The 174,687-nt window shown below is 44.5% G+C and carries 139 protein-coding genes, 4 pseudogenes, 1 riboswitch and 2 other annotated features (1 of these 146 cut by a window edge); of the genes and pseudogenes, 121 read left to right on the forward strand and 22 right to left on the reverse strand.

Annotated features, from left to right (window positions below; all coding sequences use genetic code 11):
* The 7 genes from AC58PV_RS09580 to AC58PV_RS09610 form a co-directional block, all read left to right on the forward strand.
* Nucleotides 1–308 carry the end of an alanyl-tRNA editing protein gene (locus AC58PV_RS09580; protein WP_497432028.1) on the forward strand. It extends 865 nt beyond the left edge of the window, so the window shows 308 of its 1,173 coding nt (coding positions 866–1,173); its start codon lies beyond the left edge, outside the window; it ends in the stop codon at nucleotides 306–308.
* Between the two features lie 23 nt (nucleotides 309–331).
* Nucleotides 332–784 carry a hypothetical protein gene (locus AC58PV_RS09585; RefSeq protein WP_497432029.1) on the forward strand — a complete coding sequence of 151 codons (453 nt, stop codon included), beginning with the start codon at nucleotides 332–334 and terminating at the stop codon, nucleotides 782–784.
* 140 nt (nucleotides 785–924) lie between these two features.
* Nucleotides 925–2,598 (forward strand): alpha/beta fold hydrolase, encoded by a 1,674-nt coding sequence (locus AC58PV_RS09590; protein WP_497432030.1) that lies wholly within the window; start codon nucleotides 925–927, stop codon nucleotides 2,596–2,598.
* A gap of 75 nt (nucleotides 2,599–2,673) precedes the next feature.
* Nucleotides 2,674–3,072 carry an RrF2 family transcriptional regulator gene (locus AC58PV_RS09595; protein ID WP_497432031.1) on the forward strand — a complete coding sequence of 133 codons (399 nt, stop codon included), beginning with the start codon at nucleotides 2,674–2,676 and terminating at the stop codon, nucleotides 3,070–3,072.
* A gap of 80 nt (nucleotides 3,073–3,152) precedes the next feature.
* Nucleotides 3,153–4,079: an NAD(P)/FAD-dependent oxidoreductase gene (locus tag AC58PV_RS09600; protein WP_497432032.1), complete on the forward strand. Its 927-nt coding sequence runs from the start codon at nucleotides 3,153–3,155 to the stop codon at nucleotides 4,077–4,079.
* Between the two features lie 31 nt (nucleotides 4,080–4,110).
* On the forward strand, nucleotides 4,111–4,830 hold the full coding sequence (locus tag AC58PV_RS09605) for a class I SAM-dependent methyltransferase (protein ID WP_497432033.1): 720 nt from the start codon (nucleotides 4,111–4,113) through the stop codon (nucleotides 4,828–4,830).
* A 94-nt stretch (nucleotides 4,831–4,924) separates the two neighbouring features.
* Nucleotides 4,925–5,434, forward strand: coding sequence for a GNAT family N-acetyltransferase (locus tag AC58PV_RS09610; RefSeq protein ID WP_497432034.1), 510 nt, complete (start codon nucleotides 4,925–4,927; stop codon nucleotides 5,432–5,434).
* Nucleotides 5,435–5,791: 357 nt separating this feature from the next.
* Here the strand turns inward: AC58PV_RS09610 and AC58PV_RS09615 are convergent, their stop codons facing one another.
* Entirely contained in the window at nucleotides 5,792–7,645 is a 1,854-nt protein-coding gene (locus AC58PV_RS09615) for an ABC transporter ATP-binding protein (protein WP_497432035.1), read from the reverse strand.
* Complete coding sequence (locus AC58PV_RS09620) at nucleotides 7,629–9,377, reverse strand: ABC transporter ATP-binding protein (protein ID WP_497432036.1); 1,749 nt, start codon at nucleotides 9,375–9,377, stop codon at nucleotides 7,629–7,631. Before AC58PV_RS09620 ends, AC58PV_RS09615 begins: the two co-directional genes overlap by 17 nt.
* 182 nt (nucleotides 9,378–9,559) lie before the next feature.
* On the opposite strand from AC58PV_RS09620, the gene AC58PV_RS09625 reads away from it, so the two are divergent.
* The 11 genes from AC58PV_RS09625 to AC58PV_RS09675 all read left to right on the forward strand — a co-directional run bounded on the left by AC58PV_RS09625 (nucleotide 9,560) and on the right by AC58PV_RS09675 (nucleotide 21,579).
* Nucleotides 9,560–10,150 (forward strand): ankyrin repeat domain-containing protein, encoded by a 591-nt coding sequence (locus tag AC58PV_RS09625; RefSeq protein ID WP_497432037.1) that lies wholly within the window; start codon nucleotides 9,560–9,562, stop codon nucleotides 10,148–10,150.
* Between the two features lie 442 nt (nucleotides 10,151–10,592).
* Nucleotides 10,593–11,921 carry an ABC transporter substrate-binding protein gene (locus tag AC58PV_RS09630; protein WP_497432038.1) on the forward strand — a complete coding sequence of 443 codons (1,329 nt, stop codon included), beginning with the start codon at nucleotides 10,593–10,595 and terminating at the stop codon, nucleotides 11,919–11,921.
* A 72-nt stretch (nucleotides 11,922–11,993) separates the two neighbouring features.
* Complete coding sequence (locus AC58PV_RS09635) at nucleotides 11,994–12,890, forward strand: carbohydrate ABC transporter permease (RefSeq protein ID WP_497432039.1); 897 nt, start codon at nucleotides 11,994–11,996, stop codon at nucleotides 12,888–12,890.
* A 6-nt stretch (nucleotides 12,891–12,896) separates the two neighbouring features.
* Nucleotides 12,897–13,727 carry a carbohydrate ABC transporter permease gene (locus tag AC58PV_RS09640; RefSeq protein WP_497432040.1) on the forward strand — a complete coding sequence of 277 codons (831 nt, stop codon included), beginning with the start codon at nucleotides 12,897–12,899 and terminating at the stop codon, nucleotides 13,725–13,727.
* Nucleotides 13,728–13,773: 46 nt separating this feature from the next.
* Nucleotides 13,774–14,820, forward strand: coding sequence for a glycoside hydrolase family 43 protein (locus tag AC58PV_RS09645; RefSeq protein ID WP_497432041.1), 1,047 nt, complete (start codon nucleotides 13,774–13,776; stop codon nucleotides 14,818–14,820).
* A gap of 388 nt (nucleotides 14,821–15,208) precedes the next feature.
* Nucleotides 15,209–16,540, forward strand: coding sequence for an ABC transporter substrate-binding protein (locus AC58PV_RS09650; protein WP_497432042.1), 1,332 nt, complete (start codon nucleotides 15,209–15,211; stop codon nucleotides 16,538–16,540).
* Nucleotides 16,482–18,326, forward strand: coding sequence for a cache domain-containing sensor histidine kinase (locus tag AC58PV_RS09655; protein ID WP_497432043.1), 1,845 nt, complete (start codon nucleotides 16,482–16,484; stop codon nucleotides 18,324–18,326). The genes AC58PV_RS09650 and AC58PV_RS09655 overlap by 59 nt, the downstream gene beginning before the upstream one ends.
* Nucleotides 18,319–19,944, forward strand: coding sequence for a response regulator (locus AC58PV_RS09660; protein WP_497432044.1), 1,626 nt, complete (start codon nucleotides 18,319–18,321; stop codon nucleotides 19,942–19,944). The genes AC58PV_RS09655 and AC58PV_RS09660 overlap by 8 nt, the downstream gene beginning before the upstream one ends.
* Nucleotides 19,945–20,048: 104 nt before the next feature.
* Nucleotides 20,049–20,312, forward strand: a complete 264-nt coding sequence (locus AC58PV_RS09665; protein ID WP_497432045.1) for a hypothetical protein — start codon at nucleotides 20,049–20,051, stop codon at nucleotides 20,310–20,312.
* A gap of 327 nt (nucleotides 20,313–20,639) precedes the next feature.
* Nucleotides 20,640–20,990, forward strand: a complete 351-nt coding sequence (locus tag AC58PV_RS09670) for a hypothetical protein (protein ID WP_068667460.1) — start codon at nucleotides 20,640–20,642, stop codon at nucleotides 20,988–20,990.
* A 130-nt stretch (nucleotides 20,991–21,120) separates the two neighbouring features.
* On the forward strand, nucleotides 21,121–21,579 hold the full coding sequence (locus AC58PV_RS09675) for an SRPBCC family protein (protein WP_497432046.1): 459 nt from the start codon (nucleotides 21,121–21,123) through the stop codon (nucleotides 21,577–21,579).
* Between the two features lie 242 nt (nucleotides 21,580–21,821).
* On the opposite strand, the gene AC58PV_RS09680 is transcribed toward AC58PV_RS09675, so the two are convergent.
* Nucleotides 21,822–22,811 carry a helix-turn-helix domain-containing protein gene (locus AC58PV_RS09680; RefSeq protein WP_497432047.1) on the reverse strand — a complete coding sequence of 330 codons (990 nt, stop codon included), beginning with the start codon at nucleotides 22,809–22,811 and terminating at the stop codon, nucleotides 21,822–21,824.
* A gap of 148 nt (nucleotides 22,812–22,959) precedes the next feature.
* On the opposite strand from AC58PV_RS09680, the gene kdgD reads away from it, so the two are divergent.
* The 5 genes from kdgD (at nucleotide 22,960) to AC58PV_RS09705 (ending at nucleotide 28,310) form a co-directional block, all read left to right on the forward strand.
* Entirely contained in the window at nucleotides 22,960–23,886 is a 927-nt protein-coding gene (gene kdgD / locus AC58PV_RS09685) for a 5-dehydro-4-deoxyglucarate dehydratase (protein ID WP_497432048.1), read from the forward strand.
* A gap of 14 nt (nucleotides 23,887–23,900) precedes the next feature.
* The gene (locus AC58PV_RS09690) at nucleotides 23,901–24,902 is read left to right on the forward strand and encodes a mannonate dehydratase (protein WP_497432049.1); all 1,002 of its coding nucleotides are present in this window, start codon (nucleotides 23,901–23,903) and stop codon (nucleotides 24,900–24,902) included.
* A gap of 1 nt (nucleotide 24,903) precedes the next feature.
* On the forward strand, nucleotides 24,904–26,355 hold the full coding sequence (gene gucD / locus AC58PV_RS09695; protein ID WP_497432050.1) for an alpha-ketoglutaric semialdehyde dehydrogenase GucD: 1,452 nt from the start codon (nucleotides 24,904–24,906) through the stop codon (nucleotides 26,353–26,355).
* A 247-nt stretch (nucleotides 26,356–26,602) separates the two neighbouring features.
* On the forward strand, nucleotides 26,603–27,418 hold the full coding sequence (locus tag AC58PV_RS09700; protein ID WP_497432163.1) for a metallophosphoesterase: 816 nt from the start codon (nucleotides 26,603–26,605) through the stop codon (nucleotides 27,416–27,418).
* Nucleotides 27,419–27,581: 163 nt separating this feature from the next.
* Nucleotides 27,582–28,310: a (S)-benzoin forming benzil reductase gene (locus AC58PV_RS09705; protein WP_497432051.1), complete on the forward strand. Its 729-nt coding sequence runs from the start codon at nucleotides 27,582–27,584 to the stop codon at nucleotides 28,308–28,310.
* Between the two features lie 156 nt (nucleotides 28,311–28,466).
* Here the strand turns inward: AC58PV_RS09705 and AC58PV_RS09710 are convergent, their stop codons facing one another.
* A complete protein-coding gene (locus AC58PV_RS09710) occupies nucleotides 28,467–29,207 on the reverse strand; it encodes an SDR family NAD(P)-dependent oxidoreductase (RefSeq protein ID WP_497432164.1) in 741 nt (246 codons plus the stop codon).
* A gap of 127 nt (nucleotides 29,208–29,334) precedes the next feature.
* On the opposite strand from AC58PV_RS09710, the gene AC58PV_RS09715 reads away from it, so the two are divergent.
* The gene (locus AC58PV_RS09715; RefSeq protein ID WP_497432052.1) at nucleotides 29,335–30,258 is read left to right on the forward strand and encodes a LysR family transcriptional regulator; all 924 of its coding nucleotides are present in this window, start codon (nucleotides 29,335–29,337) and stop codon (nucleotides 30,256–30,258) included.
* A gap of 57 nt (nucleotides 30,259–30,315) precedes the next feature.
* The gene (locus tag AC58PV_RS09720; RefSeq protein ID WP_497432053.1) at nucleotides 30,316–31,068 is read left to right on the forward strand and encodes an alpha/beta hydrolase; all 753 of its coding nucleotides are present in this window, start codon (nucleotides 30,316–30,318) and stop codon (nucleotides 31,066–31,068) included.
* Between the two features lie 81 nt (nucleotides 31,069–31,149).
* Here the strand turns inward: AC58PV_RS09720 and AC58PV_RS09725 are convergent, their stop codons facing one another.
* Together AC58PV_RS09725 and AC58PV_RS09730 are read right to left on the reverse strand one after the other, a co-directional pair.
* Nucleotides 31,150–32,481, reverse strand: coding sequence for a UDP-glucose dehydrogenase family protein (locus AC58PV_RS09725; protein ID WP_497432054.1), 1,332 nt, complete (start codon nucleotides 32,479–32,481; stop codon nucleotides 31,150–31,152).
* 13 nt (nucleotides 32,482–32,494) lie between these two features.
* A complete protein-coding gene (locus tag AC58PV_RS09730; protein WP_497432055.1) occupies nucleotides 32,495–33,652 on the reverse strand; it encodes a glycosyltransferase family 4 protein in 1,158 nt (385 codons plus the stop codon).
* Nucleotides 33,653–33,896: 244 nt separating this feature from the next.
* Here AC58PV_RS09730 and AC58PV_RS09735 point away from each other — a divergent pair, with 244 nt between their 5' ends.
* From AC58PV_RS09735 to AC58PV_RS09775, 9 genes are all read left to right on the forward strand, one after another.
* Nucleotides 33,897–34,961 carry a Gfo/Idh/MocA family protein gene (locus AC58PV_RS09735; RefSeq protein ID WP_497432056.1) on the forward strand — a complete coding sequence of 355 codons (1,065 nt, stop codon included), beginning with the start codon at nucleotides 33,897–33,899 and terminating at the stop codon, nucleotides 34,959–34,961.
* A gap of 277 nt (nucleotides 34,962–35,238) precedes the next feature.
* Nucleotides 35,239–36,264 (forward strand): SGNH/GDSL hydrolase family protein, encoded by a 1,026-nt coding sequence (locus tag AC58PV_RS09740; protein WP_497432057.1) that lies wholly within the window; start codon nucleotides 35,239–35,241, stop codon nucleotides 36,262–36,264.
* Between the two features lie 87 nt (nucleotides 36,265–36,351).
* Entirely contained in the window at nucleotides 36,352–38,622 is a 2,271-nt protein-coding gene (locus tag AC58PV_RS09745) for a helix-turn-helix domain-containing protein (protein WP_497432058.1), read from the forward strand.
* A 214-nt stretch (nucleotides 38,623–38,836) separates the two neighbouring features.
* The gene (locus AC58PV_RS09750; RefSeq protein ID WP_497432165.1) at nucleotides 38,837–39,772 is read left to right on the forward strand and encodes an ABC transporter permease; all 936 of its coding nucleotides are present in this window, start codon (nucleotides 38,837–38,839) and stop codon (nucleotides 39,770–39,772) included.
* A 16-nt stretch (nucleotides 39,773–39,788) separates the two neighbouring features.
* On the forward strand, nucleotides 39,789–40,664 hold the full coding sequence (locus AC58PV_RS09755; protein ID WP_497432059.1) for a carbohydrate ABC transporter permease: 876 nt from the start codon (nucleotides 39,789–39,791) through the stop codon (nucleotides 40,662–40,664).
* Nucleotides 40,665–40,728: 64 nt separating this feature from the next.
* Complete coding sequence (locus AC58PV_RS09760) at nucleotides 40,729–42,381, forward strand: extracellular solute-binding protein (RefSeq protein WP_497432060.1); 1,653 nt, start codon at nucleotides 40,729–40,731, stop codon at nucleotides 42,379–42,381.
* Between the two features lie 94 nt (nucleotides 42,382–42,475).
* Nucleotides 42,476–44,257 (forward strand): hypothetical protein, encoded by a 1,782-nt coding sequence (locus AC58PV_RS09765; RefSeq protein ID WP_497432061.1) that lies wholly within the window; start codon nucleotides 42,476–42,478, stop codon nucleotides 44,255–44,257.
* Nucleotides 44,258–44,372: 115 nt separating this feature from the next.
* Entirely contained in the window at nucleotides 44,373–50,978 is a 6,606-nt protein-coding gene (locus AC58PV_RS09770) for an Ig-like domain-containing protein (protein WP_497432062.1), read from the forward strand.
* 150 nt (nucleotides 50,979–51,128) lie between these two features.
* Nucleotides 51,129–53,456 carry a right-handed parallel beta-helix repeat-containing protein gene (locus tag AC58PV_RS09775; RefSeq protein ID WP_497432063.1) on the forward strand — a complete coding sequence of 776 codons (2,328 nt, stop codon included), beginning with the start codon at nucleotides 51,129–51,131 and terminating at the stop codon, nucleotides 53,454–53,456.
* Between the two features lie 441 nt (nucleotides 53,457–53,897).
* On the opposite strand, the gene AC58PV_RS09780 is transcribed toward AC58PV_RS09775, so the two are convergent.
* Nucleotides 53,898–54,776 (reverse strand): LysR family transcriptional regulator, encoded by an 879-nt coding sequence (locus AC58PV_RS09780; protein WP_497432064.1) that lies wholly within the window; start codon nucleotides 54,774–54,776, stop codon nucleotides 53,898–53,900.
* Nucleotides 54,777–54,885: 109 nt separating this feature from the next.
* Here AC58PV_RS09780 and AC58PV_RS09785 point away from each other — a divergent pair, with 109 nt between their 5' ends.
* The 13 genes and pseudogenes from AC58PV_RS09785 (at nucleotide 54,886) to AC58PV_RS09845 (ending at nucleotide 71,353) form a co-directional block, all read left to right on the forward strand.
* Nucleotides 54,886–56,166 (forward strand): adenylosuccinate synthase, encoded by a 1,281-nt coding sequence (locus AC58PV_RS09785; protein WP_497432065.1) that lies wholly within the window; start codon nucleotides 54,886–54,888, stop codon nucleotides 56,164–56,166.
* Nucleotides 56,167–56,289: 123 nt separating this feature from the next.
* The gene (locus AC58PV_RS09790) at nucleotides 56,290–56,745 is read left to right on the forward strand and encodes a RidA family protein (protein WP_497432166.1); all 456 of its coding nucleotides are present in this window, start codon (nucleotides 56,290–56,292) and stop codon (nucleotides 56,743–56,745) included.
* Nucleotides 56,746–56,918: 173 nt separating this feature from the next.
* On the forward strand, nucleotides 56,919–58,550 hold the full coding sequence (locus tag AC58PV_RS09795; RefSeq protein ID WP_497432066.1) for a hypothetical protein: 1,632 nt from the start codon (nucleotides 56,919–56,921) through the stop codon (nucleotides 58,548–58,550).
* A 59-nt stretch (nucleotides 58,551–58,609) separates the two neighbouring features.
* Nucleotides 58,610–58,687, forward strand: a riboswitch (ZMP/ZTP riboswitch).
* Nucleotides 58,688–58,743: 56 nt separating this feature from the next.
* Nucleotides 58,744–59,586 (forward strand): bifunctional 5,10-methylenetetrahydrofolate dehydrogenase/5,10-methenyltetrahydrofolate cyclohydrolase, encoded by an 843-nt coding sequence (locus AC58PV_RS09800; protein WP_497432067.1) that lies wholly within the window; start codon nucleotides 58,744–58,746, stop codon nucleotides 59,584–59,586.
* Between the two features lie 24 nt (nucleotides 59,587–59,610).
* The gene (locus tag AC58PV_RS09805; RefSeq protein WP_497432068.1) at nucleotides 59,611–60,141 is read left to right on the forward strand and encodes a DUF6886 family protein; all 531 of its coding nucleotides are present in this window, start codon (nucleotides 59,611–59,613) and stop codon (nucleotides 60,139–60,141) included.
* A gap of 39 nt (nucleotides 60,142–60,180) precedes the next feature.
* Nucleotides 60,181–60,969, forward strand: coding sequence for a PhzF family phenazine biosynthesis protein (locus AC58PV_RS09810; protein ID WP_497432069.1), 789 nt, complete (start codon nucleotides 60,181–60,183; stop codon nucleotides 60,967–60,969).
* A 17-nt stretch (nucleotides 60,970–60,986) separates the two neighbouring features.
* A pseudogene (locus AC58PV_RS09815) lies at nucleotides 60,987–62,192 on the forward strand (macrolide family glycosyltransferase).
* A gap of 361 nt (nucleotides 62,193–62,553) precedes the next feature.
* On the forward strand, nucleotides 62,554–63,603 hold the full coding sequence (locus AC58PV_RS09820; RefSeq protein WP_497432070.1) for a leucine-rich repeat domain-containing protein: 1,050 nt from the start codon (nucleotides 62,554–62,556) through the stop codon (nucleotides 63,601–63,603).
* A gap of 196 nt (nucleotides 63,604–63,799) precedes the next feature.
* Nucleotides 63,800–66,088: an AraC family transcriptional regulator gene (locus AC58PV_RS09825; protein ID WP_497432071.1), complete on the forward strand. Its 2,289-nt coding sequence runs from the start codon at nucleotides 63,800–63,802 to the stop codon at nucleotides 66,086–66,088.
* A gap of 210 nt (nucleotides 66,089–66,298) precedes the next feature.
* A complete protein-coding gene (locus tag AC58PV_RS09830; protein ID WP_497432072.1) occupies nucleotides 66,299–67,282 on the forward strand; it encodes an ABC transporter permease in 984 nt (327 codons plus the stop codon).
* Between the two features lie 13 nt (nucleotides 67,283–67,295).
* The gene (locus tag AC58PV_RS09835; RefSeq protein WP_497432073.1) at nucleotides 67,296–68,186 is read left to right on the forward strand and encodes a carbohydrate ABC transporter permease; all 891 of its coding nucleotides are present in this window, start codon (nucleotides 67,296–67,298) and stop codon (nucleotides 68,184–68,186) included.
* Nucleotides 68,187–68,323: 137 nt separating this feature from the next.
* Entirely contained in the window at nucleotides 68,324–69,943 is a 1,620-nt protein-coding gene (locus tag AC58PV_RS09840; protein WP_497432074.1) for an extracellular solute-binding protein, read from the forward strand.
* Nucleotides 69,944–69,982: 39 nt separating this feature from the next.
* Complete coding sequence (locus AC58PV_RS09845; RefSeq protein WP_497432075.1) at nucleotides 69,983–71,353, forward strand: FAD-dependent oxidoreductase; 1,371 nt, start codon at nucleotides 69,983–69,985, stop codon at nucleotides 71,351–71,353.
* Between the two features lie 209 nt (nucleotides 71,354–71,562).
* Here the strand turns inward: AC58PV_RS09845 and AC58PV_RS09850 are convergent, their stop codons facing one another.
* Entirely contained in the window at nucleotides 71,563–72,414 is an 852-nt protein-coding gene (locus tag AC58PV_RS09850; RefSeq protein WP_497432076.1) for a helix-turn-helix transcriptional regulator, read from the reverse strand.
* Nucleotides 72,415–72,582: 168 nt separating this feature from the next.
* On the opposite strand from AC58PV_RS09850, the gene AC58PV_RS09855 reads away from it, so the two are divergent.
* The 19 genes and pseudogenes from AC58PV_RS09855 to AC58PV_RS09945 all read left to right on the forward strand — a co-directional run bounded on the left by AC58PV_RS09855 (nucleotide 72,583) and on the right by AC58PV_RS09945 (nucleotide 98,550).
* Nucleotides 72,583–73,881 carry an alpha-glucosidase/alpha-galactosidase gene (locus AC58PV_RS09855; protein WP_497432077.1) on the forward strand — a complete coding sequence of 433 codons (1,299 nt, stop codon included), beginning with the start codon at nucleotides 72,583–72,585 and terminating at the stop codon, nucleotides 73,879–73,881.
* A 435-nt stretch (nucleotides 73,882–74,316) separates the two neighbouring features.
* On the forward strand, nucleotides 74,317–75,255 hold the full coding sequence (locus tag AC58PV_RS09860; protein ID WP_497432167.1) for an ABC transporter permease: 939 nt from the start codon (nucleotides 74,317–74,319) through the stop codon (nucleotides 75,253–75,255).
* 61 nt (nucleotides 75,256–75,316) lie between these two features.
* Nucleotides 75,317–76,189: a carbohydrate ABC transporter permease gene (locus AC58PV_RS09865; RefSeq protein ID WP_497432078.1), complete on the forward strand. Its 873-nt coding sequence runs from the start codon at nucleotides 75,317–75,319 to the stop codon at nucleotides 76,187–76,189.
* Between the two features lie 6 nt (nucleotides 76,190–76,195).
* Nucleotides 76,196–78,544, forward strand: coding sequence for a helix-turn-helix domain-containing protein (locus tag AC58PV_RS09870; RefSeq protein WP_497432079.1), 2,349 nt, complete (start codon nucleotides 76,196–76,198; stop codon nucleotides 78,542–78,544).
* 155 nt (nucleotides 78,545–78,699) lie between these two features.
* On the forward strand, nucleotides 78,700–80,244 hold the full coding sequence (locus AC58PV_RS09875; RefSeq protein WP_497432080.1) for an ABC transporter substrate-binding protein: 1,545 nt from the start codon (nucleotides 78,700–78,702) through the stop codon (nucleotides 80,242–80,244).
* Between the two features lie 318 nt (nucleotides 80,245–80,562).
* On the forward strand, nucleotides 80,563–86,202 hold the full coding sequence (locus AC58PV_RS09880) for an Ig-like domain-containing protein (protein ID WP_497432081.1): 5,640 nt from the start codon (nucleotides 80,563–80,565) through the stop codon (nucleotides 86,200–86,202).
* Nucleotides 86,203–86,477: 275 nt separating this feature from the next.
* Complete coding sequence (locus tag AC58PV_RS09885; RefSeq protein ID WP_497432082.1) at nucleotides 86,478–88,907, forward strand: hypothetical protein; 2,430 nt, start codon at nucleotides 86,478–86,480, stop codon at nucleotides 88,905–88,907.
* Nucleotides 88,908–88,958: 51 nt separating this feature from the next.
* Nucleotides 88,959–89,081, forward strand: a complete 123-nt coding sequence (locus AC58PV_RS09890; protein WP_497432083.1) for a hypothetical protein — start codon at nucleotides 88,959–88,961, stop codon at nucleotides 89,079–89,081.
* Between the two features lie 5 nt (nucleotides 89,082–89,086).
* The gene (locus AC58PV_RS09895) at nucleotides 89,087–90,142 is read left to right on the forward strand and encodes an SGNH/GDSL hydrolase family protein (protein WP_497432084.1); all 1,056 of its coding nucleotides are present in this window, start codon (nucleotides 89,087–89,089) and stop codon (nucleotides 90,140–90,142) included.
* A gap of 186 nt (nucleotides 90,143–90,328) precedes the next feature.
* Entirely contained in the window at nucleotides 90,329–90,472 is a 144-nt protein-coding gene (locus AC58PV_RS09900) for a hypothetical protein (RefSeq protein WP_497432085.1), read from the forward strand.
* Nucleotides 90,473–90,864: 392 nt separating this feature from the next.
* A complete protein-coding gene (locus tag AC58PV_RS09905) occupies nucleotides 90,865–92,730 on the forward strand; it encodes a hypothetical protein (protein WP_497432086.1) in 1,866 nt (621 codons plus the stop codon).
* Nucleotides 92,731–92,876: 146 nt separating this feature from the next.
* A pseudogene (locus AC58PV_RS09910) lies at nucleotides 92,877–93,355 on the forward strand (DUF2975 domain-containing protein).
* Between the two features lie 55 nt (nucleotides 93,356–93,410).
* A pseudogene (locus AC58PV_RS09915) lies at nucleotides 93,411–93,654 on the forward strand (DUF4153 domain-containing protein); the annotation flags it as partial.
* Nucleotides 93,655–93,692: 38 nt separating this feature from the next.
* On the forward strand, nucleotides 93,693–94,559 hold the full coding sequence (locus AC58PV_RS09920) for an MBL fold metallo-hydrolase (protein ID WP_497432087.1): 867 nt from the start codon (nucleotides 93,693–93,695) through the stop codon (nucleotides 94,557–94,559).
* A gap of 171 nt (nucleotides 94,560–94,730) precedes the next feature.
* Nucleotides 94,731–95,495 carry a sugar phosphate isomerase/epimerase family protein gene (locus AC58PV_RS09925; protein WP_497432088.1) on the forward strand — a complete coding sequence of 255 codons (765 nt, stop codon included), beginning with the start codon at nucleotides 94,731–94,733 and terminating at the stop codon, nucleotides 95,493–95,495.
* A 102-nt stretch (nucleotides 95,496–95,597) separates the two neighbouring features.
* Nucleotides 95,598–96,548: a methylenetetrahydrofolate reductase gene (locus AC58PV_RS09930; RefSeq protein ID WP_497432089.1), complete on the forward strand. Its 951-nt coding sequence runs from the start codon at nucleotides 95,598–95,600 to the stop codon at nucleotides 96,546–96,548.
* 170 nt (nucleotides 96,549–96,718) lie between these two features.
* The gene (locus AC58PV_RS09935) at nucleotides 96,719–97,282 is read left to right on the forward strand and encodes an MOSC domain-containing protein (protein ID WP_497432090.1); all 564 of its coding nucleotides are present in this window, start codon (nucleotides 96,719–96,721) and stop codon (nucleotides 97,280–97,282) included.
* A gap of 19 nt (nucleotides 97,283–97,301) precedes the next feature.
* Nucleotides 97,302–98,012 carry an aspartate/glutamate racemase family protein gene (locus AC58PV_RS09940; RefSeq protein WP_497432091.1) on the forward strand — a complete coding sequence of 237 codons (711 nt, stop codon included), beginning with the start codon at nucleotides 97,302–97,304 and terminating at the stop codon, nucleotides 98,010–98,012.
* Nucleotides 98,002–98,550, forward strand: a complete 549-nt coding sequence (locus AC58PV_RS09945) for a GNAT family N-acetyltransferase (protein WP_497432092.1) — start codon at nucleotides 98,002–98,004, stop codon at nucleotides 98,548–98,550. Before AC58PV_RS09940 ends, AC58PV_RS09945 begins: the two co-directional genes overlap by 11 nt.
* A gap of 21 nt (nucleotides 98,551–98,571) precedes the next feature.
* On the opposite strand, the gene AC58PV_RS09950 is transcribed toward AC58PV_RS09945, so the two are convergent.
* The gene (locus tag AC58PV_RS09950) at nucleotides 98,572–99,687 is read right to left on the reverse strand and encodes an AbrB family transcriptional regulator (RefSeq protein ID WP_497432093.1); all 1,116 of its coding nucleotides are present in this window, start codon (nucleotides 99,685–99,687) and stop codon (nucleotides 98,572–98,574) included.
* A 105-nt stretch (nucleotides 99,688–99,792) separates the two neighbouring features.
* Between AC58PV_RS09950 and AC58PV_RS09955 the strand changes: the two genes are divergently transcribed.
* A complete protein-coding gene (locus AC58PV_RS09955) occupies nucleotides 99,793–100,461 on the forward strand; it encodes a hypothetical protein (protein WP_497432094.1) in 669 nt (222 codons plus the stop codon).
* A gap of 173 nt (nucleotides 100,462–100,634) precedes the next feature.
* On the opposite strand, the gene AC58PV_RS09960 is transcribed toward AC58PV_RS09955, so the two are convergent.
* Nucleotides 100,635–102,308 carry a glycosyl hydrolase gene (locus AC58PV_RS09960; RefSeq protein ID WP_497432095.1) on the reverse strand — a complete coding sequence of 558 codons (1,674 nt, stop codon included), beginning with the start codon at nucleotides 102,306–102,308 and terminating at the stop codon, nucleotides 100,635–100,637.
* Nucleotides 102,309–102,564: 256 nt separating this feature from the next.
* Nucleotides 102,565–102,785, forward strand: a binding site (T-box leader).
* Between the two features lie 52 nt (nucleotides 102,786–102,837).
* Here AC58PV_RS09960 and argS point away from each other — a divergent pair.
* Complete coding sequence (gene argS, locus AC58PV_RS09965) at nucleotides 102,838–104,550, forward strand: arginine--tRNA ligase (protein WP_497432096.1); 1,713 nt, start codon at nucleotides 102,838–102,840, stop codon at nucleotides 104,548–104,550.
* 136 nt (nucleotides 104,551–104,686) lie between these two features.
* On the forward strand, nucleotides 104,687–105,898 hold the full coding sequence (locus tag AC58PV_RS09970; RefSeq protein ID WP_497432097.1) for a CapA family protein: 1,212 nt from the start codon (nucleotides 104,687–104,689) through the stop codon (nucleotides 105,896–105,898).
* A gap of 53 nt (nucleotides 105,899–105,951) precedes the next feature.
* On the opposite strand, the gene AC58PV_RS09975 is transcribed toward AC58PV_RS09970, so the two are convergent.
* Nucleotides 105,952–106,266 carry a hypothetical protein gene (locus AC58PV_RS09975; RefSeq protein ID WP_497432098.1) on the reverse strand — a complete coding sequence of 105 codons (315 nt, stop codon included), beginning with the start codon at nucleotides 106,264–106,266 and terminating at the stop codon, nucleotides 105,952–105,954.
* A 98-nt stretch (nucleotides 106,267–106,364) separates the two neighbouring features.
* The gene (locus AC58PV_RS09980; protein ID WP_497432099.1) at nucleotides 106,365–106,538 is read right to left on the reverse strand and encodes a hypothetical protein; all 174 of its coding nucleotides are present in this window, start codon (nucleotides 106,536–106,538) and stop codon (nucleotides 106,365–106,367) included.
* A gap of 330 nt (nucleotides 106,539–106,868) precedes the next feature.
* Here AC58PV_RS09980 and AC58PV_RS09985 point away from each other — a divergent pair, with 330 nt between their 5' ends.
* The 5 genes from AC58PV_RS09985 to AC58PV_RS10005 all read left to right on the forward strand — a co-directional run bounded on the left by AC58PV_RS09985 (nucleotide 106,869) and on the right by AC58PV_RS10005 (nucleotide 111,271).
* A complete protein-coding gene (locus tag AC58PV_RS09985; RefSeq protein WP_497432100.1) occupies nucleotides 106,869–107,918 on the forward strand; it encodes a multicopper oxidase domain-containing protein in 1,050 nt (349 codons plus the stop codon).
* Nucleotides 107,919–107,938: 20 nt separating this feature from the next.
* Nucleotides 107,939–109,147 carry a ZIP family metal transporter gene (locus AC58PV_RS09990; RefSeq protein ID WP_497432101.1) on the forward strand — a complete coding sequence of 403 codons (1,209 nt, stop codon included), beginning with the start codon at nucleotides 107,939–107,941 and terminating at the stop codon, nucleotides 109,145–109,147.
* Between the two features lie 33 nt (nucleotides 109,148–109,180).
* Nucleotides 109,181–109,366, forward strand: a complete 186-nt coding sequence (locus AC58PV_RS09995; protein ID WP_056621503.1) for a twin-arginine translocase TatA/TatE family subunit — start codon at nucleotides 109,181–109,183, stop codon at nucleotides 109,364–109,366.
* A 109-nt stretch (nucleotides 109,367–109,475) separates the two neighbouring features.
* Nucleotides 109,476–110,114: a class I SAM-dependent methyltransferase gene (locus tag AC58PV_RS10000; RefSeq protein ID WP_497432102.1), complete on the forward strand. Its 639-nt coding sequence runs from the start codon at nucleotides 109,476–109,478 to the stop codon at nucleotides 110,112–110,114.
* 143 nt (nucleotides 110,115–110,257) lie between these two features.
* Entirely contained in the window at nucleotides 110,258–111,271 is a 1,014-nt protein-coding gene (locus AC58PV_RS10005) for a Gfo/Idh/MocA family protein (protein ID WP_497432103.1), read from the forward strand.
* A gap of 19 nt (nucleotides 111,272–111,290) precedes the next feature.
* On the opposite strand, the gene AC58PV_RS10010 is transcribed toward AC58PV_RS10005, so the two are convergent.
* Nucleotides 111,291–111,509, reverse strand: coding sequence for a hypothetical protein (locus tag AC58PV_RS10010; RefSeq protein WP_497432104.1), 219 nt, complete (start codon nucleotides 111,507–111,509; stop codon nucleotides 111,291–111,293).
* A gap of 236 nt (nucleotides 111,510–111,745) precedes the next feature.
* Between AC58PV_RS10010 and AC58PV_RS10015 the strand changes: the two genes are divergently transcribed.
* The 5 genes from AC58PV_RS10015 to AC58PV_RS10035 all read left to right on the forward strand — a co-directional run bounded on the left by AC58PV_RS10015 (nucleotide 111,746) and on the right by AC58PV_RS10035 (nucleotide 117,107).
* Entirely contained in the window at nucleotides 111,746–113,248 is a 1,503-nt protein-coding gene (locus tag AC58PV_RS10015) for a spore germination protein (RefSeq protein WP_497432105.1), read from the forward strand.
* A gap of 17 nt (nucleotides 113,249–113,265) precedes the next feature.
* Nucleotides 113,266–114,447, forward strand: a complete 1,182-nt coding sequence (locus AC58PV_RS10020) for a Ger(x)C family spore germination protein (protein WP_497432106.1) — start codon at nucleotides 113,266–113,268, stop codon at nucleotides 114,445–114,447.
* A 25-nt stretch (nucleotides 114,448–114,472) separates the two neighbouring features.
* Complete coding sequence (locus AC58PV_RS10025; RefSeq protein ID WP_068667524.1) at nucleotides 114,473–114,682, forward strand: hypothetical protein; 210 nt, start codon at nucleotides 114,473–114,475, stop codon at nucleotides 114,680–114,682.
* 32 nt (nucleotides 114,683–114,714) lie between these two features.
* Entirely contained in the window at nucleotides 114,715–115,854 is a 1,140-nt protein-coding gene (locus AC58PV_RS10030) for a GerAB/ArcD/ProY family transporter (RefSeq protein WP_497432107.1), read from the forward strand.
* A 269-nt stretch (nucleotides 115,855–116,123) separates the two neighbouring features.
* The gene (locus tag AC58PV_RS10035; protein ID WP_497432108.1) at nucleotides 116,124–117,107 is read left to right on the forward strand and encodes a CotS family spore coat protein; all 984 of its coding nucleotides are present in this window, start codon (nucleotides 116,124–116,126) and stop codon (nucleotides 117,105–117,107) included.
* Nucleotides 117,108–117,165: 58 nt separating this feature from the next.
* On the opposite strand, the gene AC58PV_RS10040 is transcribed toward AC58PV_RS10035, so the two are convergent.
* The 3 genes from AC58PV_RS10040 to AC58PV_RS10050 all read right to left on the reverse strand — a co-directional run bounded on the left by AC58PV_RS10040 (nucleotide 117,166) and on the right by AC58PV_RS10050 (nucleotide 119,849).
* On the reverse strand, nucleotides 117,166–118,347 hold the full coding sequence (locus AC58PV_RS10040; protein ID WP_497432109.1) for an NAD(P)/FAD-dependent oxidoreductase: 1,182 nt from the start codon (nucleotides 118,345–118,347) through the stop codon (nucleotides 117,166–117,168).
* 21 nt (nucleotides 118,348–118,368) lie between these two features.
* Nucleotides 118,369–118,800, reverse strand: coding sequence for a DUF1641 domain-containing protein (locus tag AC58PV_RS10045; protein WP_497432110.1), 432 nt, complete (start codon nucleotides 118,798–118,800; stop codon nucleotides 118,369–118,371).
* A 167-nt stretch (nucleotides 118,801–118,967) separates the two neighbouring features.
* Nucleotides 118,968–119,849: a helix-turn-helix transcriptional regulator gene (locus AC58PV_RS10050; RefSeq protein ID WP_497432111.1), complete on the reverse strand. Its 882-nt coding sequence runs from the start codon at nucleotides 119,847–119,849 to the stop codon at nucleotides 118,968–118,970.
* A 107-nt stretch (nucleotides 119,850–119,956) separates the two neighbouring features.
* Between AC58PV_RS10050 and AC58PV_RS10055 the strand changes: the two genes are divergently transcribed.
* The 3 genes and pseudogenes from AC58PV_RS10055 to nasC all read left to right on the forward strand — a co-directional run bounded on the left by AC58PV_RS10055 (nucleotide 119,957) and on the right by nasC (nucleotide 124,943).
* Nucleotides 119,957–122,110, forward strand: coding sequence for an alpha-galactosidase (locus AC58PV_RS10055; RefSeq protein ID WP_497432112.1), 2,154 nt, complete (start codon nucleotides 119,957–119,959; stop codon nucleotides 122,108–122,110).
* A gap of 95 nt (nucleotides 122,111–122,205) precedes the next feature.
* Nucleotides 122,206–122,642 (forward strand): annotated as a pseudogene (locus tag AC58PV_RS10060) (FAD-dependent oxidoreductase); the annotation flags it as partial.
* A 156-nt stretch (nucleotides 122,643–122,798) separates the two neighbouring features.
* Nucleotides 122,799–124,943 (forward strand): assimilatory nitrate reductase catalytic subunit NasC, encoded by a 2,145-nt coding sequence (gene nasC, locus AC58PV_RS10065; protein ID WP_497432113.1) that lies wholly within the window; start codon nucleotides 122,799–122,801, stop codon nucleotides 124,941–124,943.
* A 135-nt stretch (nucleotides 124,944–125,078) separates the two neighbouring features.
* Here nasC and AC58PV_RS10070 read toward each other — a convergent pair whose 3' ends face one another.
* Nucleotides 125,079–126,113 (reverse strand): YheC/YheD family endospore coat-associated protein, encoded by a 1,035-nt coding sequence (locus tag AC58PV_RS10070; protein WP_497432114.1) that lies wholly within the window; start codon nucleotides 126,111–126,113, stop codon nucleotides 125,079–125,081.
* Between the two features lie 208 nt (nucleotides 126,114–126,321).
* Between AC58PV_RS10070 and AC58PV_RS10075 the strand changes: the two genes are divergently transcribed.
* From AC58PV_RS10075 to AC58PV_RS10115, 9 genes are all read left to right on the forward strand, one after another.
* On the forward strand, nucleotides 126,322–127,431 hold the full coding sequence (locus AC58PV_RS10075) for a BclA C-terminal domain-containing protein (protein WP_497432115.1): 1,110 nt from the start codon (nucleotides 126,322–126,324) through the stop codon (nucleotides 127,429–127,431).
* A 201-nt stretch (nucleotides 127,432–127,632) separates the two neighbouring features.
* Nucleotides 127,633–128,406 (forward strand): SDR family NAD(P)-dependent oxidoreductase, encoded by a 774-nt coding sequence (locus AC58PV_RS10080; RefSeq protein WP_497432116.1) that lies wholly within the window; start codon nucleotides 127,633–127,635, stop codon nucleotides 128,404–128,406.
* Nucleotides 128,407–128,438: 32 nt separating this feature from the next.
* Nucleotides 128,439–128,609, forward strand: coding sequence for an SDR family NAD(P)-dependent oxidoreductase (locus AC58PV_RS10085; RefSeq protein WP_497432117.1), 171 nt, complete (start codon nucleotides 128,439–128,441; stop codon nucleotides 128,607–128,609).
* A gap of 47 nt (nucleotides 128,610–128,656) precedes the next feature.
* Nucleotides 128,657–129,202 carry an SDR family NAD(P)-dependent oxidoreductase gene (locus tag AC58PV_RS10090; protein WP_497432118.1) on the forward strand — a complete coding sequence of 182 codons (546 nt, stop codon included), beginning with the start codon at nucleotides 128,657–128,659 and terminating at the stop codon, nucleotides 129,200–129,202.
* Nucleotides 129,203–129,511: 309 nt separating this feature from the next.
* Nucleotides 129,512–130,276: an SDR family NAD(P)-dependent oxidoreductase gene (locus tag AC58PV_RS10095; RefSeq protein ID WP_497432119.1), complete on the forward strand. Its 765-nt coding sequence runs from the start codon at nucleotides 129,512–129,514 to the stop codon at nucleotides 130,274–130,276.
* Nucleotides 130,277–130,372: 96 nt separating this feature from the next.
* Entirely contained in the window at nucleotides 130,373–131,440 is a 1,068-nt protein-coding gene (locus AC58PV_RS10100) for an Atu2307/SP_0267 family LLM class monooxygenase (RefSeq protein ID WP_497432120.1), read from the forward strand.
* 503 nt (nucleotides 131,441–131,943) lie between these two features.
* Nucleotides 131,944–132,714 (forward strand): SDR family oxidoreductase, encoded by a 771-nt coding sequence (locus AC58PV_RS10105; RefSeq protein WP_497432121.1) that lies wholly within the window; start codon nucleotides 131,944–131,946, stop codon nucleotides 132,712–132,714.
* Nucleotides 132,715–132,903: 189 nt separating this feature from the next.
* Nucleotides 132,904–134,412, forward strand: a complete 1,509-nt coding sequence (locus AC58PV_RS10110) for a spore germination protein (protein WP_497432122.1) — start codon at nucleotides 132,904–132,906, stop codon at nucleotides 134,410–134,412.
* On the forward strand, nucleotides 134,409–135,560 hold the full coding sequence (locus tag AC58PV_RS10115) for a Ger(x)C family spore germination protein (protein ID WP_497432123.1): 1,152 nt from the start codon (nucleotides 134,409–134,411) through the stop codon (nucleotides 135,558–135,560). Before AC58PV_RS10110 ends, AC58PV_RS10115 begins: the two co-directional genes overlap by 4 nt.
* Before the next feature lie 244 nt (nucleotides 135,561–135,804).
* On the opposite strand, the gene AC58PV_RS10120 is transcribed toward AC58PV_RS10115, so the two are convergent.
* On the reverse strand, nucleotides 135,805–136,905 hold the full coding sequence (locus tag AC58PV_RS10120; protein ID WP_497432124.1) for a GerAB/ArcD/ProY family transporter: 1,101 nt from the start codon (nucleotides 136,903–136,905) through the stop codon (nucleotides 135,805–135,807).
* A gap of 91 nt (nucleotides 136,906–136,996) precedes the next feature.
* On the reverse strand, nucleotides 136,997–138,190 hold the full coding sequence (locus AC58PV_RS10125) for an MFS transporter (protein ID WP_497432168.1): 1,194 nt from the start codon (nucleotides 138,188–138,190) through the stop codon (nucleotides 136,997–136,999).
* Between the two features lie 178 nt (nucleotides 138,191–138,368).
* Here AC58PV_RS10125 and AC58PV_RS10130 point away from each other — a divergent pair, with 178 nt between their 5' ends.
* From AC58PV_RS10130 to AC58PV_RS10155, 6 genes are all read left to right on the forward strand, one after another.
* Nucleotides 138,369–139,064, forward strand: coding sequence for a response regulator transcription factor (locus AC58PV_RS10130; RefSeq protein WP_497432125.1), 696 nt, complete (start codon nucleotides 138,369–138,371; stop codon nucleotides 139,062–139,064).
* On the forward strand, nucleotides 139,057–140,145 hold the full coding sequence (locus AC58PV_RS10135; protein ID WP_497432126.1) for a sensor histidine kinase: 1,089 nt from the start codon (nucleotides 139,057–139,059) through the stop codon (nucleotides 140,143–140,145). Before AC58PV_RS10130 ends, AC58PV_RS10135 begins: the two co-directional genes overlap by 8 nt.
* Nucleotides 140,146–140,239: 94 nt before the next feature.
* Nucleotides 140,240–141,115, forward strand: a complete 876-nt coding sequence (locus tag AC58PV_RS10140; protein WP_497432127.1) for a M15 family metallopeptidase — start codon at nucleotides 140,240–140,242, stop codon at nucleotides 141,113–141,115.
* Nucleotides 141,116–141,152: 37 nt separating this feature from the next.
* Nucleotides 141,153–141,698 carry a VanZ family protein gene (locus tag AC58PV_RS10145; protein WP_497432128.1) on the forward strand — a complete coding sequence of 182 codons (546 nt, stop codon included), beginning with the start codon at nucleotides 141,153–141,155 and terminating at the stop codon, nucleotides 141,696–141,698.
* Nucleotides 141,699–142,012: 314 nt separating this feature from the next.
* Nucleotides 142,013–142,321: a hypothetical protein gene (locus tag AC58PV_RS10150; RefSeq protein ID WP_497432129.1), complete on the forward strand. Its 309-nt coding sequence runs from the start codon at nucleotides 142,013–142,015 to the stop codon at nucleotides 142,319–142,321.
* Nucleotides 142,322–142,463: 142 nt separating this feature from the next.
* Nucleotides 142,464–143,744, forward strand: coding sequence for an L-cysteine desulfidase family protein (locus AC58PV_RS10155; protein ID WP_497432130.1), 1,281 nt, complete (start codon nucleotides 142,464–142,466; stop codon nucleotides 143,742–143,744).
* A 107-nt stretch (nucleotides 143,745–143,851) separates the two neighbouring features.
* Here AC58PV_RS10155 and AC58PV_RS10160 read toward each other — a convergent pair whose 3' ends face one another.
* A complete protein-coding gene (locus tag AC58PV_RS10160) occupies nucleotides 143,852–144,289 on the reverse strand; it encodes a MarR family winged helix-turn-helix transcriptional regulator (RefSeq protein WP_497432169.1) in 438 nt (145 codons plus the stop codon).
* 214 nt (nucleotides 144,290–144,503) lie between these two features.
* Here AC58PV_RS10160 and uvrA point away from each other — a divergent pair, with 214 nt between their 5' ends.
* The 4 genes from uvrA (at nucleotide 144,504) to asd (ending at nucleotide 151,302) form a co-directional block, all read left to right on the forward strand.
* Nucleotides 144,504–146,987, forward strand: a complete 2,484-nt coding sequence (gene uvrA / locus AC58PV_RS10165; RefSeq protein ID WP_497432131.1) for an excinuclease ABC subunit UvrA — start codon at nucleotides 144,504–144,506, stop codon at nucleotides 146,985–146,987.
* Between the two features lie 21 nt (nucleotides 146,988–147,008).
* Nucleotides 147,009–148,532 (forward strand): MDR family MFS transporter, encoded by a 1,524-nt coding sequence (locus tag AC58PV_RS10170; RefSeq protein WP_497432132.1) that lies wholly within the window; start codon nucleotides 147,009–147,011, stop codon nucleotides 148,530–148,532.
* Nucleotides 148,533–148,650: 118 nt separating this feature from the next.
* Nucleotides 148,651–149,730 carry a hypothetical protein gene (locus AC58PV_RS10175; RefSeq protein ID WP_497432133.1) on the forward strand — a complete coding sequence of 360 codons (1,080 nt, stop codon included), beginning with the start codon at nucleotides 148,651–148,653 and terminating at the stop codon, nucleotides 149,728–149,730.
* 69 nt (nucleotides 149,731–149,799) lie between these two features.
* Nucleotides 149,800–150,060, forward strand: a binding site (T-box leader).
* A gap of 156 nt (nucleotides 150,061–150,216) precedes the next feature.
* The gene (gene asd, locus AC58PV_RS10180) at nucleotides 150,217–151,302 is read left to right on the forward strand and encodes an aspartate-semialdehyde dehydrogenase (RefSeq protein WP_497432134.1); all 1,086 of its coding nucleotides are present in this window, start codon (nucleotides 150,217–150,219) and stop codon (nucleotides 151,300–151,302) included.
* Between the two features lie 422 nt (nucleotides 151,303–151,724).
* Here asd and AC58PV_RS10185 read toward each other — a convergent pair whose 3' ends face one another.
* Nucleotides 151,725–152,153, reverse strand: coding sequence for a DUF1801 domain-containing protein (locus AC58PV_RS10185; RefSeq protein ID WP_497432135.1), 429 nt, complete (start codon nucleotides 152,151–152,153; stop codon nucleotides 151,725–151,727).
* A 157-nt stretch (nucleotides 152,154–152,310) separates the two neighbouring features.
* Between AC58PV_RS10185 and AC58PV_RS10190 the strand changes: the two genes are divergently transcribed.
* The 20 genes from AC58PV_RS10190 (at nucleotide 152,311) to AC58PV_RS10285 (ending at nucleotide 173,192) form a co-directional block, all read left to right on the forward strand.
* Nucleotides 152,311–152,925, forward strand: coding sequence for a DUF3221 domain-containing protein (locus AC58PV_RS10190; RefSeq protein ID WP_497432136.1), 615 nt, complete (start codon nucleotides 152,311–152,313; stop codon nucleotides 152,923–152,925).
* A gap of 371 nt (nucleotides 152,926–153,296) precedes the next feature.
* Nucleotides 153,297–154,196, forward strand: a complete 900-nt coding sequence (locus AC58PV_RS10195) for an aminoglycoside phosphotransferase family protein (RefSeq protein ID WP_497432137.1) — start codon at nucleotides 153,297–153,299, stop codon at nucleotides 154,194–154,196.
* A gap of 50 nt (nucleotides 154,197–154,246) precedes the next feature.
* A complete protein-coding gene (locus AC58PV_RS10200) occupies nucleotides 154,247–154,858 on the forward strand; it encodes a LysE/ArgO family amino acid transporter (RefSeq protein ID WP_497432138.1) in 612 nt (203 codons plus the stop codon).
* 62 nt (nucleotides 154,859–154,920) lie between these two features.
* Nucleotides 154,921–155,073, forward strand: coding sequence for a hypothetical protein (locus AC58PV_RS10205; RefSeq protein ID WP_497432139.1), 153 nt, complete (start codon nucleotides 154,921–154,923; stop codon nucleotides 155,071–155,073).
* A 247-nt stretch (nucleotides 155,074–155,320) separates the two neighbouring features.
* On the forward strand, nucleotides 155,321–157,111 hold the full coding sequence (locus tag AC58PV_RS10210; protein ID WP_497432140.1) for a cache domain-containing sensor histidine kinase: 1,791 nt from the start codon (nucleotides 155,321–155,323) through the stop codon (nucleotides 157,109–157,111).
* Nucleotides 157,089–158,549 (forward strand): response regulator transcription factor, encoded by a 1,461-nt coding sequence (locus tag AC58PV_RS10215; protein ID WP_497432141.1) that lies wholly within the window; start codon nucleotides 157,089–157,091, stop codon nucleotides 158,547–158,549. Before AC58PV_RS10210 ends, AC58PV_RS10215 begins: the two co-directional genes overlap by 23 nt.
* Nucleotides 158,550–158,688: 139 nt before the next feature.
* Complete coding sequence (locus tag AC58PV_RS10220) at nucleotides 158,689–160,020, forward strand: ABC transporter substrate-binding protein (protein ID WP_497432142.1); 1,332 nt, start codon at nucleotides 158,689–158,691, stop codon at nucleotides 160,018–160,020.
* Nucleotides 160,021–160,086: 66 nt separating this feature from the next.
* Nucleotides 160,087–160,968, forward strand: a complete 882-nt coding sequence (locus AC58PV_RS10225) for a carbohydrate ABC transporter permease (protein ID WP_497432143.1) — start codon at nucleotides 160,087–160,089, stop codon at nucleotides 160,966–160,968.
* Nucleotides 160,969–160,997: 29 nt separating this feature from the next.
* Nucleotides 160,998–161,882 (forward strand): carbohydrate ABC transporter permease, encoded by an 885-nt coding sequence (locus AC58PV_RS10230; RefSeq protein ID WP_497432144.1) that lies wholly within the window; start codon nucleotides 160,998–161,000, stop codon nucleotides 161,880–161,882.
* 144 nt (nucleotides 161,883–162,026) lie between these two features.
* Nucleotides 162,027–162,686, forward strand: a complete 660-nt coding sequence (locus tag AC58PV_RS10235) for a hypothetical protein (protein ID WP_497432145.1) — start codon at nucleotides 162,027–162,029, stop codon at nucleotides 162,684–162,686.
* A 6-nt stretch (nucleotides 162,687–162,692) separates the two neighbouring features.
* The gene (locus AC58PV_RS10240) at nucleotides 162,693–163,793 is read left to right on the forward strand and encodes a toxic anion resistance protein (protein WP_497432146.1); all 1,101 of its coding nucleotides are present in this window, start codon (nucleotides 162,693–162,695) and stop codon (nucleotides 163,791–163,793) included.
* A gap of 131 nt (nucleotides 163,794–163,924) precedes the next feature.
* Nucleotides 163,925–164,749 (forward strand): DUF6492 family protein, encoded by an 825-nt coding sequence (locus tag AC58PV_RS10245; protein WP_497432147.1) that lies wholly within the window; start codon nucleotides 163,925–163,927, stop codon nucleotides 164,747–164,749.
* Entirely contained in the window at nucleotides 164,746–165,867 is a 1,122-nt protein-coding gene (locus AC58PV_RS10250) for a glycosyltransferase family 4 protein (protein WP_497432148.1), read from the forward strand. The genes AC58PV_RS10245 and AC58PV_RS10250 overlap by 4 nt, the downstream gene beginning before the upstream one ends.
* 39 nt (nucleotides 165,868–165,906) lie before the next feature.
* Complete coding sequence (locus AC58PV_RS10255; protein ID WP_497432149.1) at nucleotides 165,907–167,250, forward strand: sugar phosphate nucleotidyltransferase; 1,344 nt, start codon at nucleotides 165,907–165,909, stop codon at nucleotides 167,248–167,250.
* A gap of 133 nt (nucleotides 167,251–167,383) precedes the next feature.
* Nucleotides 167,384–167,959, forward strand: coding sequence for a TetR/AcrR family transcriptional regulator (locus tag AC58PV_RS10260; protein ID WP_497432150.1), 576 nt, complete (start codon nucleotides 167,384–167,386; stop codon nucleotides 167,957–167,959).
* Between the two features lie 61 nt (nucleotides 167,960–168,020).
* A complete protein-coding gene (locus AC58PV_RS10265; RefSeq protein ID WP_497432151.1) occupies nucleotides 168,021–169,223 on the forward strand; it encodes an MFS transporter in 1,203 nt (400 codons plus the stop codon).
* 9 nt (nucleotides 169,224–169,232) lie between these two features.
* Nucleotides 169,233–170,264: a CapA family protein gene (locus AC58PV_RS10270; RefSeq protein WP_497432152.1), complete on the forward strand. Its 1,032-nt coding sequence runs from the start codon at nucleotides 169,233–169,235 to the stop codon at nucleotides 170,262–170,264.
* 8 nt (nucleotides 170,265–170,272) lie between these two features.
* Nucleotides 170,273–171,091 carry a YheC/YheD family protein gene (locus AC58PV_RS10275; RefSeq protein ID WP_497432153.1) on the forward strand — a complete coding sequence of 273 codons (819 nt, stop codon included), beginning with the start codon at nucleotides 170,273–170,275 and terminating at the stop codon, nucleotides 171,089–171,091.
* 143 nt (nucleotides 171,092–171,234) lie between these two features.
* On the forward strand, nucleotides 171,235–172,068 hold the full coding sequence (locus AC58PV_RS10280) for an AraC family transcriptional regulator (protein WP_497432154.1): 834 nt from the start codon (nucleotides 171,235–171,237) through the stop codon (nucleotides 172,066–172,068).
* A gap of 116 nt (nucleotides 172,069–172,184) precedes the next feature.
* A complete protein-coding gene (locus AC58PV_RS10285; protein ID WP_497432155.1) occupies nucleotides 172,185–173,192 on the forward strand; it encodes a zinc-dependent alcohol dehydrogenase in 1,008 nt (335 codons plus the stop codon).
* A gap of 72 nt (nucleotides 173,193–173,264) precedes the next feature.
* On the opposite strand, the gene AC58PV_RS10290 is transcribed toward AC58PV_RS10285, so the two are convergent.
* The gene (locus AC58PV_RS10290; protein WP_497432156.1) at nucleotides 173,265–173,717 is read right to left on the reverse strand and encodes a VOC family protein; all 453 of its coding nucleotides are present in this window, start codon (nucleotides 173,715–173,717) and stop codon (nucleotides 173,265–173,267) included.
* Between the last annotated feature and the right edge of the window lie 970 nt (nucleotides 173,718–174,687).

A 174,687-nucleotide genomic window follows, 5' to 3' on the forward strand; every position in this document is an offset into this window, starting at 1 on the left:
CTGTGTGTCAGGAGGTCATCGCCCAAGAGTTCGACGATCGGTCTTTGAAAGATATGCAGAGTTTAGCGACGAATGTTGCGTCAAAGACAGATTTGCCTATCTTGTTTCTGAGTCGTTCGGAGAACAAAGTTGTATTTGCACATAATGGCCAGTACGCACAAGCTTGCGGTGCTTTCTTCAAAGCTCATCTAGGAAATTACAACGGCAAAGGCGGCGGCAGTGATAAATTAGCGCAAGCGGGGTTCGCAAACGGTGAGGATGCTTTGGCCTTTTACAACTTTGCGGTAGCGCAATTGAGAGGGAAATAAGGAAGATCGTTTGGAGGGATGTTATGAAGAAACGGTTAACCATTTTTTTCGTAGCAGCTGTGTTAGTCATTGGGGGTTATTTTATTTCGGGCTTCTTTAGGTCCGAACCACCCAAACCGACGATTATGGCTGGCGATAAGAAAATTGCTTTCGCGCAAGGTTCTTATTGTTGGTCAGGTTTCCTTGGGGGAAAGTGCGCGGATATGGTCGCTCCCCGAGAACTTATTCGTTATGCGGGACTGCAACCCGTTGTGGTCTCACCTGAATCCCAAATCTCAATTAAATTTAGAGTTAAGCCTAAGCAAAATTCATTGAGTGTTCAGTTATGGACAGATGACGATAGGTCCCCTGCAAATGTGCAACTCAAGAATCAAATGTTGACGGTACCCAAGGAGAAAGGCGTGTACATATACGGAGTTTCCGCAAATTGGAGGAAAGGAAGTTCCGTTTATTTTTTTGTGATAGAGGTTCAATGAATAAGGTCTGAAGTTCTTTCTTTCTGAAACTTGAACAATGTTAACGACCGTGTTACTATTAGATTGTTAGACAATCGTCTAAATATAAGGTTATGGACTCATTTTAATATTCTTATTTCTTCTAATGGAGGCACATACTTATGAAAACGAATGCTGCAATCCCCTTAAAAGTGATCTCGGCTATGCTAGCTTTAACCGTCAGTCTCCCGACTGTCTCAAGTGCTGCGGCAACGAAGACGCTGGAGGTCACTCCGGCTTCACAAGTCCAAATCGCTGTGGACCGTTCAGCGCAAATCGTCCCTTTACGTGCAGTTGTCGAAACGCTCGGTGGAGAAGTGCTGTGGGACGAGACCAACTCGTCTGTAACTGTCAAGTATCTCGGGCATGTATTTTTCTTGAAAATAGGCAGCGCTGAAGCCGTAATCGACGGCAAGGCGATGACATTGCCTTCAGCGGCGCAACTCATAGAAGAACGCACCAATGTTGCGCTTCATGCGCTCAATGAAGCACTAGGTACCACAATCGGTTGGGATGACCAAGCCCAAGCCATCATCTTTGACAAAAGGGATCTCACCGGCAAAGCGACAGCTTTTATTGCCTCTGCTTTGGGCTCTTCATCCAACAGTTCAACGAAGTTTTTTAGTGCCAATTTGGGGTCAGTTGCTACCGCGGATACTATCAAACAATTTTTCGGAGTCGCAACAGCTCAACTTGGAAGTTTTAAAGGAGTTAGCAAACTCACGTCTGACAAAACCATTGTGCACGAGAATGTGAGGCTCACCCTGACATTTGAAAAGAGTGAAATACCGTTCGTCCTCAGATTTAATCATGAGGGAGAAATCGATGACTTTTTGATGGATACTTCCGCGGCAACGAAGCTAGAAGGTTACCAACTGCCGAGCTATGCGAATTCGGAATCATATAGCGAGAAAGAAGTGACGATCGGTGAAGGTCGCTGGGCTTTACCTGGCACATTGACGCTGCCGAAAGGAAACGGACCGCATCCTGTGGTTGTGCTTGTACACGGATCGGGGCCGAATGACCGTGACGAGTGGCTTGGTGCGCTGAAGCCGTTCAGTGATCTTGCAGCAGGCTTGGCTTCACAAGGAATTGCCGTTCTGCGTTACGACAAACGGAGCCTTGAATATCCAGCGCAGCTCAGTCTTTTGCCAAATATGACGATGAAAGAAGAAGCGCTTGACGATGCGCTTATCGCTGTCAAACAGATGAGCAATACCGAAGGCATCGATCCGAAACAGATTTATGTACTCGGACACAGCCAAGGAGGTTTCATGATGCCGCGTCTAGTGGAAGCAGATAAAAACAAGCAAATTGCTGGAGCTGTGCTCATGTCAGCGCCTGGAGGGTCCTTCTTCGACTTATTGGAGAAACAGTTTTCTTATCTCGTAGATCTGAAACAGATGCCTTCCCAAACGTTGGACTTTTATAAAGGGCAGTTTGCCATCCTGAAGGATCCTAACTTGTCCGCGGCCAACCCTCCGAAAGAATATTCACTCGGAAATTGGTTTATGGACCTACGGAGCTATGAGCCCGCTGAAATGGCGAAGACTCAGACAGGAAAAATGCTCATCCTACAGGGAGGGCGCGATTATCAAGTCATGCAGGAACAGCTTGATATCTGGAAGAACAATCTGAAAGATCGGAATGATGTTACGTATCGCCTGTACCCAAAACTCAATCACTTCTATACCGAAGGCGAGGGAGCCATGAGCACGCCTCAGGAATACTTCAAGGGGGCTAACATCCCGTCCGAAGTTATCAACGACATCGGCAATTGGGTTAAAAACAAATAAGTTTGCATAAAAACTTGAAATACATTTAGATTAACGCTATTATAGACTCATAAAGTCTTTAATCGAGGTGTGAAAATGAAATACTCACAGGCGACCGATTATGCCCTTCATGCGATGCTCTATCTGGTACACTCCGGACCTGATAAGCCTGTTGGTGTGCAAGTGCTTGCTGAGAAGCTTAGCGTTTCACAGACATATTTATCCAAATTGATGACGAAGCTTGTCAAGGCCGGATTGATCCAATCTTCACCTGGAGCTAACGGTGGATATCGCGTCAAACATAATTACGGGGACATTTCCTTCCTCGATATCATTCGGGCTATTGAAGGAATTGCTTCACTATTCGAATGCAGCTTTAATCATGGGAGTGAATGTCAGATTCAACAAGTTGTGATGGATGCTGAACGACAGTTGGAGCAATATTTGGGAAATAAGAAAATTGCGGATTTAGTTAAGCGGGGGGAGACGGAGTAAGATCCGTCCCTTTTTTTAGACCTATTATAGATATTGAGAGTCTATTAAGTCTCTAATAAGAATGAGGAGAGGATTTAATCATGAACAAGACGTTGAACTATGATTGTGTAATTATCGGTGGAGGACCAGCAGGACTGAATGCAGCATTGGTACTAGGAAGAGCTAGAAAGAATGTGCTGCTTCTTGATGAAGGGCAACCACGTAATCAGGTTACTCGCGAATCGCATGGTTTCCTTACACGGGATGGGATCAAACCAAGCGAGTTTCGGCGGATTGCAATCGAACAGATTCGCGCATATCCATCTGTTGATTTTGCATCGGACACGGCTGTATCCCTAACAGGAAGCGATGGGGATTTTCAAATTACGACGGCTCAGGGATTGCGGTTCCAAGGGAAGAAGGTGCTTTTTGCAGTAGGTAAAAAAGACGCTCCGTTGGATATTAACGGTTTGGCCGAGGTATACGGCAAGAGTGCTTTCGTGTGTCCGTATTGTGATGGTTGGGAGCTGAGGGATCAGTCGCTCGTCGTCATTGTGAATGGAGCGAAGGCGTTTCACTTCGCGAAAGTGATCTCAGGTTGGACGGATAAGTTCACCATATGCACGAATGGACCTCACGGTTTGTCAGATGCTGAGAGAGAAGAACTCCAACAACATAATGTACCGCTCTACGATGCACCCATCCGTACGATAGTTTCAAAGGAAGGCCAAGTTCAACATGTCGAACTAGTGGACGGAACACAGCTTCCTTGTACAGGTATTTTCTTTGGCCCGAAACTAATAATTGGATCCGAGTTGCCGCAAAGTATCGGTTGTGCGATGACAGAGTTGGGGACCGTTGTGGTTGACAATCTTGGTAAGACGAATGTTCCTGGGATCTATAGTGCCGGGGATGCGGCATCAGAGATGCAACAACTGATTATGGCTGCTTCGTTAGGCGCACTAGCGGGTATCGCAATAAATAGTGAATTGCTCATTGAGAATTGGGATAAGGCGAATTTGCAGTAAATAAAAGCAACATGAATGGAGATTACCTTATATGAACGATAACTATACTCATAATTCAGACATGGCTCATCATTATGAAATCAACGCTCGAATTTCGATACCCTCATATGACGCGTTATTTGGGATGGTACAATCTTATTTTCGAGCAGAAATAAGTGGTGAAGGGGCTTCGGTATTGGTTATCGGAGCAGGTGGGGGAAATGAACTTACCGCATGGGGACCCACTAATCCTGCATGGACTTTCACAGGCGTAGATATTTCTGAAGACATGCTGAAGATTGCCAAATATAAAACAAATCAACTGGATTTGTCTAATCGGGTGAATCTCATTCATGGAACGATACATGATGTGCCAGAAGCTGAAGCGGTATTCGATGCCGCAAGCTGCATTTTGGTTCTACATTTCATCGACAATGTCCAAGAAAAGCTGGAGCTGCTCAAGGGAATTCATGCGCGGTTAAAGCCAGGAGCTCCATTTGTACTTGTAACTGCGTACGGAGATCGCGAGAGCTCTGAACTTAAGGATAGATTGCATGTCTGGAGAAGCTTCTGGTTGGATGCGGGGAGATCGCCTTCCACGGTCAACGAGATGGTGAACACAGGGATTATGAAAATATCCTTCATGCCTGAGGAGCAAATCGAAGGATTATTGCAAGAATCCGGCTTTACGCATATTACGAAATTTTTTGTAACAGGACTATTCGGGGGTTGGATGGGTCATGCAGGAAGTCATAGCGAGGACATCGAATGAGATGTGTAAACCCGGGTGCCATTCATCTAACCGATCCGGCGGGAGTACGCTGACATTTTACAGAATAACATGACCTTATTTGGAGGAGAAGCCGTTGAATATTCGTGTTCTGGATGAACAAGATGCAAAGATCTATCAAGAATTAAGATTAAGTGCGCTGCAGAACAATCCAGAAGCATTTGGATCAACGTATGAGCGGGAAGTTCATTTTACGTTGGATATGGTAGCTGAGCGTATTAGACCCAAGAAGGATACGTTTGTACTTGGCGCAGTGGATGAAAGTGGTGTGCTGATCGGATCGGTCTCGTTTGTAAGGGAGTGTAGTCTGAAGACAGCTCATAAAGGCAATGTGTATGCCATGTATGTGGCTCAGGATGGGCGTGGTCAAGGGTTAGGGAAAAAGCTTCTGAGTGAACTTATTCGGAGAGTCACTGAAATCGATGGTGTTGAGCAAATTAATCTAGCTGTCATGTCTACGAATGAAGTTGCGAAGAAACTATACGAATCGCTTGGATTCATCGTTTATGGTGTGGAGCGAAACGCATTGAAATACAATGGTCAGTATTATGATGAGGATTTGATGGTGAGGAGACTGAATGAGTAGGAGTAAGGCGATGATTTCAATCGATGTGGTCCAATCAACAAAGGGGCCGTCCCACTGCCGCATCTCATTTAGATGTAAAAACTACAGCTAATATGCTCGAATTTGAGGTATTTTCGTGATTAGATGGAAAAACTACAGGTAAATTCTATGAAATATGAAAAATCGATACAATTGAAGGAATTTAACTACATGAAATACAGTTAATCATCCGAATTCGGTAAATCCGTTCCAAATAGATGGAGAAATTCCAGTGAAATTACTTACGGGTAGTCGTTTTATTATTTATAGGTCAATAACGAATAAAGAGGCGTTTCAACAAGTCTACATCGACTTTTGAGACAGCCTCTTTTGTCGTTATTATTCGGACGTATGACTAGCTTGCACGAACTGATTAGAAAACATACGAGAATAGGTTCCTTTTTGGCTCATTAATGCGTTGTGATTTCCCTGTTCGGCGATTTTCCCTTGATCAATAACCATGATTGTATCGGCATTTCGGATCGTATTCAAACGGTGAGCAATGATGAAGCTTGTACGGCCCTTCATGATAGAGAGTAGCGCTTCCTGAATATGAAGTTCTGTCCGGGTATCAATGCTGCTCGTTGCCTCATCGAGGATGAGAATAGAAGGATCGGCTAAAATAACTCGAGCGATCGCCAACAACTGTCGTTGGCCTTGACTTAAATTGCCGCCGTTCTCCGAGAGCAGCGTATCGTAGCGCTGTGGTAACCGACTAATAAAGGTGTCGGCATTGGCTAGCTTAGCCGCTGCGATCACATCACTGTCAGTTGCATCTGGGTTGCCGTATTTAATGTTCTCCTTAATCGAACCGGAGAATAAATAGGTGTCCTGTAGCACGATGCCGAAACTTCGGCGAAGAGAACTGCGCGTATACGTCTTAATATCTCGTCCATCAATTAAAATGGTACCACTAGTCGCATCATAGAATCGTGTAACGAGATTTACAATTGTCGTTTTGCCGGCACCTGTTGGTCCGACGAGCGCCAAGCTGCTGCCCGCAGCTGTCTCGAAACTGACATCTTGGATAATCGGTCTATCCTTCTGATAGCCGAAAGTCACATTTTGAAAAGCAACGTGTCCAATCGGTTTAAGCAGATCAACGGCTCCTGGTTCATCCTCGGTTTCCTCCGCTTCATCCAACACTTCAAAAGCACGCTCTGCGCCTGCTACACCAGATTGCAGCACATTATAAGTGTTCGCAATCTCATTCAGTGGCCTCACGAATTGACGTGAATAGCTAAGGAAACTCGCAATGACACCGACGGTGATATGTCCTTTGACGGCCAAAATGCCACCAACGATTGCTACGGAAGAGAAGCCGATGTTGTTGATTACACCAAGGATGGGCATCAGAAACCCGGACCAAATTTGCGCTTTTAGCCCAACCTCATACAATCGACCGTTTACCGTATTGAACTCTTGGATCGCTTTGTGCTCACGATTAAAAGCTTTAACAACGAGAAGGCCAGAAATTGTTTCTTCAATATGGCCGTTTAGTTTACCAAGCTGTGCCTGTTGCTCTTTGAATAGCACGCTGGTACGTTTGGTAATTGTTTTGGCTAGCAAAAAAACGAGCGGAACCGTAATGAGCGTTGCTAACGTTAAGGTGGGACTTAAAATGAGCATCATGATGAAAGATCCAACGATAGCAATCGATCCCGTCATCAACTGAGTTGTTGCTTGAGAGATGGAGTTGCTTACATTATCAATATCATTGGATAGTCGGCTCATCACATCACCATGCGTGCGACCGTCGAAATATGCAAGGGGCAGCTTGTGCAGCTTCGCAAACATTGTTTGCCGCAGTCTCCGTACGACGCGTTGTGCGAGTCCTGCCATGACCCAGCTCTGCATAAAGGTAAGTCCGCCGTCTGCAATATAAGCTGCTAACAGAACAATCAATACCACATCGAGTACGTTATAATCAACTTGGCCGCCAGCCATGGCATCAACGGCGACTCCTATTAGATAAGGGCCAACTAAAGTTAAGGCAGCGTCTGCTAGTATAAACAGAAAGACGATTGTCAACCACTTGCGTTCTGTTCCCATATAGGACCAGAGGCGGCGTAAAGTATTTCTAAAATCTTTGGGTTTCACCTTAGGAGCACGCCCTCCACCACGGGCTATAGGTCCAGTAATCATCGGAACGTCAGGCGGTTGTTGACGAGAACTTTCATTCGGATTTGACATGATGTGGGATCTCCTTTCCGAATTGGGATTGACAAATCTCTATATAGATAGAGCAACTAGTCAATAACTCCTCATGTGTACCGACGCCAACGACTTCACCATCGTCCATAACGACGATTTTGTCTGCATCCATGACCGAAGTAATACGCTGCGCAATGATCAGGCATGTCACACCAGAGGCAAATGCCTTGAGTGATTGTTTGATTTTCGCCTCTGTAGCCGTGTCTAAGGCGCTCGTACAATCGTCGAGAATGAGAATGTCGGGTTTACGAATGAGTGCGCGTGCGATGGATAGCCGCTGTTTCTGTCCCCCGGACAAGTTCACGCCCCTTTGCCCCAGCTTCGTTTCATAGCCTTCGGGGAATGCAGCTACGAAGCCATGTGCTTCCGCCATGATCGCGGCTTGCTCAATCTCTTCACGTGTTGCTTGCTCATGACCCCAACGCAAATTCTCGGCAATCGTTCCACTGAACAGAATCGTGTTCTGGGGAACGATGGCAATGTGATTACGCAGCTTGGAAGGATCCAACTCGCGTATATCTACACCATCCACATGAATTGAGCCAGAGCTCGCATCATAGAAGCGGGGAATGAGACTCACAAGGCTGCTTTTGCCAGACCCCGTGGAACCGATAATGCCAACCGTTTCTCCCGGAAGACAGGTTAAGTTAATATCTTTCAAAATCGGTTTACCAACCCCACCGTCATAAGCAAATGATACATCTGCAAATTCGATTCGGCCTCTGGGGTGTTGAATTCGTAAGCGGGAAGCATCGTTCCAAGTCATTTCATTGATCTCATTGAAAACTTCACCGATCCGTGTAGCTGAAGCTTTGGCTCGAACGAACATATTGAATACCATCGAAATCGTCAGCAGGGCAAACAATATTTGCGTCATATAGTTAACGAAAGCGACGATATGGCCAACTTGCATCCCATGCTGGTTAACCCGCCAAGCGCCTAACCATAGCACAGCAACGATACCGAAATTGACAGTCAGTAGAATCGAGGGATTAAAGATTGCAAGCAGTCGTGTTACCTGGATGGACTTATCCTGATAGTCTATATTAGCCTTGTGAAACTTCTCGGCTTCATGATCAAATCGATTAAATGCTTTGACGACACGTATGCCGGACAAATACTCTCGAATAACCCGGTTGACATTATCGAGCGCTCTCTGCACATTCACATACCTGGCAAAACCGACTTTCAAATTTAATGCCACAAGCACACCGACAATGGGAACTACAATAAGTAACACCACGGCGAGATGCATGTTAAGTCTTACTGCCATAATGAGACTACCTATACATAAGAGAGGTGCTTTAACAAAGATACGCATGAGACCATTCACAAAATTCTGCACCTGAGTTACATCGTTCGTAAGTCGTGTAATGAGTGAGGCACGTTCAAATCGTTCGATATTGGTAAACGAAAGGGATTGTATTTTTTCGAATAAATCGGCTCTAAGCTCTGTGCCGAATTTCTGCGATACACGACTGGCAACAATATTCCGAATCGAAGCCGCGACTGCACCGAATGCTGTAATCAGAAGCATTAACCCGCCCATGCGCAGCACGTAATCAAGTCGTTTCTCAGCAACGCCAATGTCTAGTATGTGGGACATGATCGTTGGTTGCAGCAAATCCGCAAGCGCTTCCAGCATGACGAAAAACACAGCAACTAGAAATAGTTTCCAGTGTCTCCTGACATATTTCTTCATAAAAACCATTGGGTCTCACTCCTCTTCCCGCAGTCCATAATCATTCTTAGTTAATAGCCATTTTATAACGGATGCCATTTCACGTGCAATAAAAGGATGCAAACAATCCATAGATCATTCAGGTGAATGAATGGTATAATGCGGTAAATATTATGTGCATATAAGGTGAAAATGGAAAGGTTGGGACTATCATGAGTCAAGCATTGATTGCTGCCGCTGAGCAGGGAGATACCGAAGGATTATTACAACTACTAGAAACAGGGGTCAACTTGAATGAGCGAGATCATAGAGGCAGGACGGCTATCATGGCGGCAACGCATGCTAATAATCCTGTAATCGTACAGATTTTGATTGAAGCTGGAGCAGATATCAACCTGAAAGACGATAAGCAGGATAATCCTTTTCTTTATGCAGGAGCTGAAGGACGTCTTGAAATATTGAAGCTGCTTATAGATGCTGGGGCCGATACGAAGTTGACGAATCGTTTCGGAGGAAATGCGCTCATACCTGCTGCAGAAAAAGGTCATGTTGAAAATGTAAGCGTGCTGCTATCAACGACAGATGTGGAAGTCAACCACATTAACAACCTGGGTTGGACTGCATTGCTTGAAGTGACCATTTTGAGCAATGGTGGACTCAAACATCAGCAAATTGCCAGGCTGCTTATTGACCATGGCGCGAACGTACATATCGCCGATCGAGATGGTGTTACGCCGCTGCAACATGCTAATAGAAATAACTTTAGAGAAATTGTACAAATATTGAAGGATGCAGGAGCGTAATGATAGAGATCAATAGGAACTACTGGGCTTGATAAAACAGCAGCAGTCTAGGACGTTATTTTCTCGTCCATGGGTGATGCTGTTTTTTTTGTGCAGATTACTTTGCATACACATATCTGAAAATATGTCCAATGGTTCATGAATATCGTCATGGCAACGTTTTCTAGAAAACCTTATAGTTAAATTGTGGTTAAGGCAAGGAATGAAGGAGGGGCGCAGCATTCGAATTGGCAAGTGGAGAAACCTAAAGATACAGGTACGGGGATGGCAAGCAAAGGAAAGAGCGATCTAAGGTCCATTGGCGTGGGAACTCCTTAGAATCGCTCTCGGTAGTGAGAATGAATTTCTGCCCGAAATTCACAACTCACTACAATTTTGACACAAATTCAGCTGGATAAGCAAGTACAAATTATGTGTTTAAAATTGAAGGGAGTTAACGACGATGAGAAAAATGAGAAATTTACAGATGATGGGTGCAGCAGGTTTATCGATGGCTTTGGTTCTGGCAGGATGTTCGTCTTCGAAAACAGCAGAAACGTCTCCAGCAGCGGTTTCCCCTGCGGCAACACAGGCGGCAGCGGCGACGAAAGCACCAGAGCCAGCGAAAAGCGGAGAGAAAGTAACTGTGAACTTCTGGAATCCTTTCTCAGGCAACGATGGTCCTTTTATGAAGAAAATCGTGGATAACTATAATAAATCGCAAGATAAATATACAGTGAAAATGACCATTCAACCGAATGGTGACTACTATAAGTTGCTTGATACGGCAATTGCTACGAAAAAAGGTGTACCGGATGTTGCGATCATGCATCTTGACCAAACACCTACATACATTGCAAAGGATCAGCTGCAACCGCTAGATGCCATTGCCAAAGCTGTTGGCGTTGAGAAAAGCAACTTTCCTCCTGCAACAGTGGAATACTCGACGAAGGACAATAACTGGTACAGCATTCCGCTTGATATCCATCCATTAGTGATGTATTACAACAAAGATTTGTTTAAAGCGGCTGGAATTACGAAAGTGCCTACGAACCGTCAAGAGTTCGTTGATGCAGCAGTGAAGTTAACCGATGCTTCCAAAGGGATTTGGGGAGCGGCAATGCCGACCTTCTGGATCCAGAATTTCTTGTTCCCGACGGTATTGTTTCAGAATGGCGGCGATTTCTTAGACGATAAAGGCAACATTGCCTACAACTCACCAGCGGGTGTAGAAGCGGTTACTTTCATGAGAAGTTTAACAACAATGAAAGTTTCACCTCCAACGGTAGCAGCAGATGGCGATTTCAACTTGTTCCAACAAGGAAAAAGCGCGATGCACTTCAATGGTCCATGGTCGAAGGATGCCTTCGATAAAGCGAAAATTAATTATGGTGTAGCTCCTGTTCCGCAATTAGGTACTGTGAAACAAGCGGTGTTTGGCGGGTCCCATAACTTCGTTATTCCTAAAGGAACAACAGATGCTGCAGTTCTTGCAGGTGTTGGTGATTTCTTGAAATATGTGAATGCCAATTCCATTGATTGGGCTGAGTCCGGTCAAGCAGTAGCTTCCAAAGTCGTACGTGATAGCGCAGCTTTCCAAGCGATGACACAACAACAAACCGAAGTAGCGAAAGAATTCGATTATGTGAAATTTGCACCAAAAGTATTAAATTGGGGCCCGATTTCCGACAGTATTTGGAGCGAGCTTGCGAATGCCCTTCAAGGTAAAAAAGATCCAAAAGCTGCGCTAGATGATGCAGCAGCCAAATCAACTGCAGCCATGAAGAAGTAATCATAGCACATCAACGTGGAGAGGCGGGTACCCTGTACCCGTCTTCCCTTTTAAAGAAGAGGAGGAAATCATTTGCCTACCCCATCACATTGGAAATCAAAGCTGACATCAAGCTTATTCATATTGCCTTATCTCCTTGCATTCTTAGCTTTTACGCTGATTCCCATTATTTATGGGTTCATCATTAGTTTGAAGCAGTACAATTTGTTAGACCCCGTGCATCCGTTCGTGGGGTTCGACAATTACAGCAAAATATTCACGAGTGGAACCCAAGAGAATGATTTATTTTTCATCGGAATGAAAGCTACACTGAAATTCGTCGTTTTTTCGGTTCCTTTTTTAGTCATCGTGGGACTTGGATTTGCCTTGTTGTTGAATGCACTTCCAGATAAATTGAGATCCCTGTTCCGTTCGATCTATTTCATTCCCTATGCGGTTTCTGCAACAGTCATGGCCGTAATTTGGAAGCGGATGTTCGACGTTACAGGCGGATTCTTTAATTTACTCCTTGCCAAAGTAGGCATTCGTGAGTTTGATCCAGTTCCCTGGCTGTTAGATACACCTTTCGTGTGGTTCGCGCTGGTTATCGCTACGCTATGGTGGACGATTGGATTCAATATGATCATTTTCGTCAATGCACTCAATGGTGTGCCTGTGGATCTGTATGAAGCAGCCAAAATCGATGGAGCAAATGGTTGGGATCGACTGAAGAGTATTACACTTCCGTTCATTAGACCTATATTTATTTTTGTACTGATTACCTCAACGATTGCTTCATATAACGTCTTCGCTCAGCCCAATCTGATGAGTAATGCAGGGGATGAAACGAAGGTATTACTGATGGGGATTTTGCAAACGGCCTACACAGCTAGAGAAATCGGATCAGCTTCAGCCATGGCGATTCTGATGGGTCTAACGATCATGATTGTGTCTGTTATTCAATTCAAAATCACCAGCAGGAAGGAGTAGAGGACGTTGAAATCACTGAAAATCTTTTATGTGCTGCTTGCTACCGTACTAGGAATTATTTTCATAATGCCGATCTTATGGATGTTTTCCAATTCCTTCAAGACCGATATAGAAGTCATGTCACCGGTATTTCATTTGTTTCCGCAAGAATTCACGTGGGACAATTTCCATACCATTTTTGTTGGTGGAGCAGTGGAGGTTCCCATTTTCCGTTGGATGTTCAACTCCTTCTTCGTAGGTTTCGCTGCGACATTCCTGGTCATAATCTTGGATTCGATGGCTGCTTATGCGTTGGCGAAGTTAGATATTCCTTTTAAAAGAACACTATTTGCCCTATTCGTTGGATCGATGATGGTGCCAGGCATTATCTCTTTCTTACCTCAATATTTGAATTTCAGTAATTTCAATCTGATTAATACGTATTATGTACTTATTTTGCCATACTCAGGTGGGGCGCTTGGTGTGTTTATGTTAATTCAGTTTTTCCAGTCATTCCCAAATGAAATTATTGAAGCTGCGCGCATGGATGGGGCGAATAAATGGCAAGTATTCACGTCAGTTTTGATGCCATCTTCGGTTTCTATCGTTACGACATTGGCTATTTTCACTTTTATGGGTGTATTCAATGATTATGTATGGCCATTCTTTACGGTGACTGATCTTGAGATGAGAACGTTAACGGCTGGTGTGGCGGTTATGGCTACAGGAAGTTTCACACAATCGTATGGTAAATTAATGGCGCTTGCAACGCTATCAACAATCCCGACACTGATTATTTTCCTCATTGGACAAAGACAGTTTATTCAATCCATTACAGCAACTGGGGTTAAGCAATAGAGGTAGAGAGGCGATGCGAGGTGAATACGTAGTGGTGAAGCTTTTGATGTGGAAATTTCATGTGACTTGTTTAAGTTTGGTACTGTTAGCTGGATGTACGAAGGGAGCGGAAGAGATACAAATGAAGGAAACGAATAACGTTATTTCGTCGACAAAAGAAGCTAAAACATTTACCAATCCGATTATAGATAATGGGGCAGATCCCTGGGTTACGACCAAAGATGGTACCTACTACTATACGCATACAACGGGAAATTCTATCCGCGTGTGGAAGTCCAAGACACTGACGGGGTTAGGGGAGGCTGAGTATAAAGACGTCTGGTTTCCGCCAGTAACGGGTGCGAATACGTCTAATATTTGGGCACCAGAGTTACATTTTATTGCTGGAAAATGGTACATCTACTATGCCGCCGATGACGGCCAGAATGAAAACCATCGTATGTTCGTGCTAGAATCCGTGACGGATGATCCGCAAGGTGCTTATGTCGATAAAGGGATGATGGACACAGCTGGCCGCTGGGCGATTGACGGGACTACGCTGCAGAAGAAGGATGGATCGCTCTATTTCATCTGGTCAGGATGGGAGGGTGCTGTTAATGTTAGCCAGCATCTCTACATTGCACCTATGAGTAATCCATATACGATTAGTGGGAAGCCTGTTGAAATCTCACGTCCAACGTACGATTGGGAGCTGGTTGGTAATCCTACGATCAATGAAGGGCCGCAGGTCTTGCTGCATGAAGATCGTATTCATGTGATTTACTCGGCAAGCGGCAGCTGGACGGACGACTATTGTCTTGGCATCCTAAGCACGGATATGAGCAGTGATGTGCTGAATCCGACTTCTTGGAAGAAGGGTGAGAAGGCGGTGTTCTCGAAGACGGATCAAGTTTTTGGCCCTGGTCATAACTCGTTTACCAAGTCAGTGGACGGCAAAGAGGACTGGATCGTGTACCACGCCGCCAAAACCCAAGGCTCCGGCTGGAATCGCAACGTGCGCATGCAGTCATTCCAGTGGAACAAGGATGGGACGCCGAATTTCGGCACCCCGATTGCGGAAGGCGTGCCGATCGCGGTTCCTGGCGGCGAGTAATCGGGGAGGCAGGGAGTGAGCGGCTGCGGAAGTAAAGAGATAGCGCCCTTTTCGGGCGCTAAAGTCGTTGCACGGCTGCGAATAGCCGCGCCGGCGAAGAGATAGCGCCCTTTTTGGGCGCTAAAGTCGTTGTGCGGCTGCGAATAGCCGCGCCGGCGAAGAGATAGCGCCCTTTTCGGGCGCTAAAGTCGTTGCGCGGCCGCGAATAGCTGAGCCAGCAAAGAGATAGCGCCCTTTTCGGGCGCTAAAGTCGTTGCGCGGCCGCGCAGCTTCTTTTTCATCTACAAATCCAAAAATATGTCCATGTCTTACGGAAATAGGTCATTGGCTTGCCTCTGCTTAAGTTTGTATAATGAAGGCATAGTTCGAAGGCAAGGAGGGGATTCATGTGAGCGATAGACAACGACAAGGTAAGGGAGCAGCCAAAGCTTTATGTATTCTTCTCCTGTTGAGCACGTGTACATTAGGTTGTGATTCGAAATCGGATCCGATGCTCGATGAGCCTATGGCGAGTAAACTGCGAATTACTTTTTGGACACCATTCAGCGGTGGAGATGGACAGTTTATGGCGGAGCTCATTCAGCAATACAATAGTGAGAATAAGGATCACGTGAAAATAGAGCAGATCAATAATAACTCCGGTGATTACTATACGAAGCTGTCTACAGCAATCGTTACCGAAGAGGCCCCGGATATCGCCATCGTGCATTCGGCCAAGTATTCGCAGTACGCGCCTGCTGGATTCCTGACAGATCTAGATGCGTTAGCGATCGAAGCTGGCGTCCATTGGGATGATTTTAACCCGACAATTCTACAAAGTACGGTTGCTGACAATAAACATCTGGGAATCCCGCTCGATACGCACTTGGAAGTCATGTACTATAACAAGGATTGGCTGAGGCTCGCGGGCTTGTTGGATGAGAAAGAAAAACCAATTATTGCGAGCGGCGAAGCGGGGTACTTAGACTTTTTGGAGAAAATCCGAGCTAGCGTGCCATCGAATGTGACGCCATTAGCTGAACCCAATGTGCGAATCGACTCCTTCTGGATTTGGTATTCTTTCTATAATCAAATGAATCAGGATGGCGGTAGATTCTACACCGACGATGGCAAATCGGCTGCCATTGACAATGCGTCTGCGCTGAAATCATTGGAATTCGTCAATTCGTTATATACGAAGAAACTTATTTTACCGAATATTAATGATCAGATTCAAACCTTTGTGAAAGGTTCAGCAGCGACGTTAATTTCTGGAGTATGGGGAACAGGAACGTTCGAGCAAGCGACGGATTTACATTTCGGGGTGACCAAAATTCCACAAATCTACGATCATCCAGCGGCGTGGGGAGATTCGCATACCTTCTCGCTGCCGTATCATGAAAAGCCAGACAAACAAAAGCAACTCGCTGCGCTTAAATTCGCGAATTGGGTAGCTGCACATGGTGCTAGCTGGGCGAAGGCAGGACACATACCTGCTGTGAAGAAAGCAGTTCTTTCCGAGGAATTTCAAAAGCTGAAATACCGTCCGGACTATGCCAGTGCAGCTGATGATGTGAAATATTTCCCGAATCAACCACGGCAAGGTACGATCAACGACGAGATTGTGCGTGAGTTTGAGAAGATGATGGCGGGCCAAATCACGCCACAAGAGGTGCTGCAAAATGCGCAAGCGATCATTAATGCGAATCTTCAAATCCAGCAAAATACGAATGCGAAATAAGCTGCAGCTCATCAAAGATTTGCCAATCGCGATGAAGTTGATCGTGTTAAGTGCTGTTTTTATAGCGGTACCACTCGGCATAGCCAGTTATTTAACGTTTACAAGCTATTCGGCATCCATTCAGAAAAATACAGGGAAATATCAGATGGATGTGGTGAAAGAACTGACCGCCAATATCGATACGTACTTAAATGAACTCAATTTGTTGACATTGTTACCATACCAATCTCCACAAATCATGAAGTATTTGGAAGTTGGTGATCAGTCGAATGCGTCTCTCTCATTTAATGATCGCGTAACCATTGAGGATTTTGCGAAACGCGTATTTGCGAATGGACGTGTGGACATTTCGGGGCTAACACTGTTTCGTACGAAAAGTGGAAATGCGTATTCCGCAATGTCAGAAGAACAAGCCAACTTTATGCCTCGTGATGCTCGGAATGAAGTGTGGTACAGCAAGGTTTCGCAGACGGGCAAAATGGTATATCTCGGAACGTTTAATAAACAAGGCATGGGTTTGCCCAATCAAGTGTATTCTTTTGCCCGAAAAATAAGAAGTGTCGATACAGGTGCTGTGTTAGCTTACCTCGTGCTTGATGTAGATAAGAATATTATTCGTAATAAGATAGAAGCGATATCGAATGATAAGAAGAATATTATGATCGTGGATAATGAAGGTTCGATGATCTATAAGAGCCTAATCAATGGACCCGATGCGGAGCAAATCAAGCATTTCAAAGGCATGGGAACAGTTGTTTATAAACAAGATAACGATGCTGAGCTAGTTTCCTACTATACCTCACCTTTGACGGGGTGGACGATGATCGAGATGGTTCCGCTGGCGGTTCTGTTACAAGATACGATCTATGTGAGGAATTATATTATCGGTATTGGTGCCGCTTGTCTGCTGTTAGCCATCATTATTTTCACTTTATTTGCTCTTCGGATCACGAATCCAATTAGCGAGTTAAGAAATCTCATGAAAAAAGTTGTAGTCGGTGATCTGGCGGTGTCGATTCCGATTCATAGTCGTGATGAAATTGGTCAGCTCAGTCAATCTTTTAATATCATGGTCTCGAAACTCAGTGATCTAGGCTACCGACTGTATGAGTCAGAGATCAGGGAGAAAAATGCCCAAATATCAGCACTTCAGAGCCAAATTAATCCCCATTTTTTGTATAACACGTTAGGATCTATTAGTATGTATGCCGAGATTCAAGGTAATAAAGAAGTTGTGAAAATGACGAATCATCTTAGTAAACTTTTGCGCTACAGTATTAATAGTCAACAGAGTCAAGTTCCTCTCCATATGGAATTAGAGCATGTGACGGGGTATATGGCGATTCAACAAATTCGATTCGAGGATAAAATCCAGTTCCATGTCCGCATTGAGCCAGAATTGCTAAGCTATTCGGTGATTCGCTTTATTTTACAGCCAATTGTTGAGAATGCGATCGTGCATGGTATTGATAAAGGAAATGGCTACGGCACCATCAGTCTGATTGGTAAGAAACAAGATAATCATATGGTGATCCAAATCCAAGATGACGGCGCTGGCATGAGTGCTGTGCATTTACAGAACTTACTTGATCGAAAGTTTCAAATGACAACAACCGAAGAGGGCACAGGCGGTACCGGTTTAATGAATGTGCATCGCAGAATTGCCCTACGATATGGGAATCAGTATGGTGTAACAATCGAGAGCAACTTGCAGCAAGGAACGACGATTTCCTTAACTCTACCACTTATTGAAAGTCAGCACGAAGGGAGGAAATTGGATGCCTAGTATTATGATCGTGGACGATGAAACGATTTTCCGCAAAGGGATTCGTTTGATGATTACAGATATGCAAAGTGATTGGACTGTCGTTGATGAGGCAAAGGATGGTGCAGAAGCATTGGAAAAGCTGGAAGAACTGCAGCCAGATTTAATCATTACGGATATCAAGATGCCCCGAATCGACGGTATACAACTGCAATATATTGTGAAGGAGCGTTATCCGCATATTTCTTGTGTCGTTATGAGCGGATATAACGATTTTCAATATGCGCGCGAATCTTTACGCTTGGGTGCTAAGGATTACTTAATGAAACCTTTTCAGCGCGAAGAGTTATATGCGTTGTTGGCAAAGTTGCGGGAAGAATGGTTAACGGAAAAGAGACCCAATCACTCCCAGGGCATGGATCAACAAGTACAGAATGGGATGCGCCAGCATGTGTTAGCGGGTCTTCTGACGGGAAGTATTCACCACGGAGAGGCAGAATTGCTTGAGAATGTAGGTATTCAGTTTCCACATGCGTATATCTCATGTCTAATTGCCAAATTGGATCGGGATTCAGTAACAGACGAGCGTTATTATCAGTTGAATCCATCCCTGTTTTCGATCTATATTCAGCAATTTATACAAGAAAGTCTCGATGAGAGCTTCAAAGGTTATGTATGTATTCATCATGAAACGGAAGTTGTTGCTTTAATTAATTACGAGCATGTTGCGTCGATCCATGGGGATATGGAAAAGCTGACGAATCGGATTCGGAAGGAAATTCGGGTGCAATCCAATTTCACCCTTACCTTCGGGTTAGGCAGTCCTGCCAAGGACTTGGAATCTATTTCCAAATCATATAAAGAGGCAGGTTTGGCACTGCTCTATCGATTAGTAATTGGCGGTGATCGCTTGCTGTCCAACGAGATTGTTGCTGAGATGAATATGGAGAAACAGGATTGGCATGCGGCCGATTGGCACTCCTTGAATCAATATGTGCAAGAAGGTGACTTGGCAAATGTGCAGCAACAAGCTAGTCTCTACGTGACGAAGCTATGCAAGGAGTGGAAGGATCCAGAGATCATCCACCAACAAATTTGCAAAATGCTGCTGCATTTCTACGAGTTGGCTGTGAACTTGGCCGTTGTGAAGCAATGGCTGCAGAACACGGATGTGAAGCAGGTCTTGGTGGAGATTTACTCCTATTCATCGAGTAAAGAATTGATTGAGCGGTGTCAGAAGCTTCTTGGCGATCTCACCATCTGTATTGGAAACCGTCAGAAAAAGATGGTAACTAGCCCCGTCGAAATTGTCGTTCGATACGTTGAGGAGCATTATGCGGAATCAATCACATTAAATACGATGGCCGAAATCGTCTATCTCAGCCCGTCTTATCTCAGTTCCCTGTTCAAAAGCAAGCAAGGCCAGTCCTTCATAGATTTCCTGACAGAGAAACGGATTGAGAAGGCGAAGTTACTGCTGCTTCATTCCGATGAGAAGATTCAAGTGATCTCGGATTCTACCGGATTTACGAATATTCGACATTTCAATCGCGTGTTCAAAACCATTACGAATCGGACCCCTTCCGAGTTCCGTGAGGGGAAGGCTATAGCGGTAACAGAACCGTTCAAGTTGATGTAAACTTGAGCGGTTTTTTCTGTTTGTTTCCCTAGTATCCAATCCAAATTAGCTATATGGAATAAAATAATAGGAAAACTAGAATATGTGAAGGGGGATAAGGCAGGATGAAAAAAGTAACTGCCAATTTGGAAAATCAGGTGTATTCCAATCGCGTTGCTCGATCAGAATTCGATAACAATTGGAAAACAAGTGTGTCGAGCAGTGGTTATGTTGTGTATACAGCTACAAAGAATAACGCGAAGATCGTCGTTTTATTAACCACGGGGTTAAGAAAACTAATTATCTTCAATAGAGGCGGAAAGGTTCTCGTTGGCTCTGGCGGAGTAAGCCATTATAGTAAGCCACATAAAGCGAAAGATTTGAATTAAGGAGGTAGCGCGTGGTGCAAGTGCGAAGAGCGACGAGATAGTCGAAATAATCGACTATCTCGGGCGCCGCAGAAGCAGTATTCGTGGGTTTAAGCGGACAGCCTGTGAATTTTTATAAAAAGTAGTATAATTGAACTTAAGATATATAGCACATTTTTCTGAACCGAAACAATCCACAACCCGCGTCTTTAGAATTGCAAATTATGAGCAGCATATTCTCGATGGCAAGTGCCTACAAGATTAGCAAGTACACGGTATTACTTTCTGACATTTTCGCATATGATGCGATAAGAAGTGAATAACTATAAGGGCTGGGGAGTGGAAGGCATGTCATTTTTTGATAAAGTCAAGCAAGGGGCGTCTGAAGCCGCGAAAAAAGCACAACAAACCGTCGAGATAACGAAATTCAAAACACAAGTTTCATTGAAAGAGCGGGAAATAGATAAAATTTACAAAATTATTGGTGAATCGGTGTACACGTCTTATCTTTCCGGGGATTACACACAGGTGGAAGCGAACGTGTCGGAGTATTGCCAAGGTATCGCTCAAATCAATCAAGAGATTAGTGAACTTGAGCAGAAGATTGCCGAGGTTCGGAATGAAAAAGAGTGCAAATGTGGCAAAGTCGTTGCGGCAGATACTAAGTTCTGTTCGTCCTGCGGCCATCATTTCGCTTAAGTAGGTAGATAAAGTAGAGTGATAAAGCAGTTTTCACGGAGAATGCTTCTGTGGGAACTGCTTTATTGTTGGTTGGGCATCATCCTGTGCTATGATAGTGGGAAACAGGTAATTCATGGAGGCATGGAAGATGACTGAACTTCTTCAAGATCCGGTGGTCAAAGTTGAAATGTTGATTCGTAAACCAGTACAAGAGGTGTATGAAGCTTTGATCGATCCTGATATTACGTCGGAATTCTGGTTTACACACGGAACTGGCAGATTAGAGGCTGGATCTCACGTGCAATGGCATTGGGCTATGTATGGGGCAACCGCGGAGGTCGATGTCAAAGAAATCGAGCGAAACAAGCGCATTTTGATAGATTGGGGCACCTTGGTCGAGTGGACTTTTACTGAACAAGGAGCTAATGAAACTTTTGTAACTATTTCAGACTCCGGTTTCAGTGGAAGTGCTGATGAAAAAGTCAAACAAGCCCTTGATTCAACGGAAGGGTTTACGATTGTTTTATGCGGATTGAAAGCGTATCTGGAACACGGTATCCGCTTGAATCTTGTTGGGGACAAGGCACCTTACGCACATATTACCTAGCCCAACGCCCCCAGACCAGATGAGACTAGCTGTATAAAGTACAGTTAATTTCTCATGAAATAGCTGATATTACCAATTAGATGGAAAAACTCCAGTTATTTTTCACCTTTTCCACGATAAACGTGCAATTGGTTGAAATTAGCTGGAGTTTTTCCAGTTATTCTCCAAAAGTTAGCGATTAACGCATGATTAGCTGTAGATTTTCCAGTTATTCACCAAAATGACACGCTGGAGGGGGGGTGCTACTCTAACATACGCCCCTCATTCGCCGGCACCAACCGATTCTTTTGATAACGTGTCGCAACCTGCGCTAAATAAGTATGAATCCAAGCATCGACAGCTTCGGCGTTGAGACAGTTTTTGCGGAAATGACTCGGCGGTGTTCCTATTTCTCTGGTAAACACTTGCGTGAAGTAGTGGATGCTTTCAAAACCAGTATCCTCGGCAATTTGTTTTAAGGGGATATCGGTGTACCCTAGGAGATAGGCAGCCCGTTTAATTCTTTCCGTTTTCACAATGGACGGGAAGGTTTGCCCCAATTCATCCGAGATCAGACGGGAAAGCTGTCTTTCGGACAAATGCAGGCTCTGGGCTACGTCACTCAGTGACATTTTATGAGAAAGATGGTCCTGGATATAGGCTTTAACCTTCTTAAGCGTTCCTTGCAGCTCCCTGTCATAAGTAGCGGAAGATGTATCACCAGACCGGCAATGTTGCAGAAACAGAGAGATGCAGCTGATAACCAACGTATAGGCTAGTTGCTCAATAGTTTCTTTATAGCGGTCGCCTGTCTCCGAAGCTTGGATGAGCAGAGCTTGCCAGATAAGCATAGGTGCTGTTCTCTCGGCATTCGGAATAAACAGATGAGGATACGCGCACAGCTGGCTAAAATCCTGCATAAAAGCATCACTAGACTCAGAAGAAACAGGTTCTAATGCAAAAAATAATAACAGCATGCCGTCATCGCTTTGGATAGAATGGCGGCTTTCGGGTTTCGAGCAATAGAGTGTGCCTGGCCGCAAGGGATAGGTGATGCCATCATGAAAGTAATGTCCTTCGCCCTCGACGACGTAGCAAATTTCAAAAAAAGAGTGTGTATGTGGACGATTGCCCTTATGCTGCGGTTTCGCACCCCAATAGTGAACGAAGATGGAGGCGGTCGCACCCTTCAACTGTACCAGGTTTTGGTTGAGATATAGGTTACTCCGCGTATAAATGGATGGATTCAGCACGCATGAGGGCTCCTCTCAAGTAGATTGAAGACCATTATAGCATGGATTTTTTGAAAAAAAGCGGCATGTTTTTACAAAGACGAAAACGCCTACATTTTCTATACTTACATTCATAAGCAAGTAAGAACTTGAAAAGGGGTTGTTCGTTGTGGGAAATCAGGTAAACATTTCGCTCGCAGGCATCATGGGCTTTCCAGTAACACCATTTGATAGTCAAGAGCAAGTCGATGAGAAGGCATTACAAGCCAATATCCAGTTTTTAGTGGAAAATGGGTTGGATTCTGTATTCGTATGCGCAGGTTCAGGTGAATATCAATCCTTGGATATGAAGGAATATGGGCAAGTCGTGTCTGTGGGCGTTGCGACAGTTGCGGGCCGAGTACCTGTATTTGCTGGAGCAGGAGGCAATATTCGAGAAGCAGTGGCACGCATACAACTTGCAGAGAAGTTAGGTGCAGACGGTTTATTGCTCCTTCCGCCTTATTTGATCATACCCGAGCAGGAGGGTTTGTTTAACTACTATCGAACACTTGCACAAAGTACAAGTTTACCTGTTATTATTTATCAGCGTGATAACGCAATTTTCACCCTAAATACATTAGAGAAACTGGCAAACATACCTAATGTTATTGGTTTCAAGGATGGATTAGGCAATTTCGAGCTAAACATTGAATTCGTACAAGCAATCGGTTCCAAGTTACAATGGATGAATGGCATGCCACTTGCAGAATTAACAATGCCTGCCTACTCAGCTCTAGGCTATCTATCTTATTCATCGGCTATTTCCAACTATATTCCGCAGGTATCCAGGGCATTTTATACCAGTTTGGTTGCTGGAGATCAAGCGATGGTCAACTCCATCTACCAAGAAGTGATTCTGCCCATCCATCGGATTCGTCAGTTGCGCAAAGGGTATGCGGTTTCTTTAATTAAAGCAGGCATGAACATTGTTGGTTTGCCGGTTGGTCTGGAAGTTCGAACTCCGCTGGTTCAAGTGGAACGTGAGCATTTCATACGGTTGGAATCCATTATTAAACGAAGTTATGATCTGGTTGCAATCACCAATAACGGGTAGGAGGAAAATATCCCATGATGAAAGTATCCATACAAGTGCCCACATGTGAATTATCCGATAGTGATTTAAGACAAATGTGCCAACTTGGCGTTGACTGCATCGATTTTACGCAGGGTGGTTCATTCCCAGGTGTTCGTGAGCAAGGTTTCCCAGACCTTGATAAACTTTTACAGTTAAAACGCAGAATTCGTTCACACGGGATGGAAATTAATCGGGTTACACTGCCTGATATGTCGACCAGCTTTATGTTGGAGGAGCCTGGTTCTGAGATTCAATTGGAGAATGTTAGCCAAGCGATCAAAACTTTCGGCGAAGCCGGGATTACGCTTGTACGCCAGCGTTTTGCAGGTGATGTCTTTCCTTATATGGCGGAGGAATATACCGCTGTACATCGAGGTGGCGCGTTAGTGCGCGGGGAGTCCCTGAAACGCAATCCGGACAAACAACCTCCCACTGTGGAGCAATTGAATGCTTGGTGGAAGCGTTTTGATGCTGTATTCGGTAAACTGGTGCCTCTTGCTGAAGAGTATGACATGAAGTTAGCCGTGCATCCATCTGACACGCCTTACCATAACACGCCATTCGGTGGCCTTGGTTTGAATCGGGTCATCGACAGTTTCCCTAGCAGAAATGTAGGTCTAGTTTACTGTGTAGGTACGAGGGGAGAAGCAGGTGGTACGCCGCTCGTTCTTGATGAAATTTATCAGTATGGTCGTAAGGATAAAATCTTTCTGGTTCATTTCCGGAATGTACGGGGTAGTCTAGCAACCGCTGGAGCGTTCGAAGAGGCGATGTTGGATGACGGACATATGAATATGGCCAAAATATTGCTCGAACTTCATAAAGTTGGTTATAACGGCTGCATAAATCCAGATCATATCACGTCGCTCGAAATGGATCGTGCACCGCATCGCAGTGCCGAAACCAAAATGAATTGGGTTGGCTGGGCTTATGCCATTGGTTATGTAAAAGCGTTGTTGGCGGCATTAACGGAGTTCAGAGGCGGGAGAGATTAATATGGGGGAAATAAAAACATATCTGAACTATATCAATGGAGTCTGGATGTCTTCATCCAGCGGCGAAGTAGAGGAAAGTATAAATCCCGCGAACCGGCATGAGATTGTGGGGTATGTGCAGAATTCGACCCTTGCAGATGTGAACCAAGCGGTGGCGTCTGCGTTAGCGGCGAAACATGCTTGGCGTAAATTATCCGGTGCAGCGCGTGGCGAGTATTTGTACAAGGTTGCAGATAAATTGGAGCGCCGATTGGATGAAATTGCAACCATGATGACGCTTGAAATGGGAAAAACATTCCCAGAAGCCAAGGGTGAAACCGCAAGAGGCATCGCGATTCTTCGCTATTATGCTGGCGAGGGCATGCGGAAGATAGGTGATGTGATTCCTTCGACGGACAGTGAGGCACTCATGTTTACAACACGCGTTCCCTTAGGCGTTGTTGGTGTAATTACGCCGTGGAATTTTCCCGTGGCTATTCCGATTTGGAAAATCGCTCCCGCTCTAATTTTCGGTAATACAATCGTGTTCAAACCAGCTCAAGAAACCGCAGTTACAGCGGCACTCGTCATGGAGTGCTTCCAAGAAGCTGGAATTCCTGCCGGCGTTGTCAATATGGTGACGGGTCAAGGAGATGTGATTGGGCAAGCGATCGCAGATCATCCGGACATCCACGGAATTACTTTTACAGGATCGGATCGCATTGGAAAAATAGTTGGACAGCGCGCACTCGCCAAAGGCGCGAAGTATCAACTGGAAATGGGTGGTAAAAATCCAGTTATCGTAGTCAACGACGCAGATCTAGATCTCGCGGTTGAAGCAACAGTGAGTGGCGGCTTGCGCTCAACAGGGCAGAAATGCACAGCAACGAGTCGAGTGATCGTACAGAGCGAAGTGTATGATGCTTTTAAAGAGAAGCTGCTTCAGCGCATTAAAGAGATCCGACTTGGCCCTGGTATAGAGGCAGCTACATGGATGGGACCTTGTGCAAGTGAGAAGCAATACAATACGGTTCTATCCTATATTGCCAAAGGGATTGAAGAGGGCGGCACTTTGCTATGTGGCGGCGGGAAAGCTCAAGGCTTAGATGCAGGATTTTTCATTGAACCTACTGTATTTGAACACATATCTAGCTCAATGACTATCGCTCAGGAAGAAATTTTCGGACCTGTTCTCGCCTTAATTAAAGTGGATTCCTTCGAGGAAGCCGTTCGTATTGCGAACGATGTGAAGTTCGGACTTAGCGCGTCGATTTTCACGCGAGACTTCTCGAAAATGCTGGCTTTCATGAACGATATCGATGCAGGCCTTGTTCGCATCAATGCTGAAAGCGCAGGCGTGGAGCTGCAAGCCCCATTCGGCGGCGTGAAAATGTCCAGCTCGGGCTCACGGGAGCAAGGGCAGGCGGCAATTGAGTTCTACACCGATATCAAAACGGTGTTTATCAAATCTTGAAATAGAGAGCCAGTTGCTAACGCAGCTGGCTTTGTATTTGTACATTAACTTAGCAGCGTATCTCGCCGAGGTGGATTAGTCCGATTTCGGACTATTTGCTATAAGAAGAGGCATGCTTATTCGGAAAGAGCTAATTTTATTTCTCCGCTCCATTCCTGCCGGTAATATCTCGCAAAAGTGGCATTTACATTGAAAAAGAGGTATATTGGCAGGAATGTCCTTCAGAAACGGAGGTTGGTGTGGTGTGATGATGATGGTTGGCATCCTAGTTGTCCTAGTCCTAGTAGTGCTAGTAGCACTATTTATCGTATATAGTACCTTGTGGGTGAAGTATTCCTATACTCAACTAGGTGACCCAAGTCATGAGAATATTACTGTTGCACAGATTTCTGATTTGCATGGACAAACCCGTTTCATCAATGGTTCCTTGAGTACACTAGTGAATAAAGTGAACCCTGATTATGTAATGATTACAGGTGATTTGGCGTCTACCAAAGCGCAACTGGACCAAGTATTGAACGAAATTCGCCAGATGAAGTGCCAGAATTTATTATTTGTTCCAGGTAATCATGAACGTTATGGGATCGTGCAGTCCCGTCTGCAACTAAGTTCGGATCAAGACTACGAGGAAATTCTTCGTACGATTGAAGATGCGAATATTACCGTGTTATCTAACCTTGATTTCCCTGTTATGATCGGAGATAAGAAGTGGTTGTTCTATGGATTTGACAACTCCTTGTATGGCAAAGAGCGGCTACATATATCACCTGAGAAGCTCCAATGTTATGACGTCGTCATTATGCTAGCTCATTCTCCAAGTATTATTGAAACTGTATTAAAGCAGAACGTTCCCTATGATTTATTACTCGTCGGGCACACGCACGGGGGACAGATTAGGTTATTTGGTCGAACGATTGGTGCATATAAAAACTATCACGTAGGGCTCAAACGTATCGATAACCGTAAGCATTTCTATATTAATCGAGGTTTAGGAACCTCAAGATTGTTACCGATTCGTGTGGCGTGTTCGCCAGAGATTGCCGTTTTTAAGATTGGTTTGTAGACGTGAAATGAGATATGATGAGGCTGCTGCGTGAATTCGCGGTGGTCTTTTTTTGGTGGAAAAAGGAATTAAATACGGGTTACCGAATTAAGAAGGATAACAAGGTTGTGCTAACGTTCATGGTAATGAATCCTGTGATCACTTATTAAGGAGGATGCAAGGTATGAGTAAACACATCTACATCATTACAGGAACCTCAAGCGGGTTAGGGTCAGCGCTAGCAAAGCTGCTGTTGTCCAAAGAAACGCTGGTATTCGGGTTATCTCGAACGGCGAATAAAGAAATTGAACGGCTAGCGAACGAAGTACACGCAAATTACAAGTTTATAGCGATTGACCTTACTCAAGTACATACGATCGAAGTAACCTTGCGAGAGCTGGTTGCGTCGATTGATGCAACAACAGTTGAATCAATAACCCTAATTAACAACGCGGCAACGGTAACGCCGATTAAGCCGATTGAAGCCTGTTCAGTCACGGAAATCGAGGCATCCATTCAACTGAATCTAGCAGCACCGATTGTACTTGCTTCGAGCTTTTTGCAGGAAACTGCGAAATGGTCAGCCAAACGTTCCATTGTTAACATTTCATCCGGATCAGGTCAGTATCCAGCAAGCAACATGAGTGTCTACTGCTCGACCAAAGCTGCGCTGAACATGTTCACGAAATGTGTGGCTATGGAACAAAAAACGAAAGAAAACCCTGTACATATTATTACAATTGATCCTGGCATGATGAATACGGGGATGCAACAAATAGCGCGAGAAAGCGATTTCGAGTTAGTGACTTATTTTAGAAAACAGTATGAAGATGGTCAGCTAGTGGAGCCAGAGATGGTTGCCCGGAACATTATACGTGAACTTAGTGGCATGGCTTGCCCACTATCAGATTGACTATCATCATATCCTGTTAGTGGAAGATAAGCTTCAAGCTTTCATAAGCTGTGGAGTAGGTTAGGAATCAGATTGAACATTTGGTTTCGGCATATTTGTAGATACGCCAAAAAACGTTTTTGTCATTTGACAATGAACGTTTTTTGTATGTCTGGCTTACAACGTTTGTCCACTATCAACGGTAATGATTTGTCCAGTCATGGCTTCCTGCTCCAAAGCTGCACATATAAACTGAGCGATATCTGCAGGCGTTGCAATTTGCTGGAGCAGCAGGTTAGGAGCTAGTTTCTGCATGCGTTCTTCTCTTCCTGCCCACCAACGAGTGGCTACTGCACCTGGTGCGACACAATTCACCCTAATGTGGGGGGCGAGCGCTCGTGCTAACGATTTGGTTAAACCGTGGACAGCGGACTTGGAAATTGCATAGGGAAGAGATGAACCAGCTCCGGTTAATCCTGCTATACTGCCTACATTCACAATCGCTCCTTGTCCGCTTGCTTTCATCATGGGGGCAACAGCTCTTGCACAGTAGAACATTCCTTTCACATTTACATCGAATAATTCATCCCATATATCTTCCGTTACAGCGTCAAGATCATAGAGTGGAATATGATGTGTAATACTTGCATTATTAACCAATACGTCAACGCTTCCCAAAGAAGAGTCAATGGACTGAACCATCTCGATGACTTCGTTGTTATTGGAAACGTCAGCTTGTATGGCTATCGCACGACCACCTTCGTCTATAATCTTTTGAACGGTTTCCTCGGCTTCCGCCTTCGATCGTGAATAGTTCACTGCGACCGCAGCCCCTCGCTTAGCTAATTCGAAGCTGACCGCTTTTCCTATACCCGTACCGCCTCCTGTAACGAGTGCTACTTTATTAACGAATTGGATGGGAATCTCCTCCTGATTTACTGAATGGCATATCTACGTTCATTGTAATGGTTGATCTGTATTCTGTATAATTGAAGATATTGAACAATGAGTTCAAATATTTTGAACTATTGGATTGGAGCATGCGATGGATATTAAAACGTTAAAAACGTTACATATGATTGTGAAACATGGCAGTTTTCATCAAGCGGCTGAGGAGCTGAACTATGCTCAATCTACGGTGACGATGCAAATTCAAAAGTTGGAAATCGATTTAGGTATTCAACTCTTAGAGCGTGGTAAGAAAATCCGATTAACGGAAGCAGGTCAATTATTTTACGAGGAGAGTTTGGAGATTGTTAATCGGATGGAGAGGTTGCAAACGAACATATCCCAACTGCAATTGGGTGAAGTGGGGAACGTGCGAATCGGGTTGACCGAACCAACGGCGAGTTATCGCTTACCGCAATTGTTAAAAGAGTTCATGACGTTGTACCCGCGAATTCGTGTATCGCTCGAAATTGCGAGCACGCCAGCGCTCATCGCGTCATTACAACATGGCAATATCGACTTTGCGTGCTGTTCGGCACCAGAAATCGGAACCGATCTCTATTTTCATCCATTATTTTCAGAGAGATTTGTAGCGCTAATCCCTGAAGAGCATCCCCTAAGTCAGTATGAGAAACTTGAACCGAGTCTATTCCAAGGGCATCGTCTATTAATAACATCAGCTACATGTCCATATCGTAAGAAGCTTGAAATGATTCTTCAAGAGTTAGGCTATGTAGGCCTAGATACGATGGAGATTGGCAGTATGACCGCATTGAAAACTTACGTGGAAAATGGAATTGGCTTTGCACTCGTGCCCGAGATTGTACTTGATCCGTTACCTCGTGGTACCAAAGCGCTTCCAGTGAGTGGCGCAGCCATAGACATGTTGACGGGGCTCTTGTATAAATCAGCTCCATTAAGTTATGCGAGTGGACAGTTTTACCGTTTTTTGAAAGAGAAACTGAACTCTCGAGATTGCCAAGATGGACAGAAAATCAATCCTATGCTAACATGTTTCTGATGATAATGATTATCAATGAGATGTTGATGAGATGAATCACAATTGGAGATGATGAAGTTGCAAGGAACGTTGGACACGTTAGAATTCGCAAATCGTACGATTTATGTCTATACACCACCATCCTACAGCAAGGATGAATCAAGACGTTTTCCGTCCATCATCGTGCAAGATGGGAATTATCTTTTCGTAGATTCGATGGCTGAACTTGAAGCTGATTTTGCAAGTGGTGTAACGGAAGAAGTTATTTTCATCGGTATTGAACCGCAGGATCGCAATCGGGAATACACACCTTGGAGAGCGGATAATCTGATGAATGACGGTGGTTTCTATGACGGTGAAGCTGATATGTATTTAAAAATGGTTACGGAAGAAATCATTCCCTATGTGAGAACACATTATCGGATCATAGAAGATGCAGCTCAAACAGGTATAACTGGCGCTTCCTTTGGAGGATTGGTTTCACTATATGCTGCTTTTCAGAAGCCCGAATATTTCGGCCGATTCGCTCTTATGTCCGCTTCACTCTGGTATGAAAATATAATGGATTTCATTGAAGGGCATGCGTTCACTCAATCTGAGATGCGGTTCTATATGTATGTAGGAGAGCAAGAAGGGGTGGGGAGAGCGACAATACAGCAATATATGGTACCGAATACGAGAAAAGCGTACGAGTTATTATCGCAGAAAATTCCGGGCGGTAACGAATGTATTCGTCTTGAGACAGATCCTGAGGGCTTGCATTTACATAGTTATTTTAATGCGAAATTCCCTCATGCAATCAGATTTATGTATCCAGGTGACAGGAAGTAAATAAAACCAGCAATCAAGGACTTTACGAATGTCCAAGGTTGCTGGTTTTTTGTGTATTGACGCTCTAATTTGAGGGAGTATCTAATAAAGCTGCGGCGCAGTGGATCTATGTTTCGCAGCTTGTTTCATCGGTCTTCCCACAGGAATATAGATGGCATTATCCACTGCCATTAGTCTCGATACAACCTTATCGGACAAGACGTTACGGCCATCTAGTAGGATTGGCTGGCTCATAAGCCCAACCATGGAAACCCAGTCTAATTCTGCGAATTGCGGCCATTCGGTCATGATGATAATGGCATGTGCACCTGCAGCTGCGTCATAAGCGGTGTCCATCTGGCTCACATGATCTAGTCCGTGTTGTTGGACGACAGGATCATACGTCTGCACCTCAATGCCATACAGGTAACATAATCGCAGCAGTGTGAGGAAGGGTGCATCACGCATATCATTCGTATGGGGTTTGAAAGAAACGCCGAGCACAGCAAGACGCTTACCGCGTGGATTTCCCCAAATTGTTATCAGCTTCTCCAACAATTGTGGAATTCGTTCCTCGTTGATTTGAGCAGTTGCTTCCAATAAGGGAAGTGAGCGGCCAATCGCCTTGCCGGATGACAGCAGCGATTGCAAATCTTTGGAGAAGCAGGAGCCGCCATAGCCAATGCCTGCTTGCAAAAAGTGTGGACCGATGCGGCGATCCGCGCCTACGCCTTGCATAACCTGGCGATTGTCTGTACCGTAGCCTTCGCAGATGTCCGCTATCATATTGGCGAAAGAAATTTTCATGGCCAAGAATGTATTGGACGCATATTTGATCAGCTCTGCGCTGCGACGATCGCATACTTGAATTGGGGCAGGAATCCCACGGTATAGTTGGTGAAGTGTCTCCTTGGCTTGATGTGAATGACAACCAAAAACGATGCGATCCGGGTTCATGAAATCTTTAATCGCACTACCCTGACGTAGAAATTCCGGGTTGAACACGACTTCCGTATGCAGACCAACAGCATGGAGATTCGCCTCTAATTCATCGCAAGTGCCCACGGGTACGGTGCTTTTCATAATGATGAACGGAGGACAGACGTCTGCGGCTTGCTTTAATTGCGCAATCACATTGTCAACTTGACTCAGATCGCTTCGTCCATTCTCGCCTGTTGGGGTGCCAACGGCAATCATGAGCGCATCAGCACCCTTCGCTGCATGAACGATATCGGTGTCAAAGAACAAACGGCCATCGCGAAGGCATGCCTCTAGCATTTCCTGCAGATCAGGCTCCCAAATGGCTAATTTATTCGCACGTAGGTCCTGAATGATAGGTTCCCGATCGACAGCAGTGACGAAATGACCCAGCTTAGCGAAGCATACTGCAGCTACTAATCCAACATATCCCGTTCCAATAATCGTTAATCTCATGTGGTTTCCTCCTTCAAGCCGAATAGAAGCCAGATTTCTTACCGATGCGGCGAAAATCAATGATCATCTCATAATCATGAAGCAATTGATCAAAGATTGCGTCCCACGAGCGACCGAGAGCGAATTCTCTCGCTTTGAAACGTAATTTTGCCATCCGGTCATTGTCTTCTACCAAAGCGATAATTTCTTGAACGAAGGATTGCGGTTGACGCGGAGCGCATAGCATCCCATTTTCTCCGGAACGTACCATTTCTCGAACGCCGCCGCTATTGGCTGCTACGACGGGAAGCCCTGAGGCCATAGCTTCTTGTACGACATTGCCAAACGTTTCTGTGCTCGAAGGAAAGACGAAGAGATCAGCAGAAGCATAGATCTGAGCGAGTTCCTCACCACTTTTATATCCGGCAAAGGTGACATTCGAAGGAGCAGAATCACGCAGTTCTTGAAGCTGTGGACCATCCCCAACAATAAGCCAATGCATTTGTGACTTCACAGAGTCTGGCAACAATTTCATAACTGCAGTTAGGGTATCTATATCTTTCTCAGGCGCAATGCGACCTACATATAAGAGGAGGCAAGGAGCTGTAATGCCATATCGTTCACGAACGCTGATGCTATTCTTCTCTGGTGAATATAAAGTGCAGTCTACGCCTCTCGTCCATAGCTGCAAGCGATCTATGCCTTGCTCTTGCAAGATGTCTAAGGTATCGCGAGAAGGAGCGAAGGTAGCATCACAGGAGTGATGAAACCATTTCATATAACTCCAATAAAGGGGGATCGCAGCTTTCATATGATAATAAGCCAGGTAGCGATCAAAGTGAGTATGATAAGAGGCCACATGCGGAATACGGTGTTTGCGAGCGTAGTGCAGACCACATAATCCAAGGTTAAAAGGGGTTGCCATGTGGAGAAGATCGGGCCCAAAACGATCAAGCTCTGTGCGAATAGCAGCTAGGTTCGGTAAGGCAAGACGACATTCGGGATACAGAAAGAAAGGAATGCTCGTTACAGGGCGAATGGGTTCAGAATAAACCATATCAGCGGTGCTTTTTGGTGAAAATACAAGATGTTCAATGCCCCTTCGATTCAAATAATCCGTTAAACGTCCAAGTGTGAGAGCAACGCCGTTCATTTGAGGAACAAAAGTGTCGGTAAACAACGCGAGACGCATATGAATCCCTCCTGTAGTTCCAAGTTTAGCTACAGCGTAGCAAGGGAGTGTTCGGGGAATGTCAAGGGAATATGAAGGTCATATTATAATTTGGTCCTAGGCATAAGGTGATTTGAAAATCATATACTGGCGCGAGAAAATATTTTACCTGTATACAAGAAAAATGAATATTGCCTCGTGACTAGCTTCCCTTGTATGGTGAGGTCGAAACGACGAATCTAGGAATGAAAAGGAGCCATACAAGATGAAGAACAAGTTAAAATTAGGTATCGCAGGAGCAGGTAATATTTTCAAAGTTGCCCATGCGCCGGTTCTTGCTGAGCACACTGAAATCGAGCTCGTTGCCGTTTGCGATCCGATTGCCGATAGAGCGAAACAGCAAGCTGAGCAATGGGGAATCCCGCATTATTATACGGATTATAAAGAAATGTTGGCTAATCATCCTGAATTGGACGCGGTTGACATTTGTGCGCCAAATAAATTCCACAGTGATATTGCGGTTGCGGCTCTTGAAGCTGGACTTCATGTGTTCTGTGAGAAACCGGATGCTATTTCACCGGAAGAAGCGAGTCGAATGGCGATTGCTGCTGAGAAATCTGGCAAGCTGCTGATGACGATGAGGAATAATCGGTTTCGGCCAGCAATCCAATTCCTTCACAAGTACGTAGGGGCTGGTCATGCCGGAGATATCTATACGGGGCGTTGTGGCTGGGTGAGACGCAGAGGAATTCCAGGTAAAGGCGGATGGTTTACAACCAAGGAATTATCTGGTGGAGGCCCTCTGATTGATCTCGGCGTACATTTTATTGACGTAGCTGTATGGCTTATGGGCAATCCAAAACCTGTTTCCGTAGTGGGAGCCACTTACACCAAATTTGCCGATACCTCCCTAAGTGATTCGGCACATAGTCAGTTCGGTGAGAAATTAGATCAAGGCATCTACGATGTGGAGGACTTGGCTACTGGATTTATTCGTTTCGACAATGGAGCTACACTCCAAATTGAATTCAGTTGGGCTTCGAATATCGAAGAAGAGATGAATTTTGTTGAATTGCGAGGAACCAAAGCAGGGTTCACTTTTAAACGCGGGGAAACGAAGATTTTCACGGAAATTGAAGGCACTTTATGTGACATTTCACCAAAGCTTGCGAAGGACAACCACGGTCACGGTGAGCATTTGCATCACTTTATTGATTGTGTCCAGGGCAGAGATCAACCGATTATTACCCCAGCGGATGGCTTACATATGATACAAATCTTATCAGCTATCTATGAATCAGCGCGTACGGGATCAGAAGTGAAACTATAACTTTGCTAGCGACCTGATTTGTCTTTATATGTTTGCGGTTAAGGGGTAAGCGAAGCTTACCCTTTTCCTATTAGGTGTAAGGTAGATGAATAGATGAATAGATGGAAAATGAGGCAATTTTAACTACATATTTGCAGTTAAATTAAATATCCAACTCAAATTACCGAAAATAACTGCATTTTTTCCATTAAATAGAAATATTCTGGGGCATTCTCGCAATACCGCATTCAACCAGCGTACTCATGCTTTTCAAATTTAGATAAGGAGTGTAAACAAAATGATTAGAGAACACGTATATTTACATAATGTGACAGAAGTAGAGGAGCATCCAACGACGCGAGAACTACAGTTATATCGATTTCCTAAGCATGTCCGCCATGCACTGGGGGACCGAGGACGTATTGTGTCTGAAGAAGTCAGCGGGTGTGAGATTAGGTTCGTAACAGAGGCTCCTACGATTCGTGTCACTCTCTGTATACCGGAAACGGACGGGGATGTGTTTATTTTCAAAGGGGGACTATTCCATTCCCAGCATCGATTGCAGGCAGGCGTGAGGCATACGCTTCAATTGGAATCGCCGAATCGTATCCATACCGTTGATCGCGAGCAATTGCTGCAAGCTGGTTTTGCTCCCGAGGTATGGCGGATCTTCTTCGGAAGGACGACTTGTCTGATTTCCCATTTGCATACATTCGGGTATCCTATCCGACCACCACAACCGCATGAAATGCCACAACTGAAGTGGCTTGCGTACGGTTCGTCGATTACACATGGTATGTATAATCAGCCAATGACTTACATCCAACAAGCAGCGCGAAGATTGGGTATGGATGTGTATAATTGCGGTCTTAGTGGTTCCTGTCTGTGTGAGAAAGAGGTTGCCGATTTCTTAGCTTCTCGTCACGATTGGCAGATTGCCACGATGGAGCTAGGTGTTAACATGCGGGATCGTTACACGGTGGAACAGTTTCATGATGCTACCGCGTATTTGTTGAGTAAGCTGATTACGCATCATCCGAATAAACCAATTTTCGTCATTACGATTTTTCCGAACTTTGCGACCTACAATGATAGCGAAACTACGAAGAAAGATGCCGCATTCAACGATATTCTTCGCGCGCACGTAAGAAAGTTTAATCATCCTCATCTACATCTCATTGAGGGTACTGACATTTTAGATGACTTCTCGGGGTTATCGGTAGATCTCGTGCATCCTGGCGAATATGGACATATGAGAATGGCTTATCAATTGGCAGAGCAAATCAAGCAGATTTTAACGGGAAAATGGAGCAGATGTGATTAACGAGAAAGTTGATGATGTCTTTTTTGCCAGATTTCCTTTAAAATGAGTTGTAAAATCGATGCTATCCAGCAACAGGAGAGATGTGCCGTGCAGAAAAAATGGTTGTATCGCTTAATTATGTCTTACATTCCTATCTTTTTCGCGGTGATCTTTTGCCTGATGCTGTTATTTTTTATGACCATGAGTGATTTGGTTCGTAAACAGACACTTCAAGCGAATGAAGTTTTCGCTGGACAGGTTGTACAAATTCTTGACTCAACCTTGAAGAATATAGACACAGTCGCTAGCAAAAATGTGCTGTTAAATAGCAAAATTACGGCTTATTTTAATAGTAAAGCGCAACAATCGGTATATAACTATTATGAGGTGACCGAAGTTCTTCAGGATTTCATGGCATCTGTGCCGATGATTGAATCGGTATATTTATACAGGGAGTCTGATGGCAAAATCATCATGCAGCACTTCTCATCGGAGCTGACTCAGTTTGGTGACAAAGCGTTCGTCAAAGCATCGATGTCCGTTCAAAGCCCTATGATGTGGAGTAATCTGCGGACACTTTCAATCTTTCAAGACGAGGAGCAGACGAAGCGTGTAATTTCATTGGTCAAAAAAGTTCCTTATTACTCCGGTGAGCAAGGGCTCATCGTAATTAATGTGAGAGCGGACTCACTGCATGATTTGACGCGTGAGATGAAGATTGATGGCGTTTCCTCCTTATGTCTTGCTGATAGCAACGGGAATAGCTTTGAAGGCTCTGGTCGCAAATGTGTTCAACCGGGTCAAGATGAATCGGATGATACGATTGTCAAATCGTCGTATTCAGATTGGACACTACACATTGGGATGAAGCACGAGGGTCTCTTCGCTTATGTTTCTACCTTTTCTTATGTATGGGTATTGCTTGGGTTTATGACCATTATTGCCGGGATTGCCGCTATGACTTATATTAGTCATCGTCATTATCGCCCGCTCGATCAGGTTATGAATCGGATTTCCACTTTCTCCGAGCACAAGAACAGTTTAGTGAAGCGCCAGGAAACGGATGATGAGTTCGCTTTTATCGACAAATCTCTGGAAAGCTTGATTGAACATACGAATAACTATGATAAATTACAAGCGGAAGGGATGTTATTCCGTCGTGCTCAACTGTTTAAGGATGTGCTGGATGGCACGCGTGTATTGCCAACGCATAAACTGGCAGCTGAACTAGATGCTGTTGGGCTCCATGAGGCATTCGATCATATCGTGGTTGCCGTTATTGAGATGGATGATTATCGGACATTTGCAGAGTCGTATACGCAAAAGGATCAGTCCCTTTTCAAATTTACGCTGCGGAGTGCTGTTCAGGAAATTGCCGAAGCAGAGAATGAGCATCTCTGGACAGAGTGGATAGCTCCTCATCAGTTAGGTTTACTGTACCGAACAGAGGGAGAAGATCGTGAAAGACAAACGATTCTCAAGATCAAAACAATGGCCGAACGTGCAAGAGCTTGGATCGAACAATATTTGACTTTCACCGTGACGATTGGGATCGCCAATATACTCAAGCAGACGGAGACACTATCCGTTTCCTTCCTTGAAGCACGCAAAGCGTTGGAGCGCAAGATTTCAGTTGGTCCGAATGGTGTACATATCTATGATTCTCGCTGGGACTTGCTTACGGAGGGAAGAGGGCTGGATACGTTGCAAATGGATCTACGTGAAGCTGCTCAGCTATTCCGCATCGGAAATTCCGAGTGGGAGCTGCTGCTCCAACAATCGTTTGATACGATGGTAGCGGGTTTCTATACCAAAGCAGAATTAACCAGCTTGCTGCGTACTTTCAAAATGCAGCTGCATCGTGAAATGCAAGAACTGCCGCAAGAGTTTCAAGAGAAATGGCGTGGGGGCGGCTATGTGCGAATGAATGCCCTGGCGGACGACTTTGAGTGGATTGGGGAAGCGCAAGCGAAGCTGCTGCCGCCACTAAAGGAGACACATGGTGAACTGCAAGAATTGCGAATGAACCGTGAGCAATATACATTGGCTTCAAACGTACAAGCCTACTTGGCTGCTCATTACGGCAACCCGGATGTATCGTTAGCTCAAGTTAGTGAAACCTTTGATGTGAATACCAAAACATTAAGTCGTATCTTTAAAGAAGAAATCGGTGAGAAGTTTGTCGATCACTTAGCGAGAATTCGAACAGAACAAGCGAAACAACTACTGGAGGAAACGACGGAGCCTGTGCAGGTCATTTCCGAGAAGGTGGGTTATCTGTACCCGATGTCCTTTATCCGCGTATTCAAGAAAATCGTAGGTACGACGCCTGGCGATTATCGCAAAGAATTCGAGGAACGCAAGGGAAATCCAAGCTAATTCTCGTCATCAACTTTCTCATCCATTCGTTAGAAACCCGGCCATTGACCGGGTTTCTTTGCTTTCTCTGCAATCATGTATACGAGAAAAGTGAATATTGCTCGGAGTGCTTGCAAGACGGTATGTTGGTGTCAGCCAAGGCACAACACAACTGACACAAGGAGGTATGACATTGGAAACAAGTCCAATACTCGACACAAGAACTAAAGCCAACATGAAAGCTAATCAAAAACCAACATCGAAAGCTAGAACCTTTTGGATGAGCCGGCGAGTTCGACAAAACATTCCGCTCTGGATCATGTTTCTACCGATCGCAGCCTTTTATCTCATTTTCAAATATACGCCGATGCTTGGACTTGTGATTGCTTTTAAAAACTACAATTTCTATGAGGGGATTTGGGGGAGCCCGTGGGTGGGGTGGCAGAATTTCCAACATCTCTTCACACAAGCTCAATCCGTACAAATTATTCGGAATACGCTCGTTTTAAGCGTACTATCCGTGTTCGTGAGTTTCCCATTTCCAATTATACTTGCCATTCTATTGAATGAAGCACGCAAGATGTGGTTCAAACGCATGGTACAGACGCTCGTCTATTTGCCTCACTTCTTTTCATGGGTCATTGTTGGGGGAATCGTCGTTACCTTGTTTTCGCAAAGTGGCGTGATTAATGCGGGAGTGGCGAAGCTGTTCGGAGAATCCTATGCCTTCCTATTTCATGAATGGTCGTGGGTTTCCATCTTCCTAGGATCGGGGATTTGGAAAGAAGCGGGCTTCAGCGCCATTATTTATCTGGCAGCATTGACCACTATTGATCCCAGCCTCTATGAAGCAGCAAGTATGGATGGCGCGAATAAATGGAAGCAAACTTGGCACATTACCATACCGGGAATTAGTCCTACGATTATCCTCATGCTCATCTTGGCAATGGGGCATGTGATGGAAGTTGGATTCGATCAAGTGTATGTGTTGCAGAATTCAATTGTCTCCAATGTATCAGATGTAATTTCGACTTTCATTTATCAAACGGGTTTGCAGGGCGGTCAATTTAGCTTAACAACAGCACTTGGTTTGTTCGAATCGCTTGTAGGGCTTGTGCTTGTTGTGATGACGAACGCAATCGCGAAACGGTTTAACCGTCAATTATGGTAAAGGGAATGATGTGTGCATGAAAACGACTTCAGGCGAAAAAGTATTTTATGGCATTAATTATGTGATTTTGGCCGCAGCTGGGATGCTTTGTCTTCTTCCCTTAATGCATTTGGCTTCGCTTTCGTTAAGCGGTAAAGATGCGGTTTTGTCAGGCTTCGTTGTGCTTTGGCCAGTAGATTGGTCCACGGAATCGTATTCCTTGCTCTTTAAAGGTACGCCGATTATCCAAGCTTTTACGAATAATGTGATTATTACTGTTGTTGGTGTTGCGCTGAGTATGATCTTCACTGTACTGGCGGCGTATCCGCTATCCCGTAAAGTATTCTACGGTCGTAAGTATCTAACGCTTGCTATCGTGTTTACGATGTTATTCCAAGGCGGATTAATCCCTACGTATTTGGTTATCAAACAAATGGGCCTCATTGATTCCTATGGTGCGTTATGGCTGCCATCTTTGGTGAGTACGTTCAATATGCTCATCATGCGATCCTTTTTTGAAAATATTCCCGAAGAGCTGGAAGAAGCAGCTCGAATGGACGGCTGCGGCGAATGGAAGCTGCTGATGCGAATTATTTTACCCCTATCCATGCCGATGATTGCCACAATTGCCCTCTTCTATGGCGTGCAGTATTGGAACTCCTTCTTTAATGTCATGATCTATGTGAACAGCCCTGAGAAGTTAAATCTGACTGTTCTGATTCAGCAAATGATCAAGAGCCAATCGCTCGTGACAGACATTAATAATCTAGGTCCTGAAGCTGTCGTTAATGTGACACCAGAAGGGATGAAAGCAGCAGGAGTTATCATCATGATCATTCCAATGCTCATCGTATATCCGTTTCTTCAAAAGTATTTCGTTAAAGGGGTGATGATCGGCGCCATCAAGGGGTAATGGCAGTATTGGACAAGACGTATTAGAATGTAAACAGCGATACTAATTCGGGAGGTCACTACCAATGAGACAACAAACATGGACAAAACGTAAAACAACTGCAACAGCAGCGCTTGCGACAGCGCTTGCTCTGGTTGTCGTAGGCTGCAGTACCAAAGATGAGAAAACGGCAACGACAAGTCCAAGTGCGGCAACCCAAGCGACACCGGAGAAACGTGGCACCATTACAGCATCGCTCTACGATCGCGGAAATATCCCGGCAGAAGAAGGGACGATCATTAACAATCGCTGGACGAAATGGGTGAATGAGAAAGGTCCTGCAGATGTGAAATTCGTTCCGATTCCACGGTTCGAATCCTTGCAGAAATACAATGTATTGTTTGCCTCAGGTTCTGCGCCGGATCTTATTTTCGAATTCGATAAATCGTATCTAGGTCAATTATATAACCAGAAGCAATTGATGCCGCTGGATGACATTATTAATAAATACAGTAAAGAATACAAAGCAAGACTTGAGAAATACCCTGCTTTGAAAAAGGCAACAACGATGCCAGATGGCAAAATGTACTTCTTGGGCCGCCCCTACAATTTAGATCCTAACCATTACTTATTCGTCCGTGCGGATTGGCTTAAGAAACTGAATTTACAAGTACCGAAGACAACAGAGGAGCTGTTAGCGGTAGCGAAAGCTTTTACAGAGAACGATCCTGACGGGAACGGCAAGAAAGATACACAAGGTATCGGACTTAGCTTCATTTCGGGAATTATTCTAAATCATATGTTTGGCAATGGTTTCACACTCTTTGGTACGGATCAATATCCGTGGAATCTGAAGGATGACAAGGTTGTTCATGATTGGGATAGCTTGAAAGCAGCGATTGCTTATCAGAAAACGATTTATGAAGCTGGTTATACGGATAAAGATTTTGTGACGGATAAAAATGGAGCGAAATCTGCGCAAGATTGGATGGCAGGTAAAGTGGGGATCATCGGAAGCTCCCTTCCGACGAAGAACTATGAAACCTTGAAGAAAAATGTCCCTGATGCGGAAATCATTCCGATTGCATTGCCGAAGAGTGCGTTTGGCCAATTCAGTCCACTATTGAACAACCCGATTGCTGTCACAGGTGCTGTCAACGCTGCAGCTAAGGATCCAGCAGCCATTATCAAAGAAATTGATTTCATGTCCAGCGATGCTTTCAAAACAACTGTAAATAATGGAAATGAAGGCGAACACTACAAAAAAGGTGCGAACGGTTGCCCAGAGCCAATTGATGCGGAGAAAACAAAGAAAGAAGTTAGCTACATAGCCGATTTAAATATGCTGGCTTCGCTAGCGAAGGATTCCTGTACGGGTCTTGAAAATAAAACGAATCCGACGCCGATTGAGAAAGACATGCTCGAAGTTCTGAAGCAAGGACGCATCGCGTATGTGGATCCGAGCCGACCAATGCCAGGCGTAACGCATCGTGATTTCTTACCGCTGCTTCCGCAAGAATTGGTAGCGATTAATACGAATGCGAATAAAACGATTGTTGATTTGGCTACGAAAGTAATTGTTAGTGGAAATAGCTACACAATGGATCAATTTATTACAGAAGCGAAAGCAGCATGGGAGAAAGCAGGCGGACCGAAAGTTGACGCTTTCTATGATGAATGGTATCAAGCGAATAAGAAAACAGCCTTGTTAATGAAAGATTTGTATGAGATCAAATAAGATTATCTCCTGAGAAGTGGATAAGGAAAGTGTCTCTTAGGAGGCACTTTCCGTGTTTATTAGAGCATAAATGAGCGCATAAGAGGTGATTGTAGTGATAACAATGAAACCGAATATACACAAGCTGATGAATGAAACCTTTCTATTCGAGAACAAGGATGTCATCTTGGAAGATGGTATGGTCAGATACAATAAACCTGGTCATACACGAGAAATTGCACATTTAGGATATTGCCATGAAGGCAGACAAACATCGCATTATTACACATTTGGTATGCTATTAGGTCATCTAGATGAACAAGCTGGATTGCACATCCTGGAGTCCATTGCTAAGCTGCAACGGACAAATCAATCAGATCCGCATTATGGTGGGTTTCGCTGGTATCAAGAAGAGGAGCATGTCAATGATACGAATGCTGCCTTCTTCATCTTAAGACCACTTGTCATCTTGTCTATGTGCTATCCAGATGTAATACCGTCTAGTCACAGAGCGGTTATTCACGAGATGCTGCGCCATGGGGGTGAATGGTTTCGTAAAGAATGTGGGGATCCTATTCTCTATTATCCGAATAAGATCGTGAGTGATGGTGCACTACTGTTAGCGATTTCGTATTTGCTTCATAATCCTGTTTATTTAGAGGCAGGCATCCGTTTCTTCGAACGCTGGGAGGATTATACGACACGTAGAGGTTGGGGTTGGGGAGAAAATATTAGCTTGGTGTATCTGTCTGTCATCTTAAATGCACTTCAAATTGCGATTAAGGTATTGGCGGGACAGGGGCACCCACTCGAAGGACAGCTGCGTACTCGCATTCAGAATATGTATCTTTTTCTACAGTTTCAAGCAGGTGAAGAGTTCGTCCCCACGATTCGCAGCTATAATTTTAGTGGTGAAACCACACGAGATGATATGATTTGGACTCTTGCAGGCCTTGTGGGCATAGATGGTTTACACCCAGAGAAACTAACGATGAATCATCTGCTAAGTTTACTTTTATTTGAATCAGAGGTATCTGATCTCGCAGGAGGAAGTCCCCTTCAACCAACGCCGAGAGTATGGGAAGAACCTATCTTCGATAAAAGTTTCGCTTATTATTGGATTGGCACTAGCTCACGGCTCGGTAGCATTAGCCGGTTCCCCGTCATCGCAGGCAGCTACCAATGGCCGGACTGGGGACTTGGCTGGCAATCCTTCCCAGTAAGTTTCAGTGTAACCGGGGAGCAGGTGTCATTCTTGCGCTGGTACGTTGATCTCGGTGATGAGGTTCGTACACACCCAGGAGAATCATACCGTACGTCGTATTTGGCACCGGCGCTGTTCAAGGAATCGTTCTTTCCCGATATACAAACGCGTTCAGCCCAATCCGAGCATTGTTTGCTTACGGTTCGCAGCATGTCGAATTTGAATCATGAAGCCTCTGAGATCGCAGATGAGTGGGTCATACACCGCTATTCCGGCGCGATTGAGGAATTCACTACTGCTGCAGAAGGCAGACACTGGCTGCTTCTGAGATATGCCAATACGACAATTGCAATTACAGCATTGAATGGAATGACAAGCAACACGTTGCAGAGACAGTTGATCGACGTTGACATTATGCATGAATCGAACCGAGTTAAATTAAGGCAAGTTCTGCACAATGGGCAAGCAGGTCTGGTTCGTCATGCGCGGTTGGAAACGGGATGGGCCGTACTTTCATTGGAGGATCTCTCGAATCAAGAAGAGATTCATCACTATTTGGAAGGAGTACGAATTGAAGATCGTAGCTTTGCAGATGGCGAAGTTCCGCGAACGAGTTATACAGAAATCAGACAGATTCAATTACGTATTGCAGGTGTGGAGAAGGTTCAGTTACACGTAGATCCTCATGAATAGACAGTAGATAACCTCCTTAAGCGATATACGGGAAAGATGAATATTGCTTAAGGGGGTCTTTGCGTCTTATGTTTACTTCCGAGAACGACATTACACTAGAAAAGGTGGAGGAATAATGAGAAGAATCATCTTGAAGTTCAAATTTGTATGCGCTTTCTTGGTGTTTGCCCTACTGACGGGTCTTTGTTTACCAGTAGCGGTACCTAGCGTCATGGCAAGTTCGGACGATGTATTCGTCGAGAATTTTGATACAAGTACGTTGGGTGTTAAGCCCGCCAACTGGACTGGAAATCCGCCAGCCGCAGATGCTTCTGCGCCAGTTCCTTATATCGCTAAGGCAACTGTCGAAAATTTAATTGATTACCCCACGCCATTGCTGAAGTTCGAGAAGAACGGCAAATCAACGGGTAATCTTCAAATCGAGCGCGCTTTCGCAGGTGCGAGCAGTCAGTCGGTATTTACCTATAAAGTGAGAGCGGAACAAACTTCAGGGACCGTGTATTTGCCATCTCCCAAAAGCGGAACAACCGCCATGGCTAAATTCGCGATGAATGGGGGCAACTTCCAATATATGAAGAAAGGAGCATCGACTTGGACGACCATTCAAACTTTTGCAAGTGCCACTTGGTATGAGGTGAAATTGCTTCTTAATTCAGATACGGATACGTTTGATTTATACATAAACAATGAGAAGAAACTCACGAATGAACCTATGGCGGAAACGGGAACCATAACGTCCTTTTATTTGGGCTTGTACAAAGATACAATTGGTACCGCTTACTTCGATGATTTTCATATTTATGCGTATGTACCAGCTACCTCGGTTGCTGTTACGCAAGCGGTTTATGAACTGAATGTGGGTGCAAGCCAACCCCTAACTGTCATTTTCACACCGCCAACAGCAACGAATCAAAGTTTGACATGGTCATCCAGTAATACAGCCATCGCAACGGTTACTGCAAGTGGTGTGGTGACAGGGATAGCACCGGGCACAGCGAGCATTACAGCCAGAGCAGCAGATCAAGTTCCGGATGCAACCTTTGTAGTAAATGTGAACGGAATAACACCAATTGGCGGGGAAGTAGGAGATCTCATATCCATCCCATTTGACGCGGAAACAACAGGTTCCAAGCCTTCGACTTGGAAGATACCAGCGCCTTCTGCGGCGGTTAGTCCCGCTCCTGATCCGTATATATTGGCAGCAACGATAGGTGAACTTGCAGGATATCCAGGCAAGATGCTTAAACTTGAGAAAAATGGGAAATCTACCGCCTCATATAATATCGAGAAAACAATTACAGGTGCAAGCTCAAAAGTAACCTTAACGTACAAATTTCGAGGAGAACAAACGGATGCCGTCATCTATTTGCCTTCCCTTAAGAGTGGGGCTACGGGTAGTTCCGCGCTGAAGTTTGCATTAAATGCAGGACAATTCAGCTATATGAAGCAAGGGGCGTCAGCATGGACGAATATCCAACCGTTTACAAGTGGTGAGTGGTATGAAGTTAAACTTATGTTGGACACGGATGCAAATGTCTTTGATTTCTACATCAATGGCAATCAGAAGTTATCACGTGAGCCTTATGATCTTGGTGGTGTACCCACTGTAATGTATTTGGGGCTGTATAAAGATAGCATAGGAACGGCTTTTTTCGATGATTTTCAAATGTACTCCTATCACGCTGCAATAAGCGCATCCATGAGTCCTAATGAAGTCAATTTGGCGAAGGATGCTAGTTGGCAGTTACCGCTCTTGTTTACACCTGCAAACGCTACTGTTCAGAGTGCCGTATGGACATCCAGCGAACCGACCATTGCTTCAGTGGATAACAAAGGCGTTGTACTGGGGCTGCAACCAGGAACGACACTCATTACAGCACAGCCTTTTGAGAATATTCCGGCAGTCTCCGTAACGGTACACGTCTATGAAGTGCCAATCACAGGGATTTCAATTGCAGCTCTTGCTGAAGCTGTCCCTGTGGGATCCAGGCAGTATCTGCAAGCTACACTGACGCCTGTTGGAACAACAGAAGGGCATATTGTTTGGGGAACGGCGAATGCTGCTGTAGCAACCGTTGACAGATATGGAGAGCTGACTGGGATTGGGGCTGGCACAACGACCGTATATGCAACGAATAAGGAGGGAACGATTCAAGGGCAGACGAATGTGACTGTCGTGAACAGATCCGTCGCACATGAATTGTACGTTTCGCCAACGGGAAATGATTCGAATCCGGGGACATTACTTGCACCTTTTAAGACAATTCAACGGGCTCAAACAGCTGCGAGAGGGTTAAACACCAACATGCAGGGCGATATCAACATCTATTTACGTGAGGGAACGTATACATTAAGCGATACCCTTCGATTTAATGAGACAGATTCGGGCAGTAACGGTTATTTTGTAACCTACCATAGTTACCCTGGTGAGCATCCGATGATTAGCGGAGGACAAACGGTTTCGGGATGGAATCAGTTTGACAATGAACGGCACGTATATCGGGCATTCGTGGGAGCGAATTTTCAAACTAGACAGCTCTATGTGAATGGCGTACGTGCGGTTAGAGCGCGTAGTGAGGGTGGATTAATTAACGCTACCAAGACAACTACTGGGTATACATCCGATGACACCAACCTAGCGAATTATCGTCGGATCGGTGATCTTGAAATGGTGTTCAATGACCTATGGTCCAATTCACGTGTGAAAGTGGAGTCAGTGAATGTGAGTGGCAGTAAAGCGCAGATAACGATGAAAAATCCCGGATGGACAGCATCATCAGTTCGTGGATTATCGTCGGTAACGGTACCTGTTTATTATGAAAATGCGTATGAACTGCTCGATCAAGAAGGAGAATGGTACTTCGATCAATGGGACGGATATCTCTATTATATGCCAAGAGCTTGGGAAGATTTATCTACGGCTCAAGTCACTGCGCCTATTTTGGAACAGTTAGTATCGGTTACCGGGCAATCAGCGGATCTTCCTGTGCGCAATCTTCAATTCGAGGGATTGAAATTTATGTATACGACCTGGATGAGACCGAGTTCGGATTGGGGACACTCCGACGCACAGAATAACTATTTACGTTATTCAGGAACGCCTGATGAACTTCCAGATGCTGCAATTGAAGTTGAACTCGCGAATACGGTGAATTTCATCGGCAATGATTTTGCTAAATTAGGAATTACGGGTTTAATCATGCAAAATGGCGTACAAAATAGCTTGATCGAAGGGAATCGCTTCTACGACATTTCCGGCAGTGCGATATCTGTGGGGCAGCCGATTTCGAATGATCGACAATATTACAATCCTACGGATCATCGTATGGTGATGAAGAATAACGATATTCTTAACAATTTAATTTATGATATTGGCATTGATTTCAAGTCCGCTTCGGCGATTTCAGCTGGATATCCGCTTGATATGGACATCAGTCATAATGAGATTTATAACATTCCGTATAGCGGGACGCATATTGGGTACGGGTGGGATAAGAATTTTGATCCTGTTACCAAGAATATCAAGATTCAAGACAACATGATCTATGACCTTATGGGCAAAGGGGTTCGCGATGGCGGTGCCATCTATAGTCTTGGCACCAATGGCGCCAGTCCTCAAGATAAGAATCTTGTATCCGGCAATTATATTCGTAATCAGATGGATGATAGTGCCGTATTATATGCGGATCAATCTTCTGCATATTGGCGATATGAGAACAATGTTATCGACTTGAAAGAATCGAAGCCATGGCATGGTTCGAAGCGATGGGCGCAAGCATGGACGAATCTCATTCATGATCTTGATTTTGTCAATAACTATACGACAGAAGCCTATTACGTGAATATTGGAATTAACAATACATTCGAAGGAACGACGGTAGTGCCAGACGCTAATTGGCCTGTGGCAGCTAAGACGATAATTGCGCAAGCGGGGATAGAGCCAGCTTATCAGGATCTTCAAGCAGGTATTGTCAGTCGTTGGTCGACGGAGCGGCTTAGTCTTAATATTGGCTCCACAAGCACAGTAAAAGTCATTGCTCAAAACGGTAAAGACCAGCCTCTTAGCCTAGATGGAAGCCAGCTTTATTATAAATCTAAGAATGCTGACATTGCTACGGTAGATGCACAAGGGCATGTGACTGGTATCTCGACAGGGAGTACCAAGGTTATTATTTATATCGTGAATGGCACAGTCATGCGTGAGCTTGAAGCGGATATCTATGTCGGAGATGTGTTAACGGATATTCGATTGACGGATACAACGGGAAATATCGTACATGTGGAACAAGGGACGACTGCCGAGCTTCATGCTTTTGGGAATACGTCATTCGGCAATCGCACGGAGCTTGATCACGTGACTTTTACTTCCTTAACACCTGACATTGCTACAGTGAGCAGTGACGGCACGCTAACCGCACATCAGGCAGGTTCAGCCGTTCTCCTACTGAAAGGTGATTTCCTAGGCCAGCAACGGGAAGGTTATTATCATGTGAAGGTGTGGAACAATTCTACCAAAGATACTTACAAGTTACGTAAGGAATTAGGCGATCTGGATAATTGGTATGTGTCCCCGACTGCATTAAATAATGTGCAGAGTGACGCAGACAGTATTACGATTACGACACCGAATAGTGGCCACGCCGTGTATCAGGGGCGTACATTTATGAACGAGTTCATTGATTTTAATTTGAAAATCAATGCAACAACGAGTTGGTATGCCCTGCTTTTTGGCAAGCAAAGTAGTACTCTTGGGTATAGTCATGGGGATGAAGATAATTACCTCATGGTCGTTTCCGAATCTGGCATTGAGCTTCAGCGGTACAATAAGGCTCAAAGAACGGTGATATACGGTACGATTGCCAATTATACAAGTCTGGCAGGACCAGCCATCCCGAATACGATGCTCCCGTTCAACCAAGAGCGGCATCTTGAGCTTGGAACATTTAATGAAGCCAATGGCGTACGTATTATTTTGAAAGTCGATGGTGTCGAAGTGTTCAATTATTTGGATACAGCTCCGCAAGCGATTCGTCAACCAGGTTATTTCGGACTTGTTTCGAGGAACGGCAGCATGACTTTCTCTAAAACCGATGACTCTTTGCAACCGATCGTTGGTCTTATCATGAATGGAGCAGCAGAGATGGTGGTTGGCGAGACATCGCTTGCCACAGTGAAGGCAATGGATGACACTGGCGTGCTCATCGAGCCAGCCACAGGGGTTACTTACGAAAGCGATCAACCCAATGTTGCAACTGTTAGCGTAGATGGCATGGTTGAAGCGGTAGGGCAAGGTACTGCGCATATAACTGGTAAGTATGCGGTGGTTACGGCGAGATTAGAGATTGTAGTTCGTGCTGAGGAGGAAACCACGGAACCAAAAACAGAGCCAACTACGGAACCAACAAAAGAGTCAAATACAACCCCGAGTGCGTCAAGTCCACCAGCTCCGCGTGAGCAGCTGTGGACGGAGAGTGAGCAAGGCGTTCTGTTGGGAGCCCATGGACGAACTACGACGGTGCAAAACTACCCCGATGGTACTAAGGGACAGCTCATTCACATCTCAGCAGAAGCACTAACCCAAGCGTTGGATAGTCTGAAGGGGGCATCGAAACCTGTTATCATTGTTCCAGCGACAGGAGCTGTCGAGACTGGTGGTACTACAGTTACGCTGCCGAGTAGTTCACTCGTAAAAGCAGCTGAGTCAAATCCCCAGGCAATCCTTCTTATTCAAACAGAGGGAGCTACATATAGCTTGCCATTACAGCTCCTTGATCTTCATGCAATAGGAAAGTCGTTAGGAGTTACACAAGATGGGATCCAAATTTCAGTAACGATTAAAGGAGTCCATGGGGATCAAGCAGCGAAAGCGACACAAACGATGCAACAGCTCTCTGCCAAATCCATTTCAGATATTATTGAATTCCAGGTGATTGCTGAAGGCGGAGGTCAATCCATTGAACTGAATAATTTTAACCAATATGTGGAACGAAGCCTTGAGTTGCATGAATCTATCGATGCGAAAGATGTAACAGCCGTAATGATCGATGCCAGTGGGCAATTGACTTTTGTCCCGATGACGATGAAGCAAGAAGGAGGCAAGTCGGTTGCGGTAATCAAAAGAAAAGGGAACAGCGCCTACTCGGTTATTCAGTACAGTAAAACATTTCCTGATCTCGCCCATCACTGGTCCCGTTCAGACGTGGAATTCCTCGCGTCTAAATTGTTGATCAAGGGAAGAAGCGAGGAAGACTTTGCACCAGATCAACCCATAACTAGAAGTGAGTTTGCTGCCCTATTGGTTCGTTCACTTGGATTGAATGAAAATATGGGAGGAGCTAATTTCAAGGACTTCTCGTCAAGCGAATGGTATGCAGGAGCAGTAGGAGCTGCTGTGAGCGCAGGACTTGTGGATGGCATGTCTGAGAATGAATTTGCCCCAAAAGCTACAATAACACGGGAGCAAATGGCCGTTATGATTACACGCGCTTTGAAAGTGGCTGGTAGCAATCCCACGATAGAAGATGCATCTTCTGTTCTTTCTTACAATGACATCAACCTTGCATCCCAATGGGCGCTTCCAGCCATCAAGCAGTCTGTTGAAATTGGCATATTACAAGGTGTAGATGGGCAAAACTTCGCACCTGCTCAACCTGCAACACGCGCACAGGCTGCCGTTATTTTGAAACGGTTCTTACAGCATGTGAAATTCATAAACGAATAACACACCTACATGTCCGGCGGAGCTTGTTACAGTTTCGCCGGATTTTTATTTTACAAGGGAGGAGAAATTTGTAGAAAAGGATGAAGTAGGTGAGTAAGTAAGTAAGTAAGTTGAAATGAATGCGTTTACATTTGATGGGAGGGTGTTCGTATGAGATCTCAGTTCCTGGTTCGTTTCTTAGCTATCTGTATCTTTTTGTTCGTTTCGTTATTCGCCGGCAAAGTTTCCTCTGTTCAGGCTGCTGTTCAAGCTACCTTTTATGCTTCACCGTCAGGAAGTGGAACAACTTGTTCATTAGCTTCGCCGTGTTCGCTTAGTGGAGTAAGAGATAAAGTACGTACAGTGAACACGAGTATGACCGGCGATATTCAAGTATTTTTACGAGGAGGCACATATACGCTGAGCACGCCACTTACGCTGGATTATAGGGATTCCGGATCGAATTCATACCGAGTAATTTGGGCCAAGTATAATAGTGAAGTTCCAGTCCTTTCGGGTGCTCAATCACTGGCTGGTGGATGGACTCTACATGATGTGGCAGCTAACATTTATAAGAAAACAGGGGTTACTGCAGAATTTCGACAATTGTACATGAATGATGCCCCAGCGACTAAAGCTAGAATACCTAATGTAACGAATTCAGACACTTTCGCATCGTACAACGATACCATAAGCGGAGATATTACGAATAAGCAGTACAAAATCAATCTAACAGAAATTAGCAACTGGGCTGATTTTAATCAAGTCGAAATGGTCGTTCAGCCTCATTGGTACCATAACCGATTACGGCTATCCTCTTTCACTTCAGATGCGAATTATGCCTATGTTCGATTCCTTTCTCCTGACCAGGATCATGCCTTCGATAAATCAGCTTCTAATTATGCGTCGAATGCCTACTATTTTGAAAATGCCTATGAATTTCTGGATGCGCCTGGCGAGTGGTACCTGCAAACGGGTACGGACACTTTATACTACAAACCATTAAGTGGGCAAAATATGTCAACCATCTCAGTGAGCATCCCTGTGTCAGATGTCTTAATGAATGTTGTCGGAACGGCAGCAGCGCCTATTCATCATCTAACCGTGAGTGGACTGAACTTCACCTATACAGGCTGGAAAAGTCCAAGCTCGAACGGAGTCGTCATGACGCAAGGCGCTAATCCATTAAGCGGACCTGTTGTTCCAGGTGCTTTGCAGGTAACATATGCTTATGAATTAAGCATAATCAATAATACTTTTCGTCATATAGGCGGTACTGCACTTAAGCTGGGTAACGGTTTAAAAGATAGTCAAATCGTTGGAAACACAATTGAAGATGTTGCCGCCAATGGCATTGAGTTGAAGTCACCAAAAAACGCAAGTAGATACGATCTCACTGAACGCGTACTAATTGGGAACAACACGATTGCACGTGTCGGACAACAATATACGAACGGTATTGGGATTGTTGGCTATTTTGTGAATGGCGTCGTCATCGAGCATAATGAGATTTCATATACCCCTTATATGGGCATTCAAGTAGGTGGGCAAGGCGGATGTAATTGTTCCACCGGAATGGCAAATAATCGCATTCAATACAACGATATTCACCATGTGATGCAGGCTCATGACGATGGAGGGGCTATCTATTTGCTAGGGCGGCAGCCAGGTACTTATGTTTTAGAAAACTATGTGCATGATATAGCCAAAAGCAGTTACGCCATGAGCTCCCCCGTCGCAGGCTTGTATCTGGATAACTATAGTGAGTTTATTACCGTACAACATAATGTCCTTGCTTCGATTCAGACAACCACAGGTGCATCTTTGACTTATGAACAAACAGGGATTGGTGCGATGAACAATCAATGGGTGAATAATAGTACGCAGGATGTTTCGGTCATTAATCAAGTTGGAACAGCAGTGAATTATGTGGAACCGATGCTGGTAAGTTTGGATGCTAATTTTAATGGAGAGACGTCAGGGAGTGCACCTACGGGATGGTCGATTACGAATGGGGACGGTTCTGTAACAACCGCTGAAATCCCATCATCAACGGACAAAAGTGTGTTGATCACGAAAGCTGTTTCAACCACCTCATCGATGGCAAATAAAACGCTGGCCGCTTCATTGAGCGGAGTTCTAACAGTCAAAGCTAACATTCGTGCCGAACAAACCTCAGCGTGGAAAATGGCGCCATACGTGGTAGATAGTTCAGGTGTTCAAGCCGTTTCAGTTGGATTCGATGGCGGTTATATCAAAACGTACAACGGCTCAACCTTAACTGCCGTTCAGGCATTTACCGCAGGAACTTGGTATGAGATGCAGATCGTAATGGATACGAATTCGGATCTATTTGATCTATATGTGGATGGGATCAGACTCGTTACTGACGCCAACTTCCGCAATCCAGTGACGCATATAAGAACAATCAGTTTTGGTATTGGCACGGGTCATAGTGGCAGTTTCTATTTGGATAATGTTCAGGTATTAGCTCCTTAATAGGAAATTGGTTGTGTTTGTTTGAATTCTCCTTTTCTAATCAAATAAGATTTGAGTGGCTAAGCAGCTATTCTTAACTTACTTGGAAGAGAAGGAGAGTTTTTTTGTGAACAAGAAATTCACTTTTCTTATACTCATATCATTAGGTCTTAGATAGATGAAAAATTCGACTATCTCGCGATTCCAGGCGCCCCTATGGCCCTAGATAGTCAAAAAAAAGACTTAGGGAGGGCGAGAGCACGAGTTTGGCTCACGTAAGTCGAAAAAATCGATTATCTCGATAGAGAAGGCGCTCTCGAGACCCCAGATAGTCGAAAAAATCGACTATCTCAAGGCCAAATGCGCCTTCGAGGCCACAGATAGTCGAAAAAATCGACTATCCCAAGGCCAAATGTGCCCCTGACGCCCCAGATAGTCGAAAAAATCGACTATCTCAAGCGATCAAGGCAACATCTCCAGGAAAGATTTCGATGCCGCCGATAGAGGAACTCCACGAAGTGTAGCAATTCCGATTTGACGCGCGGGGGGTGGAGAAGCTAGTGGAATTTCGATTAGATCGCCACCGGCAAGTTCCTCGGCTACATAGTCACCGATGACAAAAGCGAGGCCGAAGCCTCGTTTGGCGAACTGAATAAGGAGATCGATGCTGCCTAGCTCGAATTCAGGTGTGAGGATTACGCCTTCGGAGGTGGCGAAGTCGTCGATAAAACGCCGCGTGCTTGCCCCTTTTTCCAATAATAAAAGGGGATAATGGTGTAAATCTTGGAGGAATAACGGACTTCCTGCCAGATGAGCATAGGCCTTCCCGCCGACTAGGCAGTCTTGAATTGCGGTACTTTCGCGAAAGTCAATTTGTTTGTCCGAAGCGGGGAGAGAGACGATGCCGAAATCGATTTTACCCTCCTTGAGAAGCGTTATGGTTTCAGGTGTTGTCCGGTTGGTAACACGGATTCGCACGCCTGGGTATTGCTCATGGAAAGCTTCGAGATAGGGCAGGAGATAATACTTGCACAACGTATCACTTGCCCCAATATTAATCTCCCCGCTTTGTAAGCTATGCATGTCAGCGATGGCTTTTTCACCAATTTTCATAAACTGTAATGCCTGCTCGATGTACCGAAATAACACTTCACCTTCCACTGTGAGCGTGACTCCTTTGGCCGTCCGAAAAAAGAGTTGACCAGCGAGCGCGGCTTCCAATTGCTTAATGGTATGACTTACCGCGGGTTGAGTTATATGAAGCACGTCAGCCGCCCTCGATAAACTTCCCGTATGCGCTGTCCAGTAAAAGACGCGGTACCATTCCAGATTAACATCCATTATCATTACCTCACTTTATACCTGATATTATTTATATCAATTATTCTAATGTCATTATGGCAATTATAATAAGCTATGTCAGGCAAAACAAGTGTAGGAGGCGTTAAATTTGGCGGTAACGGCGATTGTTGGTGCGAATTGGGGAGATGAAGGTAAAGGGAAGATGACGGATGTGCTAGCGGCACAATCTTCCTATGTTGTTCGCTATCAAGGAGGAAGTAATGCAGGGCATACCATTATAAATGACTACGGTAAATTTGCACTGCGAATGTTGCCATCCGGTGTGTTTTATGATCATGTTACAAATGTCATAGGGCCCGGAACGGCACTCGATATCGATATCTTGTTAGGTGAATTAGAGGAACTTGCAGCTAGAGGTGTGCCTAAGCCTAAATTATTTATCTCTGAGCGCTCGCAAGTTGTTTTGTCCGTACATCGCCTATTCGACGAACTCGAAGAAGAGCGACTTGGATCGCGTAGTTATGGTTCAACTAAGCGAGGGATTGCGCCGTTTTATGCAGACAAATATGCTAAACTTGGCATTCAGGTGTCTGATTTATTTGATGAATCTCGGTTGAAGGAGCGACTTGCGCATCTACTCACTGCGAAAAATGTCTTACTCGAACATCTGTATGGGCGTGAGCCTATCGAGCTTGATGAACTATTGAGACAGCTGTTGAATCAAGCCGAACGCATAGCTCCCTATGTGTATGACACAACGACACTGCTTCAAAATGCCGATGCCAAGGGAGAGCTTATCGTAGTGGAAGGGCAACTTGGTGCTCTACGGGACCCGGACCATGGGATTTATCCCTATTCAACATCGTCTTCGACGCTTGCTGGTTTTGCCTCTGTTGGGGCAGGGCTGCCCGCTAGATCGATCTCAGAGGTGTTTGCTGTAGTAAAAGCCTACTCGAGTTGCGTAGGGGCGGGACCGTTTGTCACGGAAATAGCAGGGAATGAGGCGGAGGAATTACGTCGTCGCGGCGGGGATGCTGGCGAATACGGCGTGAATACGAAGCGTCCTAGACGCATGGGATGGTTCGATGCGGTTGCAACGAAGTATGGCTGCATGATCCAGGGGGCGACAAGTGTCGTGCTAACCAATTTGGATGTATTAGGTTACCTGGATGAAATTCCAGTCTGTGTTGGCTACGAATTAGCAGATGGCACAGTTGTTGATCGATTCCCAGTCAATGCGCTATTGGATTCGGCTAAGCCTGTGTTGTCACAATTGCCAGGTTGGAAATGTGATATCTCACAGATAACATGCTTGGAGGAACTTCCAGAAGCAGCAAAGACTTACATTCAATTCGTTGAAGCCGCTATTGGCGTGAAGATATCAACGGTTTCTGTCGGACCCAGACGTGAACAAGTCATTTCTTGCTAGCTTCAATAAGTTTTATTTAGCCGCCGTGAGGTGGCTTTTTTCTAAACTGTGATTGGATTAAGAAGTGTAAAGTAAGAGGTCCAACGAAGAATAGATACATGTGGGAGGATCGATCTATCTATGATGAAACACGCGATTGCTCAAAGATTAGAAACACTTGGCATTATACTGCCTATGGCAAGTCAACCAGCAGCCCAATATACGAATTATGTGAAAGCGAATGGATTTTTGTTTGTATCAGGCAAGGGTCCGTCTGGCAGTCCAAAAGGTAAATTGGGGAAGGAATATACAACACAAGAAGGATACCACTTTGCAAGGTTAACGGGGATTGAAATTCTTGCTGTTGTGCAATCTGCATTAGGTTCTCTGGAGTTTGTTAAACAAGTCGTCAAACTACAGGGGTTCGTGAATGCCATTCCAGAATTTGAAGAGCATCATGTGGTGCTCAATGGATGTTCTGATCTGATGTTGGATGTGTTTGGCGAAAAGGGGAAGTCTGCGCGATCGGTTTTCGGAGCTGTATCACTTCGAGATAACTTGCCAATTATTGTGGATTCTATTTTTCAAATAGAGGATTGAGAACTTGTGTTGATTATAATGAAAGAGCGATCCATGATGCAAATGATGGCATCGCTCTAATTTAGGTAGTGAAGCATAGCGGAATAAATGCTATTATTGGCATGTATATTTATTGAACGAGGGATAATTAATGTGTTTACTATTTTCTAAAAAATGGTAGGAGGAATTATCTATTGAACAAAGCAAGATGGAAGCTGCTTACCTATGTACCTTTTCTAGCAATCATCGTCGTTATCGGAGTCATTCAGTCATTCATGTTGGCCAATGAAAATGTCAAGCCCTATCCAGAACCATTCGGCCGCGCAACAGAACTACCTGAGTTAGCAACCTATGGTGAGCCCGTACAAGTGATTGAGGAAGGCGGATTCACATATCTAGCGGGAAAAGCAATTGCATTCAATGCCCTTGATGAAGAGGGGCGCAACCGTGCAGAGACTAGACCCTTACCTGATACGGGTGTTTTCCAAGGCTATAGAATGATAGATAAGGATCATATCCTATGGATTGGGGACGGCAATCAATTATACGCAAGTGAGTGGAAGAATGGGTCATGGAGTCCGAAGACCATACTCATTGCGAATGAAATCGATCATGTGCAAACTGTTGTAGGACCCCATGCTGAGAAAGTTCTGCTGGCTTACAATGAATCAACGTTGTATGTCGGTGAATTCCTTCCGAACGTCAAGATGACTTGGACGAAACTTGATCTCGGGAATGTCAAACAACTACAAGGTGTATGGGATGCGTCGGGCAGCAGCTTGTCTCTTGTTTACGCAATCAGTCAAGATGGCAATGAATCTTTTCACTACGCGAAGCTTGCACAATCAACCTGGATGCCGCAATTGCAATTAAAGCTGAAGGATTTAGATCAGGCAACGAGTAGTTTGGATGAAATAGTCCTAGCTAGAGATGGTTCTACATTAATTACCGCATATACGACAAGCTCACGTAAATCAGGCAAAAGCATCTTACATACGATCACTTTCCCTGAGAATCAGCCAACTATGTTGCAAGATGAGGTGCTTAACCTCCCTATTAAGAAAGGAATCGATTCTGATACGATCTTGCATCCATCGTTTATGAAGATGACTTCTAACGAAGTAACACTTGTGGTTTCATCGGTCTATGAGAAAAATCGGCGTCAAACGAGTCAAGAGGTGTACAAGGTAGATTTTATGGATGGTAAGATGTTACATGCCGCAAGAGTCAGCCAATTCGGTGGTTTTGCCGTCTATCCGACATATGCCTCGTTTAAGGGGAATACATATGTTGTATGGTTGGATGCTGTGAACACAGAGACGTTTCGTGTCAACTACGCCACCGATCAGATATCATATCAAGAGCGAATGAACAGCCTCCGAGCAGAGGATGTGCAACAGGCAGCGGGAAATTTACCGCTGTTTTGGGGAATTGGCGTACTCACTGCCCTTATTAGCTTGAAATGGATTTTGTTGCCTGGACTATATCTCATCGTGATTAGTGTATTCTGGCAATATCATTATGACGAGCATGCGGTGCGGCACTTTGGAATAGCCATGGCGATGTATCTCATTGTCAAAGCACTATTTATTGGTGATTATCGTAAACCGATAGCCCTGCAGGTCATGCCGGATTTCATTCAATCGGTGTGGTTGAGCTTGGTGTTACTTCTTCTGTTTGCTGGAATTTCCTATTTCATAACCCGTCTATGGAGAAAAGGTTTGTCTGAACGAAATGTTGGACTTGAAATGTTCTATTTCGTAGTCCTTGATGTTTTCATGACGAATTTGTGGTATTCATTTTTTATGTCTCCTGCTTCCTTGTAGCGATTTTCATGCAAAAGAATTGAAAAACATGACATTCATTGTTAAAATAGAAGGACGAATAAACGTTGTGTGACTGGCGGAACATGGGGAACCATGAGGGAGCACATCGATAACTGCCGTACGCCTGGGCAAGAGGTAAGGGGAAATCCCCTTACCTCTTTATGTTTGATCCAAACTTGAGAGGGATGATAAGATGACCGCGGAAACCGTAATCTTGGATGGTAATCGAGTGGCAACAGACATGAAAGAGGCGTTGAAAAGTAGAATTGATGTACTTGCCGAGAAGGGGATCGTTCCTTGTTTGGCTACGATTTTGGTCGGTGGTGATCCGTCTTCAGCGACTTATGTCAAAATGAAAGGGAATGCTTGTAAACGATTGGGTATCAAGTCGATCCGAATTGAACTTCCTGAGCATATCTCGACTGAAGATTTGATTGCTGAAATCCAGAAACTGAATGTGGACCCAAGTGTCCATGGAATACTGTTACAGCATCCTGTGCCTCATCATATTGATGAGCGAGCTGCATTTGAAGCGATTGGCATCGAAAAAGATGTAGATGGCGTCACGACACTTGGATTTGCTCAAAACGCCTTCGGCTTTGCCAGATTCCCTTCTTGTACGCCAGCGGCGATTCTAGCCATTATGGACTATTATCAGATTGCAGTGGAAGGCAAACATGCTGTTGTCATTGGTAGAAGCCCGATTCTTGGCAAACCCGTATCCATGATGTTGCTCCATCGGAATGCGACCGTAACCATGTGTCATTCGAAGACTGTGGATTTGGCAGCGATGGTGCGATTAGCGGACATAGTAGTAGCGGCCGTAGGGAAACCGAACTTTGTGCAAGGGGATTGGATTAAACCAGGAGCCGCCGTGTTGGATGCGGGGTATAACGCAGGCAACATAGGGGATGTTGATTATGAGGCATGTAAGGATAGAGCATCCGCGATTACCCCTGTTCCTGCAGGAGTCGGTCCGGTCACGATAGCTACCTTGTTGAAACATACGGTTGATGCGGCAGAGAAGTTTGCTTAACTCAGGTCAAGAAGGGGGAGTACGATGAAATTATTTCACGTGAGTGAAGAAAAAGATATTTCGATTTTCAATCCTAGACTTCCTTCAAGAAAAGATCTGGATCCAACCGTCGGGTTAGTATGGGCGATAAATGAGAAATGTTTTCCCAATTTCTTAACGCCTCGGAATTGTCCGAGAGTTACTTATTATGCGAATGAGGCAACCACGGAAGAAGATCGGAAGCACTATTTGTCTTCCAATACCATGCAACATGTCGTAGCGATTGAGCATAAATGGTTTGAAATTATGAAGAATACAACCTTGTACGTGTATGAATTCGATTCAACGAAATTCTATGAGCGTGATCTTGGAGCGGGTTACTATGTAAGTGAGCAATCCCAAGTTCCGATCCGACAATTTGAAATAAAGGATCTATTCGGTGAGCTTTTTAAAAGGAATATCGAAGTCCGGGTCCTAGCAAATTTGTGGGATTTATCGGATAAAATACAGCAATCGAGTTTTCAGTATTCGATGTGTCGGATGGGCTTTGCCGAGCAGCGGTTAACCGAATTGTAGACCATATTTATAGAATATATAATAGAAATAGAGGGGATTATGTTGAGTTTAACGATCTATGTTGTTGATGCTTTCACGGATCAAATATTCAATGGAAATCCTGCTGCTGTTTGTTTAACTTCAGAACCGCTTGATGAAGCGTTGATGCAGCGAATTGCTTCGGAAATGAATCTGTCAGAAACAGCTTTTATGTTTCCTCAGCAAGACGGATATTCGCTTCGATGGTTCACACCGAGTTCTGAAGTGGATTTGTGTGGACATGCCACATTGGCAAGCGCGCACATGCTGTGGGAAACAGGGAACTTACCTTTGAACCAACAAGCAAGTTTCTATACTAGAAGTGGACTTTTAACGGCAATAAAACGTGATTCTTGGATTCAACTTAATTTTCCGTCAGAACCAGTGATTGCGTGTGAGTATCCGTCAGAATTAATGGATGAACTCCATATTCAACCGTTATTTGTAGGACGAAATAGATTTGATTATTTCATTGAAGTTGAATCGGAAGATATTGTTAAGCGACTAAGTCCTGATTTCTCTTTGTTGCAGACGATTCAGACAAGAGGGATTAATGTGACAAGCCGCTCGCAAGCATATGACTTTGTATCGAGATGCTTTTTCCCAGTGGTAGGTGTGAATGAAGACCCTGTAACGGGCTCATCTCATTGTGGACTTGCACCATATTGGGGTGAAAAATTAAATAAAACGGATATGTTCGCGTATCAGGCATCCGCAAGGGGCGGTTTACTACAAATTAGCTTACAGGATGACAGAGTACTTATGTCTGGCCAAGCAGTAACGGTTATGAAGAGCGAAATGTTCATCTAGCATAAGGAGATGTAGAAATGGCGCGCGTTTTATTGATAAATGTTGGATCTGAAGGACATATTAATCCGACGATTGGCGTTGTGCAGGAGCTGGTTGCCCGTGGCGATGAGGTCGTCTACTTTTGCATAGAAGCGTTTAGGGAGCGCATTGAAAAGACAGGTGCAACTGTACGGACAATTGATGATCAAAAGTTTATTAAAGCATTTATTTCAAGTGGAAGAAATCATGTACTCGAAAGAGTCAATGGTCTTTTACTAACAGCAGATATTGTGATCCCAAGCGTGCTTGAACAGATCAAGGATGAACAATTTGATTATATGATCCATGATGCCATGTTCGGTTGTGGACGTATACTTGCTCAGCTGCTTAAGCTTCCTGCAATTAATTCTTGCACGTCTTTTGCGCAGTCCAAAGAAACCATTGATCAGGAGATAGAATAATTCTTAAGTAACGTTTCTGCTGAAATTGCTAAACCCATTTATGATCAATTTCAAAACCTGACGATGATGGTGAAGGAAAAATATGATGTAGGGATCCATTCTCCTTATGAAATACTATGTAATCCAGCACCGCTTACAATCGTCTATACCACAAGGGAGTTTCAACCGAATGGTGAATCTTTCGACCAGTCCTATCGATTCGTAGGGCCATCGATTTCAACACGATTACGCTCAGAAAGCAGTGAGTATTCAGAGATTCTGGCGGAAAAACCAATTTACATTTCATTGGGAACCGTATTTAACCGATCCATTGATTTCTATAAACTTTGTTTAGCGGCATTCGGAAATACGGAACATACCATTGTCATGTCCATTGGGAACAACGTTCAAATATCTGATTTAGGCGAAATTCCACCTAATTTTACTGTGAAACCCTATGTTCCACAAGCCGAATTGCTGCCCAATACGAAGTTATTTATTACACATGGAGGCATGAATAGTACGCATGAAGGCCTCTATTTCGGGGTTCCACTCCTTGTCATCCCACAAAGTGCTGATCAACCGATGATTGCTAGGCAAATCGAAAGTATCGGAGCAGGTGTGACTTTGCAAATGCAAACTTTGAGTGCTGAGCAACTATTGGAAGCGGTGGATCAGGTGTTAAGTGAACCATCGTTTGTGACTGCTGTTGCAAAAATAAGAGAATCTTTTCGAGAATCAGATGGGTATCGTCAAGCTGTAGATGAGATTTTTAAGTTTAAAGAGCACTATGGGATTAAGTAGAATGAAGACCCTCAGCATGGTGCTGCGGGTCTATTTTTTTTTGAAAAACAGATTCCTAATTATGGTAAAATATGCTGTATGGATTTTAAATTTGTAAATGGAAGGTGCGTACAATTGAGCATGTCTGATGAATTAAGCAAAGAAATACTGGAAGAATTGAAGAAATTAAACGAAAAAATCGATCAATTGCAAACGTCAAAAGGGTTGTCGACACCAATGAAGTTTGTTGCCATATTGTTAGGGTTCGTGGTAATTGGTCCTACGATTACAATTTTAATATCTCGGTTGTTTAATTAACTAATAGTCATAATCCCTGATTGTGTTGTCGTAATTAATACGATTTGAAATGGAGATTTAACGAATGAGAATGCATACAGATCCCAAAGGACATGCCTACGCGCAAGTCATCGATTTAGCGATACGAAACTCGAAATGTTTTGTGCTTAGCGAAAGACTATGGCATCTTGCAGATGGGGAGCAGAAGCAATACACAAGCGTATTAGTAGCATTAGAGCCATACTTGGTGAAAACAATCATTATTCAAGGCGAGAATATCGAAGATGTTATTCAAATTAAAGAACAATATCGAAGTCATGCTTTTTATACCGCGGGAACTTATTATTTGTATAGATGCTGTGGAGAAAGCGGGAATCTGCTGAAGCAGATGGCCAATAAGTTGTCGGATTGGATCTTCCCTAAACTTCCGGAAGACTTATGCTTTTTGAAAGAAGGTGGCGGAGACTACCTGTACTCGATTGTCCATGAAGATGAGTATGGGATGGATGTAACTGAGGAAGAAGCAATGGGATTGATGGATCAAATGACAGGACTTTTTCTAAGAATAGAGGCTCACAAGGACTTTGATCGTCTACTAGACGATGCCATTAAACATAAAACGGATAAGCTGTATATTAGTCGACATCATGTAACGGAGTTGCCCGAGAGAATTCGGGAGCTTACAGAGCTGCGAGAGCTAGTCATTTTTGAACAAGATCTTTACTACTTGCCTGAGGAGCTATGTGAGTTAAGTAAGCTTGAAAGTTTAACCATCCAAACAGCTGATTTGGCCTATATTCCAGCATCCATAGCGAAGTTGAAGAACCTTAGAGTACTTTGCATCCAATGCGGAAGCTCGGATCGACCGACTCCGGGATTTCAGATAAAGTCGAAGGAAGAAATCAGCCTGAACGCCTTACCAGCAGAAATTGGAGAGCTTGAGAAACTGGAACAGTTAACGATACAATATACCTCAATTCATGAATTACCGGTCGAAATGAAGAAGCTGAAGAAGCTGCGAATTTTAAACGTAGCCATATCTATGATGGATCGGAAGCCTGATTTTCTCAATGAAATGGAGCAATTGGCCTATATTAATTTGTCGCGAGATTCGTTATGGGAAACTGAGATATGAGGAGAGAGAGGAGCTTGCCATGAGGCAGCTTCTTTTTTTATACGTGATGAGGTATGAATTGCTGGTTTCAAACGGTGAATGGTCCCGTGTTAGTCCATCTTTAGCTTATAATGGAGTGGAATGAAATAATAAAGTTGAATCTTACAAGACATAGGTGTAAATTGACATTAGGCTGCGGATTGGGAGGAATTAACTTATGTATGTAAGGAAGATCAAAGAATCGTTGCTACTGCGCTATTTCCTATCAAACTTGATTGTATTTTCCATTCCCGTTCTTGCTCTTGGTATTATCATTTATCAAAGCGCTGTCGTCAATTTACGAACAGAAATTGAAGCTTCCAATCTAAGTAAGCTTATGCAAGTTAAAGAATCAGCGGATATCCGTCTACTTGATCTCGGGCGTACGTCTGCAAAAATTGGTTATGATTCCCAATTGACTCCGTTTATGGTTCGCAACGATCAAGAACGTGTTATTGAAGCGATTGACGAATTAGCCCGTTATAAGACGTTAAGTTCACTGCCTGATGAACTATTTCTATATTTTCGTGGAGATGAGGTGATGTATTCGGCTGCTGGATTAACTGACTTGAAAACGGTTACAAAAGTATACTATCATTATGGATCGAAAGAAGAAGACTCGTTCATCCAATTGATAAACACGCTAGGAAAGCCAATGATTTCTCCAGTTGAAAATGTGACGGTGAATTATGAGACAGACCGCATGTTGACCTTTATGTATCCGATTAAAGAGCTTTCCCCTTATGCAACGGTGCTGTTTTTGGTTCGTGAGTCTAAACTAGCAGGTTTGATAGAAAATATGCTTGGCAATTTCGATGGCAGAGTCATGATTATGGATGCACAAAATAAACTGGTAGCAGGGAAAGATCGGAATTCACGAGTTCCAGAAGACCAAATGATTTCTTTCCTCGGTGAACATCGGGCAGACGGTGTCTATAATCTTGACGGGACCGACGGAACCTATTCGGTTTCTACGGTACGTTCAGATGCAACTGGCTGGACATTCGCTGTACTAATGCCACAGGACCAATTTTTCAGTCGAGTTGTGGAACGCAAGACATTTATACAAATGGCCTTGCTCTTTGTCGTCATGACGGGCTTATGTGCGGCATTGCTCGTTTCGTTGACGCAATATCGTCCCGTTCGCAATCTAATGGTTTATTTGCGCGGGCGCAGTCAAGCGGAGCGGACCAAGAACAGTAATGTTTGGGATACAATCCGCCGAACGATCGACGAAACGATGGATCATAATATAGATCTACAGGAGAGGATTAATGCCCATCGTCCATGGATTCGTGAAAGGGTGCTCGTCAAACTGCTCAATGGCGATTGGGTTGATCCTCAGGAATTGCGGAGCTGTCTGGGGTTTGAGACCAACAATGAGTCGGTAACTGCTTGTTATACGATGATGATCGTTTGGGATGAGGCGAGCGAACGAGCAGATGACAATTATGAGGCAGTAAAAAAAGAACAAGTTTTAAGTAAGTTGATGCGGCTAGAGGTATGGGGTGGTACGGGGTTCGGTGTTGAACTTATCCAAAATCGAGCGATTGCATTTATTGTTGCTTTGGATGCGAAGATCCATGTGAATTCGGAAGAAGCGAAGGCCTTCCAATCCAAAGTCGGTTTGCAAATCATCGACATTTTAAACGCTGAAGGTATAGTAACTCCGACACTATCTGTGGGAACGATTTTTAATCAGCTGATTTATGCAAACCGCTCTTTCATAGAAGCTTCGGCAGCAATGGAGTTTCGTCTTAAGCTAGGTAAAGGAACCGTCATCTTCTTTGAAGATATTCATAAATTTCAAGAGAACTCGAGCTGGTATCCGATCGAGGATCAGGTGAAATTCGAACACAGTATCAAGAAAGGGGACGAAATTGTCGCTCAGGAAGCACTCGTGTCCATGTTTCGCAGTATTTCCTCGCAGCAGCAGTCCATTCTACTTCTGAAATGCATGTGTATGGATATTATAAATACACTGTTCAAGAAGACCAACGAACTGAAGCTGCCACAATTCGCTTCGGCCATTACAGCGTTGGTAGATTTTCAATCGCTAGATAGGCTTAAGGAACAGATGAGCGTAATTGTCAAAGAAATCTGCTTGGAAGTTCAGAAGCAGCAGGATAGTGAGCATAGTCAGCTCAAGCATGACGTACTGATTTACCTCGAAATGCACTATTTATCCAATTTACTTACATTGGAACAAGCAGCACAGCATTTTGCAATGACACCTTCCTATTTAAGCCGCTTCATTAAGGAATTAACTGGCACAACATTTACCGATTACATATCCGAATTACGTATGAATGAAATCAAGGATCAACTTGTCCGAACAGACAAGCCAATAAAGGATATTATTGTGTCCGCCGGTTATTTAGACGTTTCGACATTTATGCGTAAATTCAAAAAGAGCGAAGGCATAACGCCCGGCGAATTCCGTAAACTGAACAAAGTGAGTCGGTAATCACCTTTATTTTTATGACCATGAACCTGTCTGAGTCGATGACTCTGGCAGGTTTTTTACATGTAAAAACCTTATATGGCAAGGGTTTTGGAGGTTTTTGCATCGGATACCACTCCTGCACAATCGACCAATTTACAGCAAAGTCCATACTTCGTATAGTGAAGACAGATTGAACGTAAGTCAACTATTCAAGTAAAAAGGAGGTCAGCAATGAATCCCCAATCGCAGCAACTCAATCAGGAACATACAGTAGCCAAGAAGCCCTTTGTGGCGGTTGCGGGTAAGGAGCGCATGACTAGGAAAGCCGGTTTGTTGAGAAAATATTGGCAGCTTTATGTGTTCGTTACCCCTGCAGTTCTCTATTTCCTCCTATTTCATTATTATCCGATGTACGGCGTGCAGATTGCATTCAAAGATTATGTAGCTACGAAAGGGATCTGGGGGAGCGAATGGGTAGGCTTCGAACATTACGTACGTTTCTTTCATAGCAGCTATTTTACAACCATTCTGAAAAATACACTTCTGATCAGCACCTATCAAATGGTGTTGTTTCCACTACCAATCCTGATCGCTTTGTCTATTCATGAGCTTAGAAATGGTGTGTTCAAGAGGTTTGTACAAACGGTTACCTACGCACCGCATTTCATTTCAGTGGTCGTGCTCAGTGGTATGCTCATCGCATTTTTGAATCCGAATACAGGAATTATGAATAAGTTGATTGCCATCTTGGGAGGAGAACCAATCTTCTTCATGAGTAAACCGGAGTGGTTCTCTACGATCTATGTCCTCTCAGGTGAATGGCAAAATATGGGCTGGGGTGCAATTATTTATCTGGCGGCGCTTGCAGGTGTCAATCCGGAGCACCATGAAGCGGCTACCGTTGATGGAGCAACCCGTGTACAGCGTATTTATTATATTAATTTACCAACGATTATGCCGACGATTATTATTTTGTTCATTTTAAGCATGGGGAGTTTCATGTCCGTAGGGTTTGAGAAAGTGTATTTGTTACAAAATCCGGTTAACCTAGACGCGTCGGAAGTCATTCAAACGTATGTATACAAAAGTGGCTTGCTGCAGGGACAGTACAGCTTTGCTACCGCAGTCGGATTATTCAATTCTTTGATAAATCTGATTCTCCTTGTTACGGTTAACCAAATCGCTCGCAAAGTGAATGACAGCAGCTTATGGTAGGGGGAATTGTTCAATGAACGCAACGCAGTCAGACAAAATATTTGATTGGATCAATCGTTCTATCCTGATCCTCGTGTTAATTGCCGTATTATATCCCTTAATTTATATTATTAGCGCTTCAATCAGTAATCCTACCCTTGTAAATACAGGCCAGATGTGGCTATGGCCCCGAGGTATTACATTCGAAGGCTACCAACGCGTATTTGAAAACGGTGATATATGGCGAGGATATCTGAATACGATTTGCTATACCTGCCTTGGCGTTGGCATTAATTTGGCAATAATGATTCCTTGCGCTTATGCGCTTAACCGGAGGGATTTGCCTTACCGTCACGTCATTATGGCGTTCATGTTGATAACCATGTTCTTCAACGGAGGAATTATTCCAACGTATCTGTTGGTGAAAAGTCTAGGGATGGTTAATTCGGTCTGGGCCATGGTGCTTCCGAATGCAGCGAATGTTTGGAGTATCATCGTCGCTCGCACCTATTTTCAAAGTTCCGTCCCACGAGAATTGGAGGAAGCAGCAGAAATAGACGGATGTTCCATATTTCGCACGTTTTTCTCGGTAATCCTGCCGATCTCCATGCCAATCATAGCTGTTATTGCCCTATTTCAAGCAGTTGGCCATTGGAATCAGTATTTTAATGCCATGATTTATTTGTCAAAAGAATCATTGTTTCCGCTGCAGATCGTGCTCAGAGAAATTCTGGTGCTCAACGAAATGAGCGCTACCGTTCTTATGAACGGCGATGACCTGCAGGCACTTGCAGAGCAGGCTCGCGTTGCCGATATTGTCAAATATGCGGTCATGATCGTATCCGCACTACCGTTGCTCATTGTATATCCATTCTTGCAGCGCTTTTTCGTAAAAGGGGTACTGGTGGGTTCGCTTAAGGGGTGATGCTGGCAGCTATGAGAATGTTTTCGATTGGGAGAGGGGGGATTTCTATGTAATAGTCGAATGATAATGAAAGCGTTTTATTATACTGCGGATTAATTATGGTGTCTGAATTTCTTATCCATATATAGGGGGAAAACATGATGAAAAGAAAACTAGCTCTTCTTACTTCGCTACTATTGTTAAGCACAGTCATTGCAGCTTGTTCCAAGGATCAGGATGTAGTAAAGCCAAAGTCAACAGAGGGAGGAAATCAGACCAATCTGAGCGGAAGTGGTTTCCCGATCGTGAAAGATAAAATCAATCTGAAAATGATGGGAGTCAGAGCAGCTATCCAGGGTCCTTGGGACCAAATGGATTTCTTTAAAGAGATGGAATCGAAAACAAATATCCATTTTGAGTTTGATACACCTCCAGCAACAAGCTTTACCGAGAAGAAAAATTTGGCGTTTGCAAGCGCGGATTATCCAGATGTCTTCTTCGCAGCGAATCTGACAACAGCGGAAGAAATCGATTATGGCGGTCAGGGTGTCTTGATTCCTTTGGAAGGTCTTATCGAGAAAAACGCGCCTAATCTCTACAAGTTACTGCAAAGCAAACCAGAAATTCGGAAGTCAATTACGTCGACAGACGGCCACATTTATGCGCTTCCGCAAATCACCGAGCTCGCTCATAATTTAATTCCTAAGCTATGGATCAATGGGGATTGGATGCAAAGCGTTGGTGTGACGAAAGCTCCGACTACGACGGATGAGTTGTACAGCTTACTTAAACTTTTCAAAGAGAAGGATCCTAATAAGAATGGGCAATCGGATGAGATCCCCTTATCCTCCCAAGAAATCGGTGGACTGAGAATTTATTTACTGAGTGCATTTGGCCATTTGGCGACTAGCAGCAAGACGTGGGATGGGATTGAAGTGAAGAACGATAAAGTCGTTTTCATTCCAGTTCAAGAAGGATATAAGCAATATTTACAATATATGAACCGCCTCTATTCAGAAAAGTTTTTGGATAATGAAATATTTACTCAAACTGCCCAACAGTTTGCAGCCAAAGGTAAAGCAGACAAGGTGGGTATCTTCAACCATGCTGCGCCATTCGTCTTCCTCGATATAAAAAAGGATGAAGATAATTTTAAGCATCCAGCACTTCCACTCCTTACAAGTCCTGTTAATAGCACGCCGATGTTAAGCAAGAATAGTGACATTCAGCGAGGCGCTTTTGCCATTACAAAGAAAAATAAATATCCGGAAGCTACACTTCGCTGGGTTGACTATTTGTATACGGATGAAGGGGCTGCGCTAGGCAATTCTGGTATCGAAGGGAAAGGCTGGAAGTGGGTGGACGCAGGGAAAACCAAGTGGGAAAGACTTACAGTAGATGGGAAAAATGTAGAGGAATTCCGTGGGCAAAATGCCCCCGACCCAGGAAACATTATTCCAACATTCAAGAGCAAGGAGTTCCATTACAAAATCAATAACCAGGTTACACAGTGGCTGCATAAGGTGTCAGAAGATTATTTGAAAAATGCCAAGCTTCCATATCCAATTGTGTATTTTACGCCAGAAGAGCAGAAGCGCTTAAATGTGCTTAATACTGACATTAGTACGTATATCAATCAAATGGAAGCGAAGTTCATTATTGATAAAGATGCGCTTAGCGGTTGGGACGATTATGTGAAAACGGTCAATAAAATGAATGTGGATGAAATGGTGAAAATTTATCAGGCTGCCTATGATCGCTGGAAAGCTGCGAAATAAGCACGGCTGCAAATTGACAGAGAGCGAGGCAAACGGATTATGGAGAATCAAGCGAGAACCTATGAGGAAGCAGCAAGAAAACTGCCAATAGGCGGGGAATTCGACGTCATTGTAGCAGGGGGAGGGCCGGCAGGCATAGGTGCAGCCATCGCAGCTGCAAGGAGCGGGGCTAGGACGTTGCTGTTGGAACGCTATGGATTCCTAGGCGGTATGGCTACAGCAGGACTTGTTGTACCACACTTTGATTGTTATTCGAACAAAGGGATCAATCAGGAGTTGATCAAGAGGCTCGAACAGCTGGGAGGTTGGGGGGCGCCATTTTGGAAAATTTCATTTGATCCCGAATTGTTTAAGCATGTGAGCGAAGCACTTGTGCTCGAAAGCGGAGCGGAGATACTGTTTCACAGCTTTGTCGTCGCTCCTATTGTTGAAGAGAATTATGTGAGCGGAGTTATTGTGGAAAGTAAATCAGGCCGTGAAGTGTATTTGGCCAAGACGGTTATCGATACGACAGGTGATGGCGATGTGGCTGCCCGTGCAGGTTGTCGTTATGAAAAGGGACGTCCCGAAGACGGACTTATGCAGCCAATGACGTATATGTTCCGAATGGGAGGTGTGGAGTGGGTACAGCGTGTTCACAGCGATCTGGTCGATCTATGTAACAAAGCAATTGAAGAAACTGGCGATACCTATCGTTTACCATTCGATGTTCCGTGGGCGATCCATTTGCCGAATCCTAATGAAATCGTCATGCAGTTAACACACATCCGAGGTGTGGATGGAACATCTGTACGCGATTTAAGCCGAGCGGAGATTGAAGGACGCAAGCAAGTATTAGAAGTTTGCCGATTCCTGAAATCGCGTGTGAAGGAGTTTGCGGATTCCTATTTAATCGAAACAGCAACGCAGATTGGCGTAAGGGAAACCCGTCGCATCGCAGGCGAATATCGGCTTAGCGACGACGACATTTTTGATGGAGCGCGGTTCGAGGATGCAATTGCCGATGTCACGTTTCCAGTCGATATTCATGATCCGGTAGATAAATCCCAGCCCGTATTTGATGTAGGGCGCCGGAAGGGGAAATCGGGTGCTTACCAAATTCCCTATCGATGTTTAGTTCCCGAAGATCGCGAGCAATTACTAGTGGCGGGAAGATGTATTTCTGGTTCGTATGTCGCTCATGCGTCTTATCGTGTCAAAGGACCTTGTATGGCAATGGGGCAAGCAGCGGGGACAGCTGCTAGCCTTGCCATACAAGAGCAAGTACCCGTGAGAGAAGTCAATATTCAACAATTGCTTCATGCATTAGGCGAGCAAGGGGTCGTTTTCTCTAAAGCTGGTAAAGAGATTAGTCCTTCTTATACGAACAAGGAGGTAGCCACTCAAAGGAATTATAGAGGACCGGGCTAAGATTGCCCGTTATATGGATAATAACAGGTATAAATGAAGATAACCTCCAGGATGTTCAATCCTGGAGGTTTCAAATTGTTGGTCGAGCTGCCGCTAATTTAGCCGTATTCCTGCCAACAACCATATCTTATTGTTCAAGTGCACGGGCCTTTTTGCCATCGCAAATCCGATACCAGATGCCCTACCCGCTGCTCCGCGTTATCATTCCTTCATCGTTTCTCATTTCTATAAGTGGAAGGCGACTTGCCGCACCATTTGTGGAATTGCTTCGAGAAGTGCAAAGCGTCAGTGAATCCAACAGACAAGGCAATTTGCGTAATGGTAAGTGGCCCGTCCAGCAGCTTTTCTGCGCGATCCATTCGAACCTTGAGCAAGTACTGCATGGGAGATAGTCCGGTCATTTTCTTAAACATCTTCGACAGGTGGGTACGATTGTAGCCAAGTGAGCGAGACATGCTTTCGATGGAAATGGGTTGATTGTACTGAAGTGTCAGCCATCGTATAGCTTGAGCAATTTGCCGTTCGATGTCGGACTCTTGCGAAGGTTTTGTTGGCATATTTATTCGATTACAATGGCTAAACTCATGAAGCAGAAGCCTTAACAGACCACCAGCTTCCAGCTCGATTAACAGCCTAGCCTCGGCCTTCTCAAAACAGAGCCTGAGGTTACGATAGATCGGCATTAAAGTTGCTGTGTCGCTGCCACGCACAACGGGTGCTTCGGGTGTTACTCCAAGTGCTGCCAGAAACGGATCATGGACATGTCCTGTAAAGGCAACCCAGGCATAATCCCAAGGATTCTCAGCATCGGCTGCATAGCGGAACAGTTGACCTGGAAAAATGACGAAGGTATCTCCCGCCTCACAGCGATAAGGGACACCACCTGATTCGAATATACCTGCCCCGGTCAGCACGGTATGAATGAGATAATAATCATACATGGCCGGACCCACGCAGTGCCCAGCAACCGGACCGCCTTCTCCGCTGTACAGAACTGTCCAATCCGCATGACCAGGTGCCGGGTTATATGCGATATGAAAGGTACGGTGACTTGGCCTCATAGCAATACTTGTCTCCTTTATCCGTCATTCATGCTCATAAGTCTACCGAACAAAACTACAAATGTCCATACGCTTCACGCTTTGTTCCATAGTAAGAGATGCGATGTGCCGAGTATACTTTGTGTGTGTGATGGGTGATGTATTTTTCTATTCAGAGGAGGAGACGAGATGTCGAAAATTACTTTTTTGGGAGCAGGCAGCTCTGTATTTACGAGAAATGTGTTAGGGGATTGTATGCTGACTCCGTCGCTTCAGGGCTACGAGCTGGCTCTGTTCGATATTGATCATGCTAGGATGAAAGATTCCTATAACATGCTGCAAAACCTTTTGAGAACAACAGGCAGCACATGTGTTCTCAAGGTGTACACATCCCGCAAGGAAGCGCTTCGGGGGGCAAAATATATCGTAAATGCCATCCAGGTAGGAGGTTATGATCCTTGTACGATTACTGATTTTGAAATCCCGAAGAAGTATGGGCTTCGTCAGACGATTGCAGATACGGTGGGCATCGGCGGATTGTTTCGCAATCTGCGCACGATCCCTGTCATGCTGGACTTTGCCGCAGATATTCGCGAGGTATGTCCGGATGCGTGGTTTCTCAATTACACGAACCCGATGGCTGTGCTCACGAATGTCATGAATACATATGGTGGTGTGAGGACTGTAGGACTTTGCCATAGTGTACAGGCTTGCTTGTCCCATCTGTTCGATAATCTGGGCATGGATAAAACGGGTGTCAAGACACGAATTGCCGGGATTAACCATATGGCTTGGCTACTCGAGGCTTCGCGGGACGGCGTAGATTTGTACCCAGAGATTAAACGCCTTGCTATTGAGAAGCAGAAGGAAACACATGAGGATATGGTGCGACTCGAGCTTATGTTAAAGTTTGGCTATTATATAACCGAATCGTCTGAGCATAATGCTGAATATCATCCATATTTCATCAAAAAGAGCTACCCGGAGCTCATCGACCGATTCAATATTCCACTTGACGAATATCCTCGCCGATGTTTAAAGCATATTAACCGCTGGAAGACGTTGCGAGATGAGCTTGTAAACGATGTGAATCTGAGCCATGAACGATCCTATGAATATGCCTCCTTTATATTTGAAGCGATGGAAACGAACATTCCCTTCAAAATCGGCGGCAATGTAATGAATACCGGTCTGATTACGAATCTACCCCGGGAGGCATGTGTAGAGGTGCCGTGTATGGTGGACGGCAATGGCATAAATCCGACATATGTAGGTGATTTGCCGCCTCAATGCGCAGCCTTGAACCGAACGAATATTAATACTCAACTGCTGACGATCGAAGCGGCGATTACGCAGAAGCGGGAGCATATTTATCACGCTGCGTTGTTGGATCCTCACACCTCTGCGGAGCTATCAATGGATGATATCGTTGCACTTTGCGACGAAATGATTGAAGCTCATGGCAGCTGGCTGCCTGCGTATAAGTAAAGATACAAAGCTGAAGAAAACCTCCAGGATGTCCAATCCTTGAGGTTTTTTCATCAATAGTTGTATGGACCTCGATGTCTAAGAGGTGGAAGGCTAGTTGAGAAGCAGCACGAACAAGAAAGAAACCGCTGCTGAAACGGTATGGCGTAGTTGTTGCAGCACGTAATGTTTACTTTTTGGCTAAATGTTTAGATCTTATACCTCTACCTTGTTACTATTTATGAAAGACTATGGTTATTGGCGTAGCATGGTATTTTTGCCTTAGATATGATGAATCTGTAGAGACTACAACATTCATATCAGGAGGAAACCATGCATAATGTAAAATCCAAACTTTCAGCCGAGGAAGCCGCTAATCGATCTGCAGAGATAACTGCCGGCTCATCAACAAATGTATCAACTACCGAATTTCCTGCTCACTCAACCTCAACCGCTATGAGATTGAAAGCGAACTCTCCTTTCTTACGAAAATCAAGTAGCTGGTTCCGCAAAAACGGCCCCTTATTTCTCATGACCATCCCGGGTTTGGTTGTGCTGCTCGTATTCTCTTACTTGCCTATGCTCGGAATCATTATCGCCTTCAAAGACTATAATTTTCGCGACGGATTGCTCGGAAGCAGGTGGATCGGTTTCAAAAATTTCGAATTTCTTTTTGCTTCCGCAGACGCATGGACGATCACTTACAACACTTTATACTTAAATTTCTTGTTCATCGTAATAGGGCTCGTTATATCTGTTGGTCTTGCCTTGATTATGAACGAAGTCAAAACGCGTTGGGTGAACAGTGTCGTACAATCCGCGATCTTTTTCCCATATTTACTGTCGTGGGTTATTGTCAGCTACTTTGTATATGCCTTGCTGACTTCTTCTGGTATGGTGAATCATTTGCTGGTCGGCTTCGGAATTGATCCAGTCCAATGGTATAACAAAGCTCAATATTGGCCTGCCATTCTCGTAATCGTGTATGCGTGGAAGTTCTCAGGTTATTTCAGTGTCATCTACCTTGCAAGCATTCTTGGCATCAACAGCGAATACTTCGAAGCAGCCAAGATCGACGGGGCGAGCAAGCTGCAGCAAATTTGGTACATTACGCTTCCACTGCTTTTCCCGGTCATTATCATCATGGTGTTATTACAGTTGGGGCGCATATTCTACGCGGATTTCGGTTTGTTCTATAATGTGACGCGCGATACGGGCATGCTCTATCCGACAACTGATGTCATCGACACTTACGTTTTCCGTATGTTCCGCACTGTGGGTGATGTCGGCATGGCTTCCGCTGCGGGCTTGTACCAATCAATCGTGGGCTTCGTGCTTGTATTGTTGTCCAATATGATTGTCCGGAGGATGGATAAGGAAAAGGCGTTATTCTAGCTTAATCAGCTCAGTCGAACGACAATACAAACCTAATAACCATACAAGGAGCCCATTAGCGATGCATACATCTGTGCTAAAAACACTGACCAAAACGCTCTTCTATAGCTTTCTACTCGTCCTCACTCTCATCTGTATAATTCCGCTTGTACTTGTTATATCGATCTCATTTACAGCCGAGAAAAGTCTTGTTATGGACGGTTACCAATTATTACCAAAAGTATTTTCGGCCGATGCGTATCGTTATGTATTAAACGGTGCAACTCTGATCTCTAATGCCTATTTAGTCACAGCCATGACTACCGTTATTGGGACCATGATCGGCTTGTTTATTACCTCTTTGTTAGCATATCCGCTGTCGCGGCCTGATTTTGCATTGCGTAATAAAATTTCATTCTATGTATTTTTTACGATGCTTTTTCACGGGGGTCTTATTCCATTCTATATTCTTGTTACACAATACCTGCATCTGAAGGATTCGATCTGGGCACTGATCCTTCCTTATCTGGTGCAGCCGTTCTATGTATTGCTGATGCGCGCCTTTTTCGCGGAGATTCCTGCTTCATTGATTGAATCCGGGAAGATCGAAGGGGCTGGGGAGTTGCGCACCTACTTCCAGATCGTACTTCCGCTCTCTACACCGATTCTTGCCACGATTGGATTATTTTTGGCGCTGCACTATTGGAATGACTGGTATTTGAGTTTATTATTTATAGATAACCACAAATTACTTACTCTCCAATATCTGCTTGTTATGCTCATGTCCAGCACTGATGTCATGATGAATGCCCCTAACGGCGAGATGCAGGACATTCCTACGGAAGCATCCCGGATGGCAATGGCTGTTCTGGCGATTGGACCCATTATTTTCATCTATCTATTCTTCCAAAGATTCTTTGTTCGGGGATTGACAATCGGCGCTGTGAAAGGATAATCTCCTATGTTCAGTTTTTATTCGCGATCCATCTTCGCTAAACTGCTGCTGTATACGACCTTGGCGCTCAGCATCGTCATCATCTTATTGTCTATCATTTTGTATGCCACTTTTGAGAAGCGCTTGCTAGATTCTGTCTCCGTGTCCAGCGTCAATTACTTGAAACAGACAAGCTACAGCGCTAACTACATGAATGACAATGCTCGCAACTTCGCGCTGTCCGTATTTAATGACCCCAATTCAGTCTCCTTGATGTATAACGACCAACCGATTGGCATGTCAGCATTGCTTCTTGAAATGAACCGGATCCAGACGTTCGCGAATATGAATTCCTTTGTACATTCCGTCTATATTTATAATAAAAAGATGAACCACTTCTATTCAAATAATCAATCGCTTGTAGATACTCACTCCCAGTTTTTCGACCGGCAAATCGCGGCCATGATGGACAAGCCGAACCCGGAGCTTAGACTGAAGCCGATTCGCCGTATTATCGATAGCGAGAAGGCGTTCCCAAGAGAAGCTCAATTGTTTACTTATTTGATTTATGAGAATTATTCGGAGTCTGCCGGTGTAGACGGGGCCGTTATTGTAAACATCCGGAGCGAATATTTGCAAAATCTCATCTCTTCTTTTAATTCGAACAATGTTCTTATGAAAGGAGATACATTCATCTTTGACCAAGGTGGCGAGATGATCCTCGATTCCCGAAGCAACCCGGTATTCGGCAACGATACAGTTCTACTGATGCAGGATATCGGGAGGAAGGTCGACACGGCTGGATATTTCACAGCTGAGGTCACGGGACAGAAGTCATTGGTGACCTATGTCCGGTCCGACTTCCTTGCATGGACATTCGTTCATATTGAGCCCTACAGTGGAATTGTTAATAATGCTGAAAAAATACGCGCTGCGACTTTCCTCATCGGAATCGGAGTGCTGCTCGCAGGACTTCTCATCTCCTTCCTGATTTCCAAACAAATCTACTCCCCAATCCGCAATCTGGTCGGCAGGGTCAAGTGGCTGGTGGGAGCTCCTGCTTCCGCCAGCCAGGAGCGGTTGAGCGAGCTGGATTTTCTGAACAATGCGTTCTCCGAAGCGTTCAAAATGACGCGGACTTCGATTCAATCAAACCGCAACGATATGCTGAAAGGCTTGTTGCAAAGTTCCTCGCCGCATGATAATCAGATGGAAAAGTTATTCGTCAAATATCAGGTTCCCTTGAAACTGGACGACGGTTACATGATGATAGCGCTAAAAATTGATCATTATGCCCGGTTCAGCGGCGATTACAGTGGCAAGGATCAGGAGCTATTTCGCTATTCCATTGGCAATGTGGCTGCGGAAATGATGGCAGTGAAGTGTCCTGTCCAAATGGTGGATTTTGAAGACGGTGTCTTCGTAGCCATCGTACAGGCCGAAAGTAGAAGTGATGAAGAACTGCTGAGCTTATACCGTCCGATAATAGCGGAGATTCAAGCCTGGTGTGGACAACATCTTCGTTTGTCGTTAACAGCGGCGATCGGGGGTAAGCAGGACGAGCCAATTCATTTACCCAACAGCTATATGGAAGTTATGAACTTATTGAGCTACAGACTTGTACTTGGCCATGGTTCAATCATCGCGGGGAATTTGTTAGAGGGGCGATACGAAACGTCTTTCACCTCTTCATACCGAATTACTTCAACGGAGGAGCAACAGCTTTACGAAGAGCTGGTGAGCGGTCGGATGGAAGAGGCTATGAAGGTATTCAGAGGCATTATGGATAAGGTGGCCAAGCATTCTTACGATGTCATTATGTCGAACATTTTATATTTGCTTTATTTTACTCATAATACGATGAGCGTCATGGAAAGCAATAGTATCGATAAATATCAGATCCACTTTCACACCTACCTCGAGCAGCTTCCGCGACTGGAGACGCTAGAAGACGTGCATGCGATCTTCGAGGAAATGTTCGTACGCATTACGGATACCGTAGCATTGAGGAAAAATAAGCGCAGCTCCGTGTTGGCAGATTCCATTCAAAATTATGTCATGACCCATTATGCGGATCAAGGCTTATGTCTGGACATGATTGCACAGGAGATGACCATGTCGAAGATTTATCTGGGCAAGCTGTTTCGCGAAGCGTTCGGCCAATCAGTGGCGGATTATATCATCGACGTTCGAGTGAGCAAGGCATTGGAGCTACTGCACGAGGAGAATAAGTCGCTTAGCCAAATACTGGATGAGGTCGGCGTGGAGAACAAGAAGTATTTCTATACGTTATTCAAGAAAAAAATGGGCGTTTCCTTCAGCGATTATCGGTTGAAGCACATGAATATGGTACCAGGGGAGCCAGATGTCGAGTAAGTGAGACAATATTGACTTTTTGGCTCGCAGATTTGTTAGGAAATAGGGAGATTATTCACTTTTTATCCTTTTAGAAACTTGCAACTCTTCTATATGATCAAGTTGTCTACCGGGCTTACCGGGAAGAACAGCAAATAATAGGGAGGCAGAACAGAATGATTAAACGCAACAAATTCTTGCTTGCAATGATGCTTATCTTCACCATGATTGTAAGCGCTTGTGGGAGTGCGGACTCACCGAAGTCTACGTCAGAGTCAACCCCGACCAAAGAAGGTGATAAGAAATCGGTCGAAACGAAAGCCGATCTTCCGCCGGTTGAACTGACTTGGTATTACAGTGCCGCATTGCAGAACATGAAGGATATTCAAGCGGTTGAAGACGAGATGAACAAGATCGTCAAGGAGAAGATCAATGCGACGATCCGCCTGAAAGCGACGGATAGTGGAGCATTCGAACAGAAGATCAACACGATGAACGCCGCAGGCGAGGCGTATGATCTCATATTCACGGCTCCGTGGCTGAACAATTACTTCCAGAATGTAGCGAAGGGATCGCTGCTCCCGCTGGACGACCTGCTGGCTAAGCATGCGCCTAAATTGAAAGCTTCCGTACCTACCAAAGTATGGGAGGCAACGCGGGTGAAAGGCAAAATCTACGGCGCTATCAACTATCAGATCGTGGCGATGCCTTACGGCGTCGGGATTGATAAAAGAGCGATCGATAAGTACAAGATCGATGTGAACGCTTTGAACAAATACGAAGACTTTGAGCCTTATTTGGCAAAGTGGAGCGAACCTTTCGCGCCGCAAATCGCGGTCAAAGGCACCGGAGAAGGCTTCACCAATCAGCCTCCTTATTGGGGGATGGATAGTATTGGGGACGATCCCTCCGTCGGATGGGTCAAGCTGAACGACAGCAGTCTCAAGGTTGTCAACCAGTACGCAACGCCTGAATTCAAGCAATTCTATGAAATGAAAAGCAGATGGCAAAAAGCTGGATACTTCACCAAGGATATGCTGGATAGCGCTCAACAGACGGCGCGCAGAACGAATAATCCGGAAGCATTTACATTGTTTGGAATGGGATCGCCTATTAAGCCGGGCGGTGAAGCGGAGTCCAAGCAAAGGTACGGCGTCGACATCGTATCCAAGGCGTTCAGCAAGCCGTTGATTACGACGAACCGCGCTATAGCTACGATGACCGGTATTAGCGCTACTTCCAAAAACCCCGAAAGAGCGATGATGTTCTTGGAGCTGATTAATACGGACAAAGCGCTGTATAATTTACTCTGCAACGGAATCGAAGGTAAGCATTATAAAGTTGTGGACAAAGACAAGGGTGTCATCGAGCAAATTAAAGACAGCGGTTACAAGCCGAATACGGATTGGATGTTCGGTAATCAGTTCAACGGGTACTACATTAACGCCAGTCAGGTAGGAACTTACGAGGAAACTAAAAAGTTAAATGAAAGCGCCGATGTGTCTCCTCTGTTAGGGTTTTCGTTCAATCCCGACCCAGTCAAGACGGAACTGGCTTCTACAACTTCCGTATGGAAGCAGTATCAAGACGTATTCGCCAATGGGTTCGACGATCCTGCCAAAGTCCTGCCCGAATTCCTGGACAAGATGAACAAAGCGGGTGCGGAGAAAATTATCGCAGAGAAGCAGAAGCAGATCGATGAATGGAAAAAGACGAAGTAAGAAGTAGCAAGCAGTAAGCATTCGCGCCGATTCGACCGGTCAGTCCGCTTTACAAAACGAGCTGTAGTCCGGTCGGGTTGATGCGAGTATTATGAATACGGAGGATTCATTGGAAGCTACTTCGCGTATTGTTACAAATGTAAGCGCTTGCTTTTTTTTAATCACAATCATGTATCTGACAGTCATACTTGAATAAATATCTAATCAGTGTAAGAAAGGGGAAAAATAATGCTAAAAAGCAAATCAAAAGGTAAATTTTTTATTTTAAGTTTTTTATTACTAGTTTTTATGAGCTGTCTGGTTATTGGGGGCACATCGTTGCCAAATACTGCTCGGGCAGCCGTTCAAGCTGAACTGTTTGCTTCACCGAACGGAAGCGGAACCCAGTGCACGTTGAGCGATCCTTGCTCATTAACGAAGGCGCGTGATAAAGTTCAGAGCTTGAACGACAACATGACCGGGGATATTAGTGTGAACTTGCTGGATGGCGAATATGCTCTTCCGACTGCCTTTACATTAACCACTGCGGACTCGGGGTCTAACGGTTATTATGTCATTTACCAAGCCGCTAATGGAGCGAACCCGGTGTTTAGCGGGGGAACCCAAATTGAAAACTGGCACTTATTTGATGAGGAGAAAAATATTTATCAAGCTTCCATGCCGATCGGTACTCCGAATTTGGATTCCAGGCAGTTGTTCGTAAACGGAGAACGCGCTACTCGTGCTATGAGCGATAAGTCGCCCATTACGTGGAAGGCGAATCTGAACATCGGTTACGTTACACCGGAATCCATTGAATCCTGGTACAATACGACCGACATCGAAGTCGTCTTCCTTCGCAACTGGCAAATGTATCGTTGCACAGTCGAGAGCATCGCGGGTACATCTGTAACGATGAAGAGCAGCTGCTGGAAAAACATCAGCTCATTTGCGAACATGAAGCCCACCTGGATTGAAAATGCCTATGAATTGTTGGATGACGAAGGGGAATGGTATTTGGACAAAACAGGCGTCATAGACGGTTCGGGCTCGCGCAAGCTGTACTATAAACCGCGCGCAACTGACAATATGGCTTCAGCTGATATCATTATGCCGACGCAAGAAAAGTTGATTCAAGGTACCGGGACGTTGGATCAGCCCGTTCACCATATTCAGTTTAAGGGCATTACGTTTGAATATACGACATGGATGGGGCCAAGCACGGTAGTCGGATATGTGTCATTTCAAGGCGGCTACCGTTATGAGAATAATAAATCTACGACCGCCAAGAATCCGGCTGCTGTTTCATTTAGAGCGGCCCATTATATTCAGTTCGAGGGAAATGTGTTTCAGCATTTAGGTGCTGCGGCTATTGACTTTGACTATGGGAGCCAGAATATCGAGATCGACGGCAATCGGTTCGAGGATTTAGCCGCAGGTGCAGTTATGTTAGGCGGCATAGACCGAGAGGATCATCATCCGGAAAAGAATCCCGCCAGAGCGATGAAAAATATAAATGTGTCTAACAATTATATTGCAAGAATAGGCGTCGAATATTTCGATGTTATCGGTATTATTGCCACCTACATAGATACCTTAACGATCGAGCATAATGACATATTCGATGTGCCTTATTCAGGAATTTCCGTAGGCTGGGGCTGGGGGGCCATCGATAATGGAGAGGCTGGAGGTTTTACGACACCTACCGTTGCCCGGAATGCCCAAATTGCGTATAACCGCATTGAGAAAGCCGGACGTACACTTCATGATACCGGTGGTATTTATATACTCGGTTCCATACCGGATTCCAGCATCCACCATAATTACATCAACGGAGTTCAGGACCTTAAAGATAGTCGGGATGCTTCGATCTATCTGGATCAAGGCTCACGATGGTTCAACATTCATGACAACGTGACCAAGAAAAGCTACTGGGGACTTAAATTATGGAACTCTTCCATTAGAAACAATCAGTTAACGAATAATTATCTGGAGCCTAATCCGTTGGAAGCGAGTCCCATTTGGAATGCTGCGGCGAACACGGAATCCGGCAATGTCATTGTTACAAATGATAATTGGCCTGCTGAAGCTCAGCAGATTATGAATGAATCGGGTCTTGAAAGCGCTTATTCAAATCTGAAAACAGAAGCGCTGGGAGGTACGATTGCCGCTTTTGAACGCACATATACACGCCAGGGCGATTCCGATAGCTTCTATTTCGGACTTGCCGAGATTACTCAATTTACGATTCCCGGACAGAACTGCCAAGCGCGGATTAACAATAGTACTAACGAGCTGTTTATCTGTATGCCTGAAGGAGCGAATCTGACTCAGCTTACTCCTGAAATTGAGATTAAAGGTGTATCGATTCAGCCGGCATCTGGTACCGCGCAGAATTTCACCATGCCGGTCAGCTATGTCATTACGCATGAGGATGGTACGCAAGTAACGTGGTCGGCACGCGTGATAAAGATAGGCAGCATGACCAATGCGACGCTAGATACGAGCTTTCATCCTATAGACGATGCGTTGTCCGATCTCGGGAATTGGAAGGGGAACTTCACGTCGGTTTCAGGAGGGTTGGTCGCCAACAAAGGAGGACAGACGACGTACGAAGGCGCCAAGTTCGGCAATGAATTGTTGGAATTTAATATGAATTTGACTTTAGGAGGCTGGAACGGAATATCGTTGCGATCGCAGCATCCCGGCCTTTCCATTTTGGATGGAGATACGGCTTATCATATTACGTTCGGTTCAGGTGTATGGGAGTTGCAGAAGTGGGTGGACGGGCACAGGGAAATGTTGATCGGAACGATTACAGGATTCCCGGCCCGTTGGGGAATATTGCCGAACACGCAGTATAAGAGCGGGCAATCCCAACGCATTCAGGTTGGAGCGATTCATGTATCGAACGGCGTCCGATTGGTGATGTATGTAGACGGGGAGAAAGTATTCGATGTCGTCGATACGGTGAATCCAATTGTAGAGGACGGGTATATTAGTTTCTATCCCATGGGGAATTCAATGACGTTAACTTCTGTTTACCCAACGGGTTCTGCCAATGTAGCTTTGAATCGCTCTACAATGTATGCTTATAAACCGGATATGAAGACACCGCTTACCGTTCATGCTGGCGCCCCATTATCTGCCGGGGTGAACGGATCGCGCGTCGGCACGTTTGCTCAAGCGTCAGGTAGTTATCCGTGGGCTTATGTGGTGGATCTGGGGCAAGTGATTCAGGTGGACAAATTTATTGCTACATTCAATAACAATAACTACGCTACCGAATATGATCTCATGGGTTCAATGACCAATAATAACGATTGGTTCACGATAAAAAGTAAAACGAATGGAACAGGAGGCAAACCGCAGCCGTACATTTTGCCAACGCCGCAGCTTATGCGATATGCTGCGATTCGTGCGATCAAACCTGATAGAGCTGAACAAACAGGCGGTCAGATGGGCGTAGCTGAATTTGAAGTGTACGGGGTGCCACGGGTAACCAGCATAGCTATTGTAGATTCCGGAGGAGAAGAAGTTAACGGGATTACATTGGGGATTGGCGAAATACAATCGTTAAGTGCCAATGTATACAGCGATCAGACGATTAAGTGGGCAAGCCAGAACAGCTCGACTGCCTATGTCAATGCAACCGGACAAATCACGGCGATAAGTGCGGGCACGACGACAATTACGGCCATGTCGCTGGACGGCAGCGTCAGCGCTTCCATCACGGTGACCGTTGCCCCGCATGAAAGCGGCAATCTAGCACTGTTCAAATCGTCCAAAGCATGGAAAAATGACGGAAGCAAGGAACTGGGCCTTCAATCCGCATTGAAATTATCTTCAGGTGTTGATAATAATGTGGACACTTATGTGCAAGCAACCGGCGACTATGCCTGGACGTACAGGGTAGATTTAGGGCAGAACGTCTCGCTGGGACGTTTAGCCATTACATTCCCTGAATACATTTACGCAACGGATTACCGCTGGCTGCTCTGGCAGGATGGCGACAATTGGGGCGACGCGGAGGTCATCAATCCTCAAGCCATCGGAGCCGCCAGTGTCACTCAAGCGGTCTATTTCCAGACGGAGAAAATAGCGCGATATGTGGCGATCAAAGCGATTAAACCGAGTACGCCAGGGGAAACGGGCGGTCAGATGGGCGTAGCCGAGCTTCAAGTATTCGGTTATGTGCCGCCGATTAACACGATTACGCTTAATCGCGAGCTGCTGATCCTCGATATGGGACAGCAAGAAACGATCATTGCAGAGGTTGCGCCGGCGGATGCGGAAGATAAAACGCTGCTTTGGAGCTCCAGCGATAATTCCGTAGCAACAGTTGACGCACTCGGAAAGATTACGGCTGTCAGTACGGGCTGGACGGACATTTATGCGAAATCGCCAAACCAGTTAGTCAGCGCTAAGGTGAGGGTGAAGGTGAATCCGCCAGCGGATGGCAATATTGCGCTCAAGCGTCCAACCAGGGCAGAGCGGGCAACTTCTAACGTTTCACTTAACTTCCATGTGGCGGCGCCTGGGTCGAACGGAGTAGACGGCAAACTAACTCAATTCGCGCAAGCTTCAGGCAGTTATGCATGGAAGTACATCGTGGATTTGGGTCAGAATTATCTCGTCGATAAGATGACGGTTATCTTTGGATGGAACGCTTATGCGACCGAATTTGAGTTGTTAGGCTCATCTGACGGGACTACCTGGAATGTGCTGAAGTCTTACACGAATGGTGCAGGAAGTGTAAAATATACTCATACCATGGCGCCGCAATCGATGAAGTATGCCGCAGTTCGGGCTCTGAAGCCCGATGGGCAAACTCAAACAGGCGGTCAAATGGGAGTCCTTGAATTTGAAGTGTTTGGTACGCCGGCCGTAGAGCCTGCGTCCGGCATAACGCTGAATCAGACCGTAGTCAACATGGATACGCAAGTGCATTCGACAGAAACTTTAATAGCAAGTGTTCAGCCTGTTAACGCAACGAATAAATCGGTAACCTGGTCATCGAGTGAAACGGGCATCGTAACTGTTGACGCAAACGGACATCTGACTGCACGTGCACCGGGAGAGGCAACCGTTACAGCTGTAACGGTCGATGGGAATTATAGTGCCAGCGCCTTGGTAATCGTCAAGACTCCTTCAACAGCAATATTGTCCGGTACCTCGCAGGTATTGCAAAATCATTCATTCCAACTGACCTACGGCTTGGGCAATGTGACGGGCAGTGTATATAGCAGTGTTTACGCTCAGGAATTTACTTTAGTTTACGATCCAAGTCAACTGGAATTCGTGTCAGCAATTCCGTTAAAAGCCGGTATCGCCATTGCCCTAACCGATACGAGCGTGAGTGGTCAGGTTCGAATTGTAGCCATATCACAAGGTGCCACCAACGCGATTACTGCGAACAGCGATATTCTCACTTTGAATTGGCTGGCGAAACAGACTGTTGAAACGGTGTCCTCCTCGATTGTGTTACAACAGGTTATTGTGGCTAATGGTTACGGACAGGAGATGCCTTTGGAAGCAAGCACTTACACAGTGCAGATCGTTGTCGTAAACAAGGCTGCATTGCTGGGGCTGATTGAAAGCTCGCAAGCCGCGCATGACGCAGCGGTAGAGGGCGAAGGACTTGGCCAGTATCCTTCTGGCAGCAAGGATGATCTCCTGGCTTTCATAAACATAGCCATCCTAGTTGCAAGTAATGCAGATGCCTTGCAGCCGGAAGTGGATCAGGCGGCTGATCTGCTGCAGATTGCGCTAAACGCATTTCAGAATTCCGTCATAACGGTGCTTGAGGGTGATCTCAATGGAGATGGTCAATTCCGAATCGGCGATGCTGGCATTATGGCTGCCAGTTACGGAAAATCTTCACAGGATGCGGTTTGGGATTCGGTCAAACGGGCGGATTTAAATAAGGACGGCGTGATCGACATCCTTGACTTCGTCATTCTGGTGACGAAATTGTAATCAAATCGCCGGGGGAATATCAATAAGCGAAAAGGAGACCGTCAGGATTCGATCCTGGCGGTTTTTCATTAGCAATCATGTAAACATTTCAGGCATATGTTCAGATTTTGTACACTCGGTTTCACTACTATTTATGAAAGTTGTTCATTATTGGCGTAGCCCTGTCATTAGCGTTTATTTATGATGACCTTAAGGAATGCATCCATCTCCGAAGCGGGAAATTATTCCTGACAATCCGGATTATCAATCACTCAATGAGGAGGAGATCCAACAAGATGTACCAACCATTTCCATCCAAGCAAACCGCATCAACTTATTCATATGAGCGTCTGACACTAGAAGTATCGCTCAAGCCTTTTACCTCGGTAGAGGAGTCCGCTATCCGCGAAGTATGCGCGGTACTGTGCGAAAACTGGAGAGCGCTTGCAAAGAAAGCAGGAATCATTGCCTTTCAGTTGTTTATCGGCGATGGCGATGAAGTGTTCAACTGGAAGGGAGAGCTCGGGGATACGATCAACTGGTGCAATTCAACAGGCTGCAGCAATATGCCTCATGGCTACAATTTCATCCATCCGCAATCCGAAGAATTCATCCGGGAAGATCTCCCGATCTGGACATACCGAGACCTGCTGCTGCTTATTCGCTGTCTGAAGGAGTCCGTGCGCGATCTTCTGCACAAGGAGGCGATCGTTGGCACGATAATCGATGCGGGAGTGGAGTTCGTAGAGAGCGACTTCAAATTCAAGTTTCACCCTGAAATGATGAAGAATGGCAAGGACTTGGGACTTAGCGATATTTTTGGCGCATTCGTCGATGTAACCGCTCAATTGCAGCAGGATTCAGCGGCATATGCAACCTTTCCGGATGGAATTCCAGCTGCAGGCGTCAGCTTCGGAGAGTTTCTAGGAAAGCAGTACCGATCCTTAAGTGAGGCTGTCGGCTTCGATTATGTATGGTTTTCCAACGGGCTAGGCTTCGGATATACGCCTTGGGAGTCTAGAGGGGAAGTGTTTGACGGAGCTTTTTTCCATGTTGACAAATTTAAGTTAACTAATGAAGGAATCATCCAATTCTGGAAAGATTTCCACCTTCATTCCGGCGGAATGCCCATCGGCATCCGTGGATCGAATGCGTCGATCGGCTTCGATCTGGCGGTATTTGGCGTCTCGATAAAAGATGTGTACGGTTCGGCCAATATCATGATGCCTCCTCCAAATCCCCCTTGGGGTTCGATTAACCCTGGCATGGAATTCATGGTTTATATGTCGAGAATGGCGACGAATCCTGATAAGGGATATCCGTTTAGGTTTTACTACAATGATACTTGGTTTCATTCCGACCCTTGGTTCGGTTATTACGGTGCTGAGGGCTTCGATATTCTGATGCCGTTCAAAATAACGAGAATTGGTGCAGACGGGAACGTGCAGCACCCCTCGGCAATCCAATTGTTTTCGATCGATGACGATCGGGGAGGGATGGATGAGGGACAAGTGTATGAAGTCACAGGCAACTTCTATAGGGCGTTCCGGTCGTTGCCGGACGAACCGGGTGTTGTTACTTGGGTGTATCCGTTCGAAGAGATGGACAGGTCGGCCAAGGAGCAGCCAAAGCTGCTCCCGGAGATTTATTTTCACGATGCCTATGTGCGGGATATTCTTAATCAGAGCTTTCCGATGAATACGGTGATCTCCTCGTCCAGTTTCCTAGAGGTAATGGGTAGTGATGGAAGAAGTGATTCGCTCGATGCTACGATTCTGTTCCTTGCTGCGCCGAAGGCCGGAACTGCGTACTCAGAGGCAGTCATCAAGTACATAGAGTCCGGTCGACGCGTAATCCTTTACGGACCTCTGTTCGATTGCGATCAGCGGGTATTGGATATGCTGAACGTTCGTCTGGAGACGCCGATTTCAGGAGAATTGCAATTGAAGGTTGATGGTACCGATCATACTTACGAGGGGGAGTGGCCAGAGTACTTCCATCATCTTGCTGTCACATCCGGAGGCGGTATCCGGGAAGTGATGGCGGGCGGGGGTATTGCGGCAGGGTCGAAAGCCATCTTCACCGTTACGGACGGGTCGCAAGAAAGAGCTTATGCAGTCGTATCTAGTGCAAGCAACCGGGCCTTGGCTTGGATTCGCGGAAGCGCGGGGCTAATCCGCAATACGTTCCATACCGATTTTCCGGAAGCGAAGCTGATTCATTCGGTACTTGCGCACTTTGGTTATAGCATACGGGGAGGTTACGCTTTGCCGGGAAGTCGAACGGTCGTTAGTCTGATATCACGCCGCAACGGAGCCTACTATGTAACCGGCCACAAGCCAGATGATACCACCTATGCCCATTACGAGTTCCCGGAGGGGGCTCCGCTTTTTATCAATTCGCAGGCGTTGGTTGAGGGCACTACGGCGACCTATGCGCTGAGCAAGACGTTCGAATATGAAGTCCGCTGCTTTGTGAAGCAACAAGGGAAAGCTGTCATAACGTGCAAAGAGGCTCAGATTACGAGCTACAAATATCGCAGAGCCATCGAAGTGTACAATCTGAACGAAGCTACGCTTTACTTTTTATCGCCAAGGGATGTTCCAGATTTGACCGAACGAATTGTCTTTCGCGATCTGAACAGTCCGAACCACTGGGGATGGAAGTTTGACGGGACTGGCTATCGCGTTGAAGGTGTAACGGGAGATATTGAAATTCGGTGGTAGTGCAAGAGCATCCACATTGATGGAATCATATACAATACGAGGAGAGAAAACATGACTAGACTGTATCCCAGAGCAAAAGCAAGAGTAAGGGTATCCACTGTAGGACACAAAATGTATTGGCCGCAAATTCGCAAGGTTGCCAAGGTGCTCGGTATTCAGCACGAGTCGGTGTAAGAACTATGATGCTGAGGAGGCAAATCGGCGAATCCATTGTGCTGTCTGGTGACGAGGCTCAAGCCCTGCGATACAGAGCTATTGCGCCCGGAACATTCATGCTGCGTGGCGGAATCGGAAAGAGAGGAGTAAATCTAGATGAAGGCTCCGAAAGAGTACCCGAATTTCGCTTCGTTGAAGGCGTGGATTACGTGGTAGATTATGAGCGAGGTACGATACAAAGAACGGCATGCAGCTTAATTCCCGATTGGAGAGGGCATCCCTTGCATGGGGTGCTCCGCTTCGATCATCGGGAATATACCAGCTTGGGAAATTCGGACTATACGGTATATGTGGATTATGTTTACAGTGAGGGGGGGGAGACCGGGAAAGTAGGGGGTACCTTCCCTCATAAGCCATTTCGAATGAGCCGTCTAGCTCAGAAAATGGCAAACGGCGAGCCTATCCGGTACGTGGTCTTCGGCGACAGCATAAGCAGGGGAGCTGAAGCTAGCAGTATTTCTTGCATGTTTTTTCACATTTTGGTCCGAAGATTGATGTCGCGATATCCAGGGGCAAGCTTTCAAGTTGTGGAGAAGGGTATAGGCGGTCAGACGAGCGAGCACGGCTTGGAGCGTGTACAGCGGGATGTGCTTGAAGAAGCGCCGGACCTGGTGACAATTGGCTTTGGCATGAATGATCAGAATTGGACTGAGCTTGGCGTCAACGCAGTTACGACGGTGGAATATGCGAATAACCTTCGCGTCATGATCGAGCATATCCAAAAGTATACTGCGGCAGACATCGTCTTGCTGACACCTTGCTTGCCGAATCCTTCTTGGATTCATGCAAGCCCCAACGTTTCCGAATACGCCGATAAGCTACTGGAGCTCGGCCAACAATACGGAGTATCCGTAGCCGATCTGCAATCCCTATGGCTGGCAGAGCTTGAAGCGGGTAAGAAACAGGAAAGCTTGCTTCTGAACAATGTGAACCATCCCAATGATTATGGTCATTCCCTATATGCACAAGCATTGGAGGATACAATCGTGCAAGGAATAAGTCTTGCAGCGTCAAGCTGACGAACTTTATTACAGAATTAATTGGAATTGTTGCAGAATAGCTTAGACGTTTTGTTTTAGAATTACCAAGATAGAGTTTTTATGCAATTTAATGTAAAATATACAAAAAGAAGCAGACATCTGATGAATTCTCAGTTGTCTGCTTCTTTTTTATGAAGGGTAGTAGTAATCCATGATGAATAAACATTGGACGACAGTGGGAAGGAAGTTGTTGTTGCGCGGTTTGGTTTAGAGCATGGCGGCGAAGAGCGGACGCAGAGGACGCATCGGGAGCGTATTGACGAGAAAACAGTGGGAGTCGCTGGTTCTACAAGCGTTCAAGTTCAATAGAAAAACAGGAGGAATTGTCCCATTTCAGATTGCCTGTGCAGATGAGATCAGCCGTTTTCAGCTCCCGAATAGTTACACTCTTTTCAATGCTTCAATAATTACTTCAACTTTTTCAAAACACGCAGTTAATTTTAACCATTTTACCCGATCTGAACAAAAGTGGCAGTTTTAACGACATGTTTTACAGTTAAATAGAATATTAGAGGAGATTCCTCCGAAATAGATGGATATTTTCCAGTAAATACTAATTTCATAAGCGAAGCCCCCTAGAAGCCACACCAACACCGTTTAGATTTAATTACAATAAGTCGAAACAATCAATCACCAAATGAGTCAAATAATGGAAGGGTTTAAGCTCGCTTCATGGAATCTGTTTATCGAAGGAGGTAAAAATGGCCTATTTCCGTTTGATTGTTTTGGTATTGTTCGTTGAAGTTACGATAACAATGGCAGTCAGTTTCGGTATTTACTTTGGATTTTCGATCTATCCGTATACGCTGACAACGTTAACTCCATCAGGGGCTGCTGTTCAGTCAGCTGGTTTTAACGCAACGATTCCTTTGTATATGCCTTCACTTGTTGATTTGAAAGTTCCATATTCGCTGCTAAGGGGAGCTACTCCAGCTTGGGGAGTAGCAGCATTCCTAGTCTCTGCAGTCTTAATGGGCATACAAAGTTTTATTCGAGGTATGTACCTAGGCGGTCTGAAAGGATGGGTGTTGAACCAGGAGAAAGTCCCACTATTCGCAAATGGGCGCAAATATTTCGGCGATATGATCGCATGGACGATTTTTCAATTCGTAACTGGCGCGGCGATGATCTTCTTCGCAGCTGCTTTTTTTCCAATTGGCATCATCTTGATCATTGTTTTAATGTGTTATTCACTCACGCCATATTTAATCGTTCTCGAAAATATCAGCTTCAGTACTGCTTTGGCGAAGGCTACGGGCACGTTTAGGCGAAATTTTGGTGCCATGCTGCCACTCGCGTTGCTTGCGATGATTTGCACGCTACTTGTGAGTTTGTTCCGTTCACTAACACCACCGTGGGGATACGCAGTACCGTTGCTTGCATACGCATGTGTGGGAACTTTGTTGATCGGCAAGCTTATGCAAATACTAGCAGAGAAGCTTAGGATTACCCCTGAGCAGCAGCGTACAATTCAGCCCAAAGATGAAATTCGAACTCATGGCATGGTCAACGCTTTGATTGTGCTGCTAATTCCAGCGTTACTCTTCACAGGAATATGTACTGCTTCTGGAAAGCACTTAAAGATGTTCGACTTCGGTATTAAAAAACAGATCGAAGGTATTTCGTATCTGACAAGTTTCTCCGATGTGTACTATGCGTCTAAGACGAGGTATACAGCGTATTTGTGGCAATCAGCCGACTACAGGATTGCAATGAAGATTCCAGATTTAACCGGCGATCGAAAGCCAGAAGAATTGCGAGGCATAGCAGAGATCACGTGGCAGTTGGATGAGAATATTCGTACAGCACAAGGGAACTCAACTCAAATCGACGTGAAGCCAATCATGCACAAGAGCCAGTTGATGTATCGGCTAGTCAAAGAGACCACTATGGATGGCCATGTTTATTATTCTAGTTTGAGAGGCTCATCTTCGATTCTGCCAGGTGACGTGGAGCCGCGTGAGCCATTATCCGTACAAATCATGGTCAGTGGAGATGGCAGTCAAATATTTGTTATACAATACCCAACACGCTTCGATATTTCGCCTGTATTCCGGATTTCGGATGACGGGAAATATGTGATCACAGGAACCAGTCCAGTGAATCCAATGGATTTCCACACCTATTGGTTCACTGCAGATCAACGTACCGATCACATGTTCAACATACTGGCTGCCAAAAATCAATTGAATGACACTGCAATGTTTAACCGAGCTTACTTTGCACTTGCTGCTGCTATGCAGGAGGGAGATGGACGTACGGTCGTAAATCTGCTTGAGACGATGCGGAAGTCCGGCGTAGATGTGAAAGCACCTGAATGGGATATCCAAACGTGGACGGATAACCTACATCGTCGATATCAAGATGCAAGCTTGCCTAATTTCCTAGAGCTGCTGTCAAAAGCAGGCATGCAAGGGGGATATGAAGTCACAGAGACATTTGATAACAAGGAGGAGAAGGTCGGTGCTTACCATCTAGAGGTAGTGTTCCCTGATGGCGTTATACCGATAACGTTCAAGGAATCTAAGGTAGATGGCAAGCTGTTGTCTATCCATGTCATGGAGTAGAAGATAATTGGATACGAGAGTGCCTCTAAAGCCAAGTATGTGGCGGGGACACTCTTTTTCCATTTTAAAAAAAGCAGTAAAACAATAACAAAACGATAAATTATTATTGTAAATTCAAATCAATAATTATGAAAGAGGTGCTTTTGGTGAAACAAGGATCAACATTATTCTCGAAAATCCAGTTATACTTATTGGCCTCCCTGTACTTGCATTGTGCATATTCGTGGTGCCGGAGTTTGGAAGATATGCCGTAGAGTTATATCCAGGTAAGACTTATCTGCAATATCTCTTTTACCTTGATATCTATGCAACGGCGATACCCTTTTACTTTGCCTTCTATCAGGCTTTCAAGCTGTTAAGTTATATCGATAAGAACGTTGCCTTCTCCGAATTATCTGTAAAAGCATTGAAAAATATCAAATACTGTGCAAACACAATCAGTATCTTATATGTGCTAGTCTTGCCGCTCTTTTATCTCATTGCGGAGAGAGACGACGCTCCTGGACTCATCGTTATTGGATTGAGCTTTATATTTGCTTCCAGTGTAATTACTGTTTTCGCCGTTCTTCAAAGGCTTTTGCAAGAAGCGATCGATATCAAATCAGAAAATGACTTCATCGTCTGAGGTGAATGAAATGGCGATAATAATCAATATTGATGTGATGCTGGCCAAAAGGAAACTGCTTTGTGTACTAGCCGCTACCATTTTCTCCATTACAGAAAGTGGCACAGATGCGAAAAAAGAATATTTCAGATTATATAAACTTTGCTTTACTTGTGCTAGCATTTATAATTGATAGCGTGGCCTTATCAGCCATCGCGTTCAGACTTTCCTCTTATGGGATTACGCCTAACCGAATTGCTGTTCTAGGAGTCAATATATTGATTTGGGCTGCTTTTGTTGCATTTACGTTTCTTTTCATTTTCAAATAATATAGTGATACTAATGGAGTGTAACCGACATGGGAAGAGAACGTTTAAGACCTATTTACAATGCTGGAGAATCGCTGTTGAAGGAAATTCAACGTACGCAGGTCCCTGTGGATGGGGTTGCCATTTGGAGTTTGGGTCAAGCTGGGGCGTTGATTAAAGGCGGCAGTTCAGACGAAGTTATTTGTATTGATCCCTATCTAAGTTATTCAATTGAATTGGAAAATCCGGATACGGAATTTAAAAGGGAAATTCCTCCGCCGCTTACGCCTCAGGAGCTCGATGTAAACATCGTATTGCTCACGCATTTCCATAATGATCATATGGATTTAACTACGATCAAGGGTGTTTCTGAGGCACACCCAGAGACCAAATTCGTTGCTCCAGCGTCACATGTGAATTTGCTGCAAGATATCGACGTAGATGGGAGCCGAATCATAGCTGCTAAGCAAGAACAAGTCATCACGGGACATGGTATGACCATTACCCCTGTAGCTTGTGCGCACACAGCGTATGAGACAGATGAGGATGGGAATCAAGTGTATTTGGGCTATTTTATCGAAATTAATGGGGTTAGAATCTTCCATACAGGAGACACGGTTGTCACACCTGAGTTGATCGAGCATGCCAAGAAATTTCAACCTCACGTTACACTTCTGCCGATTAACGGAGGGGATTATGCACGAACTTCCAGAGGGATTGTAGGCAACATGAACTTCCGTGAAGGAGCTGATTTCGGTGTGGAGATTGGAAGTGATCTTCTCATTCCAATCCATTTTGATATGTTTTCCAACAATCGAGATAACCCGGCTTACTTCGTCGATTATTTATTCCATACTTATCCAGCCCAGAAGTTCCATATGATGTCCGCCGGAGAGCGATTTATTTACTTTAAATAATTGCAATGTAATACTTGTAGAAGAGTTGCCTAGCGGCAACTCTTTTGGTAGTTTAAAGAGGATTATATATAAAATATCCCGCTGAAAAGACAATTAGACATCCACCTCGAGGTTGTTTTTTGGTATATTTATAAGGAGTAAGATCATACAAGCCGTTAGGGAGGAATGTACATGTACACATTCGGATGGTGCAGTGGGATTCAAGAAGCGGAGAGACTCAAACATATTGGTTTTGATTATATCGAATGTGCGCTCGTAGCCTTAAATTTAGAAGATGAGGCGGATTTCGCCACCAAACTTCCCATGTATTTGAACAGTCCACTCCCGGTACAGGCATTCAGTATATTTTTCCCAGGTGACTTGAAGGTGGTCGGTCCAGAGGCCGATGAAGAGAGAATTCGACGGTATGTCCACAAAGCTGCAAGCGCTTTACATAAAATTGGCGCTACAACGGCTGTTCTCGGCAGTGGAAAAGCACGTCACATTCCAGATGGTTGGGAACGGAACCGCGGCGAGCAGCAACTTCTTCAGCTACTCTCACGTATCGGGGAAGAGTTCTCCGGAACAGGTGTTACACTAGCCATTGAGCCCCTGAATCAGAAGGAGTCCAACATTGTGAATACGGTTTCAGAAGCTGTGATGTTGGCCAAGCAAGTTAACCTACCGACGATTCGGGTTTTGGCCGATTTCTATCATATGGATGAGGAGCAGGATCCGATATCTACCTTGATTGACAATAAGGATTGGCTTCAGCATATCCATCTAGCGGATACAGGGCGATTATCGCCAGGCACAGGGCAATATCCGTATGAGCACTTCGCGGCCACGCTCAAAGCATCCGGTTATGCGGGGATGATTTCTGGGGAGTGTACCGTTCATGATCCAGAGAATGAACTTGCGGCAAGTTTGGCTTTTATGAGAGAGAAGTTCCTATAGTGTCCCATCAGCTAGAAAAGGATTTAGCAAAAAGGAGTCGAAATATATAATACCGAGTAATTACATATGAATTGATTTATCGGGAATTAGGCAGATAAGGTTGTGACGCAATTGTTAAAGGACAAAATACTTCGAAGAGAGCCGGGTATCATAACCTATGGAATGACGCCTCCGAAGGAAACACATTCGCTTGAGAAAATGGCTGAAATTTCACAAAAACAATGTGAGCGACTTCAGAAACTACAAATAGATGGCTTAATTCTCTACGATGTCCAGGAAGAAAGTGATCGCATTGATCAAGATCGGCCATTTCCTTATCTACAGACAGTTGACCCGACGACGTACAGTAAGACATATTTGAGTAAGTTAAATATCCCCAAAATTATTTATCGTTGTGTAGGGAAATACACAGAGGAACAGTTGGCGGAGTGGATTCAAGGTGATCTTGACGAGGAGAGATTCTCCGTATTTGTGGGGGCGTCATCCAGTAAGCAAGAAGTGCAAATGGGTCTTCCCGAAGCGTATGAATTAAGCAAGAAACTGAATGATAAGTTAACTTTAGGAGCAGTCGTAATCCCAGAAAGACATATGAAAAAAGATGACGAGCATCTTAGAATGATTAACAAAATAGCAAGTGGCAGTCAATTCTTCATTTCTCAAGCGACTTATAATGTAGAAGCTTCGAAAAATTTCTTATCGGATTATTATTATCATTGCAAAGAGCATAATCTCGAAATGGTGCCGATCCTTATGAATATTGCGCCTTGCGGTTCAACGAAAACCCTGGCATTCATGAAATGGCTCGGGATCTCGATACCGAAATGGTTGGAAAATGATTTGAAGTACTCACAGGATGTCCTAGACAAATCTGTCTCGGTTTCTCAACAAATTTTTGAAGAAATTTTCGAGTTCGGTTTGGAAAAAGGGATTCCGATTGGGTGCAGTGTCGAGAGTGTCTCCACACGCAAAGTTGAAATTGAAGCTTCGATTCAATTGGTACATGAGATCAAAGCGATGATGGAGAAGAAAATGAGATCATCGTTTGTTTTTTGAGGGAATGCAAGGAGAAGGAGCAGCTCTGCGTGAGCAGTTGCTTCTTCTTTTTATTTAGAGCGAATCGTTTTGAAATAGATCAGGCATTGTCAACGCGAGTTGGCTTTATGTAGGATTGGAAGTAAAATGGGGTTAAAAGAGTTTTTTAAATCGGAGAGGATGAGCTAAGCTTGGCCATAAACCATGAATCTCAAATTGGAGAAGTTCTGTCAACCAGTCGATATGCTACACATTCCTTTAGTAAACAGACTTTCGATAGCATTAGTCTCTTGGCTGGACTAGGTGTGGAAGGCGATGCACACATGGGAAAGACGGTAAAGCATCGCTCACGTGTTGCGCAAAATCCGGATCAACCGAATCTTCGCCAGGTTCACCTCATTCATTCAGAGTTATTTGACGAATTAGTCCGTTCGGGTTTTCTTGTGGAACCTGGTCAGTTGGGTGAAAATATTACAACCCGTGGTATAGATTTACTCGGACTGCCAACCGGTACCAAGCTAACCATCGGAGTAGATGCTGTCATTGAGATTACAGGACTTCGTAATCCTTGTGTGCAGATCGATAACTTTCAAGCAGGGTTGCTGCAAGCGGTTTTGGACCATGATGCAGATGGAAATCTGATCCGTAAGGCCGGAGTGATGGGTGTTGTGTTAACGGGGGGAGAAGTGCGAGTTGGAGATGAAATCCGCGTTATCTTACCAACAGAGCCCTACCGACCGCTCGAACGCGTATAAAGAATGAAAGGGAATTGGTATGAAAACAATCGGATTAATAGGCGGTATGAGTTGGGAGTCTTCTTTACTGTATTACCAAATCATCAATCAGCGAGTAAAGGAAAAGCTAGGTGGACATCATTCGGCCAAAAGTCTGATGTATTCCGTAGATTTTCATGAGATTAAAACGCTTCAGTTTGAAGGGAAATGGGAAGAAGCTACTGGTATGATGATCGATTCTGCTCAAAGACTGGCTACCGCTGGTGCGGATTGCATTGTCATTTGTACGAATACGATGCACAAGATGGCCAAAGAAGTTGAAGATGCTGTACCCATCCCGTTACTTCATATTGCTGATGCAACTGCGAAGGAGATTGTAAAGGCTGGGATTAAGAAAGTCGCTTTGCTTGGCACAGCCTTTACGATGGAACAAGATTTCTACAAAGGAAGACTTGTGGACAAGTTTGATCTAGAAGTTCTTGTCCCTCCAGCGGACGCAAGGAAAATCATCCATGATATCATTTACGAGGAGCTTTGTCTTGGAACGATAAAAGAGGCATCCAAGCTATCTTATATGGAGATCATCCGAAATTTAGTGAGTGAAGGGGCTGAAGCGGTCATATTGGGCTGTACGGAAATTACACTTTTAATAGCTCAAGAAGACGTGCCGGTTCCCTTATTCGATACAACGAAACTTCATGCTGAATCTGCGGTTGATTATGCATTAGGGGATGGCGAGTATGATTCATGAGATAACGACTCGGTGGGATGAAGCACTGTGGGAGGAAGCGGAGCCTGTATATCAAGAAGCCTTTCCTGAACATGGAAGAAAGAATCGTAAGCTTATTCGAAGCATGTTTGAACGAGGCATTTGTATGCTGCATACATGGCGAAAAGATGACAAAGTCGTGGCAATGGCCCTTACTGCGTTGAATGCGAAAGCACGTATGCTTATTATTGATTATATCGCCGTCCGTCAAGAGCAGCGAGGTCAAGGAGTCGGTTTGGCATGTATGCGTGATATTCGAAATTGGGCGGCGAATGAGGCGAAATGTCAGGGCATTGTCATTGAGGTCGAGGCTGAAATATCCATGGAAAATGCAGATCGGATTCGATTCTGGGAAAGAGCCGGCTTCCATTTGACCGACTACGTCCATACCTACATTTGGGTTCCGGAGACCTATCGGGCCATGTATATGAGCTTAGGTTCGATCGATGCGTATGATGGGAGACAATTGTTCGATATTATTACCGAGTACCATGAGAAAGCTTATCGTGGGAGAGGGTAATAAGAATAGCCCACTCCTTGATTAGGAGGGGCTATTTCTAATCTTCTTTTTGTTTGCGCTGTATGTGAAGAGCATGCGTAATAGTGGTGGAACCGCGAAGAATATGAAAAAAGTGCGAAATAACTGATAGCCAACAACGACAGATAAATTAGCATTAATTTCGTTAGCGATGATCCCCATTTGGTCCATGCCACCTGGTGCTAGACTAAGTAAAGCCGTTGATTTGGAGATAGCATGCAGCTGCATAAAGATATAACTAAGCCCAAACGAGCCTAATAGAAGGACTAGACTACTGCCGATTGATAGCGATATGATTTGAAACTTGTGGTTAAGTTGAGCAGGCTTGAGCATTAAACCCACCTGGATACCAATCATGACTTGGGCTGCATTAATTATACTGGTTGGCAGCGCTGGGCCATGGAGCCCAATGAGTTGAATGATGGCCGTACTGAAGGCAGGGCCGAGTAAAAAGGCAGTTGGAAATTTGACTTTATGCCCTAGGAGTGCGCAACTGATGCTGACAACGGCAAAAATGAATATATTCGGTACTAAGTTACCCCAGCTAGCAGTCGAAGTCGTTACCGATTGAATTAGCGTTTGGGTTGCATGCTGATTCCCCATGATCGGACTAAATACCAACAAGGGAACACAGATAACAATCATCATGAGCCGAATAACTTGCATGACGGTCACAATTGTAAGATTAATGCTTTCTGTCTCTTCAGCCAAGATAACCATTTGGGTAAGACCGCCAGGGATACTTCCGAGTAAAGCCGTTTTGAAGTTAATAGGTGATAGCTTGGATAGGAAGTAAGCAAGACATACACAGAGTAGCATTAGAAGCAGTGTCATGAGCAGCATGGAAGGCAGCTGAATCGCCATTTCATGTAAAGCTGTCGCGGTCATGGAGAGACCAATCGTATATCCGACAATGATAAGTCCTGCATTTCTGATCGAGGTAGGCCACGCATAGCGATGTTTGAAAATATTGGAACCTATTAATACCGCGATCATAGGTCCTAGCAGCCAGGGGATAGGAATATGTAATACTTTGAACAAGTAACCACCTAGCAGGGCAGTAATGAGCGCTACAATCAATTTAATGGGTTGTAGTAAGGAGAGTTTATTGAGCAACATGGAACTAATTCACCACCTTGGCAGAACTGTACTTATGTTAGCACAGTTATACTAAGGGTTCAAATTAGGGATTAAAACCCATACAGAAGGTCGAGGTAAGTCATCATGATTGTAAGAAAGATGTATCGTGCCATATGGCAAACAGGAATGAAGGATATAGGCGTAAAAGCGCTAGAACTAGACAAACATGTCCAATTGTTAGTTGCTCAAGGTGAGTTAATGACTGCTGCAGCCTACGTATGGCGGGACAATGTATTCCTCTACTATGAGTGTGTGGACCGCGAGGTGTTGCCAGATGAAGTAGCTGGGGCTGCGGACTCTTACCTGATGGAATGGCCAGGACAAGAACAGCCTCGTAAATGGATCTTAATGGTCGATGTTTTTCATTTTAACGAGCCAGCAAGCACTGAGCATTGGTTAAGAAAAGAGCCCGTCGTATCCCGAGTCGGAAGGGTTGCGCATTTGAAACCTGAGATGGTGAGCAGCTACATCTATTATCATTACCAACTGCAAGAGGAACGTGCTTTTCATGGAGAAAAGTATGAAATTATTGCGATGCACGAAAACCTGTTATTCGGTTATCAAGAATTCCCAAAAGTAGTGGAGGAACCTATCGTTGCTGGGCGTCTAAGCACGAAAGGGACACCTGAGAATTGGACCGATTCACGAATGGATCTGCATTTTCAGCCATGGGAAGAGGATGGATATTTGTATTTTAAACCGATTGATCAAGTGTTTGCTTATTATGTGGGCGATTTGAAGGAACTTGATTAAGTTGAAGCATTTGAAGATAATTGGCGTTGACCAGGGAAAATCAGTCGCTTATAGTCGAAAAAATCGACTATCTCGTGTGAGTCGGCGCCTTTCGGAGTGAGATAGTCGAAAAAATCGACTATCTCTGAGTCCATCGGTGCCTTTCCCACGCACATTCGCTCTCGCCATCCGCCTCACTTAGTTATAAACACATTATCCATATACAAAATGCCTGTAGTATCGCCAGCGACGCCTACTTTCAACCGGCTGACGTCAGACGCTGCTGAATTTTTGAAGCCCAATTGATTGGCTTTTTTTGCTCCATTTACATAGAGGTCGAATTTTTTGGTAGCGGTATTCATGATGACTTTGATATCATACCAGCTGCCGTTGGTGATAGGTTCGATACTCGAAAGCGTAGTTGCACCATCATACACCTTGATGTAGTTTCCTTGTAGTCCAATATGCAAGGCTGCTCTGCTCGAACTGTCGTAGACAATGAAGTCTTTCCAATTGGCATCCTCTGTCCGCAAGGTGGCTTTGAAGGTCACGATGCCAGTCTGTGGGGTGAATGTTTTCTCGGCAGTGGCGGCATTCGTTGTGCTGGTTTTATTGATTTTCATGCTTCGATCAGGACCGGTTGCAAGTCCCACTGTTGGGACATTCTGCACGGTAACAGTGCCCCCAGTGGTCATTGTCGTCCAATTGGAGGGGGAGACTCCCGCAGCCGAGTAGCCATTCATAGCATCCTTGAAAATGATACTTTCCGAAGAAAGCGTTCTTCCGAGCGCTGGAACTTCATCCCTGGTGATCGTAACGGCATTACTATAAAAAGTTTGGATCGTGTACGTGTCATTGCCAGGTCCATTTGCAGCGGGGTATCCATAGAATTGATTGTCTGCCCAACCGATTGCCCACGTGAGGAACCAGGTGTAGTCAAAATTCGTCTGAATGGCAGATTCCAAAGGAAGCAAACCGACTTCGGACAAACCGTAACGTTTATTGCCTAGAACAGTGGCTAACTCACTATTTCCATTTGTGAATTTGGCATCTCCACGTGCTTGCGTATAGATGTCAGCTCCACCGAGATCTACATAGGAGGAACCTGGGTAATAATTGCTGGTAACGGCATTGTTATCATCACGTCCTGGAGCCCACACCCATAGGAGGTTGTTCAATCCATGATAGTTGGTGTAGCGATCGTACATATTTTGCCATAACTTTTTGTAACTTGGAGCTGACTTACCGCCCCACCAGAAGCCGATATTCATCTCGTGATAGGGCCGCCATAGTACGACAACGCCTTGATCCCGAAGCGATTTCAAATAGCCCGCCATTGTATCAATATGCGCTAACCATTTGTTATATAAGGTCGTTCCAGGGGTTGTAAGCGAGTCGAAATCCGCTTGTGACATGGAACTGATTACACTATTCCATCCGCCAGCATCTGCTGTGGTATCCAAGGGGTTCGTCTCATGCCAAGAAAGGGTGACAAGACCGCCCTTCTTCCAATAATCTGTCGCATGATCGACTATGAAAGATCGCCATTTTGCGAGATCGTCAGCATTTGTTACATTGTAAAGCAGATCATAACCAATCATCGCTGGATATTTACCCGTTACATTGTAGAGGTGATCGGTCTCTAAGTAGCCATAGTTTTGCCCTCGTACGTATTGTCCAGAGATGATTTGGTTGTTTGTTTGGACGGTATCAAAATAATTCAGTACATTTTGTACAGATTGTGTCGCATTAGGATTAACAGGGGTTGCGGCATAGGCAGAAGTTCCACCTAACCAGGGTAAGCAGGAACCGAGTAGAGCAACAATGAGTGCAGCAACTACCAACTTGGACAAACGTATTTTTCTCATTATTCATTTCCTCCTTAATGGATGTTTGAGTACGATGAAACTTCAATTGACCATATGGCTTTTAATCGTCCCTCCTCCTATGCAGATGGTTTTATTGTAAATGCTTTCAGGAGCAGAGTAGTCTGATTTTTTTGGAAACTAGTTATGGATCTTCGGAAGTTAGCGTAGGAGCGAAACTTTTAATTTCAGTCAACAACGATGAAACTAGGCTTGACATTCCTGCGATTCCCTTGTAATATATTGAAAAATTCATATCCAAATATTAATGAATGGGACAGTAATTCCTAACAGACAGTCACAGCGAGCCGGGTCAGTGTAAGCCGGTACGGATGTTAAGAATGAAACGGACCCAGGAAATGGTTTGCCGAAAATGGAGTAGGTAAATCCGGTCTGTCGACCGTTACGAAGCAGAGGGGTTAAACCAGAGGTTTAACACTTAGAGTGGTACCGCGGGAATTTATAGCTCTCGTCTCTTTTATAGAGACGGGGGCTTTTTATATTTTCTAAAAAAGGACAGGAGAGACACGCTATGTTAAATTATAAGCTGTATTTTGCAAAGAAGATTTCATCGTTACTTACAGGTTTCGAGACTCAAGACATTATGGCATGGATGGAATATCCGGCGAAATCGGATCAAGGCGATCTATCTTTACCTTGTTTTCGTTTAAGTAAAACCCTAAGTAAATCACCACAAGCCATAGCTGAAGAGCTAAAAGCTTCGCTAGAAGACGAGAGCATTGAACAGCTGGAAGCTGTTTCTGGTTATTTGAACATTTATCTCAACAAGCCGATGTTTGTGGAGTCACTTATCCGTCACATAACGCTAAGTGGAGAACGCTATGGATCTCAGAATTTGGGTCATGGTAAGACAGTAGTAATCGACTATTCGTCACCTAATATTGCGAAGCCATTTCACGTTGGACATTTAAGATCTACTGTGATCGGGAATGCGATATATCAAATCCATGCCTTTCTCGGATACAACTGTGTGGGGATTAATCATTTAGGCGATTGGGGGACGCAGTTCGGAAAACTGATTGTTGCCTACCAATTGTGGGGAAGCAAGGAAGCTGTGAACGACAGAGGGATCGATGAGCTTCTTGATTTGTATGTTAAATTCCATGATCAGGCTGAGCAAGACCCAACGCTAGAAGATCAAGCTAGATCTTGGTTTACCAAAATGGAGCACGGTGATCAGGAAGCACTAGCGTTGTGGCAGTGGTTTGTGGAGATCAGCCTCGCCGAATTTCAGAAGATTTATAAACTGCTTGGTGTACGATTCGATGCGTATCAAGGGGAAAGTTTCTACAATGATAAGATGGCACCCGTCATTCAGGAGTTGAAGGAGAAGCAGTTAGTGGAAGAAGATGAGGGTGCTTTATTAGTTAGGCTAGATGACTTTGGCATGGCTCCAGCACTAATGCAAAAGAAAGACGGCAGTTCCTTGTATCATACGCGTGACCTTGCGGCAGCTGTATATCGTGCGGAGAAGTACGATTTTGATAAATTGATTTACGTAACCGATTATGCTCAGAATCTCCATTTTCAGCAGTTGTTTAAAATTATTGAATTAATGGGCTACTTGTGGTCTTCTAAGCTTGAGCATGTTGCATTTGGCCGTGTGAGCATTGAAGGAGGGGGCTTGTCGACACGCAAAGGCAATGTGATCCGACTGGAGAACGTACTGGAGCAAACGGTTCAGAAAATAAGCGATGTCATTGAAGCAAGAAATCCGGGTTTAGAGAATAAGGCGAAAGTTGCTGAGCAAGTTGGCATTGGGGCTGTGATATTTAACGATTTGAGTGCAAATCGTATCAAAGATATTGATTTCTCCTGGGAGGATGCGCTTAACTTCGATGGTGAAACGGGGCCTTATGTGCAGTATACCTTTGCAAGAACGAGCAGTGTGTTGAAGAAAGCATGGCTGCTGGAGGGAGATGGAATGCACAGCTTTGAAATAGATGGCACTAGTTTGCAGAATACTGAGGCGATAGCGGTAGTTAAAATACTTTATTTATTTACCGAAAGAGTAGAACAAGCGATGGTGAAACTGGAACCTTCAATCGTATCGCGTTATCTCATAGACCTAGCACAAGCATTTAATCGTTTCTATCACGCATGTTATATCTTAGTGGACGATAAGCAGGTGCGTGAAGCGCGTCTTGCTCTCGTGAAATGTGTTCAAACGACGTTGCAGAATGGGATGAAACTTATTGGGTTACAGGCTCATTATGAAATTTAATGACATTAACTATTAATGCTGTAAATTATTTATTTGACCCAAAATTAAATTGGTAAAAAACCTCATTCATGAGAGATTTTCTTAGGGGAATACTAATGGGCAACACAAGGTTTAACCCCTAAGGAGCTGGTTAATCGTGTTTAAACGGATTGCTGCAATTGTTTCGACATGCTTATTGGCAAGCGGTTGCTTAGGAGGTCCCCCTACGCCTAAAGAAGATACAAGGATCGAAACGAAGCATATTGCTCCTCTCGTCCAAGAGACGTCTCCACCGAGACAGTCCGATCCCCCGTATCATACGACCGCAAAGACGCAAGAAGATGCTGTAACGAAAACCACTCAGGTGAAGCTTGCTGCAATCGGGGATGTTCTCATTCATGATAAAGTTTATATAGACGCAAAGCAGAAGGATGGCACGTATAATTTTGATCGTATCTTTGCAGGTGTGTCGAACGAATTACAAGCCCCGGATATCCTTGTTGCTAATCAAGAAACGATGATTGGCGGCAAGGAACTGAGGTTATCCAGCTATCCTTCATTTAATAGCCCACATGAAATTGGAGATGCCTTGAAGGTAGCAGGTGTAGACTTAGTTACGATTGCGAATAACCATGCGCTTGATCGAGGCGAGCAGGTGATTCAAAGTGCGCTCACCTATTGGGATACACTCGGGATTCCCTACACGGGTTCATTTAAATCTCAGAACGACCGGGATACGATACGAACGGTCACGAAAAATGAGATCACGTTCTCCTTCTTGAGTTATACGTATGGGACGAATGGCATTCCTACACCAAAGGGAAAACCGTACTTAATCAATCGAATCGATGATTCGCAAATTCGTAAGGATGTGGAACAAGCCAGGCAATTGTCTGATGTTATCGTGGTTGCGCTTCATTGGGGGAACGAATATCAACGATTTCCAGATGTTAATCAAACAAACCTTGCTCAAAAGCTAGCCGACATGGGGGTTCACATCATCATTGGGAACCATCCGCATGTACTGCAGCCTCCCGCATGGGTAGAGGGAAAGCAAGGGCATCGAACCTTTGTTGTATACTCACTGGGTAATTTTTTATCGGCCCAAATCAACTTATATAAGCAAATTGGTGGAATGGCCACCATTGACGTGGTGAAAACCACGAACAGAGAAACCAAGAAAATTGAGCTTGTGGAGCCCGGTTTTCTCCCTACCTATACGTATAGTCAGCAAGGCCGTCACTTTCAAATAATATCCATGGATAGGTTAACCAATAATCAACTCATTCATGCTAAATCGCACTATGAAAGCATAAAAAAACATATGCGTTCGAACATCCCTGAGCTGCATATCATGACATCTTCGTGAGAAAACACAAACACCGCTCCTGCTTAGCAGGGCGGTGTTTGTGTTGGGTTCAATTACAACGAAGATTCATCTTGAGGGGTCACTTTAGCAAGATTTAGCTTCAAAGCAGTTTTCTTTGCTGCTAGATCTTTCGCGAGATCTTTTTGCAGACGATCACTAATTTTAATCTCTTCTTTTAATTTATTCACGCGTGACATTTTGCTGCTCAAATCACTGTGGGACTGGCTTAATTTCATATCTCGCTCAATTTGCTTCATTTTGGCTTGCGCTTTTGCATTCTTTTTCTTCTCGTTAACTTGCTTGCTTTCAAGCTCAGCAATTTCCTTTGTTAACTGAGTAACAATTGTTTTCGTAAAACTAATGGCCATTCTTACACCCCGTATCCATGTCATGTAGCTGAGACATAATTCTACTATAAATGGGTGTGTTAAGCGAGAAATACCTCTATCATTTATCCAGCTATTCGTTATTTCCATCCTTTTGCGGTTATGTTTTGTTTCTTCCGATTGAACATTCGCTTGAACAAACTGACATTCTTTTTACGTCGGAGAGTGAGTCGAACACCTTCGATAAGCAGCAAGGACCTTAATGAATCGCGGCGATTTAGGGTATGTAATCTTTTGATAAACTGCTCGTCCATGTCGATCATCCTCCCAAATGTAGGCACATTAGATAAGAACGAAACAACCTTACCTTAGTCTATTATAAATTATACTGGCGAAAATTATTGTCAAACCATAGCTGAGTTTAAGGCTATTTTTGTCGAAATCCAAAGTGAAATCACGGGTGAAATGAAATATTTGAATTTTTTAACAAAAAGGTTTACTTTCGCCGACATTCCGCATATAGTTAAATCACGGTGTTTCCTTTGGTAAACTTTTTGTCCCACTGGAAACTTTATTTTTGCCCAAAATGTTTCCCTAGGTAAAAATTATTGTAAACAAGCAATTTATAATAGGAGGTCATAGCGATGTTTCAGAAATCAGATAAAAAGTTATCGAGGCGTAATTTATTGAAGTTAGGAACGACAGGAGCGTTCGCTGTGTTAGGAAGCGCATTATTGAATCCTTCATCGTTATTCGGTAGACCACCCGTTGCACAAGCACACGATAAGCATGAGATTCACACTGCGATGAAGGAACAATTACATGAGGGAATGAAGCATGGCTATGTCCCGAGCAACGAAGTCACGGAAGGGTTCAAAGCTGCGCAACATGCACTGACGGCTTTTGATTATGGCAAAGTGAGTCTACTGCCAGACGGTAGAACGCTTAGGGAATATGAGATCGTAGCCTACGAGGCGAGTGTGGAGATTGCCAAGGGTATCAAGTTTCCGGGATGGACGTTTAATGGAACTATACCTGGTCCTACGATCCGTTGTACTGAAGGGGACGTCCTTCGTGTGAAATTTACCAATGGAACCTTGCATCCGCATTCGATTCATTTCCACGGGATGCACCCGACGAATATGGATGGTCTTGAATCAGTGCTATCTGGGGATTCATTTACGTATGAATTTGAAGCCAAACCAGCAGGCATGCACGTCTATCATTGTCATGTGGCTCCCTTAGCCAGACATATTCACAAAGGTCTCTATGGTAATTTCATCATTGACCCGAAGAAACCAAGAGCTGCTGCGAAAGAATTCAATATGCTTATGAATGGCTACGACCTGGATCTTGATGGAGAAAATGAAATTTACACCGTGAATGGTTATGCTTTTGCCTATCAGCAGGAGCCGATTAAAGTGAAGGCAGGGGAACTTGTTCGTATTTATTTAAGCAATTTAACGGAATTTGATTTAATTAATTCCTTTCATCTTCACGCGAATTTCTTCAACTATTATGCAACAGGGGCAGACCCAGAAGCTCGGCCGGCGTATACCGATACCATTATGCAATGTCAGGGCGAACGTGGGATATTGGAAATTGTGTTTCCCCAACCTGGGCGATATATGTTTCATGCGCATCAAAGCGAGTTTGCCGAATTAGGTTGGATGGGATTCTTCATTGCTGAATAAGAAAGGAGGCGACGTACGAGATGAGTATTAATGAACAAACCACTAAGCCAGCATCTTCTTCCAAAATAAAAGGGATTCTTTGGGGCCTTCTGCCCTTGATCTTATTATTAGCGCTTATTACTACGGTTGCCAAAGTAGGAACGGGGGTTGAGAACGAGCCTGCGGCTCCGATCGAAGTCTTGAATGTTGAGAAAATTACGCTGAATGATGACGGTATTCAAGTTCGAGTTCTCAATTCTGGCCCAGAAGAAATAACCATCGCTCAAGTCGTTGTTGATGGGGCATTTTGGAATGCTTCTTTCTCGCCAAGTGATACGTTAAAAAGATTTGAACAAGGCATGATTCACATTCCCTACCCGTGGGTGCAAGGTGATCCACATGAAGTGAAACTTATCACGTCGAATGGATTAATTTTCATAGGCGAAGTAGCCGCTGCTGCCGCTACACCTGAAGCGAATGGCAAGCTATTCTGGCAATATGCGTTAATTGGCTTCTATGTGGGTGTAATCCCAGTAGGGCTAGGCCTCCTATGGTATCCATTTCTACGTAGATTCTCGGTTAGAGGCATGCATGCGATTCTTGCTTTGACTGTTGGTCTGTTGTTCTTCCTTGTCATTGATACCTTTGGTGAAGGTTTTGAGATGGCTGCTGAAGCGCCTGGTGTCTTCCAAGGTTCAGGTTTAGTATGGTTCGGCGCCTTACTAAGCTGTTTATTCCTCGTTGCTGTCGACCAGTCGAACGAGCGTAAATTAAGCAATGAGTCATTTGCTGGGAAGCGCGTCGCGAACAAAATTGCAACAGGCATCGGGCTTCATAATTTCGGTGAAGGTCTAGCGATTGGTTCTGCATTTGCAGTGGGGGAGGCCGCACTAGGGACCTTCCTGATCATTGGTTTCACCCTGCACAACATTACAGAAGGGGTAGGTATTGCAGCTCCACTTCTGAAAGAACGGCCATCATGGAAAACATTCGTCAAATTAGCCTTAATTGCCGGCGGACCTGCTATAATAGGTACATGGGCTGGAGGTTTCATATTTAACGATACCCTTGCTGCTCTGTTCTTCGGTATCGGTGCTGGTGCGATTCTGCAGGTCATTTATGTTATTTCCAAAATGATTCTGAGAGAGTCTGAGAAGAAAGGTCTATCTCCGGTATCTTGGTTAAATTTCAGTGGACTCACAGCAGGGATATTGATCATGTATGTGACTGCGTTAATGGTTAAATTTTAAGAGTAAATTAAAGTTGAGAAGGTGGTGACTCACATGCTATCAGGTATTGGCATACCAGGACTTATTGTGATTGTAGGTGTTGCATTACTGTTATTCGGGCCAACGAAACTTCCGCAACTAGGTCGTGCTTTTGGAACGACAATCAAGGAGTTTAGACAAGGAACGAAAGGTTTGTTAGAGGACGAAGAGACGAAAGATAAGCAGAAAGATACGCATTAAAGATTGCGGAGATAACGGCAACGTAGAGCAGGCTGTCCAGAAGTAGCGTAAGCTGCTTTGCTGGGCAGTTTATTTTTTTTGTATAATATATGTAGGAGGATCTGCCAAAATGAAATCACTGGAACAATATTGGAATGAATCGTATCAGAGGCCTAACCTCGAACCTACAAGCGATAATTGGCTGGACAAATACGGGGAAACCTACTTATCGACTGCGAGTCATGGAGGTCTTATCGTTGATCTTGGCTGTGGTGTCGGTAATAACACGAAGTACTTGATAGACCATGGACTGTCGCCAATCGCTTGTGATATCTCCGAAAGGGCCATCCGAACACTGCAGTCATTCTTGCCAGATGTGCAAACGCTTTGTTTGGATATGACGGAGGGGCTCCCTTTTCCCAATGATTCTGTACAAGTCCTAATTGCTGATCTTAGTATACATTATTTTGATGAACCCACTACGCACGCCGTCATCCGAGATCTTAGTCGAGTGCTGATGAGGGACGGTATTTTACTTATTCGATTGAATTCAACCAATGAAATTGCCAATAAAGGGAATATCATCGGAACGACAGATCCATACTTAATGGAATCAGAAGGGATTTACCGAAGGTTTTTTGATCGAGGGGAGATTGAGCGATTTTTCAAGGAGGATACGTGGACTTACCTCCATATTGAGGAGTATGAAATGGATCGCTATACCAATAAGAAGATGTTATGGGAAATTGCGCTGAAACCAAGCGGATAAGTGAAAAGTCATGATAAAGCAAGAAGTAGTCAATTTCCGCATGTGTCAACGTAAAGGAATTGGTGTGGGTTGGGCGAACCTGTATTATATACATGTGTAACATGGAATTGAACCATCATATCGAAGCAGAAAAGGGGATTCCAATGAAACAAATAGGCGTTGCACTTATTGGTTGCGGGGCGATTTCCGGCGTACATTTGAAAGCTATTTCACAAATACCAAGTGCGAAACTGGTGGCCGTAGTTGACACGAACGCCGAATTAGCTGCGCATACAGCGGAAACGTACTCTTGCGCATACTATACGGATTATCGCGAAATGTTGACCAATCCCGAGATTGACGTCGTTCATATATGTACGGCTCATTACCAACACGCGCCAATGACAGTTGATGCGTTGCACGCGGGTAAACATGTTCTGACAGAGAAGCCGATGGCTGAAACGAAAGAAGCGGCTCTCACAATGTTACGCGCAGCAGAAGCGAATCCGAGTGTACAGCTTGGTGTTATTTTCCAAAATCGATATAACCCAGCCTCTCAAATCATGAAACAAACCGCTCAATCAGGTGAACTAGGGAAATTGTTATGTCTTAAAGGAATTGTCACATGGAGTAGGAATGCTTCTTACTATGATACCGCATGGAAAGGGAAATGGGCTACAGAAGGTGGCGGTGTCCTCATTAACCAGTCCATTCATACATTAGATCTATTACAATGGATAGGCGGCGAAGTAACGAGCATTAAAGGCTCCATGTCGACGGATTCACTTGAGGGCATTATCGAAGTAGAAGATACTGTTCATGCACATCTTACTTATGGGAATGGTGCAACAGCCGTCTTTTATGCAACGAACTCATATGGGGTGAATTCGCCTCCCGAAATTGAGCTAGTGTTTGAAAAAGGGAAGCTCGTACTCACTGGTGATACGTTATATCGTGTGATCGATGGTGAGCAAACGATGTTGACTTCTCCAGAAACGTCGAATCTAGGGGCCAAATCCTACTGGGGCATCAGTCACGGCACGCAAATTGCTGATTTCTATGACCATATCTTATCGGATCGCAGCTATTGGCTGAATGGCCCTGAGGGCTTTAAAGCCTTTAATCTTGTTATGGATGTATACGAATCTGCTAGAACAGGGAAACGTATCAACTACTAGAAATTAATTAGAAATCGTGCTAGGTATCTGCTCGAAACACAGTTCCATCATCGCGGAAATAAAAGGCAATCTCATCAGAAATCGTGCTCATTCTAATAGATGTTCGGGTGAATTCTTCAATGATTCCGCGGTCAACTTCACAGTACACGCCGTTCTCATCTGTTTGCCACACGGATACCGTTGTTTGAGATAGCGCTGCTGTAAATAGATCTCCATCGGAAGTTAACGTCATCATCATGATTATCGCCCTCTCTCTCGGTTTTGAGTTGCTATTTGAGTATATTCAGAGTTATGTGTGAAATGCGAACTTTACGAGATATGTTCTTATTCTACTATGTAATTCTAGTCGTTGCCTTTTGGTAACGGCTTTTTTGTTGTTTCGAACTAGAAATGGCGTAATTGGCCATCACGGTTTATCTCTTTATTCAAATGGTCATAATGGGGAAGGGATGAGAATAAGGAGGGATACACATCATGCCTGGTGATGCATTGATTCCTATTGACCCGAGTGTTGAATTAAACCTAGAGCGTATCATCATGGATTTAGGCGGAAGTGATGATGTCGTTATTCGAGAGATACAAGATGATGGCACTTTGATAATAGCAGCCGCAGTTGTGTATATCGATGGACTTTCTGATACTGTGGCTATTAATACGTATATTTTTGATGTTTTAAAAATGATGATGAGGGATGTCCCTTATGAACCACATAGAGACAAGAGGGATACGGAGACACTTGCCAAAGAACTGTTAACAGGCTTGGGCTGTATTCAAACCGTAGCAGATATGGCAACTCTGTATGAAAATTTACTCTCAGGTGAGGCAATCATTTTATTCAATGGGCAGAATCACGCCTATCGCGCAGACATTCGTCAATGGAAAGGTCGTGATGTAACTGAATCCACCAACCAGACGTCTGTACGAGGTCCGAGGGAAAGCTTTACCGAGACGCTTCGCACCAACACGGCATTAATTAGACGTAAAATAAAAGATCCTAGACTGTGGCTCGAGACAATTTCCATTGGTCGAATAACGAAAACAGACGTAACGATTATGTATTTGAATGGGATAGCCAAGCCGTCCGTCATTGATCTCGTTCGGTCTAAATTAAGGGCAATTGATATTGATAGCATTCTGGATAGCGGGTATATCGAAGAATTGATCGAGGATAATAAATTTTCGCTATTTCCAACTATATATAATTCGGAGCTCCCAGATACCACGGCTGCGCAAATATTAGAAGGAAAAGTGGCCATTCTCGTAGATGGTACACCAAACATATTGCTAGTACCTACGCAACTCGTTACTTTTTTTCAATCAGCAGAGGATTATTATCAACGAGCCTACTATGCGAGTCTTCTTCGATTACTTCGATTCAGTACTGTATTCATTTCTTTGTTGTTGCCATCCATTTATATAGCAATTACGACTTTCCATCGCGATATGCTGCCGGCCTCGCTGTTAATTGGCCTAGCCGCTCAACGAGAAGGGGTGCCATTGCCGGCTTTTGTTGAAGCGCTAGTCATGGAAGTGACCTTCGAAATACTGCGAGAAGCGGGTCTCCGCATGCCTCGTGCTATTGGACAAGCCGTTTCTGTTGTTGGTACGCTTGTGATCGGACAAGCTGCGGTAGAAGCAGGAATCGTCTCGGCAGCTATGGTTATTGTCGTATCCGTAACGGCGATTTCAACCTTTACGTTACCCGCGTACAGCATGTCTATTCCAGTGCGTCTACTTCGGTTTGTTTTTATGGGAGCGGCGGCAAGTTTTGGATTATTCGGGATTGCCATGGGGATGTTTGTGTTATTACTCCATTTGTGTGCTCTTCGTTCTTTCGGAGAGCCTTTTATGTCTCCATTATCACCATACCGCAAGGCAGATTTAGAGGATACACTACTTCGTTTACCGCGATGGCTTATGTTTAAACGTCCTGAGACATCACTAGATGAAGGCAGTGATCGAATACGAAAGCCGTAGTAAGGAGGCTAATTAGGATGAAATATAAACTAACCATAGGAATTCTTTGCCTTCTTATGCTATCTGGCTGCTGGAGCCGACGTGAATTGAATGAGTTGCTAATTGTTCTTGGTGTTGGCGTAGATTGGAAGGATGGCGAGTATGTGGTGTCTTTCCAAGTCGTTAATCCAAGTGAAATATCCGCGCAGCGAAAAGGTGGGGATCGCCCTCCGAGTACCCTGTATCAAGGGAGAGGGAAAACGCTATTCGAGGCAGCGAGATCATTAACAGCGGAAGCGCCTCGGAAAGTCTACATGGGTCACTTGCAACTGTATGTTATTGGAGAGGAATTGGCGAAACGAGGCATAAAAGATTTCCTAGATAATTCAGTCCGTGATAATGAATTACGAATGGATTTCAATCTCGTAGTCGCAAGAGGAACCTATGCAGAGAATATTTTGAAATTATTTACACCTGTTGAGAAATTGTCGAGTTACAGCATGCAGCAATCCTTACAGACCTCACAAAAGTCATGGGCTCCGACTGTCGCGATGACATTAGACGAAACGTTGAATAAGCTATCTGGCCAAGGTTTCGAACTCGCGCTAACAGGAATCAAAATAATCGGTGATACAAGAATTGGAGACACGAAAACGAACGTGGAATATTTTCAGCCGCCTAGTCGATATCGCTATACAGGCATCGCAGCGTTCAAAGAAGATAAATTAATTGGCTGGCTGGATGAGCAGGAAAGTAAAGGGTATACAGATATAACCAACAATTTAGATAGCACATCTATCGAAGTTGCCTGCGGTGAACAGAAATATATGGCAATTGAAGTTACATCATCGGATGCTAAGTTGAAAGGGAGTGTGCAGAATGGAAAGCCTAGTATGGATGTATCCATACGGACGGAAGCGAATATTGTGGGCAGACAATGCAGAGATATCGATTTAACGGATCCTCAGGCGATCGAACGTCTGGAAGGAGAATCCAAACAAATCATTCAATCCCATGTGGAAGCAGTCATTTCACGTGCAAAGGCATTGAAATCGGATTTCATCGGTTTTGGTAACCAACTTGGCAAGGACGAGCCTACCTATTGGAAAGAAGTTAAAGATACTTGGAATGAAGACATGTTTCTTCAAACAAAAGTCAATTACAAAATAGAATTTTTTATTAGAAAAACAGGCACAATTGGAAATTCAACCATGAAATAAGCATGGAGAGAGGACTTGTTCGTGAATGGCGTCTGTACTTACTGTTCTTGCATTAGCTGTGGGTACGTTCTGGCTAGAAGCGCCAAAACTATTGCGGCAAAATCATAAACGCGAATTTATCATATTCACAATGTTCCTGTTGCTAGCAAGTGGTTCGTATGTCTTGCTAACCTTAGAGGTTGTTTTACCGAACCCATTCAAAATCGTTGAATGGATGATCGGTTGGATGATTTAATTTCAGGCTGACTGCAGGATTGAGGAGGTCCAATGAGTACATTTGACAATGCTACCATTTCTGTACGCCAATTTACGATCTTGATCATTCTTGGTGTTATTGGAGATTCAATTCTCATTATGCCGACAATCCTTGCGAAATCTGCGAAACAAGATGCTTGGTTGGCTGTAGTATTGGCGCTCTTTCTTGGGTTCGTAACTGGGGGTATCTTTGCTGCTGTTGCGAACAAGCTTCGCAGGCGGCGACTTTTTAATTTAATTAGACTACATTTAGGTGTCTGGGTTGGTAGTATAATCATCCTTCTATTTTTATTTGAATTCTACATGTGTTCGCTAACCTTGTTAAGTGAGATGAGTCAGTTTATGACAACGCAATTGATGCCAGAAACACCCATTAATGCGATCATCGTTGTCTTTATTTTGGTTATCATCATCGCATACAAGTATGGTGTTGAAGCTTTTGCTCGAATGAGCGAGCTGTTGTTTCCTGTCTTTATCCTTTTGTTCCTTATTCTCGTCGTATTACTGCTGCCACAAGTGGAATTTGCTAATTTGCGCCCCATAGCAGCAGGAGGAATGGGGGAGATCTGGCGGGGAGCATTCATGGCGTTTGCAACAGCATTTTCAGAAATGGTTGTCCTTCTTATGCTAGTACCCAATGTTACTGGTTCTGCTTCGCTAACCAAACCCATCTTAACAGGTTACGCGATTGGCGGTGCCATTTTGTTTATTATCGTAATGCTGTGCTTGCTTGTGTTAGGACCCAATTTAATGGAGACGAAATATTATCCTACCTTTGTACTCGCTCAGAAAATCACGATTGGACATTTTCTAGAGAGGTTAGAGGCGGTTATGGCTTTCTTATGGTTCATATCAGTGTTCTTCAAGACGTTGCTTATCTTTTTCTCGCTTACCTCAGGTATGGCAGAGCTGTTTCAATTGAAAGAGAGTCATATGCTGACAATTCCTTTGAGCATGCTGTTACTCGTGGGAACCGTAGTAGGAACACCTAATATTACAGAGTATAATCTCATTCTGGAGAAGTATTATTCGATGTTTGATCTTATTTTTTGCATCGGTATTCCTCTGCTGTTACTTGCGTTGTTTTATATACGGGATAAACCCAAGAATAGTGTGACAAGTGAAGATGACACCCATGAACCAGCTGTTTAAAATGAAGGAGCGAGGGACGCCTGCAGCAACGGGAAGTAATACCAGAGATACTAAATACAACGGATGGATTTCTATGGTGCATTCAAGTCAACCGTGCATGCGAGCACTGTAGTACTGTAGATTTTCTGGTTAGCGGACGTCACGGCGTCTGCTTTTTTGACGTTTCTAGTAGTATTCAATCGGGCAAAGCTTGTTCCGCTTTCGTACCATGCCTTTCTGGACAAGGGACATAAACTATCTAGAACTACTATATTGAGAGTGTGGTATAGATGGAAAATGAACTTCTCGCAGCAATTGCGGACACATACGGTTTGTCGATCGAACAGGTTGAAACTATCCGTGACACTTCACGTTCCTATGTCATGAAAATCACGGCCACCCAAGGCAGCTTTGTGTTAAAAAGAATGCATATGGATAAGCGCCGATTACAATTTATGCTGGAAACGGAAGACTTTCTTAGGAGCCGCGGCATTCACATTCCAATCGTTTATCAGACAAAAGAGAATAAGAAATATGTGGCCTATACAGGTCACGTGTATGTTCTCCAGGAATGGATTTGTGCCCATTCTTACCCATTGGTCAGCGTAGAAAAGGCCGTTCAGTTAGCTGAAATACTTGGGAAAATGCACGAGTTGTCTAAAGCGTTTCATTCTTCCCATGGAATACTTCGATTAGGTGGTGCGAAGTGGGTACAAGAGTATCAAGAAGCTCTTCATTTTCTGGGCAGATGGAAAGGGAAGCAGGAAGACACTGAGGAGCCTTGGCGCAAAGCGGTATTAACCTATATGGATTATTATATGAAAATGGGTGAATACGTAAAAGAGCATATAAATGCCTATTGCACAGCTGGCGGGGAAGCTCATGCACAAGTCGTTCTTAGCCATCATGATTTTCATACGCAAAATATTTTGCTGAATCCCTCTGGGGATGTTTATATCATTGATTGGGAGTTTGTTCGATTTGATTTGCCTTCTAGGGACGTGAATCGATTGTTATATGCGATGATAAAAAAGTCGAAAACTTGGAATCATCGTGCATTTGTTAAAGTGATGCGTGCATATCTGCAAATGAACCCTTTATCTAAGTATGAAATGAAGCTGTTGTATCTTGATCTGGCGTTTCCTCATAATCTGTGCCGTAATCTGATTTGGGGGAAATTCAAAGGTATGACTGAGAATCAAATCCATGATCTCCTGCAGAAAGAAGCAGCTAAAACTGAATTTATGATCGAGTTGTATCTCAGTCAATCGTAATGAAATAGAGAAAAAAGATGCCTCGTCAACCGAATCGGTTGAGAGGCATCTGTATTTTTTAATACGCTAAAGCAAATAGTCCGTGAATGTGCGAAAGATAACGAACGTTACTTGCTTCTTTCATTAGTGTAGCAGGTAAGCCCTTTAATTGTGTGTTCTTACCGCCGATTGTACCGACGCCATCTTTACGACCAAGACTGCCTAGTGTTCCTGAGAATACAGGCACGAATTTATCCATTACGCCGCCTTTAAGTTGAACAGATAAGTTGTAACCAACCGTTTCACCCATTTGCCAAGCAAGTTGTGCAGTAGGGGGATAGGGTCTTTCGCTGCCTTCAGGGAAGACAACTGCGCAATCACCCGCTAAGAAGATATCTGCGTGTGATGTGGATTGCAATGTTGAAGTTACCGTAGCACGGCCACGATCTTCTGCGATGCCACAGCTGCCGACTACCTGGTTGCCTTTAACGCCGCCAGTCCAAATAATCGTACTTGCTTCAATCGTTTGTCCGCTTTTCAATGAAACTGTATTGCTCGTAGCTTCCGTGATTGCAACGCCAGTCAAGAAGGTAACGCCACGTTTCTCAAGGCTGGACACTGCACGCTCGATGAGTACTGGTGGGAACACAGGAAGAATGGCTGGGCCTGCTTCCACGCAGTAGATGGAGATATCATTGAAATCAATGCCTTTAGCACGGCATACTTCAGGAAGCTTATCTGCAAATTCACCGACAAGCTCAACTCCCGTTAAACCACCGCCACCAACCACGATAGTTGCATCGGCTTTATTGCCGGAAGCTTTGTAAGCGTCCAAACGAGCTTCAACGTGTGCGCGAATGCGGTTAGCGTCAGAAGCGGATTTCAGAATTAAACTGTTCGCTTCCAACCCAGGAATACCGAAATAATTCGTTTCACTGCCAAGTGCGACTACAAGCGCATCGTATTTATGTACCGCACCGCTGCTTGTAAGGACTTGTTTTTTATTAGGTTTAATTTCTTGAATTGTGTCAACAATGATATTGACATTTTTGTCGCCTAGCAGCTTCTGTAGGGGAAGCGCAACAGCCTGCTCTTTAATCGTACCGCCTGCTAATCGATGTAATTCAGTAATGATTTGGTGCGTAGAAAATTTATTAATAATCGTAATGTTTGCTTCAGAAGCAGATAAATGTTTGCGAGCGGTTAATGCAGTCAAGAGACCGCCGTACCCGCCGCCAAGAATTAGTATTTGTTTAGCCATCGTTACCATCCCTTGTCCGGATTAATTTTTTCGTTCAGCGAGTACGTTCAAGAATGCTTGTGCAAATCGAAGTGTTTTCTGTACTTCAGGGTCTTTCAGCATTTTCAACATTCCGAATAGACCGATGGTTGTGCTAACGTCAGCTTGCGAACGCTCACCAGCTTCAATTGCTGCCGAGGCGATGTTTTTTGCTTTTTCTTGTACAGGTTTTACGAATTCGCCAATACCTTGAGCAAAATCATTAATAAGTACTTTATCAGTCGCCACATTTTGTGCGAAATCGTATGCTTTGGTAAGCATGTTAACCATTTCAGCAAGTTTAGGGAGATTATCCACCAGGATCGTTAAAGATTCTTGCACCTCTGGTTTCAATAATTGGTCGAGTACGTCTAAAGATTTGGGTTCAGCTGCAATCTGAACAGGTATTTCTTGAACAGTTGATGTCTGTGACATATGACATATCCTCCTTCGCGTAGAAAAAACGTATTACATTATTCTACACCTTTTGACAATAAAAATATAAAGACAGATATATCAAATTGGTGAACATTGCTATGTAAAACGCAACTTGATGGCGAAATGGGCCTTATCGCCACCGAGCGAGCTTGCAATCGCACCAGTTACTCCAAGAAGCGTAAGTAATCCTCACTCTCACTAACTTCGGATAATCGGAACGCAAGGGGGGATAATCCCACCATTTTATGAAAAACCTTTCCGAAGTAGCTCAAGCTGGTATAACCGCATAGTGAAGCAACATTTGTGATGGACAGCTCATGATTGCGCAGAAGCTCGGCTGCTCTCTCGATACGCCGGTTGCGGACATAGTCCATCGGGGTTATGCGGAAGTAGTGGGGGAACATTTTGCACAAATAATATTTATCTAGCTGTGCAACTTCTGCTAACCGATCCAAGGTGAGATCTTCCGCAATATGGTCTTGAATGTAAGTGACAACGCGCTTGTAGGGGGAGGGGATCTCCGAACGAGTTGTTGCGTTTCCTTCTAATAAACAGCGGTGTAGTGAAAGCATCCATTCATATATTCGAAGTGAAAAATCGAAACGATCATTCAATTGGTTTGCTGCAGTATCGGAATACAATCGCCAAAGGAGCTGGATGGGAGCGGTATTAGATTGAAGTTCGAAAACTGGTCCCACCATTTGAAGCAAATCTTGTCGCAGCCATTCTTCCTTAAACCCCTCGAAACGTATCCAAATAAACTCCCATTGATCACAAAGTGTCGAATCAAATGCGTATTCATGATCGGACGGGATAGAAACTATGAACGCATGGCCCTTCGGAACGGTGTAATGTTCTTTTCCCATGCGAAGTTTGCCTGCTCCTTGTATGGACCATTGAAAAATGACCCCTTGCCCGCCTCGCTTAAGTCCGTTCCATTGGTAGTTCTCGTCCGCGACCGTGCTGTGTCCAACCGATAGGAGCTTGAGAAGATGGCCATTCTCACTATCCTTATCTGTGTATCTAAAACCATAGGATTTATGCACAATATTTTACCACCAATCATCAAAATGTTACTATTTTACCTCTTCTTACAAGGATGTATAATGTGCTTATTAAATAATATATTACCATATTGGAGGTTGCGGTAGATATGCCCCTTAAGGAATGGTTGGATTGTTATGTGCGCGTTGAAGGGATTTTGCTTCGAGTGGGGAATGGCAGAATAGAAAGGTCCTGGTCATTCGCCAGCGGCCATGCGGTTAATGTCTCCATTTTCGATAAAAACAAAGGTGAAGAATGGCTTGCGTCGGAAGCCGATTCCCCAATGTTTCAACTTCCAGGGTTGTCGGATGAACAGCATCCGCATGCTATATTCATTTCGTCACTCGTTGCGAATGATTACGGCATTTCTCAACCATATCTACAAACGAATGTAGACATTCACCTTGAAGCGATCTCCACGATGCATCGATTCACATTGAAGATCTATCCAGATGCACCGTTTATTCGACATGAGATATCCGTGATGCCAGTTCATCATTTTAGAAGCAAAGATAGCCTGATCGACAAAGAACCGAACCTCGTATGGACCGAAGATGATTTTAAAACAAATCGCACACTTTCCCCTGTTTCATTACAATTAGATTCGAATAATAAGCATAATTACACTGTATTGTCTGATTATTGTGAACGTATGTTACTTCGAGATCTGCATTGCCGATGGACATCGGTTCAATTTCTTGATCAGACGGATACGAATAATAACCTTGTGAGTCAGGAGACAGGTTTGATTTATGTGAGAGAGAAGCGGAACTTGCGCGGAAATCTCCTGTTCCTTACGAAAACACTTCAGGAGAGCGGCTTATTAATCATAAAAGAAGGGCCGACAGAATTGGGGATCTACGGTAACTCTCGCATGGAATTTCAATTTCACGGGAAGAGTTTGAGTCTGCTAGGGACGGGGGTCAGCGAAGCGGATTTGCGCGAAAACGTAGAAATGACTGCATATGGAGTAACCGTCGGTGTATACGATGGGACAACGCTTGGAGGTTATGACTTACTCCAGACCTATCATCGTAGTCTTCGTGCTCACATTGCGGATAGGGATAGTTTCATGATGAGTAACACATGGGGAGATCGCTCCAAAGATGGCGCCATCAGCGAGGCGTTTCTACGTAAAGAATTAGTTGCGGCAGCAGCGCTGGGGTTGAGCATTCTGCAAATTGACGATGGTTGGCAAAAGGGTGCGACGGTAAACTCTGTTGATGCAGCGACGAAGTCGAATGGCGGACTGTGGAGCGATTATTACAGCGGTGATGGCGATTTCTGGGAAGTTCATCCGGAAAGGTTCCCAGACGGTCTCACACCGATCGTTTCGCTTGCCGCTGAACTTGGGGTAGCCTTGGGTTTGTGGTTCTCCCCGGACTCCGTCCGTGACTTTATAAACTGGGAAAAGGACGTTGCGACTTTACTGCTTCTTCATAGGAAATACAATATTCGAACATTCAAGTTAGATGGTATTGAAATACGCTCAAAAGTAGGAGAGATTCGTTTGCTGAATATGATGCGATTCGTTCAGAAAGCGACCAATGGGCAAGTTGATTTCAATATCGATACGACTGCGCAGAAGAGATTAGGTTACTTTGGGCAAACGCAATATGGCAGCATCTTTCTTGAAAATCGTTACACGGATTGGAGCAATTATTATCCTCATTGGACGCTTCGCAATTTATGGATGCTTGCTCCTTATTTACCATCTTCGAGGCTGCAAATGGAATTCTTAAATGTTAACCGCAACACGAATAACTATGCAGAAGATCCTTTAGCTCCAGATGCTTGTGGGCAAGTCTATGCTTTTGCAGCGACGGCTTTCTCGAATCCATTAGCATGGATGGAACTAACGGGATTAACGAAGAAGCAAATGGGTTCTCTCACAACAATGATTCAAGCGGTAAAGCCATATCATGCGGATATCTTAGCTGGACAAGTTTTACCAATTGGTGATGAGCCATCGGGAGCTGGTTGGACAGGTTTGCAAAGTATTTGTAGTCCCGCACACGGCTATTTCATCATCTTCCGAGAGCTGCACGAATCCGACATTGCCGTTATGAAGCTTTGGGGTGTGAGCGGTGAAGTAAACGTCACAGAGCTACTGAGAATGGATGTCAAAGATGAAGTGCTTGTTCCTCAAAGACAGTATCAAGTAACGTGGGAATCGACACAACAAGGAGATTATGTAGTTACGCGACCAGCGCCATTTACATTCGTCATGTATCGCTACGATAATTCATCAGTTTCTAACTAACCGCTGAACAACTCAATAGAGGTTGGCACTTTGTCTTCAACGACATCGGGCCAACCTCTTAGTTTGCCTATTTACTCAAGTGCCTTCTCATATAGAAACGTCAACTCAGTCCAACTTCAGCAGGGATGCTGCGCAGAGAGCTGGAGAAACAAGGAATGAAATTTCTTCTGGAGAAGCAGACGGAGAAAATTCTTGGCAAGAAGCGAGTAGAGGGTCTTCTGTTTAAGGATGGCAGCAAAGTGGAAGCCGATCTATTTGTTATTGCAGTCGGTGTCGACCTAATATTAAGCTTGCAGCAGATAGTGGGATTGAAAGAAATTGTGCTATTATGGTCAATGACGATATGGAAACGAATGTGCCAGATGTGTATGCAGTCAGGGAATGCGCGGAGCATCGTAATACGGTCTATGGGTTGGTGGCCCCGCTATATGAGCAAGGTAAAGTGTTGGCTAAGAAGATTTGCGACGTGGAGACCGAGTGCTATCAAGGGTCAATTTTGTATTCCCAATTAAAAGTATCGGGTGTTGAAATCAATGGGTTGAACGTATTGGGATTACGCAGTTACGTGAACATTTATTCAATCTGACCATTCGAATGAAGCTGCTTCGCAGATGGCAGGTTGAAAGCAAGTTGATAGAACCACAGCAAGTAAATTCGCAGCCCACAGCTGCTTTGGTCAGGTGAGCTTATGAGTCTATTTTCACAGCAAGATCATATCGTTGCTACTTCTTTACATGTGATGGATACGCAGTGCCCGTTTTGCAGTGTACAGTGTAAGATGCAAGTCATCGAAGATTGTAATGCCTCCAGTGGAAAGTCTGTTTATTCTGTTGTGCCGAAGCCTAATCAAGCATCAGAAGGACGCCTCTGTATCAAAGGTATGAAAGCATACCAGCATGTGCTGACAGGTGAACGTATACTCCATCCAATGATGAAGCGGAATGGTCGTTTCGAGCGGATTTCCTGGAGCTATGCTTATGAGCTCATCGTAAGCAAATGTAATGGTCTCCGTGAAACTTATGGCAACCACACGGTAGGATTATACGGTGGCGGCTCGCTTACGAACGAATCCGCATATTTATTAGGCAAATTCGCGCGTGTTGCACTGCAAACAAAGTACATTGATTATAATGGAAGATTCTGTATGTCGGCTGCAGCATCGGCCGGGGTGAAAGTATTCGGGATTGACCGAGGGATAACGAACCAACTATCGGACATTGAATTAGCCGAGTGCATCATTCTTGCGGGAACGAATATTGCGGAGTGTCAACCTACGCTGATGCCTTATTTTACAAGAGCGAAAGAGAAGGGTGCCATCATCATAACCATCGATCCGCGTGAAACGGGTACAACACGTATCTCCGATATTCATTTACAGGTGAAACCAGGCATGGATGCGACTTTGGCCAATGGAATGCTCAAAGTACTGTTAGAGGAAGGTTGCTTAGACGAAGAATTTGTAGCTAAAAGAACAACAGGATTTACGGAATTGAAAGCGCATCTTGAAGCACTGAATATGGAAGAGATCGCCAACATGACCGGAGTTTCGGCTGCATTGATTCGCGAGGCTGCACTGAGTTACGGCAAAGCGCAGACGGGAATGGTGTTTACAGCGAGAGGCGTTGAGCAGCAAACGGATGGTCATATGGCCGTTCGCAACTTCCTGAATCTTGTACTCCTAACTGGTAAAATCGGCAAGCCTGGCTGCGGCTATGGGGCTGTTACAGGACAAGGGAACGGCCAGGGCGGTAGAGAACATGGTCAAAAAGCGGATCAGCTACCAGGTTACCGACTGATTGAGAATCCCGCGGATCGTGCGTATGTCGCAGGTGTTTGGGGCATAGATCCGAGCGAGTTACCCGGTAAAGGCGTGTCTGCTTACGAAATGATGGAGAAGATTCATGAGCAGGAGATTCGCGCGTTAATCGTGATGGGATCGAATCCGCTTGTTTCGAATCCGAATGCGAACTTCGTTGAAGAAGGGTTGAAGAAGCTTGATTTCCTTGTTGTTGCAGATTTCCTCATCTCCGAAACGGCCCAGTTAGCTGATTTGATATTACCGGTAACGGCTTTTTTAGAGAATGCCGGGACGGTGACTAACTTGGAGGGACGCGTACTACTGAGAGAAGCTGGTCGTGCAGCTCCCGGCGAAGCTAAGCATGACTGGCAGGTGCTATGTGAGCTTGCTGAGCAGTTTGGGCGAGGTCAATTTTTTCGATTTGAACATGTGGAAGAAGTCTTTAACGAGCTTCGACTCGCAAGTCGTGGTGGAACAGCAGACTATTATGGCATTACCTATGAGCGATTGCGGAAGGAAGAAGGCGTCTATTGGCCTTGTCCGGAAGTGGAGCATCCAGGTGTCAAACGCTTATTCGAATCCGCATTTCCGCTTCCAGCGGGAAGAGCACTCTTCACAACCGTGGAGAATCATCTGCCCAAAGAGCAGACCAGTGCAGATTTCCCGCTGTATTTGACCACTGGCCGCGTGCTTGTGCATTATTTAACAGGCGTGCAGACTCGCAAAAGTCCAGCGTTAGCTGCTAGAGACGTAGAGTCTTTCATGGAGATCCATCCTAGAACGGCGAAGAAAAACCATATCGAAGATGGGACACTTGTGAAGTTGACATCCAAACGCGGTGAAATTTATGTGCGTAGTCGCTTTAGTGATGCGATTCGGGAAGACACTGTCTTCGTTCCGATGCATTGGGGCGATACGCAGAACGTCAATAAATTAACGAATGATGCCCTCGATCCAACCTGTAAAATGCCTGGGTTTAAAGTTTGTGCGGTCCAGGTAAGTCCGTTAGTATCTCTGAATATGTATACAAAATAAACGGCTACGCCGTCCTTTGAAGGACAGGAGCGTTTATCTAGAAATTCAGCATAATTAGTAAGCAAACTTATAAATTCTGATATTCAAATGAAAAACCGAACTCGTCGATCTCTTATAACGATGAGTTCGGTTTCTTTATATTTGAGTAAGATGATAAGCATATTCCATGGGTCTGCGATACAAATCCTTTAATTTGAATCCCTTTAGATCCTCATATATACTTTTTTGAGGCATGCCATTAAGTTCAATAATCCATAATTTACTTTGTTTGTCCAGTACAAAATCCACGCTCAATTCTCCTAAATTTCCCATGAGAGTCTCTGCTTCTTGAGCGGCCTTGACACTCACATCATTCAAAGATTGCAGGATTTCATTTGCTTTTTCAGACGCATATAGTCGATGGAGAATTTCGGCTACCTCATAGACACGTTCACACATACTCGTGTTAAAGTAATGTTCATGTGCCACTCTACAAGCGATGCTGGCAATCTTCCATTGACCAACTTTTCCCTTCTGAACAAGAACCCGGATGTCAAAATATTGACGATCGAGTCGACTCATTTGGATCCCTTCTTGGACCAAATAGGTCTTTTGTCCGAGAAGCTCATCTAGCTTTTCTTGAATGCTTTCATTTTTCCTACAAATAATTCTTGGTGCTAAACTGTGTAAGGAAATGTGAATATCTTCATTCTCTAAGCGATCAATTCGATAGACAGACGTACCTCTAGATCCATAAATCGGTTTTATAAAGAGAAGATTATTTATCTCTAATTGTTCTGCTAGGTTCACTTCATGATATTGAAATGTACGGGGTACATATTGCGAAAGACTCGATTGTTGCAACTGGTTGTAGATGTCCCACTTATTGAAATGATTAATCGTATTGAAACACATACGCTTACCTATTATTTTCTCCAGACGTTGAATAGTCATCGAGACTTTGTTGAAACAACGGTTATAGACGACACGTGGAAAAGGGAATATACGTTGTATCCATTTGCCATTGTTCAAGCTGAGTCCAATAATACGTTGCTGTCTCCAACGTATATCTGCTGGAGTAAAGGCGTAAAGTCTCAGATTTTTACTTTGATAACGTTGACAAAGAGCTAAAATTCTTTTTCTACTATTCCGTTTAGTTACCATAATACCTATCCATGGGCGCTTGTCCATTCCAACACTCCCTAACCATCGAACCATCTTAAGTAGCTAATGCTAACGCAGTCATTTTGGTATGGGACAATAACATAGATGAATAGAGTTTTGAGTGAATAATGGTTCTATTTCCCACTTTTTATATTTTGATAGGCATATACTGTGTCTATCTATTTAGGCATTTAATATGATGAATTACGTTTAAAAATAGGGAGATGAGAATAGTATGGGAAAATGTAATTGCCCCCCTGGACCGCCCGGGCCAGAAGGGCCGCGAGGTCCCCAAGGACCTGCGGGAACATCAGGGGGAGCGGGCCCTACCGGAGCATCAGGACCTGCAGGATCAGCAGGGTCAACGGGAGCTACAGGGTCTACGGGGCCAGAAGGGCCACGTGGTCAAAGAGGGGAAGAAGGTCGACGAGGGCCTCGAGGGTTTGAAGGTCCAGAGGGACCAGCTGGTGAAGCAGGAGCAACGGGTGTTACGGGAGCTACTGGGGCTACTGGGGCGGGAGCAACGGGAGCAACAGGAGCTACGGGAGCGACAGGACCAGAGGGGGGACCACCGGGACCAACTGGGCCAACGGGAGCACCGGGAGCAGGGGGAGCAACAGGTCCAACTGGCGCAACGGGAGCAGCAGGAACAGCGGGAGCAACAGGTACAGCAGGAGATGCAGGGCCAACCGGACCAACCGGAGCAACGGGTACAGCAGGAGATGCAGGGCCAACCGGAGCAACGGGAGCAGCGGGTACAGGGGGAGCAACAGGGCCAACCGGGGCAACGGGAGCAGCAGGTGGCGGAGGATTAATTCCATTTTCAACGGGTATCATCCTTAGTGGGGCTACAGTCGTATCGGCTGCGCCAATTTTAATGGGATTTGGTAATCGAACAGTTGAAGTTATTGATGGTTCTGGAGAATCTACGATGCCACCAGAAGCAGGTGGTTTTGCATTTCCAATTCCTTTTAATGGAACCGTTCAAAATTTACAAATAAGTGCTGATTTGTTGGTCGCTTCAGTAGCTTCGATCAATGTGACACCTCTTGTCTATGATTTCACAGTTTTCAGAGCTCCTTCAGCTCCTAATAATGGGGTTAGTCACCTTGCTTCTCTTTACTTGACAACTCCACTGACTAGCTCGGTTTCTTTTGGAGGTCCTGGTAATACGGTTATTGCCGGTACTTTCTATGCAGCAACTAATATTAATCTCGGATCATTAGGTGTCGTAGCAGGTGATCGTATTGGTATACGTATAAGGACGAATGTAGCGTCTGATCCTTCAGCAGCTGATATTACCCAACTCTCGTTTAGTGCATCCTTATCTTATACGCCTAGTTAAAACAACGTGTCCGTAATTAATTTAGTTAGTTTATGTTCAGTTCAGGAACTCTCCCAATAGGCTGCTTTGTGCAGCTTATTTTTTTTGCAGTTGTATTATCATTTTTGTAGCTAGTAGAAGCGAATGAATACGTGCTAGTGAATAGGGGAATATAATCGTTGGCTTGGTAATGCTTGTATCGTATATCAAAGGAGTAGGATTATGGGAAAGCTTGATGGTAAAGTTGCGCTCATTACTGGAGGAAGCAGTGGAATCGGTTTGTCCGCTACGCAACTGTTCATTGCAGAAGGTGCGAAAGTTGTGATCACAGGGCGGAATCAAACGACGTTAAACAACGTGGCGAAGGAACTTGGTGCACATGTCCTTGCCGTTCAAGCGGATGCGGCTGATCAGGTTAGCATGGAACAGGCAGTGGCCCAAACCATCTCAGCCTTCGGCAAACTCGACATTGTGTATGCGAATGCGGGTATTGCATCCCCTACACCATTAGGAGGTACTGAGCTTTCGGTTTTCGAAGAAGTACTTCAGGTGAATATAACTGGCGTCTTCTTCACCGTACAAGCTGCTTTACCTTATTTGAAGGAAGGGGCTTCCGTTATCTTGACGGGTTCAACGCGTGCAACGGATGGTGCTCCGGGAAGAGCAGCTTATGCGGCAAGTAAAGGAGCCATTAGCTCCATGGCAAGAGTTTTCGTATCCGAGCTTTCGCCACGAGGTATCCGAGTAAACACAGTGGTGCCAGGGGCAACACGTACAACCATTTGGAAGAAAACAACCCCTGAAGAAACCGCTAAGTTAGAAGCAACACAAGCTCGAACGATACCGCTCAACCGTATGGGGGATCCAAGGGAAATTGCTAATGTGGCCTTATTCCTTGCTTCTGACGAGTCTTCTTTCGTGCAAGGAGCAGAGATTACAGTAGATGGGGGAGCACGCTCAGCTCCATTCGGAGCACCTATTTACCGTGAAGGATGATTCACGGACAAACCAGAGATATGGAGGATACAATGAGAATACTTGAGAATAAGATCGTTCTAATCACCGGCACAGGTGGAGGGCTTGGACGCGCTGCGGCGCTCACTTTTGCCAGAGAAGGAGCAAAGGTAGTTGGATGTGATATTAATGTTAATGCGAACGACGAAACAGTTGAGCTAATACGTAGTTCCGGTGTGAAATGAAGGGTGTTGCACCGTTCGATCTAACTGACCACTAACAGGCGCGGAAAATGGTTGAGGATGCCGTGGCTGCCTACGGCGGGCTAGACGTTGTCTATAACAACGCGGCGATTCAACGTTTCGGTCCGATGCCCGATTTCTCAATAGAAGATTGGCGGGTAACCATAGCCGGCGAACTCGACATCCCTTTCTTCGTCTCGAAATTTGCATGGCCACATCTGGTTCAGCGGGGTGGTGGGGTCATCATCAACGTCGCGTCCTTGGCGGGTTTGATCGCTGGTGAGACCCCTCCGATGGTCGGGCACTGCGCAGCGAAAGCAGGTGTCATTGCCATGACGCGGCAGTTCGCGCTTGAAGGCGCGCTCCATGGGATCCGTGCAGTGGCGATTAGTCCCGGTCCGTTCTTGACACCGGCGAGTGACCGCGACCTTGGCGACAATCAAGCGGCCCGGGACGCAATCACCAAAAAGACGCTTCTCAAGCGTTTTGGCCAACCCGAGGAGCTGGTGGAGCTCGCAGCTTTCATCGCTTCGGATAGGGCTTCCTATATCACAGGGGCAAACGTCCCGGTCAACGGCGGTGCATCTGCTTGGTAATAGGTGGATACGCCATTTGATATAACCTTAATAAAAATCACAATTAGAGGGGCATGCTGCATAGCAGCTCTTCTTTTTTTGTTCTTTCAAGCTACCATTGCTCACTTAAATCTGTGTTGACAAAAGGATAGACTACATATATCCTATGTTTAGGTTATTTATTATTATTTTAAATATTAATAGAACAAATTTAAATCATCATTTGGGTAACTATCTACCATGAAGGATAGGATCGTTAAATATCTTTTTGAGAAAAATGAGCTGTTCGATTCGTTGTTCCACGGACAAGCCACTGATTAGGAGGAAGCTATGGGAATACTTGATAATAAGATCGTTCTGATCACCGGTACGGGTGGAGGACTTGGACGCGCTGCGGCGATAACTTTTGCTAGAGAAGGAGCAAAGGTAGTTGGGAGTGATATCAATGTTCATGCAAACAACGAAACTGTTGAACTCATACGAGGTTCTGATGGTGAAATGATTGGTATCGCGCCTTTTGATCTAACTAACCCCGAACAGGCAAGGGAAATGGTCGAGGAAGCTGTGGCCGCATACGGCGGTATAGACGTCGTCTACAATAATGCGGCGATTCAACGTTTTGGTCCAATGCCCGATTTTTCGATTGAAGACTGGCGGGTGACCATAGCTGGCGAACTTGATATCCCTTTCTTTGTATCGAAATTTGCATGGCCACATTTGGTTCAGCGCGGTGGCGGTGTCATCATCAACGTCGCATCCTTGGCAGGTTTGATCGCTGGAGAGGCCCCTCCGATGGTCGGGCACAGCGCAGCGAAAGCAGGCGTCATAGCCATGACGCGGCAATTCGCGCTTGAAGGCGCGCGCCATGGGATCCGCGCGGTTGCAATCAGTCCTGGGCCGTTCTTGACACCGGCAAGCGACCGCGACCTTGGCGATAATCAGGCGGCCCGGGACGCAATCACCAAAAAGACCCTTCTCAAGCGCTTTGGTCAACCGGAGGAACTGGTAGAGCTCGCAGCTTTCATTGCTTCGGACCGGGCTTCTTATATCACAGGGGCTAACTTCCCGGTTGACGGCGGTGCGTCTGCGTGGTAATTGGTTCATACTCATTTATATAACCAATTCTTATTGTTTAAATAGGAATTGAGTTAAACTTGTTTTATTTTTATTTTATATAGAGGGGGATTCGATATGGAGATAGGCGTAGATACTTTTGTCGAAACAATGCCAGATGTACGAACAGGTGTGACGATAAGCCATGCGGAGCGGTTGCGACAGGTCGTGGAGGAAATTGTCCTTGCCGATAAGGTAGGGCTAGATATATTTGGGGTCGGCGAGCATCATCGGAAAGAATTCGGAGATTCGGCTACAGCTGTTGTGCTTGCAGCAGCGGCAGCTGTGACTACAAGGATACGTTTAACCAGTTCTGTAACTGTGCTCTCTGCAGCGGATCCAGTGCGCTTGTTTCAGCAATTTGCCACACTGGATGGGATATCAAATGGACGTGCCGAGATTATTGCGGGCAGAGGCTCCATGGTGGATGCATTCCCGTTGTTTGGATATGATTTGAAAGACTATGAAGAACTTTTTGAAGAGAAATTGGAATTATTATTAAAATTAAGAGACTCGGAAATGGTAACTTGGAGAGGTGGTCATAGACCGGCCTTTACGAATCTTGGCGTCTATCCGCGTCCGGTTCAGGATCCATTCCCGATTTGGCTTGGCAGTGGAGGAAATACGGAATCGGTCATCAGAGCTGGGTTACTTGGGCTGCCTCTTGTATTGGCGATTATCGGAGGGAGTCCGCTGCAATTTGCTCCGCTTGTACCTTTTTATAAGAAAGCCGCCATGCAGGCAGGGCATGATGCTTCGAAGTTAAAGATAGCCGTGCACGCCTTAGGATTCGTTGCGGAGAGTACTTCACTTGCGGTAGATAAGTACTTCCCGCCTACGCAAGCATCGTTTAATTATTTTGGGAAAGAGCGGGGATGGGGACATTACAGCCGCGCAAGCTTTGATGCCGCAAGCAGCTTAGAAGGGGCCTTATACGTTGGTGATCCTGACACGGTAGTCAACAAAATCGTACACATGTATAAGCATTTAGGCTTCTCGCGATTTTTCCTTCATTTGCCTGTCGGCACCATGCCGCACGAAGATGTTATGAAAGCCATTGAACTATTAGGAACGGAAGTCGCACCTCGAGTTCGAGAAGAAGTTGGGAAGTTAGAGGTTGAGGGAAGAAATATCTTAAACACGTAAGAGTATACTATGTTGTTATAGAAGAGGTTGTTTCAATAGTCGAAGTAGACTTATTGAAACGCCTCTTTTCGTTGTTGACCATATTGACCGATAAATAATAAACCGACTTTCCGCGATTTAACTGGATTCTCTCCATCTATTTGAAACGAATTTAGCGAATTCGGATGATTAACTGTATTGCTTGTAGTTAAATTCCTTTAATTATCTCGATTTTTCTAATTTCATAGAATTTACCTGTACTTTTTCCATCTAATCACGAAAATACCTAGAATTCGAGCACATTAGCTGTAGTTTTTACATCTAAATACGATTCAGCAGCGGGACAGCCCCCGTGTACTTTCTTAGTCAGTATTAGACGTATCCCCATACTAAGGAGAAATTAACCAGAACTTATATGTCACACTTCGAAGTCCTCAATTGTCTTATACTTGTCAAACAAAATTGAAGTACTTAATAACACATCACTTGCCCTGACAAAGGGCTATAAACTAGGAGGAATTCATATGAAAATTGTAGTTATTGGTGGTAGTGGTCTAATTGGATCCAAAGTCGTGCAGAACCTTCGTGAGCTTGGGCATGAAGTATTGCCAGCATCGCCTTCCTTAGGCGTCAATACGATTACTGGTGAAGGGCTTGCAGAGGCACTACATGGTGCAGAGATTGTCGTAGACGTGACGAATTCGCCTTCTTTTGAAGATGAGGCAGTTATGTCGTTCTTCGTGACATCGAATAAGAATCTTCTAGCTGCTGAAGTGGCGGCAGGTGTGCGTCATCACGTTGCATTGTCGGTCGTAGGGACAGAGCGTCTTCTCCAAAGTGGCTACTTCAAGGCGAAAATGGCCCAAGAAGAGCTAATCAAAGCTTCTCCGATTCCTTATACCATTGTCCGCGCAACGCAGTTCTTCGAATTCATCGGGAGCATCGCTTATGTGGCTACGGAAGGGGACACGGTACGCTTGCCTTCCGCTCTGACACAGCCTATTGTTTCGGATGATGTCGCGGCCGTAGTTGCGGATTTCACGCTTGGTGCACCTGTGAATGGGATCGTGGATGTGGCTGGTCCTGACCAAATTGCTCTTGACGAACTTGTGCGACAATTCTTGGCAGCCAATCAAGATCCACGTCAAGTGATCACAGATGACAACGCACTCTACTTTGGTTCGGTGGAAGTGAATGATCAATCTCTCGTTCCAATTGATAGCGGTACACGAATCACGACAATTACAACAACACGTTTTCATGATTGGCTCAATCGTTCTGTAACTCAAGTATAAGTAAGCAATATGTTCCGGTGGTGTCCCTACCAACCTTATAACTATCAAGCCACGCTGTAATCTCACAGGGTGGCTTTTCTCATGTATCTTGAAGTAATTTGAAGGAATCGAATGGGAGAATGTTCTTGTCATTTGATATGACTACTTTTGGGATAATAGCAGTGATTATGTCAACCAGGAGGATCTTTCATGAGATGGTTTATAAAAGGGAAATCCCATAAAAACGATAAGCTTCCTACGATGAAAACCATTATCCTGGAGGAAGAGAATAATCATGTGTTTTCAACAGATATGGATCACAATGAGAAATTGATTAAAGAAGCGTTCCAGGATTGTTCCGATGTGGTTTACCGCAAAATAGAAGTTAAGCAAGAAACACATTGGCTCATTGTTTATATTGATAACTTAATTGATACGAATATGCTTGAAGAACAAGTTATCAAACCCATGCTAACAAGTGTGGCAAGGGATAGGATTCCGTCGCAAACAGGAAATCTTAAAGATGACTTGGTTTCCATTGGAACCACAACCAGTTCCACTAAAGTTGCAGATGTCATTCAAAATGTCCTAGAAGGACATGCGGCCATTCTCAAGACAGGCAGCAATGACGTAGTGACAGTTTCTATACCAGGCACATCCAAAAGAAGCATTGATGAAGCTTCATCTGAGCCTGTCATTCGCGGCCCACGAGACGGTTTCATCGAACAGATTTCGACAAACATTAGTTTGATTCGATCCCGGCTCAAAACGTCAAAATTAAAAATAGAATACATCAAGCTAGGGGAGCATACCCAAACCAAAATAGCGATCACCTACCTGAAAGGTGTTGCAATGGACTCTTTGGTTGAAGAAGTCAAAACTCGATTAGCGCCAATTAAATTGGACGGTGTACTTGAATCTGCGTATATCGAAGAATGTATTGAAGATCAACCATTTTCACCCTTTCCTCAAGTCCATAACACGGAACGGCCAGATGTGGTGGCTGCAGAATTGCTTGAAGGTAAAGTAGCCATTCTTGTAGACACGTCACCATTTGTTCTCATTGTTCCAATGACATTCTGGACTGGACTTCAAGCAAGTGAGGATTACTACATACGTTGGCCAGCCGCTACTTTTTTTCGCTGGATTCGGTTGTTATTTATCCATTTTGCAATTTTTGCTCCACCCTTGTATGTAGCGATTACGACCTTTCATCAAGAGATGATTCCAACTAGCCTTGTGCTGAGTATTGCAGCTTCAAGGGAAGCTGTTCCCTTTCCAGCGATGATTGAAGCATTAATCATGGAAATTGTATTTGAAGCCCTGCGGGAAGCTGGCATCCGGCTGCCGAAACAGATCGGTCCAACCATTAGCATTGTTGGAGGTTTAGTCATTGGTCAATCAGCGGTTCAAGCGGGCTTAATCTCTGCACCGGTCGTTATTATTGTATCCATTACGGGTATAGCCGCTTTCACAATTCCTCGCTATAGTTTTGCCAATGGCATCCGATTGCTTAGGTTTCCCATGCTGTTCTTAGCGGGGAGTTTAGGTCTCTACGGCATCGTTCTTGGATTTCTCGGTATTATGTTACATGTGACCTCACTTCGATCATTCGGAGTTCTCTACTTTTCGCCAATTGCACCATTCAAGCTCGCAGCTTGGAGGGATGTTCTGATACGAATACCAGTTTGGGCGAAACGTTCGTGGGGGAACAAATGAACATACTGAAATGGATGATGCTACTTGGAATAGTTGTCCTCATGAGTGGATGTTGGGATCGTACCGAAATTAATGATCTTGCCTTTGTAATGGGGACTGCCTTAGATCTAACGGATGAGGGGGACATCTTATGTACCCTTCAAATCGCCATACCCTCATCGGCAGAAGGTGGGAAGAGTGGCCCTGATCATAGCAACAAATCATTCGTAATCTCGGTTATAGGGAAAAATGGGAATGAAATTCATCAGAAACTTCAGAAAAAGAGCTCACGCCATTTGTTCTATTCTCATCGTAGTGTTGTGTTTCTTAGCGAACGCTTGGCCAAGCATGGCATTGAGAATGTTCTGGATATTTTCACCCATGATCCTAGGAACCGCTTAAAGACCTATCTTATGGTTGTAAAAGGGGGAGAAGCGCGGAATATCTTGCAATTGAATTCTCCGTTGAAGCCAGTTCCGATTGAAGCAGTTAGAGGGATGGAGGGTTCGGGAGAAGATGTTGCGGAGACATTGCGCGATTTTTTTATCTTGTACGGCAGTGAGGGCATCCATCCCGTTGTAGGAGTAGTTGAACCCGAGCTTCACTTCGATGACCCCCATAAGCAAATTTTCAGGGTGGCGGGGACTGGCGTTTTTAAAGATCTCAAACTATCTGGCATATTAGATGAAAAAGAAACTCTAGGACAAATGTGGGTGACAGGCAAGTTGAGAGTAGGATACCTCACAGCAAAACTACCCAGGGGTAATGGGCAAGTAGGGATGGTCATCAACCATGCTAATCGCAAAATCGCTACACAGATCCATCAAGATGCTGTTCAATTTCATATTCAACTGGATGGTCAAGGAACCTTACTCGAGAATAATTCAGCACTGGATCTCAATGAGCCTGCAAATTTACAACTAATTAAGAGTGGGTTGGAAGACGCGGCTAAGAAACAAGTTCAGGCCTATTTGACCAGAATCCAAAAGGAATTAAAAGTGGACAGCGCGGGCTTTGGTCAAGAAATCTACAAGAATTACCCAGATCAGTGGAGTAGATTGAGGGATCATTGGGATACGCGATTTCCGGAAGCGGACATAACCCTTGAAGTGAACCTGAAGGTACATGGGGCTGGTATGATACATTCCACCTTCGAATTACGTGAATAGGAGACCTCATTATGATCCTGAAGTTCATAGCTTATGTTATTGTCATGTTGAGTTGGACCGTCTATAGCGCTCGAATATATTTCAAAAAACAACAGTTTAAAGAAGCTACAATCTACAGTAGTCTAATGGGATTATGTGTAATTCTAGGGGCACTATACATTGCCCATGTTCGGCTCCCAAGCACAACGATTCCTGCAAGACTTATGTTTAGGTACATTGGAAGAATCATCCTCCAGCATTGACTTTAAGGCGCTGATTTCTTCCAGTGCTTCTTTATCGTATCAACTAGTAGCAGGGATAGCGGTATTAATAAATGAGTAGAAAAAGCGTAGCTCGGATACGTATCTCTCAGGTAGCTATTCAAATCGGTGGAATAATTATCGAAAACGAAAACCGATCCGATCACAGATAGAATCACAATGGGCACTATAAAGGTTCTATAGCTTTTTATTGCAAATAGATGAGCGATCGTTAGACAGATAATGAAGAAGGTGAGCGATACTTTGATAAAGCAACCCATCACCCAGATCGCTACCGCGACAGCTTCCAAGCGTTCAAAGCTTCCTTTGATTCCAATGTATTGAATGACGCTTAATACGGGAAAAGCTAATTTTCTCGTTAACGGACCGAAGATCATAATGAGAGGTAAAACGGTTATACAGAATAGGCCAGAAATAATGGACAAGGAGATGAATGACGCTTTGGCTGCTTTCTTCGGTTGATTCAAAAAAGGAAGGAACCACCCTAAAACCATAAATTGGCCTAAGTATGCAATAGGAAAAATAGACCCTTGGAGCACAGGGACAATCCCTTTACTTAATACGGGGCGGAGTAATTGAGGATCCGATACTGCGATCATGAGTAGCAGCAGTGGAATTAGTAGTACAAAGATAAGATAGGAAAGATATTCATTACATCTAGCAATCGATTCAATGCCCATATAGACGGCAATTCCACATAAAATAGCCAACGTGAGACTGACAACAATGGATGGCGTTCGTATGAGAAAGATGCTATTGATGAACTGTATATGTTGGTTAAGAATAACAAAATCAAAGTTAATCCAGTAATACAGTAAATAAAAACCTACTAATTTTCCAAAGAATTTACCTAAGATTCGGGAGCTGTACTGGATGATGGAGAGCCCTGGATAGCGTTTCGATAAAACGATCATAATCCAAACTTGTAAGGCTCCAATCAGAAAAGCAGGGAAAATCGTCATCCACGCATCTTGATGCGATATTTTCTCCATAAGTGAAGGAACAACGAGAATGAGGGTGGGAGCTATAAAGGAAAAAACTAATAAGCATAGCTGATTCCCCGATATTTGTTCAGTAGACTCCATTCAAGTTCTCCTTCTAATTAGTTTCTCTCCAAGTATTCCCTCCATAATATCCTGTATGCAGTAAGTAGCCAGTTGCGCATGAACGCACGACTCAACGAACTTTGGTTTCTTTGCCGAATAGGAGAAGTATCCCTGTTCCTATCAAAATCACGACTGCAAACATCCCGAATATGGATGCGTAGCCAATGTCCTTTTGTACCAGTGCACCTACCAAAAAGGGTGCAATTACACTGCCTATTCTGCCAAAGCTAGCCGCAAATCCTGTGCCAACTCCTCTGATTGCTGTCGGGTAATTCTCAGGCGTGTACGCGTACAACGCTCCCCATGCACCTAAATTAAAAAAAGAAAGCAACGAGCCAAAGCAAATAAGCATGGACATACTTTGGCTTAAGCCGAACCCCATTGCCATTCCCCCAGATAGGACGAGGAAAAGAGATAACGTCGGTTTGCGTCCCCATTTCTCAACGAAGTACGCCGCAGCAAAGTAACCAGGAAGTTGGGCTAGTGTCATTAGCAGGACATAACGAAAGCTTTGAATCATAGAAAAACCTTTATCGACCAAGACAGAAGGCAGCCAAAGAAACATCCCATAATAGGAAAAAGCTATCGCGAACCACACTGCCCATAGGGCAATCGTCTCTCTTCGAAAAGTAGTGAACAACTGTCCTAATTTAATCCGTTGTCCGCGTTGAATGAGGTATTGAGGAGATTCTGGGATCGCTCGACGGACCCAGAAAGCGAACAAAACGGGGATTGCGCCAACGATGACTGCTATTCGCCATCCATAGGGAGGAATTACAAAGTACGCGAGAACAGCCGCTATGATCCAGCCTGCCCCCCAGAAGCTTTCCAGCAGCACAACAATTCGTCCTTTTTTATCAGGCGGTGCGAATTCATTGACGAGTGTAGAAGCTACAGGAAGTTCAGCACCGAGTCCGAGTCCCATGAAGAAGCGTAGTATGAGCATACTGCCTAGTCCAGTTGCAAATCCACTGCCAAAACTGAATGCACCAAAACAGACTAACGTTAGTAAAAATATGGGTCTACGTCCAAACTTGTCCGCTAGATATCCCCCTAGAGCTGCTCCGATTGCCATGCCAACCAAATTGACCGAACCGAGAAGCCCCGCCTGTTGCGCCGTGAGCGCCCACTCTTTACGAAGGGCAACAAGGATAAAAGATAATAAGCCGACATCCATGGCATCGAATAACCAGCCAAACCCAGCAGCCCAAAATACGTGACGAAAGACGCGTTTGGGATCTTTATTGTCCTTTATGTTGGTTATATAGCTTCCTCCTTACGTAGCAGCTGAGTCTCTCCCCTTACATCAATTCGTATATATTTTCCATCTCAAGCTCAGAAGATACAGGAGGGCTAGAAGCTGTTTTTGTTTGAATCGGTTATAATAGGAATGAATTGTAAGTAGAGGCATGTTTAAGTTGTGTGCGAGGAGTGCGATAAGAATGAAACGAATTACGATATTAATCGCGGATGATGAGGCGGAGATCGCTGATTTGGTCGCGTTACATTTGGAAAAAGAGGGTTATCATCTCATTAAAGTGTCCGACGGGAAAGAGGCAATTCAAGCGATAGAGACACATCCCATTGACCTGGCGATTCTGGATATTATGATGCCCAAGATGGATGGCTATGAAGTGACGCGGCAAATTCGTGAGAAATATCCCATGCCGATCATATTTTTAAGTGCCAAATCGTCGGATTTGGATAAAATTACAGGCTTAGTGATGGGTGCGGTCGATTATATGACGAAACCTTTCAACCCCATGGAGTTGGTAGCTCGGGTGAATGCACAGTTGCGCCGAACGATTCAATTGAGTCAATCGACAACAACAAGCAGCGCTCTGTTGGAGGTAGGAGGGGTGACCATCGACGCGGATCAAAGGTCGGTTCTTCTCTATGGAGAGAACATCGAGCTTACACCGAAAGAATTTGATATTCTTTATCTGTTAGCAAGCCACCCTAAGAAAGTGTTCAGTGCCGAACATATTTTTGGACATGTATGGGGAGAAGCCTACTTTGAAAGTGGTAACACAGTGATGGTACATATTCGAACGTTGCGCAAAAAACTCGGTGAAGATGCCAATAAAAACAAGTTAATCAAAACCGTATGGGGTGTGGGATATACATTCAATGGCTAATTTATTACGCAGTTTTCGATCCAAAATGATCGGTTTATTAGGACTCAGCATGCTGATTTCTGGTGCTTTTACTTTTATTCTTTATCGTGTATTGAAACTTTATTATGCTGGCGTTCGAAGGGAAGATCCTGTAGCTAAATTACGTCATTTTGTGAATACAATTGGAGACTTGAACTTTTTCTTACTCGTATTTGTACCGCTCTCTATATTGTGTTTCTTCTTCCTGACGAAGCGCTATGCCACGTATTTCAACGAGATTTCCACGGGTATTCATCGCCTCGCTGGGGGTGACTTTCATAATCGCATTCATATCGACTCGAATGACGAATTCAAGGATATTGCTGATGACATCAATATGGCCAGCGAGAAGCTGCAGCAAGCCGTGGAACGTGGAGATTTTGCAGAAAATAGTAAGGATCAGCTTGTATTGAATTTAGCACACGATCTTCGTACACCGCTCACGTCTGTGATTGGTTATTTGGATTGGATTCTTCAAGGCGAGCAGTTGACGAGAGAACAAATGATCCATTATACGACCATTGCTTATAATAAATCGCAACGATTAGAGAAGCTCATTGACGAACTCTTTGAAATTACGCGGATGAAATACGGCATGGTGACCATTGACAAGAAGCAAATTGATCTTAGTGAACTGCTCACTCAACTCAATGAGGAATTGTACCCCGTTTTTGAAAAGAGTAAGTTAATAAGCAGGTTGGATGTATCACCCCATTTGGACATATCGGGGGATGGCGAGCTGCTTGCGCGCGTGTTCGAGAACCTTTTGACGAACGCTAATCGGTATGGGAAAGATGGTCAATTCGTGGATATTAACGGTCATCGGGAAGGGGACGAAGCGGTTGTTCAAGTCATCAACTATGGCAATTGTATCCCCCCAGACGAGCTGCCCCATCTCTTCCAAATGTTTTATACCGGCGATCAAGCTCGAACCCACCAGGGGGGAAGCACAGGACTCGGATTATTTATTGCTAAGAACATTGTAGAGCAACACGAAGGGACGATTACGGTCCAAAGCAATGTGATTCGTACACTTTTTGAAGTCAGATTACCACTTTCCTGAAACAATTTAAGAAAAATTTTATCTTTGTCCCACTTCTCATTTAAACAGTTTTCTTTATTCTAAATGCAAGATCAGGTTTAGGAGGAAACGAGTTATGAGGAAGTGGGTTTTTTGGTTTGTCATAGTTGGATTACTAATTTTTGAAGCTATCCAGCAGCATAAAGCACCCCGTGAAAGAGCTGATAGGCTTGAGCAATCGCAAGTTATGAATAGTGCCTATGCGGAAACTGCCCCTGGGAAGGTTTCTGTTATTAAAGTGATGAAAGATCAGATATATCAAGGAAATCTGGTTCTGATCAATAAAGATTATCCGATTCATTCTGGTGGCGTGCAGCCGGATATTCTGAATCTTTTTGACAATAAACAGCTTATTAAAGGATTTGGGCTGTTAGACAACTCGGTTCGCTTGTCGCGAAGTGTTGTTGAATCTTTTACGACGATGGTCAACGCTGCTGCCAATGATGGGGTTCGTCATTTCATAATTAACAGCGGCTACCGTGACAATAAAGAACAAAGTCAGATATATAAGGATATGGGAGCAAATTATGCATTACCTGCGGGACATAGCGAGCATAATCTGGGTTTGGGACTTGATATAGGTTCTACACAAGGGGAAATGAATTCAGCACCTGAGGGAGAATGGTTGATCCAGCATGCGGCGGAGTACGGGTTTATTTTGCGATATCCCAAGGACAAAACAGCGATTACAGGCATTCAATATGAACCCTGGCATTTCCGCTATGTCGGCTTACCGCACAGTATGATCATGCAGCAGATGAATGTGACATTAGAAGAGTACTTGGTGTACTTGAAACAGCAAAAGAATATCACAACAAAGGTGAAAGGGAAGATTTACGAGATTTCGTATCATCCGATCACCCAGAACAGTACCATCCAAGTACCTAACAATCGTACGTATTACCTGTCTGGGAACAATATGGATGGGGTTATCGTTACGGTGATGCCATGAGGTTACATGATCTAATTTTGAGGAGAGTGAGTGTGCTATGACAAATAAAAAAGTATGGAACGAAATGTTGCTGTCGGCTTTATTCGCTTTCTATATGTATGTTCTGTTCAAGATCATTTTGTTTAAATTCAGTTCTATTGACCTTACGGTAGTGTGGCAACATCTACAGCGGACGATTGAGAATCCGACGAATATCCAAACTCGCTTAGGATTTGCGAACTTCCAGCCGTTCTTTTCAATCATGAATAATCTGGAAAACTTCACCCGGCATGATGTGATTAATTTGTTTGGGAACATCGCAGTATTTATGCCATACGGGATGTTTCTGTTGCTTATGTCGGGGCCCAAAAGGATGTCATTCTTCGGTGTATTCCTGCGAGCACTGGGGGTAAGCTTAAGCTTGGAAAGTTTACAGGTTATTCTATCTATGGGGAGCTTTGATGTGGATGATCTTATTTTAAATGTGCTCGGTGGCTTACTAGGGTATTGCAGTTTGAAACTATGCTTAACCTTGATAGCAAGTTTATTACGTATGTTTCATATTCAAAGCATCATGCTGACGAAAGAAAGTAACATAACCTAAGATGATGCGATGTAAAAAGGGGAGACCAATAGGCTGATCTTCAAGTGAGCTGCTACTTGAGATCAGCCTATTGGTATAAGGCTCGAAGCGGCCCTGTATCGATGACCTCGAAATCGCTGCCTTTGATCTTCCTGAGTTGATGTAGGTCATCATCGTCCCACCTCGTACCACACTCCATTCTCTAGTTGGCATTCTTCGAGATTTGTCCTATCATAAGAATGTTCGTAGATTATTGTTGGATTTGTGTCCAGAACGACGAAAGAAGTTCATATATACATTTATTTATGATAAATATACAATCACGGAGGTTTACAATGAGTCAACGCTATCGGATTACGAGAGCATTTCAGCAACAAGAAGGAACCGAACCAACCATTTCATTGGAAACGTGTAAACAATACTTCGCCACCCAATCGGATTTCACTTACACTTCCGTCTTTACAGTGACTGGTGCCACCACGATGTCCATCGAGGGAGACTTCTTCATGTGGAGTTATGGTGAAATCACCATTCCTTTTCGCCACTATCAGGGAGATATTTATGTGTCGGGAACGAATGAAGCTGTCATTCCAAGAATGTTAGAAGTGGCAAGTGCATTAGGCGCCGATGTGGCTGAAGGTTAATTTCTTGTATTTTAAAATAGTTTCAACATACTCTCCACATACTTTTCCTATATAGTAGTTGAATAAAGCCAAGTAGCTATCGTATATTCTAGAAGAGCATTCGAGTCAATTCGCAATTCTCGTATGTTGAGGAGGGTCAACTTTGCATACACATCCATTCATTCACTTATTACAAACGGAACTGGTCGTCGCGCTCGGCTGTACAGAGCCCGTTGCAATCGCTTTGGCTGCAGCCAAAGCACGAAGCTATATCCAAGGTCCAATAACACAAGTAACCGTACATGCCAGCGCCGGCATCATCAAGAATGCATTAGCCGTTGGGATTCCAGGTACGCATATAACGGGGATCGATTTTGTCGCGGCTTTGGGGGCTATTGCGGGGAATGCGGACAAACAATTAGAAGTCCTTGCTGATATACAACCTGGTGATGTTGCTATGGCGCAAGACATGGTAGAACAGGGCCTATCAGTGGTTCATCTCGCGGATACAACCAGGAAACTATATATTGAGGTCATCGTCAACACAGCGCATCGTTATGCCAAGGTTGTTATCACGGATAATCACACCAATATTACTTTAATAGAGGTAGATGGCAAGGTTGTTGAAACAGGAGGCTGTGCCAACGCGAGTTTCAAGAGTTCCAAGGAGGAACGTGAGGAGCTTACCGTCGATGGCATCATCGAATTCATAAATACCGTTGATATCGCTGAGCTTCAATTGGTTAAGCAAAGCATTGAATTGAACCGTAGGGCTGGATTAGACGGTCTAGCGAATGAGTATGGTCTCCAAGTCGGAAAGACGATCAAAGAGAACGTGCAGAAAGGCATTTTGTCCGATGATCTAATCTCGCATGCGATGGCGCTTGCTTCCGCGGGATCGGATGGTCGTATGGCGGGGTCGAGCATGCCAGTTATGGCGAATTCGGGCAGCGGGAACCAAGGGATCGCCGCGACCAATCCCGTTATTGCCGCAGCAGAGAAGCTTGGTTCAACGGAAGAGCAACTGATTCGTGCTGTGGCACTAAGCCATTTGGTGACGATTCATATTAAATCCAAATTCGGTCGGTTATCTGCCCTATGTGGGGTCACTGTCTCGGGAACAGGCGCAAGTTGTGGCATTACCCACCTGCTCGGTGGAGGGAATAACGAAATTAAAGCCGCTATTCAGAACATGCTCGGCAATGTGACAGGGATGATGTGTGATGGCGCCAAAGGCGGTTGTGCGATGAAAGTTGCAACTTGTACGAGTGCTGCCGTTCAATCTGCGCTTCTCGCTTCAAAGGGGATGACCATATCCTCAACGAACGGCTTTATTGAGAAGGATGCTGAGAAAACGATCGACAATTTCTGTCGCATCGGTAATGAAGCTACATCCGATATTGATAAGCTTGTCCTTGAAATGATGCTGAATAAAAACATTTAGTTGGTTTGCAATCCGCCGAAAGGCGGATTTTTTATTTTTCATGAGGGAATACACCCAAAAAAGACGATACCACCAAGTTGATGAGCTTGGCGGTATTGTCTTTTTTATCAAGAAGAGGATTTGCTGCTAAGCTTTGCATTAAGTTGGTCGATTTGCTCATCAAGCACATGACTCGCTCGCTCGAGAAACGTTGAGATTAAAGTTAGCTCTTCCTCTGTATAGGAGGAAGCCAATTTCACCATTGCACTATGAAGAGGGAGGTAGGTATGACTGACTTCTTCCTTATTTTCATATAAAGGCACAATAATTACTTTCCGACGATCATTCGGGTCATTCTGTCTGCGAACGTAACCGTTTTTCTCAAGCCGATCGATGAGTGCAGTAACACTGCCAGTAGTTAGTCCGGTTAGCTTTGATAACTCTCCCGCGGTAATCGGACCTCTCTCTCGGAGAATATCGATGGAAATAAAATCGTTATTGTATAACCCTAGCGAGGTAGCGACATTCTGCTGATAGAGCACCGTACGTGAACCTAGGCCACGCATGCGTAAGGTAAATTGTTCTTGTAGCTCTGTTGGTTGTACTTCTTGATGGCTTGACAAAAGACAGCCCTCCTTTTAAGATGAAATATATCTTGATTATCAAGATACTTTATTAACGAGATACTTGATAGTCATATTATTAATATTGCTTATTATAACGAAATCGTTTCCCTCATGCAAAGAGATAGATGGATTTCGAAAAATAGGAGGAATTAGGATGAATGAATGCATCATCATCAAGGGTGCCCGTGAGAATAATTTGAAAAACATAACATTAACGATTCCGAAATATAAGTTAGTCGTGCTGACAGGACCGTCAGGTTCTGGTAAATCAACGCTTGCGATGGATACACTTCAGCGTGAATGCCAGAGACAGTATATGGAATCCATGGGTATGTCATCAGGTTCAGTAAGCAAACCGAAGGTCGAATCCATTGAAGGACTTTCTCCGTCCATAAGTGTTGGACAGCATGTGACGAACCGAAATCCGCGCTCCACTGTAGGAACGGTAACGGATATTTATACGTATGTCCGGTTTATTTTTTCCCGGTTTGGGGAGCGGATATGCCCGTCCTGCAGCGGACTAATACCGCCATCATTTGAGCAGCAAGGATTGCGCGTAGAGGATGACGAGGAAATGGATCATCCTACGATTGCCTGCCCTCATTGCGAGGTGTCATTGGATAACCTAGGCATGTCGCACTACTCCTTCAACAAGCCGGAAGGAGCCTGTGAGACGTGCAGTGGACTTGGGCATGTCGCGAGCATTCACGAACCCGCGGTGTTCAATCCTGAGCTGAGTCTGCGAGAAGGTGGTGTTGCCTCACTTAGCGGTGTCCATCGTGATATCCAAATCCGTATCCTAGTGGCGGCTGCCAAGCATTATGGATTTGAACTTGATCCCGATCAACCATTGAAGGAATACGGCGACATCCAACTTGATTTGCTGTACTACGGAGTTGAGAGCGAAGCATTTAAGCGACATTTTCCCCATGTGAAGCCAGCCCAAGGTACGAAGTTTGAAGGTGTTATTCCCGGCTTATGGCGGCGCTATAAAGAGAAAGAGGGGGAATCCGGCAGCCAGGAAAAGGATAATAGCTTTTTCCATGAAAAGATGTGTCCAGATTGCCTTGGAGCGCGCCTGAAGAAGGAAATCCGCCTAGTACGGACAGGGGGAGCAACAATCACTGAAGTAGCGGAATGGTCACTTGGCGATGTTTATTCGTGGTTAAGCGAAATACAAAAAGCGATTCCGTCAGAAGGGCAACATATGCTAGAGCCAATCCTTCATGACATGCCTACGAAGCTTAAACGGATTATGGATGTCGGTCTTGGTTATCTTACATTGAATCGTCAAACGGTGACATTATCAGGTGGAGAGACACAGCGGCTGCGATTAGCATCTCTACTAGGATCAGGTTTGACTGGCGTGCTCTATATCCTAGATGAACCAACCACAGGATTGCACCCGCGGGATATGGCTGGTCTCATTCGTGTACTCCAGCAGTTGCGTGATCTAGGCAATACCGTCCTTGTGATTGAGCACGATGTCGAGATGATGCGTGCTGCAGATCATATCATCGATATCGGACCTGGGGCTGGAGAATACGGCGGAACAGTTGTAGGAGAGGGCAGCTTGGAAGATTTGATTTCAAATGAGTCCTCCGTAACGGGTGCTTATTTGCGAGAAGAGCTGCCATCTCCGAAACGGCTTCGCAGCGCAGGGAATGGACAGTACATCACGATCCGGGAAGCACAGTTGCGCAATATCAGTATTCCATCGGTTTCATTTCCATTAGGTTGCTTAGTCGCCGTTACTGGCGTTTCTGGTTCCGGAAAATCGACACTCGTTTTTGATATCCTAGCGCAAGGAGGCAATGGACATGTAAGTGGATGCGAAGAAATTATTGGCATGGACCATGTTGGTCAAACCATTCTCTTTGACCAAATGCCAATGGGGAGAATGCAGCGTTCGAATGTCGCGACCTATACTGATGTGTTTACGCATCTGCGTCAGCTATTTGCTGGATTGCCTGAAGCCAAGCAACGTAAGCTCACATCTAAACATTTTTCATTTAATACATCAGGTGGTCGTTGTGAAACATGTCAAGGTCTAGGTACAATGTCCGTCGATATGAATTTCCTTCCCGATCTGGAAGTGAAATGCCCGGATTGTAAGGGGAAACGATTTACGGATGAGGTTCTCCAGGTTCATTTTCAGGGACAATCCATATCTGATCTGCTGAATATGTCCATACAAGAAAGTCTCGAGATCCTAAAGACAGAAGTAAAAATAGCGGATATCATCGAGATGCTGTGCGAGGTCGGTCTTGGTTATCTGAAATGGGGGCAATCGGTCAAAACCTTGTCAGGCGGTGAGGGACAGCGTATCCGACTCGCCAAAGAATTAAGCAAGCCGACAAAGCATCACACGCTTTACTTATTAGATGAGCCCACTACTGGACTTCATCCATCGGATATCAAGCAGCTGCACGCATTGCTGCGGAAGTTGGTAGACTCCGGCAATACCGTTGTGATTGTCGAACACAGCTTGGAATTAATACGAGAATCCGACTGGGTAATCGATATCGGACCTGAGGGAGGCGCAGCAGGAGGCAAGCTTGTTGCCGTTGGAACCCCTGAGCAGGTAGCTGAGGTTTCTGCGTCGCATACGGGTAGATTTTTGAAACAAATAGTGTGATAAGTGGAGGTAATGAGGATAATGGCAAAAGAAAATAAATTAGGTATCATTATTGGTGGCTTGCTGCTTGCGATTCTAATGGCATCTATGGATAATACGATTGTTGCAACGGCGATTGGGACCATCGTTGGTGACCTAGGCGGGTTTGACAAGTTCATGTGGGTGACATCCGCTTATTTGGTAGCAGAGATGGCGGGTATGCCGATATTCGGTAAATTATCTGATATGTATGGACGCAAACGGTTTTTCATTTTCGGTATTATCGTATTCATGATCGGTTCTGCCTTATGCGGGACAGCAGATTCGATCGTTCAACTGAGCATATATCGCGCAATTCAAGGGATTGGTGGCGGTGCGCTCATGCCGATCGCTTTCACCATTATGTTTGATGTCGTCCCTGCAGATAAACGAGGCAAAATGGGTGGATTGTTCGGAGCGGTATTCGGTCTATCGAGTATTTTTGGTCCGCTGTTAGGCGCATATATAACGGATTATATCCACTGGACTTGGGTTTTCTATATTAACTTGCCACTTGGTTTCATTGCTTTCGTTATGATCGCTTTCTTCTATAAGGAATCCGTCCAGCATTCCAAACAAAAAATTGACTATCTCGGTGCATTTGCGCTAGTAGGTTCCATCGTTTGTCTCATGTTCGCACTGGAGCTTGGCGGTAAACAATATGCGTGGGACTCCAGTACGATTCTTGGATTATTTGCCGCGTTTGCCGTGCTCATCGTAGGCTTTATCTTTATAGAACGTAAAGCAGAAGAGCCAATTATTACGTTCGGTATGTTCAAAAACCGGCTCTATGCAACGAGCAATATCATGGCTATGTTTGCTGGCGCCGCATTCATTACAGCTTCCATCTACATTCCCATCTTCATTCAAGGCGTGCTTGGGGGATCCGCAACGAATTCGGGACTTGTTCTTCTGCCCATGATGCTCGGTTCAGTTGTGACGGCTGCTGGTGGCGGTTCTATGCTCGCTAAGTTCAAATACCGTTCCATCATGATTCCGACATTAGCCATTCTTGTAGTAGGTATAGCCTTGCTCACGACACTAGCCACGGATTCATCCCGATTCTTTGTAACGATCTACATGATTCTGGTTGGTCTAGGGATCGGCGCTTCGTTCTCCGTGCTAAGTAATGCGGCGATCCACGGCTTCTCTGCAAGACAACGCGGTTCAGCAAGTTCAACGCTCAATTTCATGCGTTCACTTGGCATGACGCTAGGGATCACTGTATTTGGTATCATTCAAAGTCATCAGTTTGCCAATCAATTAGCTGGTATGTTTCGTGCTGGTGGTCAAATGCCAGAAGGTGTGGATCTAAGTGACCCGCGTAAAATATTGACACCAGAAACCCGGGAACTCATCCCTGTTCAGGTTCTTGATAAAATTACAGCGGCTTTGTCCTCATCCATCGTTCATACCTTTGCATGGGCCATCATTCCTTCCGTTATCGCCCTTGTGGCTGCATTCGCTATGAGTAAAGAGAAATTTGATCCTGCTGCAGAATTGGAAGCCTATTCGGCTTCTCATTAAGATTTGAAGGGCTGCCTCAGGGCAGTCCATTTTTCAATATTTCAGTAGCTTAAAATGGAAACTATTGGTGAATCATATCGTCTAATTGAATAGTAAATAACGTTTGGAGTGATGCATATTGGAAAGAGCAGGTCTATTTATACGCAAAATAACGATCCTGCTGGCGCTCATGCTAGTTATGCTGCCATTACCGTCATTCGCGGCAGAGTCGCACTGGGTTGAACCTGAACTCAAGAGCTATAAACAGCAGATCATACCGTTTAAGGACGGCAGCTCGATGGAAGGACCGATCACGAGGGAAGAATGGAACTCTTTCTACTTCTACGTTCTCAATCCAGCACGCTATAATGAACCGATTGATATCGGAAACTGGGCAACGATGATGAAGATGGGGGTACAGCTGCCAAAAGGCAAGGAAAGCGACTTAATTGCGGGTTATGTCTATGATCTGGCACCGAAATATGCTCAATATGTGAACCGTGAGACAGCTGTAGGAGGCTTAATCAAATTGCTCACATATAGCCTCATACAGGGAGGCGGGCCAAATAATCAACTGGATGCCAGGCAAGTTTTCTTAGATTTTAAAGACATTAAAGAAATGCATCAAGGGCTTGTTCAAAGCGCGTATCAGTACGGTTTGTTAGACAGCGTAACGACAACTTATTTCCGCCCGAAAGACAATTTGACGAATGCGGAAGCCATTTCGATGATGCACAAAGTGATGAATAGATACGAGGAAGAGGCATTGAAAATTACGCCACCATCTCAACCAGGATTTCCAAGTGTGGTTACTTTATTTGAAAATACACCTATATACAGCTCCAAGGATGCATCTACCGGAATGAACGGGATGATCTCACCGCAGGATGTACGAATCGTTGCCGTTCAAGAGGATTGGCTCACCTATAACAATGTGACAGATACGAAGTGGTTTCAGGTTGAAACTTGGCTTGGACCACAATGGATTCAATTGGAGCTGCAACAGGTGGGCAACTTTGAACGCATAGATACATTTCTGCTCCTTCAGCAGCCAACTTTGCTTCAGGATTCGCCTCACGTTGCTAGCACGCTTTCGGAAGCACTCTCGCCGCAAAAGGTACACGTGATTGGGCTTTTCCGTAGCAAATTTACGGAGTGCTTTTTAATTGAAACATGGGTAGGGCCTAGATGGATAGCGAAACCGAATGGAGCCATGTAAGAAAAATAATGCATTTTACAAAATTTATTGTTTACGTACCTCGCGTAATTTGATAATATTATCGCAATAACAAATGCGTTGAAGAGAAGAGTAAATAAATGGCATCTTTCACAGAGAGCTCCGTCCGCTGAAAAGGAGTAAAGAGAACTTTATTGAACAAAGCCTCAGAGCAGCACATCGGAACCAATTGAGGGGGATGGTGTGACAGGAGCTCCTGTTATAGAGCTAAAGTATACGCAAGGCTTCGGCCTGTCGTACTTGAAGAGGCTGATATGGCGACATATCGGTGAAACTGGGTGGTACCACGAGGATATTAATCTCGTCCCTAAGACTTACAATAGTCTTGGGGGTGGGATTTTTTTGTTATTGCGTAAGAAACTTTATGCACGTGTTATAATATTAGGCACACAGAAGTAAGCTGTTTGAATTAACTATTGAGATGCTTATCATGAATATCATACGAATGTGAAAGGATTTGAATATAGGATGTCGAGAAAATTAAAAGTAGGTATTGTTGGTGGAACAGGAATGGTTGGACAGAGATTCGTTGAATTGCTGGATCAACACCCATGGTTTGAAGTGACTGCAATCGCAGCAAGCAGTGGTTCTGCAGGTAAAACATACGAAGAATCTGTTCAAAATAGATGGAAACTGGCTACACCAATCCCTGAGAATGTCAAACACATTATTGTGCAAGATGCATCGAAAGTGGAGGAAGTTGCCGCTGGGGTTGATTTTATTTTCTGTGCAGTGGATATGAAAAAAGATGAAATTAAAGCTTTAGAAGAAGCTTATGCCAAAACAGGAACGCCAGTTATTTCGAATAACTCCGCGCACCGCTGGACACCAGACATTCCGATGGTTATCCCAGAAGTGAATCCAGGTCATATTGATATTATTGCTGCGCAAAGAAAACGTCTTGGAACATCTACTGGTTTTATCGCGGTAAAACCGAATTGCTCCATCCAAAGCTATGTGCCAGCTCTGAACGCTTTGTTAGATTTTAAACCAACGAATGTGGTTGCATCTACGTATCAAGCTATTTCAGGCGCAGGTAAAAACTTCACAGACTGGCCTGAAATGTTGGATAACGTTATTCCTTACATCGGTGGGGAAGAAGAGAAAAGCGAGCAAGAGCCGCTGCGTATCTGGGGTAGTATCGTAAACAATGAAATCGTTAAAGCGAGTTCTCCATTAATTACGACACAATGTATCCGTGTTCCAGTAACGGACGGACATTTGGCAACAGTGTTCGCTTCATTCGAGAATAAACCATCCAAAGAAGAAATTCTTTCTCGTTGGTTGAACTACAAAGGACGTCCGCAAGAGCTAAATCTGCCGAGTGCTCCGAAACAGTTCATCACGTACTTCGAAGAAGAAAACAGACCACAAACGAAGCTCGACCGTGAAATTGAGCGCGGTATGGGCGTTTCTGTTGGACGTTTGCGCGAAGATAGCATGTTCGATTACAAATTCGTTGGATTGTCGCATAACACATTGCGCGGCGCAGCAGGTGGCGCGGTTCTGATCGCTGAGTTGCTTAAAGCGGAAGGTTATATTCAAGCGAAATAAGGTTTGGAATGGCAGCTCGATAGACGTTAAGGCTGTGGAATGGCGGCGCACGATAGGCTTTAAGGCCCTTTTTGGGCCTTAAAGAATCGTTAAGCCGTGGAAAAGCGGCGCGCGATAAGCGTTAAGGCCCTTATTGGGCCTTAACGTGTCGTTAGGCCGAGGAAGAGTGGCGCGCGGTAGATGTTAAGACCCTTTTTGGGCCTTACAGTGCCGTTAGGCCGTTGAAGAGCGGCGCACGATAGATGTTAAGGCCTTTTTGGGCCTTAAAGAATCGTTAAGCCGTGGAATGGTTGCGCGCGGTAGATGTTAAGGCCCTTTTTGGGCCTTAACTGCTCCCACATGTGCTTGGCTATTCACTTAACAAAGCAAAAAGGGGCAACTCCTGCGTAGATGGCTCTACGTGGAGGTAGCCCCTTTTTGCTTTAATCATGATTCGGATAGCGTTCCTGCAGGAATGTGACCGATTGGCTGATTAAAGCTTTTAAGATATCAACGTTGATATCGGCAACTTTGTTGATGTATACGCAAGCTTTGGCGGCCTCATGTTTGCCAAGCTGCTGCAATAATTCCTCTCGAGCGGTATCTCCCGTTGCAAAGTATAAACTGATTTTGGCTTTGCGCGGTGAGAAGCCAACTAGAGGGGCATCGCCTTCATGACCAGACGCATATTTGTAGTGATACGTGCCGAAACCAATAATGCTGGGACCCCACATTTTCGCTTCATAGCCTGTCACTTCTGTAAAAATATCGACCAATTGATATGCGTCTTCACGCTTTTTAGCGCTTTCTACATTTTCGATAAACTCAAGGACACTGCTGTCCGTTGCTTTCGTTTTGGCTTCGTATGCCAATGCAAACACCCCTTATTGATGAGTCCGATGTGATGGTGAGTCATGATTATTTTACCAAAGTGTGACTTGAAATAGAAACATTTATCAGGGAATAATCGTCTAATACATACGACAGGATGGCATACATTTTATCAAGTGGAAGTAGGGTGGGTGGTTCATGTGGACAAAGCGAAATTACTTTGCGATGGTTCTATGTTCGATTCTTGTAAGCATATTGATTACGGGTTGCGGCACTCAAAAAGTAGCAAAAAAGCAAGTCGAAGTCTACGGGAAAATCACGGCGATTAATGATCAGGGTGGTATCCTGGTCGTTTCAAACGATACATTCATCGGGCAAGATAAGAAAATGCCTGATGCAGATTGGTATAGCATTTCAGACAATGCGGCCATTAAGTTTAATGGGAAAAAGTTGCAATTGAATGAAGTTCAGATTGGGTCTACAGTTAAAGTATGGACGGATGGTATGATGCTAACGAGTTACCCTGGTCAAGCTGCAGGTTTTCGTTTTGAAATCGTAACACAGGACAACGGTGCTGGTGATGCAAGTGGTAAGGTCACTAGCATATTAACAACTGGAGAAGGTGTTAATGTCGAGCGGTTCATTGCTATCGATGGTGCGAAGCAGAGAATACTGCCTTTTACACAACTAAGGAAGGGAAGCGAGCCAGCACAGTTCTCGGATATCATCGTTGGACAGCAGGTGAAAATCTGGTGGGCTGGTTATGAATTCGGTCCGGAGAAGTTTGTGACTAAAATTGTGATAGATCGATAAGTTGCAGGCGTAGTTGAGTGGGTATGGGAGTAGAAATTGATTAGCTGGAAAAACTCCATTTATTTTGCCGATTTTGGGTGGAATTTTGAGAATAGATGGAAAAAATACATCTAATTCACTCACACAAGTTGATTTCGGCCGTTTGGATTGAAAATAGCTGTACTTTTTACAGTTATTCCTAATAAATCGCAGAATTCTGTACAATTAGCTACATATTTTCCATCTATTTGCTCAAAGTAGAGTAGCCAGGCCAGAAATGGTGTTGCAGCAGGAACTGGCGCTAGTGGTAAGGTTGGAATTGGCGTTGTAGCAGGAACCGCCGCTAGAGGTTAGCTTGGACTGGTTAGAATGACTCCAAAGGAAGTGTTCGAATGAGCCAATCGAAAGAGATAGCAATTGACTTGCAATGCGTGCAACAACTGGTCGCTTCACAATTTCCGCAATGGGCAGAGCTTCCGATTCGGCCTGTGGATTCAGCTGGAACAGACAATGCGATCTATCGTCTTGGCGATGAGATGGTGGTTCGGTTGCCGCGTGCAGAATGGGCTATTTGTCAAGTGGAGAAAGAACAGCGTTGGCTGCCGTTGCTAGCTCCGATGATCCCGATATCGCTGCCAGTCCCTTTAGCCAAAGGCGTCCCTACGGAAGACTACCCGTGGTTCTGGTCTGTGTATAGTTGGCTGGAAGGTGAGAATGCGACAGTTGGGCAACTAGACAACTACAAGCAGGCAGCGATCGCACTTGCACAATTCATCAATGCCATGCAGGCAATTGATGCTACAGGTGGCCCTGCGCCTGGTGCTCATAATTCCGGCAGAGGTGAACCCCTAGCCATGAGAGATGGTGCAGTTCGAGATGCCATCACGAGCTTAAATGGGATCATCGACCCTGACGTTGCTTTGGCACAATGGAATTTGGCGCTTCAAGCTCCGCAATGGCAAGAACAAGGCGTTTGGATCCATGGGGACTTACATCCAGGGAATCTTCTAATTGAACAGGGAAGATTAAGTGCCGTGATCGATTTCGGTACGTTAGGTGTGGGGGATCCAGCATGTGACCTCATGGCGGCATGGACTTTTCTCACGAAGGAGAGTCGAGAGGAATTTCGCTCCTTGTTGACAGTTGATGAGGCAACATGGATTCGGGGACGCGGATGGGCGCTTTCCTTCGGATTAATTGCGTATGCTTATTACATAGACAAGAATCCTGGATTGGCGGCAATATCCCGTCGAACAATTGATGAGGTTCTCAATGAATATGTGAAATTTTGAAACTAGAGTGATTTAGATTTACGATGATTTGTAGATAGGAGAAATACATCATGCTTTCGGCCATCTTCCAAGGAATTCTTTTATCAGCAGGTCTGATCTTACCGTTAGGTGTTCAAAATGTATTTGTTTTTAATCAAGGTGTAACGCAATCACGGTTAAGTAAGGCATTGCCTGTCGTTCTAACAGCATCCTTATGTGATACGGCACTTATTACTTTGGCTATTCTAGGCGTTTCCGTCGTTATTGTAACGATTCCAGCTATTAAGTTTGTACTTTTCATATTAGGGATACTTTTCCTCATGTATATGGGGGTTGTTACTTGGACAAGTAAGCCTGCTGCCACATCATCGGATGAGATAGCATTATCACCTAAGAAGCAGATTGCATTTGCGGCATCGGTGTCACTTTTAAACCCTCATGCTATATTGGATACGATTGGCGTGATTGGGACCAGTTCAATCCACTATGTTGGCAGAGAAAAATGGGCATTTGCTATTGCCTGCATACTGGTCTCATGGATATGGTTTTTGGCTCTTGCCGTGGTGGGGAGACAGGTTGGGAAGTTAGATAAATCGAACACATTGATGAGGGTTCTCAATAAAGTTTCGGCTTTGATCATGTGGGTGACGGCCATATTTTTATTGAAACAATTAATGGCTTGATTTCCAAAGAATGTTCCGATTATAGTTACGGAAGCAGGTTTCTAGCTTGGGCGGCATATTATATGAAGAGCCAGGGCAAAGGGTGGCTGCGTTTAGACTGTATGGCAGATAACCCAACACTGAATGACTATTATCTGAACCTCGGTTTCACTCGTCAAGGAAGGTACGATGGCAACGGGTGGAGCGCCCATTTATATGAACGTCAAATTAAATAAGTGATGTGATCGCAGATCAACTAGAGCTGTCCGACAAATAGAATTATCTATTTGCGGGCAGTTTTTATGTATGTGAGGGGGCAAAATCAAGAAATCGTTCTATGAAATAGGGGATTTTGATCCTTGAAGGGTTGAAGAGAAGTTCTTAGAATGAAAGGGGCTTCCTCCCGTTTGTTCTCATTCCAAAGCCCTTTGTGATAGACTAAGAAAATATTTGACACAGACCGCTGAAGCGAGGGATATTTACATGCCGCTATTCCATTGGTTTTCATCCTTAACTTTAAAATATCGCCTATTTCTGGCATTTATTGTGCTCATTCTACTGCCTTTTTCCGTTTTGGATATTTATAATTTCCAGAAGGTGAAGCTCAATTTACAACAAAAAACGAGTGAGCAAAGCCTTCTCCAAATGAACAAAATGAATGAATCACTTGAAAGTCTGTTAGCTACGACATTTAAAACGATTACGATGTTCGAGCAAGATTCTTCCGTCATTTCGGTATTAAAGCAACCGGAAGTCGCTGATCAAATAATAAATCAACGCAAAATTGAAGAACGTTTCCGCTCGGTAACGAACAGTCTGTTCATTTCCAGCCCGCCGGTTTTCTATACAATTGTTGATTTACTTGGTAATGTGTATACCTCTTTCCCACCAGCGCAGCGTTTGAATTATGACGTGATACAGGCAAAGCCATGGTTTCAAACTGCGTTAACAGCCTCTGCACCTTACAAATGGCAATTGGAAAGTAATGAAGTGTTGTTCGATGTTAACAAAAGTCCGCAGCTTGTAGCGATTTCTACGCCTCTCAGGGATGCAGACAGCACCATTCGAGCGATCATCCATATCGCGGTGGACTATGAAAGCTGGTTTAAATCTGCGACTAATGGAAGTGCAACTTCCGAGCAATATTATTTAATAGATCAACATGGAAATGAGATCGTGCATGCTAACACAGGAAAGGCAACGATGTCATTGGAAGCACCCATTATTAATCGGTTGTTATCAGACAGTTCCAACAGCGGTTTCTTCACACATGGGAGTACGTTTATTAACTATACCGTTGTACCATCTTTCCAAGCATATTTGATCAAAACAGTTCCTTCTAACGTGCTCTTTGCTGAGCTTCGAGCGATTCAGAACGCGTATATGGGGACGCTAATTTTATTCACTATTGCCTTCATCATTATGACGTTTCTCATCGCATCTGCGGTTACGCGCCCACTTCAACTCATTCAGAATAAAATGCAAGATGTCGTTCGTAAAGAGCTGAAAGTACGTCTTCCTGATCAGAAATATGGCGGGGATATCCAGCCGATTGTACAAGCATTTAATCAGATGATTGTTGATATGAACGGCCTCGTGCAGCGATTAAAAGTAGAGGAGCGCCAGAAGGAAGCAAGTCGCTTCCAAATGCTGCTTTCGCAGATGAACCCTCACTTCTTGTTGAATACGTTGAACACCATACGCTGGCTGGCCTTGGATAAAGGGGACTCCGCGATCCCGAAGATTTGTGTGTCCCTTGGCAGATTGACGGAGGCGGGTCTTAAGCTCGATGTGGATCTGATCCATCTGGAACAAGAATTAGAGCTTGTTCGTGGCTATGTCTATATCCAACAATTCCGATATGATCAGCAATTTCAAGTTGACTATGTGGTTGCTGATGAGTTGAAATACGCACTTGTTCCTAAACTCAGCCTGCAACCCATTGTTGAAAATGCCATCTATCATGGCATCTCACAGATACAAGAGAACGGACATATTTCGATCCATGTGTACACGGTAGACGCTCAACTTATCCTAGAGGTGGTCGATAATGGTGTCGGACTTGCCTATAGCGAAGGACTGTCCAAAGAGGATTCCCATGGTATCGCTTTACAAAACTTGCGAGAGCGTTTAGCCCTTCTTTTCAGAAAAGAAGCCAGTCTGACTTTCGTTCCAGTACCACACGGATGTACGGTTCGGATTCAGCTTCCACTGCTAATGTCCACCCCCTATCAGAAAGGAAATGATCACCATGTGGACGGTACTACTCGTTGAGGATGAGGTTTTCGTTCGAAGAAAAATGAAAGAAACGATGCCGTGGAAGGAAATGGGCTTCACCATCATTGGGGAAGCAGGCAATGGCATCGAGGCCATGCATAAAATTCGAGAATGCCAACCTGACGTTGTAATCTCGGATATTGTGATGCCGTTGATGAACGGCGTGGATTTGTTAAAGCAAGCGCGGAAGGAAGGGTTCTCCTGCCGTTTCGTCATGTTGACGGTGATGAGTGACTTCGACAACGTTCAGCAAGCGCTGGAGTTCGGAGCGACGAGCTACATGTTGAAACTGTACATGGATCAACCAACATTAGCAGAGACGATGAGCAAGGTAGAGAAGGAGCTGATCGAGCGTAGAAATACCGACATTCGAGAAGCTCAATCCGTGTTGCGCAAGCTGTGGAAGGTCATGGTGGGAGGAGTCCCACCCTTGGATGCAAACGGAATCGAGTTTGAGGTTCCAGGAGTTCATGGGCGTGACTTCAGCATCATCGCAATACAACACGGTCGTCAAGCATACGCATTAGATGATTTCATGATACTTAACCTGCTGGAAGACGATGTGGCATCCATTGCGGTCTGGCATTCGATAACCATCGAAGGTGTTAGCTATTTCTTCATGTGGCTGCCAGCTTCTACACATTTCAGCATGAATACAGAACTACCTTTACCCTATAGCCTCGTCTATACAGATTTAACTCCATCTGCAAAGCTTATGGAAGCATGGCAGAGCGTCCTAGTGTCACTCAATAGGGAGTGGTACACGCCCACTTTCAGTGCCAAACTATGCACTGCCCTAGGTTCAACTCTGCAGGAAACTGGAGATACGTGGGGCTTGGAGCATGAAATCTGGCACAATCTGGAGCAGTTAAGATGGGAGGCCGTTCTTGGAGCTGTCAATGAACTGTGGGAGAAATTCGAAGCCAAGCATGCGCCGCAACGGCAAGTGAAACAAGCTGCCGCGCGCATTGTGCATTTGTGTGCGAGAATATCTCAACTTACCACGTCAGACGAAGAGGTGCTGCTTGCAACGGACCATGTGCACCTTAAATCGGCGTTCATAGCTCGCTTGGAAGCACATTTCAAACATTTGAGCGCTTCGCGCATTCCGAAATCGGATCATCCCGAGATCAACAAGATCATTACTTATTTACACGAGCAGTACGCGGAAGAAATTACTTTAGATACACTGGCAAAGTTAGTTTGTATGGATGACAAATACGTTAGCGGTTTATTTAAGAAGAAGCTGGGAGTCAGCATCATTCAATATTTGCATGGGATTCGAATTGAACATGCCCAGAGATTGCTTCGTGAGACGGATCGGACGATTAGCGAAATAGGTGAACGCGTTGGATTTGCGAATGATAATTATTTCATTAAAATTTTCAAACGTTTCACAGGCGGAACGCCTGCAAGCTTCAGGAACCGAACATAACCCATTTTGCATGGATGCATGTATGTATTTAACAATGTGACTTTTGTTCTATGAATTCATGGATTCTGTTTCTTATTCACATTCGGAATGGGTGATAAAGTAGGAACTGTAAGAAATCAATTGCAGGAGGTCAATGGAAATGACAAAGAGAAAGAACACAATGATGCTTGGTGCACTAGCTCTTACTTTAGGTCTTACAGCATGCGGGAATACATCGGGTGACTCAGCCTCCAGCAGCGCCAGCACGAGTAGCCCTAGTACTACAGCAGCAGCTCCTGGCAAGATCGTTAAACTGAAAATGTGGGGAGGCGTTCCGCCAGAATCTGGTCCTCAAGCGGTAGTCGACAATTGGAATGCAAAGAACCCCGACATTCAAGTGGAGTACGAACGTTATGTCAATGATGATGCAGGGAACCTGAAATTAGATACAGCACTACTTACAGGTCAAAGTGTTGATTTATTCGTGAACTATTCAGGCACGGCCTTGAAGAAGCGTGTAGATGCTGGTGTTGCGTTGGATATGAGCAGTTATTCCGATTATAACATTGAACAGAAGATGGGATCGACGGCGAAGGATTGGCAAGTTAATGGTAAATATTACGGTATTCCAACCGTGAAGAGCACCTTCTTCGTCTGGTTTAACAAAGAGATGCTCGATCAGGCTGGGCTCAAAGTGCCGACGTCCTGGTCATGGAAAGAGATGCAGGACTATGCGACGAAGTTGAAGGCGGATAAGCGATTTGGACTTGTTCAGCATTTAGAATCGTTCCCAGATTCGTTAGATTCTGCATTGACTCACGATGGATATACGAAAAAAGATGGCAGTTCAAATCTTGATAATCCATTGGTCGGCACATGGTTAGATACGTTGAATGCCATGATGAAGGACAAGAGCACGCCAATGCTTGGCGAACAGTTGACGACTAAGATGCCTGTCGAAACGATGTTTCTTAAAGGCGAGAGCGCCATGCTGAATGCGGGTTCCTGGATATTCCGGAATTCCAATAACCTGAAAGATAACCCAAGGACATTCAAAATCGCTTTCGCGCCAGTGCCGAGACTAGACAGCAATGAGCAAAATGCGATTGGCCGCGGCGGATTAGGAGATCTCGTTTCGATCAATGCGAAGTCGACGAATAAAGATGCCGCTTGGAAGTTCTTGAAGTGGTATGCAGACGGCGGATTGCTCCCACTTGCTTCCGGAGGACGGATTCCTGCTTCCAAGGATGCGAATGTTGAGGATGCATTGAAGCTCCTGCTTGGTGAGAACGAGAGTACGTATGATATTCCTTCTTTGAAATTTGTACTGTTCGAGAATAAGACGCCTACGTTTACACGTAACCTTCCTCAACAAGTTATGGACCTACGAAGAGAAGAATATGAGAAGTTTTTCTTAGGCAAGCAAGATACCGCAACGACGTTAGCTACAATGGTTAAACGCCATACGGAATATTTGAAAACAACCAAATAATTAGAAAAGCAGGGGGAGTGGCTTCGGCTGGTTCCCCTGTATGCATACTAAGGGAGGTTATCGGATGTGAAGACAAACTGGATGGCCAGACAAAGTCTTACCGGCTACTTATTTATTGCACCAAACATGCTGGGCGTTCTTCTCTTTTTTATCGTACCGGCGATATTCTCTTTCGGCCTCATATTCACGAATTACCAATTTGCCAATCCCAATTATCATTTCGTGGGGATCGATAACTTCAAGCGTCTTCTCCATGATGACTTGTTCTATGTTTCGCTCCGGAATACGGGATTGTACCTACTGTCGGTACCTATTTCCATCATCCTAGCGTTTCTTGTAGCCCTTGTATTGAATAAGCATGTGTTTGCCAAAGGACTGCTGCGAGCCATGTATTTTCTACCTTACATTACAAGTGGTGTGGCTGTCGCTTTCGTATGGATGTTGCTCTTTCAACCTTCGGAAGGCCCGATCAACCAACTGTTAAGAGCGATAGGCATATCCAATCCACCTGGCTGGCTTTCTACAACGGAAACGTCCATGATGGCCATTGATATCATCTGGATCTGGTTCATGCTCGGCTATAATATGATTATTTATTTGGCAGCTTTACAAGAAATTTCGCCTGAGCTGCTTGAAGCTGCTAAAGTCGATGGCGCGAGTGGTTGGGTCAAAATCAAATCTATCATTTTCCCGATCGTCAGTCCGACGACGTTCTTACTGCTCATAACCGGATTAATTATGACGATTAAATCCTTTGGCTTGATCCAAGCGATTACACAAGGTGGTCCTGGGAATAGCACGACAATTCTATCTCTATTCGTCTACAAAAATGCGTTCGGCTATTATGAAATGGGCTACGCTTCTACGATTTCTTGGGTTTTATTCTTAATTATCGCAGCAATTACATTCGTCCAGTGGTTTGGGCAAAAGAAATGGGTTCACTATTAAGGCGAACAATGGAATAGGAGGTAACCTCAATGGCTACTGTGCAATCAGACATTAGGGCAGGTGCAAAAGTTCGAACCAAGAAGCGATTGCCACTAGCAACTCTTGCAAAAGCAGGAACGACACTTATCATGTTTATCCTCGGTCTGGCTATGATTATGCCATTCATATGGATGATCAGTACGTCTTTTAAATCGCCGGCTGAAGTATTCGAATATCCGATCCGCTGGATTCCGTCCCATTTTAATATGGAACATCATATCCGGGTTTGGACAGGCAGTATGGGCTTTGCGACATATTATATGAATTCAATCAAAGTAGCCGTTGTGTGTACAATTGGTGCAACTTTACTTTCGTCATTAGCAGCGTATAGCTTCGCTAGAATTACATTCAAAGGCAGAGATACTTTGTTTCTGATCTACTTGTCGATGATGATGATTCCGCCGCAAGTGTTGTTCGTCCCCAAATTCATTATGTTTGAATGGGTGGGCATCTATAATACGCTTTGGGCACTCATTCTGCCTGGGATGATCTCGATTTTCGGAGTGTTTCTGATGAGACAATTCTTCATCCGAATTCCATCCGAAATCTCGGAATCAGCATTTATGGATGGCGCTGGTCATTATCGTATTTTTCTTCAACTAATGCTTCCTTTAGCGAAGCCTGCCATGGCTACATTAGCTATCATTGATTTCTCGTGGCATTGGAACGATTACGAGAATGCGCTTGTATTTCTGACAGATCGCAAATTATATACAATCCCGTTAGGATTGCAGAATTTCATTATGGAATTTAATGTGGATTACAACGGAATGATGGCCGCTGCGAGTGCGGCAATTCTACCGATGATTATCGTTTTCATGCTAGGGCAGAAGTTCATTATTCAAGGAATATCGAATACAGCTGTGAAGGGATAATCGTATATAACTCATGAAAATAGTAAAAGCCAGTAGACGTGGGACGCGTTTATCTGGCTTTTTGCCCCTTTATAAATTGACATCATTCGCTAAGGGAGATATGATTTTAATGGGTAACACGATGAAACAGGGGTGTGAACGTGTATGCAAAAGCAATTCAAAGTCGCCGCAGGCGTATCCATTGCAGGTTATGTCGTCAGTCTCATTACGTCAAATTTCTTGCCAGAAGCTGTTAATTTATTAGTGCCGGCCTCACTGACATTTGGAACCATACTTGTTTTGCGTCGTTCTGCTAAAGCGATTAAGGGAGCAACAACTCCTGTAACAATAAATGAACCTACAGACAATAGGACGCCTGCTCCGACGACCGTGGTGACTAGTGATAATGAAGGTCAAGCGGAAAGTGATCCTTTCTGGGGACCTGTAGCCGAGTACATCCATGTCATTGAAGAAACGATGATCTCGGAAGGCCAGAAGAATACATTAGATGATGAAATCGTAGAGAAGACACTTAGCTTACTCTCACGTGTGGGTCGATTAATTCCTCAATTGAAAGAGCTAAATGATGCAAATATGAATCATAACATACAACGATTAATTTTTAAGGATCTCAATGGGGCCATTAATCCCTTTCTGAAGTTAGGTGGGGAAGCCAAGCGGTTGAATCGTCGTCTTCTTCTTACAGGCATTAAGGATATTAACTCCAAGCTCACGGACTATGTAGAAACAATCGAGCAAAAAGACTTAATTGAGTTGCAGACTCGGATGGAATTAATTCAACAGCGTTATCGTTCAACAGACTAAGGAGGCATGGTAAACTTGTCAACCCAATTGGTGCAATTGAAATCAACCGATTTGCAGAAAGTAGAGCAAGAAGCCAAACAATTACTTGAGAAAGTTTCGTCGACGGATACGATGGAATTAGAAACCTTAATGGACTCGATTGGACGCATGGGTTCCAAAACGATGGAACAAGCAGGACAATCCCTAGCGATGCTAGAACGTCCAGTGAATGAATTGATGTCAGGCAAGCGCTCAGAGGTCCAAAACAACATTCTGAAGCTGCGCGGCGAGATTGATTCGTTAAGCAAGAGCAAGCAGCTTGGGTTCTTTGAGAAAATGATGAAGAAGACACCGCTTAAGAACTATATTTATAAGTATCAATCTGTCAAAACAAATGTAAATGCCATTGTCCAATCCCTTCGTAATGGGAAAGAAACGCTGGAAGAGAATATGGCGTATATGAAGACGCTGAAGAAAAATTCAATTGAATCCGTCTATAATTTGCAAATGCGAATTGCGATGGGGGAGAATTTGAAGCAACTCTTTGAAGTTGAAATCGCTAAACCGGAGAATGAACACCGTAAAACACATTTAGAGAGAGGACTTCGTAAAGTCGTGACGCGGATCCAGTCCTTTCAAGAGATGGTTATTCTGTATCAACAAGCGATTGCGGGAACAGATATCATTAACGATAATAATGATAAACTAATTGATGCTGTAGATGCGACGATTGATAAAACGCAGAATCTATTAACGGTTTCAGCGATGATCTCGATGGCGATTGAAGATCAAGTTCAAACGATTGAAGCGGTGAATTCCGCGAACTCAACGTTGAATAAAATGTTCGAGGAAAACTCGCGATTGTTGAAAGAAACCACACAACGTACGAACGACTTGCTTGGGAAACCTGGCCTGCAAATGGATTCGATTGAGCGAGGCATGACGGACCTATTCGCCGCCTTGGATTTATTTGAACAGTCGAATCGGACAATCATCCAATCTGCAACAGAACATACGCAACGACTAGGTAACATCAGTCAGCAAATGACGCAGAAGCTTGGTTTAACACCTGGGAATAAAACGACTGCAGAAATAAAAGCCGCTGAGTTTGGCGGGCTATTAGAATAAATGAAATGAATGTAGCTGCCAAGGTCTCATCTTGGCGGCTTTTTTGTGCTTTTCTCATACCGTTTAACCCATGCCATTTCTATCTCCTGACATATGATATTTCATATGTTTGAATAAATGGAGATGAGTAAATGTTCATGCAAATTCAAGAGGAAAAGGTTAAGACACCTCAAATTGATGTGCTAATCCCAGCGATTGAGAAGGACTTGGGGACTCTGCCCCTTGTCATTGACGCGGTCAGGAAATATGTGAAGCATCCCATTGGTGAAATCATCATCGTAGCGCCGTGGAAACAAAGAATTCTCGATCTATGTGAGAGAAAGGGATGTCGTTTCGTTCATGAAGATACGGTTCTCCCTATTACGAAAAAGGACATCCATTATCAATCCAAAACGTGGGATCGGACAGGATGGCTATATCAACAATTGCTTAAATTGAATGGAGATACCCTCTGTACATCCCAATATTATATGGTTATTGATGCGGATACCGTGCTCATACGACCTCATGTTTTCAAAGTTGGCGATAAGACCGTTTTCTATTGTCGGAATTGGAGTCAAGGCGAATATTTCAATACGTACAGAAAATTGATGGGTAAACATCGATCTGCTCGCTTGTCTTTCGTGACCCATTACATGCTATTCGAGAGGTCTAAAGTCAAGCAGTTGAAACAAACCATTGAGTCCAAGCATAAGAGCTCCTGGTATGCCGCCATTATGAAAAGCATGAATAGATCGAAACAGTTTGCTTTCTCAGAATTCGAAACGTATGGGAATTTTCTGTATGCGTCATCCGCACATAAGATGATATTGAAGCCTGCTTTGAATAAGAGCTTGCATCTGAACAATACCCAAATCACATCCTCTAGAATGTCTTCCTTGGCCAAAAGGTACCGATCCATTTCCTTGCATAAACGCAAGGGATATGTGAAAGCGGCTAGGTTGGTGAGACCTTGAAGTCCTACGTTGTTGTCTGGAAGGGACCTATACACAAAGCGAGTGGTCTTGGCCATGCGAGTAGAACCTATGCGGCTTCTCTGAGGAGGAAAGGCGTTGATGTAAGACTTGGCCATTTGCGAATGGGTAAGCAACCTTCCATCGGCAAAAGAGTGCTTATTTATCACGATGTTCCGAGCCATATGCAATGGCATAGCGAACGCAATGCCTATGATGCCATTATTCTAAATACGGTTTGGGAAACAAGTAGAACGCCGAGTGAGTGGCTGTCACATATGAACAAATTTGATGCCATCTGTGTACCCACACATCATAATAAGCGGGCGCTGTTGAATAGCGGGGTAACCGTGCCGATCTACATTGTACCGCATGGTGTAGATACGAAGGTATTTCATCCCAATAATCAGAAGTTCGTACTTCCGCGTGCTGCGGGTAAATTCACATTCGTGTCGGTATTTGGCTTTCAACATCGTAAGAACCCAGAAGGCTTGCTGCGCGCTTACTGGGAAGAGTTTTCCTCCAAAGATAACGTTATCCTTGTGATTAAAACAAATGGCTATGAGTCTTATGAGACTGAAAGTTGGATTCAAAGTCAAATCTGGCAATACAAAAAAAGATTGGGAATAAACAAGGATACAGCACCCCTTGTCATTATTGGCAAACGATTAAGTACAAGGCAAATGAGAGGGCTATACACCCTTGGAGATGCTTTCGTTCTTCCAACGCGCGGCGAGGGAGTAGGGCTCCCTTTCCTAGAAGCGTTGGCCAGCGGCATCCCCGTCATCACGACTGCTTGGGGTGGACATATGGATTTTCTAACACACAATAACTCTTTTCTCGTTCCCTATCACCTCAAGAATCCGTCCATAAGTATGAATAGTTCCCATGCCATTTCCCGCTCATTCAGCTATTTGTTTGCCGAGAAAGGACAACTGTGGGCAGAACCCGATCATCATAGTCTACGAATGAACATGAGGAAAGCTTACGAGAATCCCACATTATGTAAGCGCAAAGGCAGACGAGGAAGATTAGATGTTCTTCGTTTAACATGGTCACGTGCAGGGATGTTGATGAAGTATGTGGTTGAAAAAAGCATTAGAACGAAGAAATCACAGTAATGCATAAGGGTGATGTCTCCCAGGAAAGGAGGACTTGGCTTGCGTATTGTACTTTTGTGTGGGGGATCAGGTAAAAGGCTATGGCCTTTATCCAATGAGATTCGCTCCAAGGTGTTTCTGAAGCTTTTGAAATCGCATAACGGTGTTCGAGAATCGATGATTGAACGAATATGCAGACAATTGGATGAGGTAGGATTACTTCAATCCACCATTATCGTTACGCATCATAGTCAAGTAGAGATCACTCGTATGTATGTTGGCGAACACATCCCGATCATAAGTGAACCCTATAAACGTGGAACGTATGCAGCTATCGCTTTAGCTATCACCTATTTGCACGAGCGAATGCTAGTTGATTCAAACGAAACGATATGTATCCTCCCAGTGGACACTTATGCCGATTCTTCATTTTTCCAGTTGCTTCATCACTTTCCCGAGATTCTGACACGGTCCAAAGCTGATCTTGCACTTCTCGGAACGAATCCGACAACACCCTCTGATCAATTCGGCTATATCGTTCCCGTACTTCCTGAAGAAAACGAAGAATTTGCATGTATCCATCACTTTATCGAAAAGCCCAATGAGCATGCAGCGCTTCAATTAATACATCAACATGCCCTATGGAACTGCGGTGTATTCGCTTTTCCACTAGCATTTATGCTGAATTACCTGAAGAGTAAAGCGGAGCCGCTACATGTCGACACCTGGCTGACTTCTTATGAACATCTGGCTAATAAAAGCTTCGATCGTGAAGTAGTTGAGCTTAATCATCATGCTGTTGTTGTGCGGTACGAAGGCTTATGGCAGGATGTTGGCACATGGAAGGCACTAGCCCCTCATTGCGAACAGCGTGTAATTGGCACAGGAAGAATCTCGGATGATTCCGTAGATACGCATCTTATAAATGAACTTCCTATTCCCATAGTAGTCATTGGTGCATCAGATCTCATTGTCGCCGCAAGCCCGGATGGTATTCTGATTTCACATAAGGAGAAAGCCCATCAGATTAAAGAAAGCCTTTCACAAATCAGCCCATTTCCCATGTATGGGGAGAAAAGATGGGGTTCCTATCATATCGTGAGATGTTGGAAGATAGACGAGCAGGGGAATGAAGGCATGATGAAAATTGTGCAACTCCATCCTGGGAAGATGACCAGTTATCACCTCCATGAGAATCGGCATGAAAGTATAACGATTCTTTCAGGCATGGGGGAAGTTCTAATCGAGGACAAACTATATAAACTAACAGCAGGAGATGTGATTCGAATTCCAGCCGAAATGAAGCATGGGATCAAAGCGATTACGCATCTAGAATTTATGGAAGTCATAGTTGGGAAAGATCTGTCAGAGGAAGATCGTATCCGGTTTGCAGAAATATGGTAGCGGAGAATACAAAAACGCCATTCTGATGTGACTCAGGTTGGCGTTTTTGTTTGTTAAACCTAGGAGAATTGAGAATACTGGACTAATCGTTCCTGAAATAGTATACTGATCCTACTGAGAAGGGGAGATAAACATGGGACGTGTTAAAGAGTTTGACAAGGAGCAAGTACTCCATAAGGCGATGTTAGTATTTTGGGAAAAAGGTTATGATGCAACAAGTATACCTGATTTGTTGGCAACGATGGGATTAAGCAGATCAAGTTTATACGAAACTTTCGTGGATAAACAAACGCTATTTATGGAGGCAATAGACCAATACAAGAAATTCAGACAAAGCAAACGAAATCTCTTAATTCATGCGCCTTCTGCGAAAGTTGGAATTCGCCAGTATTTTGACCTTCATATTGCTTCTGCATTTGATGAAAATACGCCAAAAGGATGCTTAATTACAAACGCAACGATTGGTTTGGAATCACTGGATGAACAACTTCATAAATTAATCCTGGACGGTTTTGAGGGATTGGAGCAGGCTTTTTTTGAGCTATTAAGTAAAGGACAGCAGACGGGAGAAATTGACCCCAAGAAAGATATCAAGGTACTAGCACACCTATTACTTAACCTTAATCATAGTATTACTGTAGTATCCAAGGTGAAAAACGACAAAGAACTCATGTATAGCATGATCGACACCGTTATTGAGATGATATAATCATATTTTTTTTAACATTATTGGAACGATCGTTCCCGAAAAAATCTGAAGGAGTACTACTATGAGTTCAATTGAAAATCAGAAAAATAATAATCCTGTTTCGGCGTGGATCATACTCATTTTGGCTGTGGCTTGCGGGGTAATTGCCGCAAATCTCTATTATGCGCAGCCGTTAGTAGGACCAATTAGTTCAGCACTTGGAATATCTACTGGTGCAGCTGGCCTAATCGTCACACTGACTCAAATTGGTTACGGTATCGGGTTGTTATTCATCGTACCCTTAGGAGATATATTTGAAAACCGAAAACTTGTTGTTTCGTTATTGCTCTTCACCGCATTTGTTTTGATGATGGCTGCAGTTGTAAAAAGTGCTGCTCTGTTTCTTACAGTTTCATTGTTTATTGGGCTGGGATCCGTCGCGGCACAGGTATTAGTCCCGTATGCGGCTCATCTGTCGCCTGATGCCACCCGTGGCCGTAATGTGGGGAATGTCATGAGCGGATTATTACTGGGTATTATGCTTGCACGTCCCATTTCAAGCATAGTGACAGAGTTTATGGGGTGGCGCACCGTATTTATTTTATCTGGTGCAACGATCTTTGTTCTAGCTTTAGTATTAGCAAAGGCACTTCCTGCAAGGCAGCCGCTGACAAACGTACAATACCCAAAACTTCTAGTTTCAATGTTACATTTATTTAAAACGACTCCGATCTTGCGCCGAAGGGCGATCTATCATGCCTGTTTGTTTGGTACTTTTAGTTTGTTCTGGACAACTGTTCCTTTGTTATTGACTAGTTCGGCTTTTCATTTTTCACAAAAAGAAGTTGCGTTGTTTGCATTGGTTGGGGTATCTGGCGCGGCAGTTGCACCTGTGGCAGGCCGTCATGCGGACAGAGGTTTGAGTCGTTCTGCTACAGGATTAGCCGTAGCGATAGTGATTGTTTCTCAATTACTGCCCCTCATATTCCAAAACGGTTCGACACTCGCATTAGCATCACTTGTAGTTGCAGCTATTCTTTTAGACATGGGAGTTTCAGCAAATTTGGTCCTTGGGCAGCGTGCTATTTTCTCATTAGGAGCTGAGTTTCGAAGCAGGTTGAACGGTATATTCATGGCTATTTTCTTTGCTGGTGGAGCTATTGGTTCAGCGACAGGCGGATGGGCATACGCCATGGGTGGCTGGAAAGCAGCAATATTGATTGGTATAGCTTTACCGACGATTGCGATGATTTATTATACGACAGAAAGGAAGCAAGGGATGTAGAGTTAAAATATGAAAGCTCAAGCCGATGTAGGCTTGGGCTTTTTTCTTTTGGCCGTTCCGAGCATGCCCAACTCACAAGCATTACGTTGTTACATCGCATATGGTGTAACCATGAAAGGAGTGACAGAATGGATGGAAATTACAATTGCAGCAGTCGGAGATTTATTGATGAAAAAGGAGATGATAGCCGCGGCGGCACGGGAAGGTGGATTTGCCCCTATTTTTTCAAAAGTAAAACCTTATCTTCGGGGAGCCGATTTAACAATAGGTAATCTAGAGACGACCTTCTCTGGCAAAAATTTCCGCGGTGAGTCAGGAAAATTGTTGTTCAATTCCCCAGACAAATTCGCTGCTACGCTGCGAGATTTGGGTTTCGATGTTGTAGGTACAGCTAATAACCATTGTATGGATGGGAAACGATCCGGTTTGGTGCGGACGTTAAATGTCCTTGATCAGCAAGGTCTGCGACATACGGGTACGTATCGCTCTGCCAGTGAAGCTAGCGAGAAACTGATTGTTAACGTAAAAGGAATAAATATTGGTATATTGGCTTATACGAAAGGAACGAACGGGATTCCAGTCCCGGAGCCGTGGTTAGTCAATCGGCTCTATCAGAAAAAAATAATAGCGGACGTACGCAGCTTGAAAAGTAGAACAGATTTTATTATCGCCTGCCTACATTTCGGAAAAGAATTTCGTACCTATCCCGACCGCAGCCAAATTCAACTCATGCAGGTATTGTTCAATCATGGTGTGAACGTCGTACTGGGAGCGCATCCCCATGTCCTGCATCCGATAAGAATGTTTAAAGCGAAGGACATCGACGGACTCATTAGAAATCGTATAGCAGCGTCTTCTCTAGGAAATTTTGTATCCACTGAACTTCCCAAGCATAGAGCTAGACTGCGAGGAACAATCTTGATGTTAACCGTATCGAAAGATGAAAATGGCATAACGGATGTGACGAAGATATCCAATGTGCCAACCCGCATTTTGCAAAACGTTGGTAAGAGAAAAGTATTTCGGGTAGTGCCAGGTTAAGAATAACGTTGTGGAGTCCAAACAATCAATCGCTGTTTTTCATACTACTAGAAGGTATGGATTCTGCTCATTGGGGTGAAGGTGTGGTGTACTGGAATAATAAGTTAGGCAAATATAAAGTATTATTAACGAACGAGGAACTAGCTCTTCATCTGCCACCAACAGCCCTTGCAACCAAAGCAAACGTGGAAGGGATGCTGGAAAAATATCACGTCGTCTATCTAAAACCGAGTAATGGCACTGGAGGGCATGGCATATTTAAAATGTCTCGTACAGATGCCCAATATCGGTTGGAGAACGGCACGCGGCTTCGTTCGTTCACGACCTTTAAGGGAACGTATGCTGCTTTCCAGAAAGCAAAAAGGAAGAAAGTCTACTTGGTGCAGAAGGGCATCCCTTTACTCCGCTATAAGGGACTTCCGTTCGATCTGCGAATTATGGTACAGAGAAACCGGCAACGTAATTGGGAGGTAACTGGAATCGTGGGACGATTAGCTTTGCCTAATAAGATCGTGACCAATTATCATAGCGGGGGAAGACCGATGCCGGCCGGTAAGTTACTTGCCCCTTTTATGACGAAAGAGGAGCAGGTTTCCTATATGGAATCGCTAAAGGAACTAGGTATTAAGATCAGTAAACACATGAGTGGAGTTTTTCTGAAATTTATGTCGTATGGGGTTGATATTGGCCTTGATAAAGAGATGAAGCCTTGGATCATAGAGGTGAATACACAGCCTGATAAATACATTTTTAATGCCCTTTCCGATAAGCGGATGTTTCGCAAAATCATACGTTACGAAAAATTTACAAAATTAAGTAGAAGATAAAAAACCAGTTCCCAAATACAGTGTCAAGCGTGCAGCCAGGAGACTTTCGATCCTTGGCTGCTGCTATTTAATTTTAGAGTTTATTTATCTAGAGAGTGTAAGGTATGCTTATACAATAAAGTCTGAAAGAAGGAAGTGCTCAGGTGCAAGCAGATGTGATCTCCGCTCTATTAGAAATAGCCGATTTGAACATTCTCACATTTGATAGCCATAACCGAGTGGAGATGAACTATCGCAATCGTACTCTGGAACAATTTTACATGATGACCTATATAAGAAAAGGTTCTGCCAAGTTAAAAGTGGAGGACAAAGTCTACCATCTGAAGCCGGGAACGGTTATTTTTATCCCGCCTCATCTTAAGCATGATCAATATAAAGATAGTGATGAGGAAACGGAATTCTTATGGTGGCACTTTACGTATACCATTCATCATGTGGTCGATGTTCTACCATTTCTTCAGATCCCCTACATATACTCACTAAAAAATCATATCAAATTTGAGGATGTTTTTGATGAACTCATGCTATCCATGTCCAGGGTAGGTTATTTGCCTAATGTCATTTTACAAAAGGCAAAGTCGCTGGAATTACTATATTTACTGTTGGATAATGCCTTGGGAAGCGTCAGGCCAGCCATCGAGAGTCAGCCTTCTCACAATTTCTTATCCATCTTGCTGAAAATTGTAAATCAACCGGAAGCGTCATTTACACTTGCCGAATTGGCTGCCGAACTGCACATGAATCCAACCTATGTCAGCAATCATTTCAAAGCCATCTTCGGCAAATCCCCAATTCTTCTTCACCGGGAAATTAAAATTGCAAAAGCCAAGTCACTGCTCGAAATGCGAGAAATGACGATTACGGAAATCAGCGAAATGTTGAATTTTAACGACATTCAAACCTTTACGAGACTTTTCAAAAAATACTCAGGTATTTCCCCTCGACAATACAAAGAGCTATTTAATAGAATGCATTAAATAGGTTGAACCTGTATAAGTGTTAAATTTCAGCAAATTATTGCTCTGTTTTCCAAAGGCGTACCGCTCTACACTTATCTCAAGGGATAAAGTTCCCATCTAAGGAGGTAATGGTAATGGAAACAGTCAGCGTTGTTTTTACTGAAAAGCAAAAAGTGGAGGTCATTAAGCAATCTTTTGATGCTACTCTCAGTGAGACAGAAATACTGTGTGCATCGATCACCTCGTTGATTAGCACAGGAACAGAACTTCAGTGCCTAAGAGGTGTCTTTGATCCGGACACCAATTGGTCAAGCTGGGTGCAATATCCGTTTCATCCCGGCTATTCCATGGTGGCAGAAGTGATAGAAGTAGGGGCGAGTGTACAGCATCTTCAGAGAGGAGATCGTGTCTTTGTTGAAAACGCTCACACGCAATTCTTCAAAGCGGATGCATCTCGTGCTGTACTTCTGCCAAATGAGATTAGTTCTGAACAAGGCGCATGGATTAATTTGTCCAAAACAACACAGCTTGGCGCGAGAAGAGCGGAGCTGTTTCTGGGGGAAACGGTTGGCGTGATAGGTCTTGGATTGCTTGGCCAACTGGTGACACAATATATGTATCTGTCCGGTGCCAAAGAAATCTATGCCATGGATCCAGCGGAGAGCCGCGTTCAGCTTGTACAAGATCGGCCAGGCATTCACAAACTTGCGATGGACGCAGGTACAGCCAAAGCGCAAATTACAGAGGGGACGAAAGGCAAGATGCTAGATGTTGTCTTCGATATTACGGGGCATCCAGCTGTACTAGCACAAGCTACTCAACTAGTTAAACCGCTGGGGCGCGTTATTTTATTGGGAGATACGGCAACGCCATCCATCCAGGGGATGGGGCGCAATGTCGTGTCCAACTCCGTCTCCATCCAAGGCATACATGCACTAATGGATTATAAAGGATGGCAGCATCCGGAAATGGCGGATTTGTTCCTAACTTATCTCATGCAAGGAAGAATGGATGTCAAGCCTTTAATCACTCACCGCTTCTCTCCACTGGATGCTCCGCAGGCATACGATTTACTGGTTCACAATCGAAGTTCGGCGATGGGTGTTCTTTTTGATTGGACTAGGCTTGGGAAAGAAAGCTGAGGGTGAGTGTAACCTATATCGAGGAGAAGAACCGCCTCTTTGAAGAGGCGGTTGTTTTCATGATATGTTCTCTTATTTTTTGCTAATTTGTTCCGCTAAACCGACTAAAATGCCTTCATCTCCACGAATGTAGCAGAGCCTGTACGAGTTCTCATACTGAACCACTTCGCCAACGAGCTGAGCACCACGCTTCATGAGTCTGGCTACCAATTCGTCAATGTCCGAAACAGCGAACATAATGCGTAGATAACCGAGGGAATTTACAGGAGCCGTTCGGTGATCTGAAATTGTAGGAGGGTTAAGAAATCGCGAGAGTTCAATTCGACTTTGGCCATCTGGGGTAACCATCATAGCAATCTCTACATTCTGTGAGCCTAGCCCCGTTACGCGACCAGCCCATTCACCTTCAATAGTAGCTCGCCCTTCGAGCTTCAAGCCAATCTCCTCGAAGAAAGAGATTGCGTTATCAAGAGATTCTACAACGATGCCTACATTATCCATGCGCAGTACTTTGTTTTTATCCATAGTTGGATCTCCTTATATCTACAAAATGAGTATCTGATCATCTTGTAGATATTCTATCAAGAATTACTATCTCCTTCCAAGCATCTGACATTCTATTCGCAATTATAGAACATTTGTTTCCGCCTCAGAAGCACTGCCACGATTCAGGTGCTATGCCGATTATGAAGGGATCATTAGTGAATGCCTCGTTTCTTGGGGAATCGATGATGATTATGATGTATTGCTAAGCCGGAAAAGCTGCTCAAACCGCTACTCTTGTCCATTTGCATTCCATCGTTGCTCGCAATTATTGCGACAATGATGGTTATTTCAACTTTTGGGATATTAGATTACGCGAACATCGTCTGGACTGCCTACATTTTTTCTATTTTCATCGTAGGACTTCCCTTGGTTATTCTATTAGTAAGTCATATTAGAGGAAGATATGTACAAGGGGGGTGAATCCCAAACCATGAGATTGTCCCACAGTGGATTCGGTATTAGATGTATAAACTACAGTTGCGTGCCTAGCTAAGCTAGGTACATCTAACCGATGAAAGTTCGGTCGGGGTAAGGACCAAGCCGCCCCGTAGCTAGCAGACAGACATTGGCGAAATCCAATGGCTGAAGCTCTGTGAAAAGCGTAATTTTTTTTTACGGGAAGCAAATCTACAGGCTGTAACGTCACGTGAATTCTGCCGCATCGTCAAGATTACCCGAAAGGGAACAAGAGAGAGCCGAGCCCCGAGCTGTAGGGCGAAGGCCATGGAATGTGTGGAGACCTTGGAAACCACAACACAGAAGAACTCTCCGGTGTATGGGGATCTGCATGTAGATAGAGATGTATCTGGAACTAGGGAGACCCTCCCCTGCACGGGAGAAAAAAAACCGTAGACAACAAACCTATAAGCTAAAAAGTGAAGTGGAGCGTTGCAGGAAGGGAGTCGGAGGGGGTCATAGTACCAATGAAACAAGGACAACACAACCTTGT

The sequence above is a fragment of the Paenibacillus sp. J22FR83 genome (genome assembly GCF_059691955.1).

Excerpts from the sequence above, each read along its gene's own strand:
- AC58PV_RS10140 (WP_497432127.1), top strand. The coding sequence starts at position 140,240 with ATGAGGAAGTGGGTTTTTTGGTTTGTCATAGTTGGATTACTAATTTTT.
- AC58PV_RS10120 (WP_497432124.1), bottom strand. The coding sequence starts at position 136,905 with ATGGAGTCTACTGAACAAATATCGGGGAATCAGCTATGCTTATTAGTT.
- AC58PV_RS09655 (WP_497432043.1), top strand. The coding sequence starts at position 16,482 with ATGCGCAAGCGATCATTAATGCGAATCTTCAAATCCAGCAAAATACGA.
- AC58PV_RS10080 (WP_497432116.1), top strand. The coding sequence starts at position 127,633 with ATGGGAAAGCTTGATGGTAAAGTTGCGCTCATTACTGGAGGAAGCAGT.
- AC58PV_RS09740 (WP_497432057.1), top strand. The coding sequence starts at position 35,239 with ATGATTAGAGAACACGTATATTTACATAATGTGACAGAAGTAGAGGAG.
- AC58PV_RS10190 (WP_497432136.1), top strand. The coding sequence starts at position 152,311 with ATGTGGACAAAGCGAAATTACTTTGCGATGGTTCTATGTTCGATTCTT.
- AC58PV_RS10015 (WP_497432105.1), top strand. The coding sequence starts at position 111,746 with ATGCCTGGTGATGCATTGATTCCTATTGACCCGAGTGTTGAATTAAAC.
- AC58PV_RS09760 (WP_497432060.1), top strand. The coding sequence starts at position 40,729 with ATGAGACAACAAACATGGACAAAACGTAAAACAACTGCAACAGCAGCG.
- AC58PV_RS09865 (WP_497432078.1), top strand. The coding sequence starts at position 75,317 with ATGCATACATCTGTGCTAAAAACACTGACCAAAACGCTCTTCTATAGC.
- AC58PV_RS09990 (WP_497432101.1), top strand. The coding sequence starts at position 107,939 with ATGAGTATTAATGAACAAACCACTAAGCCAGCATCTTCTTCCAAAATA.
- AC58PV_RS10105 (WP_497432121.1), top strand. The coding sequence starts at position 131,944 with ATGAAAATTGTAGTTATTGGTGGTAGTGGTCTAATTGGATCCAAAGTC.
- AC58PV_RS09780 (WP_497432064.1), bottom strand. The coding sequence starts at position 54,776 with ATGGATGTTAATCTGGAATGGTACCGCGTCTTTTACTGGACAGCGCAT.
- AC58PV_RS10230 (WP_497432144.1), top strand. The coding sequence starts at position 160,998 with ATGGCTACTGTGCAATCAGACATTAGGGCAGGTGCAAAAGTTCGAACC.
- AC58PV_RS09860 (WP_497432167.1), top strand. The coding sequence starts at position 74,317 with ATGAGATTGAAAGCGAACTCTCCTTTCTTACGAAAATCAAGTAGCTGG.
- AC58PV_RS09790 (WP_497432166.1), top strand. The coding sequence starts at position 56,290 with ATGAAACACGCGATTGCTCAAAGATTAGAAACACTTGGCATTATACTG.
- AC58PV_RS09875 (WP_497432080.1), top strand. The coding sequence starts at position 78,700 with ATGATTAAACGCAACAAATTCTTGCTTGCAATGATGCTTATCTTCACC.
- AC58PV_RS09625 (WP_497432037.1), top strand. The coding sequence starts at position 9,560 with ATGAGTCAAGCATTGATTGCTGCCGCTGAGCAGGGAGATACCGAAGGA.
- AC58PV_RS09755 (WP_497432059.1), top strand. The coding sequence starts at position 39,789 with ATGAAAACGACTTCAGGCGAAAAAGTATTTTATGGCATTAATTATGTG.
- AC58PV_RS10025 (WP_068667524.1), top strand. The coding sequence starts at position 114,473 with ATGGCGTCTGTACTTACTGTTCTTGCATTAGCTGTGGGTACGTTCTGG.
- AC58PV_RS09590 (WP_497432030.1), top strand. The coding sequence starts at position 925 with ATGAAAACGAATGCTGCAATCCCCTTAAAAGTGATCTCGGCTATGCTA.
- AC58PV_RS10035 (WP_497432108.1), top strand. The coding sequence starts at position 116,124 with ATGGAAAATGAACTTCTCGCAGCAATTGCGGACACATACGGTTTGTCG.
- AC58PV_RS09945 (WP_497432092.1), top strand. The coding sequence starts at position 98,002 with ATGATTCATGAGATAACGACTCGGTGGGATGAAGCACTGTGGGAGGAA.
- AC58PV_RS10260 (WP_497432150.1), top strand. The coding sequence starts at position 167,384 with ATGGGACGTGTTAAAGAGTTTGACAAGGAGCAAGTACTCCATAAGGCG.
- AC58PV_RS10210 (WP_497432140.1), top strand. The coding sequence starts at position 155,321 with ATGCCGCTATTCCATTGGTTTTCATCCTTAACTTTAAAATATCGCCTA.
- AC58PV_RS10285 (WP_497432155.1), top strand. The coding sequence starts at position 172,185 with ATGGAAACAGTCAGCGTTGTTTTTACTGAAAAGCAAAAAGTGGAGGTC.
- AC58PV_RS09800 (WP_497432067.1), top strand. The coding sequence starts at position 58,744 with ATGACCGCGGAAACCGTAATCTTGGATGGTAATCGAGTGGCAACAGAC.
- AC58PV_RS09845 (WP_497432075.1), top strand. The coding sequence starts at position 69,983 with ATGGAGAATCAAGCGAGAACCTATGAGGAAGCAGCAAGAAAACTGCCA.
- AC58PV_RS10100 (WP_497432120.1), top strand. The coding sequence starts at position 130,373 with ATGGAGATAGGCGTAGATACTTTTGTCGAAACAATGCCAGATGTACGA.
- AC58PV_RS09605 (WP_497432033.1), top strand. The coding sequence starts at position 4,111 with ATGAACGATAACTATACTCATAATTCAGACATGGCTCATCATTATGAA.
- AC58PV_RS09835 (WP_497432073.1), top strand. The coding sequence starts at position 67,296 with ATGAACGCAACGCAGTCAGACAAAATATTTGATTGGATCAATCGTTCT.
- AC58PV_RS09705 (WP_497432051.1), top strand. The coding sequence starts at position 27,582 with ATGAGTAAACACATCTACATCATTACAGGAACCTCAAGCGGGTTAGGG.
- AC58PV_RS10075 (WP_497432115.1), top strand. The coding sequence starts at position 126,322 with ATGGGAAAATGTAATTGCCCCCCTGGACCGCCCGGGCCAGAAGGGCCG.
- AC58PV_RS09850 (WP_497432076.1), bottom strand. The coding sequence starts at position 72,414 with ATGAGGCCAAGTCACCGTACCTTTCATATCGCATATAACCCGGCACCT.
- AC58PV_RS09700 (WP_497432163.1), top strand. The coding sequence starts at position 26,603 with ATGATGATGGTTGGCATCCTAGTTGTCCTAGTCCTAGTAGTGCTAGTA.
- AC58PV_RS10020 (WP_497432106.1), top strand. The coding sequence starts at position 113,266 with ATGAAATATAAACTAACCATAGGAATTCTTTGCCTTCTTATGCTATCT.
- AC58PV_RS09810 (WP_497432069.1), top strand. The coding sequence starts at position 60,181 with ATGTTGAGTTTAACGATCTATGTTGTTGATGCTTTCACGGATCAAATA.
- AC58PV_RS10170 (WP_497432132.1), top strand. The coding sequence starts at position 147,009 with ATGGCAAAAGAAAATAAATTAGGTATCATTATTGGTGGCTTGCTGCTT.
- AC58PV_RS10070 (WP_497432114.1), bottom strand. The coding sequence starts at position 126,113 with ATGGACAAGCGCCCATGGATAGGTATTATGGTAACTAAACGGAATAGT.
- AC58PV_RS09585 (WP_497432029.1), top strand. The coding sequence starts at position 332 with ATGAAGAAACGGTTAACCATTTTTTTCGTAGCAGCTGTGTTAGTCATT.
- AC58PV_RS09620 (WP_497432036.1), bottom strand. The coding sequence starts at position 9,377 with ATGGTTTTTATGAAGAAATATGTCAGGAGACACTGGAAACTATTTCTA.
- AC58PV_RS09735 (WP_497432056.1), top strand. The coding sequence starts at position 33,897 with ATGAAGAACAAGTTAAAATTAGGTATCGCAGGAGCAGGTAATATTTTC.
- AC58PV_RS09750 (WP_497432165.1), top strand. The coding sequence starts at position 38,837 with ATGAAAGCTAATCAAAAACCAACATCGAAAGCTAGAACCTTTTGGATG.
- asd (WP_497432134.1), top strand. The coding sequence starts at position 150,217 with ATGTCGAGAAAATTAAAAGTAGGTATTGTTGGTGGAACAGGAATGGTT.
- AC58PV_RS09955 (WP_497432094.1), top strand. The coding sequence starts at position 99,793 with ATGATTGTAAGAAAGATGTATCGTGCCATATGGCAAACAGGAATGAAG.
- AC58PV_RS10265 (WP_497432151.1), top strand. The coding sequence starts at position 168,021 with ATGAGTTCAATTGAAAATCAGAAAAATAATAATCCTGTTTCGGCGTGG.
- AC58PV_RS09690 (WP_497432049.1), top strand. The coding sequence starts at position 23,901 with ATGATGAAAGTATCCATACAAGTGCCCACATGTGAATTATCCGATAGT.
- AC58PV_RS09670 (WP_068667460.1), top strand. The coding sequence starts at position 20,640 with ATGTCATTTTTTGATAAAGTCAAGCAAGGGGCGTCTGAAGCCGCGAAA.
- gucD (WP_497432050.1), top strand. The coding sequence starts at position 24,904 with ATGGGGGAAATAAAAACATATCTGAACTATATCAATGGAGTCTGGATG.
- AC58PV_RS10290 (WP_497432156.1), bottom strand. The coding sequence starts at position 173,717 with ATGGATAAAAACAAAGTACTGCGCATGGATAATGTAGGCATCGTTGTA.
- AC58PV_RS09630 (WP_497432038.1), top strand. The coding sequence starts at position 10,593 with ATGAGAAAAATGAGAAATTTACAGATGATGGGTGCAGCAGGTTTATCG.
- nasC (WP_497432113.1), top strand. The coding sequence starts at position 122,799 with ATGAGTCTATTTTCACAGCAAGATCATATCGTTGCTACTTCTTTACAT.
- AC58PV_RS10090 (WP_497432118.1), top strand. The coding sequence starts at position 128,657 with ATGGTTGAGGATGCCGTGGCTGCCTACGGCGGGCTAGACGTTGTCTAT.
- AC58PV_RS09775 (WP_497432063.1), top strand. The coding sequence starts at position 51,129 with ATGAGATCTCAGTTCCTGGTTCGTTTCTTAGCTATCTGTATCTTTTTG.
- AC58PV_RS10215 (WP_497432141.1), top strand. The coding sequence starts at position 157,089 with ATGTGGACGGTACTACTCGTTGAGGATGAGGTTTTCGTTCGAAGAAAA.
- AC58PV_RS10240 (WP_497432146.1), top strand. The coding sequence starts at position 162,693 with ATGGTAAACTTGTCAACCCAATTGGTGCAATTGAAATCAACCGATTTG.
- AC58PV_RS09895 (WP_497432084.1), top strand. The coding sequence starts at position 89,087 with ATGATGCTGAGGAGGCAAATCGGCGAATCCATTGTGCTGTCTGGTGAC.
- AC58PV_RS10205 (WP_497432139.1), top strand. The coding sequence starts at position 154,921 with ATGAAGAGCCAGGGCAAAGGGTGGCTGCGTTTAGACTGTATGGCAGAT.
- AC58PV_RS10085 (WP_497432117.1), top strand. The coding sequence starts at position 128,439 with ATGAGAATACTTGAGAATAAGATCGTTCTAATCACCGGCACAGGTGGA.
- AC58PV_RS09840 (WP_497432074.1), top strand. The coding sequence starts at position 68,324 with ATGATGAAAAGAAAACTAGCTCTTCTTACTTCGCTACTATTGTTAAGC.
- AC58PV_RS10045 (WP_497432110.1), bottom strand. The coding sequence starts at position 118,800 with ATGTCACAGACATCAACTGTTCAAGAAATACCTGTTCAGATTGCAGCT.
- AC58PV_RS10220 (WP_497432142.1), top strand. The coding sequence starts at position 158,689 with ATGACAAAGAGAAAGAACACAATGATGCTTGGTGCACTAGCTCTTACT.
- AC58PV_RS10150 (WP_497432129.1), top strand. The coding sequence starts at position 142,013 with ATGAGTCAACGCTATCGGATTACGAGAGCATTTCAGCAACAAGAAGGA.
- AC58PV_RS09940 (WP_497432091.1), top strand. The coding sequence starts at position 97,302 with ATGAAAACAATCGGATTAATAGGCGGTATGAGTTGGGAGTCTTCTTTA.
- AC58PV_RS09595 (WP_497432031.1), top strand. The coding sequence starts at position 2,674 with ATGAAATACTCACAGGCGACCGATTATGCCCTTCATGCGATGCTCTAT.
- AC58PV_RS09890 (WP_497432083.1), top strand. The coding sequence starts at position 88,959 with ATGACTAGACTGTATCCCAGAGCAAAAGCAAGAGTAAGGGTATCCACT.
- AC58PV_RS09730 (WP_497432055.1), bottom strand. The coding sequence starts at position 33,652 with ATGCGTCTCGCGTTGTTTACCGACACTTTTGTTCCTCAAATGAACGGC.
- AC58PV_RS09920 (WP_497432087.1), top strand. The coding sequence starts at position 93,693 with ATGGGAAGAGAACGTTTAAGACCTATTTACAATGCTGGAGAATCGCTG.
- AC58PV_RS10005 (WP_497432103.1), top strand. The coding sequence starts at position 110,258 with ATGAAACAAATAGGCGTTGCACTTATTGGTTGCGGGGCGATTTCCGGC.
- AC58PV_RS09995 (WP_056621503.1), top strand. The coding sequence starts at position 109,181 with ATGCTATCAGGTATTGGCATACCAGGACTTATTGTGATTGTAGGTGTT.
- AC58PV_RS09665 (WP_497432045.1), top strand. The coding sequence starts at position 20,049 with ATGAAAAAAGTAACTGCCAATTTGGAAAATCAGGTGTATTCCAATCGC.
- AC58PV_RS09660 (WP_497432044.1), top strand. The coding sequence starts at position 18,319 with ATGCCTAGTATTATGATCGTGGACGATGAAACGATTTTCCGCAAAGGG.
- AC58PV_RS09885 (WP_497432082.1), top strand. The coding sequence starts at position 86,478 with ATGTACCAACCATTTCCATCCAAGCAAACCGCATCAACTTATTCATAT.
- AC58PV_RS09905 (WP_497432086.1), top strand. The coding sequence starts at position 90,865 with ATGGCCTATTTCCGTTTGATTGTTTTGGTATTGTTCGTTGAAGTTACG.
- AC58PV_RS09950 (WP_497432093.1), bottom strand. The coding sequence starts at position 99,687 with ATGTTGCTCAATAAACTCTCCTTACTACAACCCATTAAATTGATTGTA.
- AC58PV_RS09830 (WP_497432072.1), top strand. The coding sequence starts at position 66,299 with ATGAATCCCCAATCGCAGCAACTCAATCAGGAACATACAGTAGCCAAG.
- AC58PV_RS10135 (WP_497432126.1), top strand. The coding sequence starts at position 139,057 with ATGGCTAATTTATTACGCAGTTTTCGATCCAAAATGATCGGTTTATTA.
- AC58PV_RS09770 (WP_497432062.1), top strand. The coding sequence starts at position 44,373 with ATGAGAAGAATCATCTTGAAGTTCAAATTTGTATGCGCTTTCTTGGTG.
- AC58PV_RS10110 (WP_497432122.1), top strand. The coding sequence starts at position 132,904 with ATGAGATGGTTTATAAAAGGGAAATCCCATAAAAACGATAAGCTTCCT.
- AC58PV_RS09615 (WP_497432035.1), bottom strand. The coding sequence starts at position 7,645 with ATGTCAAATCCGAATGAAAGTTCTCGTCAACAACCGCCTGACGTTCCG.
- AC58PV_RS10000 (WP_497432102.1), top strand. The coding sequence starts at position 109,476 with ATGAAATCACTGGAACAATATTGGAATGAATCGTATCAGAGGCCTAAC.
- AC58PV_RS09960 (WP_497432095.1), bottom strand. The coding sequence starts at position 102,308 with ATGAGAAAAATACGTTTGTCCAAGTTGGTAGTTGCTGCACTCATTGTT.
- AC58PV_RS10095 (WP_497432119.1), top strand. The coding sequence starts at position 129,512 with ATGGGAATACTTGATAATAAGATCGTTCTGATCACCGGTACGGGTGGA.
- uvrA (WP_497432131.1), top strand. The coding sequence starts at position 144,504 with ATGAATGAATGCATCATCATCAAGGGTGCCCGTGAGAATAATTTGAAA.
- AC58PV_RS10245 (WP_497432147.1), top strand. The coding sequence starts at position 163,925 with ATGTTCATGCAAATTCAAGAGGAAAAGGTTAAGACACCTCAAATTGAT.
- AC58PV_RS09675 (WP_497432046.1), top strand. The coding sequence starts at position 21,121 with ATGACTGAACTTCTTCAAGATCCGGTGGTCAAAGTTGAAATGTTGATT.
- AC58PV_RS09725 (WP_497432054.1), bottom strand. The coding sequence starts at position 32,481 with ATGAGATTAACGATTATTGGAACGGGATATGTTGGATTAGTAGCTGCA.
- AC58PV_RS10010 (WP_497432104.1), bottom strand. The coding sequence starts at position 111,509 with ATGATGATGACGTTAACTTCCGATGGAGATCTATTTACAGCAGCGCTA.
- AC58PV_RS09645 (WP_497432041.1), top strand. The coding sequence starts at position 13,774 with ATGTGGAAATTTCATGTGACTTGTTTAAGTTTGGTACTGTTAGCTGGA.
- AC58PV_RS10040 (WP_497432109.1), bottom strand. The coding sequence starts at position 118,347 with ATGGCTAAACAAATACTAATTCTTGGCGGCGGGTACGGCGGTCTCTTG.
- AC58PV_RS09820 (WP_497432070.1), top strand. The coding sequence starts at position 62,554 with ATGAGAATGCATACAGATCCCAAAGGACATGCCTACGCGCAAGTCATC.
- AC58PV_RS10130 (WP_497432125.1), top strand. The coding sequence starts at position 138,369 with ATGAAACGAATTACGATATTAATCGCGGATGATGAGGCGGAGATCGCT.
- AC58PV_RS09870 (WP_497432079.1), top strand. The coding sequence starts at position 76,196 with ATGTTCAGTTTTTATTCGCGATCCATCTTCGCTAAACTGCTGCTGTAT.
- AC58PV_RS09825 (WP_497432071.1), top strand. The coding sequence starts at position 63,800 with ATGTATGTAAGGAAGATCAAAGAATCGTTGCTACTGCGCTATTTCCTA.
- AC58PV_RS10200 (WP_497432138.1), top strand. The coding sequence starts at position 154,247 with ATGCTTTCGGCCATCTTCCAAGGAATTCTTTTATCAGCAGGTCTGATC.
- AC58PV_RS10270 (WP_497432152.1), top strand. The coding sequence starts at position 169,233 with ATGAAAGCTCAAGCCGATGTAGGCTTGGGCTTTTTTCTTTTGGCCGTT.
- AC58PV_RS09975 (WP_497432098.1), bottom strand. The coding sequence starts at position 106,266 with ATGGCCATTAGTTTTACGAAAACAATTGTTACTCAGTTAACAAAGGAA.
- AC58PV_RS09805 (WP_497432068.1), top strand. The coding sequence starts at position 59,611 with ATGAAATTATTTCACGTGAGTGAAGAAAAAGATATTTCGATTTTCAAT.
- AC58PV_RS09855 (WP_497432077.1), top strand. The coding sequence starts at position 72,583 with ATGTCGAAAATTACTTTTTTGGGAGCAGGCAGCTCTGTATTTACGAGA.
- AC58PV_RS09925 (WP_497432088.1), top strand. The coding sequence starts at position 94,731 with ATGTACACATTCGGATGGTGCAGTGGGATTCAAGAAGCGGAGAGACTC.
- AC58PV_RS09985 (WP_497432100.1), top strand. The coding sequence starts at position 106,869 with ATGTTTCAGAAATCAGATAAAAAGTTATCGAGGCGTAATTTATTGAAG.
- AC58PV_RS10235 (WP_497432145.1), top strand. The coding sequence starts at position 162,027 with ATGCAAAAGCAATTCAAAGTCGCCGCAGGCGTATCCATTGCAGGTTAT.
- AC58PV_RS10195 (WP_497432137.1), top strand. The coding sequence starts at position 153,297 with ATGAGCCAATCGAAAGAGATAGCAATTGACTTGCAATGCGTGCAACAA.
- AC58PV_RS10030 (WP_497432107.1), top strand. The coding sequence starts at position 114,715 with ATGAGTACATTTGACAATGCTACCATTTCTGTACGCCAATTTACGATC.
- argS (WP_497432096.1), top strand. The coding sequence starts at position 102,838 with ATGTTAAATTATAAGCTGTATTTTGCAAAGAAGATTTCATCGTTACTT.
- AC58PV_RS10115 (WP_497432123.1), top strand. The coding sequence starts at position 134,409 with ATGAACATACTGAAATGGATGATGCTACTTGGAATAGTTGTCCTCATG.
- AC58PV_RS09715 (WP_497432052.1), top strand. The coding sequence starts at position 29,335 with ATGGATATTAAAACGTTAAAAACGTTACATATGATTGTGAAACATGGC.
- AC58PV_RS09600 (WP_497432032.1), top strand. The coding sequence starts at position 3,153 with ATGAACAAGACGTTGAACTATGATTGTGTAATTATCGGTGGAGGACCA.
- AC58PV_RS10145 (WP_497432128.1), top strand. The coding sequence starts at position 141,153 with ATGACAAATAAAAAAGTATGGAACGAAATGTTGCTGTCGGCTTTATTC.
- AC58PV_RS10160 (WP_497432169.1), bottom strand. The coding sequence starts at position 144,289 with ATGCGTGGCCTAGGTTCACGTACGGTGCTCTATCAGCAGAATGTCGCT.
- AC58PV_RS09980 (WP_497432099.1), bottom strand. The coding sequence starts at position 106,538 with ATGGACGAGCAGTTTATCAAAAGATTACATACCCTAAATCGCCGCGAT.
- AC58PV_RS10055 (WP_497432112.1), top strand. The coding sequence starts at position 119,957 with ATGCCCCTTAAGGAATGGTTGGATTGTTATGTGCGCGTTGAAGGGATT.